The organism is Pseudoalteromonas sp. L1 (assembly GCF_021728095.1).
Classification (GTDB): domain Bacteria; phylum Pseudomonadota; class Gammaproteobacteria; order Enterobacterales; family Alteromonadaceae; genus Pseudoalteromonas.
The window spans coordinates 230685-461370 of the sequence record NZ_JAKKCT010000003.1; the positions used below are offsets into that span (position 1 = coordinate 230685).

Consider the following 230686-nt stretch of genomic DNA (forward strand, 5'->3'; position numbering starts at 1 on the left):
TGTCGCAAACTCAAGTTTATTAACCACACTGGTAACGAGGGCAGTTAAATCACATGAGCGGTTGATAAGGTTAGGCTTGTGGGATTCTAAACGTGCATACTCAAGCATTTCTGACACTAACGCTTCAAGTTCAACAATATCTGCATGCATATTGTCTAAATAGGTAAAAGACTGCTCATTCTCTACTTGTTCTTCAAGCATTGCTATTGCGAATTTCAAACGCGCTAGCGGCGTTCTAAATTCATGAGAAACTGATGAGGTTAGCTCCTGCTGTGCTGCTAATAAGTATTGAATACGCTCTTGCATGGCAGATAAAGTATCGGTGATCGGTAAGAAAAAAGACTTTGAAGCATCATGTAATTCAAAATCTTGCGCACCACCTACAGCCTCACAAGCAAGGGTCAGCTTATTAAAATCTCTCCACAGTAAAAAACTCCATAAGCCTACGGGAACACCGACGACCATCAATAGTAAAAAATAAGGCCAGACAGAGCTAAAGCTTGGGTTTGATACAGTTAATGGACCAATTTGGAGTAATTGCTGATCGTTGAGAGTTATGTACCAAACAACCTCTTGTTGCTGGTTAAATAAATACAAATAATGGTGAGAAGCTAAATCGGCTTTTAAATCATCAGGAAGTGCTAAGTCATTCCTGTCGATGATTTCACTATCAAATTCATTTTGGAGTTTCGATAGGCCGTCTTTAGTTTGGCTTAATAACCAAAGAGATTTACCAAATTCTTTATCGAGTGCGATTTGCTGTTGGGAGTCTTCATAGGGCCACAGTTGTTCGATGACCCCACTGACAAGAAACAGAGAAACAATTATATAAAGATATAAACTCGCAAACAGCTTCCCCATTAACAGCTAGATTTCCCAAGCATCTGATACGAATAAGTATCCTTGTCCCCAAACTGTTTTAATACGGTATGGTTTATCACTGTTATCACCTAACTTCTTGCGGATTCTTGATACCCGAACATCAACAGTGCGATCTAAACCATCATATTGACGTCCAATCATATGTTGATGGACATGCTCACGGCTTAGCACTTCACCTGCATTGGAAGCCAAAAGCCACAACAATTCAAATTCATGTGATGTAAGTGTAATCTCATTGCCTTTTAGTGTAACAATGCGGCTCGTTTTATCAATTGATAAATCACCAAATGTGATTTCTTCAGGGGCTTTAGTCGTTGCATGCCCACGACGCAGTAACGCATTAATTCTTGCAAGTAGTACACGTGGTTCTGCCGGTTTGATTACATAGTCATCAGCACCAAGCTCCAGACCGATGACCTGATCAAAATCTTCACCTTTCGCGGTTAACATAAGAATTGGCAAGTTGAACTTATCGCGTACTTGACGGCACACACTAAAGCCATCTTTGCCTGGTAACATGACATCAAGAATCATTAAATCAACAGGGTTATTTTCTAGGTATTCGAAAACTTCGTCGCCGCGTTCAAGGACCGCAACATCCAACCCATTGTGCTGAAGGTAGTCTCGTGTTAACTGTTGTAAACCGAGATCATCTTCAACAAGTAAAATCTTTGTCATTGGTTGCTCCTGAATTAAAAAAAGCTCCACGGAGAGCGTAATCTTCGTCTTGTCGTTTTTGCTTCTGTGCTCTGCACTTCAACTTTTGCTGTCGCAACTTTGCTCCCCGTGTGCGGATTGACTAAGGAGTATATTGTTTCAACCTGAACCCGCGCTTTATAGCTGAAGCGGCCTTTTTGCATGTTCTGCCAGCACTGAACTTGTTGATCATTCTGATACAAACATACATCTTGAGGGTGTGTTAATTGCCAACTTATTTTTAGTTCAAGATCGCAAAATTCGTGCTGTTGAAAAACAACACACACTTTAGGTGATACATCGAAGAGAGATGCTTGTGCATGGCTCGGGAATCCCCAAAAAACAGCAACAAACACACCCAGACTAAAAACAAAAAACTTCATATTAAAAAATATGATTGAATCCTATAAAAGCAGTCATCGAATACGTGTGTTCAAAAAGCGGACTGTCATCTACGCCCGAGTAATCGTAATATGCTAAATGAAAACGAAGTGAGTTGCCCTCACTCAAGGGCCAACGGGCGTCGATTTTAGCATAAGGTTGCCAACTACTGCCAACACCAATTTTCCCATGTGAGGTTTCTTTCGCCGATAAGCCATAAAAGTAATCGTTTAACTTAGCGGATTTATACCAGACGCCTAAGCTTGGAGTCAGCTCTAACTGACCTATTTGCTGGAGTGTCTGCCATTGAACTGCACTTCTTGTGCCTTTATATACGTTGGATACATCTGCTAATGCTTGCAGCGAGAATATATGGTTATTATGAATGTAATGGTAACTTAAGCCTGCATCTAATGCCCAACGACGCTTACTGATATCGTTCACAGAGATACGCTCAGCATTCAATTCATTCTTTTCCGTAGAATTGACAAAACTGCTCGAAGTTTGCAGTGCAAAAACATTACTAGGGTGAAAATCAATAAAAAAGCGCGTTTCAGGGTTAAACTCCGCCACTACATTAAAAACATGAGATGACGTTTCATGAAAAGCATAACCAAGTCGGCCATTATCAAAAAACCACTTTTCACCGTAATAAGCAATTTCAGGTAAGAGTATAAGCGGTAGATTTTTCCCCCCATGCAGCGGGTTTGTGATCACCCCAACTCCCGTATTGACACCCAAATACCACTTATTGGCTTCAACTTCTTGAGATGCTGAACGGCTTTCTCGTTCTGTTCGGGTTGAGTCTTCTGCACAGACTTGATTCATAGATATAAAAATCAAGACGCACATTATTACCCAATTATTGATCGTTATCGTTTTCATGTTTGTTACGACCACAGGCAGTTTCCAGTTAGTCTATGGTATCAAGGTGTGAATAGGCTGTCTTTTATAGGTTACAAGTATTCACAATTTTGATACATATATCAGCTAAGTTTGTTACTCTTCAACAATCTCAAGACGGTTTCTTCCATGCTCTTTAGCAAGGTAAAGAGCTTGGTCAGCTTTGGCAATCAGTTGTTCCGGTTGACTATTCTTAGACTTAATAGCAATCCCAAAACTTGCAGTTATTTTACTTAACACATTTGTCGATTTAGGTTTCTTGACTTGTAACTTCGATATCGCGATGCGAAGCTGTTGAGTGAAGTTAGTCATATCACTGACACTTGCAAAATGTGCAGTAAAGCAAAACTCTTCCCCACCAAAGCGATAAACCTGCCCAACACTCGAAACGTGTTTGAGTAATTTACTCGCTACAGCTCTCAGAACTTGGTCTCCCTTTTGGTGTCCGAATGTATCATTAAATTGCTTAAAATGATCAATATCAACCATCACCAACACGGCAAGGCCAGCCAAATGAGCCGCTTGGCAGAATCGAGAAATGTCTTCATCAAACTTGCCACGATTATAAAGCCCTGTCAGCGTATCTTTTTCTGCTTTATTTTTCGAAAGAGTAAGCTCCTGCTTTAATTCGGATATTTCTGCATAGGCTTGTGCTAACTGGTTTTGAAAATCCTGTGCACGGTCCTGTAAAGCGGCTGACTCACCACTTAGTCGCTCTACACAGTCCAACACATTATCAAAGCTATCTCCATCGCTTAAATTTACATCGTTGAGTTGCTCTCGGCACTCTTGGAGTGTTTGATTAAACTGAATAGAGTGAACAAGCGTGTCGTTTATGCCTTGCTGAACATTACTTACCACACCATTGAAATCATTCGATAGTTGATAGAACAAAGACAGATCATCTTGAGATAAATATTTATTAAAAAGATACTTTGCTCGCTCTTGGTCGCATGTACTGAATGTGCGAATAATATTATCAAGTTCTTCATTAAGCGCTTTATTTCTGCCACTCACATAGCAATACCACAACGCATAATTAAGCGGTGTAATAGGCATTTTATATTTAACCATTAAGGGAATAGCGCGCTTCAAACAACTACTTGAGTAGCTCAGCGAATGCTCAACGTGAGCTGACAGAATCATGTGTCCATGCCATCAGTATTTTTATTATTTTGATTTACGTTAGCAACACATTGTAAAAAATCAATAAAAAATCTGCAATAATCGCCAAATCCCAGCAAAAAACACGGAAAACATTAACAAAAAACAATACAAAAGAACTGCTTTTAATAGCTGTTTTTGCAAGACAAAATAATCCAAAAACCCTAAGTAAAAAAGATGAGGTCTGCTAATTTAAGAAAATGATGTGAAATATAACCGCGTCAATTTAGCCAAAAGTTAAAACGACTGGAGGTTTATAGACGGCTGATAACAATTATATCAACCGCCTTAGATTTTATTGAATGGTTTCAAATTAGTTTACAGCTGACCAAGGGCCATTAGCTGTTTCTGGCGAGTCACCTTGAGTCCACCACTTAGCGATATATATAACATTGTTAAAGCTTACTTTGTCGTCTTTAACATATACCTTTGTACTGTCCCATGCAGCAACACCACCTACCGGAGGATTGCCCTCTGGTGGTGTTAGCGTGTCAACGACTGTTACTTGAGGCCAGTTTACGTGCGATTGATAAAAGTTTGTTACGCACTTTTCATAATCATCAGGGACCAGTGCTGAATAGGCAGTTTGATAACCAACTAACTTACACTCAAATGATTGGCCTCCTGGTCTGTCGCTGTAATATGCCCAGTCTGCTTCCCAGTTTGTATAGAGAACATCGGTTGAATCATTAAGGTTTAAACTACCAAAAGGAGTTTGCTGCCAGCAGGTGTTCTCTTCATCTGTTTCAATCGGAATATAATAGTAATTCGATAGACCTTCCCAATAGCGAATGCGATTTACTGGCTGTCCCTTGGTGCGGTTTTGCTCGCCACATTCAATTCCCCCATTTATTACATTAATTGTTGTGCCAAAACCGTATCCAATCCCCGCACTGAGCTCTTTTTGTGATGGCACCCAAGTTCTATCAATAACGTGTAGCATCGCCGGTTTTGGTGCTTGAGGTGTTAAGAAAAACCAAATAGCTGAGGCAAGATTGAGCCAAGAATCTGCTACTAAGCTTGGGTTGTTAAGTAGCACAGTTGCATCACCATTAAACATCACTTCCGAAAATGCACCATAATTAAAATGATACGAAAGCTGCTTCGCACCGCGGCCGAAATAACCTTGTCCTTCTGCGCATGGCCAACGGCGATTTTGCCAATCATTTTGACCACACCCTGTTGTATAACCGGCCTGCCCTTCTGACCACCCCATTTCGCGGACATGTACTAAAGCCTGTTGCCATTCTTCGAGTTGTAATGGGTTGTCAGAGATATTATCTTTGGCGATATGACCACCGGTTTCTTGTGCAAAGTGTGCAAATGCAGTGATGATAGACTTTTTACAAATAGCATCGGAATCGCGACCATCAGTGTATTCACCACAAAAAGCAGGGAACTTACCTATTGCCCGTAAAAAACGTGTGTAGGTATACTCAGGCGCAGCCATTCCCGTCAGAAAGTCCCACTCTTGCTGACCAAAGACTCGTTCAACACGTTTCACATTTTCTGGGTTGCTTGCATTGTTAGGTGTAATAGCTTCAACAATACTATTATCCCTCGTTTCAAGCGCTTTTGCCCAGGTTTGATACATGGGGTCGGATGCTTTAGCATCACGAGCCGCATTTAGTTCTGCACGAGATAGCAAATAGCCGTCTGGGTTATTCGGGTCATCAACAATCGTTAATGCGTTAGCTGAGGCGATAAGAGCAACTTGCAGAGCAAGCAGTTTGATAGCGTGGGTTTTCATCGTCTTTCCTTTGAATTGTGTGTTTCTAAAATAGGTTTTAACCTTTTGTTAACACTAGATGCAAAATGACATCGCTGTCAAGTTTCCACATCAATTCTATAAAAACTGCTTACTCCTGCAATTAAAACGATGACCAATCATGCCTTAATAAGTTAGTAACGACTGCGCAATTTCCCAAATAGCATTTAAGGCGGGATCATGCCGCTCTTTCTTAAGCACTGCTAAGCCAATTTCAAAGCCTGGAATATCTTTTTCTGCCTCACTAATAACCTGAACCTTTTCTTTTAACGGGCTATTATCAAGTACAATTTTAGGCACCATCGCAACACCTAAACCCAAACTTACCATCGAAACCATGGCTTCATGACCTGCTACATGGGCGTAAATACGACCATGAATATTTTTCTTTCGCCACCACTGCTCTAATCGCTGCCTAGACAATCCTTGTTCAGCAACAATAAATTCTAAATTAGACCAATTAATTGTTTCTAAATCTTTAAGTTGTTCACTGATAGGACAAGCTATTTTAGGTCCGATAAGTACCAAAGGAGAATACCCGATACTGGTAAAGGCAATTTGCCCTGGTAATTTAACTGGTTTTGCTGCAATCGCCATGGCTTCATGGCCATCCAATACACGATTTATGGCAAGCGCAGGATCACCTGTGTTGAGTGTAATTTCGATATAAGGATGCTGCATCCGCAGTTGTTCAAGAATTTGATGTAAAAAGCTATATGAGGCAGTAACAGAACAATAAATACTGACATTACCGTATATATGTTGTTGTGGCTCTTGGATATCAGCTTTAAATCGGTGCCAACTGGCAAGCGTCGCATTGGCATAATCACAAAATGCTTTTCCCTCTTGAGTTAGCTTAACCGTGCGGTTGTCACGATTAAATAATACTGCGCCTACTTCATCTTCAAGCTGCTTGATATTACGGCTTAAAGTAGGAGCACTAATATGGCAAAGCTCACTGGCTCTAGCAAAGTGGAGCGTTTTAGCTAGGGCTAAAAAGTAATTAAGATGTTTGTGATCCATTGTGACTACCATTTCATTTTATGAAACACTTTAATTCAAATATATCATTTTACGCAAGAGATAAAATTGCATACTGTTAAGCCATACAAAGAGCGCAAACTTTTATTCTTTGTTTTTTAAAAAACTTGTATTTATAGGACACTAACAATGGCGAATTATTTTAATACTCTTCCTTTGAGAGAGCAGTTAGCGCAATTAGCGCAATGTGAATTTATGGACCCATCAGAATTTGCTGATGGCGTAGACGCTTTAAAAGGAAAAAAACTCGTTATTGTCGGCTGTGGTGCACAAGGCCTTAACCAAGGTTTAAATTTACGTGATTCTGGTTTAGATGTTTCTTATACACTGCGTGAGTCAGCGATTGCTGAGCGTCGTCAATCTTTCTTAAATGCATCTGAAAACGGCTTCACGGTAGGCACATATGAAGAGCTTATTCCAACGGCTGATGTAGTATTAAACCTCACTCCTGACAAACAACATACCTCTGTTGTTAATGCCATCATGCCGCTGATGAAACAAGGTGCAACGCTTGCCTATTCACACGGTTTCAACATTGTTGAAGAAGGCATGCAAATTCGCGAAGACTTAACTGTTATCATGGTTGCGCCTAAATGCCCAGGTTCAGAAGTACGTGAAGAATACAAACGCGGCTTTGGCGTACCAACACTCATTGCAGTTCACCCAGAAAACGACCCTCAAGGTCATGGCCTAGCGCAAGCGAAAGCGTATGCAGCTGGTACCGGAGGTCATCGTGCTGGTGTACTAAAATCATCATTCATTGCAGAAGTTAAGTCTGACTTAATGGGTGAGCAAACGATTTTATGTGGCATGTTACAAACAGGTTCACTACTTTGCTTTGATAAAATGGTCGAAAAAGGTATTGATGCAAGTTACGCGTCAAAGTTAATCCAATACGGTTGGGAAGTGATCACTGAAGCACTTAAGTATGGCGGTGTGACTAACATGCTTGACCGCTTATCAAACCCAGCAAAAGTTAAAGCATTTGAATTAAGTGAACAACTTAAAACAATCATGCGTCCACTTTATAACAAGCATATGGACGATATCATCAGCGGCGAATTCTCTCGCGGCATGATGGCTGATTGGGCTGAAGATGATGCAAAGCTTCTTGCATGGCGTGCTGAAACTGCTGAAACCGCATTCGAAAAACAGCAAAATACCGATGAAGAAATTAACGAGCAAACTTTCTTCGACCAAGGTATCTTGATGGTTGCTATGGTTAAAGCAGGCGTTGAACTTGCGTTTGAAACCATGACTGCTGCTGGCATTATCGATGAATCGGCTTACTATGAGTCATTACACGAAACGCCACTGATCGCCAACACGATTGCGCGTAAAAAGCTTTTCGAAATGAACCGAACAATTTCAGATACAGCTGAATATGGTTGCTACCTATACAACCACGCATGTTTGCCTTTACTACAAGATTTTATGAAAGATATCGACACTGATGTTATTGGTAAAGGTTTAGGTGATTCATCAAATCAGGTGGACAACCAAACCTTAATCGCAGTGAACAAGGCCCTGCGTGAGCACCCAGTTGAAATTGTTGGCAGTAAATTACGTGGTTACATGTCGGCAATGAAGAAAATAGTTTAACCCTAGAAAGTAAGTTTCGCTTGTTAGAAACCAAGCCCAATTGCATATGCTTTGGGCTTTTTTTGTTCCTAGTTTAATTCGTCATCTGAAAAGTCTATGCTAAAATGACTACCTTAATGTTGTAACCTAAGACACTTTCATGGCGTTAAATCACCTTACCATTACTAAAAAAATCACTCTACTAGGTAGCTCTATTGCACTCATTGTTGCTGCGTTAATTGGCGTAACCGCAATTTATAGTGCTAAACAAATCATTGAACAACGAATGATCGAGTCTGAGCTACCAAGCAAGTTACAAGCAATTGATAATTATATCAGCCACGATATAAATCAAATGATCAGTGCCGCTGAGCAGCTTTCAAGTAACGCTTTTGTTATCGACTGGGCACGCTCTGGTGATACTGATGATACGATTTTACTTAAAGAGTTGAATCGCTTAGTTGCACAATACGATCTTGCGACAGCTTCATGGGCAAACCGTGAAACAGCGCAATATTGGAATCAAGATGGTTTTTTAAGAGTACTTACTAAAGAGCAAGATGGTTGGTTTTTTGCGTTTAAACAATCAGCAAACCCTTTTTCTATCAGTATTTATCAAGAATCACCTACAGACGTAAAAATGTTTGTGAACCACCAACAAACTAATGGCTTAGGTTTGGCAGGTCTTGCTAAAAGTATTGATGACATGCAAGCAATGCTGCAAAAGTTTCAAATAGAGAAAACCGGTTTTGTTTTTGTTGTTGACAAACATGGCTTGATAAAGCTGCACAAAGACGCCAGTAAAGTAGCCAAAGCAAAACTTGATACGCTTTATGAATCAGGTATCACAAGCACACTATTAACTGGTGAAGAGTTTACTCTTAAGGAAGTCAGCATCAAGGGAGAAGAAACCCTAGTTGCTGCAAGCCCAATAAAAAACACAGACCTGTTTGTTGTTGCACAAGTGCCTAAGCGTGAAGTCTTTGCAAGCATTGATACATTGGAATGGCAAATTATCAGCTTTGCAATTGTCATCGCATTCGTTGCCAGTTTTGCAGGTTTACTACTGGCTAGAACATTGTCATCTCCTTTATCAAAAATGGCGGAATTATTTACCCGATTAGGCTCTGGTGATGCAAATTTAGCCTATCGATTACCGAGCTCAGAGCAACCAGAACTTGCAAATTTGAGCGCTGGTTTTAATCAATTTATGACCAAAATCGAAACAGCCATTGGCCAAGTTGCACAAGAAAGCCGAGAAATCAGACAAAGCGCAAGCCATGTTTTTAAACAAACTCAAAAAAATTCAGACGCATTAGATAATCAAAAAGAGCAAACTATTTCCGTTGCTGCTGCAATTAACGAAATGGGTGCAACAGTGCAAGAAATTGCATCAAGCGCAGCAAATACAGCAAAGCTCACTGAAAGCAGTAAACAAAATACTGAACAAAGCCATGTTCAGGTCACACAAAGCCAGCAAGCGATCACTGAGCTTGCCAGTGACATAGATAACATAACGGAACAAGTGAACGAGTTGGCAGCTAAAACGCAGGCTATCGCAAATATTGTTGATGCCATCAGAGGAATTTCTGAGCAAACAAACTTACTGGCTCTCAATGCGGCGATTGAATCAGCCCGTGCAGGTGAACATGGTCGCGGGTTCGCTGTTGTAGCCGATGAAGTGAGAGCATTAGCAAGCAGAACGTCACAATCGACTAATGAAATTCAAACAATGATAAGCGATTTGACGAATACGTCTGATTTAGTGGTTGAGCATATCAATCACTCAAAATCACAAGCTCAGTTAAGTGTGGGTGCGATGCAGAGCTCTGTTGAGTTACTCAATGCGATCAATGATGCTGCAAACGAAATAAATGATATGGCCACTTTAATTGCGACCGCCACCGAGGAACAGAGTAATGTTGTGGCTGATGTTGGTCGTAATATTGAGCAGATTAGCGATATCAGTGACAATGTTATGCGTGAACAAATAGATACCGAACAAGCGATAAAAGACTTAGCAACCAGCGCACAGACTCTGGATGATTTAGTGGCTACTTTTGATAAGCGCTGACACGTTTTGTAACAGTTAACACTGACCCTTTTTTGTTCACCGCCTATACTTAAAGTGATTTAGGCCGTGAATTTAAGAGGGTCAGATGAAGATAACAACATGTATTCTACTATTAAACCTTTGTTTTTTAAGTGCGTGCAATAGTACTGCTAATCAACCTCTGTCCCCCCCAAAAGCGCTTACCCAGATTAAAGATTTCAACATTTTGGAGATCGAAAGCCAAAAGGATATCTTTACATTAACGCCCAGTATAAAAGAACGCCTAGACATGAGTTTTCCTGAGGGTCAACGCTCTATCCGCAGTGCAAAGCGACTCATGCAATTTTTGCTCGATAATGGTGATGAATCCCTCTCCTATCAGTCAGGTGCGACACTTACTGCTGCGCAAGCCTATAGCGACTTAAATGCGAACTGTTTATCACTTTCTATACTTGCGTACAGTCTTGCTGAGCATTTGGGCTTATATGGACAATTTCAAAAAGTACACATCCCTGAGTATTGGGCTTTGAATAATGGGTTTAATTTACTCACAGGACACATTAACCTAAGGGTGAAAGAAAGAGGCAAACAGCTCACGAACCTCAGGGTCATTTACCCGCAAGAACGCGCTTTAGTCATTGATTTTGACCCTAATAGCCGTCAAGAATCATTTAAAACCAGTTATATTGATAAAGCACGCATTACTGCAATGTTTTATAACAACAAAGGCGCTGCCGCTATGCTCGATGAGAGCTACGATTTAGCTTACAGCTATTTTACCGGAGCGATTAAAGTTGATCCAAAATATTCAGGCGCTTGGGGTAACTTAGGGGTACTGTTACGTTTAACCGAACACTTTAAACAAGCCGAAGCAGCTTACCTGCATGCGATTGATCTTGATGTGAACAATCACACTGCGCTTGGCAACTTAGCGCTTATCTATAAGCTCACTGACCGTGAAAAAGAAGGAGAAGATATTCTCTCTAGGCTAGATAACAAGCGCCAATCCAATCCTTACTATCATATTTCTTTGGGTAATGATGCATATGCCGCAGCGCGCTACCAAGATGCCCTCAAACACTTCAAAAAAGCACGTGGTCTTAATATTAAGCTTCATGATTCTGACTTTGGTCTTGCTAAAACCTACTACCAATTAGGGGATTTAAAACTTGCCAAAAAATACTTAACATCCGCTAATAACAAAGCTGATTTTGATCATGATAAAAAACGCTATGAAAGCAAATTACAGGCTCTTAGCTCTCACACAGCTAAGCTCAATCATTACTAGTTGTCTGTTACTTACTCTAAGTGATAAGGCAGTTGCAAATGCACAAACCTTTCTTAAAAAGGACATTACAGCACTTACATCCAGCCAATTTTATGGCAGGAAAACAAATACGCTTGGTGCAAAACGTGCGGGTGATTTTATTAGTGAGCGCTTCTCGGAGCTAAACTATAACGTACGTAAACAACACTTTGAGTATGATGCTCCTTTTAATCAAAAGCGCTCAGGCGTTAATATAATCGCCACGCAGAAAACAACATGCATTGATTGCAAAACGATCATTTTCACCGCTCACTACGATCACCTTGGGCCAACAGGGAGCCGCTATTACCCGGGTGCAAACGATAATGCCAGTGGCGTAGCTGCGCTGTTGTACTTAGCACATTATTTAGCGCATCAGACTCGACAGTACAACTTAGTTTTTGTCGCTACGGATGCTGAAGAAAACGGTTTACACGGCAGTAAATATCTTGTCTCCACACTTAATTTAAGTGATATCAAATTAAGTATAAACCTTGATATGTTAGTAGTTAATAAGCGTAAGCCACGCATTTATGCGTATTTAGATAGGCAATCTAGTAGTCAGTATAAAAAAGCGTTAACTATGCTCTCTGATAAGGAATTAACATTTATAGTTAGCAGTTCATCAGCACGACTCAATAGATTACTCGGCACTAACATTAACTGGCGTAAAGCAAGTGATCACTACGCATTTGCCAAAGCTGATATTCCTTTTATTTATTTCGGCATGGGTGATGATAAACATCACCATCAAGTAACAGACACGCTAGAACATATCGACTTTCAGCTTTATGAGCAAACCATCTTAAAAATAGCGAAGTTTGTGACTTACTTAACAGGTAGTTGAGTACGCAATACAAACTGCTTTTTTTGTATTTTGGTTAACTTTTTCACACGCGCCTCTAATTTACTCGCCTCGCTGCGGGTGCCAACCTTTTGTTGGTATACTAGCGTTAAAGGTCCTTTGCCTTTTAAATTCTTAGCCCCTTTACCAGCCTCGTGTGCGGCAAAACGTTTTTCAACATCAGTACTTATCCCTGTGTACCAATGCCCTAAACGCGTCTGAACGATATATAAATGCCACACAGCATCAACACTCTCGCGCTTTTTTATTGATTCAGGTAAACTTTTTATCGTGTCTGTGGTCAAATTTGTGCCTCGTAAACGTCAATCTCAGCAAAAACAATTGTTGAAAAGGGTTTTACCTTCTGTGACTAATCGGTATCATGCAAAGTATAAAAAATAAGGATTCAAACAAATAATGCAGTCGTTTAAAACTTTCTCTTTTTGGCTCGTGCTTTCCCTTGCTTTAACTGCTACAGCAGGTTGTTCTAGCTGGGTTTATCGTATCAACATTCCCCAAGGTAACTTTTTAGAGCAGTCTGATGTTGATAAGCTACGAGTAAACATGACTCGTGAGCAAGTAGTTTATGTCCTAGGCAAACCCGTGGCAGAAGACTCTTTTGATAAAAGCACTTGGCATTACCTTTATGTATTTAACATTGGTCGTGATAATGAGCAGCGAAAATCGCTCACTGTAAACTTTGAGAACGACAAGCTGGTTTCGATTTCAGGTGATTACGATCAACCAAGCGAATTCAATACTCCTCTCGAACAAGAATAAGTTCTAACACAAGAAAAGGTAGCTACGTGCTACCTTTTTTATTTGGGCCGTCCACCCGTTATTTTATTCGCTCGCCCCTCTTCCTTTGCTTTTTCTGCTCGGCGTCTGCGGGCATCCTTAGGGTCAGCAATCAAGGGACGATAAATTTCAATTCGATCGCCTTGTTTAACTTCTTGCGTCAATTTACACGTTCGATTCCAAATACCTAAGGTCAAATTACTTGCATCTATTTCTGGACACTTTTCGATAATTCCAGACTTAATAACTGCCTGCTCAGCCGTTGTGCCTGTTGGCACTTCAACGAGCAAACTGGTTGCTGTTGTCGGTAGTGCAAACACGACTTCTACACTGATCATAAACGAGCTCCATAAACCGTTTTAGCGCGCTGAGTGAAGGCATTCACCATATTCTTCGCAACTTCATTAAATACCTTGCCAAATGCAAGCTCAATAAGTTTACTTGCAAACTCAAACTCTAGATGTAATTGCACTTTACAAGCTTTGTCATCTAAAGGTAAAAAGTGCCACTTCCCTTTTAAAGTTTTAAATGGGCCATCAACTAGTCGTAATGACACAGTTTGATCATCTATGAAGGTGTTTTCAGTCGTGAACCACTTTTTTAAACCCGCTTTAGAAATCTCTAAGCTGGCTGTCATACCAGAGGGCTGTTTTGAAACAATTTTTGCATCTGAGCAATGTGGCAAAAACTCTGGGTAAGCATCTACATCGTTGACTAAATCAAACATTTCTTTGCTGCTGTACATTACCAGCGCACTTTTTTCTATTTGTGGCATATTCACTCCCAACTGTGTCGACGAATTTTAGCAAGCTTTAGCTATTTCCCCAAATTTTCGTACTAGTATAATTTACGCAAAGCCTTAAAAAAGCGATGTAAAAACGCTGTATTTACGTATAATATGGGACACTATGGCTAAGAAAAAATCATCTAAATCGACAAGTAATACCATCGCGCTGAACAAAAAAGCGCGCCATGAGTATTTTTTACACGATAAGTTCGAAGCAGGGGTTGAACTACAAGGCTGGGAAGTAAAAAGTATCCGAGCAGGTAAAGTAAACATCTCTGAGACTTATATTCATATTAAAAACGGCGAAGCATTTTTACTTGGCAGTCAAATTCAGCCTCTCAATAGTGCTTCAACACACGTGATTTGCGATCCACTTCGTTATCGTAAATTACTTTTAAATAAGCGTGAGATCGATCGTCTTATCGGTGCAACAGAGCGTGAAGGTTACTCACTGATCGCAACGGCTATGTACTGGAAAAAATGCTGGGTGAAGTTGGAGTTCCACCTTGCTAAAGGTAAAAAGATGCACGACAAACGCGAAGACGGAAAAAATAAAGATTGGGCTCGTGAAAAAGAGCGCCTAATGAAGCACAAAGCTTAAAAATAATATTAAAGCCTAACTTTTTTGTTAGGCTTGTACCCCTTGAAAACACACACTTCACTCTCCAAAAAACCATTACCAGCTTGAAAACCCATACCTTTTTGCTATTTGAAAACACTTCATTTACATGGTATCAATCTTTTTTGTGATATTAGTTCACAATATTCTCACATTGAAACAAGGATTGAATTTTATGAAGAACTCCCATCACTTTATGCAACGACCACTTTATGCATTTACCATTGCAGCGTTAGCAGGCACAAGCTTTATGTCTGTTGCAGCTCAAACAGATGGAGCTGAAAAGGTCGAACGTATTGAAGTAACAGGTTCTCGCATTAAACGCTCTGATATTGAAGGCCCTTCGCCGGTACAATCTATCAGTCGTGCAGACATTGATAATATGGGCTACGACAACCTACAACAACTTTTAGAACGTATGCCCGTAGCCGGTAATGGTACATTTTCTACCCGTGGTAATAACCAAGACTCTACAGCGAACGGGGCTGCTGCAGTGAGTTTACGTGGCTTAGGCTCTGATGCCACGCTTGTGTTAATAAATGGCCGCCGAGTGTCTATTAGTGCATTTGCTGAAAGCATCACTAATTCATTTGTTGATATTAACTCAATCCCTGTATCAGCTATTGAGCGAATCGATATTTTAAAAGATGGAGCATCGGCTATTTATGGCTCCGATGCTGTAGCTGGTGTAGTTAATATCATTCTAAAGAAAGATATAAATGGGCTAGAAGTTAACCTAGGTTATGGTGGTACAGATGGGCCTAGTTATGAAGAAAAAACAGCCAGTCTAGTTTGGGGTACGAGCACTGAAAAAAGTAGTGCATCTATCATTATTGATTACTTCAATAACACAGCTTTATCATCAGATGAAATGGGGCGACTAGGTACTGCAAACCAAGAACCCTATGGTGGTATGGACTTTCGCTCATCGCGCGGTTTTCCAGGTTACTTTTATGTAGATGGTGAAAAAACGATTGACCCATCGTGTCCTCCAGACAGAGCTAAAGAAAATGGTAATTGTTTATTCGACTATGGCCCGTATGGTTATATTACGCCGGCATCTGAGCGAGTTGGTGCGATTTCTCAATTTGAATACAACTTTGATAATGGTATTTCAGCCTTTTTAGAAGTGGCGGTTCAACATAATTCATCACAAGCAGCTGGGGCCCCTACTCCACTTGATGAAGACGCAGGACTAACCGTTCCAGCAAGTCATCCGAATAACCCTTTTGGTCAAGATATTGATATTGGTCGTTATCGTACAGTAGATGCAGGAGCACGTCAGTGGGATATTGAATCAGATACACTACGCTTTGTTGCCGGACTCAAAGGTGAAATTAGTGACTGGAGCTGGGAAGCTGCGGTACAAAAAGGCCGTAGTAAATCAATGCAAACTGGCGACAGAAGCCAAGGTTGGGTGCGTACAGACTTTTTACAACAAGAAATCGACGCGGGTAACTACAACCCATTCGGCGGCACCTATAATAGTCAAGATGTTATTGATCGTATCACAACAAGCCTGGTGCGCCGTGGTGAATCACATATGACATCGTTTGATGCAAACATCAGTGGTGAAGCATTCAGCTTTGGCGATGATGTTGTGATGATGGCTGCCGGTATTGAGTACCGCGAAGAAGATGTTAGCGACATTCCAGATGATCAATTCCAACGCGGGTTAATTTTTGGTACTGAATCTGTTTCAGCGGCTGCTGAGCGTGATCAATATGCTGCCTATATCGAGTTTTCAATTCCACTTGCCGACAATCTAGAGCTACAACTTGCTGGTCGTTACGATGATTACAGTGACTTTGGTTCGACTACAAACCCTAAAGTAGCAGTTCGCTGGGCTCCAACTGACTCTATTACCGTTCGAGGTTCTTGGGCACAAGGGTTTAGAGCGCCATCGCTTGCACAAATAGGCTTGGGACCTTCAGAAGAAAGCCAGTTCTTTGTAGATACCTACCGATGCCAAGCAACTGGACAAGATTGCGATGCGCTTGATTACAACATTCAATTTGCAGGTAATCCAAATCTTGAAGCTGAGGAATCTGAGTCGTGGAACGTCGGCTTTATTTGGGCGCCAACGGCTGAGTTTGGTTTTGGTGTGGATATCTGGAGTATCACTCAAGATAATAAGATTGACGAGCAAGAGTTCGGCCCTATTTACAATGAGAATTGTAATGACCAGAACAGTACTGTATGTGTTCGACTTCCGCCTCAGGATGGTTTGAGTCTAGGTGTTATTCAAAAAGTACACAGCACATTTGAAAATGTCTCTTCGCAAGAAGTTTCAGGTGTAGATGTATCAGCAAACTATACGCATGCAATGAATGACTATGGATTCTTGAAATTCAATCTAGAGTGGGCCTACCAAGATGAGTTCAAAAAAGATGGTCGTGATTATACTGGCGAGTACCGTTACCCTGAACATCGCTGGATTTTCAGCACAAACTGGGAGATGGGCGACTTTAATACGAATGTAAACGTTAGTTACATTGGCGAGTTTGAGGACACTCCAGATATTAACTTCGATGGTGACCTTGATTTTGACAGCAATACTTCGCGTATGGTTGACTCACAAACATTAGTCGATTTACAGACCGCTTATAACTTCTCAGATAAATTAAAGGTCTCTGTGGGCGTTAATAATGTATTTGATGAAGATCCACCATTCGCAATTGGTGATGGTGATGGCGACTTATATGGCTATGTATCAAGTGTACATAATCCACGTGGCCGTTACTTCTACACTAAGTTAACGATGCGTTTTAATTAAACTAATCAAGACTTAAAAACAAAAACCCGCCAACTGGCGGGTTTTTTAACTCTTTAACTCAGGCCTAAATTATAGGTCGCCTTCGTTTTCAGAAAGGAACTTAGCAACGCCTTCAGGGCTTGCGTCCATGCCTTTTTTGCCTTCAGTCCAACCAGCAGGACATACTTCACCGTGCTCGCTGTGGAATGCTAGTGCGTCAACCATACGGATCATTTCGTCGATGTTACGGCCTAGTGGAAGGTCGTTAACTACTTGGTGACGTACGTTACCTTCTTCGTCGATTAGGAAAGAACCACGGAAAGCAACACCTGCTTCTGGGTGCTCAACGTCATATGCTTGACAGATTTCGTGTTTAACGTCTGCAACAAGTGCATATTTCACTTGACCAATACCACCGTCAGCAACGGCAGTGTTACGCCATGCATTGTGTGAGAATTGTGAATCGATAGAAACACCGATTACTTCAACGCCACGCTTTTGGAATTCTTCAAAACGTTTGTCGAAAGCGATTAGCTCTGAAGGACATACGAAAGTGAAGTCTAACGGGTAAAAGAAGATAACTGCTTTTTTACCTTTGATAGTTTCTTTTAGGTTAAAGTTTTCAACGATTTCACCGTTACCAAGAACAGCTGCTGCAGTAAAGTCTGGTGCCTGACGGCCAACTAATACACCCATTTTTATCTCCAAATATTTGAGTTTATTTCCAATTGCCTACGCAATACTTACTAGTATATGGTTACGAAAAATCAAAAACCAAGGGTAAGCACTGATAATTAGCAAGATAGTTTAAAGAGGTTACAGACAAATGAACAATCGAAAAAAGCGATATGTGCAATCGAAAAAATTGATTCGGCTAAATTGATGCCTGAGCAACTTGAAGTCAACTTCTATCTACTCAATAAAGTGCAAAAATAAACCATATTTTCAATAACTTAGTATATTTTTGCTAAAAATAAGAAACCCAGCATCAAGCTGGGTTTTCAGGTGACAGTTAATACTTTAGAAATATTAATCCATTATATCTTCTGGCATATCACCACGGATCTGCTGCCAGATTTCACCTGTTTGATGACCGTATTTACGCATCATAGAAATTGCACCATCATGTTCACGACGCTCTGCCAGTAAAGTTAAGTCTTTATAAAACTGACGTGCTAATTCACGGGTACGTGAATCAGAAAAATAATGGCAACCAATTTTTGAATAAAAGCCTTTAAAGCCATTTAAAATAAGTACATAAATGCGATTATTTCCCGCAATAGCTAACTCATGGTGTACTTTGTAGTCATAATCAGCAAACGCTTGCGCACTGTCTTCAAGCTGCTCACTTTGCGATAAAATTTCGATTACGCGTTCAGGTGCAAGCTTGATCGCTGCACGCGTATAAATGGCGCTAATATTGGTACGTGCAGACAGTAATTGGTCGGTTAACTCAGGCATTTTGTCTTCATCAAGCCGTGCTAACGTTTCAAGAATATTCAGCCCAGATGTTTCCCAGAAATTATTTACACGCGTTGGTTTACCATGTTGGATTGTTAACCAACCATCTCGTGCTAAACGTTGTAGCACTTCACGAAGCGTTGTGCGGGTAACACCAATTAGTTCTGAAAGTTCGCGTTCAGCAGGAAGAATTGAGCCAGGCGGAAAGTCACCATTCCAAATAGATTCAACAATGTATTCTTCAGCAAAACCTGCTGGACTTTTCGCTTTAAAAATTCTCATTCAATTTCCACTTGAGTTAGCACCTACTTCTATCGCAAAAAGCGATCAACTCACTGATTGTACCAGATGATCAGCAACTAACAAGCAAAGTAAGTACCCTGCGGATAAAAATCTCTTCGCAATGAAAAAATAAACTAACTTTCAGCTAAGATTGTAATTAATCACCTAAGACTTTAGAGCACTAAGCGCTTAGTCTTGCTAGCCTATGAAGATCAGTCACATAAAATAAATTAAAGAAAGCGAGTATAAACTCGCTTCTTTAACGCTCTTAAAGCAATAATCAATCAAGTACTTTGGCATCATTGGCTTTATTTAGCAGACTGCGACTTTGCGTTAAGAAGTGTGCGGTAGCATCACTAAAATACTCTTTGGCATCTGCAAAGCCCTCTATCAAAGCAGCTTTATTGCCAGTTTTTAGTTTTTCTAGCGTGTCGGCAAAGGTCGCTTGATAATTAGCAAGTAAATCTTCCACATCATCAAATTGCGCTAACATAATATCCGAGTAAAGCTCTGGTGACTGAGCAAAAAGCCGCCCTACCATCATCAGCTCTAATTGATAAATAGGAGAAGAACAGCTACGAAGCTCTGCAAGTGTATGGCTTTGCTTTGCTAAGAATTGACCATAGACGAAAGTTGTTAAGTGACGCATGACCTGAATGATTTGCATCGCTTCATCGTGTTTTTTTACTTCCATTTCGACAACTTGACAACCCCACACTTGCAACTGTGCTAATAAGCCCTGTGCAACCTCATGATTGCGTCCCTCACAAACAACAACTGTTTGCTTAACCCAGTGAGAAATGTCGGGACCAAACATCGGATGTAAGCCTACAACAGGGCCATTATGTGCCGCCATTAGTGCTTTTAATGGTTTTTGCTTCACCGACGTAATATCCACAAGCAAACAGTCATCATCAAGCTTAGGCAAAGCTGCAACAACCTGTTCTAATGCGTTGATTGGCACACTGACAAGTACAAGCTTAGCTCCCGCCAAGATAGCTTCACTCTCTGCTTGCTGCTCTTTATCTAAAATACGAACTTCATAACCTGAACGAATAAATTGCTGTGCAAATAATTGCCCCATCGCTCCTTTTCCGCCAACAATGACTATAGGTGATAATTGAGGAGCTGAGCAGGCTAAATTTCCTTGTTGATTTTGGTACGCTTCACGCATCATACGACGCAAAATATCTTCAACTAACTCTGGGTTAACACCTTGGTTAACCGCTTCTTGGCGACGCGCTGCCAATAAATCTGCTTCACGATCAGGGGCATGTAACGGGGCGCCGATTTGTTGCTTAATTGCCCCTATTTTTTCTGTAATGCTATTACGCTTTGCTAGCAATGCCACTAATTGTGCATCGCACTCATCTATTCCTGCTCTTAAATCAGCTAATTCATTCACTGTCGCCACGTTACTACACCTCAAACCCTAAACGTAAATATATATATACAAAAAAGTAAAGCTTACAATACAGATTATAGTAACAGCATAAACTGCAAAGTACAAAGCCCTGAGGAGCTAACAAATAGAGGAAACATGAGTCATCAATATATGACAGGACAAAGTGCAAAGAAGGGTGAAACAAAGAATAAGCTTATAGAGAGTTGCTTTTTAAAAACCAAAACGGGTTGCAACCCGAAAGCTGCAACCCGTTTTTTTTGCGTTGATAAACAGCGCGTATTAGTTAAGTTTTTCTCTAATACGTGCAGATTTACCAGAACGCTCACGTAGATAGTAAAGCTTAGCACGGCGAACTGCACCGCGACGCTTAACTGTTACGCTGTCGATAAGAGGGCTGTGCGTTTGGAATACACGCTCAACACCTTCACCGCTCGAAATTTTACGAACTGTGAATGCTGAGTGAAGACCACGATTACGCTTAGCGATTACAACACCTTCAAAGGCCTGTAGACGCTCTTTGTTACCTTCTTTTACACGTACCTGTACAACTACTGTATCACCAGCGCCGAATGCTGGTACGTCTGTTTTAAGCTGCTCTTCTTCAAGCGCTTTAATAATATTTTGGTTTACTTTTGCCATTATATTTCTCACTTTCCTAGGTGTAACTGTCTTCTAGCCACAAGCTTGTTGGTACTCTTGCTTGAATTCTGCAAGAAGTGCCGCTTGCTCCTCAGTCAGAGCTAGGTTATGCAACAAGTCAGGACGACGTAACCAAGTTCTACCTAATGACTGCTTTAAGCGCCATTTTGCTATCTCTTGGTGGTTTCCGCTGAGTAATACAGCAGGCACCTGTTTATCATCCAATGTTTCTGGCCGTGTATAATGAGGACAATCAAGCAATCCATCCGAAAATGAATCTTGCTCTGCTGATTGGTTGTGACCTAGCACCCCTGGCACTAATCGTGCGACTGCATCAATTAATGTCATAGCGGGTAACTCACCACCACTCAGAATAAAATCACCTATTGACCATTCTTCGTCAACATATGATTCTATGATTCGCTCATCTATACCTTCATAGCGACCGGCAATCAAAATCAGCTTTTTAGAGCTTGCGAGTTCGCTCGCCCCTTGCTGATCTAATTTGCGCCCTTGCGGGGACATATAAATTACTTTAGCACCATCACCCGCCGCTTTTTTTGCGTCAAGAATGGCTTGTTTCAATGGTTCAACCATCATTAACATACCAGGACCGCCCCCATAAGGACGATCGTCCACAGTTTTATGCTTATCAGTAGCATAGTCACGTGGATTCCAGCAGTTAAAGTCGATTAGACCATTTTTAACTGCGCGACCAGTTACCCCTTCATTGGTAATAGCGTCAAACATGTTCGGGAAAAGGCTTATCACCCCTACCCACAATGAACTCGTTTGTGACATTAAAACCCAGGATCCCAGTCTACGGTAATTTCTCTTGCCTCGTGTTTAACTTCTTTAATAACAGAGTCTGTTAAAAATGGAATTAAACGTTCAGCTTGGCCAAATGCATCTTTTTTGTTTGCTTTCACAACCAAAACATCATTTGACCCTGTCTCCATTAGGTCATCAACCGTGCCTAAATTATAACCTTTATCAGTTACAACAGACATGCCGATGAGATCTCGCCAATAGAATTCACCTTGCGGTAATTCTGGTAGCTGCGCTGCATCTACAGAGATTTCAACATTGGTCAAAGCCATTGCTTCATCTCGGTCGTTTACTTGCGCAACTTTAGCGATAAAGCCTTTGTTGTGGCGACGCCAGTCGACCACTTCTAAGGTCTGCCATTTACCTTGTTGCCCTATCAACCATGGGCTGAAATCGAAGATCCCTTCGGGATCATCAGTAAATGAATGCACCTTAAGCCAGCCCTTTATACCATAGGGGGCACCGAGCTTTCCTACAACGATTATCGAGGTGTTCTCTTGACTCATGGTTACACTTACGCCTATTAAGCCGCTTTACGAGCGTCTTTAACTAATTTAGCTACGCGATCTGAAAGAGATGCGCCTTGACCTACCCAGTGTTCAACACGAGATAAATCTAAACGTACTTTTTCTTCCTGACCAGAAGCGATTGGGTTAAAGAAACCTACTTTCTCGATGAAGCGACCGTCACGCGAGAAACGGCTATCCGCAACCACAATTTGATAGAAAGGGCGTTTTTTAGCGCCACCACGTTGCAAACGAATAGTTACCATACCGTCCTCTAAATAGATTGACTGTTTTCATTAATAAGATTTACTCCCCAATACGGGAAGCTGGGGAATTGTACGAGTTTTTTGCAACATTGCAAGTAAGAAGTGATGCAAAATGTAAGTTTAGTTGATTAAACACTGATCTGCGCTAGAGATCTTAGCTTTGCATACTGATTGCGCATAATTTATCCATTAAAAAAGGAGCTATTTGCTCCTTTTTTAAGATAAACACTATAAAGGTGGTATTAAAACTTGGGGCCTCCGCCCATCATACCTGGCGGTAACATGCCTTTCATGCCACGCATCATTTTCTTCATGCCGCCTTTACCTTTCATTTTCTTCATCATCTTTTGCATCTGCGTAAATTGCTTCAGCAATTTATTGATTTCTTGCACCTGCGTACCAGAACCTGCTGCAATACGTTTTTTACGAGAGCCTTTGATGATTTCAGGGCGCGCACGTTCTTTTGCAGTCATTGAGTTAATAATCGCTTCCATTTGTACAAACGTTTTATCACCCATTTGCCCCTTAACTGCATCAGGTAAGTTTTGCATACCTGGCAATTTATCGAGCATTGACATCATACCGCCCATGTTTTTCATCTGACGAAGTTGCTCAGCAAAGTCATCTAATGTGAAGCCGTCACCTTTAAATACTTTTTCAGCAACTTTAGCCGCTTTCTCTTTATCGACTTTCATTTCGACTTCTTCGATTAATGAAAGTACATCACCCATACCTAGGATACGAGAAGCAATACGGTCAGGGTGGAATGGTTCAAGTGCATCTGTACGCTCACCCACACCCATGAACTTAATTGGCTTACCGGTAATATGACGAATCGATAATGCAGCACCACCACGGGCATCACCATCCGTTTTCGTTAAGATCACACCACTTAAAGGAAGCGCTTCATCAAATGCTTTTGCCGTATTTGCAGCATCTTGACCTGTCATTGCATCAACAACAAATAAAGTTTCGATTGGGTTAATCGCGCTATGAAGTGCTTTGATTTCATCCATCATGTCGTTATCAACATGCAAACGACCCGCGGTATCGACTAACACGACATCGATAAATTTCTTCTTAGCATGGGAGATAGCATTATTTGCGATATCAACCGGCTTTTGCGAAATATCACTTGGGAAGAACTCAACGCCCACTTCATCTGCAAGTGTCTCAAGCTGTTTAATTGCCGCTGGACGATAAACGTCAGCACTCACAACAAGTACCGATTTCTTTTTACGCTCTTTTAAAAATTTAGCCAGTTTACCGACACTCGTCGTTTTACCCGCACCTTGCAGGCCTGCCATCATTACGACAGCTGGCGGCTGCGCATTAAGGCTTAGCTCTTCATTCGCTTCACCCATGGCTTTTTCAAGCTCTTCGCGCACAATTTTAATAAAGACTTGGCCAGGGCTTAAGCTTTTAGTGACTTCAACACCCACTGCACGTTCTTTAACTTGCTTAACAAACTCACGAACAACAGGTAGTGCAACATCCGCTTCCAAAAATGCCATGCGGACTTCACGTAATGTATCTTTAATATTGTCTTCAGTTAGGCGTCCACGACCACTGATATTTTTTAAGGTTTTACCTAAGCGTTCTTGGAGATTCTCAAACATGTAAAGGTTCCGATAAAACGTGTTTCGCCTGTTCATTGGGCTATAAAAAGCCAAAACAGGGGAAATTAAAATTTCAATTCTTAACAGTATACCGTAAATGGTGGTCGACAATACAGTGTTCAAGTGTGCAGTTTGAGTTTCTTTTTACAAACTCTATGCTTTTTCCTTGCTATAAAATACAATGGCATCAAAGAGACAAGGATTTATCGATATAAATTAAGTGGCCAAAACACGATGATTATTAGTTTAACTATTATTGCTAGTTTGTTTTATGTGTTAGCAACGTCGCACGTACTATCACGCCTTTTTCACAAACAAGGTCCGAGCCAGAAACTCACGGTCATTTTAAGCACGGTTGCTATCCTTGCCCATATGCTGTTATTGGTTAACTCTGTATTTCGTGCAGATGGCCAAGATTTAAGTATTGTGAATGTTGCTTTACTAACATGTTGGGTTATTGTTGTTTCTGTCACAGCTGTTTCTTTAAAGTTCCCAGCAACACTATTACTGCCTGTTGTATATGGGTTTGCTGCAATACTTACCTTAGCAAGCTTGTTTATTCCTCATCACGTAATTTTGCATACTATTGATGTCGAGCTTGGACTGGTTACACATATTTCCCTGTCTTTATTAGCTTACTGTGTGCTTATTATATCGACTCTTTATGCCATTCAGTTTTACTTTATTGATAAACGCTTAAAGCGTAAAGATTTAGCAATCGTGCACAGCCACTTACCCCCTTTAATGGTGGTTGAGCGTCAGCTATATCAATTACTTACTTTAGGGACGATTTTACTCACCTTTGCCCTGCTATCTGGCTTTATTTTCCTTGATGGTATGTTTGCTAGTGAGTTTATTCATAAAACAATTCTATCTTTGTTTGCATGGGTTATTTTCACCGTTGTGACTATCGGTCATCTGCGTAAGGGTTGGCGAGGGAAGCCTGTGGTATTTTCGATCATGATAGCCGCATTTATCTTATCTCTTGCTTATTTTGGCAGCCGTTTCATACAAGAAGTGATACTAAATAAGTTTTAACTTGACTCAGCAAGCTGTCTCTAGCTTAATATGCATTGGTTTATAAAAAAAGGATCCATCGTTGGACGACATATCGACTAGTACCCTGTTTATTGTATTGGGATTATTGATACTTATTTCTGCTTATTTTTCTGGTTCTGAAACTGGAATTATGTCAATTAACCGTATTCGCTTGCGCCATTTAGCAAAAGAAGATCACCGTGCAGCGAAACGCGTCAGTAAACTGTTAAGCCGTCCTGATAGACTAATTGGTCTGATCTTAATCGGAAATAACCTTGTTAACATCGCAGCAGCGCAAGTCGCTACGATTATAGGGATTCGCCTGTATGGTGACCTTGGTATTGCTATTGCCACTGGTGTATTAACACTTGTAGTGCTCATTTTTGCTGAAGTGACGCCTAAAACACTCGCAGCGCTATATCCTGAGAAGGTCGCTTTTCCAAGCTCTATTATCCTCAAAGGTCTATTAAAAATACTGTTTCCGTTTGTCGTTATCGTGAACTGGATGACCAATGGTATGTTGCGCCTCTTTGGCATTACCACAGCACAAATTGAAGAGCACAGCCTAAGCAAAGAAGAACTAAAAACGGTGGTAAATGAATCAGGGGCCCTCCTTCCTGCTCGCCATCAAAGCATGCTGACGTCTATTTTAGATTTAGAGCAAGTCACTGTAGAAGATATCATGATCCCTCGAAATGAGATTGTTGCAATTGATATCAACGATGACTGGAAGCTTATTAGTCGCCAATTAACACATGCACAACACACGCGTGTACTGCTTTACAGAGACCAAATTGACGATGCGGTAGGCTTCATTCATTCACGTGATGCACTACGCCTATTAACAAAAGAGCAATTTGATAAACCTTCACTATTACGTGCCGTTCGCGAGATTTACTTTATTCCTGAAGGGACATCACTCAATACACAACTTTTAAAATTCCAACAATCAAAAGAGCGAATTGGTCTAGTTGTGGATGAATACGGTGATATTCAAGGTCTCGTGACACTTGAAGATATCTTAGAAGAAGTGGTTGGAGATTTCACAACAACACAAACTCGTACGCCAAGTGAAGAAGTAACAGAGCAAGACGATGGTTCTGTGCTTGTCGACGGTGGCGCTAATATTCGTGACTTAAATAAAGAAATGAACTGGGAGCTCCCTATAGATGGGCCAAAAACTTTAAGTGGTTTAATTGTAGAATATCTTGAAGATATTCCAGATGCTAACTTAAGTTTGCGTATTGCTGGCTACCCTATCGAAGTATTAGAAGTAAAAGAAAATATGGTAAAACTGGTTAAAGTAATACCCAGTAAACGTATTCAAGAATAAGAAAAGGAGTAGCTTGCTACTCCTTTTTTATTACGTATATTACCGCCTCTGAAGTTTCACATTTTTGTGCTAAAGAGCACACTTTCATATCAATTCGTCTAGTATTGTGTCCGATTAAGTTTATTTACATGGAGCAATAATGGACGATATTTCAATCGAAAAAGTATATAACCAAGCTATCGAATTACTCATGTTATATGGGCCAAAATTTATTTTAGCTATTTTAGTCTTGGTTATAGGGTGGTGGTTGATTGGCCGCATCGCCAACATGGCCGAAAAATCAATGAACAGAGTAAAATTTGAAGCAGGGCTCACACACTTTTTGGTGTCATTTATTTCAGTCATTTTAAAAATACTCTTGCTGATTTCTGTTGCCTCTATGATTGGCATCGAAACCACCTCATTCATCGCTATGTTAGGTGCTGCAGGCTTAGCCGTTGGCATGGCACTGCAAGGTAGTTTAGCTAATTTTGCAGGTGGTGTTCTGATTTTATTCTTTAAACCGTTTAAAGTCGGTGATGTTATTGAAGCACAAGGTTATATGGGGAAAGTTGTTGAGATTCAAATTTTTGTCACTGTGCTACTTACTTATGATAATGAAAAAATAATCATTCCAAATGGCGCTTTATCAAATGGCTGTGTAAAAAACAAATTTGCAGAGCCTACACGTCGTGTTGATATAGAGTTTGGTATTAGTTATGGCGATGATGTCCATAAGGCGCGAGAAGTGCTTATGGGTGTGTTGAATGACTATGAATTAGTGCTAAAAGATCAAGAAGCGAAAAAGCCGGTGGTACATGTTAGTCAACATGGCGATAGTCATATTGGTATGCTGGTATGGGCATGGGTTGATTCAGAGAATTACTGGCCGGTGTATTTTGGCTTGTATGAAAAAGTAAAAATTGCTTTTGATGCAGCGGATATCACCATTCCGTTTCCGCAACGGGATGTACACATTCACCAATTTCCTGGCAAATAATTTATCATTAAAAAACCCACATTATTGTGGGTTTTTTAATTAAATAAGTGCTAACTAAACAAGCGCTCAAACCAGTTTTTATCCAACTCATCTTCGCATTTTCTAAGTTGTGCACCATAACGACTTGCTCGATGCTTAACTTTATTTGCCACACTCATCAACCATTTTTTCTTTTTATACGTACCACGTTTATAACCGCCCCACCCTTCATGATAATTAAGGTACTGTGCGTAAGCATCCCACTTAGAAACACCATTTACTTTATGTGTTTTGTAAACAAACCACGCCATAAAATCGATGGCATCATCGAAATCATCTCTATCTGCACCGCTGTTACCGGTTTCACGAATATAGTCTGACCATGTAGGGGTTTTTGCTTGTGAGTAACCATAAGCTGAACTTACACGTCCAATTGGGATGATCCACAGAAAGTATTCCATAGGCGGCGTTGCATCATGACGAAACGAACTTTCTTGATACATCATGCTCATTAATACATGTTTTGGCGAGCCCCACTTGTCTTGAGCATCGCGAGCATCATAGTACCAATCTGGTTTTTCTTCGAAAATTTTACAAATATCATGAGGTTGCTCAGGAGGAGCTGTAGCACAACCAGCCAAAGCTGCGGCCAGCGATAAAATAATTATACTTTTTTTCATTTTTTTATGTATCTCGCTGAACTTTTTCTTAGTTGGTCAGTCTGAACTTATGAATGCAGTAGTATAGCATTGTTTCATCCCTGAAGAATCTTTGACGCAGCCTCCCTAGGCTGCGTTTTTTTATGCCTAAAATGTATTACTTCGCCTTTGCAAAGTAATCATCTAAAAATGCAGTGAAAGACATATCATCTTCAGCTTTTACATCGCGCTCTTTTGCTACCGACTTAGATGCTTGCTCTGTTAAAAAAGCGTCATCATAAAATTGATAATCAGCGGCTTGGTGGTTTTGCTTATATTGCTGTGCAAGTGTTAATGCAAACTCACCATTATCTTGGTTAGTGTTTGCTAACATATCAATATATCGCCCTGAGAATGTTTTATTTGGCTCACTGACCCAAGTCGCAAGCGTTGCGACTGTTTCACTGTAATAACTTACGCCATAGGCAGCATCCATATATTGCGCCACTGGCTTTAGTTTATCAAATATTGACATTGCCCATGCCGTCAAGCTAACTTGCTCACCTTGTTTTGTCAGTTGCAAATCAGGACTACGCCCTTCGTTTACAACAGCATCAAGGTTTTTAGTACTGAGGCTTTGCTCTTGCCAGTCCATCTTAGGTGAGTCACTTAACAAGCAATAAGTTAAAAATACATCTAAAAAGCGGATCTGTTGTAAATCGATACCCGTTTCACTAAATGGATTGACATCTAAGGCACGTACTTCAATGTATTCAATTCCGCCTCGTAGCAAAGCATCCGTAGGGGTTTCTCCACTGGCAGCATTTCGTTTAGGCCTAATCGGTGAATAGAATTCATTTTCGATTTGGAGAATGTTTTTATTCAGCTGTTTTGGTGCTTCACTGGTGTAATCATCAATATGATTATAAATATTTGATGGTGTATTAATGGCTTCTTTTAAACCAGCAACGTATTCATCTAACGAGTTGTACATCACACGTAAAGAAGATTGTGCACTGTTCGTATAACCTAAATCACCAAGACGTAAAGCAGTGCCAACCTCTAAGTAAAGTGTACCTTTACCTAACTTTTTAAATGGCAGCTCAGTTTGACGCCCTTGAAGAAAAGAATGACATAACGCAGGGGAAGCACCAAATAAATAGCTAATTAACCAAAGTTCACGTTTAAAATTACGAATTAAACCTAGGTAACCGTCTGATATAAAATCTGCTAAGTCCTTTGTGCTATCACTTAGCTCATGTAGCCCCTGCCATAACGTGTCAGGGAACGAAATATTGAAGTGCACACCTGCAATAGCTTGCATCATACTACCATAACGATTTTTAAGCCCTTCACGGTAGAGTGTTTTCATGCGACCAATATTTGAGTCACCAAATTGCGCCAGCACAATGTCATCTTGATTATCAATAAAGCATGGCATACTAATAGGCCATAACAATTCGTCACCCATTTGAGACAAAGTAAACTTCTGTAAATCTTTAAGCTGCGCTAATGTTTGCTCAGGTGAGGTACTAACTGGCGTAATAAACTCTAATAAAGATTCTGAAAAATCCGTAGTTATATGATCATTGGTCAGTGCGCACCCTACTCCTTGAGGATGCCCCTTCTTTGAAATAACACCGTTAGGTTTAATTCTTAATGCTTCTCGCTCGATGCCACGCTTAATCCCATTAATTGCGGTTGGATAGTGTGCCGATAACGCTTGTAGCGTTTTGTTTAAATCATGTTTTATCAAAAATGCTTCCTCGAGCCACGTGGCTTTAATCCCAAGTGTATGGGGGCAGAATATAAATTCTCAAGAGAAAAATTAGAATCTCTATCCATGCAACTGTAATTAATGTCGATACCCTGACAACTCCATCACTTAGTCATCATCTTGCCATTCAGATAACTATAATACAATTGCTTTGATAGCACTTCATTGATGCGAAATTGTTTCGCTAATCAATAATGAGACCTCATGCCAATAAAATTTATTTCAATTACGACCTTTTGGTTAAGCCTTAAACACATGTTTTCAGACAAGACATTGCTCTAGATCAATATTTATATGAAATAATTCAAAGTTTCACTTAATTAACATGGTTACTCTTCCCTTACATTTTTCTGAGACTATAATCCGCACATAGTAAAAAAGTACACTTCAAGGACTAAAATGCGTCGTGGTCAAGAAACAATCAATCAGGAAGTAATCTACTCTGAACATCAAGAGCTTGTCTCAACAACCGATTTACGTGGAGTAATCACCTACGTAAACAAAGAGTTTTGCACCATCGCAGGCTATAGCGAGGAAGAGCTGCTAGGTAAAAATCACAATATGGTTAGGCACCCAGATATGCCAAAAGCTGCATTTAAGGAGATGTGGGAAAAACTCAAACAAGGTCACTCATGGCGAGGTATGGTGAAAAACCGCTGTAAAGATGGTCGATATTATTGGGTTGATGCATTCGTAACCCCTATTTATGAACACGGGCAATTAGTTGGCTATCAATCAGTACGTACAAAACCATCAGAAGAGCTCAAAACACGAGCCATGGCACTATACGAAAAAATAAATAATGGTAAATCTATTTCATCTTTTCGTGAAAATATTTCATTGCGACAACTCACTTCTGTTGTTATCGCAGCTGTGGCTATTGTTGCGCTTGGTTTGTTGACATCAGCAGTCATCGCGGCGAGCACTTTTATGGTTGCAGCACTTCTTATTGCTCTTAACTATGACGAGCTAATAGTGACCCCTACAGAGCTTAAAAAACAGCGTGCTGAGTTTGACTCTGTGTCTCGATATGTGTATTCAGGCGCTCACCCATTTAGTGTTGCGGCCTATAATCAGCAAATGTTAGCAGCAAAACTGCGTACGGTTCTTGGCCGTATTAAAGATTCGACCTATTCATTTAAAGATATTGCTACAAACTTAGATAGACAATCTTCATTAACTGAGCAAGGAATTGCAGCCCAAGGTCAACGCTTGGGTGATATTGCAACAGCAATGACGCAAATGAGTGCAACCATTGGTGAAATATCTGCAAATACACACCACACAGCAGAGAAAGTAAATACGACTTATCAAAGCTGTAACGACATTAAGCTACACATAGAAGATAACAGCAGCATGGTGTCTGCACTTGCAAACCAAGTTGAACAAGCTGCAACCACGGCTAACTCCCTAGCCAGTGAGGCGGATAAAATCGGCCAAGTTATGAGTGAAATTGAAGGTATTGCAGAGCAAACCAACTTATTAGCACTTAATGCAGCTATTGAAGCCGCCCGTGCTGGCGAGCATGGTCGCGGCTTTGCTGTGGTAGCCGATGAGGTACGAGCTCTTTCATCTCGTACTCAAAATGCGACGTCACAAATTCACAGCTCAATCAAAGAAATTCAAGATACTTTATTCAGTTGGTCAAAAGTAATGCAATCAACTAAAGAGCAAGCTGATAGCTGTGTAAGCACAACTACACATACACAAACCGAGCTTGCTAGTATTTTTGCACAAATCGATGAGATCTCTAGCCTTGCAACAGAGATTTCAACTGCGGCGGAAGAGCAACAAGTGGTCAGTGTTGATATTCGTACAAATGTAGACAGCATCAAAGGACACAGCGAAGAAAACTTAAAGCTAAGCTACAACGTAGCAAAAGATGCTGCGGGCCTCGTTGAGGGCTCACGCAAAGTGAACGATATGCTGTTAACTTTTAAAGTATAAAATATATTGATAAAAACAAAGCCGCATCAATTGATGCGGCTTTTTTATATGCGGTTAATTTAGCGATTAGAAAAAACCAATCCATTTTCATCGGCATCTATATGAATAATGGCACCTGGCTGATAATCTCCAGCTAATAAGCGCTGCGCCAACGGGTTTTCAATGGTATGTTGAATAGCGCGTTTTAAAGGCCTTGCCCCATAAACCGGATCAAAGCCACTTGCGGCAATGCCCTCTAGGGCAGCATCGGTCACTTCAAGAAGATAGCCTTTTTCAGTTAAACGCTCACGAAGCTTACTTAACTGAATATCAGCGATTTCTTTAATGTGCTCGTTGGCAAGTGGATGGAATACCACCGTTTCATCAATACGGTTAATAAACTCTGGACGGAACTGACTCACTAAAACGCCCATCACTTTCTCTTTTAAGGTCGCATAGTCATTTGAACCTGCTTGCTCTTGGATAATGTCCGAGCCTAAGTTAGAGGTCATAATGATAACGGTATTTTTAAAGTCAACGGTGCGCCCCTGACCATCCGTTAAGCGGCCATCATCAAGAACTTGTAGTAAGATGTTAAATACATCAGGGTGCGCTTTTTCAACCTCATCCAGTAAAATAACTGAATACGGACGACGACGCACGGCTTCGGTTAAATAGCCACCCTCTTCATAACCTACATAGCCTGGAGGCGCACCCACTAAACGTGCAACCGAGTGTTTTTCCATGAACTCTGACATATCAATGCGCACCATGGCATCTTCAGTATCAAACATAAAACTAGCCAACGCTTTAGTCAGCTCAGTTTTACCCACCCCTGTTGGGCCTAAAAATAAGAATGAACCAATTGGACGATTCGGATCAGCAAGCCCTGCGCGAGAACGGCGAATGGCATTAGCCACAGCCACAACCGCTTCATCTTGACCAATTACTTTATGATGCAATTGATCTTCCATTTGCAGTAACTTTTCGCGCTCACCTTGCAGCATTTTCGATACAGGAATACCTGTCCAACGCGATAAAATCTCTGCAATTTCATCTTCACCAACTTGGTTTTTTAGTAAGCTCATTTCTTGCATTTCCGCTTGTGATGCAAGGTCGAGTTTACGCTCAAGTTCAGGAATACGACCATATTGAAGTTCTGACATGCGCTGTAAGTCACTAGCACGACGTGCCACGTCTAAATCAAGACGCGCCTGTTCAAGCTCAGCTTTAATCACTTGCGTGCCTTGCAATGATGCTTTCTCGGCATTCCAAACTTCATCTAGTTCGCGGTATTGCGCTTCCAGTTCAGTGATCAGCTCTTGCATTTCTGTGCGGCGTTTTTGGCTCGCTTCGTCTTTTTCTTTAGCAAGGGCATTATCTTCCAACTTTAACTGGATAATGCGGCGCTCAAGCTTATCTAAAGACTCTGGCTTTGAGTCAATTTGCAAACGAATCGACGAGCCAGCTTCATCAATGAGGTCAATCGCTTTATCAGGCAATTGACGATCGCTAATGTAACGATGTGATAACTGCGCTGCAGCAACGATGGCCGGATCGGTAATATCTACTGAGTGATGTAATTCATAGCGCTCTTTTAAGCCACGTAAAATCGCGATGGTATCTTCAACTGATGGCTCATCAACAAACACTTTTTGAAAACGACGTTCAAGTGCTGCATCTTTTTCGATGTATTGACGATACTCATCAAGGGTCGTCGCACCCACACAGTGAAGCTCACCACGTGCAAGAGCAGGTTTTAACATGTTACCCGCATCCATCGCACCATCCGTTTTGCCTGCACCCACCATGGTATGAATTTCATCAATAAAGAGGATCACTTGGCCTTCTTCTTTGGCAAGTTCATTCAATACTGATTTTAAACGCTCTTCAAATTCACCACGGTATTTAGCGCCTGCGACCAAGGCACCTAAATCAAGCGATAAAACGCGTTTGCTCTTTAGCCCCTCAGGCACTTCACCATTAATGATGCGTTGTGCTAAGCCTTCGGCGATCGCCGTTTTACCCACACCTGGCTCACCAATTAGTACAGGGTTATTTTTGGTACGACGTTGTAATACTTGAATCGTGCGGCGTATCTCATCATCGCGGCCAATCACTGGGTCTAGCTTGCCTTGCTCTGCGCGCTCAGTGAGATCGATTGTGAATTTTTTTAATGCCTGACGAGTTTCTTCAGCATTAGGGTCATCCACTTTTTGGCCACCACGAATAGCCTCGATTGCTGCTTCAATTTTACTCGAAGTAATATTAAGTGCTTTAAAAATATCACCTAGTGGACCTTTGTCTTCGCATGCTGCAAGAACAAATAGCTCACTTGAGATAAATTTATCTTTACGTTTTTGCGCGTATTTATCACACAGGTTTATCAACGAAACCATGTTATTTGATAGTTGAACATCGCCGCCAATACCTTCAACTTTAAATAGTTTCTCGATTTCTTGCGATAACTTGGTGTTTAATTCATCAGCACTCACGCCTGCTTGGGCTAACAGCGCACGCACACTCGAGCCATTTTGCTGAAGCAAAGAATACATCAAGTGTACTGGCTCAATAAATTGATGATCGCGCCCAAGCGCTAGTGACTGCGCATCTGAAAGCGCAGATTGAAATTTACTTGTAAATCTATCTAAACGCATGAGGGTTTACCTATTAAAAAATCTAATTGCTTAATTAATGGGTATGCTTAATGATTTGTTCAAGTAAGAGACGATAATTTAATCGCAAAAAAGTGGTATTAATTGCGCCAGATCAAACTTGCCATACGCCCTGTTTCGCCATCGCGTCGGTAAGAGTAAAACTGTGACTTATCACTAACAGTACAGTACTCGCCACCGAAAATATTTACCACACCTAATTGCGCTAACTGCTGGCGAGCAAGTAAATAAATATCAGCTAAATATTTATCACCTCTAGGCGTAAATGCATGTTGATGGTTAGCATTTAGCTCACAAAAGCACGCTTTTACTTCTTGCCCTACTTCAAACTCTGAAGGGCCAATGGCAGGGCCAAACCAAGCAATAATATCGTTTGGCAAGGCTTTAAAATGGGTAAGCGTATTGGCCAATATGCCTTGTGCTAAACCTCGCCAGCCGCCATGTATCGCGGCTATTTCATCACCAGAGGTTGAGCTAAGTAACACAGGTAAGCAATCCGCGGTCATTATCGCAAGCGGCTGTTTTGCTAAACGGGTGTAGAGCGCGTCAGCAGAGCGGACTTGGTTTAAGTCACTGTCTTCATCAATCACCACGACGTCACTGCTATGAATTTGATTTAACCACACAGCAGGATTTGGCAACTGATTTGTTAGCAGCTCTCGATTTGCAAGCACGGCTTGCTCATCATCACCAACATGTAACCCCACATTAAAACTATCAAAGGGTGCAACAGAAACACCGCCTTTGCGGGTGGTACTCAGTGCGCTAATTGTTTTTGGGGCAGTCCATGCTGGTGTGATCATAACGCTTAAAACTCGATATTTGGGTTTGCTTTGGTGTCTGCGCGTAAAGCTTCTGTCATCGCAGCCATATCATCAGGAATCGGTGCCTGCCATGTCATCATCTCGCCAGTGATCGGGTGAGCAATTGACAGCTTAACTGCATGCAATGCTTGGCGCTTAAACTCACGAAGCATTTGAAACAACTCAGGTGTTGCACCTTTAGGTGGACGTGGACGACCTCCGTATAATTGATCGCCTACTAGCGGGTGATTCAAATAAGCCATGTGTACACGAATTTGGTGAGTACGACCGGTTTCTAAGCGTAAACGTAAGCGTGTATGTGCTCTAAATTTTTCTGCAACCCGATAGTGAGTAACCGCGGGTTTTCCCATCTCATGCACGGCCATATGAGTTCGTTTAGTTGCATGACGACCAATTGGTTTTTCAACCATGCCACCAGCTGTCATTGAACCATTACAAATTGCTTCATATTCACGGGTGAAGTTTTCACGCTTTTGTAAAGCGGATACCAGATGTGTTTGCGCAGGAATTGTCTTTGCTACCACCATTAAACCTGTGGTGTCTTTATCTAAACGGTGCACAATACCAGCACGAGGCACGTTAATGATATCAGGATAATGGTGTAACAATGCATTCAATACGGTGCCATCAGGATTACCCGCACCTGGGTGAACTACTAAACCCATTGGTTTATTGATCACTAAAATATCATCGTCTTCATAAACGATGTTTAATTTGATATTTTGTGCTTCGTACTCGCGCGGAGCTTCGATGGTTGTTTCGACACTCACCGTTTCGCCACCGAGTAGTTTTTCACGCGGTGTGTTTAATATTTCACCGTTAACGGTTATTTTATCATCTAAAATCCACGTTTTTATACGTGAACGAGAATAATCAGGGAACAATTGTGCCAATACTTGGTCTAGACGTTTACCGCCAAGGTCTATTGGAACCTCGGCTTGGAGAGAAATTTGCTCTGACATTAGTAACTTTACCCAATTTACCAGTGCAAGCTTTGCTCGACTGGGTTAGAATCGCTTTAATACGTATAGTTTACTCGGTTTTCCTCACTTGGCCTAGCCGAAGACATCAAAGGTAATAAATAAAATGATAAATAAAATAGGGAAACGTGCGTTCGCCATAGTTTTTTCAGTTTCATTACTTGGCTTAGGTGCCTGTTCATCAGCGCCTGATCAAGAAGATATACAACGCGTTCCTAATAAATCTGCGCAAGCTTTATACGAAGATGCAAAAGAAACATTAGACTCAGGTCTTTATGCCCGTGCAATTGAACTTTTAAGCGCAATTGATTCACGCTATCCATTTGGACCTTTGTCAAAACAAGTGCAAATGGACTTAGTGTATGCACATTATCAATCAGGAAATACCGAGCAGGCACTGGCAACTATTGATCGCTTTATTCGCCTTAATCCAAATCACAAAGACTTAGATTACATGTATTACATGCGTGGCTTAGTTAATATTAAAGCGGATGAAAATGCATTTCAGGAATATTTTGGTGTAGACCGCGCTGACAGAGACGCAAATCGTACTCGCGTTGCATTTACTGACTTATCAACACTACTAAAACGCTTCCCTGATAGCGCTTATGCCCCAGAAGCTAAAAAACGTTTGGTGTGGCTTTTAAATAAAATGGCTCGCTATGAATTAAAAGTAGCGCAATACTATTATGAGCGCGAGGCTTACCTTGCGGCTGCAAACCGCGGTAAATATGTAGTTGAGCATTATTCACAAAGTAGCTACTTAGATCAAGCTCTTGAGATCATGGTAAAAAGCTACGATAAACTTGGCTTACCTGAACTAAGTGAACATGCTAAAGCAACGCGAGAAGCGAATAATCGTTAAAATTGATTGAAAACTAAAAAGGCGCCAAAGGCGCCTTTTTTAATGTTTGCGATCGAATATACCCAAACCACCTCAAGGTGCGAGTTTCAGTTGGAATTAAAAGCGATTTAGGCAAGGCATTGATTGCAAGTAATAGTGGTTCTATTGTTAAAATCAATAACGCAGTATAAATCGCTTTTAAACCAACCCTTTGGGCGCTCACAGGCACTTACTCTCATCGTTGTTACTTCTTAAAAGGGACTACCATTCTTGCAAAGTAACGCCTTGATATTAAGCACCTGTGAAACGCTGAATTCTGCATCTTGAGGTGGCTTGGGTATACTAATTAAATCGCGTCTTCATCTTCTTCAGCAGTACGAATACGAACTACACGCTCAACGTCAGTAACAAAGATTTTACCATCACCAATTTTACCTGTTTGTGACGTTTTAACGATAACGTCAATTGCTCTATCGACATCTTCATCGGCGAGCACGATATCTAATTTTACTTTCGGTAAAAAATCAACCATGTACTCAGCACCACGATAAAGCTCTGTGTGCCCCTTCTGACGACCAAAGCCTTTAACTTCGCTTACCGTCATCCCTGTAATACCCACTTCTGATAATGCTTCTCGAACATCATCAAGCTTAAATGGTTTTATGATTGCTTCAATTTTTTTCATTTTTTGGGTTACTTTTTATTTCTTAATTGCCTCGATTTTAGACAATACCGACTCTGATGGCAAACAAAGCTATGAATTTCGGTGATTAAATCAGCAATCATGATATTATTAAATGAGGCGTTTGATAATAGAGACAACAATGAAATCATCACAACAAGGTTTTACGCTTTTAGAGCTTATGGTCACTATCGCAATAGTGGGTATCATCGCTGTTATAGCATTGTGGGATAGTTCTGATCTACTCGAAAAAGATCGTGCTGAAAGCTATCTTCAAGAATTAAAACGTAATATTAGTTTCGCAAGAGCCAAAGCCACCAGCTCCGACTCTTTAGTTGTTGTGTGCGCAGGAAATACCACTAACATTGAAAATAATAGTCGCGTTACTTGTTCAAACTGGCAGGAAGGCACTGTATTTGTATTTTATGATGCTAACCAAAACGGTGTCTACAACCCTGCTCAAAACGATAAAATTCTCAGAGTAATGAAAGAGCTTCCAACTAACAGTAGGCTCCAATTTTCAGGTGGTAATTCATTAATCTTTGATACAAGCGGGATGATCACAACAACTGCTGGCGCTTTTATCTATTGCCCTTCAAAAGCAGACGGAGATAACAATAAAGAGCTTACTGTCACTCAATCAGGGACTGCTTTATATAATGGAAATACGACTAAAAGCTGTAATTAAGCAACTTATTTGACACCAATAAAGGTACATGAATATAGTTGAAGAAACTATAACAAATGAGATCTTCACGGATGGAGACAAAAACGTATTGGTGGAAATTAAAAGGCACAACACTTATAGAAAGCTTAGTTGTGTTGTCTATTTTAGCTATTCTTCTTAATATAGCATTGTTTGAATATACCCCTTTGCTTGCCAAAAATCGCCTAGAAAACAAAATGCAAGAGATTAGGCGTGCGCTGGGGGTAAGCCGTCATAATGCACAAACTAACGATGCATTCATAACATTTTGTGCTCTAAAAGATAATCACTGTAACAAGGACTACTGGCACAAATCACTCACCGTATTTGTAGATAATAATGAAATTGGTGTACTTGATAGTAACGATACAATCATCCTTGAGCTAGAGGCAGTTAACAGACTTGATCAACTCACCTACCCTCGACATGCTATTACTTTTAGGCCTAATGGTACCCCTATGGGCTTTAATAACGGCACTTTTATCTATTGCCCTGAGTACAAAAAAGCAAGCCTGAAAGGGCTTGCTATTTCGTTAAGTTTTACCGGCCGTACTCGTTTAAAAGATACTGATAAGTGTCAGTTATAGGCTCTTTTTATCGGCCCCAGCACTCTTTCGCATTTGCTGAGCCTTTCGAGGTCTTTAATCCGGTATCTGAGATTGATAAAGAAGTACATTCGGTATCTTGTAGCACAGGTCCCGATGCAGGTGTGGCGGTAAACTCAAATGTCCCCGCATCGTTATCAACAGTCACAGACACCGTATAGAAGTTATTCTCTGTTTTACTTGCAACACCTAAATTAGCCAGCACTGTTGTATATTCTCTATTATCAACAAAGAATTGCTCCTGCTTATTTGCAGCATCTAATAATGCCGTTATAGCTTCTGTCCTGGCTGTGCGTTTGACGTGCTGAAAATAACTAGGCAAGGCAATACTGGCGATAATTCCCAAAATAGCCACTGTTATCATGAGCTCTATCAGTGTAAAGCCAGCGTTCGCTTTATTGACTTTTATCATTTACTTCTCGCTTATAAATATAGGTTTGTTGTGTTTCGAAGCCAAAGCCAACAGGATCTGTATCGCTTACAAGCTTAATTTTACCATCTTCTTGAGTGAGATTTGGCCCGACTATTTTTTTAACTTTGAATGGGTTCTGCTGACCTTTAATACCAGGACCTATGGTCATAAACTGGCTTTTTTCTTCCACTTTTATATTTGTATCTTTAATTACGTCAGGGTTTTCAGTATCAGATAAGTCATCACAAAAACCATTGTTGTTTCTATCAACACAACTATCACCAACACCAAAGTATAACTGTGGCGTATCTGGTACATCATTTGATGTAGTAAATTTTAATTCGTCATAAACCTTAGTGCCATAATGCAAATGAAATGCATACAGGCCACCTGCCCCACCAGTTAATGAGCACTGGTTTACCGTTTCAGTGGCAGAAGAAGGAGTATAACTTGTAAAATAAGCAACACCACCAATCACCGTGCTAGCAGCCAGTGACTTCTCACCAGCAGCAGGTAAGTTGTAGTACCAACCGTAATACTCAGACAACTCAACTTCAAGCTCTGTAAATTCATCGATATCGTCTAATGCATTACCAAATGGGTCTGAATCCATATTCATTAAGTCTGATTGCGTAATGGCGACGGGGACGTCACTACCTTGGAACGATTGTGTAGTTGTATTGATATCACGGATCATATAAAGCTGATCGTTCGCCGTGGTGGCTGTAGGCTTTGAGCGATTGCCGCTACCAATTAATACCGCATCATACGGAGTGTCCAGACGGGCAATTGTCGATTGGCCATTTACCGTTGTTTTTGTCACTTTGCTGAATACTGTTCTGGCCACTGACGGTTTATAGAAGAAACGACGATCTTGTGTCGATAAAGTATTGCCTAGACTTGCTAGTTTAAAATGAGTCCATGGCTGTTTCGAGTCGTTAGGAGTATTTGAAGGCATATCTACGCGCCAGACATTGCCACCGGTATCAGTGGCGTATAAACGGTCAACGTAGCCATCATAGTCAGAGTCCAGTGTCGTTATGTCAGAAGCTATGCTGTGATTTCCTTGAAAACCATTTTCAGTTGGCGTGAGTGCCCATACCTTTTTACCCGTTTGTGCATCGACAATATAAATACCTCGGCCTTTGTTATCAGCAGTCCGAATGACATTATCTTTATTGGTATCATAACCTGCTCCAAAAACCAGCAATGGACGATCTTCGTACCCTTCTAGATTTATATAGGTCACCGTCGGTTTAGACCAAGATTGGCCAAGCTCTTTAAAATCAGCAGAACCACCCACAATAGGCCCATTCCACATAAGGCTTGGTGAGTCAGGGTTAGTGATATCAAGACCATAATAGTAACTACCGCCGCGTCTAAAGCCAAAGAAGGCCCATACGCGGTCACTACCGTTAACGATCCCATCACCATTTTTATCATCAAAGAACACTGAAATAGGACCATCGACGCCGTACACTTTTGTGTTGGACTGATTGTCTCTTAACGGTTTCACTATTTTATATAAGCTACTTGGCATAAATGCCCAGCTTTCTTTTAGCACGTCATTTTTATCTTGGAAAAGATGCATAAAACCTGCATTGGTGCCAATTAGAATACGTATATCGTCATTACCATAATCTATTGTCACAGGTTTTGAGTGCAGTGGATCACCGAAAATATCTTGGCGTTGATCAATTGAAGATGCATCTTCATCCTCATTATCAACATCGATTCCCCTTGCCCAATCAATCGTTTTTTGTAATTGAGACTTATCCACTCCAAATGCAGCTGCCGCTTTATCATCTCCGCCAAGCGCATTAGATACATTACTTTTCGTGAAGCTGATTAAAGCTGACGAGCCTGCATCAGTATAAAGTTTTCGACTTGCAAGACTACTCAACAGCAAGTTAACACCGCCACGTTGCACTGTGTTACCGTCAGCTTCTTCGTTATCTGGTAGCCAATATGTACGTGCTTTATTTGATATAAGGCCGTCTTCATTTAAAGCTGGTTTACCTGTCGAATCAATAATTTGTTCACCAGACACTTTTAGTTTTTTTAGATTTCCTCGCCAACGAGCACCTGTTTCTGGATAAAACATTGCGTAGTAAATATCTTCACGACTACGAGTTTGATCAACGTTATTACTCGCGATGGACGGAGAGGTAAAACTATCGTTTACTTCACGAATTTGAGTTATGGTGTTTTTAAGTGCCTGCGATAGCTGCTCAGAGGTGTTGGCATGTAGGTATTGTCCGCCCCCTAGCTTTGCAGTCTCTGATAGTAAGCGCTTACCATTATTACTCATACCGCTACCAAAACCGATTGTGTAAACTCGCCCTGTTTCATGAATATCTGGTGTTGAAGGAAATAAATCCACGTCAACATCCTCAGTACCGTGAATTATCTGAGCAAGCTTGTGTAGGTATACACCGGCTATTTTGTCTGTACTAGATAGATATTGATTAAAATGAGTGTTATACAAAGCGCTAATATTACTATTTTGCTCACCATCTTGGTCAGCAGAAGGATCCCCATCGGTCATATAAATAACGTTAACTGAATTATCACAACGTTTGGCTTCTTCTGTAGTATCAAAAGGTGAGTTATAAGTATAGGTATACCTAGGTCGCCACCACGGTCCTGATTGAACCCTTGTTTCAATAGTTGTGTCACGCTGGGCTTCACTGACGTTTTGTCCATAAAATACGCTTTGCCCTGTAATATAGAGATATGCCTCCCATAATGTCTCCGTTAGGGGCGTACCGCCATCAGCAGGGAGAGCTGAAAGAGTTTGCTTTAAAAGTGATGTCGATGAGCCAATACCTGCGAGTACATAGCCCCCTTCTGTACCATTAAATCTCATCAGGCCAAAATCAATATCGTCATTGTCATCAACCAAGCTGGTAATTGCATTCTGTGCAACCCCCAAGCGACTATCAGGACATACTACGTAGCCGGTATAATAGTTATAGCCGCAACTGTTACCTGTGGCTGTTGAAAATGCCATACTTCCTGACGTATCAAACACAATCAGAACGCGTGGTCTCTCATCTAAATCTACATTATGGTTAACATAGAGCTCAATATCTTCTGCTTGCACCGACATACCAGATAGCGTTATGAAACCGAGCAGTATACTGCGAGTTAAACGTTTAATTTTCATCATAAATCTCCAGTTAACCACCCGAATTCACGTTCGCCATCTCTTGGGCAACACCTGTGACAACGGTTAATGTGTGCTTGCTCTTGGAACCATAAGTAAGGCTTGTGTCAATTTGCACCATATTACAAACAATACCAGGGGTCGGATCAAACTTGCGCGGGCAAAGTAGTGCTGATGGCCCTTTGTTCATATTTTTAAGTGTGCTTGTCTCATTATCAACTTTATTCATTTTAAAACCCTCAGCGGGTATTTTTGCGGGTTTCAATAAAAACGCACTTTTACCGTCTTCGAGCGCTTCTTTTGCAATAACCTCTTGAACAATACCAATTAGTTTGTTCTCTGCAGCATCCCGCTCTTGAGCCGCATTCGTAATTTTTATATCAATGCTACTGCTACTCATTAAAGTAACCGCTATTCCAGTTACAGCTACAACCATAATCAAGGCAACAATCAGCACAACACCTTGCTGTTTTTTTATCGATACTAAATGCGCCATAGGTTTGCTCCAACATTATTTAAGCGGATCGTCGTGGTGAACAATGCACGCCTGAAGTTATCATTAAATGTAAGCTCTCGCTTATTTGCATCTTCGCCCAGCGTGTAGGTTTGATTTTGCAACTTTAGATTTGCATCAGGTATTAACGACCTTGTGAGTAAAAATACTTGAACGGTTAAAATACTTTGACGATTTTCCCAATCAGAATTAGTCATATTTTCAATGCTTTTGTAGGTATCAACCCGGCTGTTATTTGTTGTATCTAGGCCAAATACAAAACGTATGTCTTCAACACCTTCCATAATGGTTTCTGTCACCATTCCGGAGCCAGGTCTTAATCGTTTGCGCATCAGTACAGGTACAGAAACTTGCTGTTCATTGATGGTGAATGTTTGCTCAGAAATATAGTAAACATGGTGACGATACCGCCATACAGTCGCATTACCACTTATGCTCGCAGCATCAACTGGGCCCCGACGAAACTCACCTCGATCTTGTTCAGCAATAAAATAGTAAAAATTATTGTTTGTATCAGCAGGTGCTATCTCTAAGCCTTCTAAAAACTTTACTTGCAGAACATCGGTATCTTTTTTTGCATTATTAATGCAGCTTAATGCGGTATTATCGGTTGTATTTACCGCATAAACAGAGCGAAAGTTAGTAACGGATGCCGCGTCAGGGAAACTGCCGTTATTGAGCCCCCCAAAACAATCGTTACCAGGATTGGTTAAAGTATCCGTATTTTCAGATGTCATTGATTTTTCGTAATATGTTCCCCAAAAACCTATTTGCTCAATGTCACGCTGCATTATATTGATTGCAAGGCGGCCTGTTTCTTGAAGCTCGCCTATTGTCATTGTGTCTCGGGTTGTGACTTTCATGCTCAAATAAGTAAACATGACTCCGCCCAACACCAGGCCACCTATAAACAGTGCAACCATCATTTCGACCAATGTAAAGCCAATATGCTTTTTCATATCAAGACCTTAGATATATATAACTTTCAAGTACAATTAAGCGTCGTTTATCATTCGATGCGCCGCAATCAACCGCTGCTGTATCGCTGTTTGCTTTGATCTCTTGACGTCCTTGCCAACTAATAACCACTTCAATATTAAATTCATTTGCTGTGCCCAGCGACGCTGCATTTATACACACGGTTGCATCGTCTAAAGCGCCCGTATTCTCACGCGCTTGAATAGCTCTCACCCACTGCTGTTTATCAAGTGCTGCCACTTGCTCTGCAGAGCAAGCGTTATTAAAGCACTGTAAATTAGTATTTAATGGTGTGTCACTGGTTAATGTTCCGTTGTAACGACCTGCAAATCCTGCCGTATCGTTTGCACGCATTCGCTGGATAATATCGTTACCCAATGCAATAGCCGCTGCACGCTGCATTGAGTCAAAACTCGCTTGCTTTGCCTTTGCTTGAAGTGCCACAGCCCCGAGTAAACCAAAACTCAAGATCACAAAAGCAATAAGCACTTCGATTAGCGTAAAGCCTTGGGCTTGTGATTTGTTTAACATGATGAATTCAACTCATACTTTTCCATAGGTTAAGCATAAGATGGGGTCAGTAAATAGCAATATAAGAATGGATGAACGGTCGTTTTTATTGATAAGCGGTACATTGAGCCAAGCTATTTACCCATAATAGCCTTAACCGTCTTTACTTCACGCCGACTAATGACGAATTTTGTCGACGCACCATCTAGCATCAACGAGTGCACACCGTCATCATGGGTCATACTGTAAATTCGGTTTTTATTCACCAATGTATTACGGTGAATGCGCATTAATTGCGCTGGGTACTGTAACTCTAGCTGCTTCAAACTTTGCTCGACTAGGGCCTCGCCTCCGTCAAAGGTTAAACGCGTATATTTTTGCTCAGCCGTACAACAAATTAAATCTTCAATATGCACTCGCTTAATGACCCCTGCAAGTTGATAGCTAATATAAAGGTCGTCACTTTTACTCACTTGGGCACGATTTAATCTTCTCAGTTGAGACAGCGTTTTCGATAATGCATCCGCTGTAACAGGTTTTACTAAATAACCATCAACAGCAAGCTCGAAAGCTTCGAGTGCATGTTCAGGGTGTGCTGTTAAAAACACCACGGCAGGTGGAATAGTAAGCTGTTTCAACACAGCAGCAACGTCCATTCCTGAGCACTTTGGCATATTAATATCTAAGAGTACTAAATCAGGTTGTAACTGTTGGCATAACTTAACTGCCAACTCACCATTCTCAGCATCGGCTATCACATCGTATTGAGGATGTGCTGCGAGTAAGCGTTTTATACGGGCCCGTGCTAGCGGTTCATCATCAACAATTAATGTACTTATCATTGTATTTTTAGCCTTGGTAGCACAAGTTTCACTCTAAATTCCCCCTCTCTTTGAGTGGTCAGTAACTGAGCTTTATAGTTATAAAAAAGCTCTAAACGCTGGCGAATATTTTCAAGCGCCATACCGTTACCACTTGGCGAAGCACCCTTATCTTTGTAAAGCGGATTAGTAATTATAAACGTGTAACTTTTATCTGAAACATGCATAGAAATATTAATCCTCGCTCCCTTATCTGCCGGCTCGACACCATAGCAAACAGCATTTTCAATCAGGGGCTGAATTGTTAAACAGGGAATATCCAATGCTGGTATTTCATCAGGCAATTGCCAACACACCACTAAGCGCTCACCATAACGCCATTTTTCTAAGCTAATATATTGCTGACATAAGCTTATTTCATCACTTAAACTAATTGCCTTACCGCTTCTCATTGCTGCCTGCGACAAGGCGGCTAAAGCTAAAATAGCCTGCTCAGCCGCATTAGCATCATAGTGGGTCAGTTCTGCCGCGGTATTTAAACTGTTAAATAAAAAATGCGGTCTAATACGTGCCTGTAAAGCATCCAACTCTGCTTGGATTAACGCTTTTGTCTGCTGCTCTTTTTGATTATGAATAGAAATAAACTGTACAAAAAGCACTGTCACTAAAAAGATAATCAGCATATTGCTTGCTAAAAAATGAGCTAGGGAGTCAACCTGATAAAGCTCATCAAAAAGACTGAGTACAAGAAAGCTGTACAAGCATGTTAATAAAAGAAGTAAGGAACTTAAGACAATGACTTGCCATGTATTAGATAATCTAACGAGCTGCCCTCTCAAAAAATAAAGCACGGCAACGCTAGTCAGAAAAACAAGGTGTAAAAAGAAACTAAAAACAGCTAGGCGAAGCCATACATCGCCATAACTGGCAGGCGAAAAAGCTAATAAAACAGCAATGGTTTGACTAACAACAAGGGTTGCGAGTACCCCTCTGGATTGAAAAAGAGCCTCAATCAGCAAACCGTTTTTAGTTGGCTGTTTGCTCATGGGCTCTCCTATTTTTTGTTCACAGTTATCCGCTTAGATTAGCGTAGCTCAACAGGAACGGCAAATACTATATTTTCTTCTTCACCAGGGTTTTCAACAACTTGATTACCGCCTAATTCTTTCAGGCGCGCAATAACTTGCTGAACCAGAACTTCAGGTGCAGATGCGCCAGCAGTCACCCCCACCGCATTGACATTGTCGAACCAATCCGCTTCAACGTTACTTGCATCATCAATCAAATGCGCCTTCGTGCCCATTTTATCAGCAAGCTCGCGTAGACGGTTTGAGTTAGAGCTATTTTTTGCTCCCACAACAAGTAATACATCCACTTTATCCGCTAAATCACGGACTGCGTCTTGGCGGTTTTGCGTTGCGTAACAAATATCATCTTTGCGTGGGCCATCAATGGCTGGAAACTTAGCACGTAGTGCATCAATCACATCTGCCGTATCATCTACAGATAATGTCGTTTGGCTACAGTAAAATAAGTTTTCAGGGTTTTTAACGCTCAGCTTTTCGACATCTTCAGGGGTTTCTACTAAGTAAATACCACCCGCATCGTTGTCATACTGCCCCATGGTGCCTTCAACTTCTGGGTGCCCATGGTGGCCAATCAACACACATTCTATGCCTTTTTTACTCGCACGAGTTACTTCCATATGAACTTTAGTGACCAGCGGACAGGTTGCATCAAACACTTTTAATTCACGGCGTTTTGCTTCGTTGCGAACAGCTTGCGATACACCATGGGCACTAAAAATAACAATACTATCGTCAGGCACTTGATCAAGCTCTTCAACAAAAACAGCGCCACGATTTTTTAAACCATCAACCACATAACGATTATGCACAACTTCGTGGCGAACATAGATAGGCTTTTCGAAGATATCGAGTGCGCGCTCAACAATACTAATTGCACGATCCACTCCGGCACAAAAACCGCGCGGATTGGCTAATAAAATATCCATCAGCCCGCTACCTCTAAAATCTCAACTTCAAAAGTCAAACGTTGACCAGCCAAAGGGTGGTTAAAATCAATCGTTACAGACTCACCTTGTACTTCACGAACAAGACCAGGTAATTCAGTACCGTCTGGCTGAGTAAACGCGATTATATTGCCAACTTCAGCTGGCGTATCTGCGCCAAACTTACTGCGGTCAACATAATAAATGTTATCAGGATTAGGTTGACCAAATGCATCCTCTGGCTCAAGTTCAAAAGATTTATTGTCACCTGCCGCTAAACCTAACAAACATTTTTCAAAGTTCTCTGTTAGGCTTCCGTCACCCATTCGCAATTTAGCTGGTTTATTATGAACTTTAGTAGAATCGGCTGCTGAGCCATCTTCTAATTTAATTGAGAAATGAAAGATCACTTCAGAGTTATTACCAATTACTGCTTGGCTCATGCTTTTTGCTCCTTAGGACTTTCGCCTGTAAAGGCATCAAATAAAAGTAATGCGGCACCAATACAAATGGCACAATCAGCAATATTAAAAACAGGAAAGTGCCAGTTTTCATAATAGACGTGCAAGAAGTCAATGACATAGCCATAAGCAATACGGTCGTATAAATTGCCAATAGCCCCTGCTAACACCAATGCATAAGCTGAGCACAATACCTTGTTTGTCGCTGGTAAGCGTTTAAGCCACCACACTAAAAGTACACTGATCGACACAGCTATCAGACTAAAAAACCAGCGCTGCCAACCTCCAGAGTCACTTAAAAAGCTAAAAGCGGCACCATAGTTATGTACATAAGTGAAATTAAAAAAAGGCAGAATATCTATCGACTCTTTGTAGGCCATGGTATTAACGACAAGTGTTTTTGTCGCATGGTCTACTACTAAAAGTAGTAGACTCAGCCATAACCAAACCAAGCCACTTTTTCCAGCTAGTTTGCTCACAAACAACTCCTATGCGAACTGACGCTGTTCACCATCGCCGTCAACATTGCTTACACAACGGCCACAGATTTCAGGATGAGCAGGGTTAGCACCTACATCATCACAGTAATGCCAACAACGCTCACATTTTTCAGCGGTTGTTGCAGCAACTTTAATGAATAGGCCATCAATCTCAGTCGCCTGAGTACCTTCAGGCTGCGCTGTTACAGTTTCAACGGTTACGCCTGACGTTAATAATACAAAGCGTAGTTCATCACCTAACGCAGCTAGTTTAGAGCTTAACTCTTCACTTGCGTAGATGCTTACGTTTGCTTGTAGAGTTGCACCAATAACGTCTTCTTTACGAGCTGCTTCTAGTACACGGTTAACTTCATCACGTACATTTAAGATTGTTAACCAATCATCGTTGCTGAACTTACCCTGCGAAGAGGCTTTTAAGCCATCGTACCACACTGAAGTGAATACAAACTTGTCACGCTCGCCTGGTAATGCTTCCCAAATTTCTTGCGCGGTGAAGCTTAAAATCGGCGCCATCCAACGCGTCATTGCCTCAGCAATATGGTAAAGCGCAGTTTGACATGAACGACGCGCATGGCTATCGCTTTTCGCTGTGTACTGACGGTCTTTGATTACATCTAGGTAGAACGAACCAAGCTCACCGGTACAGAAGTTCATTAGCTTTTGCGTTACAAGCAGCATTTGGTATTTGTCGTAAGCCGCTAAAATTTCATCTTGAAGCTCGGCTGCACGGCCAACAATCCAACGGTCAAGTTCAACCATGTCTTCAATGGCAACTTGATCCGTTTTTGGATCAAAGCCACTTAAATTCGCAAGTAAGTAACGGCTCGTGTTACGAATACGGCGGTAACGGTCAGCAGAACGTTTAAAGATTTCATCAGATACAGTCATTTCTGCTGTAAAGTCAGTTGATGCAACCCATAAACGTAAGATATCAGCACCTAGTTTGTTCATCACGTTCTGTGGCGAAATTACGTTGCCTAGTGATTTAGACATCTTACGGCCGTTTTCATCAACCGTGAAACCATGTGTTAACACTTGCTTATATGGCGCATGACCATTGATAGCAACCGATGTCATCATTGACGACATAAACCAACCACGGTGTTGGTCAGAACCTTCTAAGTAAAGATCAGCAGGACCGGTTAAATCTTCACGTGCATCAACCACACATGCGTGAGTCACACCAGAGTCGAACCATACATCTAGCGTATCTTGTACTTTCATGTATTGCTCAGCGTCATCGCCAAGTAAAGTAGCAGGGTCTAAGTCATACCAAGCTTGAATACCTGATTTTTCAACTAACTTCGCAGCTTCTTCGATCAGCTCTTGGGTATTTGGATGAAGCGTACCTGTGTCTTTATCAACGAATAAAGCAATTGGTACACCCCATGTACGTTGACGTGAAATACACCAATCAGGACGGCCTTCAACCATATTTGCAATGCGGCTTTCGCCCCACTCTGGTAACCACTCAGTCTTTTTGATTTCGTTTAATGAATCTTGACGAAGGTTAGCTTGGTCCATACTTACGAACCACTGTGGCGTAGCACGGAAGATAATGGGTGTTTTATGACGCCAACAATGTGGGTAGCTGTGCGTAAGCGCATGGTGATGCAATAACGCATTGTTTTCAGTTAATACGTCAATGACACTCGCATTTGCTTTAAATACGTGCTGACCAGCAAACATTGGTGTGTCAGGTAAGTAAACACCGTTAGCACCAACAGGGTTAGCTACTTCTAAACCATAAGCAAGACCTGCCGCGAAATCTTCTTGACCGTGACCAGGCGCAGTATGAACAACACCCGTACCAGAATCAGTCGTTACGTGATCAGCAACAATAACTGGCACTGTGAAGTCATAAAATGGGTGAGCAACCTGTAAATTCTCAAGTGCAGCACCTTTCACATAGCCAAGTACGTGGTAATGCTTAAATCCATAACGGTCCATGGCATCTTTAACTAGCTCAGAACCTAAAATTAGACGCTGCTGTGCACCTTCATCGTCAACTTGAACAAGGGCATACTCAAGTTTTTCATGAACGGCTACTGCACGGTTAGCAGGAAGTGTCCACGGTGTTGTTGTCCAGATTGCGGTGCTAACAGTACCGGTGCCTTGATGACCATCTGCTAGTTCAAACGCATTAATAACTGCATCTTGATCAGCAAACTCAAAACGCACATCAATTGCTGGCGACTGTTTATCTTGATATTCAACTTCTGCTTCAGCAAGTGCTGAACCACAGTCTGTACACCAGTGAACAGGCTTAGCACCTTTGTGTAAATGACCATTTTTAATGATGCGACCAAGCACGCGAATCGCATTCGCTTCAAAGTCAAAGTTCATTGTTAAGTAAGGCTTGTCCCAGTCACCAAATACGCCTAAGCGTTTAAAGTCTGTTTTTTGACCTTCAACTTGCTTTTTTGCATATTCGCGACATTTTTCACGGAACTCAGCAGCAGACACTTTCACGCCAGGCTTACCGACTTTCTTTTCAACCATTAACTCAATTGGTAAACCGTGACAGTCCCAACCAGGCACATAAGGTGCATCAAAGTCAGACAGGGTTTTTGACTTAACAATAATATCTTTAAGAATTTTGTTTACCGAGTGGCCTAAATGGATATCACCGTTTGCATACGGAGGGCCGTCATGCAAAATGAAGGTTTTCTTACCTTTTTTAGCGCTGCGAATTTGACCGTAAAGATCGTCTTCATACCATGTCTTAAGCATCTTTGGTTCACGTTGTGCCAAATTGCCGCGCATTGGAAACGCTGTTTCCGGTAAATTCAAAGTATGTTTGTAGTCGCTCATTAATCCTACTTTCCGTATCGGCTACCTAGTTTAAACCAAAACACTGCTTCGCGGCGGTTACATCATCTGCAATCTGCGCCGTCAGTTGTGTTAATGTCTCGAATTTTTTCTCATCGCGGAGCTTCTTAATCAGCTCCACGTGCATAAATTGTCCGTAAATATCTTGCGCAAAGTCGAAAAGATGAACTTCTAACAATGCGCGTGTTCCATTAAATGTGGGTTTGTTGCCAATATTTGCAACCCCAAATAATTCTTTATTGCCAACTATTGCACGTACCGCAAACACCCCGTTTACTGGGCATACTTGACGTTTTAATGCAATATTGGCTGTTCTAAAGCCTAGTTCACGACCTTTTGCCCAGCCATGAATCACACGCCCAGAAATCGCATAACCATGACCTAACATGGTTTTTGCGTCTTCTAATTGCCCTGCGGCAAGCGCATGGCGAATAAGAGTACTGCTTACTCTATCATTAAGTCTTCTAAAACTAGCCGTACTTTTCACATCCATGTTTAGCTCAGTGCCCATGTTTTTCAGTAGTGAAAAATCACCGCGGCGACGCTTACCAAAACAAAAATCATCACCCACAGTCAGTGCTTTAACACCTAATTTTTCAACTAAAACTTGGCTGACAAATTGCTCAGCTTCCATATTGGCAAACTGCTGATTAAAACTAATGCAAATCACCCGTTCAACACCCAGCTTTGCTAGTAAGCTGAGCTTATCACGAAGTCGTGTCAAACGTGCAGGCGCGTTGTCTTTAGCAAAAAACTCTTGTGGCTGAGGCTCAAATAACATCACAGTACTTGGCAATTGATGTTTCTGTGCGTCTTGTAGCAAGCCTTTTATCACTTCTGCATGACCTAAATGCACGCCATCAAAATTACCAATAGTCAACACACAGCCAAAATGCTGCGCGCGTATATTGTGAATACCTCTAATTAACTCCATGCCACCTTTTTGCCTTTATCAGCGAGCCCAAACACAGATATCGGGCGTGAAACGCCGATTATAATCTTTTTTTTAGTTCGATTCAGTAGTTGCAACACTTTTTATCGTATTTAGTCGAATTCCCATTACAAACAAAGACGAAAAGTATACGAATGCGGCTAACACGAGTAACCCTGCAAGTAACGAAACTTGCTCCATAAAGTGCCAAGTTTGCCAAGCAACGAGCTGTCCAACATACCAAACTACCGCCGCCATAAACACACTAGAAAACAAACATTTAAAACTAAATTTAAGGCTCATGCCTGAAAACTGATAAACACCTTCTTTGTGCAACTGACGATACAGCAAATACGCATTACAGCTTGCCGACATAGACGTAGCAAGTGCCAACCCTAAATAACCAATAAACGGCGCTAGCATAATATTAAAGACCATATTAAGCACTAACGTTTTAATGCCAATTTTAACAGGCGTTTTCGTGTCCTGACGCGAATAGAAACCAGGTGCTAACACCTTAATCAGCATAAAACTAACTAAGCCAACTGAATAAGCCATTACGCCATAACTTACCGCTTGAACATGATCTATCTCACCATTTTGAAATGCGCCATGATCGAAAAGTACGGTGATGATTAATGGGCTTATCACCATCAAGCCAAACATGGCGGGTAAGCCTAAAAAGATGACAAAGCGCACTCCCCAATCTAACGTGTGCTGAAAATCACGTGTGCTTTTCGTACTATGGAGTTTAGATAGTGCAGGTAAAATTACCGTCGCAATACCAATGCCGAATAGGCCAAGAGGAAACTCAATCAACCTGTCAGAATAGTAAAGCCACGCAATGGAACCCGTCATTAACATTGAAGCTATCATGGTATCAAGCAACAAGTTTATTTGACTAATCGAGACGCCAAATAACGCTGGCAGCATTAGTTTTCGTACTTTTTTAACGTTTTCATCTTGCCAAGCCCATTGAGGACGGCTCAGCATACGGGCACGATACAAAAACGGTAACTGAAACAATAACTGCACTACACCACCAACAAACACGCCTATAGCAAGTGCATATGCGCCCACTGAAAACTGATCATGCAGAAAAATTGCGCAAGTGATAATGGATATATTTAAAAGTACTGGGGTAAACGCAGCGACCGCAAAACGATTGTATACATTCATCACGGCACCGCTCAGAGCAACTAAACTAACAAAAAACAAATATGGAAAAGTTAGTTTAAGAAGCGCGCTTGCCAGCTCGAACTTTCCGGCATCTTCTCCCCCTTGCCACCAGTCTATAAACCAGCCGGTGCCAAATAGTGCGGCAATCACTGGCGAGGCAATCACACCAAATAAAGTTACAACGAGCAAAATTGTCCCTAGGGTGCCGGCTGCTTGAGCTACAAATAATCTTACTTTATCGTCACCTTGCTGCTCTTTAATATCAGACAAAACAGGTACAAACGCTTGTGCAAATGCCCCTTCAGCAAATAAACGGCGCAAAAAGTTAGGAATTCGGTTAGCAAATAAAAACACATCAGCAGCTGCACTTGCCCCCAATAAATTGGCTACAACTGCATCACGTACTAGTCCTAAAATACGCGAGATCATCGTCATTGCACTGACAATCATCCCAGAACGAAATAATCCTTTTGCCACCTTAAACCCATTATCAAAAAACCTCTAAGATGGGCGATTATGCCTAAAATATCTTTAAAGCACTAGGCTCGAACCCGACCCTTTGTTACAATGGCGATATTAACTGCTAAAGCGGCAAATTGATGTTCGTTATAAGGAGCAGTTTTTCTTGAGATGTCAAAATTTCGTTGACATTCATGATAAAAACAGGCATATTCCACGGCCTTTAAATTAAGCTTATTTTAAGATTGTTAGGAGCAAACCTTGGCTAACATCAAGTCTGCAAAAAAACGCGCTATTACGAGCGAAAAAAATCGTCAACATAACGCAAGCCGTCGTTCAATGATGCGTACTTACTTCAAAAAAGTAGTTGCTGCAATTGAAGCGGGCGACAAAGAAGCTGCACAAGCGGCATTCGCTGTTGCAACACCTATCCTAGACCGTTACGCAACTAAAGGTCTAATCCACAAGAACAAAGCAGCTCGTCATAAGAGCCGTTTAGCAGCTAAAATCAAAGCGCTATAATTTGTTTTTGATGAATATAAAAAAACCGGCCTACGCCGGTTTTTTTTTTGCCTAAATTTTAATGCCTAGTGTAAATACTCAGCCACTAAACAATTTCTAGATCTGGGTAGAATTTTTTCAACATAGCCGCAATCTTTTTAGGTGTGAATGGCTTAACAACAAAACCCTTAGCGCCTTTCTCAATTGCTTCTTTTACATTTTCAACAGTAGAATGAGCTGACACCATCACTACATTCGCTTCGGGCGATATTTCATTAATTTGTGAAATAATCTCCTTGCCGTCACCATCGGGTAGCTCTATATCTAAGAAGATAATATTGAACTCTTTTTCTTTGCATGCACTCAAGCACTGTGCAGCTGTTGAAGCCTCTCGCACATTGTCAATTCCTAAGTGCATTAGCGTTTGACTTAAAAAACTGCGGACAGTCCCCACATCGTCCACAATTAAAATTGAAAGCTGCGTATCCATACTATTCCTCTTAATATTTAAAGATAAACACTAATTGCATGTTGAAATGCACCTTTTACGCAAATTAGGACAATCAATGTTATATGATCTGAATTTAACTATTATATCAAAAACTTCGTTATAATCTCATTATAGAGACCTATAAATAAAAGGCCAGATAAGCTTTATGTCTAAAAATGTAAAAAAACAATCTTTACTTGGGCAGCAACCCGCTCGCAAGAAACCAGTCCCTAGCAAAAGACCAAAAACAATAAGCAAGCCTCAGACACCCACGCAGCCAATACAACAAACCGTAGTAGAGCCGACCGCAAAGAAAAGTCCAGCCCGTTGGTACATATTAGCAGTCGTATTATTAATTTTGCTTATCACTCCTAAACCAATTCTAATCACCTACGAAAAACTAGGCATGGTATCGCAAAGTGTCTTCTGGCCTGGCATATTTGGCTACGGAGCCAACGTGTTTGACTCTACACTAATCCCACGTGCAGACCTTAGCCGTAATACTATTTATCTATGCCAAGATAAACGCGACCCTAACAGCTGCCAGAAATACCGCATTACAGAAAAAAGTGGCTTTTTTGCTGCAATAAAAAAGCTAGCTATGGATTAAAAAATCTAATCTGAAAACAATAAAATTACTTGGTTGAAAACTGTGCAAAAGATCACCATAATGGCGCTCCTTTTTCAACACAGACACTAATTAGATACGACCATGCTAAACGAGCTAGATTGGCTTTTAAACTTAACGTTACTTGCACTAGGATTAGGTGCTTTCTTCATTAACCAACTAAATTTACTGCGTTTTGCAGCAATTAGTGCGTGTAGTTTATTATTTTTATCGTTTAGTTTAGATCTGATGTCATCAAGTGTGATCTCAAATATGAGCTTAGTGTTGATCAATACATTTTATTTATTCAAGGTCTATACATTTGGCCAATTGAATGTAAACCAAGGTTAATCTTCTCCTAAGATAAATTGATAGAATAGGTTATCCTAGCTATCACTGTTTACGCCCAAACAGCCATCTGTTTGGGCTTTTTTTTACTTACAAAATAGCTGAACTGATATACCATATACAGCGTATATAAGTAATTTAGGGGTGCCTTATGTCACTAGACGACTTCGACTTATTTCTTATGTCAATGGAAGATGTTAAACCTCTTAAACACGACACTGTAAAACTCAAAAGCACCAAGCAAGGCCCGTCACTTGCTCAGCAAGAAAAGCGCAAAGCTGCCGAATGCGATTTATCTGTGGATGAGAATTATCTACAGAGCGAGTATGTGGAACTATTAGACCCTCATGCCGTTTTAAGCTTTAAAAATGAAGGTGTGCAAGCACAAGTTTTTAAAAATCTGCGATTAGCTAAATACCAGCTAGATGCGACTCTAGATTTACATGGCCAACCTCTTCAACGCGCAAGAACGACACTTCTTACATTTATTGATGACTGTCATAAACGCAACATACGCGTAGTATTAGTTCGCCATGGTATTGGCATTAAAAACAAATCTAAACCCGGAATATTAAAAAGTTACACAAATAAATGGCTACAAGAAATTCCATCTGTACTTGCCTTTCACAGTGCACTCAAACACCATGGAGGAAATGGCGCAACTTATGTGTTGCTGAAAAAGTCGGACGAGAAAAAGCACGAAAACAGAGAGATCCACTCTAAAAGGAGCTAGGCAGTTGGTGCACATCCACTTTGTGCACCAATAACACGATTACTTTTGGTTACTTACTACTGGTTGAACATTCGTTTCACTTGCATTCGCTTGATTAAACCATGCAGAGACACCTAAAACGATGACAGACACAATGACTAGACTAAATTTCGCCCCATTTTGGTTAGATTTCATAACGCCTCTTCTTATTATTGTTTATCATGCACGTTCAGCATAGCAAAGTTACAGATGTTAACAAGACGTTTAACGAATTAATTCACACTTTGTCAATAACCTTTTGTTCTATCAACCTTATTAATTAGCTCTTCCCCATAAACTAATCGTTTAACATTAGCTGAAATTTGTTCAACTACACTATTAATATCAGATAAAGCAGCGCAATGGGGCGTTAACGTAATCTTGTCATGAGACCAGTATGGATGGTCTTTATCTAGAGGTTCTTCAGTGAATACATCCAGTGTGGCTGCACGTATTTTATTGCTATCTAGCGCCGAAATTAAATCTGTATCAATAACATGCTTACCTCTTGCCACATTAATGACAACCGCATGAGGAGGTAACATCGTTAATAGCGCTTCATTAATAATACCCGCTGTGTGCTGACTCAATGGTAATAAACATACTAGATAGTCAACCAAAGGAAGCATCTCATTAAGCCCTTGCTGTGTGTGATAGCAGCTAACCTCTGGATGCTGCTTTTCACTATTTGACCATGCACTCACTTTAAAGCCATTTGCTACTAACTTCATCGCTGCCGCCTTGCCTAGCTCGCCGAAGCCTAAAATACCCACATGTTGATGTGCATACGCGCGCTTTGGCTTCCAAGTGCAAGCTGATTGTTTTAAATAATATTCTTTGAGCCTAAGCTTGTGTGCCAATACATGGGTCAACACGTACTCTGCCATATCATTTGCAAGATTATCATCAACAATTCTAACAACGGGAACATGTGCGGCTATCGCTGACAAATCGATGCTATCGACACCTGCCCCAAATGAAGACACGGCTTTTAAATTTACCAGCTTAGGCCATAAATCAGCCGGTGCATTCCACGCCAGCACAAACTCTACTGCTTCATAGTTGGAGCACTCAGACCAAAGCTGCACATCAACCTCAGGTAATAACGCTTGTAATCGAGCAATTAATTGGCTGCAATCTCGACCTGTTACAGCAACAAGTAAAATCATTGTATTCTCCATATTTTGAACCGCTCTCTAAGCGCTCTTTAAAAAGTCACACAACTGCAACCTAACTGTCACAGCGAACTCTTACTCTAACCTCATCGCTGAATGCGTTTATGTTTGAGGTTTGTATGATCAGTGTCGATAAAGTAATAGAAGCAAATTTACCACAGTTAGAAAATTCACCAAAAGTAAAAGGCTTAGTTAAAAAAGGCCTCGGTTACTTGCTACACGAGCAGGAATTTGTTGCCTTTGGTGATGCATACCCACACCTACAAGGACTTGAATTTGTTGAGCAGGTTCTTGATGAGCTAGACTTTGACACACGCTACAAGCCAAAGCAAATAGAACACATTCCCAGTGAGGGTAACGTCGTTATTGTGGCAAATCACCCTATTGGCTCACTCGATGCATTAGCATTAGTTAAGGTTTTATCCAGTGTGCGACCAGATTTAAAAGTGGTTGCTAACCGCATGCTGATGTCTATCACCCCTATGCACTCTTTACTACTCCCTGTTGATAACCTTTCTGGCACCAGTAAAAAGAAAGAACTGGCTAATATTCAACAGCATTTAAAGTCGGATGGAGCGCTATTAATTTTCCCAGCAGGCGAAGTGTCTCGCTTAAGCCCCACAGGAATTAAGGACTGTAAATGGAACAGTGGCTTTTTACGCATGGCCAAAAAAGCCAACGCTCCTATTTTGCCGATTTACATTAAAGCGAAAAATAGCCCTTTGTTTTACGGTACTTCAATGATCTATAAACCGTTAGCGAGTTTGTTGTTAGTAAAAGAAATGTTCAAGCAGCGTCAAAAATCATTAGAGTTTGAAATTGGTGCTTCAATTCCACCTGAATCATATTTAATTGAAAACTTAAAAGATAAAGAAATTGCACAGCTAATAAGAAAGCAATTATATCGACTTGTCACTAAAAAACCGCTGCCTTTGAAAACTCAAACACCTATCGCAAGTCCAGAAGCAACAAAAGACTTAAAAAAAGCCATCGAAGAGTGTGAATTATTGGGTGAAACATCAGATGGTATGAAAATTTACTTATATCAATACTGTGGTAGCTCGCCGATTTTCCGTGAGCTAGGACGACTGCGCGAAATTGCTTTTCGGGCAGTTGGGGAAGGCAGTGGTAAACGACGAGATATAGATAAATACGACATGGATTATCAGCATCTTGTTTTATGGGATGCAAAGCAGCTTGAATTAGTGGGTGCATATAGACTCGCCTGCGCGCAAGACATCATTGAGAAACATGGCCGCAAAGGTCTATACACTGACAGCCTATTTAGCTACAGCGATGAAATGGCACCTTATTTTGAAAAGGGCATTGAACTTGGCCGTAGCTTCGTGCAACCAAAATACTGGGGTAGAAAAAGCCTTGATTATTTATGGTTCGGCATTGGTGCATTTGTGAATCGCTACCCACAATACCGTTATTTATTTGGTGCAGTGAGTGTGTCAAACGCACTCCCCGAGCAAGCAAAATCGCTACTGGTTCATTATTACCAGCATTATTATGGGGCAGAGCAACTATTGGCAATTCCTAATAATGAATTTCGTCATACCGAACAACAAAAAGAGCAATGTGCTCAGCTATTTACGGGTAATAATATTAAAGAGGACTTTGTTGAGTTAAAACATGTACTCGCCAATATTGGCGCACAAGTTCCGACCTTGTTCAAACAATACACCGAGCTTTGTGAACCAGGTGGCGTACAGTTTCTAAGTTTTAGTATCGACCCTGAATTTAATAATTGTATTGATGGTTTAGTGCTCGTTGATTTAGACAAAGTAAAACCTAGTAAGGCCAAGCGATACTTAGGTCAATCACGCTAAAAGTAATGCCTACCATATTATAAAAACAAAGAAGTCGGCATTTATTGTCGACTTCTTTGTTTTAAAAAATGAATCTTCAGCTAAAAATATTGCGAAGTGCTGCGTAATAAATTTTTTCAATACACAGTAAATCAGTAATGGGAACATGTTCATTGACTTGGTGAATTGTGTTGTTACAAACACCACACTCTATAACTTGTGTGTGCTCATTAGCAAAAAATCGACCATCCGATGTGCCACCACTGGTACTGAGTAATGGAAAGTTACCTGTGACTTCAAGCACAGCTTGTTCCAGTTTATTCAACAAGCAATCTTGTGATTGATAAGCGGTGTAATAAGACTCACATGGACGCTCCCATTGAATTTTTATCGTATCGGCAAGATCTGCCAGCGCAAATTGAATTTCTTTTTTCACATCAGTGCTTTTATAACCATGACTATAGCGTACATTAAAAGTCAACTCACATCTGGCGGGTACTAAATTATCGACTACGTTCGCAATGTTGATACCGGTGACTTGGAGAGTGGTCGCCGAGCTAGCTTCATCTTTGTGCCAGCAAATTGCAGTTAATCGTTTGACGACTTCTGCGCTTAAGTGTGCAGCATTGACGGTATTATCTGGGTAAGCGACATGCCCTGCTTTGCCTTGGATTGATAAACGTGCCGATAAAGCACCACGACGACCATTCTTAATCGTATCCCCAACATGAAGGTGACTTGTTGGCTCACCTACTAAGCAACCATCGAGCACAATGCCTTGTTTTGCTAATCGCTCAGCGATAAGCAACGATCCATATTCAGCTTCCCCTTCTTCATCAGAAGTAATTAGCCAATAGAAGGTTCCTTGCTTATCCTCGCTTTGAGTAACAAGCTTTTCTGTAGCGCATAGCATAGCCGCCACACCGCCTTTCATATCAGCAGCACCACGACCATACACAGCACCATCAACAACGTGACCAGAAAAAGGAGCAACTCGCCAATCTCCTTCGGCTGCGGGCACTACATCAATATGCCCTGAAAACGCCACCACAGGGCCGTTACCAAATGAAACTTTAGCAATTAAATTAGTGACTTGGTTGAAAGTAAACACCTCACACTCGAACCCAAGCTGAGTCAGCTTTGTTGCAATCCAATCAATCGCCCCTGCCTGTTGGGGAGTGACTGACTTAAATTGGATTAATGTTTGTAATGCTTTAACCACATCGCTGTGTGGCTGTAACTTTGGCGCGAGCTCTGTACTCATAATAACCCCAGTTTTTTCACTATAGGATTATTACAACTCGAAATTATGACTACAGTGTGAAGATTAAATTAATGATTTCCTTCTTCTATTAAGGTCTCTTGCGTCACTTTAGCAATATCTTTGTCTTCTTTTGTTAATTTTGTACGTTGCCAACGTCCTGTTGAGAACCATGCATAGGTTATTAGTGCCACAAGTACATTCGTTAGAGCAAACGAGTACCAGATACCTTGCGGACCAAGCGCCGTATGTTTTGATAAAATATACGCAGCTGGGAACTGAATAACACACTGCGCTAACAAAGAAACTATCATTGCATTGAGCATATTTCCTGATGCTCGAAAGGTTGCAACAACACAAAGTTGCACTCCGATCCCACCCCAAGTTAAACACATTTTACGAATGAACTCAGCGCCACCTTGAATGACAGACGGATCATCAGGAATGAAAAAGGCAACTAAATATTCAGCAAATAAATAAGCAATTCCTCCCACCAGCGACAAACCAGTTAAGCCCCATATACAGGCAAGTCGAGTTATTTGCGCTGCTCGCTCTGGATTTCCAGCTCCCATGTTTTGACCTACCAAAGTAGACACCGCCATCGACAACCCCATTGCGGGTATCATCACCATTTGCAAAATATTTGAACCAACCCCATAAGTGGCCAATGTGTAGGTGCCAAAGCTGGCAACCAAAAATGACATGATTATCAGCCCAAATGCCCGTGCTGATAACTCAACGGAGCCTGGTGCTCCTAACAAGAAGGCTTGTTTCATATATTGCCAGTCAGGTTTAAAGCTCGACAGTTTTAATTGAATACCATGACGGCCCCGCAAAAAGACCCATACGCCAATTAGTGCCGCAAGACTCTGGGTAATAAGTGTTGCTAATGCAGCCCCCATCACCCCAAATCCTGAAAAATGGCCCCAGCCAAAAATCAACAATGGATCAAGGGCAAAATTAAGTAATACAGTACCACTAACAATAATAAGCGGAATTTTAGTTTGACCAATTCCTCGCATTAACGCTTGAAACATTGCGTAAATGAATACAAAAACAACCCCAATAAAAGAAACATGCATAAACTTCAAGGCATCGCCATAAACAGCCTGTTCAACACCAAGTAACACTAAAAAATATGGGGACAGAAAATAACCAATCAAACCTAACACTGTTGCAGTGACTGTGACCATCAACATTGTTTGTGCGGCAACGTGATTCACCTTATCCTGTAAGCCTGCTCCCATATATTGAGCGGATAAAATAGCCCCCGACATTGCAAGGCCTGAACCGATGGCTATAACTAAAAATGTGACAGGCATGCTCACAGACACCGCGGCGACTTGATCGGCGCCAAGTCGTCCAACCCAAAAAGCATCTGTAAGCTGATAAGCAGATTGTAAAATATTGATTAAGATGATCGGGATACCCAATTTCAACAGTGCTTTTGCTATCGAACCATGAAGAAATAAATGTTGAGTATCTGTCATTAAACACACCTAGAATTTTATACGCATTTTATTGTAACAGACCTGCCTGAGTTTAAAGTGAACTCGAGTCAATCTTTTTTCTGTGTACCTAATTAAAAACTTAATCTAAATCAAAAAATAGCTTCACTTTATTCAAACATTTTTGAAACTTTGATCTAGAACAGGTTTTGTCTTGCCAAGCTCGGTAATAATAGCCTCAACCAAACAAGACAAGTAGTTCGTGGAGAACAGCATGAAAACTAAATTAAGCATTGCATTACTGACTTCATTATTAGCACTCTCTCCTGTTGCAAACGCAAATTTAAGCGTTAATGTGGGTGCGATTAATGTAAACCCAGATAACGACAGCTCAAAAATCAACGAAGCACCAACATTAGGTTTACGTGGCGATGATAATACACAATTAGGCCTTACCATCGACTATGCATTTGATGATAATTGGGTACTTGAATTAGTTGCTGCAACACCATTTAGTCACGACATCCAAGGTACTGGCGGTCTTGCTGGTAACAAAATTGCAGACATCAAGCAGCTACCACCTTCTTTAATTGCGCAGTACCACTTTTTGGACTCAACTTATAAGTTCCGCCCATTTATTGGTGTAGGTATTAACTATACGACTTTCTTTGATGAGCAACCATCAGCAGCTTTAAAAGCAACGCTAGGTACTGATGATGTTGAAGTGAAACTAGACGACTCATTTGGTTTTGCCGCTCAAGCGGGCTTCAACTACATGATGAGCGAGAATTGGGGTCTACACGGCATGGTTGCATTAATTGATATTGATACAGATGCAACTGTTTATGCTAATGGCGCAAAAGCTCTTACATCAACTGTCGAAATCGACCCTGTTGTAGCTATGTTTGGCGTTAAATACAAGTTCTAACTTTCAATTGGTATAAAAGCCCATACGCACAAAAAAGGCCTTTACGGCCTTTTTTTATTTATTGGTTAACTTTTTCTGTTCTAGCATTTCTTTCCAGTGCATAACCTCAGCAGGCAAAATAGGTGCAACCCCTTTAAAGCCAGCAACTTCAAGCATTTCTTCAACACTGACTACACCTTTTTTTCGTTTAAAAACGCCGCGTACATAAGCAATTGCATGTAAACCTCTATCCGAATGAAACTTTTGTTCGATATAAAAGTATTTGTGATCCCAGCCAACTAAGCGAGTACTCACAGTGTACTTTTGCATTGGCTTAATATCACGAATGTATGTGATGGCTGTGGCATTAACGATTGGGAACCAACGGCGTTTCATTATGTGTTTTAATAAACCCACACGCTCAGTCATCCAAGTGCGAGCTATATCCATCATTGCTAAGTAACGTGAATTAGTTAGGTGAAAATTGATATCACAATCGCTCGGTAAAGCTTTGAAATCAATATCAATTGTATCGAGTAATTGTTGGTAATCACGATTACGTTTAATTTTAAAAAATAATAAGATAAGTCGAAAGTAGAGATTCACGGTAAAGGTCTAACCAGTTGATAATAACCAAAGTGTATCACAGCATATTGCTATGGCGAATATTCTGCTCTAATCTGTGCATAAATTGGTATAAAAAAAGAATAGTCTAATGAAATTGTTAAATTTAGTGTTCCTAATGGCGACAAGCTTATTCTCTCACTCAGCTTTTGCAGATTTTAGCTACAAAGGGCAAGGCGTATTAAGCTATCCAACCGGCGTAGAAAAAGCGTTTGAATTTGGCTTTGCATGGCAACAAAATACTGAAAAGTTCACTATTGGCAACAAAACTTATGATATGCCACTCCCTGAATCTTACTCGGTAGCGATTACATTAAGTAAAGATGAAAAACAGATATGGGTTCAAGAGTTTAATAACGGCTTTTTTGAAGGGTTTAATTGGCAAATTGGTGAGCACACACTGACGCTTAAAAAACGTGACTTTACTGATTCAGTGAAAGGAAACTATGTTATTAGTTTAGACAACCGCGACTATTTCTTCGCCCGTAATAACATCAGCATCGTCATTAAATTTGACGATAATGGCATCAGTAACCTTGTTCTTGATGGTGTAACCAAGGATATGGGCACAAAACAATAAGGCTTAAAAGCAAGCCGCAATTAATGCAGCTTGCTGATTTTCTCCATATACCAATTTATTAAATAATATTGAAATTGCTATTAGACCTTTACGGTTTTACGATTTATACCGTAATCTCTTAACTTATTAGCAACCGCAGTATGACTCAGACCTAAACGTTTAGCCAACTGACGGGAGCTTGGATAAGCAGGGTATAACTTTCGCAATAATGTGGCCTCAAAGCGTTTAACAGCTTGATCTAACGTACCTTCAAAGTCTGACTCCAAATAGCCTAAGTCGTGGGTGAATGTAGGCAGCTGCAAATGCTCAATTCTAAGTTCGTTATCATCTAACAACGAGACTGCACGATAAATCGCATTTTCTAACTGACGCACATTGCCAGGCCATGGGTAGTCTTGCAAAAAGCTTAAACAATCATCCGATAATACAGGCACTGAGTGGCCATTTTGCTGTGCATATTTTTGAATAAAGTGCTCAGCCAATGGTCCTACATCCGCCTTTCTATCACGAAGTGGCGCTATCTCAAGAGTTAGCACATTGATTCGGTAATAAAGATCTTCTCTAAATGTGCCCTCTTGTACCATGGCTGGTAAATCTTTTTGTGTCGCTGCAATAATACGCACGTTTACTTTTACTTCGTTCTCGTCGCCCACTTTGCGAAAAGTACCGTCTTGTAAAAAGCGAAGTAATTTCGTTTGTAGTTGCGTCGACATCTCGCCAACTTCATCTAAAAATACCGTGCCGCCATCAGCCTGTTCTAAAACACCACGTTTAGGGGCTGCATTTTCTTCATAGCCAGCGTAACCAAAGAGCTCAGACTCAGCGACATCATCTGGTAAAGATGCACAGGATAAAGCAATAAAAGGTTTAACCGAGCGATTAGATGCATAGTGACAAGCACGTGCCAACAACTCTTTACCTGTGCCTGTTTCACCGGTAATTAATATCGGCGCTTCAAGTTGTGCCATCTTGCGCGCTTCTCTAACCACACGACGCATAGCAGTACTAAAATTATGAATAGTCGCAAAGCTTTCTTGACCATAACGTCGAAACGCACTCACCTGCTGGCCTAAACGACTTTGAGACTTAATATTTATAACCGCACCGGCAAGTACATCACCCTCAGCTCCTTGTGGAACAGAAATAGGTAATATATCAGCAATAAAATCTTCACCTGCAACCTCTACACGCGTTGTTTGACCAAGCACTTCTTTGCCCTCAAGCCAACGTGTAAAGTTAAATCCTTTCAATAAGTTATTGATGTTTGCGCCAATCACTTCATTTTCAGACAACTGTAAGTCACGACACGCAGCATCATTACATAAGCGCACCCACCCTTTGGCATCAATCGAAATGACGCCATCTGGCAAGGCTCTTAATAATGTGTTTAACTCGTTGTGCTCACGCTCAGAAGGCAAAAATGCGGTTGTTCGGACATCCTTCACACCATCAATTAATCGAATTGATGGCATAATCTTTTGAAATTGCTCAAACTCTATTGGCGGGAAACTGACATACATTCGGCAATTAACCGAATCTACTTCGATACCTTTTAAATCAACCTGATAACTAACCAAAATATTGAGAATCTCTTGGGCGATACCAATTCGGTCGGCACAGTGAATATCTAAACGCATACATCCTCAAAGAACGGGAACCTATAGTAAGCGAATAATACGCTAACTCCCCATTCGTGGGTAGTCTATTGTAAAGATTTTTGGACAAATATACCCAAACGCATTAGTTGTTTGGGTATTTAGTCCACTCGGCGCCATCCAATTGAATGTATGGTTGGCCTTTAATATACATCATTACTGTGTCTTGATTCTCTGCGACTTTAGCTGCACTCGGTAAGCTATCAACCAAACGTTGAACATTCACAGTACCTGAAAAAGCATCCCACTTCATTGCATTACTGATTAATTCAGACAACGCAAAATAACTCACTGTTTTTTCTACTTCATATAATTCACTGTGCTTTATATCAGGGCCAATGAACTTAACAGCAGCCGGCACTGACACAATCGCAGGGCTGGGTATTTCTCGAAGCCCTGCAAACTGTAACTTATCTCCTTTGAGTGCCGCACCATGCTCAGGTACAACAACTAACATTACATTTCGACCTTCACGTTCAAGCTGTGAAATAAACTGAGCAATATCTGCGAACAACCTTTGCTGCCTAGCAGGATAACTTTCAAGACTATTCATGCGTGAACGCCCAGCTAACTGATTACCATCATGTAAACTAATCGAATTATAATAGAGTGCTCTTGGTAGCGACCCTTCTGCTGCTTGTTCATTTAACCAAGCAGACAAAACCTCACCATCAGAGTAAATAGGCTTACCATCAAATCCATACTGAGCGGGACTAAACTGACTAAAATCGAGTTTAGGAACTGAGACCCCCCCATACTGTCTAATTAAGCCAATAAAATCATCAAAGTGACCATCGTGATTTAAAGCGACAGAGGTCTTAAACCCTAACTCAGCTAGATTACTGAACAACTTGCATTGTTTATCAACAGGTTCAAATAGTTTATCTTGGCTGGTTTGGCCACAACTGGCTCGTAAAAGCCGAATAGCAGCAGGACCACTGTATGACGTAGCAGAGTTAAAATCACGGAACAAAATATCAAAATCACTAAAAAGATTGCGCGGCTTAACACCAATGGCATTTAAATCAGCCGTAGCGAGGGAACATATGTTAAGCACCACAACATCAAAAGGACGACCATTGAAAGACGCTGGAAACTGAGTCTTTAGCTGTGCTTGCTGTTGATAAAAAGCCTGCAATTGTTGATCTGGCGTATCAGCTGTTGATGCACCAGATACGGCTGTGCTTTCTTCTCGTGGCGTTGACTGATTTTGCACAACTATGGGGGTAATTAAGCCATCGCTTGGTACTGACATACTTAGCCAATAAGCATATGCAAACCCAATCACAGACAAGCTCGTGTACCTGAGCCATCTAGCGCTATACCAATACACTATACATAGCACAAATAACGCCAGAATCAGCTCAATATTCACCACCCGCGACACTATTTCAAAAAAGTAGCCTAAGCTAAAATCTTGGACATTCCCCGCCTGCTTTGTGAGTCGTGATATGGGGGGTAACCATGAATCGTGATAAAACAATGCAATGCCGACAACAACACTCACAACATGCTTAATACGCATCAACCATTGCTGCTGAAAAGATAAGGCCAAAAAAGCAAAAAAGGCTAAATTAGCTAAAAAGTCAAACGAAATATCTGAGCGACTATAGAGAAAAAACTTTATAAGGAAATATAAGTTCCAAACACCTAAACCTGAAAGCCTCACGGGTTATCCTTTTTCTGTTTTTTGGGAGTATATGGGGTTAGCAGCACATGCCTGAATGTTAGTTTACGATAAACATGTACTATCTTTTTTAGTAGTACCTTGCCTACATTACTGAGTAAAACACCGAGTATTAAGGCGACTAAAAAGGTAATTAAAAACTGGTTTAAGCTCATCTCTCATCACTTTTAAATTCAACCGAAACAGGTGTTGATATCGGTCTGATGATTTTTTTAAATTCAGGGGTTTCAGTGTTTAAATTAGCAATATCGGCCACTTTGGCATCGAAAATATAACTAACATTTTCCTTTAATTGCTCTGTGTAGTCTGGTACTTCCTGTTGATTGTAGTCACGTTGAATTCGTCGACACTCTTGCTGTATGTAAAAGTGATCAGCAATAATATTTTTCGATGTAAAAAAATCACTCACTTGTAATTTAAACAAGTGTTTAATCGCACTTTCAACATCATGCTCACGGCACGCATGCAAATATAAATAGATATAGCCATCGGCATAACTAAATAGATCCCCCTCTCGTTTTACATGAAACAAATGCAATGGGTGAATCGCTTCAATGCGCGGTAAAAGCTGCAACATGACCAACACCCCACTAACCCCCAGATTAGCTGCTGAATCACTGTGTTTTGACACTTGCTCTGCAAAACGCAGAATAGGTAAATACCCTTTGCTTAATGCGCTTTCACTGTATTTTAATACATCATCAATTGAATCGGGTAAGGGCCTTGAGAATTGAAACCCTTGAATAGACTGAATTTGAGATAACAGCCTAGATGGCTCCGAAAAACTATACAAAATCAGGTTCACACCCAAGGCTAAAAACAAGCATTCATCTTGATGACGAATAATGCCATCTACATTTTGAATAACTAATTTTAATTTGCGTCCGCATTGTTTACGAAGCAAAAAACATTCTTGTGCTAAAGCTGATAAGTCAGTGTAGCGTGTAACTGAAAAAACGAGCGTGGCAGCTTTTCGTGTCAGCGCAGTTTTATATAGCGCATCATTGTCTTCAACCACCTTATAAAGAGCAGGAAGCTTAGTGCCTTGTGGTACCGCACTTCGTACCACCCAAACTTCATCTTCATCTAGCTCTTGGTGCATTGAACGTTTGTCAGTGTGCGCGTCTAAATCACTCTCAAATACCGACAATTGCTTATTAAGCAGCTGTAAATTAACACTTTTAGCAGCAATAACTCCTTCGCTGTGACTCCAATAATCATATTCTAAGGTACGAATTGAGGCTTCTTGGGTCATAAAAATCATGCCATCAAAAAGTGTATTAATACCTAAAAACTGTCGTCGCACACTATTTACTTCAGCACCCGAAATTAAAAAAATGACAGTTGCACTTTGAGATATTGCAAGTTCACGATAATAACTTATTTTTTTGGTTAACTGCACTTCGTCAAGGGATGAAATCCGTTCACTATGCAAATGCACAACAACGGTACTGTCTTTAAGTTCGTCATAATGTTTTAGCTCATTAATCACCCCGCGTGAAAAGTGTGACTTTTTTGCTAAAATTGAATCATAATGTAAACGAAATGGATATAAGCGACCTTGTTCAAATAGCTGATGAAAAACATCACCTTGCTCACTATTAAAGAACATATCAACCTGTTCTGAGAGTAAGAATACAGAGCCTTTGTTATTAGCAAAAACATGCCTGGCTAGCTCTAATAACTGATTGTCTAAAGGTGCCAGTAGTGCATAATTTGCACTGCGTTTTAACACCGAATAGGCCGTCATTAACCCTGTTATATTTAAATAAGGCACCAATAAACCCTTGAAAAAGATACTTTAGTACTAGTTTCAGGCGCTATTCTATATATAATGCAGCCCATGTCCACGTTTTATAAACACTTCAAATCTAGTTTTGTTGTAGCGGATACTTTAGATGAATGATTATGTAGTAAAAAAATCAACTATTTTAACTCAATATGACATTGATAATTTGCTCCATCAGTTTGGTGGAAAAAACCAAACATATATAGAAATAGTTGATGTAGAAAAAAATCGCCAAACAATCGAAAAATATCCTTTAATTAAAGATATCGCTTTATCCGTTAAAGATACACAACAAGTTAAAAATATTAACAAAAGTACATACTAAATAATGAACAGAGTTTTTGTAAAAGGTATTAAAGGTGGAACAGGTACAACATCCGTTGTCGCTAATCTTGCTTGCGCCTTAAGAAAATCTAACGAAAACGTATACGTTATTGACCTTGATCCCAAAGGCGATGTTGGCTTGCATCTAGGTCTATCGTGGGAGCACCAATTAGGTTGGAGTGATTATTCCAGCTTTCATGCGGCCAGCTGCCAATTTCATCAAGATAATGATGGTATTAAGTTTTTACCTTATGGCAGTGCTAGCCTCACTGATTTAAACTTTACCTCAGTCATAGAAAGCTGCGAGCAATTAAAAGAATCTGAAAACGCGTGGTTTTTATTTGACTGCCCTGCTCATATTGATGTATCTGATTACCCAATTTCAGAAGAGGATATTTTCCTAGAACTTGTAAACTGCGATGCTATTTGCCACAGTTTTATCTATAAGCGCTTAAATTCACTTAAACACGCTACTTCAAGTTGGCAACATTACTTTTTAATAAATCGATTTAACTCTGCTTCTGAGCTTGAATCTGATCTTCTGCAATTATGGCAATCCGAACTTCCTTTACTCGCACCACTGTATATCAACCAAGATGAAGTGATAAAAGAAGCAACAGCATTTCGTAATGTCGCCATTAATTGCGCTCCTTACAGTGTTGCCAATGACGACTTTGAAACATTAGCGGGCTGGCTGGTAAGTAGAGCGAGTAATAATGACTAATAAGGTTCAGGTGAGTAACACTGAGCGTATTATGAAATTATGCTTAGGACTTATTTTTACAAAGAGAATTGTCCGCTTTGTATTTTTTAAATTTCATGGTTATTTCAATCAACATAAAATGAGTTTGCTTGGGGCATTCATGATGCCCTTTATAGTGTTATTTTTATCGCTATTTTTTAGGCTTGATAAAAACCGTAAAAACAACATAAAAAAGACGATAAAATATTTCTATCCCCATGTTACACAGCCAATTTTAACGCCATCAAATTGCGTCAGAATCGTACTACAAAGCTGTTACTTGGTTTTATTTAACACAACCACCACTTCGCAGGCACACATTGCCCAAGAACAGCGTAAAACATGGCGAAAGCTCATACGCTCAGCACGGATTGTTCGCGTGATAGACAGCAAGCTAGTGCGCTTTTTTAGGCGAGCTTGGCTTGTAACTAAAAAGCAACAGAAGTCAAAAGCGTATCAACAAATAAGTACTTCAAGTCTGTGGAAAAACAGCACCTTAAAAGTGACATTTTTCACACTCTTAATATTTGCTGTCGCCATTTTTGTCACTGTGCCTTTTAGTGTTGAAGCACAAGCCGTGTTTATTAGTCTTATTTTGTTGGTTGCCTACTCTTTGCGTCGTGTTGAAGGACAAATGGCAACAATTGCAATGATCACCCTGTCTGTCACCACCTCTACTCGCTATTTATGGTGGCGTTACACAGAAACACTCAACTGGGGAGATCCACTTGCATTAGGATTAGGGTTTGGACTTTTATTAGCAGAAACCTACGCTTGGCTGGTGCTAATTTTAGGCTTTTTTCAAACAATTAACCCTTTAAGCAGAAAACCAATTCCACTTAATGAAGATACATCAACATGGCCAACCGTTGATATCTATATTCCGACCTACAATGAACCATTAAATGTTGTTAAACCAACAACCATTGCTGCACAAAGTATTGATTGGCCGGCTGACAAACTTAACATCTACATTCTGGATGACGGAAAACGTCCTGAGTTTGCTGAATTTGCAGAAGAAATAGGCGTTGGCTATTTAACTCGCCCAGATAATAATCACGCAAAAGCTGGCAATATGAACCATGCAATGCAGGTGACAAACGGCCAATACATCGCGATTTTTGATTGTGACCATATTCCTGCGAGGTCGTTTTTACAAATGACCATGGGCCAACTTATTAATGACAGCAAAGTGTGCTTAGTACAAACACCTCACCACTTTTTTTCTGCGGATCCCTTTGAACGTAATTTAAAAAACCATCGTAAAATTCCTAACGAAAACATGCTATTTTATGGCCTGATCCAAGATGGAAATGACATGTGGGATGCCACCTTTTTCTGTGGCTCTTGTGCAGTATTAAAACGCAGTGCCCTTGAAGAAATTGGCGGATTTGCGGTAGAAACTGTCACCGAAGATGCGCACACAGCACTTAGAATGCAGCGTGCAGGATATAAAACCACCTATATTAATATTCCACAAGCAGCAGGCCTTGCCACTGACAGTTTATCGGCTCATGTTGGTCAGCGGATCCGTTGGGCTCGAGGGATGGCACAAATTTTTCGTTTAGATAATCCATTACTCGGCAAAGGCTTAAATATTGCTCAACGATTATGCTATCTCAATGCCATGCTGCACTTTTTATCAGGAATACCACGTATTGTGTTTTTAACTGCACCTTTGGCGCTAATTTACCTAAACGCACAAATCATTTACGCTCCTTTTATCGCTATTTTCTTATATATAGTACCCACCTTGCTGCAAGTGAAAATAACGAATTCACGGGTTCAAGGGAAATACCGTTACTCATTCTGGGGTGAAGTATATGAATCAGTTTTAGCCTGGTACATTTTAAAGCCAACCACAGTTGCACTTATAAACCCCAATAAAGGTAAGTTTAATGTCACTGAAAAAGGCGGATTAAATAGTACTGACCACTATGACTGGATGATTTCAAAGCCCTATATAATACTGTTATTAGTAAACGTTATCGGTATGGCGTATGGCATCATCAGATTATTATTCGGTGACACGTCTCATATAGGCGTATTGCTAATTAGTATGTTGTGGGCCAGCTACAATATAGTGATCTTAGGCGCAGCAGTCGCTGTCGCAGCCGAAGCAAAGCAAGTACGTAGCTCGCATAGAATAAAAGCTAACTTCCCTGCCGCAATTCGCCTTGCGAACGGGCGCACCATCAAAGTTAAAATAACGGATTATTCAGACAACGGAGTCGGTTTAGAAACCGAACACAGCCACTTATGTCGGGTCAACGATAAAGTTGAACTCCTTATGAGCCGTGGCTTTAAGCAGTTTTCATTTGCGACCTACATCTGTAACACCCGTGATAAGCAAATCGGCTTAACGCTTAGAGATTTAAATTTAGAAAAACAAAAAGCATTTATTCAATGCACATTCTCACGCGCAGATGCTTGGCTTGATTGGCAAGAAAACTTTAAACACGATAAACCTTCATACAGTTTTTCAAAAGTGTTTTATACTAGCCTCAGAGGCTTTAAGAATTTGATTTTCCACGCACCAAGTGAGTTGAGACCCTTGATTAATTTTATAACGAAGGTACTACACTTTGTCGTGTCTTTATTACCTAAAAAACCAACAAAAGTATTTACACCATCATGATGAAACCACTACTAACACTATTACTCGCTGCAATATCACTGAGCCTGCCACACTGGGCTATGAGTGCTGAGCCGCTGTCTAATAAAGCTATTTTTGATGATGGTTATCCAGAACAAGCACCTGTTGAAAGCCTAACCTTAAGTTTTGAACGTTTAGGCTTAAAAAAGTTTAAACTAGACGGTGTTAGCAACAGCACTCGCGTCGACTTTACAAACCGACTAGACAAGCTCGGTAAACAGTTAATGCTTAACTTTTCATACACGCCCTCTCCTTCATTAATTAGCCGCGTGTCGCATTTAAAAGTTTTCTTCAATGAAAACCTCGTAACCGTGCTACCCATTGATGATAAAACTAATCCAATCAAGGTAAAAACCGAACATACCGTGTCGCTCAACCCAAAACTGATTAAAGATTTTAATCAAATACGTTTTGAGTTAGTTGGTTACTATGATTTGGCATGCCAAGATGATTTTAGTAAGGCTATTTGGGCTGAATTAGGTAAAAGCAGTACCATCACACTTGGTCGTCAATCACTTGCGCTCGAAAGTTTACTTGAATATTTCCCCGCGCCTTTTTTTGATAAACGGGATTACAGCCAACTTAATTTACCCTTTATTTTTGCCTCTGGGCCAAATGAAGAAACGCTTGAGGCAGCCGTTGCACTTTCAAGCTTTTTTGGTGCCCAAGCCAAATGGCGTAATGCTGAGTTTCCAGTGCAAATAAATGCAACGCCTGTTGAACATAGCGTGGTGTTTGCAACCAATGCAAACAAACCAGATTTCTTATTAAATTACCCTAATGTTGAAAAGCCAACGGTTGAGATTATCAGTAGTCCAGCACATAGATACGCCAAAGTGTTACTGATCCTAGGTAAAGACGCAGCACAACTAAAAGAAGCTGTGGTCGGCTTAATGTTTGGCCATAAAGTGATGACCGGACGTAGTGCAACCATTGATGCAATTGATAGTTTACCGCTTCGCAAAGCATACGATGCGCCACTGTGGGTCCGTTCTGACCGTGCTGTTACATTTGATGAATTTATAGAATACCCAACACAGCTCCAATCAGAGGGTTATCGAGGTCAACCTGTTAATTTAGATCTTCGCTTTGCACCCGATCTATTCACGTGGCGTGAAAATGGTATTCCATTAACGTTAAATTACCGCAATACCCCTGTAGAACAGGGCATGCTGTCGCGCCTAAACATGCTTATCAATGGCAAATTTGTTGACGGTTTCACGCTTAATAATAAACGCAATGAGAATGTAACCACACAGACGCTACTGCCGCTACTTTCAACAAGTACACCAAGTCAAACGCGCCAAGACTTCGAATTAACAGGGCTTGATTTAACAACTAACAACCAACTGACTTACGACTTTAACTTTGCACTAGTTAAAACAGGAGAATGTAGTGCGATCCCAGCAGGCGGTGAGTTCGGTGTTATTGATGGCAGCTCTAGCATTGATGTGAGTAGTTTTCATCATTACATTTCATTGCCTAATTTACGTGCTTTTGCCAATAGCGGTTTCCCTTATACCAAATACGCAGATCTTCACCAAAGCGTGTTAATAATGCAAAGCAACGCACCTGTTGAGGCAATCAGCTTATTACTCAACTTTGCAGGTCGTTTGGGTGCAATGACAGGCTATCCAGCCCATCGTTTGGATATTCAATTTCCTAATTCAAAGAACGAACTTGCTGATAAAGATATCATCATCATTGGCAAGCCTGATTCACTTTTAGCTGAGCTTTCACAGAATAGCTCTTTGAGTGCTGTGCTCAATAACAATCAGCGTGTTGTTAATCAAGCCATTTACAACGGTGCATATGACACTCAAAATTCTGAAAAAATTAAAATAAATATCAGTAGCCTAGGCCGCTTAGCTATCATTTCTGGCTTCCAATCTCCATTGGACTCAAAGCGCTCAGTTGTCTCTATGATCGCCTCAGACAATAGTGCATATAGTTTATTGAGCGACGTACTTCTGAACGCAGAGAAAACAGCTCAAATCATGGGTAGCTCAGCGATAATAAACCGTCAGGGAATCAAAACCATAAAAACGGATGAGCAATACTTTGTTGGCCATCTTCCTATTCACACGCTGATTTGGTTTCATTTTTCTGATCAACCCGTTTTACTCGCCATATTATCGATTATTACACTACTGCTGATTTCATACATGTTGTGGCGACTACTTATGTTACTGACACAAAAGCGTTTGTCTGAAGGAGATAAAGCATAATGAAATTTATGACTTATTTAGCTATTAGTATCTTACTAATAAGTAAAGCTTTTGCAGCGCAAACTTGTGCAGCGTGGCCACAATGGAATACGTTTAAAACACACTTCATTTCACCACAAGGGCGGGTTATTGATTTAGGCAGCCAGTTCGATATCACCACCTCTGAAGGTCAGTCATATGCATTATTTTTTGCCTTGGTGGCAAATGATAAAAGCACCTTTGATTCACTGTTAGATTGGACAGAGATTCACCTCTCTGAAGGCGATCTAAGCACTCGTCTGCCTGCATGGCAATGGGGTGTTGAAAATGGTGAAGGCAAAATATTAGACTCTAACCCTGCTGCTGACTCTGATTTATGGATAGCTTACAGCTTGTCGCAAGCCGCAAAGCTCTGGCAAGAAAGACGCTATGCAGTTTTAAGCTCGGTACTTGCAGAGCGAATTATTCGCGAAGAAACAGCCCGCTTACCTAACTTAGGCTTAACACTTCTGCCAGCCCCCAGTGGCTTTGAAAAGCAGGGCTCATGGAAATTAAACCCAAGCTATGCACCGTTATTTATTTTAAAGCAATTTGCTGAGCTTTTTCCGCATTCACCTTGGCAAGAGTTACATGAAAACTCAGCTAAAATGCTGATTAATACAGCACCAAAAGGCTTTAGCCCTGATTGGGTCAATTACACTGTTAAAAAAGGCTTTTACCATGACAAACAAAGCCCTGCTGTAGGCAGTTTCAATGCTATTCGTGTGTATCTTTGGGCAAGTATGATGGCCGATGATGCCGCTTACAAAAAAGAACTTATCCAGCAGTTCACGCCTATGGCCGAGCGTATTATCGAATCAGGCAAAGTACCGTTAGAAGCAAATGCTCTTTCAGGGAAAACATCAGGCACTGGTCCAAGTGGTTTTACTGGGGCTTTACTCCCTCTGCTCAAAACCATGCAAGCATCACAATTAGTCACCGCACTGCAACAACAATTAATGATGGATACCCGTTTCACAACGACTCGCTACTATGACAGTGTATTGTACTTGTTTGGCACCAGCAGTCTAAACGAACGCTTTAAGATTGATAAAGAAGGAAACTTGATAACGAATTGGAGCGCTGAATGCCAATAAAGTGGCTCATTGCTGTCATTATCGCAAGCCCTAGTGCCTTTGCGCTTGCAAATAACGATATTGATACTCAGTCAATTGATTGGTTAATTAGCCAAGTACAATTAGGCGAAATTGAGCAAGATACACAGCTGATGACTGACAGTTTAGAAAAACTGTTAAGTATCGCCCCCCAAAACACCCAAGTTCAATGTGCGCAGGTGCGTGTTTTGTATGCACAAAAAGAAACTGAACAAGCGCGTAATTTATTGGCAAAGCTAACTCAAAAAGCACACCCTTGTGTGGAGAGCTTAACACTACTGGAAAAAGTCAGTAATGAAGAAAAAGCAACGATTGCACAGGCCCGTTTACGTGCACGCGCAGGGCAATACAATGACGCTGTAAAAATTTACAATCGCTTGTTCAAATCAAACTACCCTAATATTGAATTTGAGCTTGAACATATAAACTGGCTTGCCCAAGACGAAAATCAATACCTACAGGCCTTACGAGGATACCGCTCATTAATGAACCGCTACCCAAACAGCGGCCGCTTTGAGCTTGCTTACGCCCGTCATCTGTTAAAGCAAAATCCTACAAACAAAGAAGCACTGGCACTTTTGAGCCATTATGCTCATAGTAATCAATACAGTGTTGAGGCTGAATTTGCATGGTTAAATGCACTTGAAGATATGCCTCTGAACAAAAGTACCGAACATGCTTATGAACGTTATTTTGCTGCTTACCCTAAAAGCAGTAAAGGGCACGTGCAATTTAGCGACTTTAAAAAGGCATATAAAGCCGAACGCGAAAAGCTGGCTGACCCTGCTTACCAAACATGGTTAAAAGGCAATGTAGAGCTTGAAAAACGCCGTTTTGCAAAAGCTGAAGCATTGTTCAATCAAGCCTTAAAAGGCCGACCCACAGATCCTGAAATATACAACAGCCTAGGACTACTCAATCTTAGACAAGGCAATAATGCTCAAGCGTATCATTTTTTTAAAAAAGCTGAAAAATACAGTATTGATACAAATCGCATTACAGTACTGAAAGGCCTAGCAAACACGGCGCGTTTTTGGCAATACATAGACGAAGCGAAATCAGCGATGTCTATGAAAGAGTTCAAACGCGCAACATTAAAGCTTGATTTAGCTGATACCCTAAATGAGGATCCGAACACGGTCGTGTTTTACCGTGCGCAACTTGCCGAAGCCGCCGGCCATTACCAAACAGCAATGAAGCTGTACAAACACGTGCTAAAAAGTGATCCATTACAGCAATCAACCCTAAGAGCTATGCTTATCTTAAGCGCTGCAGATGGAAACTATGCACGTAGCCATCAATTTTATAATAGCTTAAGTAAACAGCAGCAAGCGCTTATTGCCGCTGACTATACGCTCCTTGAAACCCAGCAATTACGCGCAAATGCCGATGATTTAACAGCGAAAGGCCGACTGGATGAAGCTGTAGATATGTTACTTATGGCGATAAAACAAAGCCCTCGCCAAAGCTGGTTATATTATGATCTCGCTAATTTATACCAACAACAGGGTTTGGTTGAACACGCAAAAGCGCTTTATAAAAAAACCTTGTGGCAGTTTCCGTTGGATGCAGAACTCAGATACAGCCATGCATTATTTTTACGTTCGCTCAATGATTATCAGGGCGCGTTGGCGACACTGGATTACATTCCAACTAACGCACGCACTGATGACATTAACGTTCTTGCTGAGCAACTGAGTATTAATACCAAGCTCGAGAAGCTTGCAGAAAATAATACTGCCACCAATAAAGCAACTATTATTTATAAGCTCACGGAGTTAGAAGCTCAGCCATTAACACCATTAATGCAAGCAGAGCTTGCCACTCAATGGCTCCAAATTAATGAGCAACAGTACGCAATAAGGCAACTTAAAAAAGCGCTTGAACGCGATTCTAGCCTCAGCCCATATTGGCATATGACGTATGCTGACCTGCTTATTAATAACGATGATCAAGCAGGTATAGATACGTGGTTTAGTCATTACCAGCTGCCCAGCAGTGCAACAAACTCAGAACAATCGCAATGGCTTGCGCTACAAGTAAACTACATTAATCGTTTTTACCAAGGCCAAACGCGCATAACAAAACTAACAGCGCTTGATAATCAGTACAGTGAAAACCCACAGCTTAATGAAGCACTAATTAATGCCTATATAGAGCAAGGTGATACTCGTTTCGCTATTTCTCGCTACCAGCAACACACCGCAATGGGACACACAGTCACCACCGATACTGCACTGACGATTGCAGCTCTTAGTCGTGAGATGCAAAATAACACCTTGGCTGATCGAATTGTTGCAGAGCAAATCAACCAAGTAACGTATCAGGAAAGCTATCGACAACAACAGCTAATGGCAGCACTTAGCCAATTTGAAGATCAAACAACGGCTCTCAATCTAGCCAAACAGTTGTTAGCAAAATCTAATAATAATCAAGAGCTTTACTATCAGGCTGCAGCTGTAGCAGAGACTAAGCAACAAACACAGCTTGCAAAAAACTGGTATCAAGCGGCAATCGCACCAAATACCATCAATAGTCGTTTAGCTGATGAGCAGTATTACAGCCTGTATACACTTGATGATGACGCTCCATGGTATGTCAATAATGCAAAACGCCAATTACAGCGTATTGAACAACAAGAACAAGCCTATATTACAGCCGCTATCAACTTAAGTAGCCAAACAAGCACGCAAAATGAGTCAACTCTAGGCGCTGGTGCAACGCCTATCGAGGCCGGTTTTCCTCTTTGGGGTGGCACTGGGATTGTGAAATTAGACCCAATGACGATATCGAGCCAAGAAACCCGTTTTGATGAAACCTTTGCGGGCAGCCGCTATGGTCAAGGAGCGCTCTGTATTTTTGACTGTCCACTGTTAAGCATTGAACCCGAACAGCAAGGAATGGATATTGGTTTTGCTTGGCAAAACGAGCAATGGCGCTTTGATGTTGGTACCACTCCACTTGGCTTTCTAGTCGAAGATATCGTGTGGGGCGTTAATTACAAAGGAATTTTTGGCGATTTCGGTTATGGAGTAACCTTCAAAAAACGCCCTATTACTAGCTCCGTTTTATCTTACGCAGGACTTGAAGATGTCTTTACTAATCAAGTGTGGGGCGGCGTTCGAGCCACACAATTGCAACTGAGCTTATCGCATGATCTAGGGCTAGATTGGGGCTTTTGGGGAAGCACCAATTACCAGCTTTTAACCGGTAAAAACGTCAAAGATAATCAAAGCTACAGTTTAATGGGAGGAAGTTACTATCGGTATATTCGACAAAGAAATAAAGAGCTGAGCATTGGTTTAAACCTATTACATTGGTCATACAAGCACAATTTAAGTGAAGAAACCTGGGGACATGGTGGCTATTACAGTCCGCAAAACTATTTAGGCGCTTCACTGCCAGTCATTTATGATCAACGCATTGGCCATAATTTTGTTTATCGTTTACGTGGCAGCGTATCTTGGTCAACCACAACCACCGATGAAATTGAGTTTTTCCCTAATGATCCTGTTTTGCAAGCACAAGCTGAAGCACAAACAGCTATAACGGGGGTTGTACCCTATTTTGAAGACGACACTAGTAGTGGTATTTCTTACAACTTAGCAGCCAGTTTTGAGTATCGTTTTACGCCACATTGGTTTTTTGGTGGCTATTTTAATCTTGATAGAGCTGATTTCTACGAACCAAATTATGCACAACTTTATTTTAGATACTACTTTAAGCCTGTTTATAGTGAGCTAATCTTCCCTGGAAAACCTGTCATCCCTTATGCAAGCTACTAAATACAGGGCCTCTGGCTTGAACCCACCGCAAGCACTTCCCCTGACTAGAAGGTCTATGTATACTGTAGCGCACTTGTAGCTAGGATAAGGGTGTGTCTCTTACCTTCAAGTTCAAAACTTGAGCAACAAACCATTATCTTAGCTGCATCTAAAACATGGCCACCCGTTCATTTAATAAAAACTAGAACGACCAAAGCAAAAATAATAAGGCCTCAATAAAAACTTAGAGTTAGGAAGTAAATATGAGTTCATTACCTAAAGCAGGTGACTTTTTAGGGCATCCTAAAGGGCTGTTCCTGTTGTTCGGCACAGAAATGTGGGAACGATTCGGTTATTATGGCATGCGCGCTATTCTAGTATTGTACTTAGTTGCACTTGTTCAAGAAGGTGGTTTCGGCTGGTCAAATGCCGATGCATTAAGCCTTTACGGTACTTTTACAATGGCTGTTTATATCACACCACTATTGGGTGGTTGGTTAGCAGATAACGTTTTAGGACAACGTAAAGCTATTATCCTTGGTGGTTTACTAATGGCTGCCGGCCATTTCACAATGGGTATTCCGCACAGTTACCTTGCAGGTCAACAAGAGAATGTTTTCTATATTGGTTTAACCTTACTTTGTTTGGGTAATGGTCTGTTTAAGCCAAATATCTCTACTATGGTGGGTGACTTATATAAAGAAGGTGATCAACGTCGTGATGGCGCATTCACTATCTTCTATATGGGTATCAACCTAGGTGGTGCATTAGGTCCACTTGTTGCGGGTTATGCTGCCGCTGCAATGGGCTGGCAATGGGGCTTCATCGTAGCCGGTGTTGGTATGGTGATCTCTGTACTTATGCAACTTGCATTAAGTAACAAATACCTAGGTGATATTGGTGTCGTTCCATCAGCTAAGCTTTCACAAGCTCAGTCTGAATCAAACACTAAAGAGCCTCTTACTAAAGTTGAAACTGACCGTATTAAAGTTATTTTCACCATGAGTGTATTCAGTATCATTTTCTGGATGGGCTTTGAGCAAGCGGGTGGTTTAATGAACCTATTCGCTAACGATTACACTGACCGTATGCTATTAGGCTTTGAAGTCCCTGCTTCATGGTTCCAATCATTAAACTCAATTTTCATCATCGTTTTTGCACCGTTAGTTGCTATCGTTTGGTTGAAGCTGGATAAGCGTGAGCCAAACTCACCTGTTAAGTTCGCTATTGCACTTATTTTCTTAGCACTTGGCTTCATCACAATGATTTTTGCTCTAATGACGCAAGGTCAAGGTGACAATCTGCAAATTAGCATGATGTGGCTGGTTCTTTTCTACCTTTTCCATACCTTAGGTGAATTATGTTTATCACCGATTGGTTTATCAATGGTGAGTAAACTTGCACCATTGCGTTTAGCATCAATGCTTATGGGTATTTGGTTCTTATGTACAGCTGTTGCTAATAAGATTGCTGGTTTCGTAGGTTCATTCCTAGGTGAAGGCGAAGAAGCTGTTGATAATGCAATGGGTATTTTCATCGGCTTAGGTGCTACAGCAATCCTATCTGCTGTCATTATGTACTTACTGAGCGACAAGCTAGTTAAGTGGATGCATGGTGCCGAAGGCCATCATGAGCCGCAAACAACTGAACACATTCTAGCTGAAGAGCTAGAAGTAACTGCCGAAAAGCAGTAAAAAATGTTCCCCCACAGCGCTCGCTGTGGGGTTTTTCTTTATTAATGCTATATCGCTGTCCGCAATACTGATACTATAATTTGATAATAGTTTGTATAGGTTTGGAAGTGATACATTGCGCTTTTTCAATCAACTCTTAATCATTTTTTTTACCACATTACTGCTTGTAGCCTGTGGCGGCGATAAAACAACGAAAGAGGTTGCCACCACCCCAAGTCAGTCTGGTTTAATTATTTCAGTCAGTTCAGGTTTTTCCGAACAATTTGCTAATGGTAGTGTACGCCTAAATGCAGATAGTAATACCGTTTCTACCGATACGACTTTTACCTATACAGAAACAACTGCAACTACAGCAGATATTGAGCAAAACATTGTCTCTGCAAGACATACTTTTAGACCCAATAATTTAGTATTCTCTAAATCGTTAACCCTTTCTATAAAGCTCCCCCAGCAACAAACTAACCTCGCATTTAGTATTGTTATGCTACAAGATGAGCAGTGGCAACCTCTGACAACCAGTTTCAACGAAAAGGGCTTTGCGGTAAGTGAAATTACCACTTTTGGTACCTACGCGTTAATGTCGCGCAGCATTCCTGCAGTCAGTAAAACAATTGGCGAACAATGTGTTGATACAGCAAGTTCACAAACAGTGCGCTTTATTCATGTTGCTGATTTACACGCGCGCTTTGGTTTTAAAGAGCAATTATTCAGCCGTATTCGCAGTTACTACGATAATGCCAAACTGGAAAACCCAAACACTTTGTTCACCAATGGTGGCGATGATTATGAAAAAGGCACCGTAGCCGAGCAAACTTCACAAGGCTTAGCCACGGTCGAGGCAATAAAAGCTATGGCCTTTGACGTACGCGTGATTGGTAACCACGACTATGCATGGGGACCAGAGCAATTACTTGATTTTGCTAATGACGATAATGCCATCGTGCTTTCAAGCAATACTGACTATGAGGGTAACAGTGATACGCCGTTTGCCGGTGTCGATTTTTCAGTTGTGCAAGTAGGTTGCCTTCGAATCGGCTTTTTTGGCATGACTTCCGTGCCTTGGAATGAACTCGATGAACCTATTGAAGACGAGCCAATTCCTGATTTTATTGCTAATTTCAAAATGAATTGGCAATGGCAAGAAGTGGCTGAGCAAATTGTTAATCAGTACCGCCAAGATGTTGATTACATGGTAATGGTGAGTCATTTAGGTGAAGGCACTGACACTCGTATTGCGCAAAATGTTACGGGGATTGATTTAGTACTGGGTGGCCACACCCATGGTGGTGAAAGCTATCAAACTTTAGATAATGGCAGCATTGTTATTCAGCCAAACTTTTTTGCACAAGGCCTAACTGATCTCACGTTAACCTTTAACCTTGAAGACAAAACACTCGCTGATGTTGATTACAATACCATACCAACAACCAGCATTACCAGTTTAGATGAGCGCACAAAAGCCGCCATCGATGAAATCATGGGCCGCTACGCCCCTGATGCAAACACTGAAATTGCCGTTTCAGAAAATTACCCAAGTGCAAAAGAGCTCATTAGTATTACAGCCAAAGCCACTATGCAGCAATTCCCTGCTATTGATGCCGCACTGCTAGATGCAAGCCAAGTACAAGATCGCTGGCTTCCAGGCACCTTAACTCAAGAAGACTTTCATGCGGCGTATAAGGTTGAGCGCCAGCCATCGAATACCCCAGGCTTTAACTCTATTTATCAAGTCTCTGTTACTGGCAGCCAACTAAAAACCATGCTCGCAAGCCAGCCTGAATGGGTTGCTTTAGTGCCTGATAACATCAGTGATGCAACCACATACCAAGTTGCTCTATTTAAAGGCCCTGCACTTAATAGCGAGTTGTTCTTCCCTGCTCTGCCAAACTTAGACGCGCAATTAGTCGCTGAAAGTTGGTGGCTACTTGATAACTACGCACGAGCACGCACTAGCCAATGTTTATACATCGACACTAATAACACACTTAACGCCTGTAAAACTGACGATGCAGTCACGGTATGGAATTTTAATAATCCTGAGCAAGGTTTTAGCAGTGACTTTGGCCCTGCAACACTCAGCTTTTTCGACCCTGAAGAAGAAAACTGGGGACCAGAGAATAGCCAATTTGCGACCACAAGTGAGCTTGCAGTTGCTGATTTACCAAATGGTGCCTCAGGTGTATTGGCGTTTTCTCGCCACAGCCCAACACAAGGCTTAACCTTAACGGCAAATAGCCCTGCAAATGGTGACTACCAAACTGACGGATTTATTTCAGATTACACGCTGGTGATGGACGTGCTTTGGCCAGAGCAAAGCACCAATGAATGGCGTGCATTACTACAAACAGATCTCACTAATAGCAATGATGCAGACCTTTACGTCAGCCGAGATAATGCCATCGGTATCGCCACTCGTGACAGTGGTTACTTTGGCGAGCTTTTGGCAAACAGCTGGCACCGTATTGCTTTTGTGTTTTATGCAGCTCCAAACAATGGCGCACTAAAAATTTACCTTGATGGCGAGCTAATTGGTATTAAAGATGAAGGCGAAATCAATGAACGCTGGGCAATCAACAGTGCAGCGCTACTTTTAACCGATAATGATTACGAAACTAAACCTGGGTATTTAAATGCACTCCTCTTTGCAGGTCGCGCTATGACAGACGCAGAAATTGCAAACATGGGTAGTGCACAACAGCAACTCAACTTCACGCAGTCTACTCGCACCTTAAACCAAGTCATTGAGCGACATTACCAAGCTGCACCTCAAATTATGAATAACCCTTGGTTACAACAACGCAGCAAGTTTTTTAACAAAGCACGCCAAACTGTAAACTAATCGATACATTAAACTTAATAAAAAAGGCCGTCTTAGGCCTTTTTTTAAGCCTAGAAAACCTATTAATTTTCCTTCAAATACATATAGATAAATTAAAATCACGGTACCAAACACTTGCCTTAATGATGACCCATTCACCGCCTCAGATAGTGCAATTGCTGAAATTAAAATCATTGTCCCATTTAATTTACAAAGGAGGCGTTAGCTAAATAGCACCGAGATCTTCCCCTTATCGGTTTTCTGGTTAATCATCCGCTCATTACAGAACAATAATTCTTTTTTTAGCGCAGTGCTTATAATTGCGGGAGTAATGACAATGAGCGAAGTAAATAATCCGTTAGGCCTAATGGGCATTGAATTCACTGAATATGCAACACCGGATGCAGATTACATGGACAAAGTGTTTACTGATTTTGGCTTTTCTAAGCTAAAAAAATTCAAGGGTAAAGACATTGTTTACTACAACCAACATGACATTCATTTCTTACTAAATAATGAGCGTGAAGGTTTTTCTGCTGAATTTGCTAAAAGCCACGGCCCAGCAATCTGTTCTATGGGTTGGCGTGTAGAGAATGCACAAAAAGCATTCGAGGTAGCTGTGGAGCGTGGTGCAAAACCAGCAACAGACTCAACACATAAAAATTTACCATACCCTGCTATTTACGGTATCGGCGACAGCTTAATCTACTTCATCGAACAATTTGGCGACAAAGGTTCTATCTATGAGTCAGATTTCGAAGACTTAAGCGAGCAAAACATTGTTGAAGACAAAGGCTTCATCCGTATCGACCATTTAACCAATAACGTATATAAAGGCACGATGGAAACATGGGCTAACTTCTATAAAGACGTATTTGGCTTTACTGAAGTTCGTTACTTCGACATTAAAGGTCAAAAAACAGCGTTATTATCTTACGCACTTAAATCTCCGTGCGGCACTTTCTCGATTCCAATCAATGAAGGTAAAGATAACAACAACAACCAAATCGATGAGTACTTAAATGAATACAATGGTCCGGGTGTGCAGCATTTAGCATTCCTAACTAACGACCTAGTAAGCTCACTTGATAAGCTTGACCAATCAACAATTGCCACGCTTGATATCATTCCTGAATACTACGACACCATTTTTGACCGTGTGCCTTGGGTTAAAGAAGACAAAGAGAAGATCCGTAAGCATCAAATCCTTGTAGATAGCCAAAGCGAAAACTGTTACTTACTGCAAATCTTCTCGAAGAACCTATTTGGTCCTATCTTTATAGAGATGATCCAACGTGTAGATGACGGCGGTTTCGGTGAAGGTAACTTCCAAGCACTTTTCGAATCAATCGAACGTGATCAAGAGCGTCGTGGTGTAATCTAAATCATTATATTGTCTGAAAAGCAGCGTTATTCACACGCTGCTTTTTGTCGTTTTAAATTCTGTTTTAAACTAACTGTTTAAATTGCGTTGATTGCCTCCATATAGATAATTAATAAATCAGCGCGAACCAATAAGGAAAGAGTATGAGCCTAATTAACGAAACCCACGATATTAATCTAAAAAGCTGGGTTGCATCTGCTAACGAAGCGAACTGTGACTTCCCAATTCAAAACCTTCCTTTTGCAGAAGTACGTCGTAAAAATTCAGACGAAGCGTTCCGTGGCGCTGTAGCAATTGGTGACCAAGTTATCGATTTAGCAAAAGTAAACGAACTTGGTTTATTCTCTGGTGATGCACAGGTTGCCGTTAAAGCAGCAAGCCAAGCTACATTAAATGAATTCATGGGTCTTGGTCAGCAGTATTGGTCTGCACTTCGTCTTGCGCTATCAAAAGCACTCCGCGAAGGTGCCAGTGAGCAAGCACAATTAAGCGAAGCGCTTATCGCTCAAGCAGACATCGAATTTGCGCTGCCGTGTCGCATTGGTGATTACACTGACTTTTATACTTCTATTTACCATGCAACAGCGGTAGGTAGTTTATTCCGTCCTGATAACCCACTTCTACCTAACTACAAATGGGTACCAATTGGTTATCACGGTCGTTCATCATCAATTGACGTATCTGGTCAAACGTTCCACCGCCCTAACGGTCAAACCAAAGCGCCAGATGCAGAAGTACCATCATTCGGCCCTTGTAAACGCCTAGACTACGAACTTGAGTTAGGTATTTACCTTGGTAAAGGTAATGAATTAGGCGATGCAATTGCCATTGAAAATGCTGAAAACCACGTATTTGGTTTCTGTGTATTTAATGACTGGTCTGCACGTGATTTACAAGCGTGGGAATACCAACCGCTTGGCCCATTCCTTGCGAAAAACTTCGCATCGACTGTCTCACCTTGGATTGTTACGACAGAAGCACTTGCGCCATTTAGAACAAACTGGACACGTGACGAAAACGATCCACAACCAATGGACTACTTAGAGTCAGCTCATAACCGTGAGTTTGGTGCATTCGATATCAAAATGGATGTGCAACTAGAAACTGAAAAGATGCGTGCAGCTGGCGAAGCGCCCACACAGGTATCTAAATCTAGCTTTAAACATTCATACTGGACAGTGGCGCAAATGGTCACTCACCACACAGTAAATGGCTGTAACTTCCAACCAGGTGATATGTTAGGTTCGGGTACACAATCGGGCCCTGAGCATGAAGAAGCAGGTTCATTACTAGAGCTATCGCGCGGCGGCAAAGAAAAAATCACTCTTGCTAATGGCGAGCAACGTGCTTTCTTAGAAGACGGCGACAACGTAATTATGCGTGGCTGGTGTGAGAAAGAAGGCTTTGCACGCATCGGTTTTGGTTCTGTTGAAGGAACAGTGCTTCCTGCAAAATAACGATATAGCAGCATACTTAAGGGCCATTTGTGCCCTTTTTTGCTGCTTTTTTTCTTGAGTTACAATTTTTTTCTGGCTTTTTTAGTTCAGATTGTTATCTTAGCTCGGTATTTATCCAATTTTTGCACGCCATGTTTGTTAATATTAAGTCCTTTTATCGTACGTTTTTTCCAGCTAGACAGCTGCTGATCCGTCAAAATGGCGAAGTAAAACACCTAGTATTAGCGCCTTGGGTTCAACTAACTGCATTACTTGCTTTATTAACAGCGGTGACGTGGTTAAGTGTTTCTACTCTGCAAATTATTTCCCAAGCCGATAAAATTACAGATATAAAACAAAGCCAGCTTAGCGAACAGCAAGCATGGCAAAAACAGCATCAACAACAACAAAACGAATACACTAAGCAGCTTGAACAGCTAGCGGTACTTGAGCAAAAACAAGCTTTACTGCAAAGTATGCTTGAATCTTTGCCTGAATCGATGAGCACAGATACGACAACTGATGACTCAGCATCTCCTATATTGCCAACCGAGCAGCATACTGAAGAATTTCATGCCCCATTGGAAGATGAGCCAAATCAGGCCAATAGTTTTAACGCTATTACAGAGCGCTTTGCACGTCTTGATGCTAACTACAACCGCAGCTTTATCTTACTCGATGAACAGATAACACAACGCCATGCGGCGATTATTGCCATGTTAGAAGGAGCTGGTTTAAACGAAACGTTTGCCTCAGAAGCGTTACATGAGCAAGCAGATACAGCACAAGGTGGACCACTCGATTTATTTGATGAATCAAAAATTCCCGCTGAATTTTTAGCCGTTGCAGATAAACTCCTCACTCTAAATAACTTAGAGAACCTGTTAAGTGAGTTACCACAAACGCTTCCAGCAGCTGATTACTATATTTCCAGTAGTTTCGGGCTTCGTAAAGATCCGATGAACGGTCGTCGTGCATTCCATAAAGGTGTCGACTTAGCAGGCTGGCATAAAACAGAGATTTTCGCCCCTGCAGATGGTACTGTACTTCGTGCGGGCCGCAATGGTGGTTACGGTAACTTTATTGAATTACAACATAAAAATGGTTTCGTAACCCGCTTTGGTCATTTAAATAAAATTAAAGTAAAAAAGGGCCAAGCCGTTACTAAAGATGATGTAATTGGTTTGATGGGAAGTACTGGTCGTAGCACAAGTACGCATCTACATTACGAAGTTCTAGTTAATGGCAAACATGTCAACCCTGTAAAAATAACAAAGGCGCTTACTCGTGTTCGGTAAAAAAAAACAAACAACAACTAGCTCAACAAACTCATCGTTAAAAAGAACAAACCTTACCCCTTCAATTATCGCAGAAGACATGCGTCTAACTGGCTCTATTACCAGCCAAGGTGAAGTACAACTTGATGGTCGCATTGATGGTGATCTGCGCGTTAAGCATCTTGTAATAGGCAGCTCAGGTATGGTTGAAGGTGTTGTTGAAGCTGATAGTGTCGTTGTTAAAGGCAAAATTATCGGCTCATTAATCGCAAATAAGGTCGTTATAGAAAGCACTGCTGAGGTTCATGGTGATGTGTTTCACGACACATTGAGCATCGAAGCAGGTGCAATTATTGAAGGTAGCCTTAAGCACCGTCACGAAGAAGATAACATTGCGCCTATCAAGCCAGAAAGCGAAGAGGACTCTCCCTCTTCAATCCTTGCTGATGATGACAATGATCTCTCATTTGTAAATAAACAAGCCGCCGATAAATCCTAACTCTTCTTAGCTGTTACATACATAGTGATATCCGCGGTGAATACTAATTCATCGTGGTTATTGTAGACCTTCACCGGTACAATCAAATCTTGCTTTTCTAGCCATTCTCGTGGCACTTCTATCTTTGCGACAGCACGCATATCGGTGTCAATTTTTGCTAAATAATTAACCGTCATCCCTTTTGGTATCCAGCGATGCGTTTTTGCAGGCACGGTTGCATCAACCATCAAGCCAGCGCATAGCTCTGCCACATTGCACTGTGCGATTGCATGGATAGTTCCTATGTGATTATGGATTGCTCGGCGATTTTTGACGGTTGCACCGCAATACCCTGCTGTTAAATCTGTGATTAATGGCTTTATTGAGCCAAAATAAGGAGCTTTAAAACACACAGCCTTACTAAACAGCCAGTTACCTTTTGGCAATGACTGACATCTAGACCAAATTTTTAATAATGATGATTGTGAACTCACGACGTTTATCCATTATTTTTATGATGTAAGTTAAAAAATTAACACATCAGACCAGATAGCGAAATGGAAATTTTATGTTAGTAAATCTCCTTTTCCTTAATGACTACGTATGTACCTCAGATAAATAGATATCAACGCTTTTCTTTTCTTTAACGGGCACATAAAATATTACTTTAAAGGAGAGCTAATGCAGTCACAGCACAGAAACCTGAGTTTATTATTCATCCTTGGCCTATTGGTCGTTTTTTGCCCTCTAGGTATTGATATTTATCTTCCAGCATTCCCTACCATTGCTGAACAACTCAATGCATCAGAAAAGCAGCTTCAGCAAACAGTGGCTATTTTTATGCTAACAGTGGGTCTTGGTCAGCTAATTGCGGGACCACTTGCCGATAAGTTTGGCCGTAAACCTGTGGCCATTACCGGTGTTACAATTTATGGTCTAGCTGCATTCGGGGCCTATTTGGCTCCAGACTTTACCACGTTGATGATCGCAAGAGCATTACAAGGCTTAGGAGCATGCGCAACTTTTGTCGTTGCTTTTGCAATAGTCAGGGATAAATTTGGTAGCGAACGTAGCGGTCAGATCATTACTTACCTAAATGGTATAGTGTGCTTTATTCCTGCCCTCGCCCCTATTCTAGGCGCATGGTTAACCGTGCAATTTGGTTGGCGAATGAACTTTTTATTTATGGCTGGATTTGCGCTTGTCAGCTTGTGTATCGTTTTATTACTCTTCAAAGAAACACGCCCATCAGATAGTGTTTACAGTGGCCATATTCTCGACTTAAGACGCTTTGTACCAATTATTTCTACACCGCTATTTTTATTTCATAGCTTAATTTGTTTAGTCACTATGTCGGCTATTTTAGTTTTTGTGACCCTCGCACCAGGTTGGCTAATCACTGAACTTGATGGCAGTGTAGCTGACTTCACATTTTGGTTTACCTGTAATGCCGCTCTGAGCATTCTTGCCAGCTTTATTATGCCCATCTATATAAAAAGACAGCCCAAACGTGCTTTAAAAGCTGGACTTATATTATTAGTGTTATCTGGGTGTATTATGCTTGCTCTTAGCCAACAACGCTCAGCCTTAGCTTTAATGTTTCCTATGTTTATTGCCGCCTTTGGCTATGCGCTAACACTTGGCTCATCTGCTGGGCGAGCGCTAAGTTTATTCCCAAAACAAGCTGGAACAGCGTCTGCACTAGTGGGACTTATGCAAATGAGTGGCGCAAGCTTTTTGGTATTTTTAACCCAATTACTGGATCTAGCAACGCCAGTATTGATTGGCGTGCATTTTTTAATGCTCATCCCATTTGCCTACTTACTATTTAAATACAAACAATTATCATAACAATATGGGTAAATAAGAATTATTATACTCTATTTACCCATTTAGACTTCCCGTTATAACTAAATGCTATTAAAGAACTGTTTCTAGAACATTTTATTCCATTTTTCAGTACAATTAAACTTGTACCTACGGATGTATTAAATTATTGTTTACCCAAGTTAACAAAAAGTTAACCTTAATACACGTTTGGGATACAAAAATATGAAAAAGAATAAACTAGCTTTAGCGTTAATCATCAGCGGATTGTGTGCAGCAGGAACAGCCAACGCAGCAGACGATCGTTACATCATCCAAGTAGACAATAACAAAAAAGGTGTTGTGAAAGCACTCGCAAAAAAACTGGGCGGTGATATCAAAGTCGATGGTAATGGTTTTATTGCAGCACAATTCTCCGGTCACGATCTAGCAAGTATAAAAGGCTTGCTTAATAACCCTCACATTAAACTAATTGAAGAAGATCAAAAACGTATACCTATGGCAGTATACAATGACGATGCTGGTAACCCTATGCAGCAACAGTTAACACCTTACGCAGTTTATCAATCACAGGCTGATCAGGTAACGTTTGATGCGAATGCGGGTATGAAAGTGTGTGTAATTGACTCAGGCCTAGATGCAACAAACCCAGACTTCATTTGGGGTAATATCACAGGTGATAACGACAGTGGTACTGGCAACTGGTACGATAATGGCGGCCCGCATGGTACTCACGTAGCGGGTACTATTGGTGCAGCAGATAACAACATTGGTGTTGTAGGTATGGCACCAGGTGTAGCAATGCATATCATCAAAGTATTCAATGCTGAAGGTTGGGGCTACTCATCAGACTTAGCGCACGCGGCGGATTTATGCTCTCAAGCAGGTGCGAATATCATCAGCATGAGCTTAGGTGGCGGTGGTTCAAATAACACCGAATCTAACGCGTTTTCTAATTTCACAAATGCTGGCGGCTTAGTTGTTGCTGCTGCTGGTAACGATGGCAATAGTGTCCGTTCATACCCTGCAGGCTACCCTTCAGTAATGATGGTTGGTGCCAATGATGCAAACAATCAAATTGCCGACTTTTCACAGTTCCCTAGCTGCACTTCAGGTCGCGGTAAACGCGCAACAACAGACGAAACTATCTGTGTAGAAGTAACAGCAGGTGGTGTTGATACACTTTCTACTTACCCTGCAGGTATGGCTACATCAGCTAGCTTAGCAGCTGATGGCGCAGGCTTTGCTACTTCATCAATGGAAAACTCAGGGAATGCATCAGGCACCGCTTATTACATGGGTACTGCTGAAAGTATTGATACTGGCGCAGCGGGCAAAATTTGTATGATTGACCGCGGTAATATCTCGTTCTATGACAAGGTAAGTAACTGCGAGAACTCAGGTGGTATCGGTGCTGTTATCATCAATAACGAAGCGGGTATGTTATACGCTACATTAGGCGATACAAATGATACAACGATTCCAGCTGTAGGTGCTGCACTTGAAGACCGTTCAGCGCTTCTTTCAAGTACCACAATTGATATTGCAATTGGTACCAGTGATTATGGTTTCATGAGCGGTACATCAATGGCAACACCTGCTGTTTCAGGTATTGCAGCACTAGTTTGGTCTAATCACACTGACTGTACAGGTACAGAAATCCGTGATGCCCTTAAAGCAACAGCAGAAGATCAAGGTGCTGCAGGTCACGACGTGTACTTTGGTCACGGTATCGTTAAAGCGGCTGCAGCAGATGCATATCTCACAGCAAATGGTTGTGCAGGCAGCAATGATGGTGGCGGCACAACACCTGGCAGCGATGCTATCAACCTTTCAACATCAGGTTATAAATCAAAAGGCACGGCCTATGTTGATTTAAGCTGGAATGGTGCAGCAACAAGTACTGTTGATATCTATCGTAATGGCAGCAAACTGGGCTCTATGGCAAACACCAATAGCTACACAGATACCATTACAACTAAAGGCGGTGGCTCTTACACTTACCAAGTATGTGAAGCGCAAAGTACAACTATTTGTTCAAATAACAGCACTGCTAATTTCTAATCTCCTACCCTACGAGATAAGCGGGCCATGATGCCCGCTTTTTCTTTTTCTGTAAGCTTGTTAGAATCAGCTATCCATCTTTTTTATCTTATGCCAATGATTAATCCCGAATTTTTGCTCTCGTTTCTCGGTGCCAGTTTTTTGATTGCCGTAGCTCCAGGGCCTTCTAACGCATTTTTAATGGCACAAACCTTTGCCAATGGCAGAGCAGCGGGCCTGCAAAGCGCATTCGGATTTGCACTCGGCGGCGTTGTGCACACCTTTTTTGCCGTCATTGGGTTAACAGCCATATTAAAGGCATCTGCAGTTGCTTATACCACAGTACAATACTTAGGTGCTGCATACCTTTGCTATTTAGGGTTAATGACCTTAAAAAGTACTTTTAACCAGCCTGAACCACATTGCGACGAAAAACCTCATGTCAGTACCAGCAAAAAGCAAAATGTGATGTTTCAAGCCATGATGACCGAAGTACTCAACCCTAAAGTGGCTTTGTTTTTCATTGCCTTTATTCCACAGTTCGTCGATCCGAGCTTATCATCAACGACATTTCAACTCGCATTTTTTGGCCTACTCTACCCACTTTTTGCTTTTCCAATCGACTGCACGTATATTTATTGCGGCGATAAAATTGCCAGTTACTTTCGTGAGCACCCACAAACCCAAATTTGGATTGATAGAATCACGGGGCTGGTCTTTATAGCCTTAGCAATTAACCTACTAATTTAAGAGCACTTATGGAACAAAAACAACAAGCCCTACCTGCCAAGAAAAATATCGCCCTTGTTGCTCACGATGGCAAAAAAGCGGCACTGCAAGCGTGGTGTGAAAAGCATCAAGGTATTTTAAGCAAGCACACACTTTATGGTACAGGTACAACAGGCCATTTAATCGAGCGCACAACAGGGCTTGAAGTCATTAAATTATTAAGTGGTCCAATGGGTGGCGATCAGCAGTTAGGTGCTAAAATTGCTGAACATGAAGTGCATATGTTGGTCTTTTTCTGGGATCCACTCGCATCCCAGCCGCATGATCCAGATGTAAAAGCACTCCTACGTTTAGCCGCCGTGTGGAATATTCCTGTAGCCTGTAATGAAGTCAGTGCCGATATGCTTTTAAGCTCACCCATGATGGAGAGCGAGCTTAATCGAACGCTACCTGATTACGAGAAATACTTAGCAACACGTCAAGTTACGTTGTAGTCTTTATAAATGAGCACATTTAGCGATAAAGCTTATGTGCCCATTTAGTTAAGCCAGCAGTTACACTGCCAAAGTGATCCCCATTGAGCATCTCAATTCCACCTAAATGAGTTTTTAACGCCGCTTTAATTAATGGCGACTGAGCACTGCCTCCAGTTAAATAAATAACGTCAGGTGTTGTACCGGCATCCGCTATAGCTTGTTTAGCTAGCCTTACTATCTGGCTTATAGAGTCATCTACCGCTAAAGATAGATCATTTAACGTCAAGCACTGACTTAACTCTGGGTCTAAAAACCCTAAATCAGTGGTAAATTCGTTACTTGACGATAGTGCAATTTTTGCCGCTTCCCCCTGCTGTACTAATTGGTGACCTTGCTTATTTTGCTGTAAATGAATTAAGCGCTTAAATAACTCAGGCTGTTGCACTTCACGTAGTTGTGTAACAAGCTCTCGATGGTGTGCATCACTGTAAAACAAGCTCTGTAGATTAACGTCATTGATTTTACAGGCTTGCCAAAACGGTTGATTAGGCAACACAAGACCCGATTTAAACTCAGTGCCTAAACCAAGCAACGGCATTAAACCATGAAAGCTCAGCGCGATATCTAAGTCATTACCGCCAACACGCTTTCCGCTGTGAGCTAAAAAATCGTTATCACGACACTCACTTTGTCGAAAGCTCGGCCCCATTTGTACAAATGAACAATCGCTAGTGCCTCCGCCAATATCTACAACCAATACTTTTTGGTCTTCCTGCAATGAAGTTTCATAATCAATCCCTGCCGCTAGCGGCTCATATAAAAACGACACCTCTTTGAATCCAGCACGCTTTGCTGCTCGCTCTAATATGCCGAGCGCTTGTTGATTAGATTCTTCACCACCGACTGATTGAAAGTTTACTGGTCGTCCAATAACCGTTTCTGTTAATGACTCTTGCAGTGATTGCTCGGCGCGCTGTTTAATTTTTAAAATCATCGCCGTTGCAATGTCTTCAAAAAAGTTAATTTGTCCTTGTTTCAAGCCAACCGCGCCAAAAAATGACTTAGGTGACTTTACAAAGTAACCTTCTTCAGGAAATTGCACATATTCACTAATGGCTTCACGACCAATAAATAAGGTCTCATCGCCTGCTTGAATATCTAAGTCGGATTTAACGCGAGGTAAAGTATTAAGGAGCGCTTGACGCTGAGTTCTAAAGTCGTGCTCAAATTGGCTACCAGTTAAATGCTTTGCTACAAAATCAACAACCAACGCGCTGTGATGAGTATAAAGTGTTGAAGGTAAATAGTGTTTGCCCTGCTCAAGTGGCACTAAAGAGACTTGTTGCTCATTATTCATTACACCGATTGCGCAATTTGAGCTACCATAATCAAAGCCTGCAAACATCGTCTTACCTATACATCAATAAAAAGGCCGCGAAATTTACCATAATTACAGCTGTTTTTGAATGTCTAAAGCTTATAAGGCATTTCGCTCACGTAAAAAGCTGGCGAAACGTGGTAGCCCATGTTTGGTAAAACCATGGTATTTGTAGGTAACGGTACTGCCTATTGCCGGAGGAAATTGCCGCTGATGGTCTGAAAACCCCGAGCCGATTTTAAACTCTACGCCTTCAGCGCTACGCACCTTAAGTGCACCTAACATATTCTTATACTTACCTTTTCCCGGCAAATGTGCAATAACAATCGCCTCGGCATCAAGATAGGGTTTAAGCTTTAATAAAGCGTCACTGCGCCCAGAGCGATGCACCGCAGACGCTAAATGTAGCATTACTCCTTCAGCACCATTTGCTATTAAATCATCCATGTACAAGCTAAGCTGATGATTACTTTCGAAGCGTTTTTGTTCTACTGCGACTATGTGTTTAGCGTTTAACTGCGCTACCAATTCTAGATAATTTTTATAACGCTCGCTAAAAGGGATGCTAGAGTCTGGCATATCAAAGACCATATAACTTACATTCTGCCAGTCGTTATCAACGGGAAGCTGTGTTCGAATAATGCCACTCAGGTTAGCGAAGTCTTGGCGTTTACTCCAAAGTTCGCCGTCTAGCCAAGTATTAGGTAAAGGAGCAGTAAACCAAGCAGGCGCATTAATCGTATTTCCTGCTCGGGTTAGAAACTGAGTGCCAGTCCAGATTGCACGTACACCATCGTACTTTTCACTCACGAGGTAATCACTGACAACAACACTATCAGCGTCATATACTTTAGCGAGTTGAACTTTTGGTGTTGCCACAGCGATTGCTGTAAACAGGCTAAAGCACAATAAAGTAACGAGTCTGCGAAATAGAAAGGTCATAAATGCATCCCTGCGATGAATCATTTTCTAAACTATAGCTTACTTTGTACCCATTTTAGAAGTTCTTTTAGATTCTCGAACTTTCCTGCCGCTTTACTAAAGTCATGCTCTAATGTGAAGTGATTTGGTACAGCAAACACAGGCACGTTTGCGCTACTTGCAGCGCTTACACCAGTGAATGTATCTTCAACTGCAATTGCTTCATCTGCCTTAATCTGTAAGGTATCAAGAGCGAGTTGATATGGATCGCCTGCAGGCTTGGGGTTTATCACATCATCTTTCGTGACCACACAATCAAACCAATCAAAAATGCCATAGCCTTTTAAAATAGGATACGCTTCATCTTTAGCACTGCCCGTTACTAACGCCATTTTTAAACCGCTCGCTTTAATTTCTTCTAAGACTTCTTTTGCGTAAGGCATAAACGCTGGCAAATTCGAGCTCACTAAGCGACCAAATGCAGCATACTTATCATTTGTTAATTGTTCAGGGCTAATCGTTAGCTGGTATTTTTCAACCACTTCTTTTGCGGCTTCAAGAGTCGGTCTGCCTGAAAAGCGTTGGCAAAATGTGGCCTCATCATATTGCACGCCAAAAGGCGCGAGTAAATCATTCCAAATATTAAAATGCACACTTTCAGAATCAACCAGCGTGCCATCCATATCAAATAATACTGCTTTTAAAGTCATCCTCATTCCTTCAAAGTTAAAGTAAAAAGGTGCCATTGGCACCTTTAATTAATTCAGCGTGATTATTCAGTTAAGCCCGCAGGTGGCTCAGCAAAGGCGTCTTCGCCTGTTTCTACGTCGACTAACTCGTAGCCACGTTGCTTTCTAACCACTTTTAAAACTGGCTTAGAAAACGCCGTTTTTAAACGATCAGCGTCAGCTTCTAGCTCTTCAACTGTATTGCCAAAAGGCGCTGCTCCAGTTTCTGACCAGTTAGTCACTTTACCATTTAAGTTATATTCAACTTCATGAATTTGATATTGTGCCGCTTCATCTTTTGTTGCTTCACAAAAAATCACACGGTAGTTCCAAAATCCAGCCATAGGTATTCTCTTTCTCTTAAATTAATCCTGCCACTTTAGCAGTTACCAACGCGATTATAAACGAAAAAACCCGCTATACAGCGGGTTTTAATAGGACTTATTATTTCAGCTTAGAAGAAGCTTACTTTGAACTCAGCACCGATGTAACGCTCTTCGTTCACCATTGCTGTGTTGTTATTGAAGTCGATAGCACCAATTGATTGTTGCTCGTCAAACATGTTACGAACGAATGCTGATACTTCATATTCGTTGTCGCCTTCAGCCCAAGCATAACCTGCACGTAAACCAACTTCTGTTAATGGCTTGCCTTCAAACTCAACTGACTCGTATAAGAAGTAGTTGATTTCGCTACGGTAAGACACGTCAGCGTAAGTGAAGAATTCACCGTCAGCAACTTCACGGCTATAACGTAATGTGACGTTAGATATCCACTCAGGTGCGTGTGGTAGGCTGTTACCATCTAAGATAGCACGGTCTTCAGGACCAAATGCACCAGGTACTTGGAATGTTGGATCTGTCACAGTACATTGTGCACAAACAGCAACGGCTAAATCTTTATCTTTAAGCTCAGTGTTGTTGTAGCTTAAGTTAAACGTCGCATTTAGGTTATCAGTTAATACCCATTCAGTGTCTAACTCAAAACCATAACCAGTTGTCTTATCTGCATTAACTAGACGGTTGAAGTTTGCACCACCACCCACTGCTGTTAATTGTTGGTCATCCATTGTGTAGTAGAACACAGTCGCATTTACACGACCACGGCCGTCAAGTACGTCTGATTTAATACCTGTTTCGAAAGATGTTACAGTTTCAGACTCAGCAACAGTTACTTCATCACCGAATAAGATACGACCTTGAATACTTGGGGCACGGAAGCTATTAGCGACACGCGCGTACCAGTTTACGTTGTCGTTGATCTTGTAGTTAGCAGATAAATCCCAGCTAATGTGATCGTCACTTGGGTTTTCTGTTAAGAATAACGCACCACCACCAACAGGGCTTAAAGTACGGTTCGCTGAGAATTCTTTTTCGTCATCAGAGTAACGAAGACCCGCTGTTACTTTTAAGTCATCAGTGATTGTGTAATCTAATGAACCGAATACCGCCCATGCTTTGGTATCTTGCTGCTGGATAACATAACCGTTTAACTCACCCGGTGTTGCACCATATGTGTCGTAGCTGAAGTTTTCGATTGTTAGCGCTTCGTCAAAGTAGAACACACCTACTTGGAAGTTTACGTCGCCAGCATAGTTGCTTGATAAACGAAGTTCTTGCGTGTATTGGTCTTGATCTGGAATACCGTCAGCACTTTCAGAAGTGAACGGAATAAAACCTGGGCCCATAGGTGCTGTTGGGTCGTCTGCATTAAAGAAACCGTAACCACCGTCGATGTCAGCGCGTGAATAGATTTCAGCACTTTCCCATGCAGAGATTGACGTAAGTGTTAAATCGTTGATGTCCCACTCAAGCTTTAAGCTTGCGCCTTGTGATTCAACTTGCTGTGTAGCACGTGAAGCTGCATCGTGGAAAACCACATCGTGTTCAAAGCCGTCTACTAAATCGTTTGTACCTGCTTTGATTGCGTTACCACGGAATGCAATTGGCTTACCGTCCATATCACGCGTGTGGTAGTTGAATAAACCTGTGAAATCATCACCTTCATATAAGAATTGAACACGAGCCGCTTTCTCAGTGTAACCACCTAGTACGTCGTCTTGCTCAAACCCTGGTGCGCGATTATCAATATAATCGTCTTTTTCTTGCCAAAGTACAGAAACACGTGTTGATAAACGGTCTGTTAGGCCACCGCCAACGGCACCTTCAAAATCAACTGCGCCACGGCTACCGTAAGATACTGAACCATAGCCTTCAAATTCTTGTGATGGTTTAACTGTATCAAATTTAACAAGGCCAGCCGGCGTGTTACGACCGAATAATGTACCTTGTGGGCCACGTAAAACTTCTACGCGTGCAACGTCAAATACAGGGAAACCTTTTAAGATTGCGTTTTCTTGAACGACTTCATCAACCACTAAAGAAACCGGTTGAGAAGCATTCAAATCAAAGTCTGTGTTACCTAGACCACGAACATAAAAGCGTGGGAATGAACGACCAAACGAAGATTCGATTGATAAACTTGGGATTTTCGCATTCATAAAGCGAATATCCATACCAGCTGAGCTGTAAGCATCTAAGTTATCACCTTGCAGCGCAGATACTGCAACAGGTACTTCCTGAGCATTTTCTACACGCTTACGAGCAGTGATTTGGATAACTTCTAGTTGGTTGTTTTTTGCTGCTGGTGCTTCGTCTGCAGCAAGAGTTGAAAATGAAGTACCTGCTACGGCAGAGAACAACGTTGCATTGATTAGGGTTGCTAACGTAGATCTTTTCATTGCTTTCATGTCGGGTTTTAACCTTTTTTATGCACTCTTATTCAACGGTGATGATGTTGCGTCAAATCATTTGACGGGCTCGGCCAATTTTTCGCGCCTTATAATAAGCTGCGCGGACCTCTAAATCGAGAGTGCAAAACGAGGTAAAGAGGCTGAACGAACGCTGACGATTATAACACTTTATGACACTTTTACTGCATTAAAAATTATAAATATACAATTTTTTTACAACAATTAGCGGCAACATCAAAGCATTTAGAAGAAATTATGCAACTATTTTACACTTTAGCGGACATATGTCCTGTTCAATATACAGCAACAATGTGTAGAGAATGTGTAAAACTGAGAACTACTTTCATTTGTGATAATTTTCATTACGACCCCACTACACGAGCAAATTCTGGCTTGGCTAATTCACAATTATGTTCATTCAGCAAACCTAAAATCGCCATATTTAACTCTTCAATTATTTCCATATAAAACGCAAAATCGACTGTCTCTACATAGCTTAGTACATCGATTTGTAAAGCCCAAGGCGTAAAACCTTTAAATCGCACTCGACAAGGCTCATCGACAATATGTTCATGCTCTTTCAGTAGTACACGAACAGACGCCATAAAAGCATGTAAGTTTTGCTGCTCTGTTTTCGCGCTGAGCATTAACTTAGGTCGATATGAAATGCGTTCTCGCTCAGAAATATTTTCAAGCTGCATATCCACAAACTTAGCATTCGCTACATAAATAACCGAGCGATCAAGTGTGCGTATACGTGTTGCCCTTAGGCCTATCTCTTCAATTGTTCCGAGGTGATTGTCAAACTTACACAAATTACCAATTCGTACAGGTGCTGATGTATAAAGCGTGATTGCTGCAATGATATTTTCAACCGTTTTTTGTGCAGCAAGTGCGATAGCAAGCCCACCGATACCCAGACCAGCAAGTAAGGTCGTCGCGTTAAAGCCCAAATTCTCAAACCAGACAAATAACATAATAATCACGATACTGGTTTTTATGACGTTACTCACAGGCCTTAGCAAGAAAACAGCATGAGGTTTATCTTGGCGGATAAAGCGCTGGCTCAAGCGATGTTTCGCAATATCAACAATACGTATAAACACCCAAGTCCATGCTAAAAGCAAAACCGTGGCGCCATGAATTACGGCCAAAAAAGCAATGGTTACATTAGATTCATCACTTAACGAACGCGACATTATTACTGCTATTAATAAACAGATTGGTCCATTGATAAAACTAACAATGTCTTGCTGTATGGGAAACTTTAAATATACTAAAACAAAAGAAAGAAGCCGTGTTAACACAATTGCGACAAGTACAAAGAAAACAAAAGAACATGCAAAGTAGACCCATTGCCACAGCATTACACCTAAAAACTCAAAACTTGGTAAAGACTGATATAGCCACTCTCCTATGCGGTTATACCCATACTCTTCAATTAATAAGGGTATTTTGCTCACTGTCGCATTGGAAATTTTCCAAATCGTTTGCGTTCCTTCTTTATTAGGAACACGCTGTAATAAGATTTGCACTTTTCCTTGAGAAGTGGAAATTTCACCAACAAGATCGCGATAACTTGGTACCGCTTCATTTTTTTTGCCGTCAGGATTATTACTCAGGTTATCAATATCAACCCATAAAGTTCTATCTAAAATTAAAGATAGATTTTCAGCCAGTTTCATCTGACCAATGGCAGCAACATCTTGCGGTAAGTTACGATAATCGAGGTAGTGACTAGCTAATTCAAAGTCGCGTGACCGTGCAGCTGTTAAAAAGCCATACATTGTATTTCGCGGAGTAATTCGATTAAATTCATCGAAAAATGAAGTTTCATCGGTTTGCAGACTAGTAAGTGAGCTCCCTACCTCTGCACTGGTCACTTCTTTTTCTTCATCAGCCTTTTCTTTATCATCTTTATCAATAAGTGACTTTACAGTGACCTCTGGAGTACTTATAGCGTATGCCTTACCCCCTACTCCAGCCAAACAGATAACCAATAGGTAACACGTGACGCACAAAAAAGTAGTGGCTAAATTTTTCACTCTCTCATCCTTGTAGCAAGATAATAAATGGACTCAAATTCATAATATTAGATTAGAGCATGCTTTTTTAACTGTACAAATATTAATTAAATTCCTTTGCTTTAAGTAGCTTAAATGTTAGATCTATTAAAACGTGTTAGCCCCTCTAACCTAGGCAAAGGAACTTTTTATGCATATTTCAAATTCGTTGATTCCACATTGGTCATCACTATTTATTCATGGCGTGATTGCGATAATCTTCGGGCTTTGTGGCTGGCTTGCACCCGAGGCATCACTTGCTGTGTTGATGTTTATTTTTGCTGCTTATTTCTTTGTAGATGGCGCAATTCGCGCATGGCTAGCTTTTGCTTCTAAAAAAGACAATCCATTATGGTGGATGCTACTTATTGGCGGTCTTATCTCGATTGCTGCGGCATTAGTCACTTTGTTTGCGCCCAATGTCACCGCTATTTTAATGTTATATTTTATTGCTGCATGGGCTATCGCAATGGGGGTAATTGAAATCATTATCGCCAGTAAGCTTCGCAAAGAAATCAGTAATGAGTGGATTTTAATTGCCAGTGGTGTCATATCCATCATTTTTGGTGCTTACTTAATGTTTAACCCTGGAGCAGGTATCCTAACCTTACTTTGGTTAGTAGCTACTTACGCCATTGTGTTTGGCACTATGATGGTACTGCTCGCATTTAAGCTTAAAAAACTAAATGAACAAGCGTAAAAAAAGCGGCTAAGCCGCTTTTTTACTTTTGTGCACTTCGACGTTTTAAGGCAATTTCGCCATCGATATGAATATCGCGCTGCGGGAATGAGATGGTAACATCGTGCTCAGCAAACACTTTATATATACTGAAACGTAACTCACTTCGTACCTGTCGAAGAGGTGCTTCTGACTCCGCACATACCCAAAAGATAGCACTAAACGTTAATGAACTATCTGCAAAGTCATCAAATAAGACTGATGAGGCGGGTGTTTTTAAGATAGCCGGATGCTCATCTAAAATTTGCTTAATCAACTTTTCAACCAATACCACATCTGAACCATAAGCAACACCAACATTAACGGATGAGCGCGCATTACGATCAATCAGAGTCCAGTTAGTTACGGTATTTTCAAGCAGTTGGCTATTAGGTACTAACATATGCACACCATCATTACGACGAATGCGTGTAGAGCGTGTGTTAATTGTTTCAACAACCCCTTTTGCCGTCCCTACTTCTAGAAAGTCACCAATACGTATTGGTCGCTCCCACATGAGTATCCAACCACTAATAAAGTTATTAATAATGTTTTGTGCACCAAAACCGACGCCGATAGCAATTGCACCAGAGACAAAAGCAAACGCTGTTAATGGAATATTGAGTACCTCAAGTGAGGTAAACACAAGCACCGCTATCGTAACGACAAGATATATACGGGTGAATAAATGAACAGCATCAGGACCTAGATTTTTTGCAAGTAATGCTTTTTTAATTAATCGACCAATCCACGTGACCACAAACCACATTAAAAAAAGCACCAAAGGCACTTGAATAATTTTTAGCACAGTAATTTGCACATCGTTATACGTAAACAATACAAACGATAATGCAGATTGCAGATCAGCAAGGGTCATAAATTAACATTCCTAGTAAAAAAATGAATTTGGTTCAGTTGTGACTAAGTTTAACACGGCATAATAAGTGAAAACTTGGTAAATACTAAGTTCTTTATGCACGAAAAGCGCTAATTATTAACTATTATTGAACATAGATGCTATATAAATAGTGAGAACTATGAATAGCATGAGGAGAGCACAATGTCACAAATGACACTTACACAGAAGCTAGCAACACTTCAGCCAATGGTTGATTTAAACTTATTTGAGTCGAGCCTAGATTACAGAAATCGTATTTTAAACTTACTTGCAGAACAAGAAAACACGTTAGCACTGATCAACAAAGAATTCGGAAATACGATGCCTGGAAATTTTGGCTCTGAGAAAAAGTTTGTTCTGGGTTATAATTGATTCATGCATAACCATCGATGTATAAATCACACCAATTTATCTCATTATTACTTTACTAAATATTAAAGCCGTCTCATTTATAGTAAGACGGCTTTTTTGTGCACTTTTACCACGTTACTTCCTTTTTTGCGCTCAACCATCCTAATAAACCGATAGATTTAATTGTTTCTGGTCTAAAATTTGGTAACTTAAAAAAGCTCTCATCATTGGTGTAATCCCTCATATTTGGAAAATACCAAGCACATTTTTATATTGGAGTTCTCATGCATAAGACCCTAATAGCAACAACGATTGCTAGTGCACTTTTACTTTCAGCTTGTAGTTCACAGCAAGCTGACACACAAACTCAAATTGACACTGCTGCTGAAACACAAACAGCTAATGTTACCAACGTTCTTTTCAAGCCAAGCCCTTTACAATACATGGCTCCTGAGTTTGATAAAATTTCAACCAAAGACTACGAGCCAGCATTTGAAGCGGGTATTGCACAGCAAAAAGCTGAAATTGCAAAGATTGCAAACAACCCTGAGCCTGCAACATTTGAAAATACCCTTGTTGCAATGGAACTATCTGGTGAGCTACTAGACCGCACTTCTGCGGCATTTTTTAATTTATCAGGTTTGATCTCTAACAGTGAGTATCAACGTATCGCCGCTAAAATGGCGCCTATTATGTCTGCTCATACTGATGATATTTACCTAAACAAAGCCTTATTCGCTCGTGTGCAAAGTATCTACGACGACAAATCATCTTTAAATGCTGAAGATCAACGCCTTGTCGATTTTTACTATAAAAAGTTTGTTAACGCGGGTGCAAAACTTAACGAAACTGAAAAAGCAAAAATGCGTGAAATCAACGCAGAACTTGCCAAACTTTCAACAGAGTTTTCACAAAATATCTTAAAATCATTCAAAGAAGATGTGATTTTAGTAACAGATAAAAGCGAGCTGGCTGGTTTGTCTGAAAGTGAAATTGCAAACCTTGCGGCTGCGGCACAAAAAGCTGGTAAAGAAGGTTATATGATCACGCTTGTCAACACGACTCGCCAACCTATCTTACAAAGCCTTGAAAACCGCAAGCTACGTGAAAAAGTGTGGACCACTTCTGCAACTCGCGCACAAGCAACTAATGGCCCAATCATCATTAAAGAGACTAAGCTACGCGCAGAAAAAGCAGCATTGCTGGGTTACAAAGACTGGGCTTCGTATGTGATGACAACACGTATGGCGCAAACAACAGAAAACGTTTACGGCATTCTTGATGACTTAGCACCAAAAGCGGTTGCCAAAGCAGAAGCTGAAGCAGAACAAATCCAGCAAGTAATTAAAAAGTCTGGCAAAAACTTTGCTCTGCAACCGTGGGATTGGGCATTCTATGCTGAAAAAGTACGTCAGGAAAAATACGACTTAGACCCTGCATTAGTTAAGCCTTACTTTGAAATGCAATCAGTGATCCACGACGGCCTATTCTTTGCGATGAATAAACTGTACGGCATTACCTTTAAAGAGCGTACAGACTTACCTGTTTATCATGAAGACGTAATGGTATTTGAAGTATTTAACGAAGATGGCAGCGCTATCGGCCTATTCTACATGGACCCTTACGCACGTGAAGGCAAACGCGGCGGTGCATGGATGAGCTCTTATGTCAGCCAAAGCGGTCTAAAAGACACCATGCCGGTAATCTACAATGCACAAAACATTCCTAAACCAGCTGACGGCCAACCTACACTCATGACCTTCTCTGAAGTAACAACCATGTTCCATGAGTTTGGTCACGCTGTACATGGTTTATTCTCTGACGTTAAATACCCAAGTTTAGCAGGTACAGCAACTGCTCGTGACTTTGTTGAATTCCCTTCACAAGCAAATGAAGACTGGAACATCGAACCGACCGTACTGGCAAACTATGCCAAGCATTACAAAACAGGTGAGCCAATTCCAAAAGCATTACTTGCAAAAGTACTTGAATCACAAAAATTCAACCAAGGTTTTGATACAACAGAGTATTTAGCCGCGGCACTGCTTGATATGGAATGGCATTCATTTGGTGTTGATGCTGATATTACAGATGTGCAAAAGTTTGAACATGATGCGTTAAACAAGCACGGTATTGCCTACTACCCGGTACCACCTCGTTATAAGTCTTGCTACTTCAGCCACACATTCGCCGGTGGTTACTCAGCAGGTTATTATGCGTACCTTTGGACTGAAGTATTCGCAGCAGATGCGTTTGCACACATGACAGAAGAAGGTGGCTTAACCCGTGAAAATGGTGATAACTTCCGTAAAGAAGTTTTATCAAAAGGTAACAGCCGCGATTTAATGCAAAGCTACATTGAATTCCGTGGTCAAAAACCAACAACAGACGCACTATTAAAGCGCCGTGGTTTAGTTGAGTAATCTAAAATTATTCGCAAAATGATGAAAGCCCGCAATTATTGCGGGCTTTTTGTTATAGTGCAATTTTAGAATCAATTACTATAAAACATGACCTACTTATTTGCTGTTACCCTGCTTTGGGCCTTTTCGTTTAGTCTTATTGGTGTTTATTTAGCAGGACAAGTCGATGCATGGTTCAGTGTGTTAATGCGTATTGGCTTAGCCACCTGCGTATTTTTACCTTTTCTGCACTGGCGTAAAACCCCTAAAGCTTTAGCACTTAAACTGATGGCAATAGGTGCGGTGCAGCTGGGTGTAATGTACAGCTTTTATTACCATTCGTTTTTGTACCTCAGTGTGCCTGAAGTGCTGTTATTCACGGTTATGACACCGCTTTACATCACCTTATTAAACGATATTCTTGAAAAACGCTTCAATGCTAAATTCTTGCTTGCCGCCATGCTGGCCATCGTGGGAGCAGTCGCTATTCGTTACGAAGGCATTGATGAAAACTACCTGTTTGGAATGCTACTTGTGCAGGCTGCCAATATTTGCTTTGCAACAGGACAAGTGACCTATAAACGATTAATGCAACACGAACACATTGCGCATTCTCGTGTGTTCGCATGGTTTTTCATTGGTGCACTCATCGTTGCATTAGTTTGCTATGGTTTATTTGGTGATACCAGTAAGCTCCCTACCACAACCACACAATGGGGTGTCCTGATTTACCTTGGAACAATTGCCTCTGGACTTGGTTATTTTGCATGGAATAAAGGCGCGACTATTGTCAACGTGGGTGCGCTCGCAGTGATGAATAACTTACTAATCCCTGCGGGGATTATCGTCAATATTGTTATTTGGAACCGTGATGCCGACATTCTCAGATTAAGTATTGGCGCAGCCGTTATACTGTTAGCTTTGATAGTGAACCAAGCTATTGTGAAAAAATAAATTAAGCTTACTGTCGTTTTATTGTCATTAATGATGATTAAGGTGATGCACTCATTTATTTTAAAAGGATACGAAAATAGTGAAATACATACCCTTACTGACTAGTTGCTTATTCATAAGCGTTCTTGCTGGTTGTGATGATGATGTAGAAGTTGTCGAAAAAGAAGTTGTTGTCACAAATACTGATGTTCAAGTTGTTGAAGTTCCAACCCCCATTGTCGTAGAAGTGGCGCAAGGCACCAATATTCAGCTTGGCACTCGCCCAGACTACCTCATTGATGACATGGCAGACAGTACACTAAAAACAAAACTAGAATCGTGTAAAGAAGGCCCCTTTTACCGTACTGATTTTTCAATCGGTCATCGAGGAGCGCCTATGCAATACCCTGAGCACACTAAGGAGTCTTATATCGCTGCGGCTCGCATGGGGGCTGGCATTGTCGAGTGTGATGTCACGTTTACAAACGATAAAGAATTAGTATGTCGCCATTCTCAGTGTGACTTACATACCACCACAAATATTTTAGCTATTCCAGAATTAGCTGCAAAATGCAGTGAACCTTTTACTCCAGCAGATCCTAACAGTGGTACGCCTGCTTCTGCTAAATGTTGTACTAGCGATATTAGCCTCGCAGAGTTTTTAACCCTTGAAGGCAAAATGGATGGTGCAAACCCCAACGCAACTAATGTAGCTGACTATATGAAAGGAACGCCTAGTTGGCGAACTGATTTATATGCAAATACAGGCACCCTAATGACACATAAACAAAGTATCGCCTTGTTTAAAGAGTTAGGCGTAAAAATGACTCCTGAACTTAAGTCGCCAGCTGTTAGCATGCCTTTTGATGGTATGAGCCAAGAGCAGTACGCACAAAAAATGCTAGATGAGTACATACAAATGGATGTGCCCGCGAATCATGTTTTTCCACAGTCATTTAACTTAGATGATGTAAAATATTGGATAAATAACAATCCTGACTTTGCAGCTCAAAGTGTTTACTTGGATGGCCGTGATAGTGATGCAGGCTTTGACCCTAATAATCCTGACACTTGGCAACCCAGTATGGCTGCACTTTACAGTGACGGTGTTAAGATTATTGCACCACCAATCTGGATGCTATTAACCATCGATAACGACAGTAACATAGTGCCTTCACAATACGCAGTCGATGCCAAAGCGGCGGGCCTTAAAATCATAGCGTGGAGCTTTGAACGCTCAGGCCCGTTAAATAATGGTGGCGGCTATTATTATCAATCGGTTGCCGATGTTATTGATAACGATGGCGATATGATGACCGTGCTTGATGTATTAGCCAAAGATGTTGGTGTTATAGGTATCTTCTCTGATTGGCCTGCAACGGTTAGTTATTACGCAAGTTGTAATAACATGCCTGCCAGTATTTAAAAGTTTTACGGCTACAGTCGTTTATTTTATCGTGCTCGGTTAACATAGAGTTTTATTTAGCCGAGCATTTTATGATCATTCAACACCATAGCCACGATATAGCCACCCCAACAGGGCCAATGCGCACCAGTGTTTATCGCCCAGTAGATGAAGGGAAGTTCCCTTGCATTATTTTCTATTCAGAGATTTTTCAAGAAACTGCGCCAATCGCACGCTCTGCTGCAATACTGGCAGGTCATGGTTTTGTGGTATTAGTGCCCGAAGTGTTTCATGAGTTAAACCCTATCGGTACTGTACTTGCCTACGATGATGCGGGTAAGGATAAAGGCAATGCCGACAAGTGGGCAAAACCACTTGAGAGCCACGATACCGATACTGAAGCCTTAATTGCATTTGCACGCACTCAAGATTACTGCACAGGCCACATCGGTGCGATGGGTGTCTGTATTGGTGGTCACCTTGCATATCGCGCAGCGTTAAACTCTAATATTAAAGCTGCATTTTGTTTATATGCAACAGATATACACAGCGATACCTTAGTGGCGCAAGCAGGTAATAACTCATTTGAGCGCATGGCTGATATCAAAGGTGAGATTCACTTTGTCTGGGGTAAGCAAGACCCACATGTACCAAAAGAAGGCCGCCTTAAAATTTACCAACAAGCGGTGGCAACAGGAATTAATTACCAGTGGCAAGAAGTTAATGCCCAACACGCCTTTATGCGCGATGAAGGCGACCGTTACGACCCTGCCCTTGCAATCACCATGTATCAACAAGCCGTTGCTTTATTTAATCGAACGCTTGTTTAAATCGCTAGCGTTGCCACTTGATTAGCGAAATAGTCCTTTAGGTAATCAAGTAAAACACGCAATTTTTTGCTTCCCGCCGCCCCCGGCGGGAACACACCATAAAGCTCAATATCCGCGGTTTTGTAATCTTCTAATACTGTTCGCAACAAACCGGCCTTAATCTTAGGAAGCGCATCATAAACAGGGATTTTAGCTAAACCATGTCCCGCTTCAACAAAAGCTGTACGTGCTGCGGCATTGTTAGTACTAATGCCACCACTAACAGCTATATCAAAGCGGCGTTTGTCTTTTTCAAGTGTTACAGTCGCACTGCTTGGCTGGTACACGACCCAAGTATGCACTACTAAATCAGCAATGCTCTTTGGTATGGGATGTTTTGTAAAGTAATCAACTGAACCACATAAACATGTAGCCATACTTGCCAGCTTAGTCGCTTGCAAGTTTGAACTCTCAAGCGCAACCCCTCGAATAGCCAAATCATAGCCTTCTTTGATAATATCAACCACATCATCACTCAGTTGTAAGTCTATATCGATTTTAGGATACAAACGTTTAAACTGAGCCAGAGCAGGCACCACAAGTTGCAAGCCTACATTCACCGGACAACTCAGTTTAATTACCCCAACGGGTTCACTTTTTAAGCTTTCAAGATGCAGGTTAGCTGCCTCAGCATGCTCTGTAATGGCCTGACAGCGTTCGTAATAAGCCATACCCGCTTCTGTTAGCGTCATAGTGCGAGTTGAACGGTTTAATAAAGTGAGCTGCAATTGTTGCTCTAGCTTTTTTAAGTGATAACTCACCACAGCTCGCGACAAGCCTAGTTGTTGAGCCGCTTTGGTTAAACTACCTTGCTGCACAATATGGGCAAACACCACCATGCTTTTTAATTGCTCGAACGATACTTTCATATGGATTCCTAATATGATCTGAATAATTGTATCAATTATTAAACCAATGAAGTCAAGTTTATCTGCGTTGTTTAACTAAGTTTTCATCCCTATAGTGTTATCAACGATGTTTAATACACAAAAAAGGGTTCACTATGTCAGCTAAGAAAATTTTAATGGTACTTACTTCACACGATGAATTAGGTGATACCGGTCATAAAACAGGTTTTTGGGTAGAAGAGTTTGCAGCCCCCTACTACGCCTTTGTTGATGCTGGTGCAGATGTAACCCTTGCATCAGTAAAAGGCGGCCAACCTCCAGTCGATCCAAATAGCGCGGCACCTGACGCTGCCACAGATGCAACCAAACGCTTTGAAGAAGACAGCGCAGCAAAAACCTTAATGGCAAACACTAAACCATTGAGCGAGATTAATGCAGAGGAATTTGACGCAGTATTTTACCCAGGCGGCCATGGTCCATTATGGGACTTAGTTGATAACCAGGATTCTATTAGTTTGATTGAACAATTTTTAAATTCAAACAAGCCTGTTGGCGCGGTATGTCATGCAAGTGCTGTCTTACTCAATGCGAAAAATGCAGCAGGTAAATCAGTCGTATTTGATAAAAAAGTTACTGGCTTTAGTAACTCTGAAGAAGATGCCGTACAGCTTACCAATGTGGTACCGCTGCTCGTAGAAGATGAGCTAATCAAACAAGGCGGTCACTATCAAAAAACCGATGACTGGGGCGTACTTGCCATTGAAGACGGTTTATTAATCACAGGGCAAAACCCTGCAAGTTCAGAACTTGCAGCAAAAAAACTACTGACCAAATTAGGTTAAAAATCACAATTCATTACTCAGTAAACACCTTGTGCATCAGGGTGTTTACCTTCACTATTAATAAGTTATACTGATTCGGTCGAATTGATTTAAGAGCCTTCAACCATGACTGAAAAATCAGCTGCTAAACTTCCCCCTATCAGTAGCAAACGGTTTGCTATTTTGGGCATCATGTTACTTTGTGTGGTGCTGCAAATTGCCAACTCACTCCCCGGTGTAAACCTTAACGGTTTTGGCATATTACCTCGTCAAATATCTGGTGTGTCAGGCGTGTTCTTTGCCCCATTTTTACATGGCGGTTGGGCGCATTTGGTCAGTAATTTAGTGCCTTTTGCTATTCTTGCGTGGCTGGTATGCCAATACAGCGTAAAACGTTTTTGGCTAGTGTTTACTGGCACTGCACTGCTTGGTGGACTACTCGTTTGGTTATTCGGCCGCAGTAATATTCATGTAGGTTTGAGTGGCGTAATTTATGGTTTATGGGGTTATCTAATCTGCTATGGCATCATGCACCGCTCATTCAAAGCAATTTTAATCAGCATTGCCGTCGTTGTACTTTACAGCGGCTTAATTTGGGGTGTATTTCCGCAGCGTATTCATATCTCTTTCGAGAGCCATTTATTTGGTGCCATAAGTGGTGCTTTTATGGGTTACCTGATGGCAAAGCGTGATAAAAAATACAATAACCTATGATTAAAAAGCGCTTTCGCTTTGAAAAAGGTCGGCAACTTTCGGGCTACGACAAAATGCTATTATACCAATTCGCTTAATTAAGTGATCTATTTTGAGGCAATAAAACCTCGTTGATAGCAAGGCAAAAATTTCGTTATTTAGTTGTGCTCGGCAATTGCTCCTGCATTGCTCTACCTTCTGCATCCATGCAGTCGTAAATCAGAAATTTTTAACGCAGATAGCGACAGGTTTAATCCCTCAAAATGATTAAGTATTATTGCGGATTGGTATTATGTACAGTCTGATGGCCAATTAAATTTGATGTTCATATATTACGCTTCCCTGAAGGAAGCAAAGTGCCTGCGCACACTGATAAGGTAACGGCGGGTAAACACTTTCGGCTTAACATTGTGCTCAAAAAAGCGCGAACTGGTGGGAGTTTATTTGTGCATAACCAATTTACGAAAGTGCTCGCATCAAATTATTTCGGCCCGATATCTGTGAACATCAAGTCACTAAAGTCATTTCTGGTAACCGATATCTACTTAGTATTGGCTGGATCAAAAACAATTAACTCCTAAGTACCATGGTGATCATCACAACACCATGGTCGGTACTTTGGTCATCATAAGCAAACTGTGGGTTGATCAAGTGCTGATCATAGGTGTGATAATCAACGACTTCAAAAAAACTGCTTTGAAACCCTGCATCAAATTCCCTGGAAAGCAAAATATAGTCAAACACTGAACTACTACTGCCAAAGTAATGGGTTGCTTCTCTGTCACTTTTGGTCACTACATGACGCTGATAAAGCTGCCAACTATCCTGTAAGGTAAAATGTGAGCGATACACACTGTTTTGTCGATTTCCTGTGAGGTGTAAATGCTCGGCAATTAAATGATTGAGTACACCGTCATGCAACTCATTATTAAAATCCCCCATAACAATAACAGGGTTATTAGTTTGCGCTCTGCGATTGATGACTTCTATCAATAATAGTGCAGCTTCACTGCCACGCTGTATGCTTGATGCCCAGCGCCCTGCTATCTGCTCTTTTAACTGCTTAAGTAAGTTTTGTTGCTCAGTGCTGGTGTCATCGTATTCGTTATCAATCATGCTACGCTTTGATTTAAAGTGCAGTACATAGCAATCAACAACGCCAATATGTGGCACATCTATCGTAGCGCGAATAATATCGCGACTAAAACGAAACCCTTTAAGCCCCATTTGCGCTGCGTAATCTGTATCATACTCCACCTTGGCAACAGCCACTATTTTAAAGCGTGAAGCAATCGCAACAACAGGATCACGATAAATAAACTCATCAATAACAGTGGGTTCATCAACGACAGCAAAGTAAGGATAACCTTGTTCGTTTACTTGCTGTTTTAGAGCATCAATACTAAACACTTCTTGGAAACCAATGATATCAGGCTGTTGGTTTTCAAGATAATCAGCTAACCAGCGCTGTTTTTTTGCCCATTGCTGTGCACTATAAATACGCTGAAAATCATAAAATGCATTCGGTGGCGCTAAATAATTATAAAGGTTAAATGTCGCCACCTTTATTTGGTTATGCTTTATCACAGGCCACCTTATTCATGTAACCATTCACGTGCAATGTTCGCATCCTCAAAATACTTCACTTCACCACTGGTAAACCAATTACCCACCTTGCTAGCCACTTGTTGCCATTTCGTATTTCCTAATAAAGCAATGCGGCAAAACTCCTTGTTATGCTTAAGCCCCAACTTTAAGTCATCCCAAGCTGCTTGAAGCTCCCATCCCTCTAACTCTGTAATATCAACATAGGCTCTAATTTTTGCGTGAGGGACTGACGCTAGCGCATTTTCAATTAAGGGAGTGAGTTTTGTATAGTCATCATGAGTGAGTTTTCCAACGACTTTAAAAGTTAAATAAAATGTACTGCCAACGCGCTCTAAGCCAATCATTAAACCGTGTTTTTTCATACCATCCTCCTTAATATTTATAATTTGATTACTCTACTTCCCTTGCTCACGTTGATCAACTAGGATGGTAGTCTCGTAGTGACATTCACAAAAGCACAAATAAAGGAGTTTCAATGAGTAATAACGACAGTTATACGCCGCCTAAAGTGTGGCAGTGGGATGCCGAAAATGGTGGCGAATGGGCTAAGACAAATCGCCCAATTTCAGGTGCTACCCACCAGCAAGATCTACCTGTGGGTGAGCATGCATTACAACTCTATTCACTTGCTACACCAAACGGTCAAAAAGTCACTATTATGCTTGAAGAGCTACTTGAGCTTGGTATCGATGACGCTGACTATGATGCGTTTTTGATCAAAATTGCTGATGGTGACCAATTCTCGTCGGGTTTTGTTAGCGTAAACCCTAACTCAAAGATCCCCGCATTGATGGATCACAGCACCAAGCCTGTTACCCGTGTTTTTGAATCGGGTGCGATTTTACAGTACTTGGCCGAAAAATTTGATGCACTTATTCCAAGCGACCACACAAGTAAAACCGAGTGTCGCAACTGGCTATTTTGGCAAATGGGTTCTGCACCCTATTTAGGTGGTGGTTTTGGCCACTTTTATAGTTATGCACCGTTTAAAATGCAGTATCCAATAGACCGCTTTACTATGGAAGTTAAACGCCAACTCGACGTACTCAACCGCCATTTAAGCGATCATGACTACATGGCAGGCAGTGAGTATTCAATTGCTGACATTGCGATTTGGCCTTGGTACGGAAGCCTTGTACTTGGCTATTTATATGACGCAGCAGAGTTTTTAGATGTTGAGTCTTATACCCATGTTGTACGCTGGGCAAAACAAGTTGAACGCCGCCCTGCAGTGCAACGTGGTCGCCGTGTTAACCGTACATGGGGTGATGAAGCAGAGCAACTTGCCGAGCGACACAGCAAAAACGACTTTTAACTATCGGGCTGCCATGCAGCCCATTGCGACAACCAACCCTCTCATTAACTTTGAAACATGAAAAAGCTCAGTAAAGAAGAGATCTACCAACGCCTTAGTAACACCGAGGATGCGCGCGCATGTAAAGCCATAGATGAAGCGGCCTGCAAGGTCGTGCCAGGTAACTTTATCACCCTTTTAGTGAGTCAGTTATTTAGCAAGTTTGCTGATGCCCTTTTAAATCCTAAAGTGACGCTTCCTTGGTTATTACAAAGTATTAATGTGCCTAGTAGCTTTATAGCGTGGCTTGTGCCAATACGTGAGTCGGGTTCTATGCTACCGCAGCTTGCTATTGCTCACTTAATTCGCCAGCTGGCGGTTAGAAAATGGGTGTGGGTGGTTGGGGCTATCATTCAGGCAGTGTGTATTATCGCTATGCTTATTTGCGCCCTCACTCTACAAGGCACGAGTGCAGGCTTTGCGATTATAGGTATTTTGATTATCTTTAGCCTTGCCCGCGGTTTTAATTCAATTGCAGCAAAAGATGTGTTGGGTAAGGTTATTCCAAAACAGCAACGAGGGAGCATTAGTGGTCTTGCGGCCAGTTTTGCAGGCTTTGCAACGCTCACCTTTGGCCTTGGGTTATGGTATTTACAATATTTAGGTTATGACAATGGGGTTTATGTTGCTCTCATATTGGCTGCGCTCATGTGGCTTTTTGCAGCACTGAGTTACAGCCAAATAAAGGAATATAAAGGTGCAACCGAAGGCGCTGAAAACGGCTTGTTGCATGCTCTAAAAAAGTTAAAACTTCTCTATCAAGATAAACAATTTGCCCACTTTGTTATTACCCGTGCATTGTTACTTTGCTCAGCTTTAAGTGCTCCCTTTTATATTGTACTTGCCAGTGAACAAGCCTTTGATTTTTCACTACTAGCCACGTTTATGGCTCTTTCTGGCCTTGCCAGTCTGGTTTCAGCACCAATTTGGGGTAGATTAAGCGACTTATCGAGTCGCCGAGTGCTAGTTTTCGCAGCCGTACTTGTCACACTTAATGGCTTAGCCGTGTATTTAGTTGCGTATTTTAGCCCCACAACACTCAATGAATTTTGGTTACTACCACTGTGTTATTTTTTACTCACAGTTGCTCATCAAGGCGTTCGCCTCGGCCGAAAAACCTACTTAGTTGATATGGCTGAAGGGAATAAACGTACTGATTATGTGTCAGTCAGTAATACTGTGATAGGGCTAATACTGCTGCTATTGGGTAGTGTAGGCTTGCTAAATAGCTATTTAAGCACCGCTGAGCTAATCTTATTTTATAGTGTGCTTGGATTTGCTGGTGCAGTAAGTGCTTGGTTTTTAAAAGATACCTAGACCAAATTATTAAAAAAGCGCATAATCACGCTGATTTAATTCCAAAAAGGACTTACCATGAAAAAGATAGTATTTGCACTTTTTACACTGCTGACTTTGTCCGCATGTAGCACGAGTGTACCTATTCGTAACTTTGACTCTAACCCTATACCTACAGTAGCCAATAAGAGCCATGACCTTAAAAGTATCGAGAACGATATACTCAAGGCATGTATGAAGCTTGGATGGACATGTCGTGCAAATCAAGAAGGTAAGGTTTTAGGCACGTTAGATATTCGTAAACATCAATTACGAGTTGAAATTAGCTTTAATGAAAAAGAATATTCTATTGATTACAAAGACTCTATCAACCTAGATTACGATGGTAAGAAGATTCACCGTCAGTACATCAACTGGGTAACAAACTTGATGCGTAATATTGATGCTGAATTAGCATATCAATAAAAAGGCGGCTTAGGTCGCCCTTTCTTTATCGTATGTACCGTCCTAAATAACAATGATGCTTCCTTTCCCCACAGACAAACATTCGCTTAAAACGAACAAATTGCTCGATTAATAGCATTATTATTTTGTTTTGTACTTTTTTATACTTAGAACAACTTCCTAATTCGCAGGTGTCACAATGAAAAAAGTACTTGTTTTAAATTCTTCACTCAATGGTGAAAACGGTAACTCAACTAAATTAACAAACACATTTGTAAGTCAACTGACTGAAAAAGACCAAGTAACGATCACCCAGCGCGACTTAAGCAGCAACGCAATTGATCACCTAACGCAAACAGAAATGGCTGCGTGGATGACTGATGCAAACGAGCGTAGCGATGAGCAAAAAGCACTTGCAGCCATCTCTGACGAGTTAATTGGCGAACTTAACGACAACGATCTGATCGTTATCGGTATGCCAATGTATAACTTTGGTATTCCATCAACGTTTAAAGCATGGATTGACCGTATAGCACGTGCTGGTATTACGTTTAAATACACAGAACAAGGCGCAGTTGGTTTAGTTGAAAACAAAAAAGTCGTGGTACTGGCTGCCCGTGGTGGTGTGTACCAAGGTAGTGATATCGACACTCAAACTAAATACTTAAAAGATGTGCTTGGTTTTGTTGGTATGACTGATGTTGATTTTATCTACGCGGAAGGGTTAGCAATGCCTGGGGCTGAACAAAGCTTAGAAACAGCTCAAAATGAAATAAAGGCTTTGGCCGCTTCACTTTAATAAGTGACAAATAAAACTAGACATAAAAAGCGGTCATCATGACCGCTTTGTAATTTACGCTGTGACCGATAACAGCGAGTCACCTTCAGATAAACCAAACTTTTCTTGCACAGAGGCGAGTATCGCTTCTTTATCTTCTTCTCCAAGTTGATCAGAATATTCCGCTAACAATTCATCTAAATAACTGACAACTTCTTCGCTATTAACCTGCTCAAGTGAGTTACCACTTGGCGGCGGTGGTGGCGGACCAGGAGGACGTTCACCTTCAGGACGACCTAATTCACCAACTTCAGCGGCATCAAAGCCAGCTTCAGCCATAATTGCTTCCATTTCCTGACCCGGTTGAATACCCGCGTCCATAAATGTTTGCATAATTGATTGCGCGTCTTCTGTAGTTAAGTTTTCAGGGTCAAACTGGGCTAAGGTTTCATTCATTAGCTCTGTTTGTTCACTGGTTAACGGCTCTGCTTGAGGTCGTTGCATGGGCTGAAAATTCGCACCCGATGAAACACTGTTGATCATCGTTGATTTTCCTTACGTTTTGGTGGTTTGTGGTTATTAAACTCGTCTTCAGTTACTTCACCATTTTGATCAGCATCCATGTCATTAAAAATGGTTTGCAGCATATCTTCTGGCATAGGCTGTTCACTAAACTCAGTAAAATCAATTACTCCATTGCCATCAATATCAATAGTCGTAAAGTCAGGTCGCTGGGGAGGACCGCCTTGATGATCGCGAGCAAAGCAAGCGGGCGCTGTGGCTAACAACGAAATAGCTAAAATAGAAAGTGCAGATAATTGCTTCATAGCGAACCTTTTATGTCATTCAATTAACCGTAAGCATAATCTGAATACCATTCAAAAGTGTGTGGGCAATATGCTACAAATATGGAAACTTTGTGGATCACATAAGTAATTAATCGAAGTGGTGGCTTTTTACGTACAGAGGGCAAGGCAATTTTCCAACCTAACTATTATGGCAAGCTCAGAAAAACAAAAAGTGAATCTTGTTTGGTTCAAACGTGACCTAAGACTGTCTGATCATCAACCACTTGCCACTGCGATTGCATCAGACCTGCCTTGCTTACTTATTTATAATTTTGAGCCGCTGTTACTCGAAGACCCCCATTACAGCTTAAGGCACTGGCGTTTTGTCGCTCAGTCTCTCAAAGACATCAACCAGCAACTCGAAAAATACAAGGCTGAAATCGCAATTTATAACCAAGAAATGGTTACATTACTGGAAATACTAAGTGATGAATTTGATATTGCAGGGGTTTATAGTCATCAAGAAATAGGTCTTTACAACACTTTTGAGCGAGATAAACAGGTAAAACTCTGGCTAAATAACAAAGCAATCCCATGGCATGAAACCCCGCTTGGTGCTGTTATAAGAGCGCGACCAAAACAATTTAATTGGCAAGCTCACTGGCACAGCGTGATGAACCAACCGCTTGTGACGCCAGATTGGCACAACTTTAAAACCGTTTTACCTAAAAATTATCAAGTTGCTAAATACACTGAGCGCTTTTCAGAACAAGATGAACAATTTCAATATGGCGGCCCTCATGCTGCCAGAGCCTGTTTACAAAGTTTTATTGAACAACGCGCTAGGGGCTATCAAAGCGGTATCTCAAGCCCATCAAAAAGTAGAGAATCTTGCTCTCGCCTTTCACCCTATTTAGCTTGGGGGAACCTAAGCCTTCGGCAAGTTTATCAGACCCTAAAGTACTATTTAGCAAAGCAGCCTCTAAGCTGGCGTCGCTCATTACATGCATTTGAATCAAGGCTGCATTGGCATTGCCACTTTATGCAAAAGTTTGAAAGCCAGTGCAGTATGGAGTTTTCACCTCAAAACCCTGCTTACCTGCATTATCCTTACCGAGATGATGAACTTGTTACAGAGCACTTAAAACGCTTTGAACAAGGTCAAACTGGTATCCCTATTATCGATGCATGTATGCGTTGCTTGGCAGCAACAGGCTATATAAATTTTCGAATGCGTGCCATGTTAGTGAGTTTTATGACCCATCATATGAACATTCATTGGCACCCTATCAGTTTAATTCTATCGCGTTATTTTTTAGATTTTGAACCTGGAATTCATTACCCACAAATCCAAATGCAAGCGTCAGTTACAGGGACCAACACCATTCGCTTATATAACCCAATAAAGCAATCTGAGGACAAAGACGCAGAGGGTATGTTTATTAAAATATGGTGTCCTGAACTTAAAGACTTACCCATAGAAGATCTTCATCAGCCATGGCTACAGCCACCGATGGAAGCCCTCTTTAATGACTTTAAACTCGGCGAAGACTACCCAGAGCCCATGGTCGATTTAGAGCAAGCAGCAAAACAAGCTCGGGACCGATTATGGTCTTTTAGAGAACGCGATGATGTGAAACAGGGTGCAAAAGTTGTGCTTCAAAAACACGTTAAAAGCCTTAAAAGGCAACGCCATGGCTCATAAAAAGCTTAACTTACCGAGCAAAACTTGCCCTGTCTGCAAGCGGCCTTTTATGTGGCGTAAAAAATGGCAGCGAGATTGGGAAAATGTAAAATATTGTTCAGAGCGCTGCAAGCGTGAAGCTAAGCGAAAAGTTGGCGTTTAAGTTGCAACTTCTTTACTGAATAATACTTTTCGGCCTAATACTCTGAAATCATTTCACACTAGCCGAAATTATTTACAAAGGAGATGACGATGACGATTAAAAAAACGGCTCATACAAACTGGTCTGGCGATATCAAATCAGGCAAGGGTAAAATCAGTACACAAAGTGGCGCGTTAGATAACCAACCTTTTGGTTTCAACACCCGCTTTGAAGACAAGCCAGGCACCAATCCAGAAGAACTGATTGCTGCGGCACATAGCAGCTGCTTTAGCATGGCATTATCACTGGCGTTAACCGACGCTGATTTTGTAGCTGATGATATTACAACCAAGGCAACTGTTAGCCTTGACGAAGTAGATGATGGCTTTGAAGTAAGCCACATTGCACTTGATGTTAGTGCCAAAATTGAAGGCATCTCAGAGGAAAAATTTAACCAGTTGTGCCAGCAAACCAAGCAAGGTTGCCCTATTTCTAAATTAATGAATGCAGAAATATCGCTAACAACTCAGCTTAACTAAAATAAAATAGCCACCTTCTAACCAAGGTGGCTATTGTTAAAAAATCACGCGACATAAAGTCGCGACTACGATTTGTTTTGAGCCTTTTTATATCTACTTCGAAATTAACTCTACTCGTGTACTTCTAACACTTTATTACAATACATTAACCAACTTGTTGTACTATGTACCTGAAAGTCAAAGTACTTGAAAATCAAAATACAACAAGGATATGTATGTTTAAACAACTAGCCCCCATTGCACTTGCAACACTCGCCTATTCAAGCTGCTCATTAGCAACAGAGCAACAAGTGAGTAAGCAGTGGTTCAACAGTATTGATTACACTTACCTCGAGCATGACGATTATAACTCTGATGGCTACCAATTAGTAAGCCATTACTACTTTGAAGAGCAGCAAAGCTCTGGAGTACTAGATGATTATGGCTACCTCGATACAGACTCAAACATACGAGTAAATTACTTTAATACTGATAACAATGATTACCTGGGTATGTTTGGTGAAGGGTTTTACAAAAACTGGTTTGTTACAGGTGAAATTTACGATGTTGATGATGCAGATAACTATACAGTCGGTGTAGGCTACTTATTTGCAGATGCATTAAAAGTCTCTGTAAATAAAAATGAGCGTGAGTATGGTGATGATTATTGGCGTCTAAAAGCCCAGTATAACCATCAAATCAATGAGAAAGATTATCTAGGCTTTACAGCTGAAACAGATGATGAACTCGACTATTGGAACATCTCTGCCAGATACTTTAATCATTTAAGCGGTAGTCAATATATTACTGTTGATGTCGGTCACCAAGACAGTGTTTATGACTCTGCAAGCAATGCCATGTTAAGCTACTATTTTGGTAATCACTATGCCATAGGTGCAGGTATTGATGATTCTGAGTTAGTTTTACAAGGTAAGTACTTTTTTAACGACCAATACTATGTAACTGCTAATTACACTGAAAGAGGCTCTGGAGAGCTCTATAATATTAGGTTTGTTGCTCAGTTCTAGTCAAAAACTCTAAATGAAAACGCCACTTTAAAAGTGGCGTTTTACATTTTAAACATTGCTGTTACATATTACCAAGCTGCATCATCATCGCTGTATACATTTTTAAGTTAAGCGCAAGCTGCTCTTCGGTAATAAACTCATGCTCTGAATGGCCAGTGTATTTTTTACCAGGCATTGATGGACCAAACGAAACCGCATTATCAAATAGCTTTGCATTTGTGCCGCCACCGATTGACACAAACCCTGCGTCTTGGTCACCGCTAAAGTGCTTGAAGATATCAAGTAGTGCTTGTGCATGCGGAGCGCCATCTAACAACATTGGTGTGCCAATCACGATATCCGTGTCTTTTAAAGTCACATTATTACGTGACTGCCATTTACTCAATGCTTCATTAATTTGCTGCTTGAGCACAGCTTCTTCTTTACCAACAGGGCGGCGCATATTAACAGACAATTTAATATCATTACCTTGACGAGTAAGCACTGTTGGCGACACTGTCATTGGCCCCATAAAATCATGCTCGTAACCAATATCACCAAATTGTGCACCATATAAATCAAGGCCAATTAACTGGTTAATAAACTCAATTGCTTGACCATCACTGTTGTTTTCAAGATCAACCCCTTTAAACACCTCAGCTAAGTGGGCAATGGCATTTTCACCTGACTCAGGCTCAGAGGAATGTGCTGAAGTACCCTTAACTTGCACTAATAAACCGCTTGCTTGCTCTTTAATCGCTACTTTTACGTTTTTAAGTTTCGCTACATTGTCGTGTAATTTAGCCACTGTTGCCGCGTCTGCATTATGTACGAGCACACTCGCATCTTCAGGGATTTGACTAACAAAGGCCCCTCCTTTTAAATCACTCACATATAAACCTGTTTGCGCTGACGTTGCAGAAAAAGTAGGCGCAATTAAGCTCCAGCCTTTTTCTGCCACAACCACTGGGTATGACGCATCAATGGTTACAGCATATTTTGGTTGCTGGTAAGTTTTCATAAACTCTTGTAATGGTGCCCAATCAGACTCTTCTGCAAGGTAAACCATAAGCTCAATACGGTTATTTAAAGTAATACCGTTATCTTTAATCGCCTTCATCGCGTGAAGCGCAGTCGCAATCGCTCCTTTGTCGTCTTCAGTACCGCGAGCGATGAGCTTGCCAGGCTCAGAGGTTTTGTCCATTTTAAATGGACTTTGCTGCCATTTACTGGCATCAGCAGGTTGTACATCTCCATGAGTGACAATCGTTACTTTGTCTTTTTGATCACCCATACCTATCAGGACGGTGTAACCTAAATCTTGATAGTCAAAGCCAAACTGCGCCGCTTTCATTTTTAAAAACGACTTAAAACCAATAAAGTCTGGGTTATTTGGTGTTGCAAGGCCTTCTTTGTTTACCGTAGGATAAGAGACTAAATTTCCAAGGGTATGTATTTGCGCTTGTTGATACTGTTCTACCGCATAATTAGCCAGTTTTTCACTTTGCTCAGACACGGCTGCCTGACTAGAAAATGCACTTAATAAAAGTGCTGCAAGTAATGAATGTTTCAAGATAAGCTCCAGAGTTTTAAAGGTTTTTAGAGAGTACGTTTTAATTGTAACGGTTATAGCCCTGACATGAAATCTCTTATTTAAGCAAAATGTGTCGGCTTAAAATTAATTACAAGGTACAATGTCTACTCACCCCATTTTATTGTTTGTTGACCCCATGAATCGTAGAAAAAAGATCTTCACTAAACTTAAACAAAAAGATAAACGCGCCAATGAGAAACTGCATAAAAGCAATAAACCTGCTTATATCTCAAAAGCAGAACGCGAAAAGCGAGCACAGCAAGAAGCTGAACAAGAAAGTTAAAAAGTTATCGTAGGCGCGGTTTTACATCGCGCAATATACGAAATAAATTTCCCCATATCATACGTAGGCGTCACGCTTGCTTGGCGCGTTTTAAAAGCCACACAAAACATAAACCTTCGCGCGAAATAAATTTCACGCCTACATCACCCGTAGGCGTCACGCTTGCTTGGCGCGTTTTAAAGATCACACAAAACATGAACCTTCGCGCGAAATAAATTTCACGCCTACAATTGGTGAATGTTAAACAAAATGCGCAATTTCAATCAGGTAGGTACTTTTAGGTGATGGCACACTGGCCTTACTTCTGAAAAGTATTAAAGAATAACCATGAAAACGAAGCAACAACAACGTATTGAGCTGGCCTGTGATTATATAAGCCAACATCTCGATGAGCCCCTATCACTGGAAAAGTTAAGTGAGGTGGCGTGTTGCTCAAAATACCATTTTCATCGTTTATTTGTTGCTGGTGTAGGCATAAGCATCACAAAGTACACGCAACTTGCTCGCTTAAAACGCGCCTCATTTCGGCTCGCGTTTGAGCAGCAAATAAAAATTATCGACATCGCTCTAGAGGCACAATTCGATAGCCCTGAAGCATTTAGCCGTGCTTTTAAGCGCACTTTTACGCAGTCGCCCAGCGAGTTCAGAAGCAAACCAAACTGGCCTAATTGGCACACACAGTTTGAATTTTCATTACCTGACAAAAAGGTTTGCCCTATGAATGTAAACATTGTTGATTTTAAAGCACAACCGGTGGCGTTACTTACTCACCAAGGTTCTGCGAATACACTTATGAATACCGCCGCAAAATTTATTGAGTGGCGTAAAGAATCTGGTTTTTCACCCGTTAAAACCAGTCGCACTTACGGGATCCCGTATAGCGACCCTGCCACGACTGAAGATCATGCATTTCGTTTTGACTTTGCCGGCAGTATCACACACCCTATAACAGAAAACCCGCAAGGTGTGCGAAATGGTGAAATTCCAGCAGGTCGCTGCGCAGTAGTGCGCCACAAGGGTTCTCACGATACTATTAGCGATACGGTTTACTACTTGTATCGTGAGTGGCTAGTGCAAAGTGGTGAAGAAGTCCGTGATTTCCCGTGTTTCTTTCATTACCTCAACCTCATCCATGAAGTTGATGAATGCGACTTGCAAACAGATATTTATTTGCCGATTAAGTAACACGAGGCGTGTAAGCAAGTTGTAGGCGCGATTTTACATCGCGCAACACGCGCAATAAATTTCACGCCTACAAATACAAAGCCTCTTCCCTAAAACCGATAACTAATGCTGGCATTATACGAACGGCCTTGCCCTGCAAGCTGTTCAAAACCTGCGCTCATATCTTGCTTATAATTAGCAATACTCACCCCACCGAGTGGCTGTTGGTAGTATTCATTAAGTAAGTTAGTAATTGCCAACTTAAAGGTTAAATTTTGCCATGTTTTCTGGCTTGAGATAGCCAATAATTGATAGCTGTCGGTTTTATTTTCTAAACGACGCTCATCAACATTGGTTTTACTATCAACCCACTGCCAGCTCAATGCGTTTTGCCAACCTTTGTATTCGTGCTCCAAACTCAGCTTAGTGTTTAGTGGCATGATTTGGTATAAGTCTTCATTACTATCATCACGTTCGCCATGACTACTGGTTAATGAGCCTTTTAATTGCCACTTTCCTGCTTGCTTTGAATTATGAAGCTCAACTAGTCCAGCAAGTTTAGCACCATAAAGTGTGGCATCTAGATTCGTAAACGTCAGAATATTGCGTTTTGTATGCGCCATGTCAGTGCGGTTAAAGCTTTTAGTCACCTCAGCATCAATGTAATCACTTACTTGTGTGTACCAGATATTTGTTGTTATTTGCCAGCTATCGTCTTTAGCGAGCTTAGTGTAGCTAGCGCTCAAAGTATGAGCCGTTTCGGCTTCTAAATCTGGGTTACCAATATAGCCGTTACCATCACCAAACCAACCGATCATCGTAGTTGCCATCGTACCAACACCCCAGCTATAACGCTCATATAAATTGGGCGCACGGTTTTTGCGTGCAAGGCCAAATTGCAGCTCATCGTTGTTAGTTAATTGGTAGCGCGCAAGTAGGCTCATATCAACTAAGGTGTCGTCACGTTTACGGTCTAATTGGTTAAATTCCATCGCCGCTTGCGCATCGGTTTTCGACATATTCATCATCGAGCCCATATGACCCATGCCGCCTTCGTTATAAGCTTGTACTTCACCAGTATCTGTAGTTACTTGCTCAACACGCACACCTGCCGATAACCACCAAGCTTGGTTTACTTGATTTTGATACTCAGCAAATGCCCCTAGGCGATCGCGTTTTCCCTCATTGATATTAATGTATTCGTTCGGGCCCATCATCATTGACCCTGCAACCGCAGGCCACCAATCATCAATACGGTAATTATAATATTCGTGCCCTAGCATCAATGATGATTGCTTTGATAAGTCAGTGCGCCAATGTACTTGATAACTGTAGTCTTTAGCATCTGTATTCATTGGCATCATGCCTGTTTTTTCTGCACTAAAAAAACCCATTTCGTGCTTCACATCATGATAGTTCACTTGCACATGTAAATGACTGTCTGCAAGTTCGCGCTGATACTGAGCAACTAATCCGTAACTGGTGTTATCGGTCATATCCATGTATTGATTGGGAAAGCCTTGGTAGGGAATTTTTTGATGGCTTAATTTAACTACAAGCTGCTGCTTGTCATCACGAATAGCACCCGTTAAGGCATGATTTTGCACACGGTATAAAGTATCGAGTACGCGATCACCATGACCATCATCATAGCTATTGGCATCTTCAAAGCTGCCTTGATAAGACAAGCTAAACTGTTTACTTGCAAGGCTTGCACCTAGGCCATACGCTTGGCTGTCGTTAACACTTTTGTACTGAGCGGTAACATAACCTGTACGCCAATTGAGTGAATCTGTATCACTAAACTCTGGGGCAATCGTATTTACCCTAATAACACCAGCAATATTATCGCCACCACTGCTCACCGGCGACACACCAGCAACCACGCTGTAAGACGAAATTTGATTCGCCGACACATAAGATAATGGCGGGTTCATTTGATTAGCACACGCCGCAGTGACATCAGCACCATCAACGAGTACTTTAACTCTATCGCCCATCATGCCATTCATAACAGGTAAGTTAGACACCCCACCTGCCGCTGAAAAATCAACGCCTAAATCAGATAACAATGAATCGGCAGAGCCAACGAGTTGATGATTATTTTGGGCATGACCTTGTACTTCGATTACTTCAATCGAATCATCAGCAAAAACAGAAATACTTAAAACACAGCTAAGTGCTGCTGCAATTTTAGAAAATGAAAAACCAGGACGAGAAAATTGCGTGTTCATAACTCTTTAAAAATAAGATAGTTAATTAATGAGTAGATTATAAAACTCATTAATTAGTCTGAACACGCGACATATTGTCGCACCCAGTGCGCAGGGGTCAGAATATTAGCGCAGCACCACCAAAGGGATCCGGCTATCTTCGAGCATTTTTAGTGTCGTGCTGCCTAAAAAGAATTGTCGCCATTTAGAGTGTCCAAATGCGCCCATCACCATTAAGTCAACGGCGTGATCACTTTTATAACGCCATAACGCCTCGTATACATCACCATCAAGCATACGGGTTCTAACATTAAAACCATGCTCAACCAGCCTTGCCGAGGCTGTATCTAGCTTGTCTTGGCATTGACCGTCTTGTTTATCAACCATCACTAAATGGCAATCTAACCCTGTTAAAATCCCCCCGTTAATAATCTGTGTTATTGCTTTGTCTGTATGTTCGCTACCATCATAGGCAAGCATAAAATTAGTTGGCTCATGAAAGTGTGGCGGCACAATCGCAACGGGTGTATGCACTTGGCGAATTAAAGTTTCGATATGTGAGCCTAATACTTTAAAGTCATCATAGTGGCCCTTGCCAGAACGGCCAATAATCATCACCCTTGCATCGTCTTCATTATCAAGTAAAGCGTCCACTAAACTCATAGAAAACTGCTGATGCTCAACCGCAGTCATTCCGGCATGTTGTGCTTTTTTTACCGCCTCTTCAAGTAGCAGCTTGCCATGCTCAGAGGCCATTTTGTTGCGTTCAACTTCCAGTTTTGTCAATTGCTCAAGTAAGGACGTTTGCGACCCTAAACCAATAATCGCGGTTAGGTCATCGCGGCCTTGTGGCAAGGGAGGCTCTAACGCATGTAAAAAGTTAATTGGGTAATCAGTACGCTTGGCTATCCAAATAGCAGCTTCTGTCACTGCACTGGTCATACATGAACCATCGATACAGGCAAATATCTTTTTCATTTTGCTCTCCTTCAAACCAAGCCAGTAAAACCAAGTATAGTCGGCTTTTTATATGTATTTATTTTGAACAGCAAAGACTTAAGAAGTTCAGCTTAATTTCTTATAACAAACAAATGTAGAACGTTCCAAAAAGTACTATATCAGTGTGGTAAATTTGTATTACAATAGCAATGGGCACACATCTCATACCAGAACAGCCTGCCTGTTGCTGGCATTTTCAAAATCAATTTTTAAAGGATCTCCATGACTACCGTAGCCAATAATCAAGGCAACGTAAGCACGTTTACCATTCTGATAGTACTGGCTTTGGGCACGTTTATTTTAGGCCTGTCTGAATTTTCTATGATGCCAATGCTGCCCCTTATCAGCGAAACATTTTCATCAACCCCAGCACAAAGCGGGTATGCCATTAGTGCCTATGCAATTGGTGTCGTTGTGGGTGCACCGCTTTTTATGATCACCACAGCAAATATGCGTAAACGTAATGCGCTCTTGATGTTTGTCAGTATGATGTTTTTATTCAATGGCTTAAGCGCTTTTGCAAACTCACTCGAACAGCTGATTTTATTTCGTTTTTTGAGTGGCTTACCACATGGTGCATACTTTGCCGCGGCTATTTTACTCGCCGCCGACATTGCCCCTGCCGACAAACGCGCAAGCTTTATGTCAAAAGTATTTATGGGCTTAACCATTGCAACAATTGTCGGTGTGCCTATGGTTACCCTGGTTGGGCAAAACTTTAGTTGGCGTTATTGCCTAGCAGGTACTGCGTTACTCGCTTTAGTGGCTTTGGTACTCATTGTTAAGTACGTACCCAACGTAAAAAATACGACACCCACGTCGATTTTAGATGAACTCAGTGTGCTTAAAAACAAGCTGGTGTGGACGATTCTGGGTATCATTATTATTGGTTTTGGTGGCGTATTTTGTGTTTATACCTACATAGCCGACACTATTTTAGTGGTGACTCACACACCAGCTTACACGATTTCTATTGCCATGATTATGTTTGGAATTGGCTGTACTTTAGGGAACTATATACTGGGTAAAGCCGCCGACCGCTCGCCATTAAAAACCACCGGGGCAGCGCTAATTGGTGCTGTTGTATTTGCAGCCAGCTATGTAAGCGCCAGCCACAATATTTGGCTGTTATATGCGGTTATTTTCTTTATTGGCTTTAGCGTTGGTTTAGGTACTGTGATCCAATCGCTGTTAATGGATGTATCACCACAAGGCCACGCCATGATAGGCGCACTCGTGCAATGTGCGTTTAATACAGCCAATGCCATTGGCCCTTGGCTTGGTGGTATGGCGATTGCCGAAGGCGCACTGCCAAGCCAAACAGGCTATGTATCTGCAGCACTCTTTTTGGGTGGCTTTTTAATGTGGTCATTAAGCGCGATACAAATGAAAAAGCTACGAGTCGAAAGTTAGCAAAAAATGTAGCTGCGATTTTATATCGTCCAGAGAAATGGCATTTAACAGGAATGCTTTAACATTCGCCGTTAAACGCCACCACTGCTTGCAAGACCTTTATTCATCCTGAAATATTTCTTCGATACTCAAGTTAAACAAACGTGCGGCCTTAAATGCCAGTGGCAAACTTGGGTCAAATTTACCTTTTTCGATGGCATTCACTGTTTGCCTTGATACATCAAGTAACTCAGCTAATTTTGCTTGGGTGTAGTTATGCTCAGCACGCAGCACTTTCAAGCGGTTTTTCATGCTTCATCCTCGTCATTCAACTGCTTATTCATAACTAAAATGCACACTAAATAGGTCATGCCCATAAACAAAACTAAATGTGATATATCTTCGTTAAAATGCACTAATCCGCTCGATTGTAACAACGAATAGGCTAACCCAAATACCAAGCTTGCACCTAGTGTGATCCCCATGGCATTGAGTTGTATCCGCTGCTGTAATTCATCCATGCCCTGAAGCTGTCGCTTGTTTGCTAAAATCATCATCACGCCAACAAGTATATTTATAACGATTGCAGCAACAGTTATCACCGTTTGATCTTGCCATAAAAAGTGCGGCCCAAACGAGGCAATAGCAAGCGTTAGCAACCACGCTACCGTCCACTTAGCAAGGTTTAAGGTATTTTGCTTATTGCGCTGTTTAAATGTTAATCCTGTTTGATTCATTATTCTCACCTTAAAAGTAAAGTTAACTTGACTAAAGATTAATCTACAAAAACAAAAAGTCAAACAAACTTTACAAAAAGTTTTATAAACACGACATATAAAGAATTTTTTAGTTTCAAAAAAGACAACAGACTTGCTGTTAAACTCATAATATTGTATTAATCTAGAATTACCTGAACAGAATCTGAATCTGTCCATCCGATAATAATAAAAAGAAGATAAACTATGAGTACGGCGCTGTTTTTTGTTGGCGAATGGCAAGTTACCCCAAGCACAAATTCAATACGACGTGGTGAACAAGTCAAACATCTTGAACCAAAAGCGATGGATGTATTATTGCTGTTGTGCGAAAAACAGGGTGAACTGTTAACCAGCGAAGAAATTATCAGCCACTGCTGGCCACATGTAGCGCTTGGCGATAACCCGCTACACAAGGTAATTACGCAGCTTCGTAAAGCATTTGACGATAAAGCCAGTAGCCCGCAGTACATCGAAACCATTCGTAAGCGTGGTTACCGCGTGATTGCCAATTTAAACTTCCCCCTTGATGAAGAGCAAAAAGCCAGCCAAACAGCTTGGCAAGGTGACTCGCCTTTTGTCGGATTAAGTGCTTTTTCGCCTGATCAAGCAGGAGTATTTTTTGGTCGCAACAAGCAAATAGAAACCTTATTACAGCGGGTATCTGCACAGATTCAATTTGGCCGTGCCTTTTGTTTAATTTTAGGTTCGAGTGGTTCAGGAAAGTCATCCCTTGTAAACGCGGGTGTATTACCTGCCTTAATGAATACCAGTGGCTACGATGGCATACGTGTTCATAGTTACTGCCAATTAGACTTTGCCGACGTAAATAAAGACCGCTTATTGCTCGATTTAGCCTCTACCCTGCTCGATTTAGAAATAAACGATGCACCCGTGCTCAGTGATATGAGTGCCGAGTCACTGTGCGAGTTATTAACCACACAGCCAGAGCATATTATTAGTCGTTGCAAAGCTGCACTGGCTGAGCTTAATAATGAACACACCAAACCCTACTTATTTTTATTTATTGACCGCTTAGAAGTCTTATTATCGTCACCTTTATTCACAAATGACGAACGCAGTCAGTTTTTAAAACTCATAGAATGCTTAGCAACCAGTGACTGTATAATCATTTTTAGCGCTTGTCGTAATGATTTTTACCCACAAGTGGTGAGTCAACCAAGTTTAATGGCAGGTAAAGCCAATGGCGCACATTTTGATTTATTAGCGCCCACACGCTCAGAGCTAAAGCAAATGATCCGCTTGCCTGCTCTTGCAGCGGGTTTAAGTTGGCAAACACACCCAGAACATCACACCCCCCTTGATGAGCAGCTGTGTCACGACACCGCCAATAACCCTGATGCACTGCCTATGCTGCAATACACTTTACAGCAGCTGTATTTGCAGCGCAGCCCAGACAACGAATTATTGTTTTCTGAATACCAAGCCCTAGGCACTATCGAAGGAGCGATTGGCCAAAAAGCCGAGCAAGTATTTTGCCAATTACCCAATGAACAACAAGCAGAACTTGCCGTTGTGCTTTCAAGGCTGATCACGCTAAACCCAGACGGCGAAACTCTCACCAGCCGCGCTGCACGTTGGAGCGAACTTACAAATCCCGCACAAACTAAGCTTGTGCAAGCCATGGTCGACAGCCGTTTGTTTGTATCGCACCTTAAAAATGAACAAGCTTGTTTTAGCCTTGCCCACGAAGCGCTGCTGCGCCATTGGCAGCGCGCTATCGACTGGGTAGCTGTGCATCAACAAAGCTTAGCGATAAAAAGCCGTGTGCAACTTGCCACTGAGCGATGGCTGCTTGAACACAAACACACTGACTTTCTACTAGCGCAAGGTAAACCCTTACAAGAAGCACACAGCCTTGTGAGTAACCCTATGTTTAGCTTGTCGAGCGATGAACTTGCTTTAATAAAAGCCTCTAATAAAAAAGCAAAACGTAAAAAGCGTGTGTTACAAATCACGGCAGCAACACTTGTGTGCTTAACCTTTATTGCTACATTTATGAGCGTGCGCAGCTACCATGCAGAACAAGTAGCAAAACAAAAACGCCAAGAAGCTGAGAGTTTACTGGGTTTTATGGTCGGTGAATTTGCCGACAAACTCAGAAGCGTTAAGCGCATGGATTTACTGGATGGTATTAGCAATAAGGCTCTTGAGTATTTTTCCAATCAAGACGAAGAAGCAGCGTCATTGTTTGATTTTAGTGATAAACAAGCTCAGTTTAATAACCGCTTTCAGTACGCTCAAACCTTAGAGGCTATGGGCGAAGTCGCCTACTCGCGTGGCAAAACCGACGAAGCCTTCACCGCCTTTGAAAATGCCCGTGTTCGACTAGAGTCTTTACTAAAAATTCAACCCAATAACCTTGATTTACTAATGCTCGCAGGGGCCAATGCTTTTTGGCTTGGGCAATTACATTATGATAACAGCGACTACAATGCGACCGAACCTTGGTTTAAACGGTATCAAGAATACAGCGAGCAAATGTACACGTTAGCCCCCAATGACTTTAACTCAATTATGGAGTTATCTTATTCTTACAACTCGTTAGGCTCATTGTATTTAAAGCAATTTAACTATACACAAGCTAAACAAAGTTTTACCCAATCTCTTGAACTTAAAAACAGAGCACTAGAGCTAAAGCCTAATGATAAAAACCTACTACGAGACAAAGCTGATACAATTAGCTGGTTGGCTAGTACAGAAGAACATTTAGGTAACTTTCACGAAGCATTAAGTATGTACGATAGCGCTTCAAATGAACTCGAAAGTATGCTTGAAAGCTTTCCTAATGATGCGAGCATCCTAAGCGATGTTTCTAATACATATATTCAGCAAAGCTACCTTCTTGGCTACCTTCCAGACAAAACTTTAGCACTTTTCAAAGCTCAATTCGCATCTGAAAAAGCACATCAAGCTTTGTTACAAGATCCTAGAAATAAGAAGTTTCAAATGTCGTACTATCGCTCTCTTGCATTTCACTTATTGCTGAAGGGTGCTGAAGATATTAATGTAGAGAGTGAAATCATTAACTTCATATCAGCAAGAAAACTTAATGATATAGAATCTATAAACATCATGATAAATATCATAAGTTACTTAATTAAAATTAATAAAAAAAAGAAGGCCACCCATCTTTTATACGAGCTAAGAAACGACAAAACCGCATTAGCAAAGATATTTAATAGTAAAAGCATAGAAAGCATCATTACAAAAGTCAGGTTAAACCTATTAATTTCCACTCTTTCTGACGGAGAAACAAAAAAAATAGAAACATGCAAAAAATCTATTAATTCAATATTAAAAATTTCAAAAAAAACCGAGAGCATAAAATTAAACTACCCACTTATAAAAGTGTACATATGCTCCAAAGAGAAAGAAAAAGCGAAAAAGATAGCAGAAAAGTTAAAAAACATTGGCATAAACAACTTTAAACTATAAGAAAACAAAGGAAGAACATGAGCGAAAATAAGATATATAATTTTTCAGTTAAAATTATTTTAGATAACAAAGGTAGTGCTATTTTTTCTTACTACCAAGGTGGTAAAGAAGTTTCAGGTGGTGGCACCGTCAATGAAAGAAATAGCTTAGGCATCTATACCCTTGATAAAGAAACACTAGACGAAGGCTTCTTATTTACTGGTGCCAAATTTAGTAATAAAGAGGGAAACTGTAAGAATGATTTTAGTTACATTATCAATGATGGAGGCAAATCAATTAGTATCTACGATACTGACGAAAATGAGGGTATCGTATGTATGATTTTTATAGCAGAAAAAGCTGGGACGAATTATGAAAGCACAGACCCCCAAGTAAAGAACGATAAAGAACTTTAAATTCCATACGGAAAATTAGTTTAGGCTCCACTCTTGGAGCCTTTAAAAACAACAACTTAAAACCAGAAGGTTACCAGAAGGTTTATTTGCACTTTTTTAAGTAACTTTATAGACACCAAAAACGTTTGCATTGGCAAAAAGGAACGAGAGTGTCTATTTCCAACAACAAAAATAAACAAACAAGCAAAATCACAAACCACGCTGAGGGTGCGTTACCTAACTCTATAAACTCAGATCAGCTCGCTTTAATTGCACAGATGTTTCAACACATGGCTGAGGGTGTTTTTATCATCAATGGTCAAGGCACGTTTGAATTTGCCAACCCGATGGCTGCGCAACTTTTTGGTGATAACCAAGAGGCGTTAATTGGTCAAAACCTATTACATTACCTGCACGATACCGACCGCGATAAATACATGTATACACTACTAAGCTGGTTAGATCATAAAGACTCACCAATTAGTTTAGGGCCGAATGAGGTTAAAATTAATCGTGCCGACAATAAAACCCTTGATGCTGATTTATGTATATCAAGCTTACCTAAAAATATCGCTATTGCAGATAATTTATTTATTTGCGTTTTACATGATTTATCATCACATAAAGAGCAGTATAATCGCTTAATAAAACAAGCCACAACCGATCACTTAACAGGCCTTGCAAACCGCCTTACTTTGGAAGAGTCATTAAAAAAACATTGGCAAGAAAGTGTGCAAACAAATCAAGCTATTAGCACTATATTAATTGATATTGATTATTTTAAACTATTTAACGATCGATTCGGTCATGTTAAAGGTGATAAGTGCTTACAAAAAGTAGCGAGTATAATTGCAGAGTCACTGCCCTCTCATGACTGTTTAGCAGCGCGTTATGGTGGTGAAGAGTTTGCCGTTATATTACCAAGGTGTCAAAAAGACACAGCCGCAGCAATTGCAAAACATATTCAAATTAAAATCAATACAATGTCATTTACAGATATAGGTTTACCCAGTGATTTTAGAATAAGTGTAAGCCAAGGCATTGCGTGTGAATTTAATAACCAATACCGTACATCAGAGGCGTTAATTTGCGCAGCCGATACCGCGTTGTACCGTGCCAAAACAGAGGGACGCAACAAGATCAGTATTAGCGCGTAAACACATAATTAACAACGTAAAAAACTAATTAACAAGTCGCGTTAGTTACACATATACTATACTTTTATGTTATTTGTTTGTTCCCATTATGCGTTTTACACTGCGCTAAAATAGATAAGTCAGATGGGAATCAATAATGGCATTATTCAACAAATTACCTTTGCAACTTGCAATCGCAAGTACGCTTGCTGCATCAGTGACTGCAATCGCTGCTGAGCAACCTGCTGAAAATACAGCAAAAGATATTGAAGTTATTTCAGTGACGGGCACACGTCGTAGTTTACGTAGCTTGTCAGAAAGTACTGTTCCGGTTGATTTATTAACAAGCCGCGACTTAGCAAGCACAGGTCAGCTTGAAATTAGCCAAGTACTTGCCTCTCAGTTACCGAGTTTTAACTACCCAAGTGCAACCCTTGCCGATGGCACTGACCACGCAAAACCTGCTGTATTACGTGGCCTTGCACCGGATCACACACTGGTATTAGTCAACGGTAAACGCCGCCATGCGGGTGCACTATTAAATTTAGGTGGTACCGTAGGTCGTGGTTCAACGGCGGTTGATTTAAATAATATTCCTACCTCAGCAATTAAACGCGTAGAAGTACTGCGTGATGGCGCTGCCGCGCAATATGGTTCTGACGCCATTGCTGGGGTAATTAACATTGTACTAAAAGATGCCGACGAAGGCGGTAGTGTAAGCTACACCTATGGTGAGTACGACACACAAATGGCAGGCTCGCCACAATTATTAGGCACAAGCGCAGATAGCGAAGGTAACTTAAGCTTTGCAAAAGGCGCTGACCGCAAATTAAACGATGGTATTTCGCGCACCGCAAGCGCTAATGCGGGTTTCTCATTTGCAGATAATGGCTTTATTAATATTTCAATTGAATCGCGTAATAACGAGCCAACTAACCGCTCAGGTATTGACCAGCGTGAACAATATAGCCGCGATGCAAACGGTAACCTAGACCCACGTGAATTCGACTTTGACCGCTATAATCACCGTTTTGGTAAAGCCGATATTGAAGATATCGCCCTATTCTATAACCTAGGTTATGAGTTTAACGACACGTTATCGCTGTATTCATTTGCTAGTTACTCAAACCGTAAAGGTAATTCAGCTGGTTTTTACCGCCGTGCAAAAGACTCTCGTAACTTACCTGAAGTATATCCTGACGGTTTCTTACCACAAATTGATACCGACGTAGATGACTACTCATTTGCTATTGGCCTGAACGGCGAAACCAATGAGTGGACATGGGATCTAAGCAGCAACTATGGTCGTAATGACTTTGGTTTAGGTGTTAGCAACAGTTTAAACACGTCAATGGGCGTAAATAGCCCAACTGAGTTTGATAACGGTGCGCTTGTGTACGAGCAATACTTAGTTAACATGGATGCCAGCAACACGCTTGATTTAGGCTTACCTGACGATGTTTTTGTCACCATTGGTGCAGAGTATCGCCACGAAAACTACCAAATTAAAGCAGGTGAAACAGCTTCTTATATCACGGTACTTGATGATGCAGGCAACCCTGTTGCTGCCGGTGGTGCACAAGTTTTAGCAGGCTTTTCACCTGACAGTGCAACTGATGAAAGCCGCCATAATGTCGCTGTATTTGCTGAGTTTGATACCTACCTCACAAGCGACTGGAATGTGGTTCTTGCTGGCCGCTTTGAAGATTACAGTGACTTTGGTAGTACTTTTACATCAAAACTGGCTTCTCGTTACAGCGTAAATGAATCATTGTCTCTGCGTGGTGCAATTAGTACTGGGTTTAGAGCACCATCACTTGCACAAACGTCTTACAAATCGGTAAGCACGGTATTTGAAAATGGTATTCCAAGTGAAGTTGGTTTGTTCCCTGTTGATGAACCTGCGGCACGCGCACTGGGTGCTCGTGACCTTAATGCGGAAGAATCAGTCAACATGACTGCGGGCTTTATTTTTACGCAAGGTAACTTTAGCTTAACGCTTGATGCATATCGCATCGACATTGATGACCGTATTGTGTTGTCTGAAAACTTAAGTGGCCCTGCCGTAGAAGCTATTTTAGCCGAGGCCGGTGAGCAAAATACTCAAAGCGTTCGCTACTTTACCAATGCCATTGATTCACGTACGCAAGGTGTTGATATTGTTGCAACCTATTCATTAGGGCTTGAGAACTACGGTGACTTACGCTTAAGTGCAGCCGTTAACTTTAATGACACCGAAGTCACTCATGTTAAAGAAAACCCTGCTGAGCTTGAAGCCCTTGGTGATAGCTACGAATACTTTGCGCGTCGTGAAATTACCCGCTTCGAAGAAGGCACGCCAGCAAATAAGTGGAACTTGTCTGCAACATGGGACGTTGAAAACTTCCAAACAACACTTCGCGCCACGCGTTACGGTGAAGTGGTGGATACATCAAGCACACCAGAAGGTGATGAAGTCATTGATGCAAAATGGATCACTGATTTAGAGGTGGCATACCGCCCATCTGCACAATGGAAATTTGCTGTTGGCGCAAACAACTTATTTGATCAGTACCCACAAGATACTGTAAGCAACATAGGTTACAGCGACTTTAATCAAATTTTCACTTATAGTGCGTTTACACCTTATAGTTTAGATGGCCGTTTCATCTACGGTAACATCACTTATAACTTCTAAAAAATAGGGCGTGAAAGCAACCAGTGCTAACACGCCCTAGCCTACAATGATCAATTAACTTATTTGAATAGTATGGTACGCCAATAACGTGCCATCACTATTTTTTGCCGTATTCATAATAAATTGTTCATAATCACGACCAAATACATTGTCGTTACTTGCAAGTGTCGTATCTTGTTCACCACGAGATTTATATTCACTATGGGTTGTACAAATTTCTTTAGCAAACTCATCACTAAAACAAAATTGGCTTATAACCGAGTCCATATTATTGTTTGTCACTTTAAAATGAATATGAATTGTTCGGCCAGAGTACCAGCCTGGAAAGTGCGTTTTAAAATTCACTCGACCACTACTATCAGTAATTAATGAACCTCTATACCAAGTGCTGCGCTCAGCTTCTTGATCTCCTCCGGTACAAAAGTCACCAGCAAAACGGCCGCTATCTGAACTGCTACTTGTATCTGCAGAATAAATACCACGCGTATCACAATGCCATACCGAAATTTCATGATTAGCAAGCGGGTTACAGTCACTATCAATAAGCTGTAAACAAAGCATCATAGGCAGACCAGTTAACCCCTGAGAAATATCCTCATCTGAATCAGCTTGAAAATAACAGGGTCCCTCGGTTGTTGCTTTAGTTAGCGCCACAACACAAGAGGAAGCCGTAGCAAAAAGACTATCATCCGGAAAATCTTCGGTAATGAGTGCCGTGGTGCCAGCAACATAGTCACTGTCATTCGTGGGCGTTGATGTGTCGTTTGAGCCTGTATCAGTGTCGGTATTAGAGTCAGCCATAGGCACTGATCCCATGCCATCTGAATTACACCCTAAAAACGCAAGCATAGGCACAGCTGCAACAGATACCCCCAAAGTTTTAAGCATTTTTCTGCGCGAATATAGTTCTGGTTTTAATTTCATCATCTACCTCTTTGCCAACATTGCGAAAACGATACAAAGTTTAATGAACAAATGTAGAGATAATGTGGAGAAATGATGGTGTTTCTATAGAGTGTGTATGAACAATATGCCATAAAATAGACATCATAGAAGCTGCTGCATTATAGTGAAGATTGCCCGTATTGTTTTTTCAGAACTATGAAGTTAATTCACAAATTATTTATTGCTAACCTAATCATTATTGTACTACTTGTACTCACTATGTTTGGTTTAAATGCCTTGGCTAACAAGCGCATGCTTAATAATATCTTTGCAGATATAGATAACGAAGCCTTTCACCGTATTGCTACAGAAATTAGCCAGCAGTACCAACAAACGGGTTCCATTGGTATGTTTATCGATTCAAAAGCACTGTGGTATGAGCTAATAAATCGCAATTTTCATTCAAGCCGCTTACTGTTTTCGCCAACTATGCCCATTAATGCAGGTGTCACTCCTAATGGAAAAATGCCGCCCCCCGAGATGGCGAACAACAGACCACCCCCGAATAAATTTAATAAACCACCCGCATTGGGTGAGCCTCCCAGCTTTGAAGGTATGAGGCCTCCGCCACATAGTGACCCCATGGCCGACAATTTTATTCCTTTTGAAAAACGACTAACTTTAGTGGATGCAAATGGCAATACATTAATTGGCCAAAACATCACAACCGAGATTATAAATGAGCAAGCGATCAACTTAGACGGAAAACTGGTCGCTAAACTACAATTACATGCCAATCGAAGTCACCTTAGTGCACTCACTAAGCATTATCTAAATACTCAAATAAATATAAGTATATGGGCTGCAGGCATTGGATTACTACTTTCGCTATTGTTTAGTTACTTACTTGCACGTCACTTTACGAATCCAATTGGTCAGCTTAAGCAAGCTGCAAACTCGCTTGCCGAACGTAAGTTTGATACTAAAATCAGTATTAAAACTAGTGATGAATTTGCCACGCTTGCCGATGATTTTAATCGTATTGCTACAGAGCTAAGACGCTTTGAATCTCAACAAAGCCAGTGGATTATGGATATCTCACATGAATTACGTACACCGCTAACCATTTTAGAAGGCGAACTCGAAGCCATTAATGACGGTATTATCGAACCAAATCAAAAAGCCATTACCTCACTACAAGAAGAGGTCGCTTTATTGAGCCGGTTGGTGAATGATTTACACAAGGTGAGCACACTAGACAGACACAGCTTTAGTTACCAAATGCAAGCTATAGACTTTAAAGCATTAACGGCTTCATTGGCTCGTAAATATGAACTAAAGTTTCAAACAAAGAACCTCACACTCAATGCCACTTTTCCTGAGCAAGCAGTCATGATCAACGCTGATCAAAACCGTCTGACTCAAGTACTACAAAATATTTTAGAAAATAATTTACGCTATACCGACGAGCACGAAACCGTGTGGCTAGATCTAACCATAACCACGCAACATGTATTTTTATCTATCGAGGATTCAGGCCCTGGGGTACCTGATGATGCTCTTGACAAGCTATTTGATCGACTATTTAAAACAGATAGCTCACGTAACCGCAAAACAGGTGGTTTTGGCCTTGGTTTAGCAATATGTCAAAAAATAGTTCTCGCCCACCGAGGTCAAATAAATGCAACTAAAAGCCGCCTTGGCGGTCTGTGTATAACGCTAAAACTACCGCTTCGAGAGGCGTAATAATATGTCAGAAAACCAAGCTAAGCAGCACATACTAATAATTGAAGATGAAGCTAAAATTGCCGAACTTCTCGAAAAATACCTGTACCTTGAAGGGTATCAAACTAGTTTAATACACGACGGTAACTTGGTTCTCAATGCAGTAAACGAGCTTAATCCTGACCTTATTATTTTAGACATTATGCTACCTGGCGTTAATGGTATTGAGCTTTGCAGTAAAATAAGACAAACCAGCGATGTCCCCATAATAATGCTTACCGCTCGCGTAGAAGAAATTGATCATTTAATTGGCTTTGATGTAGGTGCAGACGACTACGTGACTAAACCTTTTAAACCAAAAGAGCTGATGGCAAGAGTGAAAGCAATTTTAAAACGCCGCCGTATGCCGACTAACACCCGCAGCACTTTTCAAGCAGGCACAATTGTTCTAAACCCAAGTGAACACAAAGTGCTGGTAAAAGATGAAGAACTAAAACTGACCATCAATGAGTTTAGTTTATTGAAAATTTTAATCGCATCACCCAACAAGGTATTCTCACGACAAGACCTACTCACGCTAACACAAGGTAAGTACTTTGAAAGCTATGAGCGCAGTATTGACTCTCACATTAAAAATCTACGTAAGAAGCTCACGGTTGCAGATCCTCAAAATCATTATATTGAGTCGATTTATGGTGTTGGCTATAAATTTAAAATTTAACCAACTTTTTTCACACTTGCTGCGACTAACTTAATAACGCAACCCATTAAGGACAGCATTATGAATTTAGTACGCATCACAGCATCAGCTCTATTAGCCGCAGCGACCACTGCTTGTATTGGTCTTTCTAACGCAAGCACAACAATTGACGATAACAACTACCGTGTTATTACCTTTAAGGACTGTAAAAAAGTGCGTGAAGGCACGTTAAACAACGAGCAAATCGCCGCCTATCAACAATTAAAGCGTGAGCAAGAAAAGCTTGAATCACTGGAGCTGCCCCTTACTGATATGGAGCAGCAAGTCACAGAATACTCACAGCAAATAGAAGCAATTACAGAAAAGGCCGTGGTAGAAGACGAAGACCACTTAAGAATCAACAAAGATTTATTAAAAGAGCAAGATGCATTAACTCATAAACTTGATTCGCTCATTGCTTCTCATGATGCCGACTTTAAAGCGTTAAATGAGCAAGCTAAACAAATGGAAAAAGCGGCTAAGTTATTTGATGAGGCTATGAAACCTATGATGCAGCAGGGTGAATCGACTCATTTGCAAATTTTAGCGCCAGGCGAAGCTGAAAAATCAGGCTGCTTTTACTCTATCTAAAGCGCATTTTTAAGCTGTGTATAAAGAGCGGTATGCGTTTGACGAATATCGTCTTTATGCACTTGCTTAAACCACTTAACAGCTTGCTCATGATTACCTGCTTGCCAGTTTAGCTCAGCTAAACGTAACTTATAGATAGCGAGAATAAGTTGATCAGTCGATTCACTCATATGCTCAAGTGCTTGTTGATAATAATGCGCCGCTTTTGAGTAATGCTCTAATAATTGATGAGTACGTGCCAAGTTCCCTAGTGCAAGGGTTATTTTACGGGCATGACTGGTTTTTAAAATCCAGTCAACTGCGGCCTCTCTACTGATCAAAGCACTCTCTAAATCACCCAAAGAATGAAATACATGGGCTTTGTTTGATGACAACTCAAAATGAAAAATAGGGTCTTTGCTCTTACCAAATCGACGCTCGGCTTTATCAAGAATTTGTAAAGCCGTTTCTTTATTACCAAATACATGCTGTAAATTTGCCAATTCAACCATACGCATTGGATTACCAAACGAGTCAAAAATAGCCTGTAGTTTTTCAAACGCTTTAGTTGCGTACTTTTGAGCGACTTCATGCTCCCCGAGGTAGTGCATTGATTTAGCATAATAAAAGTACACCTGAACTTGAAATACTTGAGGCAGTTCAGTTAGTTGAATGAAAGGTTCGGTATGTTCTTTTAAGGTAAGAAAGTCCATTTGATCATAATAATAATCAAACTGATACGACTTAATTTCATACCAACGGTCTGAATGATGCTCACTGTTTTTGAGTTGTAGGCTGATATAGTCTAGGCAACTTAATTGCTTTTGCTGCGCGCAATAAACCTCATGGTCACTGAAGTTTTCAGAAGCACAGCTCTGAAAAGGCAACAAACCGAGTAATAACAGCATTAATCTATTTTTCATTCACTACTTTCTCAGTGAGTACACACATAAAAAGTAACAAAAAAGAATTAATTTTGACAGTGATTTTTTAATTTATTGTTACAAATGTAATTAAACAAGAAGCCTTTATAAAGGCTTCTTATTTATTTTTTGACGCTAAAGTAGCAGTAAGCTACCCAAACCAAGGAAAGTGACAAAGCCGACAATATCAGTAACTGTAGTCAAAATAACTGAGCCCGAAAGTGCGGGATCTATTTTAAGTTTATCCAAAATAGACGGGATCACTACACCTGATAGTGATGCAGCAACTAAGTTTAATAGTATGGCAATCGTAATTGTTAAACTCAGCATGCCGTCGTTAAACCAGAAGTAAGTGAGCACACCAATTACAAACGCCCATACACACCCATTTAATGCCCCCACTCTAAGCTCTTTTTTCAATAATGCTCTGCGGTTAGAGTCTGTCACCTGACCTAGTGCTAAACCGCGCACAATAACCGTTAATGTTTGGCTTCCTGCAATTCCGCCCATCGACGCAACCACAGGCATCAATACCGCAAGTGCTACAACCTGCTCAATGGTCGCGCCAAATAAGCCGATAAACCAAGAGGCTAAAAACGCAGTAGCCAAGTTAATACCCAACCAAATACCGCGGTTTTTTGCAGACTTTGTTACACTTGAGAACAGATCTTCGTCTTCACGAAGACCACCGGCTTTAGCAGCGGCTTCGTCGGTTACTTCTTGGCGCAATTCATACGCCGATGACACTGATAAGCGGCCTAGCAGTTTGTTGTCGGCATTCACCACCGGCATGGCCATTTTTTCGCTATGAATAACCACTTCAGCAGCTTCGTATAGGTCATCATCCGCATGCAAAGCCGACACATCAAGGTTCGCGTAATCAAGTAAGCTGTCGTTATCGTTGGCTTTAAATAGAGTATTGATTGCCACTTCACCGATCAATGTGCCCTTGCGGCTCACTAAATAAATAACTTCGGTATATTGCGGTAATCCTTTTTGAAAAATCTTACGGGCACCTGCTACGGTGAGCTTTTCCGACACTTTTAAGGCATCAAAATCTAACCAGTGACCTAATTGTTCTGGATTATATTGTTGTGCTAACTCATATTGTTTTGTTTGAACTTCATCGAGTTGGCGACGGGCATAATCAACAAACCGCTCAGGAATGATTTCTTCAAGTTCAAGTAACTCTTCAACACTGACTTCATCAAGTAACTTGAAACCCTCAGCTTCATCTAAGCTTTGTAATAGCCAACGACAACTATCACCACCTAAATTAATGAAAATTTCGTGTTGTGTATCTTCATCAAGTAGCTGCCATATCTCTAAACGTTGCTCTTTAGGTAAGGCTTCAAATAAAAGCGAAAGATGCTCTGTAGAGAGTTTTTCTTTGGCATCAGCAAGTAACTTGTTTTTACGCGTGGTGGTATCACACTGTAATAGCTCATCAATGAGCTGCGGAAGTTGGTCAACAGGGTATTCAATCATCTGCAAACTCGGTTAAATACATCAATAACAACAGTCTAACCTAGCTTTATAAAAATAACTGCTACTCAATAAATTTATTTTTAAACTAAATTTTTAATTGGCTTGGGGTGATCCCCGTCCAGCGTTTAAACGCACGCCTAAAGTTTGCTATATCGTAAAACGATAAGCGCATAGCCACTTGCTCATTGCATTGCTTTCGCATGGCAAGTAGGTAAATCGCTTTGCGCTTACTTTGCTCATCATACAATGCTGAAAAACGCACATTATGCGCTTTGAGTTTACGTTTAAAGGTTGCTGAGCTCATGGCAAAAACATGAGCCACTTGATCTAAGTTAAGAGCAGGATTTTGATAAATTAATCGCCCTACAGCCTCGACAAACGTTGTATTGGCATAATTGTATGCTGCAAGCTGTGAGTTAATTTGCGAAAAACGAAAACTACTAAAAGCAGGGTTTTCCATTCGCAATACTTCTTTATTAAATATCCATTGTGTTATTGGCTTTTCAAACGCGACTTTTAGGCCTAAGTGTTGCTCGTATTCTTGGCTATGTCTGGCACGTTTATAAGCAAAATCAAATTGGCAATGAATGCGCTCGCCCGCTACTTTTTTAAGGGTTTGATAAAACGCTGCACTGTAAATTTCCATAACATATTGGCTCATTTCATCATCAAGGCCGACAGCGTTTTGCAGCACAATATGATATTGCTCATTATGTAGATAACTATAGCTAAACAATAACGGAGCCAATTGCATACGCAGCGTGTGCAATTGCTTAAGTGCCTGACCAATACTTGGGCTTTGCAGTACGCCTTGGGCGGCAACGGAGGTATCGTTAGCAAGCTGGCTGCCAAGCAAAAACCCACTGTCCGCGGATTTCATCAAGACCTTAAATTGAGCCAGCAAACGTACTTGCTGTGAAATACTAAACTGATGTTGCACACTCATTAAATCTTGCTCAAACACCCCTGTGCCTCTAAGTAATTTATGAAGCTCCACTCCACGACTCAAAGCAAGCTCTACTAGCGTGGTAATAAGCCCCTGTGCAGTTAGGTATTTGTCATCTTGATTAAGATACGGCTTCACTATGACTCACTCTTTGTTGTTTTTGTTGTTGTAACTGGGTATGCAAGCGAGCGCTCAAACTGTGCGCTGAATCATCTTGTTTTCGGCTCACCAAAGCAGACGAAACATGTTGAAACTTAGCCTGTTTAGCGCCTTCAACTTTAAAAGCACAATGTGTCAGCGCGGCGACTATTTGCGTTACCAGCTCTTTGCCTTGCTGCTCAGTTGTATTTGGCATCAACACCATAAAACAGTCGCCTGCATAGCGGCATACAACATCACTCAAGCGACAGTTCATTAACACCAGTTCACTTACCTCGCTCAATAAGCGATCGCCTTCCATAAAGCCAAATTCAGCATTAAAGTTTGAAAAGTCTCGAATATCAATTGCCGCCAACTGCAAAGATTGTGGCACAGTTAATTGATCTTTCAGTACGTTTTGCAAATAATTGGCTTTGTAAAGCCCTGTTATCGAGCACACTAACTCATGCTCGCGATGCATTGCTTCACGACGTTTTAGTTGGCGATTTAATACATATTGCTCCTTGTGCCATTGATATAGCCCAATGCTTGTAAAAATCATCCCTATGGGGGCAGGTAAAGATTCAATCCATGTTAGCCAAGTGTTGGTTGGTTGATGTAACCATTCATCAAATAAATCCAAAGAGGCTGAAAACATAAAAAGCCCAAGCCCTAAAACTAAAAAAGTGGTGACTTTACTGGGAGGCCTTGAAATAAGCAGTGCTGCAATCCATGTCAGTGTCATCAACACAATGCCACCTTCACCTAAAATATCTAACCATGCAATATCGGCAAGTGGTTTTAACTCCCCTGCTTGTGCGCTTAGCAAAAATGCAATTACAAACAGGGCAATCACAACATTGGTTAACAATCGATGATGAGTAAAAGGGTTAAATCGCATTCTCTATACCTAACAATAAATCACACTGCCATGCTAACCCGTTAGCATTTAAAGCAGCAGGGTCATATTAGCTCAATGATGTGACAGCAAAACGACAATGCTCCCTTTTTAAACCCTTTAAGCGTTGTATTTACTTTAATTGAATGGGGTGATTGCGGCTCAAAATGCTTTTAAAACACCTCTAATTGCTTGTTTTTACTGGTTGTTAGCGGTTTTTTGTCACATTTGCGTCATTTAAGCTGGGTAGTTTGCTCTCAAAACCAAGGACAACCAGGAGCAAACCCATGAAACAATTTAAAACGAAGGCGTTAGTCAGCGCCCTCGCCTTATGTCAATTCGGTGCCTGTGCACAAGATGCACAAACGACAGATGAGAAAAAAGTAAAAGTCTCTGAAGAGCTTGTTGTGTATGGTGAAATTGGTTATCGCAACCGTTCACAAGAACTTGCACCCACACTTGAGTATTCGCAAGAATACTTCCAGCGCTTTGAACCACTTACCGCAGGTGACGCATTGAAGCGTGTACCGAGTGTGACGTTTTTGTCTGACGTTTTAGAGTCAGACGGAGCACGTATGCGAGGCCTGAGCCCTGCTTATACGAAGGTGCTTATTAATGGCGAAGAAGTGCCAGGCGCAGGTGCAGACCGCTCATTTTTTGTTGACCGCATTCCTGCTGAGCTAATCGAGCGTGTAGAAATTATTCGTGCATCAAGTGCAAACCGCTCAGCCGATGCGATTGCAGGTACACTTAACATCGTTCTTCATGATGGCTACAGTTTAGATGGCGGTTATTTGCGTGCGGGTGGCCTACGTTATGACGATGGCGAATTAAAAGAAAGCTTTGCAGGCGTTTACGGTACTGAGTTTGTAGGTGGCCGCTTATTACTTGGTGCAAACTTACAAGGCCGTTATAACCCAAAACAAAAATCAAGCCGACGCTATGGCGACAGTCCTGAAAATAACGCCAATTATCAAATGGAAGAGTTTGATAACCGCGAAGATCAAACCGACACCCGCGACGGTGACGATACATCACTCAATGCCAGCTACGAAATCGCCTTTGATAATGGTAGTAAATTCGATATAAGCGCTATTTGGGTTGATACAGACCGAACAGAAGATGAACGTTCATTTGAATACGATGACCCAACTGCCACCAGCAATTCGATTGTTGAAGGGGGCAATCTTGAAACCGACAATGCCAATGTGTCTTATATTGATCAAACCAACTACAACATCAACTCAGGCTATGAGCTACCACTCTTTGGTGGCACCAGTAAATTCAAGTTAGGCTTTGCACGCTTTGAAGAGTCTGTATACGAGCAAGAAGTAGAAATTGATACCTCTGAACTTCCTATGGTATTCGAAGAAGAGGAAGAAACCGTTGATATTGACGATAAAGAGTGGTCATTGCAATGGCAACACAGCCTATTTGCAGGTGAAAATAAAACCATTCAATTTGGTGCATTTTTACAAGGTAAAGAGCGTGATACAGCGGTTTATCAAGCCGAAGGGGAAAGCGAACAAAACTTTGCAAGCTGGGATCAGTTCAGCAAAACACCACTGTCACTGGCAGGCTTTAACAACGAGTTTGAAGCAGCGGCTGGCGGTGTAAATACACTAAAAGAAGACCGCTTAGATGTGTTTGCACTGATAAAACACGAAGATCAAGATTTCTCGTGGGAAATGGGTGTGCGTTATGAGTCAACCGACTCAAACATTACCGATAAAACTGAAGGTGTAACCGCAGACAATGACTACGACTTTTTCTTACCGTCAGCCCATTTACGCTACAACGTTTCTGAAAACGGCCGTGTAAGTGCGTCTGTTGCACGCAGCTTACGCCGCCCAGACTTTGATTACATCACCCCAGCTCTACTTGAAAAAGAATTAGGCGATAACGACTTTTTAGGTAACCCAGACCTTCAGCCAGAATCATCGTGGGGTATAGACCTAGGATATGAGTATCGCTTAGGTAAAAGCGGCGTAGTGGGACTCAATGTATTCTACCGTGATGTTTCTGACCTTATTGAAATTGCGAATACTGGCGTAGAAGGCTCAGAAGGCGAAGGCACCTATATATTACAACCACGTAACACAGGTGATGGTACTGTAAAAGGGGTTGAACTTGACTTATCAACCCCTCTTTCGGCCCTTAGCATGCCAAACACTGGGGTATTCTTTAATTACTCATGGCTTGATTCAGAAGTAGATGACGCCTTTGGTAGCCGTAAATTTAACGACCAATCTGACTATGTATTTAACGTTGGTTTTATTCAAGACCTACCTGATTTAGGCGCTTCATTCGGTGCAACTTACCGTAAACAAGGTGATGCTTATGGTCGTATCGTGGGTGAAGAAGTGACTACACACTACGGCGCAGACCTTGAAGTATTCGTAGAAAAACGCTGGCAAGACGTCACGCTTCGTTTAGTGGGTTCAAACCTACTAGATGCAAGCAAAGACGAGAGCTTTAACAAGTTCGACACCGTTGATGACCAAATTAACCGCGACTTTGACGAGTATGAACTGGAATCTGAAGAAGCAGGCCCAGTCATTCAGTTAATGCTGCGCTACGCGTTTTAATACACAAAGAGTTATTAAGGCAGCTCACTGCTGCCTTGTTTTATAATTGGGGATCCCATGAATTTTACAAAACCACTAAACCTTGCTGCCAGTGCAATATTGCTAAGCACCCTCGCAGCCTGTAGCCAAACAACGGCAACCGAGGCACCAAGTAAAAACCAATTAACTGCCTTTGGCACAACTGAAAATATGCAAGGCTCACAAGCAGCAGCCATTGCTGATGACGCTTGGCTATTAAGTTCACAAAGCCAAGGCTTACAACTGATAGATGCGAAAGGCGCTACGCATATTCTTAAAAAAGGGAATTTTGAAGCCTTATCTGTTAAATCAATCAATAATAATAACTACCTCGTTGCGAGTATTGATAACGAAACTGACCAAGCGGTTATTTTTAGCTTACAAAAAACACCGAAATGGCAGTTAACTGAAATTAGCCGTATTACACCACCAAAAGCAAAACCAGAGGCAGTGTGCTTATTTGCAAACCCAACGACTCAAGCTGTGTCGGCGTTTGTAGCAGACGCTCGTGGCCTTATTCGTGAAACCTTAGTATTTGATATTGAAAATAAGCGCTCATTAAATATTGAATTGCGCGAATTTGCAGGGGTTAGTGAAACATCAGGCTGTGCGGTTGATGATAACAGTAAAACCCTTTATGTAAGTGAAGGCGAAGTAGGCATTTGGCAAATTAACGCTGATGCCGAATCTCGTGCCGATAAAAAACCCCTTGCTATGATGGCACCATTTGGCACTTTAGCCCCAGAGGTTGGCGGTTTAGCAACAACAAGTGACGGTAGCTTATGGTTCACGACCTCAGAAAATAACCAATTGCACCGCCTTGAGAGCAAAACAAAGCGCTTTAACAACTGGCAATTTGCAGATGAACTTGCAATTGAATCTGCTGCAATACGCTTTAACAGCAATCAAACCGATATCGTGCTTTACGATGATGAATCAGGTCATTATCTTAAGGGGCAAATCGACGCCCTGCCAGAGCAACAAAACAAGGCTAAAACATCGGCTATTACTTATATCCATGCACAAGCACAAACCGATGCAGTGCGTGCTTTTGGTGATGCCGCCGATGATCCTGCTATTTGGGTTAACCCTAATAATGCAGCTAACAGCTTAATTCTGGGTACTGATAAACGTCGTGGCTTGATGGTGTACGATCTTACAGGAAAAGAATTACAAGCGCTGGAAACAGGCCGATTAAATAATGTAGATGTACGCCAACATTCAAGCATTGATAACTCTACAAATACGTGGATCACAGGCAGTAATCGTACTTATAACAGTATTAGTGTGTATACCGTTGATAAACAAAATAAAGTACAACACTTAGCTGAGCTGCCAACTACTCTAAAAGAAATTTACGGTATGTGTATGTATTCATCAAACACAGGCAACTATGTGTTTATGAATGATAAATCGGGGCTTTTTCAACAATATAAACTAACTGGTAATAATGAGGGTGTATCAGCACAACTAGTACGTGAATTTAGTGTTCCAAGCCAACCTGAGGGTTGTAGTGCTGATGATACAACCGCAGAGCTATTCTTAGGCGAAGAAGATGAAGGTATTTGGTTTATAGGTGCTGAGCCAAACGCTGGCAGTGAACCTGTTATGCTACAAACCGTAAACGATATACTGGTGGATGATATCGAAGGCATGGAAATCTACCACGCTAAAGATGCCCGTTATTTAGTGGTTTCTAGCCAAGGTGACTATACATATGTGCTCTATAAAATAATTGATGGTAGTACACCTAGCCTTGAATTTTCGGGTAAATTTGCAATAAGCAATAACCTTGAACAAACCATTGACGGTGTATCAGAAACTGATGGCTTAACCGTTACACCTGCATCTTTACCTGGTTACCCTGAAGGTGTACTCATAGTGCAAGATGGGTATAACCGAATGCCACAAGCGCCGCAAAACTTTAAAATTATTGACTGGCGTGAAGTAAAAAAAGCACTTAAATAATGAAGTTGCTGAACTTAGTGATGGTGCTGAGGTCACTCAGCACCTTTTTTATTTCTATAATTTACAGCAAATCAAGCGCTAAGAATTAAATCAGTGTACTTAACCACCAAAGCAGCAAGACCAGAATAGAGATACCTACAAGCGCCTTGGTTTTATGCTTTTGAATAATACGTTCAGCTTGATTACCCGCATAATATACTACGGCAGCTAAAGCAAAATACCGTATTGAGCGGGCAATAACCGTCGCTAATAAAAACAATACAATGGAGTATTTCGTGGCGCCAGCAGCGAGCATCGCAATCTGAAACGGAATGGGCACAATACCTAACGTTAAAACAAACCAAAAACCTTGTGACTGCATTTTTTGCTTCACTTGTTCGAACTGCTCTGGATTCGAAAAGGTATTTATGACCCAATCACCAACAATATCAAACAAATAATAACCCAAGGCATAGCCAAATACTGCACCAATAATACAACCAACAGTCGCCATTAGCGCAATAAGCCAAAGTTTTTCACGGCGCGCTTGCATTAAAGGAACAAGCACCGCTTCTAACGGGATGGGTACTATGGTTGACTCTAAAAAGGATGCCACCGTAATCGATTTAAGCATATGTTTAGAATCAACAAACTGCCGTGTTTTTTGCTTAAGCTTTTTTCCTATTGCCATCATCTATCCTTAAGAGTCGTATTCATTTTAGCGTACAGCAAAAATCCTTAACCGTCCCTTACGGAGTGTGGTTATAGCGTCCTCGCCCTTCATTTTTAGCCTTATATAACGCTTGGTCGGCACGCTTCATCGTACAGCCAAAAGTCTCTGCGTGACGCTTGATTGCGGAGCCTACACTTACACTTAATGCTTTATTAGGTGTAACCATCACATTACTTGCTAAGCACAGTAATTGTTCACATATTTTCCTTAGCTGTAGCACATCATCTGTTGGTATATAGAGGGCGAACTCCTCACCACCGATACGAGCAAACAAAATCGCAGGATCCAGCTTCTGCTGGCACCTATCAACAAAATCAATTAACACTTGATCGCCCACATCATGCCCGTATTGATCGTTAATTGCTTTAAAGTGGTCAATATCCACTATTGCTAGACTATGCTTTTTTATTTGGTTTTGCTGCATAAAGTGATAGAAATAGCGGCGGTTATAAGCCTTGGTTAGTACATCTGTTTTTAGTTCATCAGCTAACTTTTTATGTGCTTTAGATAAATCTGATAGCGCCAAAAAAAGCCCTGCTCCCGTAATAAGCATGCCGATTGTTCTAAACATATCTTCAACGTAAATACCTATCCACTTAGGCTGATAAACAAACTCATCTAAAAAATCAAACGTTAACCCGACACTCCATAGAAATATACCACTGCTTAAAAATAGATAGCTGACTTTGACAACTGCCGAGGTTTGCACAAAAGAAAAGATAAAAATCAGAATGAATAAATTGATGACATCCGACAGTACGCCATTTATGTAAATATCTGCCTCTAGATGATTGTAAATCGACAAATAACCAACAACTACACCCAACAAGGTGATAATGAATAAGCTAATAAAGCATTGTTTTAATCGTTTAGAAGCCGGTGGGGAGTTAACACCGCCCTCTACAGGTATCATTGTTTTTTTCATCAAGCACAACCACCATGACGGCAAGTGAGTAAAACAGTAACAAAGAGCCAAAATAAGTACAGAAAATTGCAAAAATCTTCAGAGAAAAACAGTATTTGGAATGGAGTAATTAATCTAAAAGCAATCCTTCAGGATGATTTAAATTACCTAAAGTAGAACCAATGAGCTTAAAGGGATGTGCTTAGCTCTTATAGGATATTGCTTGTGGCACAGCTGTCTTAGCTTAGAGAGTTAAGTTAATTAACACCTATCCTTATTCTAACCCACTACAGACCATAATCTAATTGTCATTAATAAAAAATGCTGATAACTTTTAACATGAATAAACAAAACTATTAACAAGCCTCGTCATCTACTCAGGTAAAACAGAGACTTATCGGAACTTTACATTAACAAACTGTAGAACTTAAAGGAGTAAGTATTGAGTATTTCAGATTTAAATACAAAGCTATACCACGCAATATCTTTGAATGACTTTAAAACGTATGCAAAAAAAGGTGGGGTTCTTTCAAGAGAGCGTTTATCAAGAGCTAATCCATACTTCACACGTTTTTTTTCAGATCCTAAGGACATCAAACTAGGCTGCTGGGATAGAACTTTTGGAAACTTTACTGACTTAGGCGCCCGCTTTGGTCAATTTGCAAACAGCGTTCCTAATGCATTTGGCCCTATCAATATCGTCCTTTCTGAGAAAGTATTGAGTGAACTTGATGATGTTAGAGTAACAAAAGTGAGTGTTAGCCAACAAAAATACAATCCAAATGAACATGATATCCCCCTCTCAACTTTGGCTGATTTTTTTATTGAAAAAGATAAAGTTCATTACCCTAATAAAGGCTCTCAAGGTTTAGAGTTTTCAAGTTCAACTGAGTGTATTGATTGGAAATATGTAGCTTATATATTGGTAGATCCCATTGAGTTTAATGGAAAAAGTTTAGTCTCTGAAGTGGAAAGAATCTTAGCTGAAAATGGAATAGAGAAAAAAGTTATTAAGAGAAAAATCAAATGTGAACAGACTCTCGGACATTTATTAAATTTTTCTGATAGTTTAGCTGGGAGCCTATTACATAAAAATGAAAGCCTTGAAGAGTTAGTTCCAGATAACCTTATCAAATGGTTTAAAGAACTCAACCCTGTGGGCCAAGCGATTTTGGCTTCGTGGTTAACATATACTTACAATGGCACTTTACTCCATTTGAAATAAACATAACCCAAGGACAAAAAAGCCTTGATTACAGCGAGGATTAACTAAATTATCAACGAAAGCATTAAAATTGAAGAAACTATACGCTGGGATACGGAGTGTTCGTCGAATTTTAAGGTTTGGCAATAAAGTCATAGTTTTGCCTAATAAACTACCACCTATCTGTTGTAATTTACGTACTGGAGTTCTAAGCGACTATCAAATTCGATTAACACTCCAACGTCCCAAATTAAGCCTTATTCAGTTTAAAATATCGCATTTACGTGATTATTTTTTTATGATGCCAAGCATATTTAATAACTCGCTATTTAGTAATGACGAACGCTCGCTTTATTCCTTTTCGTAAATACGACATTATCTCCCTGTGCCAAGCCTATCTAAATGAAGAGGATCATCAGTCATTCGCTGAATTTTCGACTATTTTGCAAAGTGTTATTCATTACCAATACCATGACCTATTAGAGTCATTAAAAAATAATTATGCCCCGTTTGATCCCAATGCAGACACACGTTTGTTAAACCCGATTGACGATAAAACACGTAAAGCGCACCAAGCTAAATTCGCGCAACAGTTTGCCACTGTGCTTAATGCAGCAAATTATGAAACCATCACCAATCAGGACTTACAAGAAGCACTTAATGAAGAGTCGCTTTTTAAAGTACGTTTAGCTGTGGAGTTTGATGACTTTGCCGAAGTGGTGTTTTATCGCCGTGGAGAATCTCAAAAAACAGAAACGTTACGTACTTGGTGGGGCTTAAGAAAAAAGCAAGTTCAGTTTACTAATTACGATCGTGTTGCCATATTCATTCGCTTTAAAGATGAACAGTATTTTTTAGAGAAGGGCAAAAAGCCTATGGGTTTTGAGCCTAGATCAACCATTGTTAAGCTATTTCAGAATGTTCCTAAAGCTGACTTGGAAATGCTATTTCCAAATAGCGAAGTGAAAATGCGCCCTATCGATAAACTTATTATTGGCTCTTCAGCTTTGGTAGGCGGAACTGTGGTATTGGTTACTAAATTAGGTGCATCTATTTTACTGTTAATTGCCATGATTGCTTTTTGGGGAGGCTGGCGCAGCGAAGAAGTCCACATGAGCCAACAGCACTTTATTACTTTTGCCATTGGTATGGGTGTATTTGGCAGCTTTATTTTTAAGGAATGGAGCAAGTTTAAAAACCGTAAAATTCGCTTTATGAAAGCCTTGGCAGATAACTTATATTTTAAAAATCTCGATAATAATGCGGGCGTCTTTCATACCTTAGTAGATGCAGCCGAAGAGGAAGATGTAAAAGAAGCCCTGCTCGCTTATACGTTTTTACTCAAAGCAGATGAAGCAATTAGCTCAGTCCAATTAGATCAACGCATTGAAGCATGGTTTTACAGCACTCAGCAATGCCAACTCGACTTTGAAATTGACGATGCACTTAGCAAACTCATCAAGCTCAACCTTGTTGAAGAAACTCACGGTTTATATCAAGCGGTTGATTTAAAAACAGCAAAGCAACGTTTAGATGCGCGCTGGGATGGATTTTTCACCTTTGGTTAATGCTACTTTATCTCATTGAGCTTGCGTGAATAAAGGTCTACTTCTAGGATGAAATTTTCCAAATAAAAAAGACCATACCATGCAATTTAAAAAAACAATGATAATCGGGGTCAGCTTGCTATGTGCTGCGAATACGGCCCATGTTTATGCAAATGACAAGTTTGTTTCTGAGGATATCTTTCAATTAGAGTACGCTGGCGACCCACAAATTAGTCCTGACGGGAAGAAAATTGTCTACGTACGCAGCGGCTACGACATCATGAAAGATGGTAATAAACGTAGCTTTTGGCTATACGATCTAAAATCAGGTCAGCACACACCTCTTTTCGCTGATGAACACAGTTACAGCCAACCGACTTGGTCACCGGATAGCAAAAAAATTGCTTTTACCAGCAATGTAAGTGGTTCTAATCAATTACATGTTTATTGGTTAGCGCAAGACAAACAAGCCCTCTTAACTCAGCTTCCAAAATCAGTTGGCAATTTAACTTGGTCTCATGACTCAGAGCAAATCGCCTTTACGATGAACATCCCTGAAGGCAAAACAGCCTTTGCTAAATCGGTCAAACTTCCTAAAAAACCAAAAGGCGCAGACTGGTCAAAACCTGTAAAAGTAATCGAGAAAGCACGTTATCAAGCGGATGGTGCGGGTATGCTTGAACCTGCCTACCGTCATGTATTTGTTATCCCTGTATCGGGCGGCACACCTCGTCAATTAACCTCTGGCGACTATCAACATCGAGGTCCACTCGCATGGAGCCCTGATAATACAAAACTCGCGTTTTCAGCAGATCGAAATAGTGAATGGGAATACCGCACCACCGAGTCTGATCTTTACGAAATTAATATCAAAACAGCTGAACTAACTCAGCTAACCGACCAACCAGGGCGAGAAACCAATCCTCATTATAGTGAAGATGGCGACGAGCTTGCATTTATCGCTCGCGACAATGCCCCCGTGCCTTACATTAACTCAACCCTTGCAATGCTTGATTTAGACGATAAGTCTGTTAATCATATTACCAAAGAGCTAGACCGCTCAGTTGCAGACTATAAGTGGTCTGGTGATGGCGATTTTGTCATTCAGTATGATGACTTTGGTAAGCGTAAATTGGCTAAGGTTTCTACTCGCGGCAAAGTTACTGACTTAACGGACACGCTCTCGGGTACATCAATTGGCCGCCCATATATTAGTGGTAGTTTTAGCATGGCAAATAATGGGGCCGTTGCTTTTACAACAGGCAGTGAATACCGCCCTGCTGATCTAGGTTACCTTTACAAAGGTAAAAGCAAAACTCTTACGTCATTAAATGAAGATGTATTAGGCCATAAAAAGCTCGGTAAAGTACACGAGTTGAATGTTAAGTCTCAGTTCGATGGCCAAGCAATCCAAGGTTGGTATATCACCCCTCCTAATTTTGATGAAAACAAACAATACCCACTAATGGTTGAAATTCACGGCGGCCCACACCTTGCGTATGGCCCAAGTTTTACTGCTGAGTTACAACGCTATGCCGCAGAAGGTTACGTAGTTGTGTATGTAAACTACCGTGGCTCAACAAGTTATGGTAAAGACTTTGCGCTATTACTTGATGGTAAATACAGCTCAGAGGAAGACTTTGCCGATCATAACTCAGCGGTTGATGCGATGATTGAAAAGGGCTTTATTGATAAAAATAACCTGTTTATTGCTGGTGGTTCAGCGGGTGGTATTGCAACGGCTTATGCAGTTGGTTTAACAAACCGCTTTAATGCTGCGGCGATTACTAAACCGGTGATCAACTGGTTAAGTAAAACCCTGACAGCCGACAGCTATATTGGCCAAATTCGTAACCAATTTCCGGGTATGCCTTGGGACAATGTTGAGCACTATTGGAAACGCTCACCGCTTTCATTAGTGGGTAACGTGACCACGCCATCACTTATCATGACAGGTGAAGAAGACCGCCGCACACCTATTTCAGAATCAGAGCAATTCTATCAAGCACTAAAACTACAAAAAGTAGATACCGTGCTTATTCGTGTTCCAGGTTCTCCTCACGGTATTGCAGGTCGCCCTTCACGTATGATTTCAAAAATTGAATACACGCTTGCGTGGTTCAAGCAATATCATAAGTAATCATTTAAGCAGGCGCGTTGCTCTCGCGCCTGCTTAAAAATAATCACGGCTAAGCGCAAGTTGAGCACTGCCAATTGACTGCGCTTTTTCACATTGTACTTTATGAGTATAAAATGTGAAAATTAACGCCTTTGTAACTACCTAAAAGTAAGTATGAAACCGCTCAAGCCGCACTTTCGACAATCCTCTAAACTTTATATTCATACCTTGTCCTCTCATTTTAGCTTTTTTTTAGTTAAGTATATTTGTTTCTTTTGTGGCTGCTTTTTAAGCTTTATATTGCACGACAAGTTTAACGTACCGATTGTTGTTGCAGCGGCAGGGGCTGGTTTACTGGGTACCTTTATTCCTTTTCCAAGGTATTTTAAATCCCACCCTTACTCAGCTATTTATGCGGGTAGTTTCGCGGGTATGTGCTCTTCAAACTTAGTTGCAAATTATTGGGAGCTTGGGCTTATTTCATTTTTAGGTGCATGCTTATACATTTTAACCATGAACCTATTTGCTGGCTTTGGTGGGCGATTAGGTAGTATAGCGTTTGCCAGTGTTGCGCTTTACATGTTAGCTAAAGGAGTTGTTGCATGAACTTAGTCATTATATTACTTGTTGTGCTGGCGGCATTTGCAACCTACTTGTTAGCTCATCATAATCGCTTTGACGGTATTAGAGCGTCTGCATCATTATCAATTATTGCATATTGTGTACTGTACTTTATTACACCAGATGTTGAGCTGTATAGCATTGCTTTTTTTGGCGGTACGTTTATTGGTATGAGTGCCCCAAAACGCTTTGGAATTTTTACACTCGCTATCTCGGCATTGCTTTTTTCAATATTATTTGAGTATTTAGTGCCACTATTAGATGGCTATGGTGGAGCATTAGGGTTAAGTGCGTTTTTGTCCGTATGTATTTGTCACATTGGAATTTTACTTGGCGCACCACGCAGTAAAGCCTCAGCGAAAGAGTAGTATTTAATACTCTGCGTTGAATTACTGCCGACCAAGGTCGCATATTATTTAATCAAAAACCGCCCTATATTTTTAACATGTTGTAAACATCTCTCACTAAAAATATAGGAGCCTCATCATGGCGGGCGAATATAAACAACACTATACACAATTTCAGCGCGACCCAGGCCAATTTTGGCTTGAGCAAAGTAAACGAATCCCATGGTTTAATGCACCCACTGAACCGTATCAATATGACAAAAACGATTTTTATCATTGGTTTGCCGACGGCAAGCTGAATACCTGTTATTTAGCCCTTGACCAGCACGTCGAGGCAGGGTTTGCTGAGCAAACTGCGCTTATTTACGACTCCCCTGTTACCAATACTAAACAACAATACAGTTATGGCGAGTTACAAACTCAAGTGGCTCAATTTGCGGGTCTCATGCAATCCCTTGGCGTGACAAAAGGCGATCGAGTCGTTATTTATATGCCCATGATCCCACAGGCAGTGATTGGTATGCTAGCCTGCGCACGACTTGGTGCAATACATTCTGTGGTGTTTGGCGGCTTTGCTCCACATGAACTTGCTGTACGTATTGACGACGCGAAGCCAAAGCTGGTGCTTACGGCCTCTTGCGGCGTTGAAATTAATCACGTTATTGAATACAAACCTCTGCTCGATGAAGCATTAGACAATGCAAAACACCCAGTCGAACACTGCATTGTGTTTCAACGTGAACAAGCTATTGCGACAATGCAAGATGGCCGTGATATTGATTGGCAATCGGCAAGTGAAAATGCACCAGAAGCTCAACCTGTTGCAGTGAATGGGGACGATCCCCTTTATATTCTTTATACCTCTGGCACAACAGGTACACCAAAAGGCGTTGTTAGAGAAAATGGCGGTCATGCGGTAGCTATGCATTACAGCATGGAAACTGTGTATGGCATGAAGCCCGGTGAGGTTTTTTGGGCTGCATCAGATATCGGCTGGGTAGTAGGTCATTCATATATAGTCTATGCCCCATTAATTTATCGTTGTACAACGGTGTTGTACGAAGGTAAACCCATTAGAACACCTGACGCCAGTGCCTTTTGGCGAGTTGTTGCCGAATATAATGTCACAGCACTTTTTAGTGCCCCAACAGCATTTAGAGCAATAAAAAAAGAAGATCCTAACGCAGAAGGCTTTAAAAAGTACGACACGTCGTCATTGAAGCGTTTATTTCTAGCGGGTGAACGGCTCGATCCACCCACCTACGAATGGCTTCAAGAACACACCGGATTACCGGTACTTGATCACTGGTGGCAAACTGAAACGGGCTGGGCTATTGCTTGTAACCCTATTGGTATAGAACAGCTTGCTACAAAGCCTGGAAGCTCGACGGTGCCGACCCCTGGCTTTGATGTACAAATTTTAGATATGAATGGCGAACGTTGTGCGCCGAACGAAAATGGGGCTGTTGTGATAAAGCTGCCTTTACCCCCTGGCTGCTTACCCACTATTTGGCAAAATAATGAGCGCTTTAAAGCGGGTTATTTAAGTGAGTATCCAGGCTATTACTTATCTGGTGATGGCGGCTACATCGATGATGACGGTTACTTATTCATTATGGGGCGCACGGACGATGTTATTAACGTGGCAGGGCATCGTTTATCAACCGGAGAAATGGAAGAGATTGTTGCAGCCCACCCTGCTGTAGCCGAATGTGCCGTTTTTGGCGTTAACGATACATTAAAAGGCCAACTGCCAATGGCAATGATTGTGCTAAAAGATGACTATTTGGGCGACAGCAAAGAGGTGGAGCAAGCGCTTATTCATTCGGTTAGGCATCAAATAGGAGCCATTGCTTGTTTAAAGAATATTTTGCACGTTGAACGCCTACCAAAAACCCGCTCTGGAAAAATACTCAGAAAGAACTTGCGCCAATTGGTAGATGGTGAAGAGCTGCAAATTCCCTCAACCATTGATGATGCGAGCATTTTTGATGAAATCAACCAACAACTACGCAGTCGCTGATTTGCTTTTGTAATGTTACCCAAAGGCCTTGTAGTGAAAGGCCTTTCTTCGTTTTGGCCTGTGCTTTGCAACTTTCCTATTAAGCTAATAAACGAAAGGTGGTTAACATGGCTGTTATCGCAGGTTATATCCAATTTAATACTCTTAGTAAAAAAGAACTTCATTATATAAATCAACTAGCTACTGTTTTTAATCAGTATAGAAAAGCTGATGTTCATCGCTATGATTGTGATAATGGCGCTATTTTTCAATATGACTTTGATGCTTACCAACAAGCAAGTTGGTTGCAAACTGAGTCGCAAATTGCAACGCTAATTGGTCACCCATTACTAACAAGCTCTCGTAGTGATGATTTACAGACTATGGCAAAAACAACATCACTCAGCACGTGCTTGCAGCAGTGTGAAGGAGTATTCAGTTTTTGCCAGTTTAACAGCCAGTTAGGTACGTTAGTGCTCGCCACTGATCCCCTTGGTTTAAAACCTTTTTACACATTAAAAACTGAATGTGGCTTATTTTTCTCTACCAATTTAAATTTATTTAAACAGTTAAGCATTAAACTTGAGAGCGATGCCGAAGCGCTCACAGAACTTGCAGTACTGGGTTACCCGTTACTTGATCACACTCCTTATAAAAAGGTTAAGTGCTCATACCCTGGTGAAATTCTACGTTTTGATGCACTACATGGTGTGATAAAACAGAAATACTTTGATTGGGTGATGCTTGCTAAACAAGATATGCCCATCCCCGATGCTATTGCAGGCGTTACGCAGGCATTTCAAAGTGTCGTATCAAAAGCGATATACACTGACAAAAAAGTACTGAGCACCCTCTCTGGTGGCCTTGATTCACGGCTCATAAATTGTGAATTACTACGTCAAGGCGTACAGTTAAAGTCGTTTAATTTTTCCAAATCAGATAGCCAAGATCTCTATTGCGCGAAACAATATGCATCTCAAAACGCACTTGAACTTGAAGTGATCCAAGTGCACGACACGCAAAAACTATCCGTTGAACAGCGCCTTGGTAAACATTGGCGCAAAGCTAAACATAATGACTATAAAACCGTTTCAAGGCCACAGATAAGTTGGTCTGGTAATGGCGGCAGTGTTGGCCTAGGTGCTGTTTTTTATGGTGATAACATATATGCAGCAGCAAAAGAAAACGACCTTGATAAGCTAATTCAAGCATATTTGGAGCAGCAATATGCTTATTTACCAAAATCTGTTGTGCATAACGCCAATCAATTGCAACAAAAGCTTATTGATAACTTGAAGCTCAGCTTTAAACCATTAGCAGAACTCCCTCTCGTAAAAGCATTTCAGCTATTTTTACTGCTCAATGATCAACACCATCATTTGAGCATTCCAAACGAAAAAGTATGCGAATTTAAAATGGAGTTTTTCCATCCATTTTATTCGTGGAAAGTATTACAGTACCCTCTTGCAGTACCAGTAGAATATGTACGTAGGCATGGCTTTTATCAGCGTTGGTTAAAAACCAGCTATCCACGCGCAATGCTTGCACCATGGCAAGCCTATCCAGGGCACATTCCCTGCCCGATCAAGGTAGACTATCAATCACAATGGCAATTGAGCAATAAGAATTTGATGCGTTTTAATGAGCTCTTTAAGCTGTGGTATGAAATTATGCGCTTTGATCGCCACCAGCTGATTAAACGCAGTCACTTTACCGCTTTATGTTTACTTCAGTTAACGCATTTAAAGAACGCACAATCAAATATTCGTATTGCCCAACGGTTTTGCCAGTGGTAAAAAGCAAACATTTTCTCTGCTGCCTTTTATCGTATTCAGCACGTTGTTTGTAGGCTAAGTAAAGATGAATTTTAACAAGCAACTTGGCATGCTATTGGTTATAAGAACAAAAGTGATGACACTGAATATAAAGCAAATTTGAATAAAGTCTGGCCGTGTATTACAAATGAGATCTTAACCGCATGGCGAGGCTTTATTCTTTAGCTTCATCTTATACATTTTCTCATCAGCACTTGCTAATAACTCTTTAGCATTTTTACCATCTTCAGGGTAAAGCGCAATTCCACAACTTGAGCTTACTGATATTGCCGTTTTATAGCTTTGGGCAACATACTCTACGGCTTTTTGGCAACGCAGTGCAATTTCTTGGCATACGCTGAGCTTAGTTAGTGTTGGTAGCACAATTACAAATTCATCTCCGCCAATACGGGCTAAAATATCTTGTTCTCGCAGCTGGAGTAATAGCTGTTCACTAATCGTAATAAGTAAGTTGTCTCCTTGCTCATGACCAAATGTGTCATTAACGAGTTTAAAGTTATCCAAATCAATATAGATAATCGCAAAGTGCTGTGTGCCTTGCTTATCTTGCATAAAAGCATGTAACTGAATATCTAAGCCTCGCCGGTTCAACAATTTTGTCAGTGGATCCTGATTTACAAGTTCTGTCAAAAACTGACGTTTTTCGACGACCGAAGAAATATCATCAAACGCACCAATATAATGACTAACACAGCCAGCTTCATCATAAAGTGCATCAATCGACAACATTTCAGGAAACACCTCGCCCGATTTACGCTTGTTCCATACTTCTCCTTGCCAGCGACCTGACAACAGCAACTCTTTCCACATAGCTGCATAAAACTCTGCGGGTTGTTGTTTTGCTGAAAGAATTGCGGGACTTTTACCAACAACATCTTCTTTTTTATAACCCGTTATACGCTCAAATGCAGGGTTTACATCAACAATTTTAGGCTCGGGAGTGGTAATTAAAATCCCCCGACTTGTTGTCGAGAAGACCGCCGTGAGTAACTTTATTTTTTCATTACGCTTAACCTCATCTGTCACATCCTCTAAATAACCATTCCACTCAATACTGCCATCACTTTGAGCAATTGGTGATGACTTTCCTTCAACCCATATAACCCCTTTTATTGGATGATTTATACGATACACTTGATGCCATTGAGTGAGATTTGTTTTTGAATCTGCAATACTTTGCTCAACACGTTGCAGATCATCAGGATGGACAGCTTGCATGGCCAGCTCAGCGTTTTGAAGAATTTGCTCAGCAGAGCAGCCGTAAATGTCCTTCACTTTAGAAGAGGCAAAAGGAAATGATTCGTTATCATATTTATCTATAACGTGCTGATACACAAAGCCAGGTAAGTTATCTGTAAACCTTTGTAATTTATTATGTAAGGATTCTACTTCACACTCTTTTTGCCATTGCTCGGTAATATCAATATGTACACCAAACATCCACTCAGGTTTGCCATGTTTATCCCAGCTTTTTACTTGACCTTTATCGAGAACTTTTACCCAATGCCCATTTTTATGTTTCATCCTAGCTTCGCAGATATAACGTTCTGAAAGGCCATTAAAATGTGCTTCTAATAATGCTTGTGAACGGGGTAAATCATCAGGATGAGCGTGGTTTAACCACGTTTCAATTGAAACAGGTTGTAAATCAGCTAAACAAAAACCAATAATTTTTGCCCATTTTTCATTAAAAACGGTTTCACCTGTTTGTACGTTCCACAGCCAAATGCCTGCGTCACCACACTCTAATATTGACTCTGCTATATCAAAGCCTAATTGGGACTTTATTTTTTCATAACCATCACTGAATGTCATAGCATGCCTTGTTCTCTGGCTAGCACGAAAAAGCAAGCCTTATTTATTATTTTAGATAACAAAGGTTAAAAACTCTAAAAATGAAAATTGAATGTTTGATTTAGCGCAAATCAAGGATTAAATGGGCCAATCAACCACATCGGTATTGTCAATACTCGGTGTAATTTGCCTTTCTCCGTCCCATTTCCGAACGTAACATCCCGTTGGGTCATATAAGGCTGTTTGCTTATTTATATGGAAATGGCGACCGCCCCGAGGGTCAACACCCACACCTGCGATATATTGCCAATTCCCCCAATTCGCAGCTACGTCGTAATCAATAAGTTGCTGCTCAAAATAAGCTGCCCCATATCGCCAATCCACTGCAAATTCGTTGACTAAACAACTTGCAGCGATTTGCCGTGCACGATTAGAAATATAGCCTGTCGAATTGAGTTCGTTCATGATTGCATTCACTAGTGGAAATGGCGTCCTGCCTTGGCACCAGGCTAAAAATCGGTGACTGTTAAATGTATGTAAGGGAGGTGACTCTTTTTGCCCTTTAAAACGAAACAGCTTTGCACCAAACAACTTCGCATGCCATTTAAAGTACTCACGCCAAAGTAGCTCAAACTTAATCCAATAGGTTGACTCATTCGCACCATTTTCTTGTTCGTATTTGGCAACCTCGTGGTAAAGTTGCTTAACACTTATTGTACCGCTGGCAAGCCAAACACTGAATTTTGTACTATTGCTAAAGCCGTCTAACTCGTTACGTGTTTCTTTATAACTACTGGGTGCTTTAGATGAGAAGTAGTCATTACAATGCTGCTGGGCTGCAATTAAACCACCACAAAAACTCCCAGACTGAGCTGAACTTTCAGGGAGCACGTTTTCTGGACATAGCTGTACAGGATGTGGCAGTTGAGATACTGCCTCAAGCGAAGCTGCAACGAATGTTGGCTCAGACTCTACTTTTTTGCGAAAGGCAGTAAAGTTTTTAGGCAAATTATGAAGCTGAAATGGTAAGTCTCGTTCTGTAAACAAGGTATCTTGCTGGTAGGTTTTTATAATAACATCAGGGCATAACTCGCTGATTTTACTTAGCTGCTTTTGCTCGTAATAACCCACTTGCTCGGTACAAACTAATTTACTGATAGCGTATTGTTTTAACCGCTGACTAATAACAGCTTCAGGCTCACCGGTAATCACATGTAAGGTTTGCCCAATTGCTTCAAGCGCATCAGCGAGAGCATGCAGACTCTCAAGTAAAAACCGATACTTTTGCTCGCCATAGGGTTTTAATTGATAATTACTCTGCTTGAACCAACGCGGCTCGACAACAAACACTAAATCAAGTTCACCTTGAAACGTCGCTAAGTCAGACAAGATGACATTATCAATCAGCCGTAAATCATTTTGTAGCCAGTATAAAACACGCTTTTTCATGGTTTCGCTCACATCATTTTAATAATGATACGCATAAATGAGCTATTTAGTTTTATCTACCAGAAAATTTAAGCATCTTGCTCTTTACTCATCAACTCACTCATACGCTGCATAAGCTCTTGCTCGGTAAGATCTTCTTTGTGTGTGCCTATAGTCCAAATATGACCAAACGGGTCTTCTAACGTCCCTGATCTGTCGCCATAGAATTGATCGTGCACTGGGCGCAGCTCTTTTGCCCCTAGCGATAAGGCTTTTGCGAATACCGCATCAACATCTTCAACATACAGCATAAGACTCACTGGAGAGCCCCCTAATTGCTGTGGAGACTTAAATTCTATATCAGGGCAATTATCAGATAGCATGATATGAGAGTCGGCAATTTTTATTTCGCCGTGAGCGACACCGCCATCAGGCAAGGGCATTTGCATTATAAGTTCGGCATCAAATGCTTGTTTGTAAAACTCTATCGCCTTAGTGGCACCGTCTATAACCAAATACGGGGTTACCGCATGGAAACCTTTAGGAATTACAGAAACAGCCATGTTACACCTCAACGTTAAATGTGTGATTTATAAAGGTAGCAGCTGTTGTGCAATTTCACGTTATAAATTTACTTTGCTAATGGCTTTGCAAAGCTGGGCCTAGGTAGCTTTTCGAGTATGGCATATAAATAAATCACTATAAAACAAAGCCCTCCCGCTACAAAGAACAAAGTTGGACCACTGTAATAATCTAAAATTAAACCACCACCGAGCGGCGCTAAAGCAAACCCTAAATCATAAAACGAAGCGGCACCAAAGTACGCACCACGAAGATGAGAAGGCGCAAGTCTATCAAGGTGAACGTTCATCGTCGGAAATAAAATGGTTTCGGCCAAACTCATCACAACTATCGCACCAATCCAGCCCCAAAATAAATCGATTGGATTAAGTGCTAACCAAAATTGCGACACCATTAATAGCACCAAGCCAATTTGAATTCGCACCGTTAGGCTAAATCGCGCCATCATTTTTAACAACAGAAATTGACTTGAAATGATCACCAATGCATTGGTAAATATCAATGCAGAAATCAGTGCTAATAAGTCAGGAGCCTCTGCACGTGTTAGGTATTGTATGAGTGAACTATCCATTTGCGCATAAATAAACATGCACAAAATATTGGCTAAAATTAAACATTGCAGCAGCTTATCAGCCAATAAAATACGCAGAATTTGTTGACCCTGTTCTGCTGGTTTTTTCTCTTCAAGTTCATCGACTGCAGCAGTATTTTTTGCTGCTTTATGACTAAAATTGAAACCCCAAACAAGTAGCACCAATAAGATAGCAAATGCCCCTGCGGTAATATAAAAGCTCGACTGCTCACCTGTTAAACCTAACCATACGCCTGCTAATGGGCCAACAGCACAGCCTACATTAACAATAAAATAGAGCGACTGCATGGCCAGCTCGCGAGTTTGCGCATCGTCAATAATATCGCCAATCGCCGCACTGGTTAATGGTCGCCAAAGCGCAGTAGCAATCGAGCACAAGGTCATCACAATCACATAACCTGCCACGGTTTCAACCTCAGCCAACAGCGAGAAAGAAACGATATACAACACACCTGTGATGTACATCAATGTATGCCGGCCCACTTTATCTGACAGGCTGCTGCCAATAAAACTAGTAAACACCGAAATCACGGCAGCACTGGTGAGCACCAAACCAACTTCTGTTGCTGATAAAGCAAACTTTTCGTACAAGATCACCGCAAGAAATGGCCACACCATGTAATAGCTGCCACGGGTAATGAACGAGCCAAATAAGAAGATCCACATAAGCACAGGAAACTGCTTAAAGCGCGCTAAAGAAATATCTGAATTCATTGTTTTAATTTTTATAATGATGATTAAACACTATACAGGAATTGAATCAGCCTTGGGCATTTAATCTAAACTTGTTTGTAACAGCGTATTAATTAGCTAAAAACTAACGCAACTTTATTGAGAATACCGTTAAGTGAACTTGAAAAAGACTAATCTAAATAGAAATTATTATTGATTGTATTCGCCATTTCTGTACTATACGCACGTCCAATAAATGGATAACTTATAAAAAGAACTGGAACCTACAATGAAATCAATCAAACCAAGCTTACTAACACTGGCTATTGCAGCTCAGTTTTCAGCGTTTGCTGACGATGCTAAGCCTAAGCAAGATATGGAACGCTTAGTAATCACTGCAACGGGCTTCGAACAGAAAGTAACTGAAGCGCCCGCAAGTATCTCTATCATTACTAACGAAGATATAAAATCTCACTCATTTACATCAGTGCTAGATGCTGTGCAGTATTTAGAAGGTATCGACATTGGCACGACACGAGATAAAACGGGCCAAGGCAGTGTGAGTATGCGTGGTTTAACAGGCGAGTACACCCTGTTATTGATTGATGGTAAACGCCAAAATAACCATGGCGACATTTATCCAAACAATTTTGGTGGCAACGCGTTTAACCACGTACCACCGGTCGATGCCATTGAACGTGTTGAAGTTATTCGCGGTCCTGCATCAACGCTTTATGGTGCAGATGCACTGGGCGGTGTAATTAATATCATCACTAAAAAGCACACTGATAGCTGGAGCGGTGCTGTCTCATTTAGCCGTTCATTACAGCAAAACGATGATTTTGGTGATGACATTACCACTGACTTTAGTGTGATGGGTCCGCTTATCAAAGACGTATTAAGTTTAGGTGTACGCGGCAGTGTATACGAACAACAAGCATCATCGCCAACATTCGAACCTGCAACTGATCCTAATGGTGTTGTACATAACCGCTCACTCGGCTTTGGTAGTGGTGGTCGTACGGTTGATAACACAAACGAGCAGTATGGTTTTACTTTAACTTATACCCCGTTTGAGTCTCATCATTTACGTTTTGATTATGATAACTCGAGCCAAGTGTATGACAACACGCCAAGCTACGACATTGAATCGGGCACGATTACTTACCCGCTTGGCACAAAAGACAATATTGAATCAATTTGGCAAGACCGCCGTGGTCAAGTTAACCCGCGCGCAGGTTATGCAGCTGATCAAGAGTTTGATCGTGAATGGTGGTCACTCAGTTACGATGGCGAGCTTGAATGGGCAACTGTTAAGGCCTCTGTTTCTTATGTTGATACGCAAAATAACGGCCGTACTTTACCACTTAGTGTAAGCGAGCGTTTAGAGCTGCAAGCTATGTACGATGGCACTGGCGAATACGAAGGGTTGGATGAGCAGGCACGTAAAGACTTAGCAGAAGAAACCTTCTTACCACGCCCTGCCCGTCCACTTGAAAGCAGCCAATACACCTATGACTTACGTTTTGATATTCCTATCACTGGTAGTTTTGGTAGCCATAACCTAGCAATTGGTGGCCAACTTATCGACGGCGAGTTAAAAGACGGTGTATTCGGCCTTGAAAGCGATCAAGCAGGTCAAGTACAAGAGCAAAACATGTACTCAGTATTTGCCGAAGATAACTGGATGGCAACTGACAACTTTACCTTCACATTAGGTGCTCGTTACGATGACCATGATGTATTTGGCAGCCAAGTATCACCACGCGTTTACGGTGTGTACAACTTATCAGATACTTGGACGTTAAAAGGGGGTGTGAGTACAGGTTATAAAACACCACAAACAACCGATCTTTACGACGGTATCACAGGGTTTGGTGGTCAGGGCACAAGCCCATTTGCGGGTAACCCAGACCTAGAGCCAGAAACCAGTGTGAATTCAGAAATCGCACTTTACTGGAACTCTTTAGACGGCGATCACAATATCAATGTGACTTACTACAACACCAAGTTTGAAGACAAAATTGCCCGCGGCGATACTATTTTAAGCTGTGAGCAAACGAACAATGTTCGCCCTTGTGTAAACTTAGGTCAGTACGATCAACTTGGCTACGATAGCTACAGCCAAAAAATCAATATCGATGAAGTAGATCTACAAGGTGTTGAAATTGCAGGTCAATACACTATCACTAAAACGGTATCGATTAACGGTAACTACACGTGGACTGATAGCGAACAAAAGAGCGGTCCTGAAGAAGGTCAGCCATTAACTAACTCAGCTGAGCACATGGCAAACCTTACCCTAAACTGGGAAGCCACTGATTTTATGAATCTGTACCTTCAAGGTGTGTATCGTTCTGACCGTTACCGCGGCTGGGATAACGTGCACGACAAAGCGCTTTACTATAAAAACTACAACCTACTTAATTTAGGTGCGCAGTTCTATGTAAATGAGTACGTGCAAATCAATGCCCGTGTAAACAACCTATTAGACGAAGATTTCACATCTTATAGCACTAGCTATACCGACCTAAATGGTGATGGTGAATATGAGTACCTAACAGGTCGCGGTGTAGTTAGCGAAGTAACATTCACAGACGACTACAACGTGAAAGATAAAGGTCGTAACTTCTGGATTGGCGTTACCGCTTACTTTTAAGCTATAACCCACAATTACACATAAAAAATGGCAGCACATCGGGGCTGCCATTTTATTTCTACGTAGCGATACCTCACTGTCACTAAACTGCCAACTACACATACTAAACTGATGATACCTGCGTAAGCTTATTTGTCAGTCTATGGAACATATCCTTACAGCCAGCGGCATATCTATTAGTTATCAAGATGAAGGCGATAAACATGCGCCTGTTATTATCTTGATCATTGGTTTAGGGGCGCAATACACGGTGTGGCCAGATAGCCTTTATTATGGACTCGTTGAAAAAGGTTTTAGGGTCATCCGCTTTGATAATCGAGATGCGGGTTTGTCATCAAAACTAGATGAGTTTGGCAAACCGAGCTTGCTAAAACATTGGCTAAGTCGACGCTTTCCTATTCGCACTAATTTACCTTACTCGTTAGATGACATGGCTCGTGATGTAAAGCAATTCATGAACGCTTTAGACATAAAAAAAGCCCATTTAGTGGGGGCTTCTATGGGCGGCATGATTGCGCAAATTGCCGCGGCGAAGTATAAAAAACGTATACTGAGCTTAACCTCTATTATGTCGAGCAGCTCGCCTTTGTCGTTTTCAAGTTCAAATGTTAACCTGCTGGTAAAGCTTGCCAAAATAAGACCTCGCAGCAGCAATAAAGAAGCCGCTATTGAATATAATGTTCGGCTAAACCAACTCATTGGCAGCCCTGCTTACCCGCAAGATGAACACACTTTATATGCCAACGCCGAACGCTATATTACACGCGCTCACAATAACCAAAGGGGTTTTAAACGTCAGCTTGCGGCCATTGCCGCAACGCCATATCGAGAGCAACTTTTAAAGAAAATTAAAGCCCCTACTTTAGTGATCCATGGCAGTGCAGATCCTGTTATGCCATTATCTGGTGGGATTCATACGGCGCAACTTATAAAGCGTAGCAAGCTCAAAGTTATACCAGGGATGGGTCACGATTTTCCGCCAGCCTTAATGAAAAAGATAACCAAATGGATTAGCAAACACGCCCATAAAGCGTCACAAAAAAATATACCTAAAGCAAAGCATGCCCATAGCCACTTTAAAAAATGACTATGAGAGCGAATAACTTAAGCACTAAATTGATGCCAAGGACCTCTAATAGCCAATGTTTTTGCTGGAGAGTAAACATTCACAAACAAAGTGCTACCATCTGGTGAAAAACAGGCACCTGCCAGCTCGGTTTGCGCAACTAAACGAGCAAAATTATAAACTTGGCCCTGTGGTGTTACACCACGCAAGTGATTATCAACTACATCGGTATATTGGTCTTCACACACAATTAAATGGCCATTAGGTGACACGGTTAGGTTATCGCCAAAGTTATAAAGGGTTTTGCTGCTACTTTCGACAAACAAGGAGATTTTACCAGGTTGCTCAGCTTCTTTATCCGTGCCTTCAAACGCTGATGGCTGATATTTCATAACCTGACCCAGTTGTTTTTTACCGCCGTTGGTACAACAAAAATACAGTTCTTTATCACCCCAATGAATACCTTCACCACGGGCAAATAATGCTGCTCCTTGTTTATATCCACGCAGGCGTAAGTCGTCTTTTGGACTTTCAGGGTTATCTAGATTTACCCACTCAACCTCAAATTCTTGATGTAACCCCATGGTTTTTTTATTCCAGTTACGGCTATCGAATTGTGGCTTACCTTTTACCACCATAGCTTGTAATTGCCCGCCTTTATGCAGCTTGCCATATTCATTAGGAATAAAACGATAAAAGACACTGTCGCCTTTGTCTTCCGTTAAATAAACAATGCCCGTACGCGGGTCAACCGCTGCAGCTTCATGGTTGAATCGCCCCATTGCTGTTAATGGCTCTGGTTTAATTAGGCCTTTACTATTTGCTGGCACTTCAAAAATATAACCATGATCTTGATTGAATCCATCGGCTTTTGTATCGGTAGTTTCTTCACAAGTTAGCCATGTTCCCCAAGGGGTAATCCCCCCTGAACAATTACGAATAGTCCCTACTAACGACAAGTACTCTTGCTCTTTTTGATGTGTTTTTAAGTTATAGATGATGTGGCTAGTTCCACCTGGTAATGCAACACCGTCACTGTTGGTATCGAATGCGAGGGGGGTTTTATGGTTTGCAATACTCGCTTCAGCTTTTGCTAAATCTTTTGGCTTGAGTTCATGGTTACGCACTAAAGCGACGTGATCATTACCAAGTCCGATACAGCCCATACCATCGGCTTTATCAGGGACCGTAAATCCATCAGACATTTTTTCACCAAGCCTAGAAATAACTTGATAACTAAACCCAGCTGGTAGATCTAACAATTTATTAGGATCTGAAAGTAATGGGCCAAAACCACTTATTGATGTTTTAAGATCACTTAATGAAACATTTCCCATGGCACTTTTAGACAATCCTAAAAAAGCTAAAGTACCCGCCCCGACTAAAAATTCTCGACGTGAAACCATGCTAACTCCAAGCTGAAAGCAGCTTTATCATACAAATAAAAAAGCATTATAAAGCAATAAACCACCAAAGAGTTACATTATCACAATATTCACGAAAATGTCATAAATCACTGTTGTAGCTACTCTTTAGTTGTGATCAAGATTCATTTTCTTTCTTACTTCTCAAAACGATAATTTACAAAAACGGCCAACTGCTGCTTAACACTGTCTCCTACTAACGGGCTTTTTTTGATTGTTGAGTCTAACGTTTCAATACGGTAAGTCGCTTGGATGGACCAATGTTCGTTAAAAATATAAGCAAGATTCAACGCAGTAAATGGATTAATAGCAGAGCGAGTTTGATAAGCATATCGACCGTATTCTGGGGCAATGTTCTTCTTAGAGATGCCATAGAGATATTGGGTGTACTTTTCATCTTGCCAGTAGAGACCAAGATCAGCACTGAGCTGTAAACCCAAACCTTTTCCATAAATAGGTAGGTGATACCTCGCAAGTAAGGTAAGTCCTTCTGAGTGGTTAGAAATATCTTGCGCTAAACGTAAAAACAGCTGTTTATACTGTAACTGAGTTCTAAAAGTAAGCTCCCCTTTACCATCTTTATAATTTGTAAATACCTCGTCGTCTGACAACTCATCACTAAAAATTAAGCTACTATCGTAGGTCTCATCACGAAAACTTAGCCCCATGGTGGCTTCAAATTCTGCACCATACAAAAAAGCATATTGCACTAGGCCGTATTTAGGACCAATACGCCACGCACCTTTACGCGCATTAAAATATGGAAGCGACATCGTTTGTATATCGTAACCATGCCAAGGAGTATCGATTGCAAGCTGCCCAGCCCCCACATCCATTTGCCATTTATCTGTTTGCTCTTTTGCTTGAGCACCGTTGATAAATAATGATGCAAAGCAATAAGCAAGGATGAACGGATAAGAAAATAAACTATTTCGCAGAATTTCATGTTTGGTCATGATAATGTCCCTATATTGATGTTTAATAACAATATAACGCTCATCTGATGGGCAAACATGCTGCAAATGTCACAAGTTTAAACGTGACATTTGTCATATACATAAACAGATAAATGCGGATTAAAATAAAGACATGAACAAATTTTTACGTCTTTTTGTACAGCGCAGCGACTTTCTGCTTTCAGCAGTCACTTGGCTATTTGTATTTATTTACACCTCGCATGCATGGTCACTCAACAGGCAAACACTAACACTCGATTACACACCAATGCATGTTGCAATAGTCAGCTGTTTATTTATTAGCTTTTTCGCATTTTTAATTTACTTTGAGTTTTTTAGGCGTCGTTTGAAAAGTTATCAAACAGTTATTTTAAACGTCACTATCATCAATGTATTACTACTAATGTGGCTATTTAATATTGGCTTTGTGGCAATTTTATTGATCATTTTCTTAGTCAAATTCAGTGATTACGAACCAAGAAAATCAGTACTTTACCTCCTTATATGCTTGCCCTTTTTTATGGCATTGGTTCTTCATTATGGTTTCGAAAAAGAGTTTGTATTGTTAAATGGTCTGGCATTTACCTTGTACAATAGCTTTGCATATCGTTTTGCAACACGGCTTATTTCTGAACGTAAAGCGAAAGAGCAAGCCGCGCATTTATTACGCGAATTAAAAGCAACTCAATCACTTTTAAACGACACTGCAACTCGCGATGAGCGTATTCGTATAGCCCGTGATTTACATGACACGCTTGGCCATCATTTAACAGGGCTGAGCATTCATTTAGAAGTAGCCAGTCACTGCGCAAGTGCTCAAGCACCTAAGCATGTTGCTAAAGCCCAGCAGATAACGCGCTTATTACTCAGTGACGTGCGTGATTCAGTGTCATCAATGCGTGAAAACCAAACTATCGACTTATACGCATCATTGAACTCTTTATGCAGTGATGTCGCAGGCTTAAATGTCATACTTGAGTATGATCCGGCAATCAAAATCAGTGATGCACTCTTAGCGCAAACCTTATTTCATGCAATTCAAGAAGCAATAACAAATACCATAAAGCACAGTGATGCCGATGAGCTTAACATTACTTTACGGCTCGAAAATCAAACGGTGCAATTGCATATAAAAGATAATGGCAATAAAAGCGCTGAACTTAATTTAGGTAATGGTTTAAAAGGCATGCAAGAGCGATTGGCTTTAGTGAAAGGAGCCATTGAGTTCAAGCACAGTGATAACGGCTTTGCGATTGATGCAACCCTACCCCATAAACTTAATCCACATACATTGGCGTAACATTATGATTAATGTGCTATTGGTTGATGACCAAACTTTACTAAGAGAAGGACTCAAAAGCTTATTAGCGTTAAAAGACAACATTCATGTTGTCGCTGAAGCAGATAATGGTCGTTCCGCTTTGGCTGTACTTAATCAATGCGCTGTGGACGTTGTGCTTTTAGATATTCGTATGCCTATTTTAGATGGTATTGGCGTGCTCAAAACAATGCAGAAACAGGGATTAACTCAACCCGTATTAGTGCTTACAACTTTCGACGATAGTGAGCAAGTGCTTGAATGTATTCGCTATGGTGCAAAAGGTTATGCATTAAAGGATATTAATTTAGAACGACTAGTGTCTGCCATCGAAACACTGGCTAGTGGCGGATCTGCACTTTCACCGGCAATTACGCAGAGAATACTTAACAATCCAATTAAGTCTCACAGTGAGCCAACCTTATTACCTGATAAGTTAAGTAAAAGTGAGCTTAGGGTACTTAATTTAATTGCTGCGGGCTACTCAAATTCAGAAATAGCCCAAGCATTATATAAATCAGAAGGTACAATACGTAATCAAGTATCGTTTATTTTACGAAAGCTAGATGTGCGCGATAGAACACGAGCCGCTCTGAAGGCTATTGATTTAGGCTTAATTTAGACCAAGCTAGTGCTAAGCTTCGGCTAAATCACCATAACTAGTGACTAAATTACGGCCATCATGTTTAGAGCGATAAAGGGCATCATCCGCACGTTTTAAAACATCTTCCCAAGAGGTTTCTTGATTTTTTGATATTGCAACACCCGCACTAATGGTTAAATGCACTGCTTCACCTTCAATATACAAGGGTGTTCTCGCGACTTTTTTACGAATACGCTGTGCAAGTAATTCGACATCTTGAGGCTTTAAGTGACTGACTAAAACAGCAAACTCTTCACCGCCTAAACGAAAATTATGGTCATATCCTCTTAACTGCTGCTTTGCAATCTTAGTTACGTGTTTCAAGGCTTTATCACCTTGTATATGACCAAATCTATCATTCACTGATTTAAAGTAATCAATATCGAACACAATAAATGCAAGGCGAAAATTATTTCTGGAACAACGTTTAATTTCATTACTAGCCACCTTTTCGAGTGCTTTTCGGTTATACCACCCCGTTAAATGGTCAGTAAAAGAATACTCTCGAAGGGCTAGCTCTTTTCGCCATGTTACGACCACTGAAAAGGAAATGGTTAATAAAAATACAAATGCGATAACAGCTAAACTGCCAACATCTAATAAAAGGCCTTTATCTAACCACGGATAATTCTCTACACCTGCTAATAAAAAATAACCACGTATTAAAAGTTGAGCAGCGAATATAAATAAAATGCCTATTAATAAATAATACCCTCTGCCAACTTCTTCTTTACGATGTTTCCAAAGTGCCATAGTTGCTGAAATATCAAGTGCTGCAACCACCGGATACAAGGCTACAATTCTTAACTCAACAGACTCAACCATTGGAGGTAGCAGATTAAGTAAGTAAATACCCACAAACACTATAGCAACTAATAACCAAGTAGATCGGCCATACAAACAACGTGATACACCACTAAATAAGGCGGCATGCGCACCAAGGTAACAAGCATTAGCAAACGAGGGGTGAAAAATCCAAGAAAGGGAAACTTGCGTCGCTACAATTCCGACTAAGTTAGAGACAAAAAATAGGACTCCACATACAAGCCAATCAAGCAAGTATTTTTCATTACGACTAACGATGAAAAGCGCAGCCATTGTAAGCATCATAATAAAGCTAACCAAGGCTGTGCAAATGAGCAATGTGTGAAGATCCATTCTTATTATTGTCCCTGCATGTGAAATTTTAGGCGTGGATAATAAACCAACAAAAATTATTAGTCCAACAGCCTGCATCAGAACATAAGCACTATAAATATTATTATATTTAACGGTATACGTCTTTTATCGGGACATTCTGTCAATACAAGAATTAACTTTGGCTTAACAGAGGTAATGTTATTATTTGTATTTTTGTTATTTATATTAATTTGAGATTCATTTTTTATTAATAAGATATTAAGTAGTATAAAACTACTTAATATCTTTATTGAGTAACTATTTTATCCTATCAGGCTCGCTCATCCTTTGGGGAGTCCATAACGACATGTGAAGTAATTGTTCTTACCTGAGGTATTGAGCCCAATACATCAGCGTGAAATGATTTATACGCTTTAAGATCGACTGTTTCGACTCTTAGCAAGTATTCGTATGAGCCTGTCACATTATGGCACTCTTTAACCTCAGCTATAAACTCAAGGGCTTGCTCAAATGCTAGCTGTGATCGTGTTGAGTGTTCATTCAAACCAACCCCCACATAGGCTATAAACCCTAGACCCACCGCTTGGTTATTAATAACGGCCCGATAACCAGAAATAACACCAGAGCGTTCAAGTTCCTGTACTCTGCGCAGGCAGGCTGATGGTGATAATCCAACTTTCTCTGCAAGTTCAGCATTAGCAATTCGGCCATTGCGCCTTAGCTCATGCAATATCCTCTCATTTATACTATCTCTTTTCATTTATTGTTGCTCTATGCTATCCATATAAACAATATTAAGCGACAAAATTGCATCAACCTCAAGCTATAATTGCATTTCTAAAAATATGGAGAAGTGATAATGACTTTTGAGATCCTTACTGCACTGGCGCTATTTGCCTTAGTTTCATCAATTACACCAGGTCCTAATAATTTGATGTTAATGAGCTCTGGCGCGAATTTTGGTTTTCGTAGAACAATGCCACACTTACTTGGCGTAACACTTGGATTCATGTTAATGCTAATACTTGTTGGACTAGGTGTTATGCAAGTGTTTGACTTATTTCCATCAAGCTACCTCATTCTCAAAGTATTTTGTGTTGCTTACCTGTTCTATCTTGCGTTTAAGATTGCCACCAGCAATGGGCAACAAGCCTCTAACCACAACAGTGATCCTTTTACTTTTACCCAAGCTGCATTATTTCAATGGGTTAATCCAAAAGCATGGGCAATGGCACTAAGTGCTATTGGTCTTTACGCACCTGATAAAAATCTACTCTCTGTTTTTATTGTTAGTATCGTTTTTGGCGTTGTTAACTTACCATGCGTATGCTCTTGGACTTTGCTCGGACAAAAACTTCAGCACTATCTTGGGAACCCGATACGCTTAAAAGTATTTAATTATATTATGGCAGGGCTATTAATCGTTTCTGTATTGTTTAGCTTATTTTGAACTTGTCGCAGCACAAAAGGCTAGCGCCACAACAGAGTAGATTTTAGTGTAAAAATCTTTCTATGCTAAGCTTTTAACTATTGCTCGTTTTTCTATGTGAGTTATGGCTATTAACCTTGAAAGTTATTTTTATCACGGCTTCTTTGTTTTTTTGCTGATCACTGTAATAACCTGTTCGGTCATTGCTACTCGGCTCATGATTAGCCGTTTTAAAAGTAAGTCAATTGTCTTCTTTAACTTCTTTTTCTATCTAGGCGTTGTTGGCTTTGCTTGGCTATGGATACAAAATATTTTCGGACTTCCCAGTGATTTTCGGCCCAGTGTTATTATTTATATCCTATCAATGGTACTACTTCAGCTCTCGATTTATAACCACGATGAAAAGTGCCGCTTTAATAGGTTAATGATTGGCCACGGCGCTATTTTTTCAGTTTTCGTATTATTTACAAACGATATTAACCAACTTGCTTTAGTTGAGGCATGCTTTACGCTAACTGTGTTACCTGCCCTTATTTACTTTACTTTTACCCGGGCACTACACAAAAGCAATATAGGCAATACAGTACTTTTGGCAGCGCAATGTATTTTACTTTTAGTGCCTATTACTCAGTTAACTATTATCACTCATTCACATAACCTACTGACACTTTACTCATTAACAGTGATTGCTCATGCCACAGTGTTTGTCATGACAGGGTTTGGGCTTATCACTACTCTGCTAATCGATGAAAAACGACGCTACGCTGAACTATCACTCAAGGATCCTCTAACCAATTTATACAATCGTCGAGGTCTTCAGTATATTTTGGAAAAACGGCAGTTATTGACTAATCAGCATGCGGCTTTTCTTTATGCAAGCGCTTTAGACATCGACTTTTTTAAAAGCATAAATGATAACTACGGGCATGAAGCAGGAGACTTAGTACTAGAAGTATTTGCCGAACTTTTGCAACACCATCTACACCAAGAAGATCTTTGCTGCCGCTTAGGGGGCGAGGAATTTCTCATTCTCAGTATTGAAAAATCCTCAGATCAAGCCTACCAAAAGCTTGAAGAGCTCCGCCAAATTATCGAATCAAGTCAAATTGAATATAAGGAACAAATCATTTCACTCACAGCCAGTTTTGGCCTAACTCATTGGCAACAAGCAGATACATTTGACGACTTAATTAACCGAGCAGATAAAGCCCTCTATTCGGCTAAAAACAATGGCCGTAACCGAATTGAAACCATACTTTAATCATCTGCACAGTTTAATTTCAATTCCTTATCATTAAAAAATTTAAGTAATTAATCATAAACTTTGATCTAGGTGAAGTGCACTCAATCATATTCAGACTACACTGATACCAACGTGATTAAATTACTAGGACTTTACCATGACACACCTTGTTTCAGACCTGATGACGCCCGATCCGCTGGCGATCACCGCAGAAAACTCATTGCATGATGCTCATAACTTAATGAAAGAAAAAAACATTCGGCACATTCCTGTCATTAATGAGCATGGTGGTTTAGTTGGCATGCTGACACAAAAGATCATGATCGCTCAAGTCATGAGTATTATGGCTAACTTCAGTGCCAGTGCACTTGAACGCAAAGAAAAGCAAACTAAAGTGCAAGATATTATGGCCACTGATTTCACAAGTATTTCACCTAATCAACCACTACACGAAGTAGCAAAGTTTTTTGTTGAAAACCGTCACGGCTGTATGCCCGTTGTCGATGATGATAATAACTTAGTTGGCATTTTAACCTCTTCTGACTTTGTTCGTTTAGCAGCGGCCTTGTTCTCTTAGCGATTTCTGTTCCTCGCTTCTGCACACTGAATTTTTTACATAGAGTGTGCAGACTTTTCATGTTCATTCAGTATCATGTTGGGCGCCCTGAAAACAAAAACAAAAACAAACCATTTAAAAACAAAGACTTAAAATCATTTAAGATATCGGCATAACGATTGCTTCTACTCTAATAACTTCGCTTTTTAAGTAACGACTAAGTAACTTAAAAGCTTTATGGAAATACAATTTTAGAGAATCTCGGAGGAGTAATGAGTAATACATCATCAAAAGTCGCTGAATTCACGGCCCCAGGCGTTAATAACGAATCAGCAGCCGATACAATTGCTATTTTAGACAAGCGCATGGTCGCTTTAATCGATTTACACCTTACTCTTAAGCATATCCACTGGAATGTTGTCGGTCCAAATTTTATCGGCGTGCATGAAATGCTTGATCCACAAGTGAGTGCCGTTCAAGAAATGACCGACACTATTGCCGAGCGCATTGCAACTATGGGCGGTGTTCCGGTTGGCACACCACAGTCAATTGTTGATCGCCGCGAGTGGAAAGATTACTCGCTAGGCAAAGGGCTAGTGTCTGATCACTTAACTGCTCTTGATAAAGTTTATAACGGCGTTAATAAAGATCACCGCAAGGCGCTTGAGCAACTTGCTGAATTAGACCCTGTTTCTGAAGATATGATCACAGGTCAACTTGCAGAGCTTGAACAGTTCCAATGGTTTGTTCGTGCCCATATCGAATCATCTACAGGCGAATTAAAAGGTTAACACTTCTATCCGAAGACCCCTTGCCCAGCTAGCGCTGGGCTTTTTTATGCCCTTACAGCCAACCTTTATGTTTAAAAAATAAATAAGGCGCGAAGCCGGACAGTAGCATAATGGCAATAGCAAACGGGTAGCCCCAAGCCCACTCAAGCTCTGGCATGCTATTAAAATTCATACCATAAATGCTCGCAACAACTGTGGGAGGTAAAAAAACCACCGACGCAATCGAGAAAGTTTTAATGATTTGGTTTTGCTCAATATTAATAAAACCCTGGGTTGAATCCATCAAGAAATTTACTTTATCAAACAAAAAAGTACAGTGAGACATCAGGGTATCGATATCAAGTACAATCTCGCGAAGTGATTCACGATCTTCTGTGGGTGCGCCAAGGTAACGCAGTAAAAACGAAATGTTGCGACGGGTATCCATTAAACATAAACGTACTTTACCGTTGTTGTCCTCAAGCCGTGCAATTCGACTTACTGCTTGTTCTAAGTCTGAATCATCTTCTTCAAGTACATAGGCACTGAGGTTTTCTAATTGATGATGCATGTCTTCAAGCATATCCGCATGATTTTCGACCTTTTGATCGAATAAAGTCACCAGTAATTGTTTAGGGTTATCACATGCCACTTGCCCTTTACGAGCACGAAGTCTTAATAAACGAAAATCAGCTAATTCATCATCACGAATCGTCAATAAACAATTATCTTGTAATAAACACGCAACTGTCACCGTATTAAAACGTCCTTCATTTGGCGACATAAACAGAGCATGTACATGAAGCCCTTCATGATCAATAAAGCAACGCGACGATGCTTCGATTTCTTCAACATCATCAGCCGCAGGCAAAGTAATGTTTAAGGTACTAGCAAGGGCGCGACGCTCTTCGTCTGTTGGGTCAATCGTATCAATCCAATGGGCATTTTTAATGGATGTGGCCAATGGCGTGTCGGGGGCAGGTTCTATTTGTGTTATTACGCCTTGGTTGATTGAAAAAAATCTTAACATATGCCCCACTCTTTTTTACCCACGTGACAAAATAGTACCAGTAACTATCACGCTAAATACACTGGTTTTTCAAATAAATTTCTGGGCGCAACACAATAAATTAGCCATAAGAGCAAAGCGTAATCTTCCTAATCATTTTTAAAAGTAAAAATACAAAACCCAATTAGTTATGATAATTATTTTCATTTGCGAATGAATGTATATAATGAAACAAACAAAATTGGAGTTCGCGTATGAAATACCTAAGTGTCGTGTTATTACTACTTTCTCAAACTGTGTTTGCCGAGCAACGTATTGTCAGCGCAGGTGGCACGTTAACTGAGATTATTTATGCACTAGAAAAACAACAAAGCTTAGTCGGAGTTGACCAATCGAGTGTGTACCCTGAAGCAGCAACTGAACTACCCCAAGTCGGTTATTACAGGGATCTAGCCGCTGAAGGCGTCCTTTCACTTAAACCTACTGCTGTATTTGCATTGGAAGGCACAGGCCGCCCTGAAGTTTTAGAGCAAATTGCATCAACAGGTGTTAATTTACGCGTATACAAAAAACCAGACACCGTGGATGACCTTCAACACTTGATTACTACATTAGGTAATCACCTAAACGCTAGCAAAAAAGCCCAAGCTTTAAACCAAAAAATTCAACAAACCTTACCTAAAAAAGTGGTAAAAACTGAGCTCAAAGCGCTTTTTCTTTTATCTGCGAATGACCGTGGGTTAGTCGCTGCTGGTACTGATACAGTACCAAACATGCTCTTTGATTATGCAGGCATTAAAAACTTGGCTAAAACACATCGCGGCTTTAAACCATTGAACAGCGAAATTCTCGCAATTAATCAGCCTGATTTTATTGTTGCTCCTGCACATGTAGTCTATTCACTTGGTGGCAAAGAAGCATTTTGTAAACAACCGAGTTTAACGCTATTAAAAGCAGCGCAAAGTTGTCAGTTGTTAGTGATGGACAGCTTATTATCATTAGGTTTAACACCACGCATTGCACAGGCCATTAATCAAGTTAGCAATTATAAAAATAACCTATGAGTACATTCGCTTCGATACCCTTGCAGATGACTGCTCGGCTTTTTCCTAATAAGTGGATTATTGCATGCGTGTTATGTATTGCTGTTTTATCTCTAGTAAGCATAGGCTTTGGCCCTGCTGGCTGGGATTGGCAATTAGCAATCGCATGGCTTGCACCTGAGTACTTTACCCAGTTTGATGCACTACAAATTAACGTGGTAACACAAATACGCCTGCCACGTTTCATGCTTGCTGTAATGATAGGTTTAGTCTTAGCGCAAACAGGCACTGCAACACAAGCACTGTGCCGTAACCCCCTTGCTGATCCGTCAATTATCGGCATTACCTCAGGAGCAGCAGTTGTTGCTGTTGCATTTATTACGTTAGGAACTCAATTTGATTTTCAAGCTAATAAATACTTACCCTATGCGGCATTTATTGGCGCATTCGTTGTCACCCTATTTGTTTACTTAGTTGCTAAACAAGCAGGCCAAGTAAATGTAACAACATTGATTTTAGTTGGCGTTGCAATTAATGCTTTAGCCTTTGCACTCATTGGTTTATTGAGTTTTTATGCCGACGATAGCGCTTTAAGACTAATCAACTATTGGACTATGGGCTCGTTAGGTGGTGCAAACTGGGCCAATCTAAGCCAAGCAATGCCTTTATTATTGATGAGTGCTATCGGTCTTTGGTACTTAAAAGAACCCATGAATTGTTTATTACTTGGCGAATCGCAAGCACAGTATTTGGGGATCAATACGCACACGCTTAAATTCCAAATCATTATCTTAGTTGCCCTTGGTGTTGGCGCAAGTGTTGCTCTAACTGGTTTAATTGGCTTTGTAGGTTTAGTCGTACCTCATATTGCAAGACTCATGGTGGGCCCGCATTTACGAATAATGATGCCCTTATCTATGCTGCTCGGGATTATTGTTTTACTGCTCTCTGATTGGCTTGCACGTACGCTCGTTATGCCAGCGGAGCTGCCCATTGGTATTATCACAGCCCTGCTTGGTGCACCTTTATTTATCTACCTCATCCTTAAAAGTAAACACGGAGGCCTAGGTGCTTAGTTTTAGAAATCTTAATGTCAGCTACGGCAAAACACGCATCTTGCAAAATATCACCGGCGAGGTAAAGGTAGGTCAATGTGTTGGTTTGATAGGCGAAAACGGCGCCGGTAAGTCAACTCTTATACATACTCTCGCAGGAACTATCCCCTATCAAGGAGATGTGACATTACACAATCAACCTTTAGCGCACTACAGTCAAATAGAATTGGCACATAAACGCGCTGTTGTCATGCAGTCTCAGCAATTGGGTTTTGCTTTTACAGTACAAGAACTGGTTGCAATGGGTCGTTATTCATACAAAGAGTCAGCTAAACAAAGTGCCAAAAAAGTAGCTCAATATATCGACTTTATGGAACTTAGTCATTTGAAGGAGCGTCGCACAACTGCGCTATCGGGTGGAGAATTACAACGGGTCAGTATGGCCCGTTGTTTAGCGCAACTTGATGCTTTTAGTGATAATAGCGAACCTAAGCTGATGCTTCTTGATGAGCCAACATCTGCCCTTGATATGCGCCATCAACATACTCTGCTGAGTTGCGTAAAGCACTTCGTAGACATGGGAAATGCAGCTATCATCGCGATTCATGACCTAAACTTAGCCGGCCTGTATACCAGCGACATTATCATGTTGCATCAAAAACAGACTTTAGCATCCGGTGCTACACCCGATGTCCTTACAGAACAAAATTTAAATCATATTTATGCCATGCCATTGCATGTTAAGCCTCATCCATTGCATGACGCCCCTATGATCTATTCTCAACGTCAGGAGTTTTTATGAGAACACAAGCAGTCCATCATGCCAAACAATTGGTATATAAAAAAAATAGCGGTGTTATGTCGACCCTTTCATATAATTTACGTGGTTATCCATTTGGTTCTGTCACGCCTTATATGTGCGATGAGCAAGGCAAGCTTTATTTTTTTATTAGCGATATTGCACAACACACCAAAAACCTAACTCACGACAAGCGCATGAGCCTCACCGTTTTTGATGCTGCCGATACAGGGGATCAAAACGAACATGGCCGAGTAACAATTGTGGGTGACGGCTCTAAAGTACCTCAAACATTCGCTGATGAATTGCTGAATAAATACATTGCCCTTTACCCTGAAGCTGATACATACCGTAGTGCCCATGACTTTAATTTGTGGCAACTTGAGCCTGTGCGTATTCGCTATATTGGTGGATTTGGCAAAATTTTCTGGATAGAAAAAGACGAATGGCAATCAGCGAAAAAAGTGTGGGATAACACCCAAGAACAACAGATGATCAATCATATGAACGAAGATCATCAAGACGCTATGGGATTGATCTTAAAACACCATTACAAGGTAGATGCCCATGCACCTGTCATGAATGGCTTATTACCACAAGGCTGTTATATCAGAAGCCACAAGAGAAACTACTACATTCCTTTTAGTGAGGAATGTGATAGCCCACAAGCAGTACGTGTTGCACTTGTTCAGCTTACTAAAGAAGCAAGAAGTACTGTTTAACCTTTCTAATGCGAACTATAAACCCAAGGAGAAATCCATGAAGATCACACAACTAACCATAGGCTCACTTTTATTCGTATTGGCTGCATCAGCAAATGCCAACGAGTGTGAATTAACAATTGAGTCAAATGATATGATGCAATTTTCAACTAAATCATTATCAGCCCCAAAAAGCTGTGAAGAGGTCACTGTAACGTTAAAGCACACAGGAACACTTCCTGCCAATGCGATGGGTCATAATTGGGTGTTATCGAAACAAGCTAATATTCCTGATATTGCCAGTGACGGTATGAGTGCAGGGCTTGATAAAAACTACCTTAAACCGGGTGATGAGCGTGTTCTCGCTGCAACCAAAATCATCGGTGGAGGTGATCAAACAAGTGTCACATTTAAAACAAGCCTATTAAAAGAAGGTGAAAGCTATGCATTTTTCTGCTCATACCCTGGCCACTACGCAATAATGCAAGGAACATTCTCGCTCAGCTAAAAATGCCTATGCTACTGGTATGTTCCAGTAGCATAACCTTATTAATTGTTACACAACCTCGACTAACTCTGGTTTTTTTATAAAGAAGATCATTAAAACAATTAACGCAACAGGGAATAAAACTAGGTTCATATATGCAAATATCACGGTAAGTTGGAAAATACACATAATCAATAAAAGTACTGAAAAAACCGTCAATAAAGCGGGCGTACCATGACGTTTTGTTAATAATAAAGCTGCGGTTATTAACCCAACTAAGGCATACAACCCAAGACTGCCAGCGGATACTATCATGGCGATACCTGCCACCGTTTCAGCAGTAGCAGCCGAAACAGTTTCACTACTCACAGCAAGGAAAACATCACACAAAACTGTTGCATGAAACGATAAAACCAATACAGCCAATATACATAACATAATACGTACAATTTCGACATCAAACATATCTTTAAGTGCTTTACGTAAGCTTAGATACACATATATTTCTAACGCACCTAGTAGCACAAATACAGCATCAGAGAAGCTCAAGCTTTGTAGATCAAGCTTCAGTACTTCACCTAATCCTTCTAGTGTGTTGCCAAAAATTGAAATCCAATACATAGGAAATATAACAGCTAACACCCCCGCCGCTATTCCTGGTAGTAAAAAATCACGATTAAGCATTTGCGCTCCTAAATTCTGCTTTCTTTATCATCTTCGTCGCTATCCTTTTGGTACTCTAAAATATCGCCTGGTTGGCAATTTAATGCCTCACAAATGGCCGCAAGTGTACTAAAGCGAATAGCCTTCACTTTTGAGTTTTTGAGCAAAGAGAGGTTGGTCATAGAAATACCAATACGTTGCGACAACTCTTTGAGCTGCATTTTGTTCTTTGCTAATTCAACATCTAAATTAATACGTATTTTCATAGTTCAAAAACTACACAACCAGTTTATGACTGTCAAACTATATTTTATGATTATCATAAAATAAAGAATGTTTAACATTGTTTTTTATTAACTTAAGAAGTCAAAAAAATACGAGCTATCATGCTTTGTAACATTAAACATATTTAATTTTGTTTCTAAAAACTCTACTCTGAGCAGTAGATGATAAGGAGACAACAATGAAAGACTTGCAAAAACTGGTAGGTAACTTAAACAAATCTGGTGCGCTGAGTGGCTTGCTAGGTGGTGTGGCTGGTAGTGGACTTACAAGCATGATGGGAGGAAAAAGCAAGAAAACAGGTAAAAAGGCTATAAAATATGGCGCGCTTGCTGCCATTGGTGGCCTAGCTTGGAAAGCATATAAACAATATTCAGAGCAAAAACCAACAGCAGCTAAACCCACCTCCTCGCGCACTTTTGACTTTACTCCAGCAGCAATGCCAGAGCATTCATTTAATGAAGTCATTGATGATAACCACACCGACGGGCAACTCTTATTAATGCGAGCAATGATCGCTGCCGCCTATGCAGATGGGCATATTGATGACACAGAGAGACAAAAGATTTTTGCACAAGTCGATACCCTAGAACTGAGTGCACAAGAAAAAGCGATGTTGTTCGATGAACTAAGAAAACCCATGCAATTATCAGAACTTGTTAATGCTGTACCCAACGCTCAAATGGGCATTGAAGTGTACGTTGCAAGCGCTAGTGCCATTGACTTAAATCAGAGTATCTCTAAACATTATTTAGAAGCGTTAGCAAATCAATTATGTATTCCAAATGAACTGGTTGATAACATCCACCAACAACTCCCTCAGTAATGCTTTAAAAATCTACCGTGCTCCCTAATTAGTGGAGCACGCTAACCTGTCCTAAAGTAAAACATTTTTAAGTAAAGCTAGATTAAATAGTGAATCTATCATTTGAACCTCATTCAGATATAAAGCAAAATTGGTATACTATAACATATCAAATAGTAAATAATGAGACTCAAATCCCCTATCCTCTGCATAGGATTATCGACCCCGCTGTATGCACAAGACATTGAACACATTGAAGTAAATAGCTATGTAAAAGACTACTCTCCCGTGAGTCAAATTGTTGTGGGCAAATCGGTTCTATCTGGCGAGCTATTAGCGCAACAAAAAGCATCGACCTTAGGTGATACTCTATCGCAAACTCCAAGTGTAAGTAGCAGTTTTTTTGGCTCTTCTGCGGGTCGACCGCAAATTAGGGGGCAAGGTGGGCAACGCGTGTTAATCACAAACAATGGTATGCCAATTCGTGATATGTCAGCGATCAGCGATGATCAACTCATTCCCATAGAACCCTTTTTTGCTGAGTCTATTACTGTTCTAAAAGGGGCACGTGCAACAATTCCTTTTGGCGGTGAAGCTATGGCGGGTATTGTTGATGTTAATGATGGTCGCATACCTTTACAACAAGAAGCCGAAAAAGAAGACAAAGTAGAAATTCAAACGGGTTATAATGCTGCAACCTCTTTACTTAGTACGCTAGGTGGTCAGCAAAATGACTTTGCGTATAACGTAAACCTGCTCTACCGAGAACACAGTGACTATAAAATTCCTAATACGGCAAAGGCTGCTGATTGCTCCAACTGGGGGAAACTAGTTTTAAATAGCCAACTGACGAGCCAATGTCAGGTTTCTCTCGCAAGACCCACTTGGGAACATGACGGCACCAAATTTGTTGATGTGACACCCATTGATGAGCAAATTATTACTCACCAGCTTGCCAACTCCGCAAACAAAGTGGTCAATTCAAGTTATTACCAAACCAATTTAACGTTTGGGGGGAGTCAACGTTTTGAAGATGAGCAGCTTTTCGGTTTATCTGTAAATTATAATGCCGCCAACCGTGCAATACCTGGGTTTATTCACCCGATACGCGAACGAGAACACTCACATGACACACAACAGAGTAACCAGTCAGGAAATATTCGGATTTACTCATCGCAATATCGAATTGATGCGCTTTACCAAAAACAATTTTCAGCTAATTCATACTTGAACCAGTTTAATGTAAAAGCAGCCTACTCAAAACAATCAGATGACGAAAACCTTGATCACCGTAGAGTAAATAAATTCATTTTGAAAAACTGGCAAATTAGCCCAACATTAAACTATCAATTCAGTGAGCAATTCACCGGTACATTTGGCCTGTTTATAGACCAAAGTGAAAAGCAAGGCAGTGGTAACAATAACTATTTGCCAGATATTAAAGCCAAACGCGAAGCTGCCTATATGATGCAAAACGCAGCGTTTGGACCTCTTTCACTTCAACTTGGCGCACGCTACGAAGAAGTAAAGTACACACCCACTATTAATAGTCACTATCAACCAGGCCGAGGCCTTGGAGCACTGGTTCAAAATAATAAATATGACCTATTCAACCACTCGGTTTCTTTAAATTGGGACATCACCTCATTTTGGTATATTGCTGCAAGCCTCACTCACGCTGAGCGTGCACCTGGCATGAATGAGCTTTATGCAAGCAATCCTCACTACGCACTTTTAATTGAAGAGCAAGGCAACTCAAATCTCAAAAAAGAGAGCAATAAAGCAGAAGAGTTTGGCACAGGTTTGCAATTTAAAAACCTAAGTATTACCGCCAATTGGTACGAAAATAACTACGATGACTATATTTATCTTGGCAGCACAGGAGTCAACAGAGGAGGTGTTTATGTCAAAGAGTGGCGTCAAGCGGATACACTCAATAAAGGCTTTGAGGTTGAGCTTAATTACACACTCAATACGCAAAACATGGGCGATTTTAGCTTTAGCGCTTATGTAGATGAAACAAAAAACACCCCAGTCTATCAATTTGATGGAAGCTATAACCCCTTCACACCTGAGGCCTTTTTTAATCCAGACGAAGCGCAAATGGCTGAGTACTTTCGTCGTCGACTGGAAGGAGACAGTATTCCTCGCACGCCAGCCGACAGCTATGGGGCAGCAGTGCATTGGCAATTTGAAAGTTTTAAGGCGTCAGTTGATTACCAACACAACAAAGCGCAACAACAACTTGCAAAGTTTGAACACGCATCACCAAGTTACTATAGCTTAGGCGCTAATTTTAGTTATAGTCGTTCACTTTTTGGTTTTGAGAATGAATTTTTTATAAATATCAATAATCTTACAAACCAAGAAATTCGCCCTCACCAAAGTTATCTACGCTATCTAGCGCCACAACCAGGGCGCAGTATCGCTGTAGGTATACGCGCAAAGATATAAACAAAATGGCCGCACTTTTAATGAGTGCGGCCATTTTTTGTACTATAGAAGCGTTTAGTACTTGTACTAATTTATTCTTACTGTATTTGTACTGTTTCGCTGGATATCACGAATACCTTGTTTACTTTCCTTTTCCATCGCAGCAATTTGCTCAGGAGTACGGCATACACGTGTTGGTATGTTACTGCCTGTTGGTTTTTCCCTTTTACAAATTAAGCCATCATTGCTTGCTTGCTCGTCGCTTGAACTTGCACAGCCACTCATTAAAACGGCTAATAAAATAACACTTAAAAATTTCATAGACTTCCCTTTTTTATATTGATTCAGTGTTTATTAAGAACATACTATTATATCGCTGTCCTAAAATAAAATTTTTTAGGTACAAAATAGTACTTAATGCGGTTTTTTAGTGCCGTATCTCACCATATCTTTACCATTTTCATAAACGTCATTGCTCACATAACGTCCCAATAAAAGCTGATGATTATCATCCAGCACAGCGACAAATGGACGACCATCACTGTTATTTGTAGCAAGCGCAACACCCGCAACATTTTCTAGCCCTAAGCCACCATTTTCAACAAGGCGTAAAAACGTTTCTAATTCGTCTAAAGTTTCGATTACATCGTTATCGTTAATCATCTTAAATACTCAGTGATTGCTAATCGGCCTAGCATAACAGGATTGAAATTTTGGTGCGAACTAGGTAAACCGAATTTCCCCATATAAACGTCGTTTTTTTGCAATCCTCGACTTTGCAATCAGTCTAAACTGAATACTCATTTAATTTTAAAAGGCTAATTTACGATGAAACGTGGTGACTATTACAACCTTCAACCTGCATTAACCAAACACCTTGTTGAGCAAGAGCAATTAATTAAAAAAGCGGTTGAAACAAGTTTTGGCCTAACAATATGGGAACTGATCAAACTAAGAGCATCACAAATAAATCAATGTGCTTTTTGCATTGCAATGCATACCAAACAAGCAAGAGAATACGGTGAAACGACCAACCGTATTATTGGTTTAAGTGCATGGCAAGACATGCCAATTTATACAAAACAAGAATGTCTGGCTTTAAAATTATGTGAAAAGTTGACACTTGCCCAACCTATTGATGATACTTTCTATCAATCTCTTAGTGATACATTTTCTGAACAGGGGTTAGTTGCACTGACGATTGCTATTAACGCAATCAACAGCTGGAATCGCATTGTGAAAATGTTTAAACCTGACGTTGAGTTTAATGAGTAACCATTTAACTTTAGAACTAAAAACACCTGAGGGTGATATAGCTAATTATATTCAAGCTATCTGGTATGCGACGGCGCATTCACACGGTGAGCAATGGCTTGCTTGCGATGGTGCGACTGGGGTTATTTTTCCTCTTGCAGGGGCGCTTTTACTTGATGATAAAGCGCTTTCTCCACCTTATGCATTTCAAGAAACGTCTACCCACGCAGCAAAGATCACATTTTCAGAAAATGCACAATTTTGTGGTATTCGCTTTAACCCAACTGTTTTAGCTGAGTTCAAACAGCACAATCACCCACTTATTTGTGAGCAATCATTAATGGCTATTGCCAAAGGTCTTCAAAAAAACGCCAATCTGCAGGCTTTTGAGGCGCTCATAAGCACGCATTTTAACTACCAACCTAGCATTGGTCACACATATGCAAAGCAATTAATTAGTAAACTGATTGAGTTGACACCACTGCAAACCGCCTATCAACTGGCTCCGTTAAGTAAGAGGCAGCTCGAACGGCAAATAAAAAACCAGTGCGGCGTTACACCTAAATATTTTGAACGAATTTACCGCGTAAAAATGGCCAAACAAACAATAAAAGATAACCCGACGATGAGCTTTGCAGATATTGCTCAACAGTGTGGCTTTACTGATCAGCCGCATTTTATTAAAGAGTTCAAAGCGATAATGCATATTACACCGGCAAGATACCGCAAACTATTGAATAATACGCATACTAAAAAAACCAAACTCATTATGCGTTGAGATCGGTATATTAAATTCATCAAATAAAAGTTCTATACCAATTATCAAACTCACTTAAATAGCATGAACTTACTTGCCAACGGGCGATTTTATTTGCGATCAGCTTTTATCCATAGGATAGTTAACAAAAGCCTAAAAACTTGCTGTTACACAATAGGATAATCATGAAAAAAGTTTTACTTGCCACCAGCTTCATCGCCTCGTCATTTACGGCATTTGCAGCCAATTTAACTGTTGAAGAACTGCGTATTGAAAAAGCGACAGAGGCAATGCCAAAGGTCTTAAACGCTTTCAGTGATGACATAAGTCATTTTAAAAATGCTTGGCAAGCAACCACAAGCTACCAGCAAGCAAGTGATCTTATTGATGACTACTCAAAACAATTATGGCGTGATGCAAAAGCACAGATCAAAAAAACCAACAGCTACGACGACCGTGAACTTTATTGGGCACGCTTACTTTCAAGTAAAGTTATTCGTACCAACAAGCCACAGTTTGCAATAACTGACAGCGAGCAAGCTGCGCTGTTAACCATGCTAGAAAATGGCAGCCGTGGTCGTACCGATCTTGATTTCAGTAAAAAAACCGACAAACGTATATTAATTACCGGCTTTGATCCTTTTTTACTTGATAGAAATATCAACCAAAGTAATCCATCTGGCGTTGCCGCATTATTACTCGACGGACAAGTAATTAGCTATCAGGGTATTACTGCTGAGATCAACACAGTGATGGTGCCTGTGCGCTATGAAGACTTTGATCAAGGTATTATTGAATCATTACTTGCGCCGTACTATGCACTGAACAATGTAGATATGATTGCCACTATCAGTATGGGTAGTAAAGACTTTGACTTAGAACGCTTCCCAGGTAAACGTCGCAGCGTAACAGCACCCGACAACGCCAATATTGTTTATGGTGGAACAGAGACTAATCCAAAAATATCAAGCTTGCATAACCGCCCCTTACCAGGTAATGAGTTTGTGACATTTAGCCTACCCGTAGAGCAAATGCAAAAAGCGAAAGGCCCCTTCCCAATTAACGATAACCACAAGGTCGTTACACTTGAAAAGGCTTTTGAGCCAAAATCACTCAAAGAACTTGAAGGTGCCATCGCAGTCAAAGGTGGTGGCGGTGGCTACTTATCAAACGAAATTTCGTACCGTAGTATTCGCCTTCGTGATGAACTTAACTCAGATATTCCAACAGGGCATATTCATACCCCTCGTATTGCGCAATTTGAGCCAGAGACAGAAGCAAAAATCGTTAAACAAATCAAAGCGATGCTCGAACACAGCCTTGTAGCACTCTAGTTAATTAGCTCAGCGAGTGTTTAATGCATTCGCTGAGCAATAAAACCTACGGCCTATTGCGGGCCCGTTCCTCCATCTACTTGGCTCCCCAAAGTATTTGCATTATCTAATCTATACGGGTAAAGCTGAACATCACTAAACACTGTTGCACCATTATCACGGTATTGATCTGTTGCTGAGCGCCCTGTGTAAATGTTTCCTGATGCACTGAAGTAACCCGAACCTTGATTCCAATGTGGCTTCGCTGAGTTTTCAAAATAGTTATTCTCAACAAGTACTTCTGCACCATCACTGGCACTAATTGCAAAATAGGTAATGTTTTTCCAGTAATTATTAAACATATGAACTCGTGAGTTGTAACCATCTATTTTAGGGTTTCGCCCTGCCGCAGTATCCCAAAAATTGTGATGAGCTGTGACTTGTGAGTTTCTGAATAAATGCGTGTACCAATGCTGATTAGCGCAAACTTGAGTGTTATACCCATAAAAACGATTCCAACTTAGGGTAATATTCTGACTATTATCAACATCAATATAACCATCACTGATCTTATTAAACGCCATATGATCAACCCAAACATGGCTACTATCATCAATTGAAATTCCATCGCCCGCTTCGACGAGTGCAGGGTTAATATTTTCCAGCATGACATTTTTAATAATAATATTACGTTGCTTGCTGATGGCTAAGCTAGCACCAACAATTTTTGAGTTCTTACCCAAACCTTGTAACGTTTTATTAGACTGAACAATAATACGACGGTCATTGCGCGTTACATTAACGGGTGAATTGGAAGAGCTGCCCAGCTCACTACAGCTTTGATTCCCTACAGGCACTCGATACCATGTTTTACCGTAATCATTCCATTGGCCGCAATCTAAAGGACATGCTTGCACTGTTCTATTGTTAGTGTGACAGTTAATCGTCGTATTATCGGGTATGTGGATCACCTTGGCAGAAGGCGAGCTTAAAGCGTCACTTAAAGCACTGCAACTTGTAACCCTAACAGGTGTTGCATTACCGCCACCGGTTGTTGTCGTTAGGCCATCTTGACCTGGTTGTGCAGCAAACCCAACTAAATCACTTGGCGTTGGCTGACTGCCTCCGTCACTGTCACATGTTGTATCAACAGGGTTTATAAACCATCTTTGAGAGCTTATTCCTGCGTCATCATTTTGATACACATTAGCCACATTGTTTGAGCCTGCCACAGTCAGTGATTTATTGGTTAACTTATTAATAATATTAAACCCACCTGATGACGATGCTTTAAGCTGCCAACGTTGATTGGCTCCTTGCCAATCATCATAAACAATAACATTAGCGCCATTTGATTGAGATGAGTTAAGTACATCCAATACCTTATTATTGTACTTAGATCGGATAACCCAATATCCATCGCTTTCTTTAATGAACTGAAACTTTTGATTGTTCCCCCCCCAATAGTCATAAGTGATGACATTAGGTGCTGCACTTGTATCACTTGTATTGATATCTAACGCTAAGCCAGACCCACGGTTAATAACGGAATACAACTGACCTGGTTCTGGCATTGCAGTACAATCTTCCGCTTGTAGTGGTAAAGATGTCAAACAGCTCAGAAGTAGACTAGCCAAGCCAATTTGTTTAATGACGTTTATTGTTTTCAAAACTATCCCCCTTAAATTTGTAATATAAAAATACTTAAGAGGTAAAGTCTAAACCATTCGTTCCCAAAATAAAGTATTTTGTTTATTTTATGTAAATAAATTTAACTTTAAGAAAACAGGCTGGGGGGCAGAAATAAAAAAGCCACCTAGAGGTGGCTTGAATTGAAGCTAACATTAATTAATACAATTCGAATAATGGTCGACCATTTTCGTCGTATTTTACTTCCATCACACGGGCATGTCGGTTTGGATCGTAAAGCGGATCTTTTACAATTTCCTCAAGCGGACGTGTATCCGTTTTTGGCACCACACTTGCCTCACCGACTGCATGCTCATAGTCACGGGCATGATAAATACATAATGGTGTTTCGCCATCTTCAGCAACCGTAAAACAGTTATGACCAGGCCCGAAAATTTTCTTTTCAACGCTTGTTTTAAGTATTGGCATGCGTGTTTTAGTCCACGAATTTCGATCAAGTAAATCGCTGTTTTCATCGGCTTCCATATAGCCCATGCAGTAACATGCACCTGTTGCGCTTGCAGAAAAAGTGATAAAAATTTTGCCGTTATTCTTAAGCACTGCAGGGCCTTCGTTTACCCAAAAGTCCACACGCTCCCAATCGTAATCAGGTGTAGTCAGCATAAACTGTGCTGTTTTTAACTTAATTGGTGATTCCATCTCAGCTAAATACAGGTTTGATGCAGCAAATTGGCCGCCGGTTTTCTCTGCCCAACAGAAATAACGTTTGCCATTGTTCTCAAAAACAGTCGCATCCAGTGAGAAGTCTGTAAACGACTTTTCATCACCCTCAGCCGCTTGCATCATACCAAGCTCAACCCATTCATCATTTAGCGGATCTTGACCTTGACACTCAAGCACATACGGGCGTAATGCCCAAATATCGTCTTCTTGGCTGGCTGCAAAATAGATATACCACTTACCATCCAGATAATGAATCTCAGGTGCCCAAATATGGCGACTCATTGGGCCATTGTCATGCTTAAACCAAATATCAAAGGTCTCAGCGTCTTTCAAGCCTTCTAATGTCGCAGATTTACGAAGTTCAATGCGATCATACGTTGGTACAGAACCTGTAAAATAATAAGAACCATCGCTGTGCTTATGCACAAACGGGTCGGCACGCTGTTCGACTAACGGGCTGTTTGTTTGTAATGTCATGTTTAAACCTGATCGTTAATTTTAATTTGTATTATTTTATTACTTTTAGTCAAAAACACAAATATAACATCATTTTTAGCAGACAGTGAGGATAAATGTAAGTTGAATACTAAGGGTTGAGTCAGGCTTTATGCACTCTAAAAAATGCGCTGTACCAATCCAGTCGACACAGCACATATCTAAAGCGTAATTACAGAATACTAAAGTAAACCACTTACATTTGGTATTTTCTTCTTCGTAAAATAGAGAGCACTAACAAAGGTATTAAATAATACATACTACCACCGGAGCCTGAATCTGAACTATTTCCTTTACCAACAACGTTAATCGTCACTGTTTTAGTTTCTGATGTGGCAAACTTATCTGTTACTAGATAACTAAAGTTAACTGAGTGAGAAGACTCACCGACTGGCTTGTACACAAATAGACCTGTATCTTTATCAAAGCTAAGCTCGCCAGAACTAGGATTCGATATGACCTCAAATTCCAACCTATCTGCGTCAGCATCTGTACCAATTAAGCGACCATTAACAACTGTTGAGTAATACGTTTCATAACTTAGATTTGTGGCGATTGGTGATGTATTCGTTAATTCAATAACAACATTCGCAAGCGCAGTCTCTTCAAGCGTATCTTTGGCAGTAAAAGTAATAGAAACTGGCTGCAAAGATTCACCACTCGGGGTATATCTTATTTCACCTGAGTTTTGATCAAGCAACTCGACCTGCCCATGCTGAGGCGCATTCTTCACAGTGAAAATAAGTTGCTCACTATCTGCATCTGAGGCTGGCAAGTTAAGTACCAACGGTGTATTCCAGTGAGTTTTAATCGTCGAATTTTCAACCATTGGAGCTTGGTTAGTTAAGTAAACAGTAAACGTTGCTAGCTCAGAACGTGAACGACCTTTTACTGTATAAAAAGCTAACTCATCTACGCCTACATCACCGTTTGGTGTATAAGTAAACTGTCCTGTTTGACGGTCAGTAAACGTTAATTGTCCTAGACTTGGGCTACTTTCGAATACTACGAAATCAATATCAGCTAACGAAAGATTAACCTCTACAGGCATCAATACGTGTGATGTAGCTTGACTATCATCAGGTTTAACTAACGTCGTTGCTGCTTCATTCGAGAACACTTCTATAGACTTTCCAGAAAGTAATAAATAGTCCACACCTTTATAAGTTGCACTAACGATAGAACTTTGCTGGTTTGCACGCGCTACTTCATATACCAGTTCATTATTATTTAAGTCATATTCTCCAAACTTATCTTCACAACTGAATTGAATGAAGCCTGCACGTGTAGAAACAACATTGTTTAATGAATTGTCACATAGTTTCGCAACTTCTGACATTTCTCCTGATTCTGTCAAAGAGAATAAAAGGCCGTATTCATTTGCTGCATAAAGCGACTTCTCACCATTAATAACAATCCCCTCTAGCGCCTTAAAACTGCTACCTAATGAGTAATTAGTTATACTATTATCAACGTAGTTATATTTAACTAATTGGTTACCGATTAAAGCAAATAGCTCTTTGTTATTTACTTGGGTATCTATGCCTACGACTATGCCAGATACCCCACTCCCAAAATCCTGTAAACGAGGTGAACGCTTAATTAGTTCACCCGTTTGTCCGTTAAAAACTCGTATATATGAGCCTTCGCTTCCGCTGTGAGATGCGCCGTTACCAACAATTAGCTCTAAGAAACCATCTTGGTTAATGTCATAGGCTTCAATCGTTGAAATTTGGTCACCACTTTTAAAAGGAACTGTGTACAGTAAATTTCCATTATCTGGTGAAAATACTTGTATGTTTCCTGTGTAAGTTTCTGAGCCAGCGACGATTAAATAGTTTTTACCATCATTGAATAAATCAGCTGTAACCATATACTGGTAGTCATTCCAGCCATCGGTTAAATCGATATTGGTTAGTAATTGCTCTTTTGTTTCTATATCAATAACTTGAAGTTTATTTGTGCCATTTTCAGAAAAAATAACATCAATCCCACCTTTACCGTCAATATCTGCAAGTCCTAATAAAGACTGCGAATAGGTAAAGATCTTTTGAGACCATTGCTTAGACTTATCTTCAACAGTATGAATGTGGAACCCATCATGACCTGAAGACGTATAACCAGCCCCCCACGCGATATCTGTTTTACCATCAAGATTAAAATCGTCCACCAAAATACTTGAAACACTGTGTTCAGGATTATTGATCTGCCAAAACTCCTGACCAGTACTTAAAGATAAAGCATGAATTTGTCCCCATTGACCATCGCCATATACTAGGTCTTGGACACCATCATTATTAACATCTGCAACTATAATTCTTGAAATGTCTAAATCGCTATTAGCTGTCCACATGATACTGTCTGTGTTTGGACTAATTAGTTCAATCGAATACCAACTATTTCCATTGATAACTTCATCTAAGCCATCTTGGTTTGTATCAACACTCTGTAAATGGATACCTGTTAGTTGAGTATTTAATGTTTTTATATAATCTATTGTATTTTCAGAGATACGATACAACTGGCCATCTTCAAGCATTAATTCGTGAACATTTTGTTCTGTAAACGAGCCAACAACAAACTTGTTACCGTTATACTCAAGCTCTGAAATAACCGAAAGGTCTGATTGGTCTAGTATTAGAATCTGGCTATTGGCAACAGCAATAAGCTCGTCCTGACCGTCATTATTAATATCTCTCGCCAACACTGATTGGCTAGAAAATACTTCCTTCGTACTTTCCGTTTTCATTGTTAGTAAGTTAATTTTTACTATCTGATTCCTCATCACAAGAATTAAATAATATGTATCATCAGCAATGCTTCTTACCAATGCACTATCAATGATGTAATCCTGATAATCGAAATCTTCAACAACTGAATATTGATTATCTTTATACTCAATAATATTAATATTGTTTCGTTGCACTGAAATAATTTGCTTATTACCGTTACCGTACAAATCAACAGAATAAAGACCTTTAAGACCTGTTGAGTTACCCAAAGAGTAACGACGGTATATAGATGTTAATTCTAAGCTTTCATCTGCAAGGGCATTAGATAAGTTTAGCCCAGAAGTTCTATCTAAATTTGGTTGTGAATTGTTTTTATCGCGGCTAGTAAAATAAGTTTTTTCATAGTTAATCTGTTGCGAACTCAAAAGTGTCGCATCACCATATTGGTTATAATACGTAGTATTTTCTGTGGCTAAAAGTGATTGCGAGCAAAACAGCAACGCAAGATATGGTAGCTTGGTCATTTCCCTATCCTAAACAGTATAAAATTATTGTTATGTTCCCGTACTCATATCAAGAGCAAAAAAGAAATTCCCTCTTGTTGAGAAGTGTTCAAAATTAAGTTGCTTAATTGAACAAATTTAAGCGCGCGATTCTCCTTTACTAGGGAATCTAGGTCAATAGCAGGTTTAAAACTATTTATACTTATATCGTTTAATTTACTCTAAATAATTAACCTCCTTATTGATAAAGTAACTTTACCGCTAATTTGGAGGAGTTAACTAAACTAGCGCAGCCATACCTAAACCATCGTATTGACACGATGCTTATTATCTTTATGACGACGCATTATGAGTTATTGGGTTTTACTTCAAGCTTTGGTATCTATAGCTGTATTGCACTGTTCACCATTTAAAACAACGCAGCTGTTACTGTGCTAAAAAAAGTAGTAAGCCACGTTCATACCGGCTCAAGTATTTTGTTTTACGAGGTAACTTAAGTTGTTGTCTTGTACGTACCTGTGTGGCTTCACTTTCTTTGCACAAATCAATCAGCGCAGGATGAACATAAGAATTACGGGCTATCGTTGGCGTGTTACCCAAATGGCTCGATACCGTTTCTAGCATGTCGCACAAGGGGAGCTTTTTCTTAGCATTATAAAAAGCTTCGAATGCTAGAACACTGGCGCGCCATGTTCTAAAGTGTTTAGCGCTAAACTCCTCTCCCATCACTTGCTGAATAAACTGATTAACCTCACGGGAGGTCACGGGAATACATTCACCCCCCTCTTTATATTGAAAGAGATTTTGCCCTGGTAAATCTTGCAACTCTTTAATAATGCTGCTTAAAACACGATCTGTAAGATTAACCTCTCTCACTTTGCCAGATTTAGCTTTATATTCTAAGCGAATATTTTTACCCGTTAATTTAGCGTGGCGATTACGTAACGTTGTTGCACCAAAACTGTTATTTTCTTTCGCGTTTCGTTTTGAGCCTACACGTAATGAACCTAAGTCCATTAATCGAACAACCGCAGCTAATGTCCGTTGATAATCCAGCTCATTACCTTGTAAGTATTCAGATAATTTAGCTCGCAATAAAGGAAGTTTGGTGCCAAAAAGCTCACAGGCCTCAAACTTTTTTAGTTCCTGCTGCTCTCTAAAATCTGGATGATAAAGGTATTGTTTTCTGCCTTTTGTATCATACCCTGTCGCTAAAATATGCCCATTTTCTTCAGGACAAAGCCAAACATCTTTGTAAGCAGGAGGGAATGACAGCGCATTTAAACGCTTAATTTCCTTTTTTGCTGTAATTCGTTTGCCGGTAGGGTCGTAGTAAAGCCAACACTTTGAATGCCGTTTTCGAGTAATTCCAGGCAAATTATCATCAACATAAATCAGTTTCATTACATTTCCTCACTACCTTAAGTAATACAGTCTTTCAAGGCGAGCTAAGCTCGCCTTGAGGTGTGTTTTTATCGTTTCCAATAGCGAAGGTTTTTTAATGTATTTAAAAACTCATCTATCTGACAGGTGCCTAAATCAATGACGCCATCATCTTGGTTTTCAGTAAGTCCAACCGTTTTTAGCAGCTCAACTGAATCCTTGGTATAACCAATAAATTTGTTATGCGAAAACGCATCTGAAACAAAGTCTTTTGCCTCAGGAATTTGACTCAGTTTTTCAGCCCCTTCTTTTGTTGTCAGTAGCGCCACCGCATCATACAAAACCGAAGGACCACCATTAATAACTTGATCGGCACTTAGATGCTCACCAGTCGAGCTTTTCGCACCACCAACTTGAGCGGCAATAACTTCAAAATTTGCACCTTGCTCTTTAAGCGCACAACGCAATGAATCAAATAACTGAGCATCAAAGCCATCACTCACAAGAATACCCAGCTTACGCCCTTTGAATGTATTTAACGCACTTTTTTGAATACTTAGAGCATCAGACACTGGAAGGTCTTGGCGTGTTTCGAGTGCTGCTTCGGCAGGTTCTGGCATTGTTTGTAAGCCCAAGCCAGAGGCCACTAATTTAGCTAATTCGCTATCAATATTAAGTAAATGAGACACGACACGCTCCCTTATCGCTAAATGCTCAACTTTTGAAAGCTCAAAAACCAGCGCATCTTGAATATGTGATTGTTCTACTTGAGTTTGACTTAAATAAAACTGCCTTGCTTGGCTGTAATAATCGCTAAAGGTGTCTGAGCGGTATCTCAGCTTGCCACCTTGTGTGTCTTCATCTGTACTTTTGAAACCATGTGCAGGGCATGCGCGAGGGTTGTTTTCATCACCTTGCCAAGAGTTGGGTTCGTAATTTACTCGCCCTTTAGGATTATGCATCGCCATATGACCATCTTGATGAAAATGATGCATTGGACATTTAGGTGCATTAACAGGAATATGGGTAAAGTTTGGCCCGCCTAAACGCTTTGTTTGCGTATCCAAATAGGAAAAGTTACGACCCTGCAATAATGGATCAGGGGTAAAATCAATGCCAGGTACTATGTTTTGAGTACAAAAAGCAACTTGCTCTGTCTCTGCAAAAAAGTTATCGACAACTCTATCGAGCACCATGCGACCAATAATTTTTACTGGCACCTGTTCTTCAGGTATGAGTTTTGTAGCATCAAAAACATCAAATTCAAATTCATCTGCAAAAGCTTGGTCAAATACTTGTACACCTAGCTCCCATTCTGGAAAGTCGCCATTTTGAATTGATTCCCACATATCACGACGGTGAAAATCAGGATCTGCACCATTAAGTTTTAATGCTTCATTCCACACCACAGACTGCATTCCTGCTTTTGGTTTCCAGTGAAATTTAACGTACTTCTGTTCACCTTTCGCATTAACAAACTTAAATGTATGCACACCAAAGCCTTCCATAAAACGTAATGAGCGTGGAATCGCTCTGTCTGACATTGCCCACATGACCATGTGCATAGACTCAGGCGATAAACTCACAAAATCCCAAAAGTTATCATGCGCCGTTTGTGCTTGCGGAAAACCACGATCAGGCTCGGCTTTGGCACTGTGGATTAAATCTGGGAATTTCATTGCGTCTTGAATGAAAAAAACAGGGATATTATTGCCAACTAAATCCCAATTACCTTCTTTGGTGTAAAATTTTACTGCAAACCCACGCACATCTCGTGCTAAATCGGGTGAGCCCTTATTACCTGCTACAGTCGAAAAACGTGTGAAAACAGGTGTTTTTTCTCCCTTGCGTTGAAAAATATCCGCACACGTAAGATCTTCAAGTGTATCGTATGTTTCAAAGTAACCATGTGCACCATAGCCTCTTGCGTGCACAACTCGCTCTGGAATACGTTCATGATCAAAATGAAACATCTTTTCACGGAAGACGTGATCTTCCATTAATGTTGGACCACGTTTGCCTGCGGTTAAGGAGTTTTGATTATCGCTAACAGGACAACCTTGTGCTGTTGTCATGGTAGGGTGTTGATTGTTCGCAGTTTGGTGAAGCTCGCCACCATGCCCTTTTTGACCTGAATATTTAAATGACTCTGCCATGAGTTTCCCTTTCTTATTTACTCGTTTATATAACATTGCGTAATACACGTGAAAGACTAGTCAGCAAAAAAGAAGCCAACAAAAAATTGACTTATAAACAACAAGTTAAGAAAGGTCGTTACGATATAAAGTAAATAGATTACATAACGTTTGTAATCTTTTCTGACTTGATTTTAATGAGTTAAAACCAAGTCAAAGTCCTACATTTTTGTATTAGCGCTTATTTAATAGCTCATGCGCAGATGTAAGTTCATTGGTTGTTTGTGATAATCCGACAGCCTTTGCGCCGCCTATGAGCCAAATTTGATTATTTAAAGTTACAGCACCTAAGCCATGGCGAGGGGCTAACCACGTTGTCACTTTATGCCATTGCTTTTTAAGTACATCATATTTAAAGATTTTACTATCGACAGTTTGATTATGCTCCCCTCCAAAAATGTAGATCATGTTGTCGATTGCTGCCGCAGCGTGCCCAGCCCTACCTTTTGGCAAGGCTGGATGAGTTAGCCACTGATCTTGCTCTGGCACGTATTCAAGTACATCTTTTAAAGGTTCGCCACCAACGGTTCTGCCGCCAAGCACAAACCAACGGCCATTCACCTGCACAGTTGCCGCACTATTACGTGCAAAGGGTAACGGTGCTGCTTTAGCAAACTCATAATTATTTGGGTTGAACACAAGGTGTTCTGCTTTATCTAAACTATGTTGCCACTGCCCATTTTGTTCATTACTTGGACTGCGGCCACCCACTAAATGCACCTTTCCATCAAGCACTACACCTACTGTTTCACTTAACGCAAAAGGTAAGCGCGCCACCTTTTGCCATGCTTTGGCGCCCTTATCTAGCATTAAAACATCACGGCTATTCGTCCACTGGCCTTGGGTATTAACAAAACCACCAAAGGCAAATAATTTGTTTTCTACTGCAATTAAATAGGTGTGGTGGCGTCCTTCGGGCAAGCTTGGAGCTGATTGCCAAGTTGCATAATCAGGTGACCAAAAGTGCACTTTTTCCGTCATTTTACCCGTTGATGCTGGCAGTTCAGTAGAGATACCGCCAGCAACCCAAATTTGTTTATTCATTACTGTTGGGTAAATTTCTTGTATAGCCTCGGGAAGCTCAGGTGCGAACTCCTCATTTGCCGATAAAGTGTAAGGTAAACAAGTAATAAAAAGCGGTAAGAACAGTTTGGTTAAGCGCATATAAATCCTTATTAAGCAGTCGATTATAAAGCTTAAGTGAGCTGTACCTATAAGTACACTGCCAAATAGTCTAACGAGATCAGGTATAGCTATTTCTAAATGACATGAAATTGATATATTATAACAAAACATTTAGCGTTATTTTATTTACTTAAGGGTCACTAACATGAGCAAACTCCCCGTCACCGTGCTCTCTGGCTTTTTGGGTGCAGGTAAAACCACTGTACTCAGCCATATTTTGAATAACCGTCAAGACAAAAAAGTCGCTGTCATCGTCAATGATATGAGCGAAATAAACATAGATGCGGCGACAGTTAAAAACGATGTGTCGCTTAATCGCGGCGAAGAGAAACTGGTTGAAATGAGTAATGGCTGCATCTGTTGTACTCTGCGTGAAGACCTACTCATAGAAGTACGCGCTTTAGCAGAGACGGGGCAATTTGATTATCTGGTTATCGAATCAACCGGTATTTCAGAACCCCTTCCGGTCGCCGAAACATTTACCTTTGCCGATGAAGATGGCGTATCACTTTCAGATGTGGCTAGACTTGATACCATGGTCACAGTAGTTGATGCCGTAAACTTTCTAAAAGACTTTAACGAAGCCAAGTTTTTGCAAGAAACCGGTGAACACTTAGGTGAAGAAGATGAGCGCAGCGTTGCCGACTTACTGATTGATCAAGTTGAATTTGCCGATGTAATTTTGATTAGTAAAACCGATTTAATTAACGCAGATGAGCTTGAAAGTTTAAAAGCCATTTTAAGCTCATTAAATACCTCCGCAGAGCTTATTGCCATTGAAAATGGCCAAATTGATATCAATGAAATTTTAGGCACGGGCTTGTTTAATTTTGAAAAAGCACAACAAGCACCAGGCTGGTTAAAAGAGCTGCGCGGTGAGCATATCCCAGAAACCGAAGAATACGGTATTAGTAGCTTTACCTATGAGGCTAGGCGTCCTTTTCACCCCGAGAAATTTTATAACTTTATTCATAATAATCAACGCGAAGGCAAACTACTCCGTTCAAAAGGCTATTTCTGGCTAGCCTCTCGACCACAGTTTGCTTGTCAATGGAACCAAGCTGGCGGTATTGCACGTTATGGTTTTGGCGGGATATTTTGGAAGGCCTTACCAAAAGATCAGTGGCCAACCGACAACGATTACCTAAATTCAATTAACCAAGTTTGGCAAGAACCCTTTGGCGATATGCGTCAAGAACTGGTTTTTATTGGTCAAAACCTCAATCAAGCAGGAATCACACGCGCACTCGACAACTGCTTGCTTAGCGATGATGAACTGCTAGCAGGAAAAGAGCTTTGGCAAACACTACCCGATCCATTTCCAATTTGGGAGGAAGCATAAATGACAGCCCACGCATTTGAACATGATCCTGATAACCTACCAGCAGAGGCAGCAATAGCATTGAGCCCAGTGGTATTTTCACAAATCTATAAACCCGAGCATAACATCGCGATTTGGCAGCGTAGCTTATCACAGCAGCTGCAAACTGAAGTAACCGAGACTGTTGCAACATTTGCAGATCTCAGTATTAACGCTGTAATCAATCAAAACGCGATTGCGTCAGACATTGATAAAGCACTCGAAAAACTACCTCAAGCAGAAGCGCTTAAAGCCGACCTTGCTCAGCTGGTTGATATGTTTTGCTATTTATTTGAGCTTAATCGTGTGGGTTTAAGGCTAAAAGTACTTGAGCGGGCTATGTGTCCACGCTTTCATGTTGATCGTGTTCCTTGTCGATTAGTGAGTACCTATAGCGGTAGTGGCTCTGAATGGCTACAGAATAGCGGACTCGACCGTAGTAAACTTGGCGCAGGAAACCAAGGTTTAAGTGATCAGGAATCTGGTTTAATTGCCCCACACACAAAAGTGCAATCATTAACTGTCGGTGATGTTGCCTTATTAAAAGGAGAAACATGGCAAGGCAATGAAGGTTTAGGCCTTGTACATCGCTCGCCACAGGTTGCAACTGGGGAAAAGCGCTTACTACTCACATTAGATTTTATTGCCTAATTAAACCTCAAACCAAACACAATAATGCGCCTGTATTGATATAGGCGCTAAAAATAACACCTTTAATTCCAAACATAAAAAGTTAATTAAACGCTTATCAAGCTGCTTGTTATTCACATTAAATTCACATCAAGAGAGATAACTTAACACTGAATATTGTACCCAATAACGGTTCAAAGTTCAGTTTAATCAACTAAACGCACGTATGCTTTTAGTAGGAAAGTAACTTTTTATTAAAGGAATTAAACAACATGATTAGAATAACCCAAAACCTGTTTGCAATGACTGCAATAAGCGTATCTGTACTCTCAATACTCCCAGCAAATGCAAATGATGGTAACCTAATGGTCAATCAACAAAGTGGCGTTGTCGTCGGTTATTGGCACAATTGGTGTGATGGTGCAGGCTATAAAGGCGGTAAGGCACCTTGTGTTAGCTTAAAACAAGTTAATAGCCAATATAACGTGGTTAATGTCTCATTTATGAAAGTATTTGATGTAGCAGAAGGCCGCATTCCCACTTTTCGCTTAGATCCAAACATAGGTTTATCAGAACAAGCGTTTATTAATGAAATTAGTGAATTAAACCGCCAAGGGCGTAGCGTATTACTCGCTTTAGGTGGTGCCGATGCCCATATAGAGTTACAACAGGGTGATGAACGCGCTTTTGCCGACGAAATAATTCGCCTTACCGATAAATTTGGCTTTGACGGACTCGATATTGATCTTGAGCAAGCAGCCGTGACAGCAGCTGATAATCAAACCGTTATACCTGCCGCACTTCGCTTGGTAAAAGATCATTACAAAGCGCAAGGTAAAAACTTTTTGATTACCATGACTCCAGAATTTCCTTATCTTAGACAAGGGGGTAAGTACATTCCTTATATTACCGCACTTGCAGGATATTATGACTGGATAAACCCGCAGTTTTACAATCAAGGCGGTGACGGTGTTTTTGTTGATGGTGTAGGTTGGGTTGCCCAAACAAATGAATCTTTAAAGCAAGAGTTTATCTACTATATGGCTGACTCTTTAGCAAATGGTACTCGCGGCTTTCATAAAATCCCGAATGATAAACTCGTGTTTGGTATTCCTGCCAATATGGATGCAGCAGCATCTGGGTTTATTCAAAATCCTGAAAACCTCTACAATGCATTTAATCAATTAACACAGCAAGGACAACCGCTTAAAGGCGTGATGACTTGGTCTATCAATTGGGACATGGGGACGAATGCCGCAGGTACAATGTATAACAACACGTTTATAAAAAACTATGGCCCCTTTATTCATGGTCAAATTATTGAACCACCAAAAAATGCACCTGTACTGAGTGGTATCACTGACGCAAGAGTTCGCCAAGGAGCCTCATTTGACGAGCTAGCAAATGTAAGCGCCATCGATAAAGAAGACAATAACCTCACCAGTAGTATTGTCGTCACGGGTAGTGTCGATACATCAACTCTCGGACAATATATTCTCGTTTATACTGTTAAAGATTCTGCGGGTAACGAAAGTAAAGAAAGCCGCAAAGTCGAGGTGTTTAGTGATAAGCCTTTATTCAGTGGGGTCAACAACGTGAAGCTTGCCCTAGGTAGTACTTTTGACCCAATGGCAGGTGTCACAGCAAATGACACTGAGGACGGTGATTTAACAGCTAATGTCTCGGTTTCAGGTCATGTTGATAACTCAAGAGTTGGTCAATACACCCTTACCTATTCAGTATCTGACAGTGCTTCACAAACCTCAACAGCAGTAAGAACTATCACAATTTCTGATAGCACACTATGTGCAAGCCAATGGAATAAAGACACAGTCTATATAGCAAACCAACTAGTAAACTATGAAGGAAATATTTATAGAGCCGGTTGGTGGACTAAAGGTGAACAACCGACTACCTCAGATCAATGGGGCGTTTGGAAACTTGCTAATGATGCTTGTCAATTAGCAAACTAATACGATTATTAAAGCTCACAGAACGTCTGTAATGTGAGCTTTGACATACACTCTATTTCAAATTAAAAAAAAGCATACTAAGTGAACTCGCAATTGCCGAAAGAGCACACATGCGAAGCAGTAAAATTGAAACATTGCCTGCTCCACCCGCTAGCGTCCCCCTAAAACTAAGCGGGTAATCATGGAAAACCATTAAGTATAAAACGTTAAATAGCCCTACCCGCATCCCGTCAATTTCAAACGTATCGCCATTTTTTAAGTGGATTTCACAAACATGCAAACTTGGTAGCCTCCTGTGTGCTTCACCAAACTTCCGCCTGTGCTTAAGATCCATTGTATAATTAAATATCACCTCTGCAATGTCGTCTCTAGCAATTGTGACTGTACGATTTGTGTGCTTTTTAAACGTCAATTTATCAATTTTAAGCTCATTCTTGCTTATGCTCATTGCCCATTTAAAGCCAAAGCCATACTTCTTATAAGTCATGATGCGTTTTGTGATAAACACAGCTAAAAAACTGCCAAGACAAATCAAAAAAGCCAACCAAGGGAGCACTGCATCTTTTAAATAAAAGGCCGAAAGCGAAATAGCGAATACCATAAATGCAAACAGAACTTCTGCCCTGCCAGATAAAACCGCAAGGCCTGGTAATGTCTCTAACTCAGTTATTGAATCCTCGGTTAATGACGACTTCCCTTTAAAAGCGGCGTATCGAAACCAGTTTTTGTCATTTAAATCTAATTCAAGTGAGTGCTTGGCCATCGACCCCATAAAAATTCCTTTTTATATTAAAACTTGTAATAAGTAACTTATTGCTATTTAAAGATTTTATACCTGAACCAGCACTATGAGTAAACATAAAACGAACCTCGCTCAAAACTAAAATGCCATCAAATAAAAAATCTATGGTAAATTGCACGCAATCATTAGAAGTGGCTACTTTTAATGATTTAAATTTTGTTGATGAATACAAGGCACCCAATGAAAACACTCTCGAAAGTACAACAAAAGCAACAGGCACTGGTTCTTAATGTTGCCGACGCCCTTGAAGAGCAAGGCCGCGCTGAACTTGAAGGTATGCTGCAATGCTGGTTTGATGTTGAATATCACTTATTCCCAGGCTCTTTACTTTTGTGCTTTCAGTTTGAAAACCAGCAAACATTAGATGCAGCAAGCCCTGAGCTGTTGAAATGGCAGAAACGCTTGAGTGCAGCAATGCTGAAAAAAGGCGTGATTCTAAAAGACATGCGCAGGCACTTAGTGTTTACCTTAAAAGGCCCTGATGATTAACTTTGTCTATCGACAAGCAGCTGTTTTAATACCATATATGGTATAACTTGAGCCTATAATTAAAAAGGTGTGAACTTAAGTAAAGCTCACACCTTTAAATAAACGATTTAACCACACCAGTAGATAAAATTTTATTTTTAATACGTCATTTCATTTATCAACAGTGTTAAACCCTTTTTATTACAACATCAGCTAGTTAAAACTAGCCTAGAAATACAGATGTTCTACTATTTCACCAGCAATTTTAACTTCGCATTTATCGCCACTTTTTGACGTTGCGCTCTGTACTGCACCGGCAACAATACCGAAAACACCACCATCACGACTTAACACTGAACCAAAGTAGCAATAACTTGAAATATCAAGCTCTTGATAATCTGCGTTTAAATTTAATGTTGGTGTGTAAGGAGGAAAACGCCCTTTCATCACAGGATCGCCGTTTACAGTCAGCGCTAATTCATTACGACTTTTATCATACTGACCGCCAAAAGTAAGTGTTTTTCCTTGATAAGAAACTGTTTTATCTTGCGCTTGAATTGGTGGAGTCGAGCCACAGCCTACTAAAACCGATGTCGAAATTGCAATTAACGCAACAGTTACTTTTTTAAACATTATTAAATTCCTTGTTAAATATATTACGAAAAAACAATACTAAATAAGGCTTAATGCTTCAACTGTATTAATTTAAATCGCACATGAAATATATAGAATCAAATAATTATCAAACATCAAACCGAGCGAAAGAATAAAATAAGTAAAAATTAAACTTAACTTAAAATATATTATAAATAGTACAAAGAAAAACACAGCGCATTAATTATTCTGTTTTTATAAACAAAATACCAATACTTGCTTAGTTAAACAGTAAAGGCATATCACTATTAATTACAACTTTTCATCTTTCAAGATTGTGTATCTTCACATGCTCAACTAACTCTGGAAAAAATGCTAAAAAAACGGCATCTAATTCATGGTAATGACGGGTAATATCCTCAGCAGCCCCTGAAAAGTTATTACTAAAACGAATACGCCTTGCGATATTATCAAGCGCAAGCCCTACTCCAGCGACCGTTTCATACTCTTTGAACCAGTCATTATTGGTCATACTCGTGACAACTTGTTGCATACGTGAGGGCATCAAGGCCTGACGTGCATTTAACAGCCCATAACTTTGGTGTTTGAAATCTGCTAATGGCTGGTCGTTAAAACGATGCCAATGCTGAATAAGAAAGTGATCAAAAACCACGTCAATGGCAACACTGGCAAAACGCTTACGCTGTGGTGAAAAGAAGTGTTTAGCTTCTTTTACTAAAGGATGTGCATCGGTAAATCGGTCTACTAAATAGTGATTTTCAAGCGCATTTTTGACTGTTACGGGCAAACCGTTTACATGTCTACGCCCGCCAAAATCCCCCAGCAAATTACCAAAATGTGAATCTGCTGTCGATTTTGCAAAATAAAGGTGAGCTAAGTAGTTCAAAGTCCTCTCGTTTACGTGAGAATATTTAAGATGTATTTAACACCTATAAAAATACAATACTATACACATCATTTAATTAAAAAATTACCTTAATCACAGCGCCAGTTATTTAACTGATTTACAAGAAACTCATCAATGTGTTTAGAAACAGGGATACGAGTGTTTTCCAAATCAAACGTTAATACAATATCATCCACTTTCAGTTGCCTTGTAAAGCTAAAGCCTTCTTTCTTTTCTCCACGACCATCAAACACATTCCTCCAAAACTAATAGCTGTTGTCGAGTACAGCTTGACTTCATATGAAGAGAAGTTTAGGGTTAGCGTGAACCATATGGATTGGTACGTTTTTAGATTAATCGCAAATTTATAAAACAATAAGGAAATTATATGCCTAACTTCAAACTTTTAATTCTATCTATCATACTTTACCTATTTACATACTCTGCCCCTGTACTAAGTAACGATAAATTAATCTTTTTTTACGAAAATAGGTATGGAGAGGAAATACAGGTTTCTGCTTCCGACTCTGCTATGGGAGAAATAGATTACACATTCATTATTCCTGACGATATAGAGCCTGAAGAGGCCTTTTATGACTATGTTGTTTCAACATTATCTCAACAAAATTACATATATACTCAAAATGGAGCTCCTTGTCCTACATGCAATGTAGCTCACTTTGTGGGCTCTGGAAGCAATAGCGATGTAAGCTCATCTGTACCACTTGTAAGAGAACAAGTCTCTGGCCGAAAAAATATAGCAAACAAATTTATCGAAGGCATCGCAACCCAGTTAGGGACCCGCTCCGTCAACGAAATATTTGATAAAGCAAAGGATCAGAAGACAAAAGAAAGCCCAATAAAATTTGTTGTAAACTCTAGAAATGGAGTTGCAATGTCGGTCTGTGAAATTACAGCATCTGGTTGTGAGGATATGCCGGAAGTTGTTGTTTTAAGTCTCGCTAACAATAAATTAGTTTTTGAAATTGAAAAAGGCAATGATTTAAACTATTGGGAAAGAACTCAAAAAATCCACAATGCTATTGTTAATTACAGTAGAGCCAAAAAGTATACTTGCCGGATAACTTTTACTGGCGATAAAGATGACCTTAAAAGTCAAATAACTTGTTTCCCCTCTTATTGATTACCCCTTATTTAATGCGTTACAAACAATGTAACGCATTAAGTAATAAATAATTTTTACTAAAATCCATAGTATATAAATATGACTTCATTTAGGCGATTACAAAAGCGGATGTAACACTTTTTACGAACGAACCTTGTATAATCTATGCCGATACCTAGCATCAGCCTCCCCTTCAGAAACACTGTTAACCCACAAGTTTTATGTTATAAATTACCAGCAAACTGACTTTTAAAAATGGAATTTAATCTTGAACGTTCAAAATATCCTTTCTTATTACCGAGATTGCTATAAAGAAGATAGCGCAGACCTTAATTTATGGAATCTCAATAAGTTAAAAAAGGAAGATAGTTTCGTTCTCGAAGGAAAAGATGAGCTGGGCTCAGGCTTTTTACCTCGGCTTCCATTGCCTAGCGAATTTGCCGAGCAAATGGTTAAACGTGTTGAAATATATCAACGCGAGCGGGTTTTGCTTTATGTCAGGTTTATTGTCGTTGGTAAATTAGAAATAAAAGGTGAAATGAAATCGGTTGTTTCCCCTATTTTATTCAACGAAGCAAGCATAGAAAAAGACGGTGAGGATTATTACTTTTCAACTAATAACCCAGTGCCTGAAGTCAATGAATCGTTGATTCAACTACTGATGCCTGAGGAAGACTCAGTTCACCACATTACCAACTCTGTAGATATTCAATCACCTCATTATTGGACTTCACTACTCAAAGGCAGTCCTATTGAGCTTAACCTACTTGAGTTACTTAACTATCCCGAGCTTACAGATGCAGACGCCATTCAGCGTGCTTTAAAAAGAAAAACAGCCTCGTTATTACCGGTATCTATGCTTACCTTTGTTGAGCGCTCAAGAAGCTCTCGCGGTATACTCCATGAGTTAGAAGAAATTACAGCTTCAGACACATTGCCTGCCCCACTGGCTAGTCTGTTTACCCATACAAATACAACTAGTAACGCAGCACAACTAAAATTTAATTACTTGCCAGGATTACTCTCCTCTTCGCAGAAAAAAGTGATTGAAATTGCTGCTAATAGCTCATTAGGGTGTGTATCTGGCCCGCCTGGAACAGGAAAAAGCTACACTATAGCCGCTGTTGCTGCTGAGCACATAGCAAGGGGTCAGTCAGTGCTTGTTGTCGCAAATAATGATGCGGCTTTAGATGTCATTGCCAGTAAACTCGATGATAACTTTAACTTAAGTGATATCTCTATAAGAGCGGGTCAAAACGCATTTTTATCGAAGCTGAAAGATTACTTAGAATCTTTGCTTGCAGGCTATTTTTCAAATGAATTAAATAAAGAGCCCAATGAGTGTGAGCAAGAGCTTACACAGCTCAACAGCCAATTAAATACGCTAGAACTACGCTTCCTTAAGTTTTGTGAAAAAGCGATTATCAGAGGGCTGCGGTTAAAAAATATTGAAGACAAATCGCCTCAATGGATAAAACGCCTTTACTTAACTTTAGTGAAAAGCAAAATTCAACAACTAACAAAGCAGTGGTCAGCCTTAGATGAAATAAACACGCAACATATGCAAAGAGAGTTACTCGCGAGTAACTATTTAAATGCACTGAAACTCAAAAACCTTAAAACACTTGTAGAAACACAGCGCCAATCTCTGCAAGCCTTCAATAAAGCAATACGTAGCCGCACATCAAAACGACAGTTCGAGTTATTTGATAATATTGAGTACAGTGCGCTTTTGTCTGCATTTCCGGTGTGGTTAGTGAGCTTAAATACCTTACACCGTGTTCTGCCACTAAAAGCAGAAATGTTTGATCTTGTTATTATTGATGAAGCAACCCAATGTAATATTAGTAGCTGTATTCCTGCCCTTTATCGCGCTAAAAGAGCACTTATCGTAGGCGATACTAAACAATTAAGACACTACTCTTTTTTGGCAAAACATAAAGAAACACAATTTAAAACACAGCATAACTTATCTCATAATAGCCAAGGTATTGTAAGTTATCGTGATAACTCAATTTTAGATTTAGCACTGAGCTCAATTAATCGCCAAGCAAACATTGCGTTTCTTGATGAACACTTTAGAAGTAAGCCAGAGCTTATTCACTTTAGTAACCAGTACTTTTATCAAAATAAATTAAAAGTAATGCAACATAAGCCCTGTACCAGCAGTGGCTATTTACATGTAAAACGCATTAACGGCACCAGAAATAAAACAGGGGTAAATCATCAAGAAACCTTGAGTGTTATAGAGTTTATAAAAACACAAATACAGGAAGATGAAAAAACGGGGGTTAACCATAGCATAGGGGTAATTTCACCGTTTAGGCAACAAGCCGACGACATAGCTAAAGAAATAGCCACAACCTTTAGTGAATCGGAGATAACAAAACATAAAATACGTGCCGCTACCCCGTTTGGCTTTCAGGGCGAAGAAAGAGATATAATGTTGATCTCTTTTTCACTCGACAATGAATCTAAACGAGCCGCAGCCTATTTAAATAAAGCTGATGTTTTTAACGTCACAATCACCCGAGCACGCCAACTACAAGTGCTATTTTTATCGGTTGATGAAACCCAACTTCCCAAACAAAATTTATTACAAAAGTACCTTACAAGCATCAGTGAATTTGAAGCTAAACACTCTATTCAAAACCAACTTGATCAATTTCAGCATGAGGTGATCAATGAACTGAATAAACGAGCCATTGAAACATGGCCTGGTTACACAATAGCAGGTACAGAAGTTGATATTTTATGTCGTCACAATGGCCGCTACTTAGCGGTTGATCTCATTGGTTTTCCTGGCCCTTGGGCCACATTTTTTGAGCTAAACACCTATAAACGATTCAAACGTGCCGGCATTGAGATGCTACCCATAAGTTACGGACTGTGGGTTGTAGACAAACACGCATGTATTGAAAAAATAGTAAACACAATGACAGAAAAACCCGTTTTGGCGAATAACGAATAAATCCATTACCACCGTATTCATACAAGCTAAATAACTCCCTAAAGCGGCTAAAAATAATCCCTAAAAAGTCGGAGGTTGTACTACAACCTCCAACCCATTGCATATTGCTTGGCCTTTATTCTCCTGCAAACTTTAACATTCGCGTTTGATCGGTAAGTTCAATATCCACCAACTCGAATGGTGCTTTGGCAGCTCTAGCCACAGAAAACGGCATCATAAAGTTATCTTGACCATTAATCTGCTTTGCAACCTCAACCGTCGCAAGCTTTACGCGTTTACCTTTATCGCCCATGCCTGTTAACGTTGCGCGAATCGCGTAGCGGCCAGCATCGGTTACTTGCACAGGTACCTGAGCTTGGAATTGGTTATTACCAAGTGCTGTCACTTTCGCGTTATCCATAGTGATGGTTTGCGAACTGTGCACAAACGGCATTTTTATAGAGCGTTTCACTATTTGCCCATTTACCACCGCTTTAACACTTGCCTCAAGTTCATAGTAACCATTTACGGCACCTAGGGTTTCAAGTGGGTATTTAAGCACCGCTTCACCATTTTCATAACGCACATCAAGCTGTTCGCCTTCAGGGCTGTATAAACTTAGTTTCACCTGCTTATCTTTAAAGCGCTTTTGACCCATACTTAGCTGTATGCCTAAACGTTGCTGCTGATCCTTCATCTTAAACTGTGTTTTAGCATGTAAGGCGTTGCGTGAGCCTTTTTCAATTACATGTACTAAATAAGTGTCGCTGTCGTTTAGGGCTTGGCTTGTTTTTAACATTGCCTTAGCACCTACCTGACCAAGCCTAAGCCCTACACTACCGTCATTAAATCCAGCATTTTGCATTTTTTGCTGTGACGCAACGGCTTGTATTGATAACGGCTGGGAGTTTGCATCTTTAATTGATAACTTATCGAGCTGTAAATCATCAGGTTTAAACACCTCACCACTATCAAAGCGTGCTTTTGGCGCGATACGAATAAAATTATCAACTTGGTTTACATACAGTGGCACACCGCGCTTAAGCTCTTTGCCCGAAACCTTCTGCCAATACTCAACGCTATCTTTTTCAAGCATTTGTAACTGCACCGCAGATGAAGATTGCACCTGAGGAAATTGATAAACCGTTTGCTCATTAGCATACGTCGCAGTGCTTACAAGCATCATTGCAGCACAAAGTGTGGTTAACTTATTAATCATGGCTTAGCTCCTAAATTCGATTTTTAAGTATGTTTGGTAAGCCAAAACAATTGCGACGACTTTGCTGATGGCTCAAAGGCTCGCTACCTTGAGTTCGCGATTTATCGGTAAACCACACCACCCCAGCTAACGACTGAGAACTGCAATTTAAAAAGCCATCTGAGCAGCTGTCTAACCAGTTTTGTGTTACTTCAAGACCCACTTGATTTTGGTAGCCACCACAATAACTGTCGCTGTCCCATACCGCTGATTCAACATCACTGCCTACTACAGTTTCGAATCGAGACGGTAAGCTTGGGCGGTTCGGTGTACCGTATAGCCACTGTGCGTTATACGACGCCATCCAAGACACCTGTTGTTGCTTAACCGCATCGTTGCCATAACCTAACAGCCAACCCAAGCTTTGCTCGAACGAATTACCTGCAATAACCGCATCAGCCAAAGGCGTGCCACCACTTGAAGGAGCCAGAGCAATAGTACGCGTGACTTTGCTAATGATATTTGGATAACGGCTATCCCATGTTGGGTTAGATAAAATCCAACGCACCACATTACCGCCGTTAGAATGAGTGATCAGAGTTAAATCGGTGATGTTTTTATTATTGATAAATGTAGTAAGCTGCCCCGCTAAACAGCCAGATGCCGCATCTGCCCACATATACTGCTCAAAATCACAATTAATGACTGTGTAATTACTGCTATTGGGTAAACCTTGACGAACCGTGTCGACAAAGCTACCTGTCCAATAGTCATTATACGCATCGCTTTGCTGGCCTGTACCGTGCACAAACGCGACTCCTTGCGCAGCAAAAGCACTGTGGCTGATACCCGCTGCCAACACTAAAGCTGGCACTAGTGAGAGTGTTTTTATTTTCATGTGTGTTCCTGTTGATTGTAGTTTTATCTATCAGGTTGGAGGAGTGACCTCCGACCAAAAACATAGACCAAACAGGTACGAAAGCAAGAAAATATTTACATTAATTTAACCTTTATGTGTTTTTTAAGTACAAACTATTAGGTTTTAGGAGAAAAAGAGGTGGGAGATGCGAGGTGCGAGTTGCGAGTTGCGAGTTGCGAGTTGCGAGTTGCGAGGTGCTAGGTGCTAGGTGCTAGGTGCTAGGTGCTAGGTGCTAGGTGCTAGGTGCTAGGTGCTAGGTGCTAGGTGCTAGGTGCTAGGTGCTAGGTGCTAGGTGCTAGGTGCTAGGTGCTAGGTGCTAACAGCATAGTGTTGGTTATGGGTTGGTAAAGGGTTAGGAAAAAACTTGATCACTTCATTAATGAAACTGATGGAAGTGAATATTAATTAGCTATTAATAAGCTTATATTTTATTGAGTTTCAGAGAAGCATATGTGATATTAGTTTAATAAATACATAAATATATAGCACTGTAGATATATTTATAGTTAAGTTATGTAGCTTATCTTAAGGCATTTACGTAATGCTTAATCAAACAGGATGTTAATAGTGAGCGAACTTATTAAAAATATACTAGATCGAAGTATCAAAGTGGAGCTTCATGACTCTAACGAAGCAGAAACCAGAAAAAAAGTTATAGATCGAATAGTTGAAGATATCCTTGGTTGGGATGACCTCGACATAGCATATGAAGAACGAGTTTCAGAAGATAACCAAACAACTTATGCTGACTACATCATCAGAACTGCTGATACCTCAATTCTTATAGAAGCAAAGCGGATTGGTATCACTTTTCAATCTATTCCTAAGCAAAAAAAAGTAAAATTAAGCGGGAATATCATGGAAGGAAAAACAGGTGATGCAATAAAACAAGCTAGGAATTACTGCAGAAAAAAGTCGATCCCCTTTGCGGTAGTAACTAATGGAAATCAATGGATTATTTTCCCTGCCGTACGAACAGATCAAATTCCCTTTTCTTCATCATCAGCAATAGTTTTTGATTCTCTAGAAAGAATTTTAGGAGAAGAGCTAGATTATTTTAAGAGTTTATTATCTAGGGATGGGGTAATTGATGGAAACCTTGCTATTGAGTTACTCGGAAGAAACACAGACCAATTCGAAGAAAGGAGGCTTAATAAATTTTTTAGAGGTTCAGGAACTAGAACAGCAAACCCTATTTATCCCTTAATTGAAAATGAGGTTATAAGTGCTTTTTCAGATTCAATTATAAATTCGGACAAAGATCTGCTAGAAAAATGCTATGTAAAAAATGCTGACAGACAAAAATTCGACAGTCGAATTCAAATGCATTTACAAAAAAGAGAACCATTGTTTTCTTCTCAGCCTAAGAGGCCTATGAGAAAAAGAGAATCTTCTTCTCTATCCGACTCCCTTAGCTCAGCTACTTCAACAGCAAGACCTCTTGCAATACTCATTCTGGGTACAGTTGGAACTGGCAAAACAACATTTCTACAATACACAAGAAGAGTTGCATCTGCAGTTTACTTTGAAAAAACTACCAGCAGACCTTACCCTCATTGGATTGATATTGACTTTAGAAACTTTTCGAAAAATGAGAACCCTATAAGTTTTATTTACAGTGCTTTATTCGAATACATAAAGAATGATTGTTTTTTCAAGGATTATAACCGGTCAATCAAACATGCTTATAGTCAAGAGATAGAATCATTAAAAGATGGACCAATGTTTTTAATTTCAGGTGATGAAGATAGTTTTAAGGAGAAAATCACTGAATTAATAATGCAAGATTATAACAATATCGATCCATATGTTGACAAATTAATCACTTACGCAGCAAAAAATAGCCCAGTATTTTTGGTAATAGATAACATAGACCAATTTGAGGATGACAACACTCAATCTGAAATTTTTTCAGATGCAATTGCCCTTGCAGGCCGATTAAATATCAATTTAATTATAGCAATGAGAGAATCAACCTACGTCGAACATAGAAATTCACCGACATTCGATGCTTTTGATTTTGATCCTATCCATATTGAACCACCTGAAATACCGTCAGTTTTATCTCGTCGCTTTTTCCTTACAGGCCAAATGCTGTCTGGCAAAAATGGGAGTTTTACGGCACTAAATGGTGCTGATTTTAAAGTTGAGGACTTATCTATATTCATAGATATTGTAAAAAGTTCAGTATTGGGAACAGAGATAGGTGAAAGAATTGATGTATTATCAAATCATGACGTAAGACTTGCACTCAGGATGACCCGTGAGTTTTTAGCAAGAGGATATACAGATCCAGCAAAAGCATTGCAAACTTTCCGAACAACACACAGATATACCCTACCTAAACAGGAAGCATTTCGTTCTATACTACTTGGTAATCAATCTGTTTATAGTGAAGAATATTCTGTAATAGGCAACCCTTTAGATTCTAGGCTTGGTCGCTCTAATGGGGAACTACTTAGACTTTTTGTTTTAAGCGCATTGGTTAAGCAAAGCAGTAGTAATGGAGCCGGTTTTATTGAGGGTCCTGTTATCAGGGATAACTTAAAAGCGATTGGTTTTTCTGAAGCTGATACAATGGATGTATTAACGGACCTTTGCGAAAAGAGGTTCATACACACTAAGTCCCATGGTAAGGCAGATATAAATAGTGGTTATTTTGCGAGTAGATTAGGCGGACATATAATAAGAAGTTTAATATCAGACTTCACATTTATCGAGAATATCCTTATGGATACATTCATTTCTGATAAAACTGTTTGGAATGAATTAAAAGAAATATCTCAAAGTATCGTGGATGAAAGAGACATAGTTTCAAGAATTAAATTAAGAGCTCGAAGATGTGAGATTTTTTATATTTTTATACAAAATCAATACAAGCCTCTATTAGAAGAAGCCTCTAAGCGGGGTCTTGAACCTGCATGGTTAAGTAATCCATTAGAGGAAATGCAGCCAGAATTGAAGAAAAACACACTAAAAGCTATAGCATCGGCAAAAAGAAATTATGGCAAAAAACAATAAACTGAGAAAAGCTACCATTAATTAATGGATATTTATATTTGCTAACTCTTATTTGACCTGAAAGTAGATCTTAGGGTCAGTTTATTAGTTTTAATCTGACAGCTGACGGCTGAAAGCTGATAACTCCCTTTCCCTTCGCTAACTTTCTCCAAAACACAAAAAAGCCGTTGCATTGCTGCAACGGCTTTTTGGCATTTGAATTTAATCAAACCTTAGTCACGGTATGTCTCAACCGCTGGGCATGAACAAACTAGGTTACGGTCGCCGTATACGTCATCGATACGCGTTACTGTAGGCCAGAATTTGTCTTTTGCTACGCTTGGTACTGGGAATGCTGCGTAGAAACGGTCGTATGCACGGTTCCACTCATTGCCTAGTACGTCTGCTTGTGTGTGCGGTGCAAACACGAGCGGGTTGTTTTCAATTGACCATTCGCCAGATGCGATACGGTCGATTTCTGACTTGATTGACACCATTGCTTCGATGAAACGGTCGATCTCAACTTTAGACTCAGACTCAGTTGGCTCAATCATTAGTGTGCCAGCTACTGGGAATGACATCGTTGGTGAATGGAAGCCGTAGTCTTGTAGACGTTTAGCTACGTCCATTTCAGAGATGCCTGTTTGCTCTTTGAGTGGGCGTAGGTCAACAATACACTCGTGCGCAACGCGGTTGTTACGGCCACGGTATAAAATTGGGTAGTGCTCGCTTAGCTTCTCAGATAAGTAGTTAGCGTTCACGATAGCCATTTCTGTTGCTTGTTTTAAGCCTTCAGAGCCCATCATGGCAATGTATGCCCACGAGATTGGTAAAATAGCTGCTGAGCCGTAAGGAGCTGCAGAAACCGCACCGTTACCGATGTTTGTGCCAGCTACATTAATTACGCTGTGGTTAGGCATAAATGGCGCTAGGTGAGATTTAACACCGATAGGGCCAACACCTGGACCACCACCACCGTGTGGAATACAGAATGTTTTGTGTAGGTTAAGGTGCGATACGTCAGAACCGATTGAACCTGGGCTTGTAACACCTACTTGCGCGTTCATGTTTGCGCCGTCCATGTACACTTGACCGCCGTGCTGATGCACGATGTCACAGATTTCACGAATTGTTTCTTCGTAAACACCGTGTGTAGATGGGTAAGTGATCATGATACAAGATAAGTTTTCAGATACCTCTTCGGCTTTCGCTTTAAGGTCTGCCATATCAACGTTACCGTTTTTATCACAGTCAACAACCACGATTTTCATGCTTGCCATTTGTGCAGACGCGGGGTTTGTACCGTGCGCTGAACTTGGGATCAAACATACGTTACGGTGACCTTCACCGCGTGACTCATGGTATTTACGAATCGCGATTAAGCCTGCGTATTCACCTTGTGCACCTGAGTTAGGTTGTAGTGAAACTGCATCGTAACCTGTGATGTTTACTAACCAATCATGTAGTTCTGTCATCATGATTTGGTAACCCGCTGCCTGATCAAGTGGGCAGAATGGGTGTAAGTTTGCAAACTCAGGCCAAGTGATTGGGATCATCTCAGCTGTCGCATTAAGTTTCATTGTACATGAACCTAATGAGATCATTGAGTGGTTAAGCGCTAAATCTTTGTTCTCTAGGCGCTTGATGTAACGCAACATTTCAGTCTCGCTGTGGTACGAGTTAAAGTTAGGGTGCGTTAAAATTTCGTCATCGCGTACTAGGCTTGCAGGAATTGAGTTGCTGCCGTTTACTTCGATTTCGTTTGCTAGCGCATCAACGCTTAGGCCGTGATCTTCACCTAAGATGATGTCGAATAACTCAGCTACGTCTGCACGCGTTGTTGTTTCTGATACAGAAATTGAGTATTCACCTGCGCGGTTAGACGCAAAGTTAACGCCGTGCTCTACTGCACGTGCAACGATTTCGTCTTTATTATCTGCAACAACAGTCAGTGTATCGAACCATGTGTCGTGCTTAAGGTTTACGCCTTTCGCTTTTAAGCCTGCCGCTAAGATATCTGCAAAACGGTGGATACGCTCAGCAATCGTTTTAAGGCCTTGTGGACCGTGGTAAACCGCGTAGAACGCTGCCATGTTCGCGAGTAGTACTTGCGCTGTACAGATGTTTGAGTTGGCTTTTTCACGACGAATGTGTTGTTCACGTGTTTGCATTGCCATACGTAGTGCGTCGTTACCTAAACGGTCTTTAGAAACACCAATAATACGGCCTGGTAGTGAACGCTTGTACTTGTCGCGTGTTGCGAAGAATGCAGCGTGTGGACCACCGTAACCCATAGGTACACCAAAACGCTGTGCTGAACCAAGCACTACGTCTGCACCTAGTTTACCTGGTGCTTTAAGCAGTAATAAGCTCATGATGTCTGCAGCAACACAGGCAATCGCTTTTTTGCTTTGTACGCCAGCGATTAAATCGGTTACGTCAGTGATTTCACCCGTTGTTGATGGGTATTGGAATAACGCACCAAAAATGTCGTGGTCTAGTGCTTCAGCTGCTTTACCAACGATAACGTCAAAACCGAATTGCTCTGCACGTGTTGCAACAACGTCGATTGTTTGCGTGTGTACGTCTTCAGCGATGAAGAATGTGTTTGATTTAGACTTAGCAACACGCTTTGCAAGGCCCATTGCTTCTGCCGCAGCCGTTGACTCGTCAAGTAATGACGCGCTTGCTAGGTCAAGACCCGTTAGGTCTAGGGTCATAGTCTGGAAGTTTAATAATGATTCTAAACGACCTTGTGCAATCTCTGGTTGGTATGGTGTATACGCAGTGTACCAGCCTGGGTTCTCAAGCACGTTACGTAAAATTACGTGAGGTACGTGAGTTGGGTGGTAGCCTTGACCGATGTATGATTTGAACACTTTATTTTTGCTTGCTACTGATTTTAAGTAGCTTAGTGTTTCAACTTCAGTGCGGCTTTCGCCAATTGATAAACCTTGCTCTAAGCGAATGCTTGCAGGTACCGTTTGACCGATCAGCTCTTCAACACTCGATACTCCAAGAGCGCTCAGCATGTCGCTTACTTGCGCTGGGCTTGGCCCAATGTGACGGCGAATAAAATCTTGCTTTTGCTCTAATTGTTCAAGAGATTTGGCGTTTGACATTTGTCCAGATTCCTATGATCCAAAAAAAAGTGGTTACTGCCAATGGGTAACTGGCAATAACTTAAAAACGTGTTGATTTAGTAACTTACAGCGTATGGAAACGTAAGCTATAAAATCATAAAAGCCCCAGTGAAACCCAAGCTAGGCAGTTGATTAGCTAGGTATCTAGACGGGGCTTTTAGTCGGCGTGACTAATTAATTAGTCTTCGTCGATTGTGTTAGTGTAGCCTTCAGCGTCTAACAGGTTATCAAGCTCTGATGTGTCAGATGCTTTGATACGGAATAACCAACCGTCAGTGTACGGGTCGTTATTTACTGTTTCAGGCGAATCTTCAAGCTCTTCGTTGATTGCAACGATTTCACCGCCGATTGGTGCGTAGATGTCTGATGCTGCTTTTACAGACTCAGCTACTGCGCAGTCTTCACCCGCGTCAACTTCATCACCAACTTCTGGTAATTCAACGAATACCATGTCGCCAAGAAGTTCTTGTGCGTGCTCAGTGATACCTACAGTAAACGTACCGTCACCTTCGTCGCGAACCCACTCGTGTGAAGTAGCATATTTTAATTCGCTTGGGATATTGCTCATCTTTTTGTTCCTTTGGTTCTGTTACCAATCATGCTAACAACTCAACATGATTGGCATTATTAGGTGATAACACCAAATTTTTTATAGTTTAGATAACTGATTTGCCGTTACGTACAAAGCAAGGTTTAACAACCTTAACGTTAACCAGTTTTTTACGCATCTCTACTTGGGCTGTTTCGCCAGTTGAACGCGGAACGCGTGCAAGCGCAACACTGTGACCAAGCGTTGGTGAGAATGTACCAGAGGTAATCACCCCTTCACCACCTTCAACGATGACTTTTAAACCGCTACGCAATACGCCTTTTTCTTCAAGCACTAAACCGACTAGTTTGTCTGTGCTCTTGTCAGCGCGTTGCTGCTCTAATACTTCACGACCGATAAACTTACGATCTTCTGGCTCCCATGCGATTGTCCACGCCATGTTTGCAGCAAGTGGAGAAACGCTTTCGTCCATATCTAGGCCGTAAAGGTTCATACCTGCTTCAAGGCGTAATGTATCACGCGCACCTAGACCAGCTGGCGCTACGCCTGCGTCTAGAAGTTGTTGCCATAAATCAGCAGCTTGATCGTTAGGTACTACGATTTCATAACCATCTTCGCCAGTATAGCCTGTTGTCGCAATAAATAAATCACCTGCTTGCACACCAAAGAAAGGCTTCATACCTTCAACAGCAGCTTGTTGCTCTGCGTTAAGTAAAGTTGCTGTTTTAGCGCGTGCGTTAGGGCCTTGAACGGCAACCATTGCAAACTCAGGACGCTCAGTAACCGTTACGGCAAAATCAGCCGACACTTTAGCTAAATGTGCTAAATCTTTTTCACGTGTTGCTGAGTTAACTACTAAACGATAGTCAGTTTCTGAGAAGAAGTAGATGATCAGGTCGTCAATAACGCCGCCTTCTTCATTAAGCATACCTGTGTAAAGTGCTTTACCTGGTACAGTTAACTTAGCAACGTCGTTTGCAACAAGCTTACGTAAGAATGCTTGCGCTTGCTCGCCTTGAACATCAACAATAGTCATGTGAGATACGTCAAACATACCTGCATCTGTGCGAACCGCATTATGCTCTTCGATTTGTGAGCCGTAGTTGATTGGCATTTCCCAGCCGTGGAAATCAACCATTTTTGCGCCAGCTTCTAGGTGCTTAGCATGTAAAACTGTTTTAGAAGTCATAATATTCCTTCACTTTTAAATTAACCCACAAGTTGTGGGGCGTGGCCTCAATTTAATGAGGGGGAATAACATGGGCGGCGATTATACATTAGTTGCACAGTTGTCACACCCAAATTGCGATTTTGTAACTAAAAAACAGCTAAACACCCAAGTGTATAGCTGTTTTAAAAACTTTCTATTTTAAGCAACGTTGGCTAAGGCTAAATCAAAGCCGAGCTGCTGTAAGTGCGTTTGCCATTTATCAAGCTCTGCTTGGCGCGCCACCAGCTGAAATTGCTGTGTTGCTTGGTTGTCTATAGCGGTTATAAATACTTCACCGCTTTGTGCACCATAGCAACTGCGCATGTCTGATAAACGCAGCCCTGGCGTAAGTTTAAAGCTGTCGACCAAGGCATCAAACGCTTGCTCACCACTTAAGGTTAACGCGCTTAAGTCGTCACGCATTACATAATCAATGTCGTAACGTAGTTGTTGCTCATTAATAAGCGACTGTAATTGCACGCTGGCATCTTTACCTAGCACAAAACGAAATGCAGTTTCGTTAAAGTAATACAGGGCATAAGCGTAGCTGCTTGTTAGGTCATCGTCTAATGAACTACGTAAGCCTAAACCGCTGGCGGTTAGCTTATTAATATCAAGACCTAAAATAGCCGTTAAAAATGGGATTGCTTCAGTGCCACTAAAGTCCATAATGGCAGTATCGTTATTTGCTTGTAGCACGTTGTCTGCTGGGGTCTCAGCTTGGCTGTGGCGAGCAAACATTATTGGCGTAAAAGTCATATGTGACACCTATCAATCGTTAATGCTTGAAGTATATTGCGCCGTGCATACAACAACAAATTGTAATTATTTATCAATTGATAAATAATGCTTATATATATAGCCCTATAAATAGATTTTTTTTATGAAAAATATTTCTACCGACAGTTTACGTACCCTAGTCACCGTTGTTGAAGTAGGCGGCTTTGCCAAAGCGGGTGAGTTATTAGGGCTATCACAACCGGCTGTGAGCTTACAAATAAAGCGCCTAGAAGACATGCTTGGCCATAAGCTGTTTAAAAAACAAGGGCAGCGCCAAGTGCTTAATCAATATGGTGAATTGCTTATGCCACTAGCTAAGCAAATGCTGCAACAAAACGATGCCATTTTACAGCAGTTCACCAGCGAAAACGTCACCGGTAAAGTGCGCTTAGGGATCCCCAGTGAATTTGCTGCACGTATTTTACCGTCGATCATTGGTGACTTTGTTGCCCTCTACCCTGACGTATCGCTCGAAGTGCGCTCACGATTGAGTAAACATTTATTGTCGGTCTCGCGCCAAGATCAATTCGATTTAGTACTGGCATTAAACGAAGAGCTCGAATCTGCCAAGTTCCCTATTTTTATGCAAGACCAGCTAGTTTGGGTAGGTGATTTAAACCTTGCGCAAAATGATGTGGTAACGCTTGTAACCGCTCCTGAAGGGTGTATTTATCGCCGCCGTGCAATCGAAGCACTACAAAGTGCGGGTATTAAATACCGCATAGCCTACAGTAATGCCGACTTAACTGGCCTGACTGCCGCCTTAAAAGAAGGCTTAGGCATCACGGTGCTCGCAAAAAGTACCGTACCCAATGAGCTAAGCTACCAACTGCAAACCAAAGACCTCCCTGAACTGGGTCAAATCGGTATTAGTTTAATAAAACGTGCTGATGAAGCTGGTAACGCAGTAGATAAACTCGCTGAGTTTATAGCCTTGCGCTTAACCTAAGGTTGAATCACAATAAAAACAGTATTTGCGACACAAAAAAAGCCAAAATATCGTGCATGGTTAAAACTGTATATTGATATCAATCATTAAGTTATTGCACTTTCCTGTACAAAAAACCTAAAAGCCACCTGTAAAACCACCCTAAAACACTAGCTAAAGTATAGTATTACAATACTATTATAAAGCCATTTTACTCTTTTATATCAAAAACTTAATCATTAGTACCTATTTTAGTACAAATAGGATTGATTCGTATTATTTTCCATGTTTAAATTACAGCGTTTCAAAACCAAGCACAGACAGGACACACAATGACATCTAAGTTTATTGTTTCAGCACTTTCGACTGCAATCGCGTTATCATTAAGCGCTAATGCACTTGCAAAAGATGCAACAAAAGAAGAAAAAAGCTTTGAGCAAATTACTGTAATTGGCTCAGCTGCGGCTATTAATGATATTCCAGGTTCGGCAACGTTTATTAGCGAGCAAGAGCTAGAAAAGTTTGAATACACTGACATCTCACGTGTATTAAGCTCAGTACCTGGCGTTTATGTACAAGAGGAAGATGGCTATGGCCTTCGCCCAAATATTGGCATGCGCGGCACGGGCACTTCTCGTAATGATAAAATATCTGTAATGGAAGACGGCGTACTTGTAGCCCCTGCTCCATATTCTGCCCCTTCAGCTTATTACTTCCCTACTATGGGTCGTATGGAGTCTATCGAAGTACTAAAAGGTGCAGCCTCTGTTAAATATGGTCCTCGTACAACAGGTGGTGTTTTAAACTTAGTTTCTCGTAGTTTACCAACAGAAGGCTCTAAAGGATTGTTTAATGCCGAGCTTGGTAGTGATGGTTTTTATAAAGGCCACGCTTACTACGGTAAAAAGAAAAACAATGCCGCTGGCTTAGTTGAAGTTTTCTCTTATGGTGCTGATGGCTTTAAAGATCTACCTGTTGGCAGTGACAACACTGGCTTTGAGAAAAATGACTTACTATTAAAATTTGGTTTTGATTTTGGCGACAACGAAGCCCATAGCCTAGAAATGAAACTAAAGTATTCTGATGAGCGCTCTGATGAAACATATATGGGCTTAACAGATGCAGATTACAAAGAAAGTCCATACCGTCGTTATGCAGCATCACAAAACGATGAAATGAATACACGCCACAATGCGTATCAACTAAACTATGCATATCGTTTTGGTGACGGTTACGAACTACTGGCTACGGCTTATGTAAACGACTTTCACCGTAACTGGTATAAAGCAAGTAAAGTGGGTACAAGCTACCTTGAGCAATACAGCGAGTTTGAAGCAAACCCAACAAGCGAAGGGATCGAAGGCATTGGCGTAAAAGCAAATAACCGTGACTACCAAGCAAAAGGCTTACAAACTGAATTCCACATTCCAGCAGGTAACCACTACATTACTGTTGGCGCTCGTTACCATGAAGACGAGATGGACCGCTTTCAGTGGCAAGACACATACACGCTAAATCAAGACCTTTCAATGACGCTAACTGAAAGAGGCGTACGTGGTTCTGATAGTAACCGCGTAGATAGCGCTGAGGCGACAACATTCTTCATCCAAGATCAATGGACTCTTGATGCATTAATTATTAATGCTGGCCTACGCTACGAAGATATTACGATTACACGTGAAGAGTGGTCTAAGTCTGATCCAACACGCTCTAATGGCCTAACAAAAGATATCAGCAACGACAGCGATATTTTAGTGCCTTCACTTGGCGCAACTTATACATTAAACGACAACCTTACGCTGCTTGCTGGTATTCAAAAAGGTTACGCTCCAGCAGCGCCAGGTAACGCTGACCAAGAAGAAGAAGAGAGTGTAAATATTGAGCTTGGTGGTCGTTATGATTACGCTGGTATTACTGGTGAAGTCATTTACTTTAACTCTGACTACAGCAACATGCATGGTAACTGTACTGCAGCTGTAGGTTGTAGCGATGACAACATTGGCGACCAATACAACTATGGTGAAGTATCAGTATCTGGTTTTGAGCTAAGCGCGGGTAAAGTATTTACAAGCAATGCAGCATCATTCCCTGTTCGCTTAACATACACATACACAGACTCTGAGTTCGAAAACGATTTTGAATCTGACCTATGGGGAAGTGTAACAAGTGGTGATGAAATGCCATACGTGCCTGAAAACCAGCTAGCCCTTTCTGTTGGTGCTGCATTCTCAAGCTTCGTATTCGATACGCAAATGCGCTATGTTTCAGATGCGCATGCAGACCTATCAGACTCAGGCCGCAATGCAATCGACAGCCGTGTAGTATGGGATTTAGCAGCTAAATACCTTATCGACGACAAACAAAAAGTATATCTAACTGTAGATAACTTGTTTGATAAGACTTACGTTGCAAACCGCGCTCATGGTGGTATTCAAACAGGTAAACCACGTACCCTACAACTAGGTTACAGCTACTCGTTCTAATAAAACGACTTAGCGAAAGTTTAAAAGCCGTGTGATGAAAATCCCACGGCTTTTTTGTGGAATAAATTCGCACGAAATAAATTTCACGCCTACGGTGGCGCTTCTACCATTGCGTAAGCCTTATGCTTGCATGGCGCGTTTATATGAGCAAAATTTATGAGATAAATCGCGCGAAATAAATGTCGCGCCTACGGTGGGGTTTCTACCATTGCGTAGGCGTTATGCTTGCATGGCGCGTTTATAAAAGCAGATAATCTATACGAAATAAAAAAGCCGCGGTGATGGGCGTACCGCGGCTTTGCCTAACTTGAATTATTACACCAAGTTATTTCCAACTTCTCATCTTATGACCTTTTAAGGCATAGAATAAGATAAATACATAGCTTGGGATCATCACAATGTATGCGCCTTGTGCACCAAGGCCAGCCACGTTCCCAAGGCCAATTAATAAAGGACCTAATGCACCACCAGCAATACCCATGATCAATAACCCTGAGGCTGTGCCAGTTAAACGGCCCAAGCCTGCAAGCGCTAAAGGCCAAATTGCAGGCCACACCATAGCATTAGCAAAACCGAGTAAAGCAATACATAAAAGAGGATCTGGAAGCTCTGGGCCACCAAATGGCACTAATAAAAAGTTTGAGATGATGAATGAGTCGTTGCTACCCATAACCACTAACAAGACTGTGATAATACCGGCAATACCCGACATTAATAACGCAGTTTGCTGGCTCATAAAGCGTGGGATAGTTAAAATACCAATTGCATAGCCAATTAACATACACGCCATAGTATATGAGGTCATCACTGAGTAGTCAGCTACACCAATTTGCAACGCGTACGAACCGATAGTATCAGCGGCAATCACTTCAACAGCAACGTATAGCGCAATACCAACAACACCTAAAACCAAATGTGGGTGTGCTAGGGTTTCTTTAATTTCGCCTTTGCCATTTGATGATTCATCTTCATCAAACACTAAATCAGGTAATGGGGCAAATTTAGCAAATGCCGCAAATAGCATGATTAAACCAGCAATCAACACATAAGGCATGATAAGGCTGTTCGCCATCATGTCTTTTTGTTCTTGCGATAGTTTACCCGCACCATCCACTACACCACTTACAACCACAGCGGCAAAAATAACAGGCACGATCACACCCGCAAACTTATTTAATAAGCCCATAATACAAACACGCACTGCGGCTGACTTTTCAGAGCCCATTTTAACCACATACGGGTTAACAGCAGTTTGTAAAACAGTTTGTCCAACACCAATCATTAACTGAGCAAACAAAAAGATTTCGATCA

200 protein-coding genes and 1 pseudogene (2 of these 201 only partly in view) are annotated in these 230686 nt (G+C 40.8%); 100 read left to right on the forward strand and 101 right to left on the reverse strand.

The features are described 5' to 3' along the window. From L3V38_RS11160 to ilvY, 7 genes are all read right to left on the reverse strand, one after another. Positions 1-861: the 5' portion of an ATP-binding protein gene (locus L3V38_RS11160; RefSeq protein WP_237119445.1), read on the reverse strand. Its footprint begins 387 nt before the window's first position; only the first 861 of its 1248 coding nucleotides appear in the window; it begins with the start codon at positions 859-861; its stop codon lies beyond the left edge, outside the window. A 6-nt stretch (positions 862-867) separates the two neighbouring features. Next, positions 868-1560, reverse strand: coding sequence for a response regulator (locus L3V38_RS11165; protein WP_062570554.1), 693 nt, complete (start codon positions 1558-1560; stop codon positions 868-870). A 14-nt stretch (positions 1561-1574) separates the two neighbouring features. Further along, on the reverse strand, positions 1575-1961 hold the full coding sequence (locus L3V38_RS11170; protein WP_062570553.1) for a DUF3019 domain-containing protein: 387 nt from the start codon (positions 1959-1961) through the stop codon (positions 1575-1577). A 1-nt stretch (position 1962) separates the two neighbouring features. After that, positions 1963-2787 (reverse strand): MipA/OmpV family protein, encoded by an 825-nt coding sequence (locus tag L3V38_RS11175; RefSeq protein ID WP_237119446.1) that lies wholly within the window; start codon positions 2785-2787, stop codon positions 1963-1965. Between the two features lie 171 nt (positions 2788-2958). Beyond that, complete coding sequence (locus L3V38_RS11180; RefSeq protein WP_237119447.1) at positions 2959-4008, reverse strand: GGDEF domain-containing protein; 1050 nt, start codon at positions 4006-4008, stop codon at positions 2959-2961. A 331-nt stretch (positions 4009-4339) separates the two neighbouring features. After that, on the reverse strand, positions 4340-5776 hold the full coding sequence (locus L3V38_RS11185) for a glycoside hydrolase family 19 protein (protein ID WP_237119448.1): 1437 nt from the start codon (positions 5774-5776) through the stop codon (positions 4340-4342). Positions 5777-5920: 144 nt separating this feature from the next. Then, positions 5921-6817: an HTH-type transcriptional activator IlvY gene (gene ilvY / locus L3V38_RS11190; protein ID WP_237119449.1), complete on the reverse strand. Its 897-nt coding sequence runs from the start codon at positions 6815-6817 to the stop codon at positions 5921-5923. 147 nt (positions 6818-6964) lie between these two features. Here ilvY and ilvC point away from each other — a divergent pair, with 147 nt between their 5' ends. The 4 genes from ilvC to L3V38_RS11210 all read left to right on the forward strand — a co-directional run bounded on the left by ilvC (position 6965) and on the right by L3V38_RS11210 (position 12622). Beyond that, positions 6965-8437, forward strand: coding sequence for a ketol-acid reductoisomerase (ilvC, locus tag L3V38_RS11195; protein ID WP_062570549.1), 1473 nt, complete (start codon positions 6965-6967; stop codon positions 8435-8437). 139 nt (positions 8438-8576) lie between these two features. Further along, a complete protein-coding gene (locus tag L3V38_RS11200) occupies positions 8577-10490 on the forward strand; it encodes a methyl-accepting chemotaxis protein (RefSeq protein ID WP_237119450.1) in 1914 nt (637 codons plus the stop codon). A gap of 268 nt (positions 10491-10758) precedes the next feature. Continuing rightward, the gene (locus L3V38_RS11205; protein WP_346729902.1) at positions 10759-11757 is read left to right on the forward strand and encodes a hypothetical protein; all 999 of its coding nucleotides are present in this window, start codon (positions 10759-10761) and stop codon (positions 11755-11757) included. Then, positions 11702-12622, forward strand: coding sequence for a M20/M25/M40 family metallo-hydrolase (locus L3V38_RS11210; RefSeq protein WP_237119452.1), 921 nt, complete (start codon positions 11702-11704; stop codon positions 12620-12622). The genes L3V38_RS11205 and L3V38_RS11210 overlap by 56 nt, the downstream gene beginning before the upstream one ends. Here the strand turns inward: L3V38_RS11210 and L3V38_RS11215 are convergent. Then, a complete protein-coding gene (locus tag L3V38_RS11215; RefSeq protein ID WP_130151268.1) occupies positions 12604-12924 on the reverse strand; it encodes a GIY-YIG nuclease family protein in 321 nt (106 codons plus the stop codon). The two genes, L3V38_RS11210 and L3V38_RS11215, sit on opposite strands and share 19 nt — an antisense overlap. A 112-nt stretch (positions 12925-13036) precedes the next feature. Between L3V38_RS11215 and bamE the strand changes: the two genes are divergently transcribed. After that, the gene (bamE, locus tag L3V38_RS11220; protein ID WP_130151267.1) at positions 13037-13399 is read left to right on the forward strand and encodes an outer membrane protein assembly factor BamE; all 363 of its coding nucleotides are present in this window, start codon (positions 13037-13039) and stop codon (positions 13397-13399) included. A gap of 38 nt (positions 13400-13437) precedes the next feature. Here bamE and L3V38_RS11225 read toward each other — a convergent pair whose 3' ends face one another. Both L3V38_RS11225 and L3V38_RS11230 read right to left on the reverse strand, forming a co-directional pair. Next, positions 13438-13755: an RnfH family protein gene (locus tag L3V38_RS11225; protein WP_130151266.1), complete on the reverse strand. Its 318-nt coding sequence runs from the start codon at positions 13753-13755 to the stop codon at positions 13438-13440. Next, complete coding sequence (locus tag L3V38_RS11230; protein ID WP_130151265.1) at positions 13752-14192, reverse strand: type II toxin-antitoxin system RatA family toxin; 441 nt, start codon at positions 14190-14192, stop codon at positions 13752-13754. Before L3V38_RS11230 ends, L3V38_RS11225 begins: the two co-directional genes overlap by 4 nt. 133 nt (positions 14193-14325) lie before the next feature. Here L3V38_RS11230 and smpB point away from each other — a divergent pair, with 133 nt between their 5' ends. After that, entirely contained in the window at positions 14326-14805 is a 480-nt protein-coding gene (gene smpB, locus L3V38_RS11235; protein WP_062570541.1) for an SsrA-binding protein SmpB, read from the forward strand. 268 nt (positions 14806-15073) lie between these two features. Continuing rightward, a complete protein-coding gene (locus L3V38_RS11240; protein WP_237119662.1) occupies positions 15074-17599 on the forward strand; it encodes a TonB-dependent receptor in 2526 nt (841 codons plus the stop codon). A gap of 69 nt (positions 17600-17668) precedes the next feature. Here L3V38_RS11240 and L3V38_RS11245 read toward each other — a convergent pair whose 3' ends face one another. The 8 genes from L3V38_RS11245 to ffh form a co-directional block, all read right to left on the reverse strand. After that, positions 17669-18274, reverse strand: coding sequence for a peroxiredoxin C (locus tag L3V38_RS11245; RefSeq protein ID WP_054551729.1), 606 nt, complete (start codon positions 18272-18274; stop codon positions 17669-17671). A 333-nt stretch (positions 18275-18607) separates the two neighbouring features. After that, the gene (gene fadR, locus L3V38_RS11250) at positions 18608-19321 is read right to left on the reverse strand and encodes a fatty acid metabolism transcriptional regulator FadR (protein WP_062570539.1); all 714 of its coding nucleotides are present in this window, start codon (positions 19319-19321) and stop codon (positions 18608-18610) included. Positions 19322-19601: 280 nt separating this feature from the next. Beyond that, the gene (gene tyrA / locus L3V38_RS11255) at positions 19602-20735 is read right to left on the reverse strand and encodes a bifunctional chorismate mutase/prephenate dehydrogenase (protein WP_237119453.1); all 1134 of its coding nucleotides are present in this window, start codon (positions 20733-20735) and stop codon (positions 19602-19604) included. 270 nt (positions 20736-21005) lie between these two features. Continuing rightward, entirely contained in the window at positions 21006-21365 is a 360-nt protein-coding gene (rplS, locus tag L3V38_RS11260; protein ID WP_004587324.1) for a 50S ribosomal protein L19, read from the reverse strand. Between the two features lie 33 nt (positions 21366-21398). Next, positions 21399-22166, reverse strand: coding sequence for a tRNA (guanosine(37)-N1)-methyltransferase TrmD (gene trmD, locus L3V38_RS11265; protein WP_237119454.1), 768 nt, complete (start codon positions 22164-22166; stop codon positions 21399-21401). After that, a complete protein-coding gene (gene rimM / locus L3V38_RS11270) occupies positions 22166-22699 on the reverse strand; it encodes a ribosome maturation factor RimM (RefSeq protein ID WP_062570536.1) in 534 nt (177 codons plus the stop codon). The genes trmD and rimM overlap by 1 nt, the downstream gene beginning before the upstream one ends. Positions 22700-22716: 17 nt before the next feature. Further along, positions 22717-22965, reverse strand: coding sequence for a 30S ribosomal protein S16 (rpsP, locus tag L3V38_RS11275; protein WP_036967110.1), 249 nt, complete (start codon positions 22963-22965; stop codon positions 22717-22719). A 242-nt stretch (positions 22966-23207) separates the two neighbouring features. Beyond that, the gene (ffh, locus tag L3V38_RS11280; RefSeq protein ID WP_062570535.1) at positions 23208-24584 is read right to left on the reverse strand and encodes a signal recognition particle protein; all 1377 of its coding nucleotides are present in this window, start codon (positions 24582-24584) and stop codon (positions 23208-23210) included. A gap of 234 nt (positions 24585-24818) precedes the next feature. Between ffh and ccsA the strand changes: the two genes are divergently transcribed. The 3 genes from ccsA to L3V38_RS11295 all read left to right on the forward strand — a co-directional run bounded on the left by ccsA (position 24819) and on the right by L3V38_RS11295 (position 27934). Continuing rightward, the gene (gene ccsA, locus L3V38_RS11285; RefSeq protein ID WP_130151263.1) at positions 24819-25622 is read left to right on the forward strand and encodes a cytochrome c biogenesis protein CcsA; all 804 of its coding nucleotides are present in this window, start codon (positions 24819-24821) and stop codon (positions 25620-25622) included. 61 nt (positions 25623-25683) lie between these two features. Then, positions 25684-26955: a CNNM domain-containing protein gene (locus L3V38_RS11290; protein WP_083515358.1), complete on the forward strand. Its 1272-nt coding sequence runs from the start codon at positions 25684-25686 to the stop codon at positions 26953-26955. 139 nt (positions 26956-27094) lie between these two features. After that, positions 27095-27934 (forward strand): mechanosensitive ion channel domain-containing protein, encoded by an 840-nt coding sequence (locus L3V38_RS11295; protein ID WP_130151262.1) that lies wholly within the window; start codon positions 27095-27097, stop codon positions 27932-27934. A gap of 50 nt (positions 27935-27984) precedes the next feature. On the opposite strand, the gene L3V38_RS11300 is transcribed toward L3V38_RS11295, so the two are convergent. Both L3V38_RS11300 and gshA read right to left on the reverse strand, forming a co-directional pair. Then, entirely contained in the window at positions 27985-28593 is a 609-nt protein-coding gene (locus L3V38_RS11300; RefSeq protein WP_130151261.1) for a transglycosylase SLT domain-containing protein, read from the reverse strand. 136 nt (positions 28594-28729) lie between these two features. Further along, the gene (gene gshA / locus L3V38_RS11305) at positions 28730-30307 is read right to left on the reverse strand and encodes a glutamate--cysteine ligase (protein ID WP_237119455.1); all 1578 of its coding nucleotides are present in this window, start codon (positions 30305-30307) and stop codon (positions 28730-28732) included. Between the two features lie 420 nt (positions 30308-30727). Between gshA and L3V38_RS11310 the strand changes: the two genes are divergently transcribed. Then, positions 30728-32275, forward strand: coding sequence for a PAS domain-containing methyl-accepting chemotaxis protein (locus L3V38_RS11310; RefSeq protein ID WP_237119456.1), 1548 nt, complete (start codon positions 30728-30730; stop codon positions 32273-32275). 59 nt (positions 32276-32334) lie between these two features. Here the strand turns inward: L3V38_RS11310 and clpB are convergent, their stop codons facing one another. From clpB to rluD, 3 genes are all read right to left on the reverse strand, one after another. Further along, positions 32335-34911, reverse strand: coding sequence for an ATP-dependent chaperone ClpB (gene clpB / locus L3V38_RS11315; protein ID WP_130151258.1), 2577 nt, complete (start codon positions 34909-34911; stop codon positions 32335-32337). 98 nt (positions 34912-35009) lie between these two features. Next, positions 35010-35732 (reverse strand): peptidoglycan editing factor PgeF, encoded by a 723-nt coding sequence (gene pgeF, locus L3V38_RS11320; RefSeq protein ID WP_237119457.1) that lies wholly within the window; start codon positions 35730-35732, stop codon positions 35010-35012. 5 nt (positions 35733-35737) lie between these two features. Then, complete coding sequence (gene rluD / locus L3V38_RS11325) at positions 35738-36715, reverse strand: 23S rRNA pseudouridine(1911/1915/1917) synthase RluD (RefSeq protein WP_130151256.1); 978 nt, start codon at positions 36713-36715, stop codon at positions 35738-35740. 124 nt (positions 36716-36839) lie between these two features. Between rluD and L3V38_RS11330 the strand changes: the two genes are divergently transcribed. Next, the gene (locus tag L3V38_RS11330; RefSeq protein WP_130151255.1) at positions 36840-37598 is read left to right on the forward strand and encodes an outer membrane protein assembly factor BamD; all 759 of its coding nucleotides are present in this window, start codon (positions 36840-36842) and stop codon (positions 37596-37598) included. A gap of 325 nt (positions 37599-37923) precedes the next feature. Here the strand turns inward: L3V38_RS11330 and glnB are convergent, their stop codons facing one another. Then, positions 37924-38262, reverse strand: a complete 339-nt coding sequence (gene glnB / locus L3V38_RS11335; protein ID WP_062570524.1) for a nitrogen regulatory protein P-II — start codon at positions 38260-38262, stop codon at positions 37924-37926. Between the two features lie 139 nt (positions 38263-38401). On the opposite strand from glnB, the gene L3V38_RS11340 reads away from it, so the two are divergent. Both L3V38_RS11340 and L3V38_RS11345 read left to right on the forward strand, forming a co-directional pair. Continuing rightward, on the forward strand, positions 38402-38947 hold the full coding sequence (locus L3V38_RS11340) for a GspH/FimT family pseudopilin (RefSeq protein WP_237119458.1): 546 nt from the start codon (positions 38402-38404) through the stop codon (positions 38945-38947). Positions 38948-39018: 71 nt separating this feature from the next. After that, a complete protein-coding gene (locus L3V38_RS11345; RefSeq protein ID WP_237119459.1) occupies positions 39019-39552 on the forward strand; it encodes a GspH/FimT family pseudopilin in 534 nt (177 codons plus the stop codon). Between the two features lie 7 nt (positions 39553-39559). On the opposite strand, the gene L3V38_RS11350 is transcribed toward L3V38_RS11345, so the two are convergent. The 13 genes from L3V38_RS11350 to murJ all read right to left on the reverse strand — a co-directional run bounded on the left by L3V38_RS11350 (position 39560) and on the right by murJ (position 54365). After that, entirely contained in the window at positions 39560-39982 is a 423-nt protein-coding gene (locus L3V38_RS11350) for a type IV pilin protein (protein WP_237119460.1), read from the reverse strand. Next, positions 39966-43151 carry a PilC/PilY family type IV pilus protein gene (locus tag L3V38_RS11355; protein ID WP_237119663.1) on the reverse strand — a complete coding sequence of 1062 codons (3186 nt, stop codon included), beginning with the start codon at positions 43149-43151 and terminating at the stop codon, positions 39966-39968. Before L3V38_RS11355 ends, L3V38_RS11350 begins: the two co-directional genes overlap by 17 nt. A gap of 13 nt (positions 43152-43164) precedes the next feature. Then, positions 43165-43647 carry a pilus assembly protein PilX gene (locus tag L3V38_RS11360; RefSeq protein WP_237119461.1) on the reverse strand — a complete coding sequence of 161 codons (483 nt, stop codon included), beginning with the start codon at positions 43645-43647 and terminating at the stop codon, positions 43165-43167. Then, on the reverse strand, positions 43635-44624 hold the full coding sequence (locus tag L3V38_RS11365; protein ID WP_130151249.1) for a PilW family protein: 990 nt from the start codon (positions 44622-44624) through the stop codon (positions 43635-43637). Before L3V38_RS11365 ends, L3V38_RS11360 begins: the two co-directional genes overlap by 13 nt. Before the next feature lies 1 nt (position 44625). Continuing rightward, positions 44626-45174, reverse strand: coding sequence for a type IV pilus modification protein PilV (gene pilV / locus L3V38_RS11370; RefSeq protein WP_237119462.1), 549 nt, complete (start codon positions 45172-45174; stop codon positions 44626-44628). A 113-nt stretch (positions 45175-45287) separates the two neighbouring features. Next, positions 45288-45995 carry a LytTR family DNA-binding domain-containing protein gene (locus L3V38_RS11375; protein WP_267136364.1) on the reverse strand — a complete coding sequence of 236 codons (708 nt, stop codon included), beginning with the start codon at positions 45993-45995 and terminating at the stop codon, positions 45288-45290. Continuing rightward, positions 45992-47020, reverse strand: a complete 1029-nt coding sequence (locus L3V38_RS11380; protein ID WP_237119463.1) for a histidine kinase — start codon at positions 47018-47020, stop codon at positions 45992-45994. The genes L3V38_RS11375 and L3V38_RS11380 overlap by 4 nt, the downstream gene beginning before the upstream one ends. Before the next feature lie 38 nt (positions 47021-47058). After that, on the reverse strand, positions 47059-47988 hold the full coding sequence (ispH, locus tag L3V38_RS11385) for a 4-hydroxy-3-methylbut-2-enyl diphosphate reductase (protein WP_237119464.1): 930 nt from the start codon (positions 47986-47988) through the stop codon (positions 47059-47061). Then, entirely contained in the window at positions 47988-48428 is a 441-nt protein-coding gene (gene fkpB, locus L3V38_RS11390) for an FKBP-type peptidyl-prolyl cis-trans isomerase (protein ID WP_062570514.1), read from the reverse strand. Before fkpB ends, ispH begins: the two co-directional genes overlap by 1 nt. Then, positions 48425-48925, reverse strand: a complete 501-nt coding sequence (lspA, locus tag L3V38_RS11395; RefSeq protein ID WP_062570513.1) for a signal peptidase II — start codon at positions 48923-48925, stop codon at positions 48425-48427. Before lspA ends, fkpB begins: the two co-directional genes overlap by 4 nt. 9 nt (positions 48926-48934) lie before the next feature. After that, a complete protein-coding gene (gene ileS, locus L3V38_RS11400) occupies positions 48935-51760 on the reverse strand; it encodes an isoleucine--tRNA ligase (protein ID WP_237119465.1) in 2826 nt (941 codons plus the stop codon). A 25-nt stretch (positions 51761-51785) separates the two neighbouring features. Beyond that, positions 51786-52712 carry a bifunctional riboflavin kinase/FAD synthetase gene (gene ribF / locus L3V38_RS11405; protein WP_237119466.1) on the reverse strand — a complete coding sequence of 309 codons (927 nt, stop codon included), beginning with the start codon at positions 52710-52712 and terminating at the stop codon, positions 51786-51788. A 72-nt stretch (positions 52713-52784) separates the two neighbouring features. After that, positions 52785-54365 carry a murein biosynthesis integral membrane protein MurJ gene (gene murJ, locus L3V38_RS11410; protein ID WP_346729903.1) on the reverse strand — a complete coding sequence of 527 codons (1581 nt, stop codon included), beginning with the start codon at positions 54363-54365 and terminating at the stop codon, positions 52785-52787. A 243-nt stretch (positions 54366-54608) separates the two neighbouring features. Between murJ and rpsT the strand changes: the two genes are divergently transcribed. Beyond that, positions 54609-54869 carry a 30S ribosomal protein S20 gene (gene rpsT, locus L3V38_RS11415; RefSeq protein ID WP_036967030.1) on the forward strand — a complete coding sequence of 87 codons (261 nt, stop codon included), beginning with the start codon at positions 54609-54611 and terminating at the stop codon, positions 54867-54869. Between the two features lie 85 nt (positions 54870-54954). Here the strand turns inward: rpsT and L3V38_RS11420 are convergent, their stop codons facing one another. Continuing rightward, the gene (locus tag L3V38_RS11420; protein ID WP_130151243.1) at positions 54955-55338 is read right to left on the reverse strand and encodes a response regulator; all 384 of its coding nucleotides are present in this window, start codon (positions 55336-55338) and stop codon (positions 54955-54957) included. Between the two features lie 166 nt (positions 55339-55504). Here L3V38_RS11420 and L3V38_RS11425 point away from each other — a divergent pair, with 166 nt between their 5' ends. The 3 genes from L3V38_RS11425 to smrA all read left to right on the forward strand — a co-directional run bounded on the left by L3V38_RS11425 (position 55505) and on the right by smrA (position 57026). Next, positions 55505-55948, forward strand: a complete 444-nt coding sequence (locus tag L3V38_RS11425; protein WP_237119467.1) for a hypothetical protein — start codon at positions 55505-55507, stop codon at positions 55946-55948. Positions 55949-56050: 102 nt separating this feature from the next. Continuing rightward, the gene (locus L3V38_RS11430) at positions 56051-56296 is read left to right on the forward strand and encodes a hypothetical protein (protein WP_130151241.1); all 246 of its coding nucleotides are present in this window, start codon (positions 56051-56053) and stop codon (positions 56294-56296) included. Positions 56297-56444: 148 nt separating this feature from the next. Beyond that, positions 56445-57026 carry a DNA endonuclease SmrA gene (smrA, locus tag L3V38_RS11435; protein WP_130151240.1) on the forward strand — a complete coding sequence of 194 codons (582 nt, stop codon included), beginning with the start codon at positions 56445-56447 and terminating at the stop codon, positions 57024-57026. 39 nt (positions 57027-57065) lie between these two features. On the opposite strand, the gene L3V38_RS20220 is transcribed toward smrA, so the two are convergent. Together L3V38_RS20220 and L3V38_RS11440 are read right to left on the reverse strand one after the other, a co-directional pair. Continuing rightward, positions 57066-57200 (reverse strand): hypothetical protein, encoded by a 135-nt coding sequence (locus L3V38_RS20220; protein WP_267136365.1) that lies wholly within the window; start codon positions 57198-57200, stop codon positions 57066-57068. 92 nt (positions 57201-57292) lie between these two features. Further along, entirely contained in the window at positions 57293-58213 is a 921-nt protein-coding gene (locus L3V38_RS11440; RefSeq protein ID WP_237119468.1) for a glyoxylate/hydroxypyruvate reductase A, read from the reverse strand. A gap of 125 nt (positions 58214-58338) precedes the next feature. Between L3V38_RS11440 and L3V38_RS11445 the strand changes: the two genes are divergently transcribed. Beyond that, entirely contained in the window at positions 58339-60054 is a 1716-nt protein-coding gene (locus L3V38_RS11445) for a lysophospholipid acyltransferase family protein (RefSeq protein ID WP_237119469.1), read from the forward strand. A gap of 76 nt (positions 60055-60130) precedes the next feature. Here the strand turns inward: L3V38_RS11445 and dapE are convergent, their stop codons facing one another. After that, on the reverse strand, positions 60131-61297 hold the full coding sequence (gene dapE, locus L3V38_RS11450) for a succinyl-diaminopimelate desuccinylase (protein WP_130151238.1): 1167 nt from the start codon (positions 61295-61297) through the stop codon (positions 60131-60133). 68 nt (positions 61298-61365) lie between these two features. After that, positions 61366-62784, reverse strand: a complete 1419-nt coding sequence (locus L3V38_RS11455) for an MATE family efflux transporter (protein ID WP_237119470.1) — start codon at positions 62782-62784, stop codon at positions 61366-61368. A gap of 232 nt (positions 62785-63016) precedes the next feature. On the opposite strand from L3V38_RS11455, the gene L3V38_RS11460 reads away from it, so the two are divergent. Then, positions 63017-63670, forward strand: a complete 654-nt coding sequence (locus L3V38_RS11460) for an OmpW family outer membrane protein (protein ID WP_130151236.1) — start codon at positions 63017-63019, stop codon at positions 63668-63670. 54 nt (positions 63671-63724) lie between these two features. Here the strand turns inward: L3V38_RS11460 and L3V38_RS11465 are convergent, their stop codons facing one another. Beyond that, positions 63725-64255 carry an acyl-CoA thioesterase gene (locus L3V38_RS11465; RefSeq protein WP_062570502.1) on the reverse strand — a complete coding sequence of 177 codons (531 nt, stop codon included), beginning with the start codon at positions 64253-64255 and terminating at the stop codon, positions 63725-63727. Between the two features lie 109 nt (positions 64256-64364). On the opposite strand from L3V38_RS11465, the gene L3V38_RS11470 reads away from it, so the two are divergent. Beyond that, complete coding sequence (locus tag L3V38_RS11470) at positions 64365-64853, forward strand: hypothetical protein (RefSeq protein ID WP_237119471.1); 489 nt, start codon at positions 64365-64367, stop codon at positions 64851-64853. A gap of 80 nt (positions 64854-64933) precedes the next feature. On the opposite strand, the gene tyrR is transcribed toward L3V38_RS11470, so the two are convergent. The 3 genes from tyrR to bcsE all read right to left on the reverse strand — a co-directional run bounded on the left by tyrR (position 64934) and on the right by bcsE (position 69972). Continuing rightward, positions 64934-66490, reverse strand: coding sequence for a transcriptional regulator TyrR (tyrR, locus tag L3V38_RS11475; protein ID WP_062570500.1), 1557 nt, complete (start codon positions 66488-66490; stop codon positions 64934-64936). Positions 66491-66593: 103 nt separating this feature from the next. Continuing rightward, on the reverse strand, positions 66594-68177 hold the full coding sequence (gene bcsG, locus L3V38_RS11480; RefSeq protein WP_237119472.1) for a cellulose biosynthesis protein BcsG: 1584 nt from the start codon (positions 68175-68177) through the stop codon (positions 66594-66596). A gap of 169 nt (positions 68178-68346) precedes the next feature. Continuing rightward, positions 68347-69972, reverse strand: coding sequence for a cellulose biosynthesis protein BcsE (gene bcsE / locus L3V38_RS11485; protein ID WP_237119473.1), 1626 nt, complete (start codon positions 69970-69972; stop codon positions 68347-68349). Positions 69973-70093: 121 nt separating this feature from the next. On the opposite strand from bcsE, the gene bcsR reads away from it, so the two are divergent. The 12 genes from bcsR (at position 70094) to L3V38_RS11545 (ending at position 89939) form a co-directional block, all read left to right on the forward strand. Beyond that, positions 70094-70309 carry a BcsR/BcsP family cellulose biosynthesis protein gene (bcsR, locus tag L3V38_RS11490; protein WP_130151233.1) on the forward strand — a complete coding sequence of 72 codons (216 nt, stop codon included), beginning with the start codon at positions 70094-70096 and terminating at the stop codon, positions 70307-70309. A gap of 3 nt (positions 70310-70312) precedes the next feature. Next, entirely contained in the window at positions 70313-71032 is a 720-nt protein-coding gene (gene bcsQ / locus L3V38_RS11495; protein WP_237119474.1) for a cellulose biosynthesis protein BcsQ, read from the forward strand. Next, entirely contained in the window at positions 71025-73688 is a 2664-nt protein-coding gene (bcsA, locus tag L3V38_RS11500) for a UDP-forming cellulose synthase catalytic subunit (protein ID WP_237119475.1), read from the forward strand. Before bcsQ ends, bcsA begins: the two co-directional genes overlap by 8 nt. Beyond that, positions 73685-75934 carry a cellulose biosynthesis cyclic di-GMP-binding regulatory protein BcsB gene (gene bcsB / locus L3V38_RS11505; protein WP_237119476.1) on the forward strand — a complete coding sequence of 750 codons (2250 nt, stop codon included), beginning with the start codon at positions 73685-73687 and terminating at the stop codon, positions 75932-75934. The genes bcsA and bcsB overlap by 4 nt, the downstream gene beginning before the upstream one ends. Beyond that, positions 75934-77049, forward strand: coding sequence for a cellulose synthase complex periplasmic endoglucanase BcsZ (bcsZ, locus tag L3V38_RS11510; RefSeq protein ID WP_237119477.1), 1116 nt, complete (start codon positions 75934-75936; stop codon positions 77047-77049). Before bcsB ends, bcsZ begins: the two co-directional genes overlap by 1 nt. Next, positions 77040-80852 (forward strand): cellulose synthase subunit BcsC-related outer membrane protein, encoded by a 3813-nt coding sequence (locus L3V38_RS11515; RefSeq protein WP_237119478.1) that lies wholly within the window; start codon positions 77040-77042, stop codon positions 80850-80852. The genes bcsZ and L3V38_RS11515 overlap by 10 nt, the downstream gene beginning before the upstream one ends. 242 nt (positions 80853-81094) lie before the next feature. Next, positions 81095-82525, forward strand: a complete 1431-nt coding sequence (locus L3V38_RS11520; protein WP_130151228.1) for a peptide MFS transporter — start codon at positions 81095-81097, stop codon at positions 82523-82525. 115 nt (positions 82526-82640) lie between these two features. Then, complete coding sequence (locus tag L3V38_RS11525) at positions 82641-85364, forward strand: metallophosphoesterase (RefSeq protein ID WP_237119479.1); 2724 nt, start codon at positions 82641-82643, stop codon at positions 85362-85364. A 316-nt stretch (positions 85365-85680) separates the two neighbouring features. Beyond that, positions 85681-86727: a 4-hydroxyphenylpyruvate dioxygenase gene (hppD, locus tag L3V38_RS11530; RefSeq protein WP_055021474.1), complete on the forward strand. Its 1047-nt coding sequence runs from the start codon at positions 85681-85683 to the stop codon at positions 86725-86727. 143 nt (positions 86728-86870) lie between these two features. After that, complete coding sequence (gene fahA, locus L3V38_RS11535; protein WP_237119480.1) at positions 86871-88184, forward strand: fumarylacetoacetase; 1314 nt, start codon at positions 86871-86873, stop codon at positions 88182-88184. 131 nt (positions 88185-88315) lie between these two features. Next, entirely contained in the window at positions 88316-89461 is a 1146-nt protein-coding gene (locus tag L3V38_RS11540) for a M23 family metallopeptidase (protein ID WP_237119481.1), read from the forward strand. Further along, positions 89451-89939 carry a polymer-forming cytoskeletal protein gene (locus L3V38_RS11545; protein WP_130151224.1) on the forward strand — a complete coding sequence of 163 codons (489 nt, stop codon included), beginning with the start codon at positions 89451-89453 and terminating at the stop codon, positions 89937-89939. Before L3V38_RS11540 ends, L3V38_RS11545 begins: the two co-directional genes overlap by 11 nt. On the opposite strand, the gene L3V38_RS11550 is transcribed toward L3V38_RS11545, so the two are convergent. Continuing rightward, positions 89936-90412: a hotdog fold domain-containing protein gene (locus L3V38_RS11550; protein WP_130151223.1), complete on the reverse strand. Its 477-nt coding sequence runs from the start codon at positions 90410-90412 to the stop codon at positions 89936-89938. The genes L3V38_RS11545 and L3V38_RS11550 overlap by 4 nt on opposite strands. Positions 90413-90599: 187 nt before the next feature. Here L3V38_RS11550 and L3V38_RS11555 point away from each other — a divergent pair, with 187 nt between their 5' ends. The 4 genes from L3V38_RS11555 to L3V38_RS11570 all read left to right on the forward strand — a co-directional run bounded on the left by L3V38_RS11555 (position 90600) and on the right by L3V38_RS11570 (position 95011). Next, on the forward strand, positions 90600-91769 hold the full coding sequence (locus tag L3V38_RS11555) for a multidrug effflux MFS transporter (protein WP_237119482.1): 1170 nt from the start codon (positions 90600-90602) through the stop codon (positions 91767-91769). Positions 91770-91970: 201 nt separating this feature from the next. Then, positions 91971-93809, forward strand: coding sequence for a S8 family serine peptidase (locus L3V38_RS11560; RefSeq protein ID WP_237119483.1), 1839 nt, complete (start codon positions 91971-91973; stop codon positions 93807-93809). A 96-nt stretch (positions 93810-93905) separates the two neighbouring features. Further along, positions 93906-94538 carry a LysE family translocator gene (locus L3V38_RS11565; protein ID WP_237119484.1) on the forward strand — a complete coding sequence of 211 codons (633 nt, stop codon included), beginning with the start codon at positions 93906-93908 and terminating at the stop codon, positions 94536-94538. 8 nt (positions 94539-94546) lie between these two features. Further along, positions 94547-95011 (forward strand): methylglyoxal synthase, encoded by a 465-nt coding sequence (locus L3V38_RS11570; protein WP_062570485.1) that lies wholly within the window; start codon positions 94547-94549, stop codon positions 95009-95011. 19 nt (positions 95012-95030) lie between these two features. Here L3V38_RS11570 and yegD read toward each other — a convergent pair whose 3' ends face one another. The 6 genes from yegD to L3V38_RS11600 form a co-directional block, all read right to left on the reverse strand. Then, the gene (gene yegD, locus L3V38_RS11575; protein WP_237119485.1) at positions 95031-96398 is read right to left on the reverse strand and encodes a molecular chaperone; all 1368 of its coding nucleotides are present in this window, start codon (positions 96396-96398) and stop codon (positions 95031-95033) included. 72 nt (positions 96399-96470) lie between these two features. Further along, positions 96471-97313 carry a DNA ligase gene (locus tag L3V38_RS11580; RefSeq protein ID WP_237119486.1) on the reverse strand — a complete coding sequence of 281 codons (843 nt, stop codon included), beginning with the start codon at positions 97311-97313 and terminating at the stop codon, positions 96471-96473. A gap of 32 nt (positions 97314-97345) precedes the next feature. Continuing rightward, positions 97346-98002: an HAD family phosphatase gene (locus L3V38_RS11585; RefSeq protein WP_237119487.1), complete on the reverse strand. Its 657-nt coding sequence runs from the start codon at positions 98000-98002 to the stop codon at positions 97346-97348. A 62-nt stretch (positions 98003-98064) separates the two neighbouring features. Next, positions 98065-98364 (reverse strand): hypothetical protein, encoded by a 300-nt coding sequence (locus L3V38_RS11590; RefSeq protein ID WP_062570481.1) that lies wholly within the window; start codon positions 98362-98364, stop codon positions 98065-98067. Between the two features lie 110 nt (positions 98365-98474). Continuing rightward, entirely contained in the window at positions 98475-100769 is a 2295-nt protein-coding gene (locus L3V38_RS11595; RefSeq protein WP_130151217.1) for a TonB-dependent receptor, read from the reverse strand. A gap of 365 nt (positions 100770-101134) precedes the next feature. Continuing rightward, positions 101135-102817, reverse strand: coding sequence for a mechanosensitive ion channel domain-containing protein (locus tag L3V38_RS11600; protein WP_237119488.1), 1683 nt, complete (start codon positions 102815-102817; stop codon positions 101135-101137). A gap of 169 nt (positions 102818-102986) precedes the next feature. On the opposite strand from L3V38_RS11600, the gene L3V38_RS11605 reads away from it, so the two are divergent. Beyond that, a complete protein-coding gene (locus L3V38_RS11605; protein ID WP_130151215.1) occupies positions 102987-103535 on the forward strand; it encodes an HdeD family acid-resistance protein in 549 nt (182 codons plus the stop codon). 22 nt (positions 103536-103557) lie between these two features. On the opposite strand, the gene L3V38_RS11610 is transcribed toward L3V38_RS11605, so the two are convergent. Beyond that, on the reverse strand, positions 103558-104430 hold the full coding sequence (locus L3V38_RS11610; RefSeq protein ID WP_237119489.1) for a mechanosensitive ion channel domain-containing protein: 873 nt from the start codon (positions 104428-104430) through the stop codon (positions 103558-103560). A gap of 183 nt (positions 104431-104613) precedes the next feature. Between L3V38_RS11610 and L3V38_RS11615 the strand changes: the two genes are divergently transcribed. The 5 genes from L3V38_RS11615 (at position 104614) to L3V38_RS11635 (ending at position 110372) form a co-directional block, all read left to right on the forward strand. After that, positions 104614-104823 (forward strand): hypothetical protein, encoded by a 210-nt coding sequence (locus L3V38_RS11615; protein ID WP_130151213.1) that lies wholly within the window; start codon positions 104614-104616, stop codon positions 104821-104823. Between the two features lie 263 nt (positions 104824-105086). Further along, positions 105087-107225, forward strand: a complete 2139-nt coding sequence (locus tag L3V38_RS11620) for a M3 family metallopeptidase (protein ID WP_237119490.1) — start codon at positions 105087-105089, stop codon at positions 107223-107225. An 87-nt stretch (positions 107226-107312) separates the two neighbouring features. Next, positions 107313-108158 carry a carboxylate/amino acid/amine transporter gene (locus tag L3V38_RS11625; protein ID WP_130151211.1) on the forward strand — a complete coding sequence of 282 codons (846 nt, stop codon included), beginning with the start codon at positions 107313-107315 and terminating at the stop codon, positions 108156-108158. 79 nt (positions 108159-108237) lie between these two features. Next, complete coding sequence (locus L3V38_RS11630; RefSeq protein ID WP_237119491.1) at positions 108238-109563, forward strand: glycerophosphodiester phosphodiesterase family protein; 1326 nt, start codon at positions 108238-108240, stop codon at positions 109561-109563. A gap of 71 nt (positions 109564-109634) precedes the next feature. Continuing rightward, positions 109635-110372 (forward strand): dienelactone hydrolase family protein, encoded by a 738-nt coding sequence (locus L3V38_RS11635; RefSeq protein WP_237119492.1) that lies wholly within the window; start codon positions 109635-109637, stop codon positions 110370-110372. Here the strand turns inward: L3V38_RS11635 and L3V38_RS11640 are convergent. Then, a complete protein-coding gene (locus tag L3V38_RS11640; protein WP_237119493.1) occupies positions 110369-111280 on the reverse strand; it encodes a LysR family transcriptional regulator in 912 nt (303 codons plus the stop codon). The genes L3V38_RS11635 and L3V38_RS11640 overlap by 4 nt on opposite strands. Positions 111281-111414: 134 nt before the next feature. On the opposite strand from L3V38_RS11640, the gene L3V38_RS11645 reads away from it, so the two are divergent. The 3 genes and pseudogenes from L3V38_RS11645 to L3V38_RS11655 all read left to right on the forward strand — a co-directional run bounded on the left by L3V38_RS11645 (position 111415) and on the right by L3V38_RS11655 (position 113347). After that, on the forward strand, positions 111415-112101 hold the full coding sequence (locus tag L3V38_RS11645; RefSeq protein ID WP_193988546.1) for a type 1 glutamine amidotransferase domain-containing protein: 687 nt from the start codon (positions 111415-111417) through the stop codon (positions 112099-112101). A 105-nt stretch (positions 112102-112206) separates the two neighbouring features. Continuing rightward, positions 112207-112794 (forward strand): rhomboid family intramembrane serine protease, encoded by a 588-nt coding sequence (locus L3V38_RS11650; protein ID WP_237119494.1) that lies wholly within the window; start codon positions 112207-112209, stop codon positions 112792-112794. A 242-nt stretch (positions 112795-113036) separates the two neighbouring features. Beyond that, a pseudogene (locus tag L3V38_RS11655) lies at positions 113037-113347 on the forward strand (2OG-Fe(II) oxygenase). On the opposite strand, the gene L3V38_RS11660 reads toward L3V38_RS11655, so the two are convergent. Together L3V38_RS11660 and L3V38_RS11665 are read right to left on the reverse strand one after the other, a co-directional pair. After that, positions 113344-114360 carry an endonuclease/exonuclease/phosphatase family protein gene (locus tag L3V38_RS11660; RefSeq protein WP_237119495.1) on the reverse strand — a complete coding sequence of 339 codons (1017 nt, stop codon included), beginning with the start codon at positions 114358-114360 and terminating at the stop codon, positions 113344-113346. The pseudogene L3V38_RS11655 and the gene L3V38_RS11660 overlap by 4 nt on opposite strands. Before the next feature lie 8 nt (positions 114361-114368). After that, on the reverse strand, positions 114369-114743 hold the full coding sequence (locus L3V38_RS11665; protein ID WP_237119496.1) for an STAS/SEC14 domain-containing protein: 375 nt from the start codon (positions 114741-114743) through the stop codon (positions 114369-114371). Positions 114744-114856: 113 nt separating this feature from the next. On the opposite strand from L3V38_RS11665, the gene yghU reads away from it, so the two are divergent. From yghU to L3V38_RS11685, 4 genes are all read left to right on the forward strand, one after another. After that, positions 114857-115696 carry a glutathione-dependent disulfide-bond oxidoreductase gene (gene yghU, locus L3V38_RS11670; RefSeq protein ID WP_130151203.1) on the forward strand — a complete coding sequence of 280 codons (840 nt, stop codon included), beginning with the start codon at positions 114857-114859 and terminating at the stop codon, positions 115694-115696. Between the two features lie 57 nt (positions 115697-115753). Beyond that, the gene (locus tag L3V38_RS11675) at positions 115754-117052 is read left to right on the forward strand and encodes an MFS transporter (RefSeq protein ID WP_237119497.1); all 1299 of its coding nucleotides are present in this window, start codon (positions 115754-115756) and stop codon (positions 117050-117052) included. Between the two features lie 57 nt (positions 117053-117109). Then, positions 117110-117496, forward strand: a complete 387-nt coding sequence (locus tag L3V38_RS11680; protein WP_130151201.1) for a membrane lipoprotein lipid attachment site-containing protein — start codon at positions 117110-117112, stop codon at positions 117494-117496. A 178-nt stretch (positions 117497-117674) separates the two neighbouring features. Then, complete coding sequence (locus L3V38_RS11685) at positions 117675-118274, forward strand: NAD(P)H-dependent oxidoreductase (RefSeq protein ID WP_130151200.1); 600 nt, start codon at positions 117675-117677, stop codon at positions 118272-118274. A 54-nt stretch (positions 118275-118328) separates the two neighbouring features. On the opposite strand, the gene L3V38_RS11690 is transcribed toward L3V38_RS11685, so the two are convergent. Further along, the gene (locus tag L3V38_RS11690) at positions 118329-118796 is read right to left on the reverse strand and encodes a hypothetical protein (protein ID WP_130151199.1); all 468 of its coding nucleotides are present in this window, start codon (positions 118794-118796) and stop codon (positions 118329-118331) included. Then, positions 118793-119080 carry an EF-hand domain-containing protein gene (locus tag L3V38_RS11695; protein WP_237119498.1) on the reverse strand — a complete coding sequence of 96 codons (288 nt, stop codon included), beginning with the start codon at positions 119078-119080 and terminating at the stop codon, positions 118793-118795. Before L3V38_RS11695 ends, L3V38_RS11690 begins: the two co-directional genes overlap by 4 nt. A 169-nt stretch (positions 119081-119249) precedes the next feature. Between L3V38_RS11695 and L3V38_RS11700 the strand changes: the two genes are divergently transcribed. The 4 genes from L3V38_RS11700 (at position 119250) to L3V38_RS11715 (ending at position 122413) form a co-directional block, all read left to right on the forward strand. Continuing rightward, positions 119250-120746 (forward strand): deoxyribodipyrimidine photo-lyase, encoded by a 1497-nt coding sequence (locus L3V38_RS11700; protein WP_237119499.1) that lies wholly within the window; start codon positions 119250-119252, stop codon positions 120744-120746. Further along, complete coding sequence (locus L3V38_RS11705) at positions 120736-120888, forward strand: DUF2256 domain-containing protein (RefSeq protein WP_237119500.1); 153 nt, start codon at positions 120736-120738, stop codon at positions 120886-120888. The genes L3V38_RS11700 and L3V38_RS11705 overlap by 11 nt, the downstream gene beginning before the upstream one ends. 89 nt (positions 120889-120977) lie before the next feature. Further along, positions 120978-121406, forward strand: a complete 429-nt coding sequence (locus tag L3V38_RS11710) for an OsmC family protein (protein ID WP_237119501.1) — start codon at positions 120978-120980, stop codon at positions 121404-121406. 215 nt (positions 121407-121621) lie between these two features. Beyond that, the gene (locus L3V38_RS11715; protein ID WP_237119502.1) at positions 121622-122413 is read left to right on the forward strand and encodes a putative porin; all 792 of its coding nucleotides are present in this window, start codon (positions 121622-121624) and stop codon (positions 122411-122413) included. A 61-nt stretch (positions 122414-122474) separates the two neighbouring features. Here the strand turns inward: L3V38_RS11715 and L3V38_RS11720 are convergent, their stop codons facing one another. Further along, on the reverse strand, positions 122475-123965 hold the full coding sequence (locus tag L3V38_RS11720) for a dipeptidase (protein ID WP_237119503.1): 1491 nt from the start codon (positions 123963-123965) through the stop codon (positions 122475-122477). A 157-nt stretch (positions 123966-124122) separates the two neighbouring features. Here L3V38_RS11720 and L3V38_RS11725 point away from each other — a divergent pair, with 157 nt between their 5' ends. Both L3V38_RS11725 and L3V38_RS11730 read left to right on the forward strand, forming a co-directional pair. Then, positions 124123-124269: a DUF2986 domain-containing protein gene (locus tag L3V38_RS11725; RefSeq protein ID WP_130151192.1), complete on the forward strand. Its 147-nt coding sequence runs from the start codon at positions 124123-124125 to the stop codon at positions 124267-124269. 327 nt (positions 124270-124596) lie between these two features. Next, complete coding sequence (locus L3V38_RS11730; RefSeq protein WP_237119504.1) at positions 124597-125454, forward strand: AraC family transcriptional regulator; 858 nt, start codon at positions 124597-124599, stop codon at positions 125452-125454. 89 nt (positions 125455-125543) lie between these two features. Here L3V38_RS11730 and L3V38_RS11735 read toward each other — a convergent pair whose 3' ends face one another. Together L3V38_RS11735 and L3V38_RS11740 are read right to left on the reverse strand one after the other, a co-directional pair. After that, positions 125544-127667, reverse strand: coding sequence for a TonB-dependent receptor (locus L3V38_RS11735; RefSeq protein ID WP_237119505.1), 2124 nt, complete (start codon positions 127665-127667; stop codon positions 125544-125546). A gap of 105 nt (positions 127668-127772) precedes the next feature. After that, entirely contained in the window at positions 127773-128624 is an 852-nt protein-coding gene (locus L3V38_RS11740) for a universal stress protein (RefSeq protein ID WP_237119506.1), read from the reverse strand. A gap of 243 nt (positions 128625-128867) precedes the next feature. Here L3V38_RS11740 and L3V38_RS11745 point away from each other — a divergent pair, with 243 nt between their 5' ends. Continuing rightward, complete coding sequence (locus L3V38_RS11745; protein ID WP_130151188.1) at positions 128868-130058, forward strand: MFS transporter; 1191 nt, start codon at positions 128868-128870, stop codon at positions 130056-130058. Positions 130059-130157: 99 nt separating this feature from the next. Here the strand turns inward: L3V38_RS11745 and L3V38_RS11750 are convergent, their stop codons facing one another. Continuing rightward, positions 130158-130349 carry a helix-turn-helix transcriptional regulator gene (locus L3V38_RS11750; protein ID WP_062570454.1) on the reverse strand — a complete coding sequence of 64 codons (192 nt, stop codon included), beginning with the start codon at positions 130347-130349 and terminating at the stop codon, positions 130158-130160. Next, entirely contained in the window at positions 130346-130774 is a 429-nt protein-coding gene (locus tag L3V38_RS11755; RefSeq protein ID WP_237119507.1) for a hypothetical protein, read from the reverse strand. Before L3V38_RS11755 ends, L3V38_RS11750 begins: the two co-directional genes overlap by 4 nt. Positions 130775-130999: 225 nt before the next feature. Here L3V38_RS11755 and L3V38_RS11760 point away from each other — a divergent pair, with 225 nt between their 5' ends. The 4 genes from L3V38_RS11760 (at position 131000) to L3V38_RS11775 (ending at position 138438) form a co-directional block, all read left to right on the forward strand. Next, positions 131000-134251 carry a winged helix-turn-helix domain-containing protein gene (locus L3V38_RS11760; RefSeq protein ID WP_237119508.1) on the forward strand — a complete coding sequence of 1084 codons (3252 nt, stop codon included), beginning with the start codon at positions 131000-131002 and terminating at the stop codon, positions 134249-134251. A gap of 17 nt (positions 134252-134268) precedes the next feature. Beyond that, on the forward strand, positions 134269-134646 hold the full coding sequence (locus L3V38_RS11765; RefSeq protein WP_237119509.1) for a DP-EP family protein: 378 nt from the start codon (positions 134269-134271) through the stop codon (positions 134644-134646). A 149-nt stretch (positions 134647-134795) separates the two neighbouring features. After that, on the forward strand, positions 134796-135782 hold the full coding sequence (locus L3V38_RS11770) for a sensor domain-containing diguanylate cyclase (protein WP_237115005.1): 987 nt from the start codon (positions 134796-134798) through the stop codon (positions 135780-135782). Positions 135783-135918: 136 nt separating this feature from the next. Continuing rightward, on the forward strand, positions 135919-138438 hold the full coding sequence (locus L3V38_RS11775) for a TonB-dependent receptor (RefSeq protein WP_237119510.1): 2520 nt from the start codon (positions 135919-135921) through the stop codon (positions 138436-138438). Positions 138439-138492: 54 nt separating this feature from the next. Here L3V38_RS11775 and L3V38_RS11780 read toward each other — a convergent pair whose 3' ends face one another. After that, positions 138493-139365 carry an intradiol ring-cleavage dioxygenase gene (locus L3V38_RS11780; RefSeq protein ID WP_237119511.1) on the reverse strand — a complete coding sequence of 291 codons (873 nt, stop codon included), beginning with the start codon at positions 139363-139365 and terminating at the stop codon, positions 138493-138495. A 174-nt stretch (positions 139366-139539) separates the two neighbouring features. Between L3V38_RS11780 and L3V38_RS11785 the strand changes: the two genes are divergently transcribed. The 3 genes from L3V38_RS11785 to L3V38_RS11795 are packed head-to-tail and all read left to right on the forward strand — an operon-like array spanning position 139540 to position 142378. Further along, a complete protein-coding gene (locus L3V38_RS11785; RefSeq protein ID WP_237119512.1) occupies positions 139540-141069 on the forward strand; it encodes an ATP-binding protein in 1530 nt (509 codons plus the stop codon). Between the two features lie 4 nt (positions 141070-141073). After that, positions 141074-141769, forward strand: a complete 696-nt coding sequence (locus L3V38_RS11790; RefSeq protein WP_237119513.1) for a response regulator transcription factor — start codon at positions 141074-141076, stop codon at positions 141767-141769. Positions 141770-141829: 60 nt separating this feature from the next. Next, positions 141830-142378 (forward strand): hypothetical protein, encoded by a 549-nt coding sequence (locus L3V38_RS11795; RefSeq protein WP_237119514.1) that lies wholly within the window; start codon positions 141830-141832, stop codon positions 142376-142378. Here L3V38_RS11795 and L3V38_RS11800 read toward each other — a convergent pair. The 4 genes from L3V38_RS11800 to L3V38_RS11815 form a co-directional block, all read right to left on the reverse strand. After that, positions 142375-143280, reverse strand: a complete 906-nt coding sequence (locus tag L3V38_RS11800; protein ID WP_237119515.1) for a tetratricopeptide repeat protein — start codon at positions 143278-143280, stop codon at positions 142375-142377. The two genes, L3V38_RS11795 and L3V38_RS11800, sit on opposite strands and share 4 nt — an antisense overlap. A 135-nt stretch (positions 143281-143415) precedes the next feature. Next, positions 143416-144768 carry a magnesium transporter gene (locus L3V38_RS11805; RefSeq protein ID WP_237119516.1) on the reverse strand — a complete coding sequence of 451 codons (1353 nt, stop codon included), beginning with the start codon at positions 144766-144768 and terminating at the stop codon, positions 143416-143418. A gap of 85 nt (positions 144769-144853) precedes the next feature. Further along, the gene (locus tag L3V38_RS11810) at positions 144854-145852 is read right to left on the reverse strand and encodes an AraC family transcriptional regulator ligand-binding domain-containing protein (protein WP_237119517.1); all 999 of its coding nucleotides are present in this window, start codon (positions 145850-145852) and stop codon (positions 144854-144856) included. Then, complete coding sequence (locus tag L3V38_RS11815) at positions 145836-146753, reverse strand: GGDEF domain-containing protein (RefSeq protein WP_237119518.1); 918 nt, start codon at positions 146751-146753, stop codon at positions 145836-145838. Before L3V38_RS11815 ends, L3V38_RS11810 begins: the two co-directional genes overlap by 17 nt. Positions 146754-147037: 284 nt before the next feature. Between L3V38_RS11815 and L3V38_RS11820 the strand changes: the two genes are divergently transcribed. Together L3V38_RS11820 and L3V38_RS11825 are read left to right on the forward strand one after the other, a co-directional pair. Continuing rightward, positions 147038-149338: a TonB-dependent receptor gene (locus tag L3V38_RS11820; protein ID WP_237119519.1), complete on the forward strand. Its 2301-nt coding sequence runs from the start codon at positions 147038-147040 to the stop codon at positions 149336-149338. A gap of 57 nt (positions 149339-149395) precedes the next feature. Continuing rightward, positions 149396-151324 (forward strand): phytase, encoded by a 1929-nt coding sequence (locus L3V38_RS11825; RefSeq protein ID WP_237119520.1) that lies wholly within the window; start codon positions 149396-149398, stop codon positions 151322-151324. An 85-nt stretch (positions 151325-151409) separates the two neighbouring features. Here the strand turns inward: L3V38_RS11825 and L3V38_RS11830 are convergent, their stop codons facing one another. Together L3V38_RS11830 and L3V38_RS11835 are read right to left on the reverse strand one after the other, a co-directional pair. Then, on the reverse strand, positions 151410-151994 hold the full coding sequence (locus L3V38_RS11830) for a VTT domain-containing protein (protein ID WP_130151173.1): 585 nt from the start codon (positions 151992-151994) through the stop codon (positions 151410-151412). A gap of 58 nt (positions 151995-152052) precedes the next feature. Then, positions 152053-152961 carry a GGDEF domain-containing protein gene (locus tag L3V38_RS11835; protein WP_237119521.1) on the reverse strand — a complete coding sequence of 303 codons (909 nt, stop codon included), beginning with the start codon at positions 152959-152961 and terminating at the stop codon, positions 152053-152055. 421 nt (positions 152962-153382) lie between these two features. Between L3V38_RS11835 and L3V38_RS11840 the strand changes: the two genes are divergently transcribed. The 7 genes from L3V38_RS11840 (at position 153383) to L3V38_RS11870 (ending at position 162576) form a co-directional block, all read left to right on the forward strand. Further along, on the forward strand, positions 153383-154165 hold the full coding sequence (locus tag L3V38_RS11840; protein ID WP_237119522.1) for a hypothetical protein: 783 nt from the start codon (positions 153383-153385) through the stop codon (positions 154163-154165). 314 nt (positions 154166-154479) lie between these two features. After that, the gene (locus L3V38_RS11845) at positions 154480-155712 is read left to right on the forward strand and encodes a TMEM143 family protein (RefSeq protein ID WP_237119523.1); all 1233 of its coding nucleotides are present in this window, start codon (positions 154480-154482) and stop codon (positions 155710-155712) included. Positions 155713-155791: 79 nt separating this feature from the next. Further along, positions 155792-157831 (forward strand): S9 family peptidase, encoded by a 2040-nt coding sequence (locus tag L3V38_RS11850; RefSeq protein WP_237119524.1) that lies wholly within the window; start codon positions 155792-155794, stop codon positions 157829-157831. Positions 157832-158110: 279 nt separating this feature from the next. Further along, positions 158111-158416, forward strand: a complete 306-nt coding sequence (locus L3V38_RS11855) for a hypothetical protein (protein ID WP_237119525.1) — start codon at positions 158111-158113, stop codon at positions 158414-158416. Beyond that, the gene (locus tag L3V38_RS11860) at positions 158413-158799 is read left to right on the forward strand and encodes a hypothetical protein (protein WP_237119526.1); all 387 of its coding nucleotides are present in this window, start codon (positions 158413-158415) and stop codon (positions 158797-158799) included. The genes L3V38_RS11855 and L3V38_RS11860 overlap by 4 nt, the downstream gene beginning before the upstream one ends. A 118-nt stretch (positions 158800-158917) precedes the next feature. Next, on the forward strand, positions 158918-160801 hold the full coding sequence (locus L3V38_RS11865; RefSeq protein ID WP_237119527.1) for a propionyl-CoA synthetase: 1884 nt from the start codon (positions 158918-158920) through the stop codon (positions 160799-160801). Positions 160802-160908: 107 nt separating this feature from the next. Continuing rightward, positions 160909-162576: an asparagine synthase-related protein gene (locus tag L3V38_RS11870; RefSeq protein WP_237119528.1), complete on the forward strand. Its 1668-nt coding sequence runs from the start codon at positions 160909-160911 to the stop codon at positions 162574-162576. Between the two features lie 174 nt (positions 162577-162750). On the opposite strand, the gene L3V38_RS11875 is transcribed toward L3V38_RS11870, so the two are convergent. The 4 genes from L3V38_RS11875 to L3V38_RS11890 all read right to left on the reverse strand — a co-directional run bounded on the left by L3V38_RS11875 (position 162751) and on the right by L3V38_RS11890 (position 167725). Further along, complete coding sequence (locus tag L3V38_RS11875) at positions 162751-164430, reverse strand: diguanylate cyclase (RefSeq protein WP_237119529.1); 1680 nt, start codon at positions 164428-164430, stop codon at positions 162751-162753. Positions 164431-164547: 117 nt separating this feature from the next. Next, a complete protein-coding gene (locus L3V38_RS11880; RefSeq protein WP_237119530.1) occupies positions 164548-165858 on the reverse strand; it encodes a DASH family cryptochrome in 1311 nt (436 codons plus the stop codon). A 68-nt stretch (positions 165859-165926) separates the two neighbouring features. Continuing rightward, entirely contained in the window at positions 165927-166400 is a 474-nt protein-coding gene (locus L3V38_RS11885) for a VOC family protein (protein WP_237119531.1), read from the reverse strand. A 68-nt stretch (positions 166401-166468) separates the two neighbouring features. Continuing rightward, a complete protein-coding gene (locus L3V38_RS11890) occupies positions 166469-167725 on the reverse strand; it encodes an MFS transporter (RefSeq protein WP_237119532.1) in 1257 nt (418 codons plus the stop codon). A gap of 247 nt (positions 167726-167972) precedes the next feature. Between L3V38_RS11890 and L3V38_RS11895 the strand changes: the two genes are divergently transcribed. Next, the gene (locus L3V38_RS11895) at positions 167973-170342 is read left to right on the forward strand and encodes a TonB-dependent receptor (protein ID WP_237119533.1); all 2370 of its coding nucleotides are present in this window, start codon (positions 167973-167975) and stop codon (positions 170340-170342) included. A 142-nt stretch (positions 170343-170484) separates the two neighbouring features. Further along, complete coding sequence (locus tag L3V38_RS11900) at positions 170485-171429, forward strand: alpha/beta hydrolase (RefSeq protein WP_237119534.1); 945 nt, start codon at positions 170485-170487, stop codon at positions 171427-171429. A gap of 17 nt (positions 171430-171446) precedes the next feature. On the opposite strand, the gene L3V38_RS11905 is transcribed toward L3V38_RS11900, so the two are convergent. Together L3V38_RS11905 and L3V38_RS11910 are read right to left on the reverse strand one after the other, a co-directional pair. Continuing rightward, the gene (locus L3V38_RS11905; RefSeq protein ID WP_237119535.1) at positions 171447-172814 is read right to left on the reverse strand and encodes an alkaline phosphatase PhoX; all 1368 of its coding nucleotides are present in this window, start codon (positions 172812-172814) and stop codon (positions 171447-171449) included. A gap of 155 nt (positions 172815-172969) precedes the next feature. Further along, on the reverse strand, positions 172970-173788 hold the full coding sequence (locus L3V38_RS11910; protein ID WP_237119536.1) for a MipA/OmpV family protein: 819 nt from the start codon (positions 173786-173788) through the stop codon (positions 172970-172972). A gap of 133 nt (positions 173789-173921) precedes the next feature. Between L3V38_RS11910 and L3V38_RS11915 the strand changes: the two genes are divergently transcribed. Beyond that, positions 173922-175088, forward strand: a complete 1167-nt coding sequence (locus L3V38_RS11915) for a histidine kinase (RefSeq protein ID WP_237119537.1) — start codon at positions 173922-173924, stop codon at positions 175086-175088. Positions 175089-175092: 4 nt separating this feature from the next. Continuing rightward, positions 175093-175728, forward strand: a complete 636-nt coding sequence (locus tag L3V38_RS11920; RefSeq protein ID WP_237119538.1) for a response regulator transcription factor — start codon at positions 175093-175095, stop codon at positions 175726-175728. Between the two features lie 12 nt (positions 175729-175740). On the opposite strand, the gene L3V38_RS11925 is transcribed toward L3V38_RS11920, so the two are convergent. Then, complete coding sequence (locus L3V38_RS11925) at positions 175741-176907, reverse strand: GGDEF domain-containing protein (RefSeq protein ID WP_165381486.1); 1167 nt, start codon at positions 176905-176907, stop codon at positions 175741-175743. Between the two features lie 292 nt (positions 176908-177199). Further along, on the reverse strand, positions 177200-177649 hold the full coding sequence (locus L3V38_RS11930; RefSeq protein ID WP_130151154.1) for an Lrp/AsnC family transcriptional regulator: 450 nt from the start codon (positions 177647-177649) through the stop codon (positions 177200-177202). 99 nt (positions 177650-177748) lie between these two features. Here L3V38_RS11930 and L3V38_RS11935 point away from each other — a divergent pair, with 99 nt between their 5' ends. The 4 genes from L3V38_RS11935 to dps all read left to right on the forward strand — a co-directional run bounded on the left by L3V38_RS11935 (position 177749) and on the right by dps (position 180908). After that, a complete protein-coding gene (locus L3V38_RS11935) occupies positions 177749-178339 on the forward strand; it encodes a LysE family translocator (protein ID WP_237119539.1) in 591 nt (196 codons plus the stop codon). A 103-nt stretch (positions 178340-178442) separates the two neighbouring features. Continuing rightward, positions 178443-179579 (forward strand): GGDEF domain-containing protein, encoded by a 1137-nt coding sequence (locus L3V38_RS11940; protein WP_237119540.1) that lies wholly within the window; start codon positions 178443-178445, stop codon positions 179577-179579. A 139-nt stretch (positions 179580-179718) separates the two neighbouring features. Next, positions 179719-180138, forward strand: a complete 420-nt coding sequence (locus L3V38_RS11945) for a CBS domain-containing protein (RefSeq protein WP_237119541.1) — start codon at positions 179719-179721, stop codon at positions 180136-180138. A 251-nt stretch (positions 180139-180389) separates the two neighbouring features. Then, on the forward strand, positions 180390-180908 hold the full coding sequence (gene dps, locus L3V38_RS11950) for a DNA starvation/stationary phase protection protein Dps (RefSeq protein ID WP_062570417.1): 519 nt from the start codon (positions 180390-180392) through the stop codon (positions 180906-180908). A gap of 52 nt (positions 180909-180960) precedes the next feature. Here dps and corA read toward each other — a convergent pair whose 3' ends face one another. Beyond that, positions 180961-181917, reverse strand: coding sequence for a magnesium/cobalt transporter CorA (gene corA / locus L3V38_RS11955; RefSeq protein ID WP_130151150.1), 957 nt, complete (start codon positions 181915-181917; stop codon positions 180961-180963). A 233-nt stretch (positions 181918-182150) separates the two neighbouring features. Here corA and L3V38_RS11960 point away from each other — a divergent pair, with 233 nt between their 5' ends. The 5 genes from L3V38_RS11960 to azu are packed head-to-tail and all read left to right on the forward strand — an operon-like array spanning position 182151 to position 186002. Beyond that, positions 182151-182960 carry an ABC transporter substrate-binding protein gene (locus L3V38_RS11960; protein ID WP_237119542.1) on the forward strand — a complete coding sequence of 270 codons (810 nt, stop codon included), beginning with the start codon at positions 182151-182153 and terminating at the stop codon, positions 182958-182960. A gap of 26 nt (positions 182961-182986) precedes the next feature. After that, entirely contained in the window at positions 182987-184015 is a 1029-nt protein-coding gene (locus tag L3V38_RS11965) for an iron ABC transporter permease (protein ID WP_237119543.1), read from the forward strand. Beyond that, positions 184008-184796 carry a heme ABC transporter ATP-binding protein gene (locus L3V38_RS11970; protein WP_237119544.1) on the forward strand — a complete coding sequence of 263 codons (789 nt, stop codon included), beginning with the start codon at positions 184008-184010 and terminating at the stop codon, positions 184794-184796. The genes L3V38_RS11965 and L3V38_RS11970 overlap by 8 nt, the downstream gene beginning before the upstream one ends. Beyond that, positions 184793-185515, forward strand: coding sequence for a DUF2470 domain-containing protein (locus tag L3V38_RS11975; protein WP_237119545.1), 723 nt, complete (start codon positions 184793-184795; stop codon positions 185513-185515). Before L3V38_RS11970 ends, L3V38_RS11975 begins: the two co-directional genes overlap by 4 nt. A gap of 37 nt (positions 185516-185552) precedes the next feature. Further along, entirely contained in the window at positions 185553-186002 is a 450-nt protein-coding gene (azu, locus tag L3V38_RS11980; RefSeq protein ID WP_237119546.1) for an azurin, read from the forward strand. A gap of 48 nt (positions 186003-186050) precedes the next feature. On the opposite strand, the gene L3V38_RS11985 is transcribed toward azu, so the two are convergent. Further along, positions 186051-186665 (reverse strand): hypothetical protein, encoded by a 615-nt coding sequence (locus tag L3V38_RS11985; protein WP_237119547.1) that lies wholly within the window; start codon positions 186663-186665, stop codon positions 186051-186053. An 8-nt stretch (positions 186666-186673) separates the two neighbouring features. Further along, a complete protein-coding gene (locus L3V38_RS11990) occupies positions 186674-186910 on the reverse strand; it encodes a helix-turn-helix transcriptional regulator (protein ID WP_237119548.1) in 237 nt (78 codons plus the stop codon). Positions 186911-187107: 197 nt separating this feature from the next. Between L3V38_RS11990 and L3V38_RS11995 the strand changes: the two genes are divergently transcribed. Together L3V38_RS11995 and L3V38_RS12000 are read left to right on the forward strand one after the other, a co-directional pair. Continuing rightward, positions 187108-187752, forward strand: a complete 645-nt coding sequence (locus tag L3V38_RS11995) for a tellurite resistance TerB family protein (RefSeq protein WP_130151142.1) — start codon at positions 187108-187110, stop codon at positions 187750-187752. A gap of 162 nt (positions 187753-187914) precedes the next feature. Then, on the forward strand, positions 187915-190185 hold the full coding sequence (locus tag L3V38_RS12000) for a TonB-dependent receptor (RefSeq protein WP_237119549.1): 2271 nt from the start codon (positions 187915-187917) through the stop codon (positions 190183-190185). Positions 190186-190251: 66 nt separating this feature from the next. On the opposite strand, the gene L3V38_RS12005 is transcribed toward L3V38_RS12000, so the two are convergent. Together L3V38_RS12005 and L3V38_RS12010 are read right to left on the reverse strand one after the other, a co-directional pair. Next, positions 190252-190485 (reverse strand): hypothetical protein, encoded by a 234-nt coding sequence (locus L3V38_RS12005; protein ID WP_237119550.1) that lies wholly within the window; start codon positions 190483-190485, stop codon positions 190252-190254. A gap of 93 nt (positions 190486-190578) precedes the next feature. Then, the gene (locus L3V38_RS12010) at positions 190579-190827 is read right to left on the reverse strand and encodes a hypothetical protein (RefSeq protein WP_130151139.1); all 249 of its coding nucleotides are present in this window, start codon (positions 190825-190827) and stop codon (positions 190579-190581) included. Between the two features lie 165 nt (positions 190828-190992). Between L3V38_RS12010 and L3V38_RS12015 the strand changes: the two genes are divergently transcribed. The 3 genes from L3V38_RS12015 to L3V38_RS12025 all read left to right on the forward strand — a co-directional run bounded on the left by L3V38_RS12015 (position 190993) and on the right by L3V38_RS12025 (position 193509). Beyond that, on the forward strand, positions 190993-191439 hold the full coding sequence (locus L3V38_RS12015; RefSeq protein WP_237119551.1) for a carboxymuconolactone decarboxylase family protein: 447 nt from the start codon (positions 190993-190995) through the stop codon (positions 191437-191439). Continuing rightward, positions 191432-192196, forward strand: coding sequence for a helix-turn-helix domain-containing protein (locus L3V38_RS12020; protein ID WP_130151138.1), 765 nt, complete (start codon positions 191432-191434; stop codon positions 192194-192196). Before L3V38_RS12015 ends, L3V38_RS12020 begins: the two co-directional genes overlap by 8 nt. A gap of 164 nt (positions 192197-192360) precedes the next feature. After that, positions 192361-193509, forward strand: a complete 1149-nt coding sequence (locus tag L3V38_RS12025; protein WP_237119552.1) for a hypothetical protein — start codon at positions 192361-192363, stop codon at positions 193507-193509. Positions 193510-193562: 53 nt separating this feature from the next. Here L3V38_RS12025 and L3V38_RS12030 read toward each other — a convergent pair whose 3' ends face one another. From L3V38_RS12030 to L3V38_RS12055, 6 genes are all read right to left on the reverse strand, one after another. Beyond that, positions 193563-195158, reverse strand: a complete 1596-nt coding sequence (locus tag L3V38_RS12030; protein WP_237119553.1) for an RICIN domain-containing protein — start codon at positions 195156-195158, stop codon at positions 193563-193565. Positions 195159-195336: 178 nt separating this feature from the next. Next, the gene (locus tag L3V38_RS12035) at positions 195337-196338 is read right to left on the reverse strand and encodes a family 43 glycosylhydrolase (RefSeq protein ID WP_237119554.1); all 1002 of its coding nucleotides are present in this window, start codon (positions 196336-196338) and stop codon (positions 195337-195339) included. A 214-nt stretch (positions 196339-196552) separates the two neighbouring features. Next, positions 196553-199612, reverse strand: a complete 3060-nt coding sequence (locus L3V38_RS12040) for an Ig-like domain-containing protein (protein WP_237119555.1) — start codon at positions 199610-199612, stop codon at positions 196553-196555. A 405-nt stretch (positions 199613-200017) separates the two neighbouring features. Further along, positions 200018-200995 carry a DNA topoisomerase IB gene (locus L3V38_RS12045; RefSeq protein WP_237119556.1) on the reverse strand — a complete coding sequence of 326 codons (978 nt, stop codon included), beginning with the start codon at positions 200993-200995 and terminating at the stop codon, positions 200018-200020. Positions 200996-201063: 68 nt separating this feature from the next. After that, positions 201064-203130, reverse strand: a complete 2067-nt coding sequence (locus L3V38_RS12050; RefSeq protein WP_237119557.1) for a catalase — start codon at positions 203128-203130, stop codon at positions 201064-201066. 213 nt (positions 203131-203343) lie between these two features. Then, positions 203344-204333 carry a kelch repeat-containing protein gene (locus L3V38_RS12055; protein WP_237119558.1) on the reverse strand — a complete coding sequence of 330 codons (990 nt, stop codon included), beginning with the start codon at positions 204331-204333 and terminating at the stop codon, positions 203344-203346. A gap of 166 nt (positions 204334-204499) precedes the next feature. Here L3V38_RS12055 and zigA point away from each other — a divergent pair, with 166 nt between their 5' ends. From zigA to L3V38_RS12070, 3 genes are all read left to right on the forward strand, one after another. Further along, positions 204500-205696, forward strand: coding sequence for a zinc metallochaperone GTPase ZigA (gene zigA, locus L3V38_RS12060; RefSeq protein ID WP_237119559.1), 1197 nt, complete (start codon positions 204500-204502; stop codon positions 205694-205696). Next, a complete protein-coding gene (locus tag L3V38_RS12065; RefSeq protein WP_237119560.1) occupies positions 205697-206365 on the forward strand; it encodes a DUF1826 domain-containing protein in 669 nt (222 codons plus the stop codon). Positions 206366-206616: 251 nt separating this feature from the next. Further along, entirely contained in the window at positions 206617-208317 is a 1701-nt protein-coding gene (locus L3V38_RS12070; RefSeq protein ID WP_237119561.1) for an immunoglobulin-like domain-containing protein, read from the forward strand. A gap of 52 nt (positions 208318-208369) precedes the next feature. On the opposite strand, the gene L3V38_RS12075 is transcribed toward L3V38_RS12070, so the two are convergent. After that, entirely contained in the window at positions 208370-209089 is a 720-nt protein-coding gene (locus tag L3V38_RS12075; protein WP_237119562.1) for a hypothetical protein, read from the reverse strand. A gap of 210 nt (positions 209090-209299) precedes the next feature. Here L3V38_RS12075 and L3V38_RS12080 point away from each other — a divergent pair, with 210 nt between their 5' ends. Then, on the forward strand, positions 209300-209608 hold the full coding sequence (locus L3V38_RS12080) for a hypothetical protein (RefSeq protein WP_237119563.1): 309 nt from the start codon (positions 209300-209302) through the stop codon (positions 209606-209608). A 207-nt stretch (positions 209609-209815) separates the two neighbouring features. Here L3V38_RS12080 and L3V38_RS12085 read toward each other — a convergent pair whose 3' ends face one another. From L3V38_RS12085 to L3V38_RS12095, 3 genes are all read right to left on the reverse strand, one after another. After that, entirely contained in the window at positions 209816-210220 is a 405-nt protein-coding gene (locus L3V38_RS12085) for a hypothetical protein (protein ID WP_130151127.1), read from the reverse strand. A gap of 283 nt (positions 210221-210503) precedes the next feature. Continuing rightward, positions 210504-211088 carry an acyl carrier protein phosphodiesterase gene (locus tag L3V38_RS12090; RefSeq protein ID WP_237119564.1) on the reverse strand — a complete coding sequence of 195 codons (585 nt, stop codon included), beginning with the start codon at positions 211086-211088 and terminating at the stop codon, positions 210504-210506. An 89-nt stretch (positions 211089-211177) separates the two neighbouring features. Continuing rightward, positions 211178-211342, reverse strand: a complete 165-nt coding sequence (locus tag L3V38_RS12095) for a hypothetical protein (protein ID WP_237119565.1) — start codon at positions 211340-211342, stop codon at positions 211178-211180. Between the two features lie 134 nt (positions 211343-211476). On the opposite strand from L3V38_RS12095, the gene L3V38_RS12100 reads away from it, so the two are divergent. Then, positions 211477-212232, forward strand: coding sequence for a hypothetical protein (locus tag L3V38_RS12100; protein ID WP_237119566.1), 756 nt, complete (start codon positions 211477-211479; stop codon positions 212230-212232). A gap of 250 nt (positions 212233-212482) precedes the next feature. Next, entirely contained in the window at positions 212483-215185 is a 2703-nt protein-coding gene (locus L3V38_RS12105; protein WP_237119567.1) for an ATP-binding protein, read from the forward strand. Positions 215186-215300: 115 nt separating this feature from the next. On the opposite strand, the gene L3V38_RS12110 is transcribed toward L3V38_RS12105, so the two are convergent. Beyond that, the gene (locus tag L3V38_RS12110) at positions 215301-216383 is read right to left on the reverse strand and encodes a DUF4785 family protein (protein WP_237119568.1); all 1083 of its coding nucleotides are present in this window, start codon (positions 216381-216383) and stop codon (positions 215301-215303) included. Between the two features lie 10 nt (positions 216384-216393). Next, entirely contained in the window at positions 216394-217260 is an 867-nt protein-coding gene (locus L3V38_RS12115) for a hypothetical protein (protein WP_062570395.1), read from the reverse strand. A gap of 588 nt (positions 217261-217848) precedes the next feature. On the opposite strand from L3V38_RS12115, the gene L3V38_RS12120 reads away from it, so the two are divergent. Beyond that, on the forward strand, positions 217849-220302 hold the full coding sequence (locus L3V38_RS12120) for a P-loop NTPase fold protein (protein WP_237119569.1): 2454 nt from the start codon (positions 217849-217851) through the stop codon (positions 220300-220302). 212 nt (positions 220303-220514) lie between these two features. Here L3V38_RS12120 and gcvP read toward each other — a convergent pair whose 3' ends face one another. From gcvP to L3V38_RS12140, 4 genes are all read right to left on the reverse strand, one after another. Next, positions 220515-223403, reverse strand: coding sequence for an aminomethyl-transferring glycine dehydrogenase (gcvP, locus tag L3V38_RS12125; protein ID WP_237119570.1), 2889 nt, complete (start codon positions 223401-223403; stop codon positions 220515-220517). A gap of 199 nt (positions 223404-223602) precedes the next feature. Then, a complete protein-coding gene (gene gcvH, locus L3V38_RS12130) occupies positions 223603-223992 on the reverse strand; it encodes a glycine cleavage system protein GcvH (RefSeq protein ID WP_130151112.1) in 390 nt (129 codons plus the stop codon). Between the two features lie 88 nt (positions 223993-224080). Next, the gene (gcvT, locus tag L3V38_RS12135) at positions 224081-225163 is read right to left on the reverse strand and encodes a glycine cleavage system aminomethyltransferase GcvT (RefSeq protein ID WP_237119571.1); all 1083 of its coding nucleotides are present in this window, start codon (positions 225161-225163) and stop codon (positions 224081-224083) included. A 180-nt stretch (positions 225164-225343) separates the two neighbouring features. Beyond that, positions 225344-225943, reverse strand: coding sequence for a hypothetical protein (locus L3V38_RS12140; RefSeq protein WP_062570363.1), 600 nt, complete (start codon positions 225941-225943; stop codon positions 225344-225346). Between the two features lie 124 nt (positions 225944-226067). On the opposite strand from L3V38_RS12140, the gene L3V38_RS12145 reads away from it, so the two are divergent. Then, a complete protein-coding gene (locus tag L3V38_RS12145; RefSeq protein ID WP_237119572.1) occupies positions 226068-226913 on the forward strand; it encodes a LysR family transcriptional regulator in 846 nt (281 codons plus the stop codon). 311 nt (positions 226914-227224) lie between these two features. Then, a complete protein-coding gene (locus tag L3V38_RS12150; protein WP_237119573.1) occupies positions 227225-229375 on the forward strand; it encodes a TonB-dependent receptor in 2151 nt (716 codons plus the stop codon). Positions 229376-229700: 325 nt separating this feature from the next. Here the strand turns inward: L3V38_RS12150 and L3V38_RS12155 are convergent, their stop codons facing one another. After that, positions 229701-230686 carry the 3' portion of an MFS transporter gene (locus L3V38_RS12155; protein WP_237119574.1) on the reverse strand. The gene runs 319 nt beyond the window's last position, so only the last 986 of its 1305 coding nucleotides appear in the window; its start codon lies off the right edge, out of view — the gene reads right to left on this strand; its stop codon occupies positions 229701-229703.

What these genes read in the sequence shown, in the direction of transcription:
- L3V38_RS11165 (WP_062570554.1), bottom strand. Translation starts at nt 1,560, where the DNA reads ATGACAAAGATTTTACTTGTTGAAGATGATCTCGGTTTACAACAGTTA.
- L3V38_RS11170 (WP_062570553.1), bottom strand. Translation starts at nt 1,961, where the DNA reads ATGAAGTTTTTTGTTTTTAGTCTGGGTGTGTTTGTTGCTGTTTTTTGG.
- L3V38_RS11175 (WP_237119446.1), bottom strand. Translation starts at nt 2,787, where the DNA reads ATGAATCAAGTCTGTGCAGAAGACTCAACCCGAACAGAACGAGAAAGC.
- L3V38_RS11180 (WP_237119447.1), bottom strand. Translation starts at nt 4,008, where the DNA reads ATGATTCTGTCAGCTCACGTTGAGCATTCGCTGAGCTACTCAAGTAGT.
- L3V38_RS11185 (WP_237119448.1), bottom strand. Translation starts at nt 5,776, where the DNA reads ATGAAAACCCACGCTATCAAACTGCTTGCTCTGCAAGTTGCTCTTATC.
- ilvY (WP_237119449.1), bottom strand. Translation starts at nt 6,817, where the DNA reads ATGGATCACAAACATCTTAATTACTTTTTAGCCCTAGCTAAAACGCTC.
- ilvC (WP_062570549.1), top strand. Translation starts at nt 6,965, where the DNA reads ATGGCGAATTATTTTAATACTCTTCCTTTGAGAGAGCAGTTAGCGCAA.
- L3V38_RS11200 (WP_237119450.1), top strand. Translation starts at nt 8,577, where the DNA reads ATGGCGTTAAATCACCTTACCATTACTAAAAAAATCACTCTACTAGGT.
- L3V38_RS11205 (WP_346729902.1), top strand. Translation starts at nt 10,759, where the DNA reads ATGAGTTTTCCTGAGGGTCAACGCTCTATCCGCAGTGCAAAGCGACTC.
- L3V38_RS11210 (WP_237119452.1), top strand. Translation starts at nt 11,702, where the DNA reads ATGAAAGCAAATTACAGGCTCTTAGCTCTCACACAGCTAAGCTCAATC.
- bamE (WP_130151267.1), top strand. Translation starts at nt 13,037, where the DNA reads ATGCAGTCGTTTAAAACTTTCTCTTTTTGGCTCGTGCTTTCCCTTGCT.
- L3V38_RS11225 (WP_130151266.1), bottom strand. Translation starts at nt 13,755, where the DNA reads ATGATCAGTGTAGAAGTCGTGTTTGCACTACCGACAACAGCAACCAGT.
- L3V38_RS11230 (WP_130151265.1), bottom strand. Translation starts at nt 14,192, where the DNA reads ATGCCACAAATAGAAAAAAGTGCGCTGGTAATGTACAGCAGCAAAGAA.
- smpB (WP_062570541.1), top strand. Translation starts at nt 14,326, where the DNA reads ATGGCTAAGAAAAAATCATCTAAATCGACAAGTAATACCATCGCGCTG.
- L3V38_RS11240 (WP_237119662.1), top strand. Translation starts at nt 15,074, where the DNA reads ATGTCTGTTGCAGCTCAAACAGATGGAGCTGAAAAGGTCGAACGTATT.
- L3V38_RS11245 (WP_054551729.1), bottom strand. Translation starts at nt 18,274, where the DNA reads ATGGGTGTATTAGTTGGCCGTCAGGCACCAGACTTTACTGCAGCAGCT.
- fadR (WP_062570539.1), bottom strand. Translation starts at nt 19,321, where the DNA reads ATGAGAATTTTTAAAGCGAAAAGTCCAGCAGGTTTTGCTGAAGAATAC.
- rplS (WP_004587324.1), bottom strand. Translation starts at nt 21,365, where the DNA reads ATGGCAAAAGTAAACCAAAATATTATTAAAGCGCTTGAAGAAGAGCAG.
- trmD (WP_237119454.1), bottom strand. Translation starts at nt 22,166, where the DNA reads ATGTCACAAACGAGTTCATTGTGGGTAGGGGTGATAAGCCTTTTCCCG.
- rimM (WP_062570536.1), bottom strand. Translation starts at nt 22,699, where the DNA reads ATGAGTCAAGAGAACACCTCGATAATCGTTGTAGGAAAGCTCGGTGCC.
- rpsP (WP_036967110.1), bottom strand. Translation starts at nt 22,965, where the DNA reads ATGGTAACTATTCGTTTGCAACGTGGTGGCGCTAAAAAACGCCCTTTC.
- ffh (WP_062570535.1), bottom strand. Translation starts at nt 24,584, where the DNA reads ATGTTTGAGAATCTCCAAGAACGCTTAGGTAAAACCTTAAAAAATATC.
- ccsA (WP_130151263.1), top strand. Translation starts at nt 24,819, where the DNA reads ATGATTATTAGTTTAACTATTATTGCTAGTTTGTTTTATGTGTTAGCA.
- L3V38_RS11295 (WP_130151262.1), top strand. Translation starts at nt 27,095, where the DNA reads ATGGACGATATTTCAATCGAAAAAGTATATAACCAAGCTATCGAATTA.
- L3V38_RS11300 (WP_130151261.1), bottom strand. Translation starts at nt 28,593, where the DNA reads ATGAAAAAAAGTATAATTATTTTATCGCTGGCCGCAGCTTTGGCTGGT.
- L3V38_RS11310 (WP_237119456.1), top strand. Translation starts at nt 30,728, where the DNA reads ATGCGTCGTGGTCAAGAAACAATCAATCAGGAAGTAATCTACTCTGAA.
- clpB (WP_130151258.1), bottom strand. Translation starts at nt 34,911, where the DNA reads ATGCGTTTAGATAGATTTACAAGTAAATTTCAATCTGCGCTTTCAGAT.
- pgeF (WP_237119457.1), bottom strand. Translation starts at nt 35,732, where the DNA reads ATGATCACACCAGCATGGACTGCCCCAAAAACAATTAGCGCACTGAGT.
- rluD (WP_130151256.1), bottom strand. Translation starts at nt 36,715, where the DNA reads ATGTCAGAGCAAATTTCTCTCCAAGCCGAGGTTCCAATAGACCTTGGC.
- L3V38_RS11330 (WP_130151255.1), top strand. Translation starts at nt 36,840, where the DNA reads ATGATAAATAAAATAGGGAAACGTGCGTTCGCCATAGTTTTTTCAGTT.
- glnB (WP_062570524.1), bottom strand. Translation starts at nt 38,262, where the DNA reads ATGAAAAAAATTGAAGCAATCATAAAACCATTTAAGCTTGATGATGTT.
- L3V38_RS11340 (WP_237119458.1), top strand. Translation starts at nt 38,402, where the DNA reads ATGAAATCATCACAACAAGGTTTTACGCTTTTAGAGCTTATGGTCACT.
- L3V38_RS11345 (WP_237119459.1), top strand. Translation starts at nt 39,019, where the DNA reads ATGGAGACAAAAACGTATTGGTGGAAATTAAAAGGCACAACACTTATA.
- L3V38_RS11350 (WP_237119460.1), bottom strand. Translation starts at nt 39,982, where the DNA reads ATGATAAAAGTCAATAAAGCGAACGCTGGCTTTACACTGATAGAGCTC.
- L3V38_RS11355 (WP_237119663.1), bottom strand. Translation starts at nt 43,151, where the DNA reads ATGAAAATTAAACGTTTAACTCGCAGTATACTGCTCGGTTTCATAACG.
- L3V38_RS11360 (WP_237119461.1), bottom strand. Translation starts at nt 43,647, where the DNA reads ATGGCGCATTTAGTATCGATAAAAAAACAGCAAGGTGTTGTGCTGATT.
- L3V38_RS11365 (WP_130151249.1), bottom strand. Translation starts at nt 44,624, where the DNA reads ATGAAAAAGCATATTGGCTTTACATTGGTCGAAATGATGGTTGCACTG.
- pilV (WP_237119462.1), bottom strand. Translation starts at nt 45,174, where the DNA reads ATGTTAAACAAATCACAAGCCCAAGGCTTTACGCTAATCGAAGTGCTT.
- L3V38_RS11375 (WP_267136364.1), bottom strand. Translation starts at nt 45,995, where the DNA reads ATGATAAGTACATTAATTGTTGATGATGAACCGCTAGCACGGGCCCGT.
- L3V38_RS11380 (WP_237119463.1), bottom strand. Translation starts at nt 47,020, where the DNA reads ATGAGCAAACAGCCAACTAAAAACGGTTTGCTGATTGAGGCTCTTTTT.
- ispH (WP_237119464.1), bottom strand. Translation starts at nt 47,988, where the DNA reads ATGGATATTTTATTAGCCAATCCGCGCGGTTTTTGTGCCGGAGTGGAT.
- fkpB (WP_062570514.1), bottom strand. Translation starts at nt 48,428, where the DNA reads ATGAGCCAAGCAGTAATTGGTAATAACTCTGAAGTGATCTTTCATTTC.
- ileS (WP_237119465.1), bottom strand. Translation starts at nt 51,760, where the DNA reads ATGAGCGACTACAAACATACTTTGAATTTACCGGAAACAGCGTTTCCA.
- ribF (WP_237119466.1), bottom strand. Translation starts at nt 52,712, where the DNA reads ATGGAGTTAATTAGAGGTATTCACAATATACGCGCGCAGCATTTTGGC.
- L3V38_RS11420 (WP_130151243.1), bottom strand. Translation starts at nt 55,338, where the DNA reads ATGGATACGCAGCTTTCAATTTTAATTGTGGACGATGTGGGGACTGTC.
- L3V38_RS11425 (WP_237119467.1), top strand. Translation starts at nt 55,505, where the DNA reads ATGTCTAAAAATGTAAAAAAACAATCTTTACTTGGGCAGCAACCCGCT.
- L3V38_RS11430 (WP_130151241.1), top strand. Translation starts at nt 56,051, where the DNA reads ATGCTAAACGAGCTAGATTGGCTTTTAAACTTAACGTTACTTGCACTA.
- smrA (WP_130151240.1), top strand. Translation starts at nt 56,445, where the DNA reads ATGTCACTAGACGACTTCGACTTATTTCTTATGTCAATGGAAGATGTT.
- L3V38_RS20220 (WP_267136365.1), bottom strand. Translation starts at nt 57,200, where the DNA reads ATGAAATCTAACCAAAATGGGGCGAAATTTAGTCTAGTCATTGTGTCT.
- L3V38_RS11440 (WP_237119468.1), bottom strand. Translation starts at nt 58,213, where the DNA reads ATGATTTTACTTGTTGCTGTAACAGGTCGAGATTGCAGCCAATTAATT.
- L3V38_RS11445 (WP_237119469.1), top strand. Translation starts at nt 58,339, where the DNA reads ATGATCAGTGTCGATAAAGTAATAGAAGCAAATTTACCACAGTTAGAA.
- dapE (WP_130151238.1), bottom strand. Translation starts at nt 61,297, where the DNA reads ATGAGTACAGAGCTCGCGCCAAAGTTACAGCCACACAGCGATGTGGTT.
- L3V38_RS11455 (WP_237119470.1), bottom strand. Translation starts at nt 62,784, where the DNA reads ATGACAGATACTCAACATTTATTTCTTCATGGTTCGATAGCAAAAGCA.
- L3V38_RS11460 (WP_130151236.1), top strand. Translation starts at nt 63,017, where the DNA reads ATGAAAACTAAATTAAGCATTGCATTACTGACTTCATTATTAGCACTC.
- L3V38_RS11470 (WP_237119471.1), top strand. Translation starts at nt 64,365, where the DNA reads ATGAAATTGTTAAATTTAGTGTTCCTAATGGCGACAAGCTTATTCTCT.
- tyrR (WP_062570500.1), bottom strand. Translation starts at nt 66,490, where the DNA reads ATGCGTTTAGATATTCACTGTGCCGACCGAATTGGTATCGCCCAAGAG.
- bcsR (WP_130151233.1), top strand. Translation starts at nt 70,094, where the DNA reads ATGAATGATTATGTAGTAAAAAAATCAACTATTTTAACTCAATATGAC.
- bcsQ (WP_237119474.1), top strand. Translation starts at nt 70,313, where the DNA reads ATGAACAGAGTTTTTGTAAAAGGTATTAAAGGTGGAACAGGTACAACA.
- bcsA (WP_237119475.1), top strand. Translation starts at nt 71,025, where the DNA reads ATGACTAATAAGGTTCAGGTGAGTAACACTGAGCGTATTATGAAATTA.
- bcsB (WP_237119476.1), top strand. Translation starts at nt 73,685, where the DNA reads ATGATGAAACCACTACTAACACTATTACTCGCTGCAATATCACTGAGC.
- bcsZ (WP_237119477.1), top strand. Translation starts at nt 75,934, where the DNA reads ATGAAATTTATGACTTATTTAGCTATTAGTATCTTACTAATAAGTAAA.
- L3V38_RS11515 (WP_237119478.1), top strand. Translation starts at nt 77,040, where the DNA reads ATGCCAATAAAGTGGCTCATTGCTGTCATTATCGCAAGCCCTAGTGCC.
- L3V38_RS11520 (WP_130151228.1), top strand. Translation starts at nt 81,095, where the DNA reads ATGAGTTCATTACCTAAAGCAGGTGACTTTTTAGGGCATCCTAAAGGG.
- hppD (WP_055021474.1), top strand. Translation starts at nt 85,681, where the DNA reads ATGAGCGAAGTAAATAATCCGTTAGGCCTAATGGGCATTGAATTCACT.
- fahA (WP_237119480.1), top strand. Translation starts at nt 86,871, where the DNA reads ATGAGCCTAATTAACGAAACCCACGATATTAATCTAAAAAGCTGGGTT.
- L3V38_RS11540 (WP_237119481.1), top strand. Translation starts at nt 88,316, where the DNA reads ATGTTTGTTAATATTAAGTCCTTTTATCGTACGTTTTTTCCAGCTAGA.
- L3V38_RS11555 (WP_237119482.1), top strand. Translation starts at nt 90,600, where the DNA reads ATGCAGTCACAGCACAGAAACCTGAGTTTATTATTCATCCTTGGCCTA.
- L3V38_RS11560 (WP_237119483.1), top strand. Translation starts at nt 91,971, where the DNA reads ATGAAAAAGAATAAACTAGCTTTAGCGTTAATCATCAGCGGATTGTGT.
- L3V38_RS11565 (WP_237119484.1), top strand. Translation starts at nt 93,906, where the DNA reads ATGATTAATCCCGAATTTTTGCTCTCGTTTCTCGGTGCCAGTTTTTTG.
- L3V38_RS11570 (WP_062570485.1), top strand. Translation starts at nt 94,547, where the DNA reads ATGGAACAAAAACAACAAGCCCTACCTGCCAAGAAAAATATCGCCCTT.
- yegD (WP_237119485.1), bottom strand. Translation starts at nt 96,398, where the DNA reads ATGTTTGCAGGCTTTGATTATGGTAGCTCAAATTGCGCAATCGGTGTA.
- L3V38_RS11580 (WP_237119486.1), bottom strand. Translation starts at nt 97,313, where the DNA reads ATGACCTTTCTATTTCGCAGACTCGTTACTTTATTGTGCTTTAGCCTG.
- L3V38_RS11585 (WP_237119487.1), bottom strand. Translation starts at nt 98,002, where the DNA reads ATGACTTTAAAAGCAGTATTATTTGATATGGATGGCACGCTGGTTGAT.
- L3V38_RS11590 (WP_062570481.1), bottom strand. Translation starts at nt 98,364, where the DNA reads ATGGCTGGATTTTGGAACTACCGTGTGATTTTTTGTGAAGCAACAAAA.
- L3V38_RS11595 (WP_130151217.1), bottom strand. Translation starts at nt 100,769, where the DNA reads ATGAAAGCAATGAAAAGATCTACGTTAGCAACCCTAATCAATGCAACG.
- L3V38_RS11605 (WP_130151215.1), top strand. Translation starts at nt 102,987, where the DNA reads ATGCATATTTCAAATTCGTTGATTCCACATTGGTCATCACTATTTATT.
- L3V38_RS11610 (WP_237119489.1), bottom strand. Translation starts at nt 104,430, where the DNA reads ATGACCCTTGCTGATCTGCAATCTGCATTATCGTTTGTATTGTTTACG.
- L3V38_RS11615 (WP_130151213.1), top strand. Translation starts at nt 104,614, where the DNA reads ATGTCACAAATGACACTTACACAGAAGCTAGCAACACTTCAGCCAATG.
- L3V38_RS11620 (WP_237119490.1), top strand. Translation starts at nt 105,087, where the DNA reads ATGCATAAGACCCTAATAGCAACAACGATTGCTAGTGCACTTTTACTT.
- L3V38_RS11625 (WP_130151211.1), top strand. Translation starts at nt 107,313, where the DNA reads ATGACCTACTTATTTGCTGTTACCCTGCTTTGGGCCTTTTCGTTTAGT.
- L3V38_RS11635 (WP_237119492.1), top strand. Translation starts at nt 109,635, where the DNA reads ATGATCATTCAACACCATAGCCACGATATAGCCACCCCAACAGGGCCA.
- L3V38_RS11640 (WP_237119493.1), bottom strand. Translation starts at nt 111,280, where the DNA reads ATGAAAGTATCGTTCGAGCAATTAAAAAGCATGGTGGTGTTTGCCCAT.
- L3V38_RS11645 (WP_193988546.1), top strand. Translation starts at nt 111,415, where the DNA reads ATGTCAGCTAAGAAAATTTTAATGGTACTTACTTCACACGATGAATTA.
- L3V38_RS11650 (WP_237119494.1), top strand. Translation starts at nt 112,207, where the DNA reads ATGACTGAAAAATCAGCTGCTAAACTTCCCCCTATCAGTAGCAAACGG.
- L3V38_RS11665 (WP_237119496.1), bottom strand. Translation starts at nt 114,743, where the DNA reads ATGAAAAAACACGGTTTAATGATTGGCTTAGAGCGCGTTGGCAGTACA.
- yghU (WP_130151203.1), top strand. Translation starts at nt 114,857, where the DNA reads ATGAGTAATAACGACAGTTATACGCCGCCTAAAGTGTGGCAGTGGGAT.
- L3V38_RS11675 (WP_237119497.1), top strand. Translation starts at nt 115,754, where the DNA reads ATGAAAAAGCTCAGTAAAGAAGAGATCTACCAACGCCTTAGTAACACC.
- L3V38_RS11680 (WP_130151201.1), top strand. Translation starts at nt 117,110, where the DNA reads ATGAAAAAGATAGTATTTGCACTTTTTACACTGCTGACTTTGTCCGCA.
- L3V38_RS11685 (WP_130151200.1), top strand. Translation starts at nt 117,675, where the DNA reads ATGAAAAAAGTACTTGTTTTAAATTCTTCACTCAATGGTGAAAACGGT.
- L3V38_RS11690 (WP_130151199.1), bottom strand. Translation starts at nt 118,796, where the DNA reads ATGATCAACAGTGTTTCATCGGGTGCGAATTTTCAGCCCATGCAACGA.
- L3V38_RS11695 (WP_237119498.1), bottom strand. Translation starts at nt 119,080, where the DNA reads ATGAAGCAATTATCTGCACTTTCTATTTTAGCTATTTCGTTGTTAGCC.
- L3V38_RS11700 (WP_237119499.1), top strand. Translation starts at nt 119,250, where the DNA reads ATGGCAAGCTCAGAAAAACAAAAAGTGAATCTTGTTTGGTTCAAACGT.
- L3V38_RS11705 (WP_237119500.1), top strand. Translation starts at nt 120,736, where the DNA reads ATGGCTCATAAAAAGCTTAACTTACCGAGCAAAACTTGCCCTGTCTGC.
- L3V38_RS11710 (WP_237119501.1), top strand. Translation starts at nt 120,978, where the DNA reads ATGACGATTAAAAAAACGGCTCATACAAACTGGTCTGGCGATATCAAA.
- L3V38_RS11715 (WP_237119502.1), top strand. Translation starts at nt 121,622, where the DNA reads ATGTTTAAACAACTAGCCCCCATTGCACTTGCAACACTCGCCTATTCA.
- L3V38_RS11725 (WP_130151192.1), top strand. Translation starts at nt 124,123, where the DNA reads ATGAATCGTAGAAAAAAGATCTTCACTAAACTTAAACAAAAAGATAAA.
- L3V38_RS11730 (WP_237119504.1), top strand. Translation starts at nt 124,597, where the DNA reads ATGAAAACGAAGCAACAACAACGTATTGAGCTGGCCTGTGATTATATA.
- L3V38_RS11735 (WP_237119505.1), bottom strand. Translation starts at nt 127,667, where the DNA reads ATGAACACGCAATTTTCTCGTCCTGGTTTTTCATTTTCTAAAATTGCA.
- L3V38_RS11740 (WP_237119506.1), bottom strand. Translation starts at nt 128,624, where the DNA reads ATGAAAAAGATATTTGCCTGTATCGATGGTTCATGTATGACCAGTGCA.
- L3V38_RS11745 (WP_130151188.1), top strand. Translation starts at nt 128,868, where the DNA reads ATGACTACCGTAGCCAATAATCAAGGCAACGTAAGCACGTTTACCATT.
- L3V38_RS11750 (WP_062570454.1), bottom strand. Translation starts at nt 130,349, where the DNA reads ATGAAAAACCGCTTGAAAGTGCTGCGTGCTGAGCATAACTACACCCAA.
- L3V38_RS11755 (WP_237119507.1), bottom strand. Translation starts at nt 130,774, where the DNA reads ATGAATCAAACAGGATTAACATTTAAACAGCGCAATAAGCAAAATACC.
- L3V38_RS11760 (WP_237119508.1), top strand. Translation starts at nt 131,000, where the DNA reads ATGAGTACGGCGCTGTTTTTTGTTGGCGAATGGCAAGTTACCCCAAGC.
- L3V38_RS11765 (WP_237119509.1), top strand. Translation starts at nt 134,269, where the DNA reads ATGAGCGAAAATAAGATATATAATTTTTCAGTTAAAATTATTTTAGAT.
- L3V38_RS11775 (WP_237119510.1), top strand. Translation starts at nt 135,919, where the DNA reads ATGGCATTATTCAACAAATTACCTTTGCAACTTGCAATCGCAAGTACG.
- L3V38_RS11780 (WP_237119511.1), bottom strand. Translation starts at nt 139,365, where the DNA reads ATGATGAAATTAAAACCAGAACTATATTCGCGCAGAAAAATGCTTAAA.
- L3V38_RS11785 (WP_237119512.1), top strand. Translation starts at nt 139,540, where the DNA reads ATGAAGTTAATTCACAAATTATTTATTGCTAACCTAATCATTATTGTA.
- L3V38_RS11790 (WP_237119513.1), top strand. Translation starts at nt 141,074, where the DNA reads ATGTCAGAAAACCAAGCTAAGCAGCACATACTAATAATTGAAGATGAA.
- L3V38_RS11795 (WP_237119514.1), top strand. Translation starts at nt 141,830, where the DNA reads ATGAATTTAGTACGCATCACAGCATCAGCTCTATTAGCCGCAGCGACC.
- L3V38_RS11800 (WP_237119515.1), bottom strand. Translation starts at nt 143,280, where the DNA reads ATGAAAAATAGATTAATGCTGTTATTACTCGGTTTGTTGCCTTTTCAG.
- L3V38_RS11805 (WP_237119516.1), bottom strand. Translation starts at nt 144,768, where the DNA reads ATGATTGAATACCCTGTTGACCAACTTCCGCAGCTCATTGATGAGCTA.
- L3V38_RS11815 (WP_237119518.1), bottom strand. Translation starts at nt 146,753, where the DNA reads ATGCGATTTAACCCTTTTACTCATCATCGATTGTTAACCAATGTTGTG.
- L3V38_RS11820 (WP_237119519.1), top strand. Translation starts at nt 147,038, where the DNA reads ATGAAACAATTTAAAACGAAGGCGTTAGTCAGCGCCCTCGCCTTATGT.
- L3V38_RS11825 (WP_237119520.1), top strand. Translation starts at nt 149,396, where the DNA reads ATGAATTTTACAAAACCACTAAACCTTGCTGCCAGTGCAATATTGCTA.
- L3V38_RS11830 (WP_130151173.1), bottom strand. Translation starts at nt 151,994, where the DNA reads ATGGCAATAGGAAAAAAGCTTAAGCAAAAAACACGGCAGTTTGTTGAT.
- L3V38_RS11835 (WP_237119521.1), bottom strand. Translation starts at nt 152,961, where the DNA reads ATGAAAAAAACAATGATACCTGTAGAGGGCGGTGTTAACTCCCCACCG.
- L3V38_RS11845 (WP_237119523.1), top strand. Translation starts at nt 154,480, where the DNA reads ATGACGAACGCTCGCTTTATTCCTTTTCGTAAATACGACATTATCTCC.
- L3V38_RS11850 (WP_237119524.1), top strand. Translation starts at nt 155,792, where the DNA reads ATGCAATTTAAAAAAACAATGATAATCGGGGTCAGCTTGCTATGTGCT.
- L3V38_RS11860 (WP_237119526.1), top strand. Translation starts at nt 158,413, where the DNA reads ATGAACTTAGTCATTATATTACTTGTTGTGCTGGCGGCATTTGCAACC.
- L3V38_RS11865 (WP_237119527.1), top strand. Translation starts at nt 158,918, where the DNA reads ATGGCGGGCGAATATAAACAACACTATACACAATTTCAGCGCGACCCA.
- L3V38_RS11870 (WP_237119528.1), top strand. Translation starts at nt 160,909, where the DNA reads ATGGCTGTTATCGCAGGTTATATCCAATTTAATACTCTTAGTAAAAAA.
- L3V38_RS11875 (WP_237119529.1), bottom strand. Translation starts at nt 164,430, where the DNA reads ATGACATTCAGTGATGGTTATGAAAAAATAAAGTCCCAATTAGGCTTT.
- L3V38_RS11880 (WP_237119530.1), bottom strand. Translation starts at nt 165,858, where the DNA reads ATGAAAAAGCGTGTTTTATACTGGCTACAAAATGATTTACGGCTGATT.
- L3V38_RS11885 (WP_237119531.1), bottom strand. Translation starts at nt 166,400, where the DNA reads ATGGCTGTTTCTGTAATTCCTAAAGGTTTCCATGCGGTAACCCCGTAT.
- L3V38_RS11890 (WP_237119532.1), bottom strand. Translation starts at nt 167,725, where the DNA reads ATGAATTCAGATATTTCTTTAGCGCGCTTTAAGCAGTTTCCTGTGCTT.
- L3V38_RS11895 (WP_237119533.1), top strand. Translation starts at nt 167,973, where the DNA reads ATGAAATCAATCAAACCAAGCTTACTAACACTGGCTATTGCAGCTCAG.
- L3V38_RS11900 (WP_237119534.1), top strand. Translation starts at nt 170,485, where the DNA reads ATGGAACATATCCTTACAGCCAGCGGCATATCTATTAGTTATCAAGAT.
- L3V38_RS11905 (WP_237119535.1), bottom strand. Translation starts at nt 172,814, where the DNA reads ATGGTTTCACGTCGAGAATTTTTAGTCGGGGCGGGTACTTTAGCTTTT.
- L3V38_RS11910 (WP_237119536.1), bottom strand. Translation starts at nt 173,788, where the DNA reads ATGACCAAACATGAAATTCTGCGAAATAGTTTATTTTCTTATCCGTTC.
- L3V38_RS11915 (WP_237119537.1), top strand. Translation starts at nt 173,922, where the DNA reads ATGAACAAATTTTTACGTCTTTTTGTACAGCGCAGCGACTTTCTGCTT.
- L3V38_RS11920 (WP_237119538.1), top strand. Translation starts at nt 175,093, where the DNA reads ATGATTAATGTGCTATTGGTTGATGACCAAACTTTACTAAGAGAAGGA.
- L3V38_RS11925 (WP_165381486.1), bottom strand. Translation starts at nt 176,907, where the DNA reads ATGGATCTTCACACATTGCTCATTTGCACAGCCTTGGTTAGCTTTATT.
- L3V38_RS11930 (WP_130151154.1), bottom strand. Translation starts at nt 177,649, where the DNA reads ATGAAAAGAGATAGTATAAATGAGAGGATATTGCATGAGCTAAGGCGC.
- L3V38_RS11935 (WP_237119539.1), top strand. Translation starts at nt 177,749, where the DNA reads ATGACTTTTGAGATCCTTACTGCACTGGCGCTATTTGCCTTAGTTTCA.
- L3V38_RS11940 (WP_237119540.1), top strand. Translation starts at nt 178,443, where the DNA reads ATGGCTATTAACCTTGAAAGTTATTTTTATCACGGCTTCTTTGTTTTT.
- L3V38_RS11945 (WP_237119541.1), top strand. Translation starts at nt 179,719, where the DNA reads ATGACACACCTTGTTTCAGACCTGATGACGCCCGATCCGCTGGCGATC.
- dps (WP_062570417.1), top strand. Translation starts at nt 180,390, where the DNA reads ATGAGTAATACATCATCAAAAGTCGCTGAATTCACGGCCCCAGGCGTT.
- corA (WP_130151150.1), bottom strand. Translation starts at nt 181,917, where the DNA reads ATGTTAAGATTTTTTTCAATCAACCAAGGCGTAATAACACAAATAGAA.
- L3V38_RS11960 (WP_237119542.1), top strand. Translation starts at nt 182,151, where the DNA reads ATGAAATACCTAAGTGTCGTGTTATTACTACTTTCTCAAACTGTGTTT.
- L3V38_RS11965 (WP_237119543.1), top strand. Translation starts at nt 182,987, where the DNA reads ATGACTGCTCGGCTTTTTCCTAATAAGTGGATTATTGCATGCGTGTTA.
- L3V38_RS11975 (WP_237119545.1), top strand. Translation starts at nt 184,793, where the DNA reads ATGAGAACACAAGCAGTCCATCATGCCAAACAATTGGTATATAAAAAA.
- azu (WP_237119546.1), top strand. Translation starts at nt 185,553, where the DNA reads ATGAAGATCACACAACTAACCATAGGCTCACTTTTATTCGTATTGGCT.
- L3V38_RS11985 (WP_237119547.1), bottom strand. Translation starts at nt 186,665, where the DNA reads ATGCTTAATCGTGATTTTTTACTACCAGGAATAGCGGCGGGGGTGTTA.
- L3V38_RS11990 (WP_237119548.1), bottom strand. Translation starts at nt 186,910, where the DNA reads ATGAAAATACGTATTAATTTAGATGTTGAATTAGCAAAGAACAAAATG.
- L3V38_RS11995 (WP_130151142.1), top strand. Translation starts at nt 187,108, where the DNA reads ATGAAAGACTTGCAAAAACTGGTAGGTAACTTAAACAAATCTGGTGCG.
- L3V38_RS12000 (WP_237119549.1), top strand. Translation starts at nt 187,915, where the DNA reads ATGAGACTCAAATCCCCTATCCTCTGCATAGGATTATCGACCCCGCTG.
- L3V38_RS12005 (WP_237119550.1), bottom strand. Translation starts at nt 190,485, where the DNA reads ATGAAATTTTTAAGTGTTATTTTATTAGCCGTTTTAATGAGTGGCTGT.
- L3V38_RS12010 (WP_130151139.1), bottom strand. Translation starts at nt 190,827, where the DNA reads ATGATTAACGATAACGATGTAATCGAAACTTTAGACGAATTAGAAACG.
- L3V38_RS12015 (WP_237119551.1), top strand. Translation starts at nt 190,993, where the DNA reads ATGAAACGTGGTGACTATTACAACCTTCAACCTGCATTAACCAAACAC.
- L3V38_RS12020 (WP_130151138.1), top strand. Translation starts at nt 191,432, where the DNA reads ATGAGTAACCATTTAACTTTAGAACTAAAAACACCTGAGGGTGATATA.
- L3V38_RS12025 (WP_237119552.1), top strand. Translation starts at nt 192,361, where the DNA reads ATGAAAAAAGTTTTACTTGCCACCAGCTTCATCGCCTCGTCATTTACG.
- L3V38_RS12035 (WP_237119554.1), bottom strand. Translation starts at nt 196,338, where the DNA reads ATGACATTACAAACAAACAGCCCGTTAGTCGAACAGCGTGCCGACCCG.
- L3V38_RS12040 (WP_237119555.1), bottom strand. Translation starts at nt 199,612, where the DNA reads ATGACCAAGCTACCATATCTTGCGTTGCTGTTTTGCTCGCAATCACTT.
- L3V38_RS12045 (WP_237119556.1), bottom strand. Translation starts at nt 200,995, where the DNA reads ATGAAACTGATTTATGTTGATGATAATTTGCCTGGAATTACTCGAAAA.
- L3V38_RS12050 (WP_237119557.1), bottom strand. Translation starts at nt 203,130, where the DNA reads ATGGCAGAGTCATTTAAATATTCAGGTCAAAAAGGGCATGGTGGCGAG.
- L3V38_RS12055 (WP_237119558.1), bottom strand. Translation starts at nt 204,333, where the DNA reads ATGCGCTTAACCAAACTGTTCTTACCGCTTTTTATTACTTGTTTACCT.
- zigA (WP_237119559.1), top strand. Translation starts at nt 204,500, where the DNA reads ATGAGCAAACTCCCCGTCACCGTGCTCTCTGGCTTTTTGGGTGCAGGT.
- L3V38_RS12065 (WP_237119560.1), top strand. Translation starts at nt 205,697, where the DNA reads ATGACAGCCCACGCATTTGAACATGATCCTGATAACCTACCAGCAGAG.
- L3V38_RS12070 (WP_237119561.1), top strand. Translation starts at nt 206,617, where the DNA reads ATGATTAGAATAACCCAAAACCTGTTTGCAATGACTGCAATAAGCGTA.
- L3V38_RS12075 (WP_237119562.1), bottom strand. Translation starts at nt 209,089, where the DNA reads ATGGGGTCGATGGCCAAGCACTCACTTGAATTAGATTTAAATGACAAA.
- L3V38_RS12080 (WP_237119563.1), top strand. Translation starts at nt 209,300, where the DNA reads ATGAAAACACTCTCGAAAGTACAACAAAAGCAACAGGCACTGGTTCTT.
- L3V38_RS12085 (WP_130151127.1), bottom strand. Translation starts at nt 210,220, where the DNA reads ATGTTTAAAAAAGTAACTGTTGCGTTAATTGCAATTTCGACATCGGTT.
- L3V38_RS12100 (WP_237119566.1), top strand. Translation starts at nt 211,477, where the DNA reads ATGCCTAACTTCAAACTTTTAATTCTATCTATCATACTTTACCTATTT.
- L3V38_RS12110 (WP_237119568.1), bottom strand. Translation starts at nt 216,383, where the DNA reads ATGATTAATAAGTTAACCACACTTTGTGCTGCAATGATGCTTGTAAGC.
- L3V38_RS12115 (WP_062570395.1), bottom strand. Translation starts at nt 217,260, where the DNA reads ATGAAAATAAAAACACTCTCACTAGTGCCAGCTTTAGTGTTGGCAGCG.
- gcvP (WP_237119570.1), bottom strand. Translation starts at nt 223,403, where the DNA reads ATGTCAAACGCCAAATCTCTTGAACAATTAGAGCAAAAGCAAGATTTT.
- gcvH (WP_130151112.1), bottom strand. Translation starts at nt 223,992, where the DNA reads ATGAGCAATATCCCAAGCGAATTAAAATATGCTACTTCACACGAGTGG.
- gcvT (WP_237119571.1), bottom strand. Translation starts at nt 225,163, where the DNA reads ATGACTTCTAAAACAGTTTTACATGCTAAGCACCTAGAAGCTGGCGCA.
- L3V38_RS12140 (WP_062570363.1), bottom strand. Translation starts at nt 225,943, where the DNA reads ATGACTTTTACGCCAATAATGTTTGCTCGCCACAGCCAAGCTGAGACC.
- L3V38_RS12145 (WP_237119572.1), top strand. Translation starts at nt 226,068, where the DNA reads ATGAAAAATATTTCTACCGACAGTTTACGTACCCTAGTCACCGTTGTT.
- L3V38_RS12150 (WP_237119573.1), top strand. Translation starts at nt 227,225, where the DNA reads ATGACATCTAAGTTTATTGTTTCAGCACTTTCGACTGCAATCGCGTTA.